This window comes from Streptomyces sp. NPDC006259 (genome assembly GCF_042870975.1).
Taxonomy (GTDB): domain Bacteria; phylum Actinomycetota; class Actinomycetes; order Streptomycetales; family Streptomycetaceae; genus Streptomyces.
The window spans coordinates 210,380-438,884 of record NZ_JBIAHY010000004.1 but is presented as its reverse complement, the minus strand read 5'-3'; the positions used below and the strand labels follow the sequence as shown (position 1 = coordinate 438,884).

Annotated in this window: 196 protein-coding genes, 1 pseudogene and 1 riboswitch (1 of these 198 only partly in view); of the genes and pseudogenes, 73 read left to right on the top strand and 124 right to left on the bottom strand. The window is 73.1% G+C overall.

Annotated elements, in window-relative coordinates; genetic code table 11:
- The 3 genes from hutH to ACFYO5_RS18595 form a co-directional block, all read right to left on the bottom strand.
- Positions 1–458, bottom strand: partial view of a histidine ammonia-lyase gene (gene hutH / locus ACFYO5_RS18605; protein WP_388710417.1) — the 5' end (the start) only. Its footprint begins 1,081 nt before the window's first position; the window shows 458 of its 1,539 coding nt (coding positions 1–458); its start codon is at positions 456–458; the stop codon falls past the left edge of the window.
- Between the two features lie 85 nt (positions 459–543).
- A complete protein-coding gene (locus ACFYO5_RS18600; RefSeq protein ID WP_388709795.1) occupies positions 544–1,686 on the bottom strand; it encodes a diguanylate cyclase domain-containing protein in 1,143 nt (380 codons plus the stop codon).
- A 610-nt stretch (positions 1,687–2,296) separates the two neighbouring features.
- Positions 2,297–3,097, bottom strand: coding sequence for an enoyl-CoA hydratase/isomerase family protein (locus ACFYO5_RS18595; protein WP_388709793.1), 801 nt, complete (start codon positions 3,095–3,097; stop codon positions 2,297–2,299).
- A gap of 214 nt (positions 3,098–3,311) precedes the next feature.
- Here ACFYO5_RS18595 and ACFYO5_RS18590 point away from each other — a divergent pair, with 214 nt between their 5' ends.
- A complete protein-coding gene (locus ACFYO5_RS18590) occupies positions 3,312–3,965 on the top strand; it encodes a hypothetical protein (protein WP_388709791.1) in 654 nt (217 codons plus the stop codon).
- Positions 3,966–4,185: 220 nt separating this feature from the next.
- Here ACFYO5_RS18590 and ACFYO5_RS18585 read toward each other — a convergent pair whose 3' ends face one another.
- Both ACFYO5_RS18585 and ACFYO5_RS18580 read right to left on the bottom strand, forming a co-directional pair.
- Positions 4,186–5,316, bottom strand: a complete 1,131-nt coding sequence (locus ACFYO5_RS18585) for an adenylate/guanylate cyclase domain-containing protein (protein WP_356560142.1) — start codon at positions 5,314–5,316, stop codon at positions 4,186–4,188.
- Between the two features lie 220 nt (positions 5,317–5,536).
- Positions 5,537–6,409, bottom strand: coding sequence for a biotin--[acetyl-CoA-carboxylase] ligase (locus tag ACFYO5_RS18580; protein ID WP_388709788.1), 873 nt, complete (start codon positions 6,407–6,409; stop codon positions 5,537–5,539).
- A 110-nt stretch (positions 6,410–6,519) separates the two neighbouring features.
- On the opposite strand from ACFYO5_RS18580, the gene ACFYO5_RS18575 reads away from it, so the two are divergent.
- Together ACFYO5_RS18575 and ACFYO5_RS18570 are read left to right on the top strand one after the other, a co-directional pair.
- Positions 6,520–8,112, top strand: coding sequence for an acyl-CoA carboxylase subunit beta (locus ACFYO5_RS18575; RefSeq protein ID WP_356560144.1), 1,593 nt, complete (start codon positions 6,520–6,522; stop codon positions 8,110–8,112).
- Between the two features lie 9 nt (positions 8,113–8,121).
- Positions 8,122–8,328: an acyl-CoA carboxylase epsilon subunit gene (locus ACFYO5_RS18570; RefSeq protein ID WP_388709786.1), complete on the top strand. Its 207-nt coding sequence runs from the start codon at positions 8,122–8,124 to the stop codon at positions 8,326–8,328.
- A 16-nt stretch (positions 8,329–8,344) separates the two neighbouring features.
- On the opposite strand, the gene ACFYO5_RS18565 is transcribed toward ACFYO5_RS18570, so the two are convergent.
- Entirely contained in the window at positions 8,345–9,475 is a 1,131-nt protein-coding gene (locus tag ACFYO5_RS18565; protein WP_388709784.1) for an SGNH/GDSL hydrolase family protein, read from the bottom strand.
- Positions 9,476–9,592: 117 nt separating this feature from the next.
- On the opposite strand from ACFYO5_RS18565, the gene mmpB reads away from it, so the two are divergent.
- Positions 9,593–9,721: a morphogenic membrane protein MmpB gene (mmpB, locus tag ACFYO5_RS18560; protein ID WP_388709782.1), complete on the top strand. Its 129-nt coding sequence runs from the start codon at positions 9,593–9,595 to the stop codon at positions 9,719–9,721.
- A 49-nt stretch (positions 9,722–9,770) separates the two neighbouring features.
- Positions 9,771–10,391, top strand: a complete 621-nt coding sequence (locus ACFYO5_RS18555; RefSeq protein ID WP_356560148.1) for a nucleoside triphosphate pyrophosphatase — start codon at positions 9,771–9,773, stop codon at positions 10,389–10,391.
- On the opposite strand, the gene ACFYO5_RS18550 is transcribed toward ACFYO5_RS18555, so the two are convergent.
- Positions 10,360–10,842, bottom strand: a complete 483-nt coding sequence (locus tag ACFYO5_RS18550) for a hypothetical protein (protein ID WP_388709780.1) — start codon at positions 10,840–10,842, stop codon at positions 10,360–10,362. The two genes, ACFYO5_RS18555 and ACFYO5_RS18550, sit on opposite strands and share 32 nt — an antisense overlap.
- Positions 10,843–11,267: 425 nt before the next feature.
- On the opposite strand from ACFYO5_RS18550, the gene ACFYO5_RS18545 reads away from it, so the two are divergent.
- Positions 11,268–13,040 (top strand): biotin carboxylase N-terminal domain-containing protein, encoded by a 1,773-nt coding sequence (locus ACFYO5_RS18545; protein ID WP_356560150.1) that lies wholly within the window; start codon positions 11,268–11,270, stop codon positions 13,038–13,040.
- 402 nt (positions 13,041–13,442) lie between these two features.
- Here ACFYO5_RS18545 and ACFYO5_RS18540 read toward each other — a convergent pair whose 3' ends face one another.
- Both ACFYO5_RS18540 and ACFYO5_RS18535 read right to left on the bottom strand, forming a co-directional pair.
- Complete coding sequence (locus ACFYO5_RS18540) at positions 13,443–14,411, bottom strand: DeoR/GlpR family DNA-binding transcription regulator (RefSeq protein WP_388709777.1); 969 nt, start codon at positions 14,409–14,411, stop codon at positions 13,443–13,445.
- Positions 14,412–14,587: 176 nt separating this feature from the next.
- Positions 14,588–16,036, bottom strand: coding sequence for an NAD(P)H-quinone dehydrogenase (locus ACFYO5_RS18535; protein ID WP_356560152.1), 1,449 nt, complete (start codon positions 16,034–16,036; stop codon positions 14,588–14,590).
- 116 nt (positions 16,037–16,152) lie between these two features.
- Between ACFYO5_RS18535 and ACFYO5_RS18530 the strand changes: the two genes are divergently transcribed.
- From ACFYO5_RS18530 to ACFYO5_RS18520, 3 genes are all read left to right on the top strand, one after another.
- A complete protein-coding gene (locus ACFYO5_RS18530; RefSeq protein ID WP_356560153.1) occupies positions 16,153–16,590 on the top strand; it encodes a gamma-glutamylcyclotransferase in 438 nt (145 codons plus the stop codon).
- A 109-nt stretch (positions 16,591–16,699) separates the two neighbouring features.
- Positions 16,700–17,536: a purine-nucleoside phosphorylase gene (locus ACFYO5_RS18525; protein WP_388709775.1), complete on the top strand. Its 837-nt coding sequence runs from the start codon at positions 16,700–16,702 to the stop codon at positions 17,534–17,536.
- Between the two features lie 206 nt (positions 17,537–17,742).
- Entirely contained in the window at positions 17,743–19,374 is a 1,632-nt protein-coding gene (locus ACFYO5_RS18520) for a phospho-sugar mutase (protein WP_388709773.1), read from the top strand.
- Positions 19,375–19,949: 575 nt separating this feature from the next.
- Here ACFYO5_RS18520 and ACFYO5_RS18515 read toward each other — a convergent pair.
- Positions 19,950–20,657, bottom strand: a complete 708-nt coding sequence (locus tag ACFYO5_RS18515) for a PH domain-containing protein (protein ID WP_388709771.1) — start codon at positions 20,655–20,657, stop codon at positions 19,950–19,952.
- 172 nt (positions 20,658–20,829) lie between these two features.
- Here ACFYO5_RS18515 and deoC point away from each other — a divergent pair, with 172 nt between their 5' ends.
- Genes deoC through ACFYO5_RS18500 form a run of 3 tightly spaced genes read left to right on the top strand, consistent with a single transcriptional unit; the run spans position 20,830 to position 24,164 of the window.
- A complete protein-coding gene (gene deoC / locus ACFYO5_RS18510; RefSeq protein ID WP_388710415.1) occupies positions 20,830–21,792 on the top strand; it encodes a deoxyribose-phosphate aldolase in 963 nt (320 codons plus the stop codon).
- Between the two features lie 5 nt (positions 21,793–21,797).
- Positions 21,798–23,255 carry an aldehyde dehydrogenase family protein gene (locus tag ACFYO5_RS18505; protein ID WP_356560157.1) on the top strand — a complete coding sequence of 486 codons (1,458 nt, stop codon included), beginning with the start codon at positions 21,798–21,800 and terminating at the stop codon, positions 23,253–23,255.
- Entirely contained in the window at positions 23,256–24,164 is a 909-nt protein-coding gene (locus ACFYO5_RS18500; RefSeq protein ID WP_356560158.1) for an aldehyde dehydrogenase family protein, read from the top strand. It abuts the gene before it with no gap.
- A gap of 99 nt (positions 24,165–24,263) precedes the next feature.
- On the opposite strand, the gene ACFYO5_RS18495 is transcribed toward ACFYO5_RS18500, so the two are convergent.
- Positions 24,264–24,674 (bottom strand): hypothetical protein, encoded by a 411-nt coding sequence (locus ACFYO5_RS18495; protein WP_356560159.1) that lies wholly within the window; start codon positions 24,672–24,674, stop codon positions 24,264–24,266.
- Between the two features lie 59 nt (positions 24,675–24,733).
- On the opposite strand from ACFYO5_RS18495, the gene ACFYO5_RS18490 reads away from it, so the two are divergent.
- Positions 24,734–25,450, top strand: coding sequence for a uridine kinase (locus ACFYO5_RS18490; RefSeq protein WP_388709768.1), 717 nt, complete (start codon positions 24,734–24,736; stop codon positions 25,448–25,450).
- Positions 25,451–25,790: 340 nt separating this feature from the next.
- On the opposite strand, the gene ACFYO5_RS18485 is transcribed toward ACFYO5_RS18490, so the two are convergent.
- The gene (locus ACFYO5_RS18485) at positions 25,791–26,576 is read right to left on the bottom strand and encodes a SigE family RNA polymerase sigma factor (RefSeq protein WP_388709766.1); all 786 of its coding nucleotides are present in this window, start codon (positions 26,574–26,576) and stop codon (positions 25,791–25,793) included.
- Between the two features lie 906 nt (positions 26,577–27,482).
- On the opposite strand from ACFYO5_RS18485, the gene afsQ1 reads away from it, so the two are divergent.
- The 5 genes from afsQ1 (at position 27,483) to ACFYO5_RS18460 (ending at position 31,248) form a co-directional block, all read left to right on the top strand.
- Positions 27,483–28,160: a two-component system response regulator AfsQ1 gene (gene afsQ1 / locus ACFYO5_RS18480; protein ID WP_356560162.1), complete on the top strand. Its 678-nt coding sequence runs from the start codon at positions 27,483–27,485 to the stop codon at positions 28,158–28,160.
- Positions 28,157–29,713, top strand: coding sequence for an ATP-binding protein (locus tag ACFYO5_RS18475; RefSeq protein ID WP_388709763.1), 1,557 nt, complete (start codon positions 28,157–28,159; stop codon positions 29,711–29,713). The genes afsQ1 and ACFYO5_RS18475 overlap by 4 nt, the downstream gene beginning before the upstream one ends.
- Entirely contained in the window at positions 29,710–30,321 is a 612-nt protein-coding gene (locus ACFYO5_RS18470; protein WP_388709761.1) for a hypothetical protein, read from the top strand. Before ACFYO5_RS18475 ends, ACFYO5_RS18470 begins: the two co-directional genes overlap by 4 nt.
- Positions 30,322–30,401: 80 nt before the next feature.
- Positions 30,402–30,950, top strand: a complete 549-nt coding sequence (locus ACFYO5_RS18465; RefSeq protein ID WP_388709759.1) for a VanZ family protein — start codon at positions 30,402–30,404, stop codon at positions 30,948–30,950.
- Between the two features lie 94 nt (positions 30,951–31,044).
- Complete coding sequence (locus ACFYO5_RS18460; RefSeq protein ID WP_388709757.1) at positions 31,045–31,248, top strand: PspC domain-containing protein; 204 nt, start codon at positions 31,045–31,047, stop codon at positions 31,246–31,248.
- 69 nt (positions 31,249–31,317) lie between these two features.
- On the opposite strand, the gene ACFYO5_RS18455 is transcribed toward ACFYO5_RS18460, so the two are convergent.
- Positions 31,318–31,671 carry an ATP-binding protein gene (locus ACFYO5_RS18455; RefSeq protein WP_388709755.1) on the bottom strand — a complete coding sequence of 118 codons (354 nt, stop codon included), beginning with the start codon at positions 31,669–31,671 and terminating at the stop codon, positions 31,318–31,320.
- 134 nt (positions 31,672–31,805) lie between these two features.
- A complete protein-coding gene (locus ACFYO5_RS18450) occupies positions 31,806–32,969 on the bottom strand; it encodes an adenosine deaminase (RefSeq protein WP_388709753.1) in 1,164 nt (387 codons plus the stop codon).
- A 113-nt stretch (positions 32,970–33,082) separates the two neighbouring features.
- On the opposite strand from ACFYO5_RS18450, the gene ACFYO5_RS18445 reads away from it, so the two are divergent.
- Complete coding sequence (locus ACFYO5_RS18445) at positions 33,083–33,844, top strand: alpha/beta hydrolase family protein (protein ID WP_388709751.1); 762 nt, start codon at positions 33,083–33,085, stop codon at positions 33,842–33,844.
- Positions 33,845–33,899: 55 nt separating this feature from the next.
- Here ACFYO5_RS18445 and ACFYO5_RS18440 read toward each other — a convergent pair whose 3' ends face one another.
- A complete protein-coding gene (locus ACFYO5_RS18440) occupies positions 33,900–34,850 on the bottom strand; it encodes a LysR substrate-binding domain-containing protein (protein ID WP_356560170.1) in 951 nt (316 codons plus the stop codon).
- A gap of 63 nt (positions 34,851–34,913) precedes the next feature.
- On the opposite strand from ACFYO5_RS18440, the gene ACFYO5_RS18435 reads away from it, so the two are divergent.
- Both ACFYO5_RS18435 and ACFYO5_RS18430 read left to right on the top strand, forming a co-directional pair.
- Positions 34,914–36,200, top strand: coding sequence for an MFS transporter (locus tag ACFYO5_RS18435; RefSeq protein ID WP_388709749.1), 1,287 nt, complete (start codon positions 34,914–34,916; stop codon positions 36,198–36,200).
- Between the two features lie 184 nt (positions 36,201–36,384).
- Positions 36,385–37,401: a sigma-70 family RNA polymerase sigma factor gene (locus ACFYO5_RS18430; RefSeq protein WP_388709747.1), complete on the top strand. Its 1,017-nt coding sequence runs from the start codon at positions 36,385–36,387 to the stop codon at positions 37,399–37,401.
- On the opposite strand, the gene ACFYO5_RS18425 is transcribed toward ACFYO5_RS18430, so the two are convergent.
- The gene (locus ACFYO5_RS18425; RefSeq protein ID WP_388709745.1) at positions 37,285–37,671 is read right to left on the bottom strand and encodes an STAS domain-containing protein; all 387 of its coding nucleotides are present in this window, start codon (positions 37,669–37,671) and stop codon (positions 37,285–37,287) included. The two genes, ACFYO5_RS18430 and ACFYO5_RS18425, sit on opposite strands and share 117 nt — an antisense overlap.
- A 98-nt stretch (positions 37,672–37,769) precedes the next feature.
- Here ACFYO5_RS18425 and ACFYO5_RS18420 point away from each other — a divergent pair, with 98 nt between their 5' ends.
- Positions 37,770–38,405, top strand: a complete 636-nt coding sequence (locus tag ACFYO5_RS18420; RefSeq protein WP_388709743.1) for a TetR/AcrR family transcriptional regulator — start codon at positions 37,770–37,772, stop codon at positions 38,403–38,405.
- Positions 38,406–38,409: 4 nt separating this feature from the next.
- A complete protein-coding gene (locus tag ACFYO5_RS18415; RefSeq protein WP_388709741.1) occupies positions 38,410–39,582 on the top strand; it encodes a GDSL-type esterase/lipase family protein in 1,173 nt (390 codons plus the stop codon).
- A gap of 136 nt (positions 39,583–39,718) precedes the next feature.
- On the opposite strand, the gene ACFYO5_RS18410 is transcribed toward ACFYO5_RS18415, so the two are convergent.
- The 12 genes from ACFYO5_RS18410 to ACFYO5_RS18355 all read right to left on the bottom strand — a co-directional run bounded on the left by ACFYO5_RS18410 (position 39,719) and on the right by ACFYO5_RS18355 (position 56,026).
- Positions 39,719–40,996 carry a thymidine phosphorylase gene (locus tag ACFYO5_RS18410; RefSeq protein ID WP_388709739.1) on the bottom strand — a complete coding sequence of 426 codons (1,278 nt, stop codon included), beginning with the start codon at positions 40,994–40,996 and terminating at the stop codon, positions 39,719–39,721.
- 111 nt (positions 40,997–41,107) lie between these two features.
- Positions 41,108–41,512 (bottom strand): cytidine deaminase, encoded by a 405-nt coding sequence (locus tag ACFYO5_RS18405; RefSeq protein ID WP_356560177.1) that lies wholly within the window; start codon positions 41,510–41,512, stop codon positions 41,108–41,110.
- The gene (locus ACFYO5_RS18400) at positions 41,509–42,771 is read right to left on the bottom strand and encodes an ABC transporter permease (RefSeq protein WP_388709737.1); all 1,263 of its coding nucleotides are present in this window, start codon (positions 42,769–42,771) and stop codon (positions 41,509–41,511) included. Before ACFYO5_RS18400 ends, ACFYO5_RS18405 begins: the two co-directional genes overlap by 4 nt.
- A complete protein-coding gene (locus tag ACFYO5_RS18395; RefSeq protein WP_388709735.1) occupies positions 42,771–43,892 on the bottom strand; it encodes an ABC transporter permease in 1,122 nt (373 codons plus the stop codon). Before ACFYO5_RS18395 ends, ACFYO5_RS18400 begins: the two co-directional genes overlap by 1 nt.
- Positions 43,889–45,541, bottom strand: coding sequence for an ABC transporter ATP-binding protein (locus ACFYO5_RS18390; RefSeq protein ID WP_388710413.1), 1,653 nt, complete (start codon positions 45,539–45,541; stop codon positions 43,889–43,891). The genes ACFYO5_RS18395 and ACFYO5_RS18390 overlap by 4 nt, the downstream gene beginning before the upstream one ends.
- A gap of 264 nt (positions 45,542–45,805) precedes the next feature.
- Entirely contained in the window at positions 45,806–46,852 is a 1,047-nt protein-coding gene (locus ACFYO5_RS18385; RefSeq protein ID WP_356560180.1) for a BMP family ABC transporter substrate-binding protein, read from the bottom strand.
- Between the two features lie 1,348 nt (positions 46,853–48,200).
- On the bottom strand, positions 48,201–49,262 hold the full coding sequence (locus ACFYO5_RS18380) for a BMP family protein (protein ID WP_388710411.1): 1,062 nt from the start codon (positions 49,260–49,262) through the stop codon (positions 48,201–48,203).
- A gap of 286 nt (positions 49,263–49,548) precedes the next feature.
- A complete protein-coding gene (locus ACFYO5_RS18375; RefSeq protein ID WP_356560467.1) occupies positions 49,549–50,778 on the bottom strand; it encodes an amidohydrolase in 1,230 nt (409 codons plus the stop codon).
- A gap of 348 nt (positions 50,779–51,126) precedes the next feature.
- Positions 51,127–52,215 carry a hypothetical protein gene (locus ACFYO5_RS18370; protein WP_388709733.1) on the bottom strand — a complete coding sequence of 363 codons (1,089 nt, stop codon included), beginning with the start codon at positions 52,213–52,215 and terminating at the stop codon, positions 51,127–51,129.
- A 55-nt stretch (positions 52,216–52,270) separates the two neighbouring features.
- Complete coding sequence (locus tag ACFYO5_RS18365; RefSeq protein WP_388709731.1) at positions 52,271–53,209, bottom strand: N-acetylneuraminate synthase family protein; 939 nt, start codon at positions 53,207–53,209, stop codon at positions 52,271–52,273.
- A gap of 16 nt (positions 53,210–53,225) precedes the next feature.
- Positions 53,226–54,608, bottom strand: a complete 1,383-nt coding sequence (locus tag ACFYO5_RS18360; RefSeq protein ID WP_388709729.1) for a cytidylyltransferase domain-containing protein — start codon at positions 54,606–54,608, stop codon at positions 53,226–53,228.
- Positions 54,609–54,664: 56 nt separating this feature from the next.
- The gene (locus ACFYO5_RS18355) at positions 54,665–56,026 is read right to left on the bottom strand and encodes a DUF6716 putative glycosyltransferase (RefSeq protein ID WP_388709727.1); all 1,362 of its coding nucleotides are present in this window, start codon (positions 56,024–56,026) and stop codon (positions 54,665–54,667) included.
- Between the two features lie 197 nt (positions 56,027–56,223).
- Here ACFYO5_RS18355 and ACFYO5_RS18350 point away from each other — a divergent pair, with 197 nt between their 5' ends.
- Positions 56,224–57,225, top strand: a complete 1,002-nt coding sequence (locus tag ACFYO5_RS18350) for a glycosyltransferase family 2 protein (RefSeq protein WP_356560185.1) — start codon at positions 56,224–56,226, stop codon at positions 57,223–57,225.
- Positions 57,225–58,589 (top strand): polysialyltransferase family glycosyltransferase, encoded by a 1,365-nt coding sequence (locus ACFYO5_RS18345; protein ID WP_388709725.1) that lies wholly within the window; start codon positions 57,225–57,227, stop codon positions 58,587–58,589. The genes ACFYO5_RS18350 and ACFYO5_RS18345 overlap by 1 nt, the downstream gene beginning before the upstream one ends.
- A gap of 203 nt (positions 58,590–58,792) precedes the next feature.
- Here the strand turns inward: ACFYO5_RS18345 and ACFYO5_RS18340 are convergent, their stop codons facing one another.
- Positions 58,793–60,373, bottom strand: coding sequence for a methylmalonyl-CoA mutase (locus ACFYO5_RS18340; protein ID WP_388709723.1), 1,581 nt, complete (start codon positions 60,371–60,373; stop codon positions 58,793–58,795).
- A 245-nt stretch (positions 60,374–60,618) separates the two neighbouring features.
- Between ACFYO5_RS18340 and ACFYO5_RS18335 the strand changes: the two genes are divergently transcribed.
- Positions 60,619–61,524, top strand: a complete 906-nt coding sequence (locus ACFYO5_RS18335) for a L,D-transpeptidase family protein (protein ID WP_388709721.1) — start codon at positions 60,619–60,621, stop codon at positions 61,522–61,524.
- Positions 61,525–61,789: 265 nt separating this feature from the next.
- Here the strand turns inward: ACFYO5_RS18335 and ACFYO5_RS18330 are convergent, their stop codons facing one another.
- From ACFYO5_RS18330 to ACFYO5_RS18295, 8 genes are all read right to left on the bottom strand, one after another.
- Positions 61,790–63,022: a hypothetical protein gene (locus ACFYO5_RS18330; RefSeq protein ID WP_388709719.1), complete on the bottom strand. Its 1,233-nt coding sequence runs from the start codon at positions 63,020–63,022 to the stop codon at positions 61,790–61,792.
- Positions 63,022–63,681: an RNA polymerase sigma factor gene (locus ACFYO5_RS18325; protein ID WP_388709717.1), complete on the bottom strand. Its 660-nt coding sequence runs from the start codon at positions 63,679–63,681 to the stop codon at positions 63,022–63,024. Before ACFYO5_RS18325 ends, ACFYO5_RS18330 begins: the two co-directional genes overlap by 1 nt.
- 526 nt (positions 63,682–64,207) lie before the next feature.
- Positions 64,208–65,170, bottom strand: coding sequence for a hypothetical protein (locus ACFYO5_RS18320; RefSeq protein WP_388709715.1), 963 nt, complete (start codon positions 65,168–65,170; stop codon positions 64,208–64,210).
- An 87-nt stretch (positions 65,171–65,257) separates the two neighbouring features.
- Positions 65,258–65,875, bottom strand: coding sequence for an RNA polymerase sigma factor (locus ACFYO5_RS18315; protein ID WP_388709713.1), 618 nt, complete (start codon positions 65,873–65,875; stop codon positions 65,258–65,260).
- Positions 65,876–66,060: 185 nt separating this feature from the next.
- Positions 66,061–66,501, bottom strand: a complete 441-nt coding sequence (locus ACFYO5_RS18310) for a hypothetical protein (RefSeq protein WP_388709711.1) — start codon at positions 66,499–66,501, stop codon at positions 66,061–66,063.
- Between the two features lie 228 nt (positions 66,502–66,729).
- Entirely contained in the window at positions 66,730–67,155 is a 426-nt protein-coding gene (locus ACFYO5_RS18305; RefSeq protein WP_388709709.1) for a hypothetical protein, read from the bottom strand.
- 242 nt (positions 67,156–67,397) lie between these two features.
- Positions 67,398–67,961: a hypothetical protein gene (locus ACFYO5_RS18300; RefSeq protein ID WP_388709707.1), complete on the bottom strand. Its 564-nt coding sequence runs from the start codon at positions 67,959–67,961 to the stop codon at positions 67,398–67,400.
- A 132-nt stretch (positions 67,962–68,093) separates the two neighbouring features.
- On the bottom strand, positions 68,094–69,695 hold the full coding sequence (locus ACFYO5_RS18295) for a glycoside hydrolase family 20 protein (protein ID WP_388710408.1): 1,602 nt from the start codon (positions 69,693–69,695) through the stop codon (positions 68,094–68,096).
- A gap of 238 nt (positions 69,696–69,933) precedes the next feature.
- On the opposite strand from ACFYO5_RS18295, the gene ACFYO5_RS18290 reads away from it, so the two are divergent.
- From ACFYO5_RS18290 to ACFYO5_RS18270, 5 genes are all read left to right on the top strand, one after another.
- Complete coding sequence (locus ACFYO5_RS18290) at positions 69,934–70,500, top strand: 2-oxo-4-hydroxy-4-carboxy-5-ureidoimidazoline decarboxylase (protein ID WP_388709705.1); 567 nt, start codon at positions 69,934–69,936, stop codon at positions 70,498–70,500.
- Positions 70,501–70,690: 190 nt separating this feature from the next.
- Positions 70,691–71,071, top strand: coding sequence for a succinate dehydrogenase, cytochrome b556 subunit (gene sdhC / locus ACFYO5_RS18285; protein ID WP_356560197.1), 381 nt, complete (start codon positions 70,691–70,693; stop codon positions 71,069–71,071).
- Between the two features lie 5 nt (positions 71,072–71,076).
- Complete coding sequence (locus tag ACFYO5_RS18280) at positions 71,077–71,559, top strand: succinate dehydrogenase hydrophobic membrane anchor subunit (RefSeq protein ID WP_356560198.1); 483 nt, start codon at positions 71,077–71,079, stop codon at positions 71,557–71,559.
- Positions 71,560–71,583: 24 nt separating this feature from the next.
- Positions 71,584–73,338: a succinate dehydrogenase flavoprotein subunit gene (sdhA, locus tag ACFYO5_RS18275; RefSeq protein WP_356560199.1), complete on the top strand. Its 1,755-nt coding sequence runs from the start codon at positions 71,584–71,586 to the stop codon at positions 73,336–73,338.
- Positions 73,338–74,111 carry a succinate dehydrogenase iron-sulfur subunit gene (locus tag ACFYO5_RS18270; RefSeq protein WP_356560200.1) on the top strand — a complete coding sequence of 258 codons (774 nt, stop codon included), beginning with the start codon at positions 73,338–73,340 and terminating at the stop codon, positions 74,109–74,111. The genes sdhA and ACFYO5_RS18270 overlap by 1 nt, the downstream gene beginning before the upstream one ends.
- Before the next feature lie 71 nt (positions 74,112–74,182).
- On the opposite strand, the gene ACFYO5_RS18265 is transcribed toward ACFYO5_RS18270, so the two are convergent.
- The 3 genes from ACFYO5_RS18265 to ACFYO5_RS18255 form a co-directional block, all read right to left on the bottom strand.
- Positions 74,183–74,446, bottom strand: coding sequence for a TM2 domain-containing protein (locus ACFYO5_RS18265; RefSeq protein WP_356560201.1), 264 nt, complete (start codon positions 74,444–74,446; stop codon positions 74,183–74,185).
- A gap of 331 nt (positions 74,447–74,777) precedes the next feature.
- Entirely contained in the window at positions 74,778–75,188 is a 411-nt protein-coding gene (locus ACFYO5_RS18260; protein WP_388709701.1) for a DUF2752 domain-containing protein, read from the bottom strand.
- Entirely contained in the window at positions 75,181–75,636 is a 456-nt protein-coding gene (locus ACFYO5_RS18255; RefSeq protein WP_356560203.1) for a TM2 domain-containing protein, read from the bottom strand. Before ACFYO5_RS18255 ends, ACFYO5_RS18260 begins: the two co-directional genes overlap by 8 nt.
- A gap of 243 nt (positions 75,637–75,879) precedes the next feature.
- On the opposite strand from ACFYO5_RS18255, the gene ACFYO5_RS18250 reads away from it, so the two are divergent.
- Positions 75,880–76,290 carry a VOC family protein gene (locus ACFYO5_RS18250; protein WP_388709699.1) on the top strand — a complete coding sequence of 137 codons (411 nt, stop codon included), beginning with the start codon at positions 75,880–75,882 and terminating at the stop codon, positions 76,288–76,290.
- Positions 76,291–76,487: 197 nt separating this feature from the next.
- Positions 76,488–77,264 carry a TetR/AcrR family transcriptional regulator gene (locus ACFYO5_RS18245; protein ID WP_388709697.1) on the top strand — a complete coding sequence of 259 codons (777 nt, stop codon included), beginning with the start codon at positions 76,488–76,490 and terminating at the stop codon, positions 77,262–77,264.
- Between the two features lie 6 nt (positions 77,265–77,270).
- Here ACFYO5_RS18245 and ACFYO5_RS18240 read toward each other — a convergent pair whose 3' ends face one another.
- The gene (locus tag ACFYO5_RS18240; RefSeq protein WP_388710406.1) at positions 77,271–79,679 is read right to left on the bottom strand and encodes an MMPL family transporter; all 2,409 of its coding nucleotides are present in this window, start codon (positions 79,677–79,679) and stop codon (positions 77,271–77,273) included.
- 161 nt (positions 79,680–79,840) lie between these two features.
- Here ACFYO5_RS18240 and ACFYO5_RS18235 point away from each other — a divergent pair, with 161 nt between their 5' ends.
- Positions 79,841–80,566 (top strand): response regulator transcription factor, encoded by a 726-nt coding sequence (locus ACFYO5_RS18235; protein ID WP_388709695.1) that lies wholly within the window; start codon positions 79,841–79,843, stop codon positions 80,564–80,566.
- On the top strand, positions 80,563–82,008 hold the full coding sequence (locus ACFYO5_RS18230) for a sensor histidine kinase (protein ID WP_388709693.1): 1,446 nt from the start codon (positions 80,563–80,565) through the stop codon (positions 82,006–82,008). Before ACFYO5_RS18235 ends, ACFYO5_RS18230 begins: the two co-directional genes overlap by 4 nt.
- Positions 82,009–82,203: 195 nt before the next feature.
- Here the strand turns inward: ACFYO5_RS18230 and ACFYO5_RS18225 are convergent, their stop codons facing one another.
- The gene (locus ACFYO5_RS18225) at positions 82,204–83,493 is read right to left on the bottom strand and encodes a metallophosphoesterase (RefSeq protein ID WP_388709691.1); all 1,290 of its coding nucleotides are present in this window, start codon (positions 83,491–83,493) and stop codon (positions 82,204–82,206) included.
- Between the two features lie 36 nt (positions 83,494–83,529).
- The gene (locus ACFYO5_RS18220; protein ID WP_264936557.1) at positions 83,530–83,769 is read right to left on the bottom strand and encodes an SCO4848 family membrane protein; all 240 of its coding nucleotides are present in this window, start codon (positions 83,767–83,769) and stop codon (positions 83,530–83,532) included.
- A 91-nt stretch (positions 83,770–83,860) separates the two neighbouring features.
- On the opposite strand from ACFYO5_RS18220, the gene ACFYO5_RS18215 reads away from it, so the two are divergent.
- On the top strand, positions 83,861–85,210 hold the full coding sequence (locus ACFYO5_RS18215; protein WP_388709689.1) for a D-alanyl-D-alanine carboxypeptidase family protein: 1,350 nt from the start codon (positions 83,861–83,863) through the stop codon (positions 85,208–85,210).
- On the opposite strand, the gene ACFYO5_RS18210 is transcribed toward ACFYO5_RS18215, so the two are convergent.
- From ACFYO5_RS18210 to ACFYO5_RS18200, 3 genes are all read right to left on the bottom strand, one after another.
- Positions 85,164–86,102, bottom strand: a complete 939-nt coding sequence (locus ACFYO5_RS18210; protein ID WP_388709688.1) for a YihY/virulence factor BrkB family protein — start codon at positions 86,100–86,102, stop codon at positions 85,164–85,166. The genes ACFYO5_RS18215 and ACFYO5_RS18210 overlap by 47 nt on opposite strands.
- Before the next feature lie 104 nt (positions 86,103–86,206).
- A complete protein-coding gene (locus ACFYO5_RS18205; RefSeq protein ID WP_388709686.1) occupies positions 86,207–87,226 on the bottom strand; it encodes a decaprenyl-phosphate phosphoribosyltransferase in 1,020 nt (339 codons plus the stop codon).
- On the bottom strand, positions 87,219–87,731 hold the full coding sequence (locus ACFYO5_RS18200) for a phosphatase PAP2 family protein (RefSeq protein WP_388710404.1): 513 nt from the start codon (positions 87,729–87,731) through the stop codon (positions 87,219–87,221). Before ACFYO5_RS18200 ends, ACFYO5_RS18205 begins: the two co-directional genes overlap by 8 nt.
- Before the next feature lie 378 nt (positions 87,732–88,109).
- Between ACFYO5_RS18200 and ACFYO5_RS18195 the strand changes: the two genes are divergently transcribed.
- Both ACFYO5_RS18195 and ACFYO5_RS18190 read left to right on the top strand, forming a co-directional pair.
- Positions 88,110–89,459 carry an FAD-binding oxidoreductase gene (locus ACFYO5_RS18195; protein WP_356560211.1) on the top strand — a complete coding sequence of 450 codons (1,350 nt, stop codon included), beginning with the start codon at positions 88,110–88,112 and terminating at the stop codon, positions 89,457–89,459.
- A gap of 45 nt (positions 89,460–89,504) precedes the next feature.
- The gene (locus ACFYO5_RS18190) at positions 89,505–90,260 is read left to right on the top strand and encodes a decaprenylphospho-beta-D-erythro-pentofuranosid-2-ulose 2-reductase (RefSeq protein WP_356560212.1); all 756 of its coding nucleotides are present in this window, start codon (positions 89,505–89,507) and stop codon (positions 90,258–90,260) included.
- Positions 90,261–90,281: 21 nt separating this feature from the next.
- Here ACFYO5_RS18190 and ACFYO5_RS18185 read toward each other — a convergent pair whose 3' ends face one another.
- From ACFYO5_RS18185 to ACFYO5_RS18175, 3 genes are all read right to left on the bottom strand, one after another.
- The gene (locus ACFYO5_RS18185) at positions 90,282–90,860 is read right to left on the bottom strand and encodes a 2'-5' RNA ligase family protein (protein WP_388709684.1); all 579 of its coding nucleotides are present in this window, start codon (positions 90,858–90,860) and stop codon (positions 90,282–90,284) included.
- 174 nt (positions 90,861–91,034) lie between these two features.
- Positions 91,035–92,048 carry a tryptophan--tRNA ligase gene (gene trpS, locus ACFYO5_RS18180; protein ID WP_388709682.1) on the bottom strand — a complete coding sequence of 338 codons (1,014 nt, stop codon included), beginning with the start codon at positions 92,046–92,048 and terminating at the stop codon, positions 91,035–91,037.
- A 142-nt stretch (positions 92,049–92,190) separates the two neighbouring features.
- The gene (locus tag ACFYO5_RS18175) at positions 92,191–93,642 is read right to left on the bottom strand and encodes a glycine hydroxymethyltransferase (protein ID WP_388709680.1); all 1,452 of its coding nucleotides are present in this window, start codon (positions 93,640–93,642) and stop codon (positions 92,191–92,193) included.
- Positions 93,643–93,686: 44 nt separating this feature from the next.
- A riboswitch (ZMP/ZTP riboswitch) is annotated at positions 93,687–93,775 on the bottom strand.
- Between the two features lie 107 nt (positions 93,776–93,882).
- On the opposite strand from ACFYO5_RS18175, the gene ACFYO5_RS18170 reads away from it, so the two are divergent.
- Positions 93,883–94,749, top strand: coding sequence for a hypothetical protein (locus ACFYO5_RS18170; RefSeq protein ID WP_388710402.1), 867 nt, complete (start codon positions 93,883–93,885; stop codon positions 94,747–94,749).
- Between the two features lie 11 nt (positions 94,750–94,760).
- On the opposite strand, the gene ACFYO5_RS18165 is transcribed toward ACFYO5_RS18170, so the two are convergent.
- Positions 94,761–96,146, bottom strand: coding sequence for a PLP-dependent aminotransferase family protein (locus ACFYO5_RS18165; RefSeq protein WP_388709678.1), 1,386 nt, complete (start codon positions 96,144–96,146; stop codon positions 94,761–94,763).
- A gap of 47 nt (positions 96,147–96,193) precedes the next feature.
- Here ACFYO5_RS18165 and ACFYO5_RS18160 point away from each other — a divergent pair, with 47 nt between their 5' ends.
- Both ACFYO5_RS18160 and ACFYO5_RS18155 read left to right on the top strand, forming a co-directional pair.
- Positions 96,194–96,727, top strand: coding sequence for a carboxymuconolactone decarboxylase family protein (locus tag ACFYO5_RS18160; RefSeq protein ID WP_388709676.1), 534 nt, complete (start codon positions 96,194–96,196; stop codon positions 96,725–96,727).
- Between the two features lie 127 nt (positions 96,728–96,854).
- The gene (locus ACFYO5_RS18155) at positions 96,855–97,580 is read left to right on the top strand and encodes an isocitrate lyase/phosphoenolpyruvate mutase family protein (protein ID WP_388710400.1); all 726 of its coding nucleotides are present in this window, start codon (positions 96,855–96,857) and stop codon (positions 97,578–97,580) included.
- A 66-nt stretch (positions 97,581–97,646) separates the two neighbouring features.
- On the opposite strand, the gene ACFYO5_RS18150 is transcribed toward ACFYO5_RS18155, so the two are convergent.
- The 9 genes from ACFYO5_RS18150 to ACFYO5_RS18110 all read right to left on the bottom strand — a co-directional run bounded on the left by ACFYO5_RS18150 (position 97,647) and on the right by ACFYO5_RS18110 (position 109,708).
- Positions 97,647–98,594 carry an ABC transporter substrate-binding protein gene (locus ACFYO5_RS18150; protein ID WP_356560218.1) on the bottom strand — a complete coding sequence of 316 codons (948 nt, stop codon included), beginning with the start codon at positions 98,592–98,594 and terminating at the stop codon, positions 97,647–97,649.
- Position 98,595: 1 nt separating this feature from the next.
- Positions 98,596–100,536 carry an ABC transporter permease gene (locus tag ACFYO5_RS18145; protein ID WP_388709674.1) on the bottom strand — a complete coding sequence of 647 codons (1,941 nt, stop codon included), beginning with the start codon at positions 100,534–100,536 and terminating at the stop codon, positions 98,596–98,598.
- Entirely contained in the window at positions 100,537–101,616 is a 1,080-nt protein-coding gene (locus tag ACFYO5_RS18140) for a glycine betaine/L-proline ABC transporter ATP-binding protein (RefSeq protein ID WP_388709672.1), read from the bottom strand.
- On the bottom strand, positions 101,616–103,193 hold the full coding sequence (locus ACFYO5_RS18135) for a GMC family oxidoreductase (protein ID WP_388709670.1): 1,578 nt from the start codon (positions 103,191–103,193) through the stop codon (positions 101,616–101,618). Before ACFYO5_RS18135 ends, ACFYO5_RS18140 begins: the two co-directional genes overlap by 1 nt.
- 136 nt (positions 103,194–103,329) lie before the next feature.
- Positions 103,330–104,850 carry an aldehyde dehydrogenase family protein gene (locus ACFYO5_RS18130; protein ID WP_356560222.1) on the bottom strand — a complete coding sequence of 507 codons (1,521 nt, stop codon included), beginning with the start codon at positions 104,848–104,850 and terminating at the stop codon, positions 103,330–103,332.
- Between the two features lie 644 nt (positions 104,851–105,494).
- Positions 105,495–106,484 (bottom strand): malate dehydrogenase, encoded by a 990-nt coding sequence (locus ACFYO5_RS18125; RefSeq protein WP_356560223.1) that lies wholly within the window; start codon positions 106,482–106,484, stop codon positions 105,495–105,497.
- A gap of 499 nt (positions 106,485–106,983) precedes the next feature.
- The gene (locus tag ACFYO5_RS18120) at positions 106,984–107,889 is read right to left on the bottom strand and encodes a DUF2690 domain-containing protein (RefSeq protein WP_388709667.1); all 906 of its coding nucleotides are present in this window, start codon (positions 107,887–107,889) and stop codon (positions 106,984–106,986) included.
- A gap of 264 nt (positions 107,890–108,153) precedes the next feature.
- Positions 108,154–108,624 carry a DUF3017 domain-containing protein gene (locus ACFYO5_RS18115; protein WP_388710398.1) on the bottom strand — a complete coding sequence of 157 codons (471 nt, stop codon included), beginning with the start codon at positions 108,622–108,624 and terminating at the stop codon, positions 108,154–108,156.
- Between the two features lie 229 nt (positions 108,625–108,853).
- Complete coding sequence (locus ACFYO5_RS18110) at positions 108,854–109,708, bottom strand: bifunctional methylenetetrahydrofolate dehydrogenase/methenyltetrahydrofolate cyclohydrolase (RefSeq protein WP_388709665.1); 855 nt, start codon at positions 109,706–109,708, stop codon at positions 108,854–108,856.
- Positions 109,709–109,990: 282 nt separating this feature from the next.
- On the opposite strand from ACFYO5_RS18110, the gene ACFYO5_RS18105 reads away from it, so the two are divergent.
- From ACFYO5_RS18105 to ACFYO5_RS18095, 3 genes are all read left to right on the top strand, one after another.
- Entirely contained in the window at positions 109,991–110,632 is a 642-nt protein-coding gene (locus ACFYO5_RS18105; protein ID WP_388709663.1) for a hypothetical protein, read from the top strand.
- A gap of 196 nt (positions 110,633–110,828) precedes the next feature.
- Positions 110,829–111,581, top strand: a complete 753-nt coding sequence (locus ACFYO5_RS18100) for an FHA domain-containing protein (protein ID WP_388709661.1) — start codon at positions 110,829–110,831, stop codon at positions 111,579–111,581.
- Positions 111,578–113,125 (top strand): protein kinase, encoded by a 1,548-nt coding sequence (locus ACFYO5_RS18095; protein ID WP_388709659.1) that lies wholly within the window; start codon positions 111,578–111,580, stop codon positions 113,123–113,125. Before ACFYO5_RS18100 ends, ACFYO5_RS18095 begins: the two co-directional genes overlap by 4 nt.
- A 204-nt stretch (positions 113,126–113,329) precedes the next feature.
- Here ACFYO5_RS18095 and purH read toward each other — a convergent pair whose 3' ends face one another.
- Complete coding sequence (gene purH / locus ACFYO5_RS18090; RefSeq protein WP_388709657.1) at positions 113,330–114,901, bottom strand: bifunctional phosphoribosylaminoimidazolecarboxamide formyltransferase/IMP cyclohydrolase; 1,572 nt, start codon at positions 114,899–114,901, stop codon at positions 113,330–113,332.
- Positions 114,898–115,527, bottom strand: coding sequence for a phosphoribosylglycinamide formyltransferase (gene purN, locus ACFYO5_RS18085; RefSeq protein ID WP_356560231.1), 630 nt, complete (start codon positions 115,525–115,527; stop codon positions 114,898–114,900). Before purN ends, purH begins: the two co-directional genes overlap by 4 nt.
- A gap of 322 nt (positions 115,528–115,849) precedes the next feature.
- Here purN and ACFYO5_RS18080 point away from each other — a divergent pair, with 322 nt between their 5' ends.
- On the top strand, positions 115,850–116,638 hold the full coding sequence (locus ACFYO5_RS18080; protein WP_388709655.1) for a hypothetical protein: 789 nt from the start codon (positions 115,850–115,852) through the stop codon (positions 116,636–116,638).
- Between the two features lie 236 nt (positions 116,639–116,874).
- Here the strand turns inward: ACFYO5_RS18080 and ACFYO5_RS18075 are convergent, their stop codons facing one another.
- Positions 116,875–118,302, bottom strand: coding sequence for a DUF6350 family protein (locus tag ACFYO5_RS18075; protein ID WP_388710396.1), 1,428 nt, complete (start codon positions 118,300–118,302; stop codon positions 116,875–116,877).
- Positions 118,303–118,416: 114 nt separating this feature from the next.
- Here ACFYO5_RS18075 and ACFYO5_RS18070 point away from each other — a divergent pair, with 114 nt between their 5' ends.
- On the top strand, positions 118,417–119,544 hold the full coding sequence (locus tag ACFYO5_RS18070) for a helix-turn-helix domain-containing protein (RefSeq protein ID WP_388709653.1): 1,128 nt from the start codon (positions 118,417–118,419) through the stop codon (positions 119,542–119,544).
- A gap of 91 nt (positions 119,545–119,635) precedes the next feature.
- On the opposite strand, the gene sucD is transcribed toward ACFYO5_RS18070, so the two are convergent.
- The 7 genes from sucD to ACFYO5_RS18035 all read right to left on the bottom strand — a co-directional run bounded on the left by sucD (position 119,636) and on the right by ACFYO5_RS18035 (position 129,993).
- Positions 119,636–120,520, bottom strand: a complete 885-nt coding sequence (gene sucD, locus ACFYO5_RS18065) for a succinate--CoA ligase subunit alpha (protein ID WP_388709651.1) — start codon at positions 120,518–120,520, stop codon at positions 119,636–119,638.
- Between the two features lie 21 nt (positions 120,521–120,541).
- Entirely contained in the window at positions 120,542–121,720 is a 1,179-nt protein-coding gene (sucC, locus tag ACFYO5_RS18060; RefSeq protein ID WP_356560236.1) for an ADP-forming succinate--CoA ligase subunit beta, read from the bottom strand.
- A 543-nt stretch (positions 121,721–122,263) separates the two neighbouring features.
- The gene (locus ACFYO5_RS18055) at positions 122,264–123,427 is read right to left on the bottom strand and encodes a hypothetical protein (protein ID WP_388709649.1); all 1,164 of its coding nucleotides are present in this window, start codon (positions 123,425–123,427) and stop codon (positions 122,264–122,266) included.
- Positions 123,428–123,552: 125 nt separating this feature from the next.
- Positions 123,553–124,137 carry a hypothetical protein gene (locus tag ACFYO5_RS18050; RefSeq protein ID WP_388709647.1) on the bottom strand — a complete coding sequence of 195 codons (585 nt, stop codon included), beginning with the start codon at positions 124,135–124,137 and terminating at the stop codon, positions 123,553–123,555.
- A 541-nt stretch (positions 124,138–124,678) separates the two neighbouring features.
- Positions 124,679–125,869, bottom strand: coding sequence for a VWA domain-containing protein (locus ACFYO5_RS18045; RefSeq protein ID WP_388709645.1), 1,191 nt, complete (start codon positions 125,867–125,869; stop codon positions 124,679–124,681).
- A complete protein-coding gene (locus ACFYO5_RS18040; protein WP_388710394.1) occupies positions 125,866–128,388 on the bottom strand; it encodes a DUF5682 family protein in 2,523 nt (840 codons plus the stop codon). Before ACFYO5_RS18040 ends, ACFYO5_RS18045 begins: the two co-directional genes overlap by 4 nt.
- 450 nt (positions 128,389–128,838) lie before the next feature.
- On the bottom strand, positions 128,839–129,993 hold the full coding sequence (locus ACFYO5_RS18035; RefSeq protein WP_388709643.1) for an AAA family ATPase: 1,155 nt from the start codon (positions 129,991–129,993) through the stop codon (positions 128,839–128,841).
- Positions 129,994–130,137: 144 nt separating this feature from the next.
- Here ACFYO5_RS18035 and ACFYO5_RS18030 point away from each other — a divergent pair, with 144 nt between their 5' ends.
- Positions 130,138–131,499 carry an SWIM zinc finger family protein gene (locus ACFYO5_RS18030; RefSeq protein ID WP_388709641.1) on the top strand — a complete coding sequence of 454 codons (1,362 nt, stop codon included), beginning with the start codon at positions 130,138–130,140 and terminating at the stop codon, positions 131,497–131,499.
- 375 nt (positions 131,500–131,874) lie between these two features.
- Entirely contained in the window at positions 131,875–133,494 is a 1,620-nt protein-coding gene (locus ACFYO5_RS18025) for a DUF5691 domain-containing protein (RefSeq protein ID WP_388709639.1), read from the top strand.
- Between the two features lie 239 nt (positions 133,495–133,733).
- Here the strand turns inward: ACFYO5_RS18025 and ACFYO5_RS18020 are convergent, their stop codons facing one another.
- Positions 133,734–134,150, bottom strand: a complete 417-nt coding sequence (locus tag ACFYO5_RS18020; protein WP_356560243.1) for a cobalamin B12-binding domain-containing protein — start codon at positions 134,148–134,150, stop codon at positions 133,734–133,736.
- 453 nt (positions 134,151–134,603) lie between these two features.
- Between ACFYO5_RS18020 and ACFYO5_RS18015 the strand changes: the two genes are divergently transcribed.
- Both ACFYO5_RS18015 and ACFYO5_RS18010 read left to right on the top strand, forming a co-directional pair.
- Entirely contained in the window at positions 134,604–135,503 is a 900-nt protein-coding gene (locus ACFYO5_RS18015; RefSeq protein WP_388709637.1) for an esterase/lipase family protein, read from the top strand.
- 348 nt (positions 135,504–135,851) lie between these two features.
- Positions 135,852–137,360, top strand: coding sequence for a peptidoglycan DD-metalloendopeptidase family protein (locus ACFYO5_RS18010; protein WP_388709635.1), 1,509 nt, complete (start codon positions 135,852–135,854; stop codon positions 137,358–137,360).
- Between the two features lie 64 nt (positions 137,361–137,424).
- Here ACFYO5_RS18010 and pcrA read toward each other — a convergent pair whose 3' ends face one another.
- Positions 137,425–139,911 (bottom strand): DNA helicase PcrA, encoded by a 2,487-nt coding sequence (gene pcrA, locus ACFYO5_RS18005; protein WP_388709633.1) that lies wholly within the window; start codon positions 139,909–139,911, stop codon positions 137,425–137,427.
- Positions 139,912–140,356: 445 nt separating this feature from the next.
- Here pcrA and ACFYO5_RS18000 point away from each other — a divergent pair, with 445 nt between their 5' ends.
- Positions 140,357–141,520, top strand: coding sequence for an NlpC/P60 family protein (locus ACFYO5_RS18000; protein ID WP_388709631.1), 1,164 nt, complete (start codon positions 140,357–140,359; stop codon positions 141,518–141,520).
- 172 nt (positions 141,521–141,692) lie between these two features.
- Entirely contained in the window at positions 141,693–142,667 is a 975-nt protein-coding gene (locus ACFYO5_RS17995) for a tellurite resistance/C4-dicarboxylate transporter family protein (protein WP_388709629.1), read from the top strand.
- Here the strand turns inward: ACFYO5_RS17995 and ACFYO5_RS17990 are convergent.
- A complete protein-coding gene (locus ACFYO5_RS17990; protein ID WP_356560249.1) occupies positions 142,645–142,998 on the bottom strand; it encodes a hypothetical protein in 354 nt (117 codons plus the stop codon). The two genes, ACFYO5_RS17995 and ACFYO5_RS17990, sit on opposite strands and share 23 nt — an antisense overlap.
- Positions 142,999–143,588: 590 nt before the next feature.
- Between ACFYO5_RS17990 and ACFYO5_RS17985 the strand changes: the two genes are divergently transcribed.
- On the top strand, positions 143,589–144,665 hold the full coding sequence (locus tag ACFYO5_RS17985) for an NlpC/P60 family protein (RefSeq protein WP_388709627.1): 1,077 nt from the start codon (positions 143,589–143,591) through the stop codon (positions 144,663–144,665).
- Between the two features lie 11 nt (positions 144,666–144,676).
- Here the strand turns inward: ACFYO5_RS17985 and ACFYO5_RS17980 are convergent, their stop codons facing one another.
- Positions 144,677–145,417, bottom strand: a complete 741-nt coding sequence (locus ACFYO5_RS17980) for a response regulator transcription factor (protein WP_356560251.1) — start codon at positions 145,415–145,417, stop codon at positions 144,677–144,679.
- Positions 145,417–146,739 carry a PspC domain-containing protein gene (locus ACFYO5_RS17975; protein ID WP_388709625.1) on the bottom strand — a complete coding sequence of 441 codons (1,323 nt, stop codon included), beginning with the start codon at positions 146,737–146,739 and terminating at the stop codon, positions 145,417–145,419. Before ACFYO5_RS17975 ends, ACFYO5_RS17980 begins: the two co-directional genes overlap by 1 nt.
- A 143-nt stretch (positions 146,740–146,882) precedes the next feature.
- On the opposite strand from ACFYO5_RS17975, the gene ACFYO5_RS17970 reads away from it, so the two are divergent.
- Complete coding sequence (locus ACFYO5_RS17970) at positions 146,883–148,283, top strand: PspC domain-containing protein (protein ID WP_388709623.1); 1,401 nt, start codon at positions 146,883–146,885, stop codon at positions 148,281–148,283.
- Complete coding sequence (locus ACFYO5_RS17965; RefSeq protein WP_388709621.1) at positions 148,270–148,536, top strand: hypothetical protein; 267 nt, start codon at positions 148,270–148,272, stop codon at positions 148,534–148,536. The genes ACFYO5_RS17970 and ACFYO5_RS17965 overlap by 14 nt, the downstream gene beginning before the upstream one ends.
- A gap of 33 nt (positions 148,537–148,569) precedes the next feature.
- Here ACFYO5_RS17965 and ACFYO5_RS17960 read toward each other — a convergent pair whose 3' ends face one another.
- The 3 genes from ACFYO5_RS17960 to ACFYO5_RS17950 form a co-directional block, all read right to left on the bottom strand.
- The gene (locus tag ACFYO5_RS17960; protein WP_356560255.1) at positions 148,570–149,103 is read right to left on the bottom strand and encodes a DoxX family protein; all 534 of its coding nucleotides are present in this window, start codon (positions 149,101–149,103) and stop codon (positions 148,570–148,572) included.
- Between the two features lie 119 nt (positions 149,104–149,222).
- The gene (locus ACFYO5_RS17955; RefSeq protein WP_388709618.1) at positions 149,223–150,500 is read right to left on the bottom strand and encodes a hypothetical protein; all 1,278 of its coding nucleotides are present in this window, start codon (positions 150,498–150,500) and stop codon (positions 149,223–149,225) included.
- A gap of 335 nt (positions 150,501–150,835) precedes the next feature.
- The gene (locus tag ACFYO5_RS17950; RefSeq protein ID WP_388709616.1) at positions 150,836–151,630 is read right to left on the bottom strand and encodes a class II aldolase/adducin family protein; all 795 of its coding nucleotides are present in this window, start codon (positions 151,628–151,630) and stop codon (positions 150,836–150,838) included.
- Between the two features lie 268 nt (positions 151,631–151,898).
- Between ACFYO5_RS17950 and ACFYO5_RS17945 the strand changes: the two genes are divergently transcribed.
- On the top strand, positions 151,899–152,390 hold the full coding sequence (locus tag ACFYO5_RS17945) for a pyridoxamine 5'-phosphate oxidase family protein (RefSeq protein WP_388709614.1): 492 nt from the start codon (positions 151,899–151,901) through the stop codon (positions 152,388–152,390).
- 18 nt (positions 152,391–152,408) lie between these two features.
- Here the strand turns inward: ACFYO5_RS17945 and guaA are convergent, their stop codons facing one another.
- Positions 152,409–153,989 carry a glutamine-hydrolyzing GMP synthase gene (gene guaA, locus ACFYO5_RS17940; RefSeq protein ID WP_356560259.1) on the bottom strand — a complete coding sequence of 527 codons (1,581 nt, stop codon included), beginning with the start codon at positions 153,987–153,989 and terminating at the stop codon, positions 152,409–152,411.
- Positions 153,990–154,246: 257 nt separating this feature from the next.
- Here guaA and ACFYO5_RS17935 point away from each other — a divergent pair, with 257 nt between their 5' ends.
- Positions 154,247–154,591 (top strand): chorismate mutase, encoded by a 345-nt coding sequence (locus tag ACFYO5_RS17935; protein ID WP_388710392.1) that lies wholly within the window; start codon positions 154,247–154,249, stop codon positions 154,589–154,591.
- Positions 154,592–155,603: 1,012 nt separating this feature from the next.
- On the top strand, positions 155,604–156,626 hold the full coding sequence (locus ACFYO5_RS17930) for a hypothetical protein (protein WP_388709612.1): 1,023 nt from the start codon (positions 155,604–155,606) through the stop codon (positions 156,624–156,626).
- Between the two features lie 82 nt (positions 156,627–156,708).
- Here the strand turns inward: ACFYO5_RS17930 and ACFYO5_RS17925 are convergent, their stop codons facing one another.
- From ACFYO5_RS17925 to ACFYO5_RS17890, 8 genes are all read right to left on the bottom strand, one after another.
- The gene (locus ACFYO5_RS17925; protein ID WP_388709610.1) at positions 156,709–158,556 is read right to left on the bottom strand and encodes a GMC oxidoreductase; all 1,848 of its coding nucleotides are present in this window, start codon (positions 158,554–158,556) and stop codon (positions 156,709–156,711) included.
- Positions 158,557–158,585: 29 nt separating this feature from the next.
- Positions 158,586–160,211 carry a succinic semialdehyde dehydrogenase gene (locus ACFYO5_RS17920; protein WP_388709608.1) on the bottom strand — a complete coding sequence of 542 codons (1,626 nt, stop codon included), beginning with the start codon at positions 160,209–160,211 and terminating at the stop codon, positions 158,586–158,588.
- Between the two features lie 104 nt (positions 160,212–160,315).
- On the bottom strand, positions 160,316–162,346 hold the full coding sequence (locus tag ACFYO5_RS17915; RefSeq protein ID WP_388709606.1) for a protein kinase: 2,031 nt from the start codon (positions 162,344–162,346) through the stop codon (positions 160,316–160,318).
- 26 nt (positions 162,347–162,372) lie between these two features.
- The gene (locus ACFYO5_RS17910) at positions 162,373–164,175 is read right to left on the bottom strand and encodes a serine/threonine-protein kinase (RefSeq protein WP_388709604.1); all 1,803 of its coding nucleotides are present in this window, start codon (positions 164,173–164,175) and stop codon (positions 162,373–162,375) included.
- A 189-nt stretch (positions 164,176–164,364) separates the two neighbouring features.
- On the bottom strand, positions 164,365–166,005 hold the full coding sequence (locus ACFYO5_RS17905; RefSeq protein WP_388709602.1) for a serine/threonine-protein kinase: 1,641 nt from the start codon (positions 166,003–166,005) through the stop codon (positions 164,365–164,367).
- 109 nt (positions 166,006–166,114) lie between these two features.
- Positions 166,115–167,926, bottom strand: coding sequence for a serine/threonine-protein kinase (locus tag ACFYO5_RS17900; RefSeq protein WP_388710390.1), 1,812 nt, complete (start codon positions 167,924–167,926; stop codon positions 166,115–166,117).
- Positions 167,927–168,097: 171 nt separating this feature from the next.
- Positions 168,098–170,617: a protein kinase gene (locus ACFYO5_RS17895; RefSeq protein ID WP_388709600.1), complete on the bottom strand. Its 2,520-nt coding sequence runs from the start codon at positions 170,615–170,617 to the stop codon at positions 168,098–168,100.
- Positions 170,618–171,037: 420 nt separating this feature from the next.
- A complete protein-coding gene (locus ACFYO5_RS17890; protein WP_388710388.1) occupies positions 171,038–173,182 on the bottom strand; it encodes a serine/threonine-protein kinase in 2,145 nt (714 codons plus the stop codon).
- A gap of 353 nt (positions 173,183–173,535) precedes the next feature.
- On the opposite strand from ACFYO5_RS17890, the pseudogene ACFYO5_RS17885 reads away from it, so the two are divergent.
- Positions 173,536–174,057: pseudogene (locus ACFYO5_RS17885) on the top strand (serine hydrolase); the annotation flags it as partial.
- 70 nt (positions 174,058–174,127) lie between these two features.
- On the opposite strand, the gene ACFYO5_RS17880 reads toward ACFYO5_RS17885, so the two are convergent.
- Positions 174,128–175,834 carry a glycerol-3-phosphate dehydrogenase/oxidase gene (locus tag ACFYO5_RS17880; protein WP_388709598.1) on the bottom strand — a complete coding sequence of 569 codons (1,707 nt, stop codon included), beginning with the start codon at positions 175,832–175,834 and terminating at the stop codon, positions 174,128–174,130.
- Positions 175,835–176,128: 294 nt separating this feature from the next.
- Here ACFYO5_RS17880 and ACFYO5_RS17875 point away from each other — a divergent pair, with 294 nt between their 5' ends.
- Positions 176,129–177,337 carry a nucleotide sugar dehydrogenase gene (locus tag ACFYO5_RS17875; protein WP_388709596.1) on the top strand — a complete coding sequence of 403 codons (1,209 nt, stop codon included), beginning with the start codon at positions 176,129–176,131 and terminating at the stop codon, positions 177,335–177,337.
- 240 nt (positions 177,338–177,577) lie between these two features.
- On the opposite strand, the gene ACFYO5_RS17870 is transcribed toward ACFYO5_RS17875, so the two are convergent.
- The 3 genes from ACFYO5_RS17870 to ACFYO5_RS17860 form a co-directional block, all read right to left on the bottom strand.
- Positions 177,578–178,702 carry a GuaB3 family IMP dehydrogenase-related protein gene (locus ACFYO5_RS17870; RefSeq protein WP_388709594.1) on the bottom strand — a complete coding sequence of 375 codons (1,125 nt, stop codon included), beginning with the start codon at positions 178,700–178,702 and terminating at the stop codon, positions 177,578–177,580.
- Positions 178,703–178,827: 125 nt separating this feature from the next.
- Positions 178,828–180,336, bottom strand: coding sequence for an IMP dehydrogenase (guaB, locus tag ACFYO5_RS17865; protein ID WP_388709592.1), 1,509 nt, complete (start codon positions 180,334–180,336; stop codon positions 178,828–178,830).
- Between the two features lie 280 nt (positions 180,337–180,616).
- Positions 180,617–181,204 carry a sigma-70 family RNA polymerase sigma factor gene (locus ACFYO5_RS17860; RefSeq protein WP_356560271.1) on the bottom strand — a complete coding sequence of 196 codons (588 nt, stop codon included), beginning with the start codon at positions 181,202–181,204 and terminating at the stop codon, positions 180,617–180,619.
- A 342-nt stretch (positions 181,205–181,546) separates the two neighbouring features.
- Between ACFYO5_RS17860 and ACFYO5_RS17855 the strand changes: the two genes are divergently transcribed.
- Entirely contained in the window at positions 181,547–181,804 is a 258-nt protein-coding gene (locus tag ACFYO5_RS17855) for a hypothetical protein (RefSeq protein ID WP_388709590.1), read from the top strand.
- Here ACFYO5_RS17855 and ACFYO5_RS17850 read toward each other — a convergent pair.
- Positions 181,801–182,412 carry a response regulator transcription factor gene (locus ACFYO5_RS17850; protein ID WP_003948568.1) on the bottom strand — a complete coding sequence of 204 codons (612 nt, stop codon included), beginning with the start codon at positions 182,410–182,412 and terminating at the stop codon, positions 181,801–181,803. The genes ACFYO5_RS17855 and ACFYO5_RS17850 overlap by 4 nt on opposite strands.
- Positions 182,413–182,791: 379 nt before the next feature.
- On the opposite strand from ACFYO5_RS17850, the gene ACFYO5_RS17845 reads away from it, so the two are divergent.
- Entirely contained in the window at positions 182,792–183,118 is a 327-nt protein-coding gene (locus ACFYO5_RS17845) for a WhiB family transcriptional regulator (protein WP_388709588.1), read from the top strand.
- Positions 183,119–183,289: 171 nt separating this feature from the next.
- Here the strand turns inward: ACFYO5_RS17845 and ACFYO5_RS17840 are convergent, their stop codons facing one another.
- The gene (locus ACFYO5_RS17840; protein ID WP_356560273.1) at positions 183,290–184,186 is read right to left on the bottom strand and encodes a LysR family transcriptional regulator; all 897 of its coding nucleotides are present in this window, start codon (positions 184,184–184,186) and stop codon (positions 183,290–183,292) included.
- 93 nt (positions 184,187–184,279) lie between these two features.
- Between ACFYO5_RS17840 and ACFYO5_RS17835 the strand changes: the two genes are divergently transcribed.
- From ACFYO5_RS17835 to ACFYO5_RS17825, 3 genes are all read left to right on the top strand, one after another.
- Complete coding sequence (locus ACFYO5_RS17835; RefSeq protein WP_388709585.1) at positions 184,280–184,948, top strand: MOSC domain-containing protein; 669 nt, start codon at positions 184,280–184,282, stop codon at positions 184,946–184,948.
- Positions 184,949–185,044: 96 nt separating this feature from the next.
- Positions 185,045–185,818: an SDR family NAD(P)-dependent oxidoreductase gene (locus ACFYO5_RS17830; RefSeq protein ID WP_388709583.1), complete on the top strand. Its 774-nt coding sequence runs from the start codon at positions 185,045–185,047 to the stop codon at positions 185,816–185,818.
- Positions 185,819–185,894: 76 nt separating this feature from the next.
- Complete coding sequence (locus tag ACFYO5_RS17825) at positions 185,895–186,584, top strand: ester cyclase (RefSeq protein ID WP_388709581.1); 690 nt, start codon at positions 185,895–185,897, stop codon at positions 186,582–186,584.
- Between the two features lie 435 nt (positions 186,585–187,019).
- Here ACFYO5_RS17825 and groL read toward each other — a convergent pair whose 3' ends face one another.
- The 4 genes from groL to ACFYO5_RS17805 form a co-directional block, all read right to left on the bottom strand.
- Positions 187,020–188,645: a chaperonin GroEL gene (gene groL, locus ACFYO5_RS17820; RefSeq protein WP_388709579.1), complete on the bottom strand. Its 1,626-nt coding sequence runs from the start codon at positions 188,643–188,645 to the stop codon at positions 187,020–187,022.
- A gap of 112 nt (positions 188,646–188,757) precedes the next feature.
- Entirely contained in the window at positions 188,758–189,066 is a 309-nt protein-coding gene (gene groES / locus ACFYO5_RS17815; protein ID WP_020132158.1) for a co-chaperone GroES, read from the bottom strand.
- A gap of 491 nt (positions 189,067–189,557) precedes the next feature.
- Positions 189,558–190,541: a polysaccharide deacetylase family protein gene (locus tag ACFYO5_RS17810; protein ID WP_388710386.1), complete on the bottom strand. Its 984-nt coding sequence runs from the start codon at positions 190,539–190,541 to the stop codon at positions 189,558–189,560.
- A gap of 472 nt (positions 190,542–191,013) precedes the next feature.
- Positions 191,014–191,913 (bottom strand): polysaccharide deacetylase family protein, encoded by a 900-nt coding sequence (locus ACFYO5_RS17805; RefSeq protein ID WP_388709577.1) that lies wholly within the window; start codon positions 191,911–191,913, stop codon positions 191,014–191,016.
- A gap of 129 nt (positions 191,914–192,042) precedes the next feature.
- On the opposite strand from ACFYO5_RS17805, the gene ACFYO5_RS17800 reads away from it, so the two are divergent.
- The gene (locus ACFYO5_RS17800; RefSeq protein ID WP_388709575.1) at positions 192,043–193,203 is read left to right on the top strand and encodes a methyltransferase domain-containing protein; all 1,161 of its coding nucleotides are present in this window, start codon (positions 192,043–192,045) and stop codon (positions 193,201–193,203) included.
- Here ACFYO5_RS17800 and ACFYO5_RS17795 read toward each other — a convergent pair.
- The 5 genes from ACFYO5_RS17795 to ACFYO5_RS17775 all read right to left on the bottom strand — a co-directional run bounded on the left by ACFYO5_RS17795 (position 193,191) and on the right by ACFYO5_RS17775 (position 198,992).
- Complete coding sequence (locus ACFYO5_RS17795; protein ID WP_356560280.1) at positions 193,191–194,459, bottom strand: sigma-70 family RNA polymerase sigma factor; 1,269 nt, start codon at positions 194,457–194,459, stop codon at positions 193,191–193,193. The genes ACFYO5_RS17800 and ACFYO5_RS17795 overlap by 13 nt on opposite strands.
- A gap of 132 nt (positions 194,460–194,591) precedes the next feature.
- Positions 194,592–194,948: a YciI family protein gene (locus tag ACFYO5_RS17790; protein ID WP_388709573.1), complete on the bottom strand. Its 357-nt coding sequence runs from the start codon at positions 194,946–194,948 to the stop codon at positions 194,592–194,594.
- A gap of 233 nt (positions 194,949–195,181) precedes the next feature.
- Positions 195,182–196,315 (bottom strand): LCP family protein, encoded by a 1,134-nt coding sequence (locus ACFYO5_RS17785; RefSeq protein WP_388709571.1) that lies wholly within the window; start codon positions 196,313–196,315, stop codon positions 195,182–195,184.
- Between the two features lie 93 nt (positions 196,316–196,408).
- Positions 196,409–197,836 (bottom strand): endo-1,4-beta-xylanase, encoded by a 1,428-nt coding sequence (locus ACFYO5_RS17780; RefSeq protein ID WP_388709569.1) that lies wholly within the window; start codon positions 197,834–197,836, stop codon positions 196,409–196,411.
- An 82-nt stretch (positions 197,837–197,918) separates the two neighbouring features.
- Positions 197,919–198,992: a LacI family DNA-binding transcriptional regulator gene (locus tag ACFYO5_RS17775; protein ID WP_356560283.1), complete on the bottom strand. Its 1,074-nt coding sequence runs from the start codon at positions 198,990–198,992 to the stop codon at positions 197,919–197,921.
- Between the two features lie 141 nt (positions 198,993–199,133).
- Here ACFYO5_RS17775 and ACFYO5_RS17770 point away from each other — a divergent pair, with 141 nt between their 5' ends.
- Complete coding sequence (locus ACFYO5_RS17770) at positions 199,134–201,440, top strand: glycoside hydrolase family 3 N-terminal domain-containing protein (RefSeq protein WP_388709566.1); 2,307 nt, start codon at positions 199,134–199,136, stop codon at positions 201,438–201,440.
- A gap of 45 nt (positions 201,441–201,485) precedes the next feature.
- On the opposite strand, the gene ACFYO5_RS17765 is transcribed toward ACFYO5_RS17770, so the two are convergent.
- From ACFYO5_RS17765 to tsaB, 4 genes are read right to left on the bottom strand one after another with little or no spacing between them, the layout of a single operon-like run.
- The gene (locus ACFYO5_RS17765; RefSeq protein ID WP_356560285.1) at positions 201,486–201,743 is read right to left on the bottom strand and encodes a hypothetical protein; all 258 of its coding nucleotides are present in this window, start codon (positions 201,741–201,743) and stop codon (positions 201,486–201,488) included.
- The gene (gene tsaD, locus ACFYO5_RS17760; RefSeq protein ID WP_388709564.1) at positions 201,740–202,837 is read right to left on the bottom strand and encodes a tRNA (adenosine(37)-N6)-threonylcarbamoyltransferase complex transferase subunit TsaD; all 1,098 of its coding nucleotides are present in this window, start codon (positions 202,835–202,837) and stop codon (positions 201,740–201,742) included. Before tsaD ends, ACFYO5_RS17765 begins: the two co-directional genes overlap by 4 nt.
- Positions 202,830–203,360, bottom strand: coding sequence for a ribosomal protein S18-alanine N-acetyltransferase (rimI, locus tag ACFYO5_RS17755; RefSeq protein WP_388709562.1), 531 nt, complete (start codon positions 203,358–203,360; stop codon positions 202,830–202,832). Before rimI ends, tsaD begins: the two co-directional genes overlap by 8 nt.
- The gene (gene tsaB, locus ACFYO5_RS17750) at positions 203,357–204,010 is read right to left on the bottom strand and encodes a tRNA (adenosine(37)-N6)-threonylcarbamoyltransferase complex dimerization subunit type 1 TsaB (protein WP_356560288.1); all 654 of its coding nucleotides are present in this window, start codon (positions 204,008–204,010) and stop codon (positions 203,357–203,359) included. The genes rimI and tsaB overlap by 4 nt, the downstream gene beginning before the upstream one ends.
- 110 nt (positions 204,011–204,120) lie before the next feature.
- Between tsaB and ACFYO5_RS17745 the strand changes: the two genes are divergently transcribed.
- A complete protein-coding gene (locus ACFYO5_RS17745) occupies positions 204,121–204,669 on the top strand; it encodes a hypothetical protein (protein WP_388709560.1) in 549 nt (182 codons plus the stop codon).
- A gap of 4 nt (positions 204,670–204,673) precedes the next feature.
- Here ACFYO5_RS17745 and ACFYO5_RS17740 read toward each other — a convergent pair whose 3' ends face one another.
- The 6 genes from ACFYO5_RS17740 to ACFYO5_RS17715 form a co-directional block, all read right to left on the bottom strand.
- Entirely contained in the window at positions 204,674–204,847 is a 174-nt protein-coding gene (locus ACFYO5_RS17740; RefSeq protein ID WP_356560290.1) for a hypothetical protein, read from the bottom strand.
- A gap of 828 nt (positions 204,848–205,675) precedes the next feature.
- On the bottom strand, positions 205,676–206,188 hold the full coding sequence (gene tsaE, locus ACFYO5_RS17735; protein WP_388709557.1) for a tRNA (adenosine(37)-N6)-threonylcarbamoyltransferase complex ATPase subunit type 1 TsaE: 513 nt from the start codon (positions 206,186–206,188) through the stop codon (positions 205,676–205,678).
- Positions 206,154–207,407, bottom strand: coding sequence for an alpha/beta fold hydrolase (locus ACFYO5_RS17730; protein ID WP_388709555.1), 1,254 nt, complete (start codon positions 207,405–207,407; stop codon positions 206,154–206,156). Before ACFYO5_RS17730 ends, tsaE begins: the two co-directional genes overlap by 35 nt.
- Positions 207,408–207,563: 156 nt before the next feature.
- Complete coding sequence (gene alr, locus ACFYO5_RS17725) at positions 207,564–208,751, bottom strand: alanine racemase (RefSeq protein ID WP_388709553.1); 1,188 nt, start codon at positions 208,749–208,751, stop codon at positions 207,564–207,566.
- Positions 208,752–208,883: 132 nt separating this feature from the next.
- Positions 208,884–210,320, bottom strand: a complete 1,437-nt coding sequence (locus ACFYO5_RS17720) for an NAD(P)H-hydrate dehydratase (RefSeq protein WP_388709551.1) — start codon at positions 210,318–210,320, stop codon at positions 208,884–208,886.
- A 53-nt stretch (positions 210,321–210,373) separates the two neighbouring features.
- Positions 210,374–210,745, bottom strand: a complete 372-nt coding sequence (locus ACFYO5_RS17715; protein WP_356560295.1) for a holo-ACP synthase — start codon at positions 210,743–210,745, stop codon at positions 210,374–210,376.
- A 199-nt stretch (positions 210,746–210,944) separates the two neighbouring features.
- Between ACFYO5_RS17715 and ACFYO5_RS17710 the strand changes: the two genes are divergently transcribed.
- Entirely contained in the window at positions 210,945–211,904 is a 960-nt protein-coding gene (locus ACFYO5_RS17710) for a hypothetical protein (RefSeq protein ID WP_388709549.1), read from the top strand.
- A gap of 14 nt (positions 211,905–211,918) precedes the next feature.
- Positions 211,919–213,664 (top strand): M16 family metallopeptidase, encoded by a 1,746-nt coding sequence (locus tag ACFYO5_RS17705; RefSeq protein ID WP_388709547.1) that lies wholly within the window; start codon positions 211,919–211,921, stop codon positions 213,662–213,664.
- Between the two features lie 72 nt (positions 213,665–213,736).
- On the opposite strand, the gene glmS is transcribed toward ACFYO5_RS17705, so the two are convergent.
- On the bottom strand, positions 213,737–215,584 hold the full coding sequence (gene glmS / locus ACFYO5_RS17700; protein ID WP_388709545.1) for a glutamine--fructose-6-phosphate transaminase (isomerizing): 1,848 nt from the start codon (positions 215,582–215,584) through the stop codon (positions 213,737–213,739).
- 131 nt (positions 215,585–215,715) lie between these two features.
- Here glmS and coaA point away from each other — a divergent pair, with 131 nt between their 5' ends.
- Complete coding sequence (coaA, locus tag ACFYO5_RS17695; protein ID WP_356560299.1) at positions 215,716–216,705, top strand: type I pantothenate kinase; 990 nt, start codon at positions 215,716–215,718, stop codon at positions 216,703–216,705.
- Between the two features lie 57 nt (positions 216,706–216,762).
- The gene (locus ACFYO5_RS17690) at positions 216,763–217,737 is read left to right on the top strand and encodes a DUF389 domain-containing protein (RefSeq protein ID WP_388709543.1); all 975 of its coding nucleotides are present in this window, start codon (positions 216,763–216,765) and stop codon (positions 217,735–217,737) included.
- A 60-nt stretch (positions 217,738–217,797) separates the two neighbouring features.
- Here ACFYO5_RS17690 and glmM read toward each other — a convergent pair whose 3' ends face one another.
- The 4 genes from glmM to ACFYO5_RS17670 form a co-directional block, all read right to left on the bottom strand.
- Entirely contained in the window at positions 217,798–219,156 is a 1,359-nt protein-coding gene (glmM, locus tag ACFYO5_RS17685) for a phosphoglucosamine mutase (RefSeq protein WP_356560301.1), read from the bottom strand.
- A gap of 250 nt (positions 219,157–219,406) precedes the next feature.
- Entirely contained in the window at positions 219,407–219,919 is a 513-nt protein-coding gene (gene rpsI, locus ACFYO5_RS17680; RefSeq protein WP_356560302.1) for a 30S ribosomal protein S9, read from the bottom strand.
- Between the two features lie 44 nt (positions 219,920–219,963).
- Entirely contained in the window at positions 219,964–220,407 is a 444-nt protein-coding gene (gene rplM, locus ACFYO5_RS17675) for a 50S ribosomal protein L13 (protein WP_356560303.1), read from the bottom strand.
- 245 nt (positions 220,408–220,652) lie between these two features.
- A complete protein-coding gene (locus ACFYO5_RS17670) occupies positions 220,653–221,867 on the bottom strand; it encodes a glycosyltransferase 87 family protein (protein ID WP_388709540.1) in 1,215 nt (404 codons plus the stop codon).
- 74 nt (positions 221,868–221,941) lie between these two features.
- Here ACFYO5_RS17670 and ACFYO5_RS17665 point away from each other — a divergent pair, with 74 nt between their 5' ends.
- The gene (locus ACFYO5_RS17665; protein WP_388709538.1) at positions 221,942–222,817 is read left to right on the top strand and encodes a hypothetical protein; all 876 of its coding nucleotides are present in this window, start codon (positions 221,942–221,944) and stop codon (positions 222,815–222,817) included.
- 19 nt (positions 222,818–222,836) lie between these two features.
- Here the strand turns inward: ACFYO5_RS17665 and truA are convergent, their stop codons facing one another.
- From truA to map, 8 genes are all read right to left on the bottom strand, one after another.
- Complete coding sequence (gene truA / locus ACFYO5_RS17660; protein WP_388709536.1) at positions 222,837–223,691, bottom strand: tRNA pseudouridine(38-40) synthase TruA; 855 nt, start codon at positions 223,689–223,691, stop codon at positions 222,837–222,839.
- Positions 223,692–223,764: 73 nt separating this feature from the next.
- A complete protein-coding gene (gene rplQ, locus ACFYO5_RS17655; RefSeq protein WP_356560307.1) occupies positions 223,765–224,289 on the bottom strand; it encodes a 50S ribosomal protein L17 in 525 nt (174 codons plus the stop codon).
- Between the two features lie 164 nt (positions 224,290–224,453).
- Positions 224,454–225,476, bottom strand: a complete 1,023-nt coding sequence (locus ACFYO5_RS17650) for a DNA-directed RNA polymerase subunit alpha (RefSeq protein ID WP_356560308.1) — start codon at positions 225,474–225,476, stop codon at positions 224,454–224,456.
- 223 nt (positions 225,477–225,699) lie between these two features.
- The gene (rpsK, locus tag ACFYO5_RS17645) at positions 225,700–226,104 is read right to left on the bottom strand and encodes a 30S ribosomal protein S11 (protein WP_010354218.1); all 405 of its coding nucleotides are present in this window, start codon (positions 226,102–226,104) and stop codon (positions 225,700–225,702) included.
- A 64-nt stretch (positions 226,105–226,168) separates the two neighbouring features.
- Complete coding sequence (gene rpsM, locus ACFYO5_RS17640; protein WP_307164922.1) at positions 226,169–226,549, bottom strand: 30S ribosomal protein S13; 381 nt, start codon at positions 226,547–226,549, stop codon at positions 226,169–226,171.
- Positions 226,550–226,754: 205 nt separating this feature from the next.
- Entirely contained in the window at positions 226,755–226,868 is a 114-nt protein-coding gene (rpmJ, locus tag ACFYO5_RS17635; RefSeq protein WP_003998809.1) for a 50S ribosomal protein L36, read from the bottom strand.
- A gap of 68 nt (positions 226,869–226,936) precedes the next feature.
- A complete protein-coding gene (infA, locus tag ACFYO5_RS17630; protein ID WP_004927214.1) occupies positions 226,937–227,158 on the bottom strand; it encodes a translation initiation factor IF-1 in 222 nt (73 codons plus the stop codon).
- 325 nt (positions 227,159–227,483) lie between these two features.
- A complete protein-coding gene (gene map / locus ACFYO5_RS17625; RefSeq protein ID WP_356560309.1) occupies positions 227,484–228,320 on the bottom strand; it encodes a type I methionyl aminopeptidase in 837 nt (278 codons plus the stop codon).
- Between the last annotated feature and the right edge of the window lie 185 nt (positions 228,321–228,505).

Sequence of the window (228,505 nt, the reverse complement as noted above, 5' to 3'; positions counted from 1 at the left end):
CAGTGCGAGAGCGGGGCGAGGTCGCCCGAGCAGCCGAGCGAGCCGTACTCGTGGACGACGGGAGTGATACCGGCGTTCAGCAGGTCGGCCATGGTCTGCGCGACCTCGGGCCGTACGCCGGTGCGCCCGGAGCAGACGGTCTTCAGGCGCAGGAACATCAGGGCGCGGACGACCTCCCGCTCGACGTGCGGCCCCATGCCGGCGGCGTGCGAGCGGACGATGTTGCGCTGGAGCTGGGCGCGCAGTTCCGGGCTGATGTGCCGGGTGGCGAGGGCGCCGAACCCGGTGGAGACGCCGTAGACGGGCTCGGGCTTGGCCGCCAGCGCTTCGACGATCTCGCGCGCCGCGGCGAGGGCCGCCACCGCCTCACCGGAAAGCTCGACCCGGGCGCCGTCGCGCGCCACGGCGAGGACGTCGGACGCGGTCACCCCGGACGTCCCCACCACCACAGTGTGCATATCCATATTCAGGAGCGTACGCAGTGAAGATGAAGATGTCACCAGTGGGGGCCGGGTTCGCCCCTTACCGATGCGTCACAGCGGCTCAGTGCCGCCCGCGGAAACGCCGACGCTCCCCGGCCGGCCCGTGCGACGGCTCGTCGGCCAGGCGGACGACCGGGTCGTCGGGCCCCTCCCGCCCGGCGACGACCGGCCGGCCGGCCCGGACGGCCTTGGCCCGGTACTGCGCGGCGTCCGCGAGCCGGAACAGACGGCGGGCCGAACGCACCGGCCCGATCGGGTCCTCGGTGGAGGCGACCCCGCAGGCCACGCCCTCGCCCAGCTCCAACTCGGACGCCCGGCGGCACAGTTCGCCGGCGACCTTCACCACGTCGTCGGCGGTCGGCCCGACGGCGAGCAGGCAGAACTCGTCCCCGCCGAGGCGGGCCGCCAGCGCGCCGGGCAGCATCGCCCCGCACAGCGACAGCACGGACCCGAACCGTTCCAGCAGTCGGTCGCCGACGGAGTGCCCGCAGGTGTCGTTCACCCGCTTGAGGCCGTTGAGGTCGCACACGACGAGACTCACCACGTCCCCGCGCGTCCGGTGCCGCTCCACCGCCTCCTCCAGGCGTACGTCCACGGCACGGCGGTTGGCCAGACCGGTCAGGGCGTCCGTGAAGGCCAGTCGGCGGGCCTCCTCCAGCCGCTCGGTCTGCGCCAGCCCGGCCGCGACGACGGCCGCCAGGACGGTCGCGAAGTCGGCGTCGCCGCGGTCGAAGACGGGCGTGCCGGTGGAGCGGGCCACGTACAGCTCGCCCCAGGCCCGGCCGTGCAGCACGATCGGCGCGACCACGCAGGAGCCCCGCCCGCGCCGGCGCAGGGCGGCGACCCGCTGGTGGCAGTAGCCGGGGCGCCCGGCGGCCGGCCCCTGAGCCGTCTCCACCCAGGCATTGGGCTCACCGCCCGCCACCCAGCGCTCGTGCAGGAACTCGGTGATCTCCGGGAACTGGTGCACCGGATAGGCCTCGCCCTCCGGGAACTCCTCCTCGTCCGGCGCCCGGTCCCCCACGTTCACCAGGACGCGCAGCCGCCCGAGGTCCCGCTCCCAGACCGACAGCGCGGCGAAGCCGCCGACCAGCGCCCGGCAGGCGCCCAGGGCCGCCGCGCGCCACGACTCACGGGGCGTGCGCGCCGCCGCCATGCCCTGCGCCAGCGCCACCACGGCCACGAGCCGTCTGTCCTCACCCATCTCCCCAGGCTAGGTACATTTGGCTACAAAGGGGACTCCTGGGTAGCACTTGGAGTGACGGGCCGGAGGGCCGAACCGAGAGCCGAGCCGGGCCGAGGTACCGCGGGGCCGGACCGGATGCCGGGCCGCGGAGCCGGGCCGGGCGGCCGGGCCGCAGGGCGGGGCCGGGCCGCAGGGCGGGGCCGGGCCGCAGGGCGGGGCCGGGCCGCAGGGCGGGGCCGGGCCGAATGCCGAGCCGCGAAGCCGGAGCCGAACCGAGAGCCGAGCCCGGCCGACGCGCCGCGGAGCCGGTCCGGATGCCGGGCCGCGGAGCCGGGGCCGAGCCGCGAAGCCGAACCCGAGCCGCAGGACCGGGCCACCGGGCGGGGCCGGGCCGACGCGCCGCGGGGCCGAGCCGCGAAGCCGGAGCCGAACCACCGGGCCGGAGCCGAACCGAGAGCCGAGCCCGGCCGACGCGCCGCGGAGCCGGTCCGGAACGCCGATCCGCAAAGCCGGACCCGAGCCGCAGGGCCGGACCGGGCCGGGCCGGGCCGCCGAGCCGGAGCCGAGCCACAGGGCCGGGCCACCGAGCCGGAGCCGACCGGCGTGACCACCCTCTCCCCCGGCCGGTTCACTCACCCGGCCACTGCGGCTTCCGCTTCTCGTTGAAGGCCGCGACGCCCTCGGCCCGGTCCCTCGAGAAGGCCACCGTCCGCCAGGCGGCGTCCTCGACCTCCAGGCCCGCTCGCAGGTCCAGCCCCTGCCCCAGCCGCAGGGCCCGCTTGGCCGCGCGCAGCCCCACCGGCGAGTTGGCGCCGATGCGCGCGCCCAGCGCCAGCGCCTCCTCCCGGTCCGCTCCCTCGTCCACCAGCACGTCCACCAGGCCCAGCTCCCGCGCCTCGACGGCGTCGACCCGGCGGGCGGAGAAGATCAGCTCGGCCGCGCGGGCCGCCCCCACCCGGCGGGGCAGCAGCTGGGTCCCCCCGCCACCCGGGATCACGCCGACCGACACCTCGGGCAGGCCCACCACGGCCGTCCGGTCGGCCACGATCACGTCGCAGGCCAGCGCCAGCTCGAAGCCGCCGCCCAGCGCGAACCCGTGCACCGCCGCGACCGTCGGCACCGGCAGCTCCAGCACACCCGTGTACGCCCCCCGCGCGACCGGCCGCTGCCGCACCAGTTCGGCGTCGGAGAACGAGTTGCGCTCCTTGAGGTCGGCCCCGACGCAGAAGGCCCGCTCGTGCGTCGAGGTGAGCACGACCACGCGTACGTCCCGGTCCTCCCCGAGTGCCGTGCAGGCGGCCCCGATGGACCGGGCCATCTCCGTGGACACGGCGTTCATGGCCTTGGGCCGGTCGAGGGCCAGCTCCGCGACATGCCCGTCCCCGTGCCGCCGCACCAGCACGAACTCCCCGAACCGTTCCTCACTCATGACACCCTCCGGGTTAACGCGGGTTAACAAACCTGGCAGGCCCGATCATCGCAGCCGCACCGCGCCGGGAAAAGGCCCGCCCGCCTCCCGCTCGACCCCCGCCCACCCGTTCGAGTGACATCCCGCCCGACTCCGCCCGCACCGCCCAGGGGAGCGCATAACGTGCGTCCGCCACGGCGCAGAGGGGGCGCGACGACATCGGGGAGGGAACGCGATGACGACCACACCGGTGAGGAGCCAGGCCGCGAGCGCGGGAGCGGGGCTGTCGGAAGCGGAGCGGACGGGAAACCGGACGGAAAGGGTCCCCGAGGCGGCCGGCCGCGCACGGGGGCGGCATCGCCGGCCCCGGCCCCGGAAGGTGCTGTTCGCCGCGGGCGGGTTCGCGCTGGCGGTGGGGGCGCTGAGCCTGTTGCGGCCGGCCTCCGACTCGGGTGTGGACACCGCCCAGGCCGAACCCCGGCTCGGGCCCACCGCGGACATCCGGCCGGACCCGGACCACGCGACGAACCCGGCGGTCACCGCGTCCGCGGCGCCCCGGCCGGCATCGTCCGCCGCGGCCCCGATGGGCGGCGGCCCCACGGCCGGCTCCGGCGCGGCCCCCGGCGCCTCCCCGACCTCCGCGGTCCGCACCCCCAGCGGCCCCTACGGCCCGCGCACGACGCCACCGGCCGAGGAGGGACCGGACACCCCGGCGGCCACACCCACCCCGAGGACGACTCCCGAACCTCCCCGGCCCCCCGGACCGACGGCACCCCCGGCACCCGGCCCGACCACCGCCCCGCCCGCCCCCGGCCCCACGAGCCGCCCCGGCCTCTGTCTGCCGGTCATCGGCCTCTGCGTGGACCCCCTGCCCGGCCCCGCCGACTGAGCGAGCGGACACACCGGCGGCCACACCCACGCCGAGGACGACTCCCGAACAGGCCTCTGCGTGGACCCCTGCCCGGCCCGCCCACCAGGTGGCGGAAGCCATCCGTCGCCGACGCCCCACCGGCTGAGGGGCGGCGGCTGTCCGGCGTCGCCGGCGCCCCCGGCGGCTGAGGAGCGGAACCACCCTGCCCCGCCGGCGCCCCGCCGGCCGAGGGCGGAGGCTATCCGGCGTCGCGGGTGCCCCGGCGGGTGAGCAGCCAGGGCTCGACCACGCCGAGCCCGCGCACGGGCCGCTGCCACATCGGCTGGAGCGCGAAGCGGTACGCGGGCGGCTCCTCGCCCTCCTTCTCCGCGGTGGCCGCGGCCTCGGCGGCCTCCGCCTCCGAGGCGGGAGCGTCGCCGGTGCGGATCAGCTCCTCGGCGAAGGCGCTGTCCACGAGCACGGCGTCCCGAGGCGCTATCGACGTCAGCCGGGAGGCCAGGTTGACCGTGGTGCCGAAGACATCGCCCATCCGGGTGGTCACGGTGCCGAAGGCCATGCCGACGCGCAGTTCGGGCATCGTGGCGTCATCGCTCATCGTCTCGACGAGCAGCAGCGCGATCTCGGCGGCGGTGCCGGCGTCGTCGGCCGCGTACAGCACCTCGTCGCCGAGGGTCTTGATCAGGCGTCCGCCGCGGGCCGCGACCAGGTCGGCCGCGGTGGTCTCGAAGGCCTCGACCAGCTCGCCCAGCTCCTCCTCCTCCATACGGCGGGTCAGCCGCGTGAAGCCGACGAGATCGGCGAAGCCGACCGCGAGCCGACGGTCGACCATCTCCTCGTCGTCCGCGGCCTGCACGACCCGTCCCGCCGAGGCGGCGAGCTGCCGGCGCCACACGTAGACGAGGAACTCCTCCAGCTCCGGCAGCAGCAGCTCGACGATCGGATACGTCACCTCGGTGCGGGTCATCCCCGGTTCGGGCGGCTCGGTCAGGCCCTCCAGGAAGGAATCGATCTGCCACTCCGCCAACCGGGCGGTGGTCTGCCCGGTGGACCGCGCCACCTGGACCGCCATGGCCTCGCTCAGCAGCCCCGCCTCGACGAGACCGGCGAGGCGGCGCAGGGCCAGTACGTCGGCCTCGGTGAGCGCCCTGGCCTGCCCGATGTCGGCGAAGCCCATGGCCCGCCAGAAGCGGGAGGCCAGCTCCATGGAGACACCGGCGCTACGGGCCGCCTGGAACGGGGTGTAGCGGCGCTCGGCGCCGAGGATGAGCTGCTCGAGGCGCAGGGCGAGAGGGTCGTCACCGGAGTCGGCGGCCGGCATGTCCACCCGGCCGTCCGCGCCCTCGTCGGAGCCCGTGTCGTCGACGGTCACGCCTGCTGCCCTTCCGATCTATCGCGGTCAGGTTTCGACCGGCCCCAACTCTACGGCAGGTGTGCGCCAGCTCACTCCGTCCGGGAGGGCGGGGGTGACGTCCGGTGCGGTGCCGCGGCCGGCCGGGGTTCCGCTCCCGGACCTCCGGCCAACGCCCGCCCACCGTCCGGCCCGGCCGGCCACCACCGACGCGTCCGGCGTTCTCCGGGGGCGAGGCCGTTCAGGCCGGCCGCAGGTGCACGATGTCGCCCGCGCCCACCGGCTCCCGTACCCCCTCCTCGGTGGCGAGGACCAGCCGGCCGTCCCCGTCCACGGCCACCGCCTCGCCGACCACCGACCGGTCCCCCGGCAACTCCGCCCGCACGGTCCGCCCCAAGGTCGCGCACCCCGCCGCGTACGCCTCCTGGAGCCCCGACACCGAGGGATCGCCCCCGGCCTCCCGCCACCGCCCGTACCACTCCTCCAGCGACCGCAGCACCCCCCGCAGCAGGGGATCCCGGTCCGTGCTGACCGCACCGGCCAGCACCAGCGACCCCGCCTGCGGCACCGGCAGCTCCTCGGCCCGCAGGGTGACGTTGATGCCGACGCCGACCACGACCCCGTCCGCACCGGCCCGTTCCGCCAGGATCCCCCCGGCCTTGCGTTCCTCCCCGTCGACGGTCACCAGCAGGTCGTTGGGCCATTTCAGCGCCGTGTCGACGCCCGCGGCCCGCGACAGGCCGGTGGCCACCGCGACGCCGGTGAGCAGCGGCAGCCATCCCCACCGCGCCACGGGGACGTCGGCCGGCCGCAGCAGCACGGAGAAGAACAGTCCGGACCGCGGCGGCGCCGTCCACCTCCGGTCGAGCCGTCCCCGCCCGGAGGTCTGTTCCTCGGCGACCAGGACGGCCCCCTCGTCGGCCTTCCCGGCGGCGGCGAGGGCGACGAGGTCGGAGTTGGTGGACCCGGTGCGGGACACGATGTCGACCCCCGTCCACAGTCCGCCCCCGCGGACGAGCCCGCGCCGCAACGCGACGGCGTTGAGGGGTGGACGGTCCAGATCGGACCACCGGCTGCTGTCTCCGGGGTTTCCTGCTGCATCTCGCGGCGTCATGCAAGCCACCCTAGGTGTGGTAAACGCCGCACTGCCGATCGGTAGGCCCGCCACTACTCTACGGATGAGTAACCGTCCCCCCTTTTGAGCAGGCAGGGAGCCGCATCCCGATGTCCGAGTCGGAAGAGATCGACATCCACACGACCGCGGGAAAGCTCGCGGATCTCCAGCGTCGCGTCACGGAGGCGACGCACGCCGGCTCCGAACGCGCCGTCGAGAAGCAGCACGCCAAGGGCAAGCTGACCGCCCGTGAGCGCATCGAACTCCTCCTCGACGAAGATTCGTTCGTGGAGCTGGACGAATTCGCCCGGCACCGCTCCACCAACTTCGGCCTCGACCAGAACCGCCCGTACGGGGACGGCGTCGTGACCGGGTACGGCACCGTCGAGGGCCGGCCCGTCGCCGTGTTCTCGCAGGACTTCACCGTCTTCGGCGGTGCCCTCGGCGAGGTCTACGGCCAGAAGATCGTCAAGGTCATGGACTTCGCGCTGAAGACCGGCTGCCCGGTCATCGGCATCAACGACTCCGGTGGTGCCCGCATCCAGGAGGGCGTGGCCTCGCTGGGGGCGTACGGCGAGATCTTCCGCCGCAACACCCACGCGAGCGGCGTCATCCCGCAGATCAGCCTGGTCGTCGGGCCGTGCGCGGGCGGCGCGGTGTACTCGCCGGCGATCACCGACTTCACCGTCATGGTCGACCAGACCTCGCACATGTTCATCACCGGCCCGGACGTCATCAAGACGGTCACCGGCGAGGACGTCGGCTTCGAGGAGCTGGGCGGCGCGCGCACCCACAACTCGACGTCGGGCGTGGCGCACCACATGGCCGGCGACGAGAAGGACGCCATCGAGTACGTCAAGCAGCTGCTGTCGTACCTGCCGTCGAACAACCTCTCCGAGGCGCCCGCGTTCCCGGAGGAGGCGGATCTCGCCGTCACCGACGAGGACCTGGAGCTGAACACGCTCGTCCCGGACAGCGCGAACCAGCCGTACGACATGCACACGGTGATCGAACACGTCCTGGACGACGCCGAGTTCTTCGAGACGCAGCCGCTGTACGCGCCGAACATCCTGACCGGCTTCGGCCGGGTGGAGGGCCGTCCGGTCGGCATCGTCGCCAACCAGCCCATGCAGTTCGCGGGCTGCCTGGACATCAAGGCCTCCGAGAAGGCGGCCCGGTTCGTGCGGACCTGCGACGCGTTCAACGTCCCGGTCGTCACCTTCGTGGACGTCCCCGGCTTCCTGCCCGGCGTCGACCAGGAGCACGACGGCATCATCCGCCGGGGCGCCAAGCTGATCTACGCCTACGCGGAGGCGACCGTCCCGCTGATCACGGTCATCACCCGCAAGGCCTTCGGCGGCGCCTACGACGTGATGGGCTCCAAGCACCTGGGGGCCGACCTCAACCTGGCGTGGCCGACGGCCCAGATCGCCGTGATGGGCGCCCAGGGCGCGGTCAACATCCTGCACCGCCGCGCCATCGCCGAGGCGGAGACCACGGGCGACCCGGAGGCGACCCGCGCCCGTCTCATCCGGGAGTACGAGGACGCCCTCCTCAACCCCTACATCGCCGCCGAGCGGGGTTACGTCGACGCGGTGATCATGCCGTCGGACACCCGCCGGCACATCGTGCGGGGCCTGCGTCAGCTGCGGACGAAGCGGGAATCCCTGCCTCCGAAGAAGCACGGCAACATCCCCCTGTAAGGAGCCGCTGTGATCAAGGTCGTACGGGGCAATCCGACCCCGGAGGAGCTGGCCGCCGCCCTGGCGGTGGTCCGCGCCCGCGCCGCGGCGGCGGCAGCCGAGCCGTCCGGCGCGCAGGAGGCCGGGGACTCCTGGTCGGACCCCTCCCGCATCGCCGGCCGTCGCCTGCCCCGGCCGGGTCCGGCCGCCTGGAGCCGCACCTACTGGCCGGGCTAGGCCGGTCCGCCGCCCGTCAGAGACGGGCGGCCACGGCCTCGGCCATCACCGCGTACCCCGCGTCGTCGGGGTGCAGGTGGTCGCCGGAGTCGTACGCGGGGTGCAGCCGGTCCGGGTCGGCCGGATCGGCCAGCGCTCGGCGCAGGTCGACGACCGCGTCGTACTCGCCCGAGCGGCGCACCCACGCGTCCACCTCGTGGCTCACCCCGGCCGCGTGCTCGCCCCAGTGGTCCGAGCCCCCGAACGGCAGCAGGGTCGCCCCGACCGTCCGCAGGCCCCGCCCGCGCGCCTGCCGTATCAGCTCCCGGTGCCCGGCGATGAGTTCGCCCGCCTCCACCACGGGGGCGGGCTTGTACGTCGGCTGCTCGTCCGTCTCGCCGAAGCCGATGTCGTTGAGGCCGAGGAGCACCACGAGGGTGTCCACCCCCGGCTGCTCCAGCACGTCGCGGCGCAGCCGGTGCAGGGCCTTCTCCCCGTACCAGGCGGAGTCGTTGAGCAGCAGGTTCCCGCCGATGCCGGCGTTGAGGACGGGGCGTCCGGTGCGCCGGGCCAACTGGTCGGACCAGCGCCGGTCGGCGCCGGGTGTCGAGCCGAAGCCGTCGGTGAGGGAGTCGCCGAGGAGGGCGATGCCGTCCGCCCGGCCGTCGTCGGTCTGTACGGCGGTGAGGAAGTACCAGGACTGGCTGCTGGCGTCGAAGTCCTCGCCGGCCACGTCCTGCGACAGGTCGCCCGCGCCGCGGTAGCTGGTCGTGAAGGCCTGGGCGTGGAAGGTGGCGGGGCCGGTGACGGCGTCGAAGTGGAGGGTCAGCGTCAGCGCCTGTCCCGGTGCCACGGCGAGCGGGGCCGGATCGCTGAGCAGGTGGCCGCGGGCCGGGATCGCCGTGTGCGCCGATCCCCCGAAGGTGAGGCGGGTGACGGAGTCCGCCTCGACGGCGGGGCCCGCGGCCGCGCGGGCCACGGTGGCGGCGGCGATGCGGACCGGGGAGGTGCCGTAGGCGTTCGACAGCCGGATCCGCACCCGGCCGCCGCCGGCCGTCAGCCGGACGCTCTGGCGCACGGACTGGCGCCAGAAGCCCTCGCGGGACCAGTTGGGGGTGAAGCCCTCGCTGGGGAGCTGGGGCGGGGCGGTCCAGGCGGTGGTGAACACGGGCGGGTCCTCTCGTCGGCCGGCACGGTGACACCTTAATGAAACCACAGTCCCGTTTAGACAAGTTGAGTACGTGTACTCAGGCGGCCGCCACCGCCCCGCCGCAGGCTGGATCGCATGCTGTGGTCCGACCCCGACAACGAGCCGCCCGAGGACATGCGCGACGCGCAGGAGATGCTGCGGCGGCTCGGGCTCCTCATGGCGCTCGCCATGGTGGTCGCGATGATCGTCATCGGGATGAAATGACCCGGCCGACCTGGATGAACGCGGCGCGGCGCGCCGATACGCTGACGGCATGACCGATCAGCCGCGCCGCCGTCTCGTGCTCGCCTCCCAGTCCCCCGCCCGGCTGGGCCTGCTGCGCCAGGCAGGACTCGACCCCGAGGTGATCGTCAGCGGGGTCGACGAGGACGCCGTGACCGCCCCCACCCCCGCCGAACTGGCGCTCGCCCTGGCCGAGGCCAAGGCCTCCGTCGTGGCCGCGCGCCCCGAGGTCATGGGCGCGCTCGTGATCGGCTGCGACTCGGTCCTCGACCTGGACGGCGAGGCCCTGGGCAAGCCCGCGGACGCCGAGGAGGCCACCGCCCGCTGGAAGTCCATGCGCGGCCGCGCGGGCACCCTCCAGACCGGGCACTGCGTCTACGACACCGCCACGGGGCGCCACACCTCCGCCGTCGCCTCCACCGTGGTCCGCTTCGGCGAGCCCACCGACGAGGAGATCGCGGCTTACGTCGCCTCCGGGGAACCGCTGCACGTCGCCGGGGCGTTCACCCTGGACGGCCGCTCGGCGCCGTTCATCGACGGCATCGACGGCGACCACGGCAACGTGATCGGCCTCAGCCTGCCGCTCGTACGCCGGCTGCTGGCCCGCCTGGACGTGGGCATCACCCAGTTGTGGGCGCCGTCGGACCGTTGACCGGGGCGGGCCCCTGGTCCTTCGGCCCGGCGGTGTCCCCGGGCCCGGCGGCGGGCCCCTCCTTGCGGTCGTACGTCATGAGCAGCAGCACGATGAGCGCCAGCGCCACGACCATGGACAGGAACGCCGGCCAGCCCACCAGCCCCCACGCGGCGGCGCCCAGCAGCCCGTGCACCACGGCGGCGCTGACCAGCAGGACGCGGCCTAAGCCGGCCGGCGGCTGGTCGCGGACGGCCACCAGCAGGGCGACCAGCCCGCAGAAGGCGAAGTAGAGGCCGAAGACGATCCCGCCGACCTTCGACGACGTCGACATCATGTCCGGGTCCAGGCCCGCGAGGGACATGTCCTGACGGTCGACGACGATCCCGAGGAACCAGTTCAGCGCGGCGACGCCGAGCGCCTCGACGAGGAGCACGACCGCCACGACCACTGCCACCGGTCTGCGCAGCACCGGTCCCACCCACTTTCGACCCGGCCCGCACAGGACCGCCGTTACCCGAGTGCGCCCGCCCGTCACCCGAGCACCACTCCGCGGGGTGGCCCTCGGGCCGCTGGGCCTTCTTCAGCGCCACGAACGCTACTCACGGGTATACGCGGGGACAAGGGTTCTGCCGACGGCAAAGAATCATTGGGCCATTCGTAGGGACTCCACAAAGAAACGGAGTGGGCCGCAGCACGTGGTCACAGAGACCTTGGCCACAGTGGAGGGCTAGGGTTTCGGGGAGGAGTGCTGCGTACGGCGGTACTGCAAGGGAATTCACGGTCGAGTGAGCCTGGCATCACGCTCCGTGTGGGCAAGCTCACCTTTGGGGACGGGTCGATGAGTCGTGTCGGCAGTCCCTAAACTCGGCTTGTTTCAAGGAGGGAGCCTCAATCGTGCGCAAGGTGCTCATCGCCAACCGTGGCGAAATCGCAGTCCGCGTGGCCCGGGCATGCCGGGATGCCGGTATCGCAAGCGTCGCCGTGTACGCCGAACCGGACCGGGACGCTCTGCATGTCCGCGCCGCGGATGAGGCGTTCGCCCTGGGCGGTGACACCCCGGGCACCAGCTACCTCGACATCGAGAAGGTGCTGAACGCCGCCCGCGAGTCGGGGGCGGACGCGATCCATCCCGGCTACGGCTTCCTCTCGGAGAACGCCGAGTTCGCCCAGGCCGTCCTGGACGCGGGCCTCATCTGGATCGGCCCGCCGCCGCAGGCCATCCGCGACCTCGGCGACAAGGTCGCCGCCCGGCACATCGCCCAGCGCGCCGGCGCGCCGCTGGTGGCGGGCACGCCGGACCCGGTGTCGGGCGCCGACGAGGTCGTGGCCTTCGCGGAGGAGCACGGCCTGCCCATCGCGATCAAGGCCGCCTTCGGTGGCGGCGGACGCGGCCTGAAGGTCGCCCGCACCCTCGAAGAGGTGCCCGAGCTGTACGACTCCGCGGTCCGCGAGGCCGTCGCGGCCTTCGGCCGCGGCGAGTGCTTCGTCGAGCGCTACCTCGACAAGCCGCGGCACGTCGAGACCCAGTGCCTGGCCGACCGGCACGGCAACGTGGTCGTCGTCTCCACCCGTGACTGCTCCCTCCAGCGCCGGCACCAGAAGCTGGTCGAGGAGGCCCCGGCGCCGTTCCTCTCCGAGGCGCAGGTGGCCGAGCTGTACTCCTCCTCCAAGGCCATCCTCAAGGAGGCCGGCTACGTCGGCGCGGGCACCGTGGAGTTCCTCGTCGGCGTCGACGGCACGATCTCCTTCCTGGAGGTCAACACCCGGCTCCAGGTCGAGCACCCGGTCACCGAGGAGGTCGCCGGCATCGACCTGGTGCGCGAGATGTTCCGCATCGCCGACGGCGAGGAACTCGGTTACGACGACCCGCCGTTGCGCGGCCACTCCTTCGAGTTCCGCATCAACGGCGAGGACCCGGGCCGCAACTTCCTCCCCGCCCCCGGCACCGTCACCACGTTCGACGGGCCGTCCGGCCCGGGCGTGCGTCTGGACGCGGGCGTGGAGGCCGGCAGCGTCATCGGCCCGGCCTGGGACTCCCTGCTGGCCAAGCTGATCGTCACCGGCCGCACCCGCCGGGAGGCCCTCCAGCGGGCCGCCCGCGCCCTGGCGGAGTTCCAGGTGGAGGGCATGGCCACCGCCATCCCCTTCCACCGCGCGGTGGTGAAGGACCCGGCGTTCGCCCCCGAGCTGACCGGCTCGACCGACCCGTTCACGGTCCACACCCGCTGGATCGAGACCGAGTTCGTCAACGACATCAAGCCCTTCGCGGCTCCCACGGACACCGAGGCCGACGAGGAGGCGGGCCGCGAGACCGTCGTGGTGGAGGTCGGCGGCAAGCGCCTGGAGGTCTCCCTCCCGGTCTCGCTCGGCATGTCCCTGGCCCGCACGGGACTCGCGGCCGGCGCCAAGCCCAAGCGGCGCGCCGCCAAGAAGTCCGGCCCCGTCGCCTCCGGTGACACCCTCGCCTCCCCGATGCAGGGCACGATCGTCAAGATCGCGGTCGAGGAGGGCCAGGAGGTCAAGGAGGGCGATCTGATCGTCGTCCTGGAGGCCATGAAGATGGAGCAGCCCCTCAACGCCCACCGCTCCGGCACCGTCAAGGGCCTCGCCGCGGAGGTCGGTGCCTCGATCACCTCGGGTGCCCCCATCTGCGAGATCAAGGACTGACCCGAGCAGCCCGACCCCGGTTCCCCGCGCCCACGAGAAACAGGGCGCGGGGTTCTGTCGTCCACGGGCCCGGGAACCCGCCCGAGCCGGCCCGGCAACCCCGTCGGAACGCGCGGCGCGGGGCGTACCCGAGGAGCACGCGGCGCGGGGCGTACCCGAGGAGCACGCGGCGCGAGGCGTACCCGAGGAGCACGGGGCACGAGGCGTACCCGAGGAGCACGGGGCACCGTCGACGCGCCGGGCGCACAGCCGCCCGAGAGGCGCGGAAAGCCCCGCGACCGGCCGCGGCGGACCGGCGCGCGCGCATCCACACCCACCGCCCGCGGCGCGAAAACACACCGCTCAGGGGCCGCCGTCGGCGTCGGAATCCGCCACATCCGCTTCCGCGTCGGCGTCCGCGTCCTAACGACGCCGCATGTCCGCGACCCGCGCCCGCTCCGCCCCCGGAGCCTGCTCGCCCAGCACCGCCGCCGCGCGCAAGCCCGCAGCAGCGCCGCCGCCCGGCAGCTGCCCTCTCCGAGGCGCCGGCAAGGGAACGTCCCGACGCTGCTGCCGCCGCGCCGGGACCGGCTCACCCCCCGGGTTCCCCGCCGCCCCCGCCACGGCGATCTGCACCCCCTGGTCGGCGAGGGCCTGCAGTTCGGTTCCGGCCCGGTCGTCGTGCGCCGGCGGCTCGTCGGTCACCAGGCGGGTGATGACGTCCGTCGGCACGGTCTGGAACATGGTGTCGGTGCCGAGCTTGGTGTGGTCGGCGAGCACGACGACCTCGGCGGCCGCCTGCACGAGGGCCCGGTCGACCGAGGCCGCCAGCATGTTGGACGTGGACAGACCGCGCTCCGCGGTCAGCCCGCTCCCGGACAGGAAGGCGCGGGAGACCCGCAGTCCCTGGAGGGACTGTTCGGCCCCGCTGCCCACGAGGGCGTAGTTGGAGCCGCGCAGGGTGCCGCCGGTCATCACGACCTCCACGCGGTTGGCGTGTGCCAACGCCTGGGCCACCAGCAGGGAGTTGGTGACGACGGTGAGTCCGGGGATCCGGGCGAGCCGACGGGCCAGCTCCTGGGTGGTGGTTCCCGCTCCGACCACGATGGCCTCGCCCTCTTCGACGAAGCTGGCGGCGAGGTCGGCGATGGCGGTCTTCTCGGCGGTCGCGAGATGGGATTTCTGCGGGAAGCCGGACTCGCGGGTGAAACCGCCCGGCAGTACCGCACCGCCGTGCCGGCGGTCGAGGAGTCCTTCTGCCTCCAGTGCGCGCACGTCCCGCCGTACGGTCACTTCGGAGGTCTGGACGACGCGGGCGAGTTCACGGAGCGAAACGGCTCCGTTGGCTCGCACCATTTCGAGGATCAATTGGCGACGTTCTGCAGCGAACACGAAACTGACAGTAACGCGGGCGACCGTCTGCTTTCAGCTCTTTGCGCCGAATAACAGAAGTTGTTCGCACAGCACCACATGAAGTGGTATAGGGCCCTAGTCACCCCGCCTATGCCACTCGCACGGGCCGCAACTCCCCGTGACCAGCGGGGAGTCCGTTTCGGCCGCCGGACGGACTACGCCTCGCCGCCCGTCTTGCGGCTGTGCAACTGCCGCGCCACTTCGGCGATCGAGCCCGAGAGCGACGGGTACACCGTGAAGGCCTTCGCGATCTGTTCGACCGTCAGATTGTTGTCGACGGCGATCGAGATGGGGTGGATCAGTTCCGAGGCGCGCGGCGCCACGACGACACCGCCGACCACGATCTCCGTACCCGGCCGGCAGAAGATCTTGACGAAGCCGTCGCGGATGCCCTGCATCTTGGCGCGCGGGTTGCGCAGCAACGGCAGCTTCAGCACCCGGGCGTCGATCTTGCCGCCGTCGACATCGGCCTGGGAGTAGCCGACGGTGGCGATCTCGGGGTCGGTGAAGACGTTCGAGGAGACGGTCTTCAGGTTGAGCGGGGCCACCGCGTCGCCGAGGAAGTGGTACATGGCGATACGCCCCTGCATGGCGGCGACGGAGGCGAGGGCGAAGACGCCGGTCACGTCACCGGCGGCGTACACGCCGGGGGCGGTGGTGCGGGAGACCCGGTCGGTCCAGATGTGGCCGGACTCGCGGACCTTGACGCCCGCCTCCTCCAGGCCGAGGCCGGCGCTGTTGGGGATGGCGCCGACGGCCATCAGGCAGTGCGAGCCGGTGATGACCCGGCCGTCGGCGAGGGTGACCTCGACGCGGTCGCCGACGCGCTTGGCGGACTCGGCGCGCGAGCGGGCCATCACGTTCATGCCGCGGCGGCGGAAGACGTCCTCCAGGACGGCGGCGGCGTCCGGGTCCTCGCCGGGCAGCACGCGGTCGCGGGAGGAGACGAGGGTGACCTTGGAGCCGAGGGCCTGGTAGGCGCCGGCGAACTCCGCGCCGGTGACACCGGAGCCGACCACGATGAGTTCCTCGGGCAGTTCGCGCAGGTCGTAGACCTGGGTCCAGTTGAGGATGCGCTCGCCGTCGGGCTGGGCGTCGGGCAGTTCGCGGGGGTGTCCGCCGGTGGCGAGGAGGACGGCGTCGGCGGTGAGGGTCTCCTCGGTGCCGTCGGCGGCGGTCACGACGACCTGGCGGGAGCCGTCGAGGGCCTGCATGCCCTTGAGCCGGCCGCGGCCGCGCAGGACGCGGGCGCCGGCCCGGGTGACGGAGGCGGTGATGTCGTGGGACTGGGCGAGCGCGAGCCGTTTCACACGCCGGTTGACCTTGTGGAGGTCCACGCCGACCACCCGGGCCGCCTGCTCCAGCGGCGGGGTGTCGTCCGCGACGATGATGCCCAGTTCCTCGTAGGAGGAGTCGAAGGTGGTCATCACCTCCGCCGTGGCGATCAGGGTCTTCGACGGCACGCAGTCGGTCAGCACCGACGCCCCGCCCAGACCGTCGCGGTCGACGACGGTCACCTCCGCGCCGAGCTGGGCGGCCACCAGGGCCGCCTCGTATCCGCCGGGTCCGCCACCGATGATCACGATCCGAGTCACGTACTCCATTGTCCCGCACCGGCGGGGGTGCTACTCCCCCGGGGGCCGTGCGGAGGTACGCCCGCGACGGGAGGGACGCCGTACGACGGCGGTGACGTGCGCACCGGCTGCCGTAGGCTCGTCGCATGTCGCTCTACGCCGCGTACGCCGGCAACCTCGACTCGCGGCTGATGTCCCGCCGCGCTCCGCACTCGCCGCTGCGCGCCACCGGCTGGCTGAACGGGTGGCGGCTGACGTTCGGGGGTGAGCAGCTGGGCTGGGAGGGCGCGCTCGCGACCATCGTGGAGGACCCCCTCTCCCAGGTCTTCGTCGCCCTGTACGACCTGGCGCCGCCGGACGAGGAGTCGCTGGACCGGTGGGAGGGCGTGGGCCTCGGCATCTACCGCCGGATGCGGGTGCGGGTGCACACCCTGGAGGGCGAGGAGCAGAGCTGGCTGTACGTCCTCGACGGCTACGAGGGCGGGCTGCCCTCCGCCCGTTACCTGGGCGAGATCGCCGACGCGGCGGAGTCGGCGGGCGCGCCGCACGACTACGTCATGGAGCTGCGCAAGCGCCCCTGCTGAGGCCTCGGTCCCTTTCGTCCCGTCCTTGTCGGAAACGACAAGACAACGATCGCCATCCCGTGGGCTCCGTCATCTACGCGCGTAGGCCGAGACCGGCTACCCTCATCGCGTGAACGCATCTCTTCTCCCGGACGACATCCAGGGCGCCACCCCCCATGACCCCAGGGCCGCCGCCGACGCCGCAGCCGCGCGCCTGCGCGAGCTGACGGGCGCCGAGACCCACGACGTCGCCCTCGTGATGGGCTCCGGCTGGGCACCGGCCGTGGACGCCCTGGGCGTACCCGACGCGGAGTTCGGAGTCACCGAGCTGCCCGGATTCCCGCCGCCGGCGGTCGAGGGCCACGGCGGCAGGATCCGCTCGTACCGGATCGGCGAGAAGCGCGCCCTGGTCTTCCTGGGCCGCACGCACTACTACGAGGGCCGCGGGGTGGCCGCCGTGGCCCACGGCGTCCGTACGGCGGTGGCGGCCGGCAGCAAGACGATCGTGCTGACCAACGGCTGCGGAGGGCTGCGCGAGGGCATGCGCCCCGGCCAGCCGGTGCTGATCAGCGACCACATCAACCTCACCGCGACCTCCCCGATCATCGGCGCGAACTTCGTCGACCTGACGGACCTGTACTCGCCGCGGCTGCGGGCGCTGTGCAAGGAGATCGACGCCACGCTGGAGGAGGGCGTCTACGCCCAGTTCCCCGGCCCGCACTACGAGACGCCGGCCGAGATCCGGATGGCCCGGGTGATCGGGGCCGACCTCGTCGGCATGTCCACGGTGCTGGAGGCCATCGCGGCGCGGGAGGCCGGGGCCGAGGTGCTGGGCATCTCCCTCGTGACCAACCTCGCCGCGGGGATGACCGGCGAGCCGCTGAACCACGAGGAGGTCCTCCAGGCCGGCCGCGACTCCGCGACCCGCATGGGCGCCCTGCTGACCCAGGTTCTCGACCGCCTGTAGGGCGCACCGCCCCTCGCGCCCGGACCCCGGACCCCTGCTCACCCGCTTCGGCCCCGGAAGCGACCGCCTCCCGGGGCCGTGCCCCGGGGTCCCGGCGTTCCGGGCCGAAGCGGGGGCCGGGGCGCGTCCCCGACGCCGGGACGAAGGCGGCGGAACGGGGGCCGGGGGCGAGACAACTCACGTACGACTCGAGAGGTTGACCACCCGTGCACGACGACCTGATCGCTCGGGCCCGCACCTGGCTCGCCGAGGACCCCGACCCCGAGACCCGCGAGGAACTCGCGGCCCTCCTCGCCGCCGGGGACGTCGCCGAACTCACCGCCCGCTTCACCGGCACCCTCCAGTTCGGCACCGCCGGGCTGCGCGGCGAACTCGGCGCGGGCCCCATGCGCATGAACCGCGCCGTCGTGATCCGGGCCGCCGCCGGACTCGCCGCGTACCTCCGTGAGCAGGGCAGCCACGACGGCCTCGTCGTCATCGGCTACGACGCCCGCCACAAGTCGGAGGCCTTCGCCCGCGACACGGCCGCCGTGATGACGGGCGCGGGCCTGCGCGCGGCGGTCCTCCCGCGCCCGCTGCCGACACCGGTCCTCGCGTACGCCATAAGGGAGCTGGGCGCGGTCGCCGGCGTGGAGGTCACCGCCAGCCACAACCCGCCCCGCGACAACGGCTACAAGGTCTACCTGGGCGACGGTTCGCAGATCGTCCCGCCCGCCGACGCGGAGATCGCCGCCCAGATCGACGCGATCCGCTCGCTGGAGGACGTGCCCCGCCCGGACGGCGGCTGGGAGATCCTGGACGACACCGTCCTCGACGCCTACCTGGCCCGTACGGACGCGGTTCTCGCCGCCGGCTCCCCGCGCACCGCGCGCGTCGTCTACACGGCGATGCACGGCGTCGGCAAGGACGTGCTGCTGGCCGCCTTCGCCCGCGCGGGGTTCCCCGAGCCGGTCCTGGTCGCCGAGCAGGCCGAGCCCGACCCGGACTTCCCCACCGTCGCGTTCCCCAACCCGGAGGAGCCCGGCGCGATGGACCTCGCGTTCGCGAAGGCCCGCGAGACCGACCCGGACCTGGTCATCGCCAACGACCCGGACGCCGACCGGTGTGCCGTGGCCGTCAGGGACGGCGAGGTGTGGCGGATGCTGCGCGGCGACGAGGTCGGCGCCCTGCTCGCCGCGCATCTGGTGAGCCGTGGAGCGCGCGGGACGTTCGCCGAGTCGATCGTCTCCTCCTCCCTCCTCGGCCGGATCGCCGAGAAGGCCGGACTGCCGTACGAGGAGACCCTCACCGGCTTCAAGTGGATCGCCCGCGTCGACGGCCTGCGCTACGGCTACGAGGAGGCCCTCGGCTACTGCGTCGACCCCGACGGCGTGCGCGACAAGGACGGCATCACCGCCGCCCTCCTCGTCACGGAGCTGGCCTCCGAGCTGAAGGAGCGGGGCCGCACACTGCTCGACCTGCTCGACGACCTCGCCGTCGAGCACGGGCTGCACGCCACCGACCAGCTGTCGGTGCGCGTGGAGGACCTGACGGTCATCGCCCGTGCGATGGAGCGGCTGCGCGAGAAGCCCCCGACCGAGCTGGCCGGGATGGCGATCACCCGTGCCGAGGACCTGTCCAAGGGCACGGACAGGCTGCCACCCACCGACGGGCTGCGCTACACGCTCGACGGCGCCCGCGTGGTCGTACGGCCCAGCGGCACCGAGCCGAAGCTGAAGTGCTACCTGGAGGTCGTGGTGCCGGTCGACTCGCCCGACGGCCTCCCGGCGGCCCACGCCCGCGCGGCCGAACTGCTCACGGCCGTGAAGCGGGACCTGTCGGCAGCGGCCGGCATCTGACCCGCGCGCACAGGGGTGCCACCGGACGGTGGCACCCCTTCGGGTGATCCTGCCGGAGGCCGGGGAGGGCGGAACACCCGGAAGACCGGGGAGGCCGGGAGACCGGAGAGACCCCGAAGGGCGGAAGGCCCGGAGGCCGGAGAGGCCGGAAAGCCTGCCCTCCTTCGGTCCCCACACCCCGATGCGGTCGTGCGCGCCACGAGAGCCGCGTGCCAGAGCCCTGCTCGGACCGACCGCACCCCGGAACCGCCGGTCGAGCCAACCGCACCGCGCCGGCCGAAACCCGCCCCGACCGTCCGACACGACGCCCCACAACCCCGTACGACCGGCCGCGCCGACCTCGCCATCTGAGCCCGTCCCGGTCGTCCGGCCGGGCTCGCATCCGCAGGCGTGGAGGCCGACCGGGTTCGGGACGCCGGCGTGGGGAGACCGACCGGCTCCGAACGCCGGCATGGAGACCGACCGAGTCCCGGCCGCCGGAACGTCAACCGGGACTCGGGGCGAGGGGAGCCGCGGCGAGAACGCCGGACCCGGCGTCCGGCACCGTCAGGCGCGCGGTGTCCCCGAGGCCGTGGTCATCCCACGGCCACCAGGATCGCCAGCAGCAGCGCCCCCGCGGCGGCCGGCCCCATGATCTCCCAGGCCCACCGCACGGTCACCTCGCCCTGTGCCGCCTCTTCCTTCTGCCGTATCTCCCACAGATTCCGCAGCTCGTCCATGGCTTTGTCGGCCTCGGCGCGCGAGGGCCCCTCGGGAAGGTCCACGCCCCCGTGCGAGGACAGCCCGCCCCCGAACCCGGCGGGGCCCCCGAAGCCACCGCGCCTGCGGCGCGGCCGCCCTTCGCGCTCGGCGGCCTGGTCCGCCGCGAGGCGGTCCTGCTGCCGGGCGGCCCGCTTGCGCGCCCGCAGCGAGACCGGGATCGACCAGAGCTGGAACTTCTGCCCGGACTCGGCGACGACCTCGTTGGAGTAGGCCGACCGCAGTGAGGCGACCTGCCCCCAGGGCAGCACGACGACCCGGAACGGGTTGCGGACCCGCAGCCGGTCGTCACCGGCGAACACGGCCGGCCGCAGCGTGAAGGCGACGACCAACGGCACCAGCAGGATCAGCGCGGCGAGCGCCAGCCAGGGCGTCCGCCCCTCCCCGGCCACGATGGCGTCGATCCCCAGCCAGCCGACCAGGCCGAGCAGCAGCACCCCACCGGCCATCCCCGCGGGCGACCGGTACGCCCGGTCCTTGATCCCGGCCCCCGGCACAGACCCCTGCTCATCCGAACTCGTCATACCCCGATTCTGCCCGACCCCCCGAACGGCCTCCTCCGACGCCCCCACCCGCACCCGCGCCGACCGCGCAGCCGCACCCCCACCGCCACCCCGTGGCGGGTGCCCGGCCCTGCCCGGGAACTTCCGAGGGCTGTACACCCGCTACGCGCGTAGATATGCTCGTCTGGTGACCATGCCCACCAACGCACCCACCGCGGCGCCCCCTCTCCCGGACGTCACCTCGTCCGACACCACGCTGCGCCGCTTCCTCCACGGGCTCCCCGGCGTCGACACGGTCGGCCTGGAGGCGCGCGCCGCAGCCCTCGGCACCCGTTCCATCAAGACGACCGCGAAGGCGTACGCCATCGACCTCGCCATCTCGATGGTCGACCTGACGACGCTGGAAGGCGCGGACACCCCGGGCAAGGTCCGGGCGCTCGGCGCGAAGGCGGTCCACCCCGACCCGACCGACCGTACGACCCCGTCGACCGCCGCGGTCTGCGTGTATCCGGACATGGTCGCCTCCGCGAAGGAGGCGGTCGCCGGCTCGTCCGTCAAGGTCGCGTCCGTCGCCACCGCCTTCCCGGCGGGCCGCGCCGCACTCCCCGTGAAGCTGGCGGACGTGCGCGACGCCGTCGCCGCGGGCGCCGACGAGATCGACATGGTCATCGACCGCGGCGCGTTCCTCGCGGGCAAGTACCTGAAGGTGTACGACGAGATCACCGCCGTGAAGGAGGCCTGCGGCACGAGCGCCCGCCTGAAGGTCATCTTCGAGACGGGCGAACTGTCGACGTACGACAACATCCGCCGCGCCAGCTGGCTCGGCATGCTCGCCGGGGCGGACTTCATCAAGACCTCCACCGGCAAGGTCGCGGTGAACGCGACGCCCGCGAACACCCTCCTGATGCTGGAGGCCGTCCGCGACTTCCGCGCGCAGACCGGCGTGCAGGTCGGTGTGAAGCCGGCCGGCGGCATCCGTACGACGAAGGACGCCGTCAAGTTCCTCGTCCTGGTCAACGAGACCGTGGGCGAGGACTGGCTGGACAACCACTGGTTCCGCTTCGGCGCCTCCTCGCTGCTGAACGACCTGCTGATGCAGCGTCAGAAGCTGGCCACCGGCCGCTACTCCGGCCCCGACTACGTGACGGTGGACTGATCACCATGGCTTCTCTGTTCGAGTACGCACCGGCGCCCGAGTCCCGCTCCGTCGTCGACATCGCGCCCTCCTACGGCCTGTTCATCGACGGCGAGTTCACCGAGGCCGCCGACGGCAAGGTCTTCAAGACGGTGTCCCCGTCGACCGAGGAGGTGCTGTCGGAGATCGCCCGGGCCGGCACCGAGGACGTCGACCGCGCCGTACGGGCGGCCCGCAAGGCGTTCGAGAAGTGGTCGGCGCTGCCCGGCTCGGAGCGCGCGAAGTACCTGTTCCGCATCGCCCGGATCATCCAGGAGCGCAGCCGTGAGCTGGCCGTCCTGGAGACGCTGGACAACGGCAAGCCCATCAGGGAGACCCGCGACGCGGACCTCCCCCTGGTCGCCGCGCACTTCTTCTACTACGCGGGCTGGGCCGACAAGCTCGACCACGCCGGCTTCGGCGCGAACCCCAGGCCTCTCGGCGTGGCGGGCCAGGTCATCCCCTGGAACTTCCCCCTGCTGATGCTGGCGTGGAAGATCGCCCCGGCGCTGGCCACGGGCAACACGGTGGTCCTCAAGCCCGCCGAGACGACCCCCCTGTCGGCTCTCTTCTTCGCCGACATCTGCCGTCAGGCGGGCCTGCCCAAGGGCGTCGTCAACATCCTTCCCGGCTACGGAGACGCGGGCGCGGCGCTGGTCGCGCACCCGGACGTGGACAAGGTCGCCTTCACCGGTTCCACCGCCGTGGGCAAGGAGATCGCGAGGACGGTCGCGGGCACCCGCAAGAAGCTCACGCTCGAACTGGGCGGCAAGGGCGCGAACATCGTCTTCGACGACGCCCCGATCGACCAGGCCGTCGAGGGCATCGTCAGCGGCATCTTCTTCAACCAGGGCCAGGTCTGCTGCGCGGGCTCGCGCCTGCTGGTGCAGGAGTCGATCCACGACGAGCTGCTGGACTCCCTGAAGCGCCGGCTCTCCACCCTGCGCCTGGGCGACCCGCTGGACAAGAACACCGACATCGGCGCCATCAACTCCGCCGAGCAGCTCGCGCGCATCACCACGCTGGTGGATCAGGGCGAGGCGGAGGGCGCCGACCGGTGGTCCCCGGAGTGCGAACTCCCCACGTCCGGCTACTGGTTCGCCCCGACGCTGTTCACCAACGTCACCCAGGCGCACACCGTGGCCCGCGACGAGATCTTCGGCCCGGTGCTGTCGGTCCTCACCTTCCGCACCCCGGACGAGGCCGTCGCCAAGGCCAACAACACGCCGTACGGCCTGTCGGCGGGCATCTGGACGGAGAAGGGTTCCCGGATCCTGGCGGTGGCGGGCAGGCTGCGGGCCGGTGTCGTCTGGTCCAACACGTTCAACAAGTTCGACCCCACCTCGCCGTTCGGCGGCTACAAGGAGTCGGGCTTCGGCCGCGAGGGCGGCCGCCACGGCCTGGAGGCGTACCTCGCCCCGACGAGCCCGGAGGGCGAGCGATAAATGAGCAGAGTCGACAAGTCCGAGCAGCAGCGTCTGAGCGTCTTCAAGACCTACAAGCTGTACGTCGGCGGGAAGTTCCCGCGTTCCGAGAGCGGCCGGGTGTACGAGGTGACGGACTCCAAGGGCAAGTGGCTGGCGAACGCGCCGCTCTCCTCCCGCAAGGACGCCCGTGACGCGGTCGTGGCCGCGCGCAAGGCGTTCGGCGCGTGGTCCGGCGCGACGGCCTACAACCGGGGCCAGATCCTCTACCGCGTCGCCGAGATGCTGGAGGGCCGCAAGAGCCAGTTCGTCCACGAGGTCGCGGACGCCGAGGGCCTGTCGAAGGCGAAGGCCAACGAGCTGGTCGAGGCCACCATCGACCGCTGGGTCTGGTACGCGGGCTGGACCGACAAGATCGCCCAGGTCGTGGGCGGCGGCAACCCGGTCGCCGGCCCGTACTTCAACCTGTCCTCCCCGGAGCCGACGGGCGTCGTCACGATCCTCGCCCCGCAGGAGTCGTCGTTCCTGGGCCTGGTCTCGGTGGTCGCCCCGGTCATCGCCACGGGCAACACGGCGATCGTCGTCGCGAGCGAGAGGTCCCCGCTCCCGGCCCTGTCCCTGGGCGAGGTGCTGGCCACCTCCGACCTGCCCGGCGGCGTGGTCAACGTCCTGTCGGGCCGTACGGCGGAGATCGCGGCGCCGCTGGCCGCCCACCAGGACGTCAACGCGATCGACCTGGCCGGCGCCGACGACGTGCTGGCGAAGGAGCTGGAGGTCGCGGCGGCCGACAACCTCAAGCGCGTCCTGCGTCCACAGCCTGTGGACGACTGGTGGGCGACGCCCGGCACCGACCGCATGACCGCCTTCCTGGAGACGAAGACGGTCTGGCACCCGACGGGTTCGCTGGGCGCGTCCGGCTCGTCCTACTGAGCCCCGCGGAACCGACCGGGGGCCGCCGAGCCGTCCCGGCAGGCCGGAGGGCCGCGGCCTCTCCCCGTCCGGGGAGGCCGCGGCCCTCCGCCATGTCCCTCAGCGGCCGCCCAGCAGCCCCGTCACCTGCCCCAGCACCGGGATGGACCCGATCGACTGCGCCTGCGCCACAGGCCCCGTCAGGGCCGTCGAGGTGAGCGGCTGGAAGTCGGCGAGCTGGGTGCCGACGCCGTTGTCGAGGGGGTCGACGCCGGTGCCCGCCAGCGGGTTGGGCTTGAGGCTGGAGACGGCCCCGGTGACGTACGGCAGCGAGGCGAGCGCGCCCTGGACGCCGGACTGCGGGTCGATCCGGCCGACGGACGTGGGGCGCGTGCGGACCACGTCGAGGACGGGCTGGGTGTCGGCCGCGGCGGCGGCCGACGCACCCGCCCCCAGGGCCACACCGGCCGTCGCGAGGACGGCCAGCGCACGCCGACCGGTCGGGTTGGAGGAGGAGTCGTGTCGGGACATTGTCGCTGCCACCTTCTGCCGCACAGGGTAATCGGATCAGCACGAAGGGTAGTTGCGGTGTGACGCGCGCTGCAAAGCCGACCCGCGGGGTCGTGACCGGCCCGGCCGATGCCTCACACTGGTGTCCCGTGAGTCCCCATCCGCCCGTACCCACGCGAGTCGTGCTGCTCTGCGGCCCTTCCGGCTCCGGCAAGTCCCTCCTCGCGGCCCGCTCCGGCCTTCCGGTGCTGCGCCTCGACGACTTCTACAAGGAGGGCAACGACCCGACGCTGCCGCTGGTCGCGGGAGGCTCCGACATCGACTGGGACGACCCCGGCTCCTGGGACGCGGACACGGCCGTCGCCGCCATCGTCGACCTGTGCCGCACGGGCCGTACGCAGGTGCCCGTGTACGACATCTCGCTGAGCGCGCGCACCGGCGAGGAGAGCGTCCGGATCGGGCGGACCCCGCTGTTCATCGCGGAGGGCATCTTCGCCGCGGAGATCGTCGGCCGCTGCCGGGAACTGGGCGTCCTGGCCGACGCCCTGTGCCTGAGCCGGGGCCCGGTGAAGACGTTCCGCCGCCGTTTCCTGCGGGATCTCAGGGAGGGCCGCAAGTCGGTGCCGCTCCTGCTGCGCCGCGGCTGGCGCCTGATGCGCGCCGAACGCTCGATCGTGGCCCGGCAGACCGGGCTCGGCGCGCACGCCTGCGACCGCGACGAGGCGCTGGCCCGCCTCGCGTCCGCGGCGGCCGACCGACCCGTCCCCACGGTTCCCACGGCTCCCACGGCGGCGTAGCCACGGCTCCCACGGCGGCGTAGCGGCGGGCACGGGCGCTCGTCCGCCCACGCCCGGACGCCCGCTGCCGGACGCCCGCGCTCGGACACACGCTGTCGGACGCCCGCTGCCGGACGCACCAGCCCGGACACACGGGAAAGCGGGACCGGACGGACCCCCCGGCCCTCCAGCCCCGCTCCCCGGTGGTGCTCCCCCCGCTTCCCCCGGTTTCCCCCCCGGTGGTGCTCCCCCGTGCACGTGCGCGGTACCGCTCGCTCCCCGACGTCCCCCGTCAGGACCGCCCGGTACCGCTCCCCCGTGCCCCGGCCTCCCTGAGCGGAAGCCGGATCCCCCGTTCGCCTCAGGCGACCAACTCGCCGAAGGCGTCTTCCTCGGCACGGCCGAAGCTGAGGACCTCGTCCTCCCGCAGCCGGCGGAGCGACCGCCAGATGCTGGACTTCACCGTGCCGACACTGATGCCGAGGATGTCCGCGATCTCCGGGTCGGTGCGGCCCTCGTAGTACCGCAGGACCAGCATCGTCCGCTGGAGTTCGGGCAGCCGGGTCAACGCCTGCCACAGGACCGTGCGCAGTTCGGTGCCGCGCATCGCGTCCGTGTCACCCGCCGTCTCCGGCAGCTCCTCGGTCGGGTACTCGTTCAGCTTGCGGCGGCGCCACGCGCTGATGTGCAGGTTCGTCATCGTCCGCCGGAGGTATCCGCCGACGGCCGCCTTGTCACTGATCCGCTCCCACGCCCGGTACGTCGAGAACAGCGCGCTCTGCAACAGGTCCTCGGCCTCGAAGCGGTCACCGGTGAGGTGGTAGGCGGTGGCGTACAGGGAGGCGCGGCGCTCCTGGACGTAGGCGGTGAACTCCGCCTCCGACAGCGAGCGGCGCTCCCCCGTGTCCTCCCTGTACGCGGCTCCCCCGACCGCCGCGGCGGGCGTCTCCCCCGTGCGGGCGTCGACCACCGTCATGATCCCGGTGTGCTGACGCCCCGCGCCGCGGGCGCACCCCCGCGCTCCCCCACGCTCGAACGCGCTCGGGCGGGAGGTCCCCCCGTCGGCACCGGACTTCTCCGAACCCCGGTTGACGTCGTGCAGGCGCGTGATCACTGCGCTGGTGTTCAGGCTGTGCAGCGTGCTCATCTCGCGCCCCCCGTCGTGGACTTGCGGTGTTTCGGTCTGTCGTTCCGGGCCCGGCGTCCTGCTCCCCCGCCCGTGCCGAGAAGCTTGCCCACGCCACTTCATCGCCGTGTCCGTCGACTGTCACAGACCTGTCACAGGGGCCCGTGACGGCGACACCACAGACGGTTCACAGGCGTTGCCGGTAGCCGTGCTGTCCCACCTCGCGCGAAACGCCGAACCGGGCCGCGTACGTCGACCCCGTCACGCCGGCGCCGCTGCCCGCAGGGGGGCCGGGCGGGCAGCGGCGCCGGGGGCTCGCGGCCGTACCGGCCTCCGTCAGGGCATCGAGGCGCCGACCGCGCCGTGGTGACTTACACCCGGCCGCGCGTCCTGGGCCCGCGCCGTGAGAGAACACTGCCGGGCCGCGGGGCGGACCTGGGTGCCCGGCCGTTGCCGGCGTCCACCGGACCGCGCGCATCCCGCCTGCCGCGATCTCCCCGAACCTCCGCGGCCGCCCACCCGGCCGACGACGGCCCCGATCCGGGCGGCCGCGACGAGAACGGTGCGCTCCTCCGCGGCCCTGCGCCTCCCTCGGCTTTCCTTGGCCTTCCTTGGCTTCCGTCGGCTTCCCTCCGTGGACCGCCGCACGGGTCGGCCGGCCGTCCTCGGCCGGGCGGCGAGGGCCGGCCCGGCCCCCGCGACCTGGCCGGACACCGCGCTCCGCGCCCCCGCGAGGACGCGGTGAACCCACCCGACGGACGGGTCCGCGGGGTGCCGACCGGTCCGGGACCGGGCCTTCGCACCGGCGTTCACCGGACGCCTGCCGGCCCCTGCTCACGGTGTCCGCCACGGAAACCACACACCTCTGGTGCCGGAGACCGGACCCACGGGTCGAACGACAGGCCCTCCATGGGCCAGAATGAGGCCGTGCCTTCCCTGTTGCTGATCGAGGACGACGACGCCATCCGTACGGCCCTGGAGCTCTCACTGACGCGCCAGGGACACCGGGTGGCGACCGCTGCGAGCGGTGAGGACGGTCTGAAGCTGCTGCGCGAGCAGCGGCCGGATCTGATCGTGCTGGACGTGATGCTGCCCGGCATCGACGGGTTCGAGGTGTGCCGTCGTATCCGGCGCACCGACCAGCTGCCGATCATTCTCCTCACCGCGCGCAACGACGACATCGACGTGGTGGTCGGCCTGGAGTCCGGCGCCGACGACTACGTCGTCAAGCCGGTGCAGGGGCGGGTGCTGGACGCCCGGATCCGGGCCGTGCTGCGGCGCGGGGAGCGCGAGTCGAACGACGCCGCGGCCTTCGGCAGCCTCGTCATCGACCGCGCCGCGATGACGGTGACGAAGAACGGTGAGGACCTCCAGCTCACCCCGACCGAGCTGCGGCTGCTGCTGGAGCTGAGCCGGCGCCCGGGCCAGGCCCTGTCCCGGCAGCAGTTGCTGCGGCTGGTCTGGGAGCACGACTACCTGGGTGACTCCCGGCTGGTGGACGCGTGTGTCCAGCGTCTGCGCGCCAAGGTCGAGGACATCCCGTCCTCCCCCACGCTCATCCGTACCGTGCGCGGCGTCGGCTACCGCCTGGACACGCCTCAGTGACGCAAGGGCAACAGGAGGGTCGCGGCCTGTCCGCGGCGCGCAGGGGACATCTCTCACGGCTGCGTTTCACCAGCCTGCGGCTGCGGCTCGTCGTGGTCTTCGGGGCGGTGGCGCTGACCGCCGCGGTGTCCGCGTCGGGGATCGCGTACTGGCTCAACCGCGAGGCGGTCCTCACCCGCACCCAGGGCGCGGTGCTGCGGGACTTCGAACAGGAGATGCAGAACCGGGCTGGCTCCTTGCCCGAGCATCCCTCGCAGGACGAACTCCAGCACACGGCCGGGCAGATGGCGAACAGCAGTCAGCGCTTCAGCGTGCTGCTCGTGGGCGCCGACTCCGTCGGCACCACCGTGTACGGCAACTCCGGTGGTCTCAACGGCTTCTCCCTGGACGACGTGCCCGAGTCCCTGCGCACGGCGGTCAACAAGGAACAGGACACCGCCTCCGGCAACCGGTCCCCGTACCACCTGTACTGGCAGCGGGTCGTCGACCACGGCACGCCGTACCTGGTGGCCGGGACGAAGGTGATCGGCGGCGGCCCGACCGGGTACATGCGCAAGTCGCTCGAACCGGAGGCGAAGGACCTCAACTCCCTCGCCTGGTCGCTGGGGATCGCCACGGGCCTCGCGCTGATCGGCGCCGCGCTGCTCGCGCAGGCGGCCGCCACGACCGTGCTGAAGCCGGTGCACCGCCTGGGGGTGGCCGCCCGGAGTCTCGGCGAGGGCAAGCTGGACACGCGGCTCCAGGTGTCGGGGACGGACGAACTGGCCGATCTCGCCCGCACGTTCAACAGGACGGCCGAGGCCCTGGAGAAGCGGGTCGCGGACATGGCGGGCCGCGACGACGCGTCCCGCCGCTTCGTGGCGGACATGAGCCACGAACTGCGCACCCCCCTCACCGCGATCACCGCCGTCACCGAGGTGCTGGAGGAGGAACTGGACGCGGAGTCGGGCAGCATCGACCCGATGATCGAACCGGCGGTCCGCCTCGTCGTCAGCGAGACCCGGCGGCTCGGCGACCTCGTCGAGAACCTGATGGAGGTCACCCGCTTCGACGCCGGGACGGCCCGCCTGGTCCTGGACGACGTCGAGGTCGCCGACCAGATCACCCACTGCATCGACGCCCGCGCCTGGCTCGACGCGGTCGAGCTGGACTCCGACCGCGGCATCCACGCCCGCCTCGACCCGCGCCGCCTGGACGTGATCATGGCCAACCTGATCGGCAACGCGCTCAAGCACGGCGGCTCGCCGGTCCGCGTCTCGATCCGCGAGTCGGCCGACGAGGTGGTCATCGCCGTCCGCGACCACGGCCCCGGCATCCCCGAGGACGTCCTCCCGCACGTCTTCGACCGCTTCTACAAGGCGAGCGCCTCCCGCCCCCGCTCCGAGGGCAGCGGCCTGGGCCTCTCCATCGCCCTGGAGAACGCCCACATCCACGGCGGCAGGATCACCGCCGCCAACTCTCCCGACGGTGGGGCGGTGTTCACCCTGCACCTGCCGCGGGACGCGTCCGAACTGGCGGAACAGTCCGAGAAGGACAAGGGGGACGCCTCATGAAGCGGGGCCGTGCACGCCGTCTGCTCGCCCTTCCCCTGCTCGCCGGACTGCTCACCGGCTGCGGGATCCGCGCCACGGAGGTACCGACCGACTTCGGCCCCGCACCGTCCCGGGTGCGCTGCTCCCTCGCCGAGCCGGGGGCGGCGACCCAGAGCCCGAGGGGCGTCGCGGTCCAGGTCTTCCTGCTGTGCGGCTCGTCCCTGGTGGCCGTGGACCGCGCCGTACGGGTTCCCGAGGGTACGGTCGACTCCGCGCGCCGCGTCCTGGTGGCCCAGGGCCTCCTGGACGAACTGGCCGAGTCCCCGTCCGCCGCCGAGAAGGAGGCCGGCTACACCACCGACGTACGCGGCGACATCAAGGTGAGCGGCCCGGCCCCCAAGGACCCCGACGACACCCTGCGCCTGAGCGCCTCCCCCGGCGGCCTCACGTCGTACGCGCTGGCCCAACTGGTCTGCACCTTCTCGGACTCGGCGGCTGCGGAGGGCGACGGCTCGGTGGTCCTGGGCGGCCCGGTGCCCGAACGGCCGCGCCGTTACGAGTGCACCGACGAGGTCCGCTCCCGGCCGGGCTCGGCGGAACCGCCGTCGACGGACGTCACGGACAACTGACGCAGGGCGTGACGCACGCCTCCCCTCTCACCCCGGCTCACCCCGGAACCGATCCCGCCGCCCCCGGCGTCTAGGGGAGCGTGCAGCGTCAAGGCATCGGCGGCAGCGCCGTGATCCGCGTCCGTGCGGCCGGGAGTGTCCTCCTGGTCGCACATCTGGTGTTCGTGGCCTGGCTCACGCTGCGTCCACTGGACGTGCCCTGGGTGATGCCCACCAACGCGCATCCCCTCGCCGGCATCCGCGCGGACCTGAGACTGGGCTGGCCGCAGGCGGCCCGCCGCATCGGCGAGGACCTCGCCCTGCTGGCCCCCCTGGGGGTCCTCCTTCCCCTGGCCCACGGCAGACTGAGCGCCTCGCCGCTGGCCTCGCTGGTCCGCACGGTCACCGCGGGCGCCCTGCTGTCCCTGGCGATCGCCCTGCTCCAGACGGGCGTCCCCGGCCGCGTGGTCGACATCGACTCGGTGCTTCTGAACGCGGCGGGCGTGGCTTTCGCGCACTCCGCGCTCGTCCCGGCGGCACGGGCCTGGCTGCGTCACCGCGGCGAGCGGCGGGAGCCCCGTACGGTGGACCCGGAGGAGCCGGCTCAGGGTCTGACCCCGACGATTCCCAGGGTCGGGATCGCCCCGTAGAGCGACGTTTCATCCGCTTCGTCTCCGTAGCGTGGTCGTCAGAGGGGGCAGCCGACCAGGGGCCGCCCCGGACCGACGCTCGAAGGAGCCGCAGATGTCCAGCAGCCTCGTCCGACCGACCAACGGCCGCATGATCGGCGGAGTGTGCGCCGCGCTGGCCCGCCGCTTCGGTACGTCCGCCACGACCATGCGGGTGATCTTCCTGCTGTCCTGCCTCCTGCCGGGCCCGCAGTTCCTGCTCTACCTAGCCCTGTGGATCTTCCTACCCTCCGAGGGCAAGGCCCGCACGGCCTGGTGAACGCGCGCACGCCGTTGGGGCGCGCCCGGAGGAAAGGGCGCGCCCCAACGGCGTGCGGGCAGGGCTGGTTCAGCCGATCGGGAGGCCGTTCACCGGCAGCCCGTGCGTGGGCAGGCCCTGCAGCGGCAGGCCGCCGAGCAGACCCGCGACGGGGGCGGTGGGGCCTTCGGCGAGCAGTTGCCCGACGACCGGCTGGACGGCGGCCAGACCCGCGCCGACCGCCGGCTGGGCCTGCGCCAGGGCGTCTCCGGCGCCCGGCAGTGCCTGGGCGACGTTCTCCGCCGGCAGGGTCCTGGTGACACCGTCCAGCGTCTGGGCGGCGTCCGGGACGGCCGGGGCGGCGTTGGCGGCGCCCGCACCGGCGGCGGCGAAGGCGGCGCCGAGGGCGGCGACACCGAGGGTCTTGACAGCAGACTGCTTCATGATGAATGCGTCCTCGAATACGGGGAACTGAGCGGTCCATGACCGTAAACACGGAACGCCGGTCACCGCAAACATCGAAATGCGGACGGATCGTGAAGACCCGTCCGCTTCCGAAGCCCCGAATTGTCGGGCGTTCAGCCCTCTTCGCCGACAGAACCCCTGGTGGAGGCGGCCTGCTGGAACAGCCATTCGGACTTCAGTTCCGCGTAGCCCGGCTTGATCACGTCATTGATCATGGCAAGTCGTTCATCGAAAGGAATGAATGCTGACTTCATAGCATTGACAGAGAACCATTGCAGATCGTCGAGCGTATAAGCGAACGCTTCGACAAGGTGCTCGAATTCCCGGCTCATGCTGGTACCGGACATCAGCCGGTTGTCGGTGTTCACCGTGGCCCGGAAGTGCAGCCGCCGCAGCAGTCCGATCGGATGCTCGGCGTACGACGTGGCCGCCCCGGTCTGGAGGTTGGAGCTGGGGCACAGCTCCAGCGGGATGCGCTTGTCGCGGACGTACGAGGCGAGGCGCCCGAGCTTCACCGAACCGTCCTCGGCGATCTCGATGTCGTCGATGATGCGGACGCCGTGGCCGAGCCGGTCGGCGCCGCACCACTGGAGGGCCTGCCAGATGGACGGCAGGCCGAAGGCCTCGCCGGCGTGGATGGTGAAGTGGTTGTTCTCGCGCTTGAGGTACTCGAAGGCGTCGAGATGGCGGGTGGGCGGATAGCCCGCCTCGGCGCCGGCGATGTCGAAGCCGACCACGCCCAGGTCGCGGTGGCGGTTGGCGAGTTCGGCGATCTCCAGCGCGCGGGCGGCGTGCCGCATCGCGGTGAGCAGGGCGCCGACGCGGATCCGGTGGCCGTTCGCGCGGGCCAGCCGCTCGCCCTCCCGGAAGCCCTCGTTGACGGCCTCGACGACCTCCTCGAGGGTGAGTCCGCCGTCGAGGTGCTGTTCGGGCGCGTACCGCACCTCGGCGTAGACGACACCGTCCTCGGCCAGGTCCTCGGCGCACTCGCGGGCGACCCGCACCAGCGCCTCGCGCGTCTGCATGACGCCGACGGTGTGCGAGAAGGTCTCCAAGTACCGTTCCAGGGAACCGGAGTCGGCGGCCTCCCGGAACCAGAGCCCGAGCTTGTCGGGGTCGGTCTCGGGGAGGCGGGTGTACCCGGCGTCCCGGGCCAGGTCGACGATCGTGCCGGGCCGCAGCCCGCCGTCGAGATGGTCGTGCAGCAGAACCTTGGGCGCCCGGAGGATCTGCTCCGGGCTGGGGGCGGCGCCCTTCTGGATGCTCTGGCTCGTCATTTCGGCACTGTAACTCCTACGCGCGTAGATCGCTCGGCGGGCCACTCGGTCGATACGCAACGGTGACCGCACGGCCGGGTGGAGTACACCGACGCTTCTGACACTGTTCTGTCATGGGACAGCAAGCGACGCCGCTTCGGTCGGCCAGGCTGGAGAGGGTCATCGGTCCGGAGCCGCGGGCGGTGAACGGGGTGGTGCTGCTGCTCCCCGGCGGCGAGGAGGTCTCCGACCGCAGACCCTCCCTGCTGTGGCGAAGCGCCGCCGTCCGTGGTCTCGGGCGCGTACTCGCGCGCGCCGGGCGGCCGGAGGGCCTGGCGGTGCATGCCGTGCGGTACCGCTACCGCGGCTGGAACGGCGGCGAGGCCCACCCGGCCGCCGACGCCTCCTGGGCCGCCGACGAGATCGTACGGCGCTACGGGGACGTTCCCGTGTGTCTGGTCGGCGTCGACATGGGCGGGCGGGCTGCACTGCGCGCGGGCGGCCACGACGCCGTCAACTCCGTTCTGGCGGTCGCCCCCTGGCTGCCGGAGGAGGAGGCGGCGGTGCCGCCCGAACCGGTGAAGCAGCTGGTGGGGCGGCGGGTGCTGCTCGTGCACGGCACCAATGACGAACGGACCGATCCGGAGCTGTCGTTCCGGCTGGCGGCGCGGGCCAAGAAGGCCAACCGGGACGTGTGCCGGTTCGAAGTGCACTCCGACGGGCACGGGTTGCACCAGCATCGGGCCGAAGTGCTGTGCCTGTGCGAGGACTTCGTGATGGGGGCGCTGTTCGGCAAGGTGTTCTCGCGGCCGGTCGAGGACGCGTTCGCCGCTCCGCCGCCCCTGGGGTTGCGGATGCCGTTGGCTTCGGGGTTCGGGCGGTCGTTGCGGCGGTAGGCGGCCGGGCCGGGGGAGCGCCCGGAGGCGCGCGGCCGCGCGGCGGTCCCGCTCCTCACGGCAGCAGATTGCCCCTCTTCGACAGCAGGAACTTCTTGAAGGCCGCCACCGGGGGTGTGTCCGGGTGGCCGTCCAGCCAGGCGACGCCGATCTCGCGGGCCGCCCGCGGCGCCGTCACCGTCAGTTCGACCACGCCCGGACGGGGGACGGCGGGGGGCGGGAGCAGGGCCACGCCGAGGCCCGCGGCGACCAGACCGCGCAGCGTTTCCGCCTCCTCGCCCTCGAAGGCGATCCGCGGCCGGAAGCCGGCCTCCTGGCAGAGGTCGTCGGTGATGCGCCGCAGGCCGTAGCCGGGTTCCAGGGTCACGAAGGTCTCCTCGGCGGCCTCGGCGAGGCGGACGCGCCGACGGGCGGCGAGCCGGTGGTCGGCGGGGACCACCAGGCGCAGTTTCTGTTCGTCGAGGCGGCGGCCGACGAGGTCGGGGGCGTCCGGGACGGGAGAGGTCAGGCACAGGTCGAGTTCGCCCGTGCGCAGCCGCTCCAGCATGGCTTCGCCGTAGTTCTGGACGAGGCTGAAGCGGACGCGGGGGTGGTCGGCGCGGAAGGCGTGGATCAGGCCGGGGACGGTCTCGGCGCCCATGGTGTGCAGGAAGCCGAAGGCGACCTTGCCGGTGGCCGCGTCGGCGTCGGCGCGCACCTCGTCGGCGGCGCGCTCGACCTCGGCGAGGGCGCGTTCGACGGAGGTGAGGAAGGTGCGGCCGGCGGGGGTGAGGGAGACGGTGCGGCCGCGGCGGGCGAAGAGGTCGACGCCCAGGTCCTGTTCGAGGCGGACCATGGCCCGCGACAGGGTCGACTGCGGGACCTGCATCTCCTGGGCGGCCCGCGTGACGTGCTCGGTGCGGGCGACGCCGGCGAAGTACGCGAGCCGCGGTGCGAGCAGTGTGACGATGTCTTCTGTGTCACCGGACGGTGACAGCTTCCCCTGTGACCTGTGCTGATGCGCCATGGGAACGATTATGGCGATTCCATGCATTGGACGGATGAGCGGGGCGGTCCCTAGGTTCGAGGCATGTCTCCCGCAAGTACCGGGGCGTCCACCACCGTGGGCGCCGTCCCGACCGCTCCCGTCGCCGCCTCCCCCTCCTCCTCCGACTCCCTGATGGCTCCGGGCGGTCCCGGTTACCGCCGGATGAGCTTCGCGCTCTTCCTGGCGGGGGTGGCGACCTTCGCCCTGCTGTACTCCACGCAGGCGCTGCTGCCGCTGATCTCCGGCGAGTTCGGCGTCGCGGCGAGCGACGCGAGCTGGACGGTGGCGGCGGCGACCGGTGGGCTGGCCCTGTTCGTGCTGCCGATGAGCGCCCTGTCGGAGCGTTACGGCCGCCGTGCGGTGATGACCGGCTCGCTGGCGGTCGCGGTGGGCGTGGGGGTGCTGGTCCCCTTCGCGCCGTCGCTGGGCTCCCTGGTGGTGCTGCGGGGTCTACAGGGCGCGGCGCTGGCCGGTCTGCCGGCGTCCGCCACGGCCTATCTCGCGGAGGAGGTCCGGCCGCGGGCGCTGGTCACGGCGATCGGCCTGTTCGTGGCGGGCAACAGCGTCGGCGGGATGAGCGGCCGGGTCATCACCGGCTGGGTCGCGCAGGAGTGGGGCTGGCGGGTCGCGGTCGGTGTGATCGGCGCGGTGGCGGTGGCCTGCGCGGTCGCGTTCCGTCTGCTGCTGCCGGCGCCGCGGCACTTCACGCCCGGTTCCCTGCGTCCGCGGGTGCTGGCCCGTACGGTCCGCGATCACCTGGCCGACCCGCTGCTGTGCCGCCTGTACGCGATCGGCGCGCTGTTCATGACCGTCTTCGGCGGCGTGTACACGGTGATCGGCTACCGGCTGACCGAGGCGCCGTTCTCGCTGCCGCAGGGCATCGTCGGCTCGATCTTCCTGGTCTACCTGGTGGGCACGGTGTCCGCGTCGACCGCGGGCCGGCTGGTGGGCCGCCTGGGCCGGCGCGGGGCCCTGTATCTGGCGGGCGGCACCACGGCCACGGGTCTGCTGGTCTCCCTCGCCGACTCGCTCCCCCTGGTCCTGCTGGGCCTGGTGCTGATCACGGCGGGCTTCTTCGCGGGGCACGCGGTGGCGTCCTCGGCGGTCAGCAGGACGGCGACGACCGGCCGCGCGCAGGCCTCGGCGCTCTACCAGTCCGCGTACTACATCGGCGCCAGCGCGGGCAGCACGGTGGGCGCGACGGCGTTCCACGCGGGCGGCTGGGCCGCGACGGTCGGTGTGGGCGTCCTGGCGGTGCTCGGCGTCGTGACGATCACGGTGTTCGGGACGCGGGCGGCGCGCCGGCGGCCGCTGGTCGCCGCGCACTGAGGTCCCACCTCCCCGACCGCCCCTCCGGGGCGCCTCACCACTCCTGTCGGGGGCACCTCACCGCCCTTTTCCCACCTGCGGTTTCACCGACTCGGGGGGCCATTGTCAGTGGGCTGCGGTAGCTTCCGAAGTACTGGGGCGCACAGACGCGTGACAGAACGGCCACAGGGGTGGGTGGACGACGATGAGCGACAGTACGGCGACGAGGGAAGACCTCGACGCCAGGCTGGAGAAGCACCGGGTCGAGCTGACGGGGTACTGCTACCGCATGCTCGGATCCTCCTTCGAGGCGGAGGACGCGGTGCAGGACACCCTGGTGCGCGCCTGGCGGAGCTACGACCGGTTCGAGGGCCGTTCCAGCCTGCGGTCCTGGCTCTACCGCATCGCGACCAACGTCTGCCTGGACATGCTGAACGCGGGCAACAAGCGCGCCCGTCCGATGGACCTCTCCGAGTCCACCCCGCTCGCCAGGGCGGCGCTCTCCCCCCGCCCTGACAACACCTGGCTGGAGCCCATGCCCGACGCGCGCGTGCTGCCCACGGTGGAGGACCCGGCGGAGGCGGCCGTCGCCAAGGAGTCGGTGCGGCTGGCGTTCATGGCCGCGCTCCAGCAACTGCCGCCCAAGCAGCGGGCCGTGCTGATCCTGCGCGAAGTGCTGGCATGGCGGGCGAGCGAGGTCGCCGAGCTGCTGGAGACCTCGGTCGCCTCGGTGAACAGCGCTCTCCAGCGGGCTCGCGCGACCCTGGCGGAGCGCGCCGACTCCGGCGCGGACGCGGCCGTCTCCGATCCGCTGGACGAGGAGCAGCAGAAGCTCCTGGAGCGCTATGTGGCGGCCTTCGAGGGGTACGACATGTCGGCGCTGACGGCGCTCCTGCACGAGGACGCCGTCATGACGATGCCGCCGTTCGACCTGTGGCTCACCGGCCACGACGACATCGCGGGCTTCATGACCACGTTCGGCTCGGCCTGCGAGGGTTCGCGTCTGTTGCCGGTCCAGGTCAACGGTCTGCCGGGTTTCGCGCAGTACAAGCCGGACCCGGAGAACGGCGGTCACATGCCCTGGGCGGTGCAGGTGCTGGAGATCTCAGACGGCCGCCTCACCGGATTCCACTTCTTCCTCGACACCGAGCGATGGTTCCCGCTGTTCGGGGTTCCCCTCCACCTCGAAGCGGAGCCCGACCAGGTCGAGCAGGGCCAGTAGCGCCGGGTCGGGGGCGCGCAGGCGTATGTGTCCGCCGCCCCGGCCGGCGGTCAGCCGGAGCCGGGCCAGCAGATCGACGGCCGTCAGCCCCGGTGTCCCGAGCCGCGCCGCATCGCAGACGACCACCGCGCCCCCGGCGCCCTCCAGCAGTCTTCGCAGGTCGTCGCAGAGTCCCCCCACCCGGTCGCGGGTGAGGGGGCCGGTCAGGGTGAGTACGGGGGGTGTCGTCGCGTCCACGAGGGGTAGACCGGCGGGGTTCGCGTAACTCATCGTCGCCGCGTCGGTGAGTCACGCGCCCATTTGCCTAAAGCCTTTAGGCAAATGCACACTGGCGTCTGCTGCCTGGCGAGAGGACACGGAGGACTGTCATGGTGCGCGCAGGCCTGACCCCCGAGCGGCTGACCCGGGCGGGCGCGGACATGGCCGACGAGGTCGGCTTCGACCAGGTGACCGTCTCGGCGCTGGCCCGCCGGTTCGACGTCAAGGTCGCGAGCCTGTACTCGCACGTGAGGAACTCGCACGACCTGAAGACGCGGATCGCGCTGCTCGCCCTGGAGGAGCTGGCCGACCGGGGCTCCGCCGCGCTGGCCGGCCGCTCCGGCAAGGACGCCCTCACCGCCCTCGCCGACGTCTACCGCGACTACGCCCACGAGCACCCCGGCCGCTACGCCGCGGCCCAGTTCCGGCTCACCCCGGAAGCGGCCGCGGCCAGCGCGGGGGCACGGCACTCCCAGATGACCCGGGCCATCCTGCGGGGCTACGACCTCGCCGAACCGGACCAGACCCACGCCGTACGCCTGCTCGGCAGCGTCTTCCACGGATACGTCAGCCTCGAACAGGCCGGCGGCTTCAGCCACAGCGCCCCCACCTCCCAGGAGTCCTGGTCCCGCGTCCTGGACGCCCTCGACGCGCTCCTGCGGAGCTGGCCCCTGGCGGAAGCGGCCGTCGGAGCGGGCACGGCCCAGGGCACGACCGCCGTCACGAACCGTCGAAACGCAGGGTGAAGCGATGTCTGCCGAGATCCACTGGACCACCACCCCCCTCACCGCCGACCTCCTGCGCGGGGCCCTGGAGACCGAGCGCACCGAGCACGGTCTGCTGCCGCACCGACTGCCCGCCTGGGCCCGCGCCCAGTGCGCCGACGCACAGCTGGCCATGGCCGAGTCCCAGCCGTCCGGCGTCCGGCTGGCCTTCCGTACCCGTGCCACCGCCGTCGAACTGGACACCCTCCCCACCAAGCGGCAGTACGTGGGCGCCCCCACCCGGCCGGACGGGCTCTACGACCTGGTCGTCGACGGACGCCTCGCCGGGCAGGGCACCGTCGCGGCAGGGCACGTCCTGACCATCGACATGACGGCGGGAACCTCCGAGCGACGGCCCGGCCGGCCCGGCACCCTCCGGTTCACCGGTCTCCCCGAGGGTGTGAAGGACGTCGAGATCTGGTTGCCGCACAACGAGACCACCGAGCTGGTCGCGCTGCGCACCGACGCGCCCGTGGAGCCCGCGGGCGCTCCGGGGCGTCGGGTCTGGGTGCACCACGGCAGCTCCATCAGCCATGGGTCGGACACGGCCGGCCCGACCGGGATCTGGCCCGCGGTCGCCGCCGGGATCGGCGGGGTGGAGCTGGTCAATCTGGGGCTGGGCGGCAGCGCCCTGCTCGATCCGTTCGTCGCGCGGGTGCTGCGGGACACCCCGGCCGACCTGATCAGCGTCAAGATCGGGATCAACCTCGTCAATATGGATCTGATGCGGCTGCGGGCCTTCGGACCCGCGGTGCACGGGTTCCTCGACACCGTGCGGGAGGGCCACCCCGCCACGCCGCTGCTCGTCGTGTCACCCATCCTGTGCCCCATGCACGAGGACACCCCCGGACCCAGCGCGCCGGATCTGCGGGGCCTGGAGGAGGGGGTGTTGCGGTTCGTGCCGATGGGGGACGCGGCCGAGGTGGCCGGCGGGAAGCTGACCCTGCGGGTGATCCGCGAGGAGCTGGCGCGGATCGTCGCTCAGCGGGCCGCCGACGACCCGCACCTGCACTACCTCGACGGGCGGAAACTGTACGGCGAGGCTGATGGGGACAGGCTGCCGCTGCCCGATCAGCTGCATCCGGACGCGGCGACCCATCGGCTGATGGGGGAGCGGTTCGCGGCGGTCGCCTTCGGCGAGGACGGCGGGCTGGGCTGAGGGACGGGGCGGCCCGGTCTTCTCCCGGCCCCGCCGCCCCATCCCTTCCCGTCCATGGGGCTGCCGCCCCCGACTCCCGCCTCGGCCTGAACGGCCACATGCCCGCACTCCCCCACGGGGGACCCGGGACGGACGGCTACGCGATGCGCTCCCGCACCACCGGCGCCGCCTCGTACTCCGTGCCCGGGGCCGCGATGTCGTAGGAGCCCGCCACCGATTCCAGGGCGTAGGAGAAGCGCTCGGGGGTGTCGGTGTGCAGGGTGAGAAGGGGCTGGCCCTCGGTGACCGTGGAGCCGGGCTTGGCGTGGAGTTCGATGCCGGCGCCCGCCTGGACCGGGTCCTCCTTGCGGGCGCGGCCCGCGCCCAGGCGCCAGGCGGCGACTCCGATGCCGTAGGCGTCCAGGCGGGTGAGGACGCCGGTGGCCGGGGCCTTGACGACGTGCTGTTCGCGCGCGGTGGGGAGGGGGGCGTCGGGGTCGCCGCCCTGCGCGGTGATCATGCGGCGCCAGGCGTCCATCGCGGAGCCGTCGGCGAGGGCCTTCGCCGGGTCGGCGTCCTTCACACCGGCCGCGTCCAGCATCTCGCGGGCCAGGGCGAGGGTGAGTTCGACGACGTCGGCCGGGCCGCCGCCCGCGAGCACCTCGACCGACTCGCGGACCTCCAGGGCGTTGCCCGCGGTGAGACCGAGAGGGGTGGACATGTCGGTGAGGAGGGCGACCGTCCGGACGCCGTGGTCGGTGCCGAGGCCCACCATCGTGGAGGCCAGTTCGCGCGCGTCCTCGATGGTCTTCATGAAGGCGCCGGTGCCGACCTTCACGTCCAGGACCAGCGAGCCCGTGCCCTCGGCGATCTTCTTCGACATGATCGAGGACGCGATCAGGGGGATCGCCTCGACCGTGCCGGTGACGTCGCGCAGGGCGTAGAGCTTCTTGTCGGCGGGGGCCAGGCCGTCGCCCGCCGCACAGATCACGGCGCCGGTGGTGTCGAGGACGTGCAGCATCTCCTCGTTGGAGAGGAGGGCGCGCCAGCCGGGGATCGACTCCAGCTTGTCCAGGGTGCCGCCGGTGTGGCCGAGGCCGCGGCCCGAGAGCTGCGGGACCGCCGCGCCGCAGGCGGCCACCAGGGGGGCCAGCGGGAGGGTGATCTTGTCGCCGACACCGCCCGTGGAGTGCTTGTCGGCGGTCGGGCGGGACAGGGACGAGAAGTCCATCCGCTCGCCGGAGGCGATCATCGCGGCCGTCCAGCGGGCGATCTCGCGGCGGTTCATGCCGTTGAGCAGGATCGCCATGGCGAGCGAGGACATCTGCTCGTCGGCGACCTCACCACGGGTGTACGCGTCGATGACCCAGTCGATCTGTTCGTCACTGAGTTCACCGCGGTCCCGCTTGGTGCGGATGACGGAGATGGCGTCCATGGCCATGGCTTTCCTTCCGAGGTCCAGAAACTTCCGAGGTGCGGAAGACGGTGCGCGAAGATGTGCGGCCCCTCCGCCCGGTTCACGCGGGTCGGAGGGGCCGCACGGGAGTCACTTGGTGAGGTGGTCCGGGCCGAAGGCCTGCGGGAGCATCTCCGCCAGCGGCAGGATCCCGGCCGGCGTCTCCAGCAGCAGCTCCGGGCCGCCGAACTCGTACAGCAGCTGGCGGCAGCGGCCGCACGGGACGAGGATCTCGCCCCGGCCGTCCACGCAGGTGAAGTGCGTGAGCCGACCGCCGCCGGTGCGCTGGAGCTCCGAGACGAGACCGCACTCGGCGCACAGGCCGATGCCGTAGGAGGCGTTCTCCACGTTGCAGCCGGAGACGGTACGACCGTCGTCGACCAGGGCCGCCACGCCGACCGGGTAGCCCGAGTACGGGGCGTACGCGTGGCGCATGGCCTCGCGGGCCAGGTCGCGCAGGGCGTCCCAGTCGACGGTGGCGGCGGCCGGGGTCACTTGCCCTGCCCCTTGCGGTAGGGCAGCCCGTCGGCCTTCGGCATGCGCAGGCGTTGCGCGGAGAGCGACAGCACCAGCAGGGTCACGAGGTACGGGGCCGCGGAGACGACCTGGCGCGGGACCTCGTCCACGCTGGTGTACCAGAGGAACATCGCGGCCGAGATCACCAGGGTGACGACGGCGGGGACGTACTTCTTCCGCCAGGCCAGGTAGGCCGCTCCGAACACCAGCAGGATCGCGAGGAGCAGGATGAGGGCGTGCACGTTGGTGGTGCCGCCGCGCAGGTTGAGGCTGTCGGTGTAGCCGAACAGGCCCGCGCCGAGGGCGAGGCCGCCCGGCATCCAGTTGCCGAAGATCATCGCCGCGAGGCCGATGTAGCCGCGGCCCGCGGTCTGGCCGTCGAGGTACACGTTCGAGGCGACGATCGACAGGAAGGCGCCGCCGAGGCCGGCGAAACCGCCCGAGATGATCACGGCGATGTACTTGTACTTGTAGACGTTGACGCCGAGGGACTCCGCGGCCACCGGGTTCTCGCCGCAGGAGCGCAGGCGCAGGCCGAAGGCGGTCCGCCAGAGCACCCACCACGTGGCGGGGACGAGGGCGACCGCGACGACGGTCAGCGGGGACAGGTTGGTGACCAGACCGCCGACCAGGCCCGCGATGTCGGAGACCAGGAACCAGTGCTTGTCGTTCAGGGTCTCCAGCCAGCCGGACAGACCTGGGATGTCGAAGGTGCCCAGCGACTCGATCGGCGGGGACTGCTTGGAGGAGCCCTGCGGGACGCCCTCGAAGGTGAACTTCGACAGGTACCGGGTGGTGCCCAGGGCCAGGATGTTCAGTGCCACACCGGAGACGATGTGGTTGACGTTGAACGTCACGGTGGCGACGGCGTGCAGGACGGCGCCGAGCGCGCCGCCGATGATGCCGAAGGCGACACCGGTCCACGGACCCCACTGGTAGCCGGCCCAGGCGCCGAACCAGGTGCCGAGGATCATCATGCCCTCGAGGCCGATGTTGACGACGCCCGCCCGCTCGGCCCACAGACCGCCGAGGCCGGCGAGACCGATCGGCACGGCCAGGCGCAGCGCGGTGGACATCTGGCCGGTCGAGGTGATGCCGTCGGCGCCGGAGATCAGGCGGACGACCGAGGTGAGGACCAGCACGCCCGCGATGATCAGCAGGAGTACCGGGAGAGACATGCGGCGGCCGCCCTTGCCGGGCTGCTTCGCCTGCGGCTTGGCGATGGTCGCGGTGGACATCAGGCCGCCACCTCCTTCTTGGCGTTGTTGTTGGCGGCCGCGGCCAGCTCGGCGCCGACCAGCTTCTGCTGGCGGCGCAGACCCCACTGGCGTACGGCCTCGTAGGAGATGACGACCGCGAAGACGATCAGGCCCTGCATGATCGTGGCGATCTCCTTCTCGTACGCCACCGGGGAGGCGTAGTCGAGGGCGGGGGACGTCTTGTCGAGGAAGGCCCACAGGAGGGCCGCCAGCGCGATGCCGCCGGGGTTGTTGCGGCCGAGCAGGGCGATGCCGATGGCGGTGAAGCCGAGGCCGGCCGGGAAGCTGAGGCTGTAGGTGTGGGCGTCGCCGAGCAGCAGCGGCAGGCCGGAGATGCCGGCGACGGCGCCGGAGATCAGCATCGCGGTGAGGACCATGCGCTTGGCGTTGACACCGGAGGCCGCGGCGGCGGTCTCCGACTCGCCGGTGGCGCGCAGGTCGAAGCCGAAGCGGGTGCGGTTGAGGACGGTCCAGTAGCCGATGCCGAGCGCGACGGCGAGGAAGACCAGGCCGTAGATCTCGCCGACGTCCTGGCCGAGGTCGATGCCGGGCACCCAGCCGGAGTCCTTCATGACGCCGGTGGTGACGTTGTCGCCGACCAGGACGCCGAAGTTCTCGCGGAGGGTGAGGTAGCCGATGAGGCTGGTCGCGATCGCGTTCAGCATGATCGTCGCGACGACCTCGCTGACGCCCCGGGTGACCTTGAGGACGCCCGCGATGCCCGCCCACATGGCGCCGGTGAACGCGCCGACCAGCAGCAGCAGCGGCACCTGGAGGAAGGACGGCAGCGCCACGTGCGCGCCGACCACCGCGGTCATCATGGCGCCCAGGCGGTACTGGCCGTCGACGCCGATGTTGAACAGGTTCATGCGGAAGCCGAGGGCGACCGCGAGCGCGGCGATGTAGTACAGCGAGGCCTGGTTGACGATCAGGACCTGGACGTCGGAGAACCCGGCCTGCTCCAGCATCAGCCGGTAGGGCTCGAACGGGTTCTTGCCGGAGGCGATCAGCACGATCGACGTCAGCAGGATCGCCGAGACCAGCGCGATGACCGGGCCGGCCACCGCGAGGAGCAGGCGCTCCTTGTCGAACTTCTTCATCGGGCCTCGTCCTCCGGGGCGGCTTCTTCTTCGACGTGCTCGAGGTGCCCGGACGCGGCGCCGGTCATGGCCGAACCGAGTTCCTCGGGGGTGACGGTCGCCGGATCGGCGTCGGCGACGAGCCTGCCGTCGTAGATCACCCGGAGGGTGTCCGACAGGCCGATCAGCTCGTCCAGGTCGGCGGAGATCAGCAGCACGGCCAGGCCCTCGCGGCGGGCCTCGCGGATGCGGTCCCAGATCTGGGCCTGTGCGCCGACGTCCACACCGCGGGTGGGGTGGGCGGCGATCAGGAACTTGGGGTGGTGGCTCATCTCGCGGCCGACGATCAGCTTCTGCTGGTTGCCGCCGGAGAGGGAGGCGGCGGTGACGTCGATGCCGGGGGTGCGGACGTCGTACTCCTCGACGATCCTGCGGGTGTCGGCCTGCGCGCCCTTGGGGTTGAGCCAGAAGCCCTTGGCGTTGGGGGCCTCGGTGACATGGCCGAGGATGCGGTTCTCCCAGAGGGGGGCCTCCAGGAGCAGGCCCTGGCGGTGGCGGTCCTCGGGGATGTAGCCCACTCCGGACTCGCGGCGCCTGCGGGTCGGCCACGCGGTGATGTCCTCGCCGAGGAAGGCGATGGCGCCGGAGTCGGCGTTCTTGGTGCCGATCAGGGCGTCGATGAGTTCCGTCTGGCCGTTGCCCTCGACGCCGGCGATGCCCATGACCTCACCGGCGTGGATGGTGAAGGTGACGTCGTCGAGGACCTTCTTCACCTCGCCGGCCGCCTCCACCATGGAGCCGGGGCCCACGGGCTCGGACTCGACGCCGAGGGAGGCGCCGCCGCTGGCGTAGACGGTGAGGTTCTCGACCCGGATGACGGGCCTGTCGGTGACCGTGGACTCGGCGGTCTCCGGGGTGGGCAGTTCGCTGCCGACCATCATCTCGGCGAGCTGGCGGGGGGTGGTCTCGGACGGGACCGCGGTCCCGACCGTCGTCCCGCGCCGGATGACGGTGATGTCGTCGGCGACGGACAGCACCTCGCCGAGCTTGTGGGAGATGAAGATGACCGAGAGGCCCTCGGACTTCAGCTCGCGCAGGTTGGCGAAGAGCGCGTCGACCTCCTGCGGCACCAGGACGGCGGTGGGCTCGTCGAGGATGAGGGTGCGGGCGCCGCGGTAGAGGACCTTGAGGATCTCCACGCGCTGGCGGTCGGCGACGCCGAGGTCCTCGACCAGGGCGTCGGGGCGTACGCCGAGGCCGTAGCGGTCGGAGATCTCCCCGATCCTGCGGCGGGCGCCGGCACCGATGCCGTGCAGCTTCTCGCTGCCCAGGACCACGTTCTCCAGGACGGTCAGGTTGTCCGCGAGCATGAAGTGCTGGTGGACCATGCCGATCCCGCGCGCGATGGCGTCGGCGGGGCTGGAGAAGCCCACCTGCTCGCCGTCGACCGCGATGGTGCCCTCGTCCGGCTTCTGCATGCCGTAGAGGATCTTCATCAGGGTCGACTTGCCGGCGCCGTTCTCGCCGACGAGGGCGTGCACGGTGCCCTTGCGGACGCTCAGGTGGATGTCGTGGTTGGCGACGACACCGGGGAATCGCTTGGTGATGCCCGCGAGCTCTACCGCGACTGTCGACGGGGCGGTGAGCGGAGGGCTGCTGGACGCGTCGATGGCGCACTCTCCTCGGGAAAGGGGTCACTCTACGCGCGTAGCGCCCCTGCTTTAAATAGTGCCCGGATCTGATCGATCTTGATCGACCGCTCGATCGAGTCTCGATCCGTTCCGAGCATTCTGCCGCGCGAACGGGGCGCGGGGAGTCATCGTCCCCGCACCCCGTTCCGCGGCCGTAACGCTGTCATTACAGCGCTTCCTTGGCCATGCCTTCGACAGTTCTCACCAGGTCTCGACAGGCCTACGACACGTCGTCGCGGTCGATCAGGAGGTCTTCACCTTGATGGTGCCGTTCTTGATGCCTTCCTCGGCCTTCTTGACGGCGTCCTGGATCGCCTTGTCGGCCGCGAAGGTCGGGTTGGAGTTCGCCAGGCTCACGCCGCCGTTGGCGAGGTCGCCACGGACCACACCGGTGGCGGGCTTACCGTCCTCGACCGACTTGGCCAGCGTGTAGACCGCGCCCTCGACGTTCTTCATGGCCGAGGTGAGGATCGAGGCCTTGTACGCCTTCAGCGCGTCCTGCTTGTACTGGTCCGAGTCGACGCCGATCGCCCACACCTTGTTGGCGTTGGCGGCCTTGATGACGCCCTGGCCGGAGAGGCCGGCGGCGGCGTAGACCACGTCGGCACCGGCGTCGATCTGGCCCTCGGCGGCGCTCTCGCCCTTGTCGGGGCTGGAGAAGCCGCCCTCGGCCGCGGTCTCGGTCAGGTACTGCGACCGGACCGTGACGCCCTTCTTGGTGTCCTGGACGCCCTGCTTGTAGCCGGCCTCGAACTTGTGGATCAGGGGGACGTCCACACCGCCGACGAAGCCGACCACGTTGGACTTGGTCGCCTTGGCGGCGGCGACGCCCGCCAGGTAGGAGGCCTGCTCCTCGGAGAAGACCAGGTCCGCGACGTTGTCGGCCTTGGTCTGCTCGTCGTCCACGATGCCGAAGGTGGTCTTCGGGTACTTGGCCGCGGCCTCCTTGACGGCCGGCGCGTAGGCGAAGCCGACGCCGATCACCGGGTTGTAACCCTGCTTGGCGAGGTTCTCCAGGCGCTGCACCTTGTCGGCGTCGGACTCGCCGTCCTGCGGCTCGACAGCGGTCGACTTGTAGCCGAACTCCTTGTCGGCCTTCTCCATGCCCGCGGTGGCGGCGTCGTTGAAGGACTGGTCGCCCTTGCCGCCGACGTCGTACGCGAGGGCGAGGCCGAGGTTCTTGTCGTCACTGGAGGAGGACGACGTGGACGAGCTTCCGCAAGCGGAAACGGTGACAGCGAAGGCTGCGGTAGCAACACCAGCAACCGCGATACGGGACACCCGGCGCATGGAACGTGACTCCTTTGTGCAAGCGCCCATACCAGGCGCTGGTTCCGCCGCAGCGTAACGCGCGTAGACCGGACGGAAAAACCCTTCTGTCCGGTCCGTTATCGAGCTGTGGCCACAGTTTGCGCTCCAGCGTACGGACCTTCGACCGCCGCTTGCGGGAGGCCAGGGCCGCTGGTCTGCGAGGACGCCCTTAATGGGCGTAGGCGGGGAGCGGAAACGATCTGGTGGACGGGAGGGGCCGGCGGTGACCGGTGTCCCGCCCCCGCCGCCCTTTCCCGACCCGACCCGGGGCTCCGCCCCGGACCCCGCGCCGGGAACTCCGCGGGAGGCGGTAGCCCCAGGGGCCGGTCCTCAGCCCTCTCGGGGGATCCGGGGAGGAGGGCGTTCAGCCGCGAGGGCGTCCGGGGCGCGGCTTCCCCGTTCGGGACGGCAGGGGCGCCAGGTCGGGGCGCCGGGGGCGGGGCCGAGGCACGCCGACGGCCCTGCTCGCGCACCCCAGGGTGAGGAGCGGGCGGGCAGGGCCGGTGCCGGGCTCGGCGGGCGGGTCCGCGGTCAGGAGACGCGCCGACGGCCGGGGGGCGGGGCCAGGGCGGGTCATGGGCCGGCCGGTGGGCCGGCCGGTGGGCCGATGGGCCGATGGGCCGATGGGCCGGCCGGTCGAGGCGGTCGGTGGGCCGGCCGGTCGGGGCGGTCGGTGGGCCGGCCGGTCGGGGCGTCCGGGCCGGAACGCCCCGCCGGGGGCGCCCGGTCGACGGCGGGGCGGACCGCCGAGGGCGTCCGGGCCAGGTCGGCCAGCCGAACCATCCGGTCGACGCCAGGTCGGTCGACCCACATCGCGCGGCCCAGACCGGGTGGGCCCGCCGAGGGGTCTTTGTCAGCGCCGGACAGCCCGCCGGACCGCCGCCTGGAACGCCGGGGGGCCCGTCGGCTGTCGGCTGTCGGCTGTCGGCTGTCGGCTGTCGGCTGTCGGCTGTCGGCTGTCGGCTGTCGGCTGTCGGCTGTCGGCTGTCGGGGCACCCTCGGCGAGAGGTCCCCGGGCCGCTCGCCGAGGGTGCCCCGGTCCGGGGGCGTCAGGACAGTCCGCCGGACCGCCCCGTGCAAGGCGCGCCCGGTCGGCCAAGGACGCGCGGGTACGGGGAAAGGGACGAGCCCCGCACCTCGGAAGGTTGCGGGGCTCGTCGCCGACTGGGGCGAACCGTCAGGTTCGGACGCGGCCGGGTCTTCCTCGACGAGGAGGTCGCGGGTGCGGTTCGGGGCCGGGCCGGCCGGTCGGACAACCGACCGGAGCGACCGGCCGAACCGCCCGGTCGGCCGGGGCGCGTGTGGCGGGGACGGGGCTGTGGGTGGGTTACTTCGTGTTGACGGTGACCTTGCCGTCGATGATGTCCTGCTTGGCCTTGTTCACGGCGTCGACGACGTCCGTCATGGCCTTGTACTTCGGGTTGGTGTCGGCGAAGCCGACGCCGTCGTTGGAGAGGCTGCCGCGGACCACGCCGGAAAGGGGCTTGCCCTCGTGGACGGACTTGGCCAGGTCGTAGACCGCGCCGCCGACGTTCTTCAGGGCCGAGCCGAGGATGTAGTCCTTGTACGCGGACAGCGAGGTCTGGGAGTACTGGTCCGAGTCGACGCCGATGGCCCACACCTTCTTGCCGGCGGCCTCGGAGATCACGCCCTGGCCGGAGAGACCCGCCGCGTGGTAGATGACGTCCGCGCCGGCCTCGATCTGGCCGCTCGCCCCCGCCTTGCCCTTGTCGGGGCTGGAGAAGCCGCCCTCCTGGGGCGTCTCGGTCAGGTACTGCGACTCGATCTTGATGGCCGGGTTGACCGACTTGGCGCCCTGGACGTAGCCGGCCTCGAACTTGTGGATGAGGGGGATGTCCACGCCGCCGATGAAGCCGATGTGCGCCTTCTTGGAGGCCTTCGCGGCGGCGACGCCGGCCAGGTAGGAGGCCTGCTCCTCGTGGAAGACCAGGTCGGCGACGTTCTTCGCCACCACCGTCTCGTCGTCGATGATGCCGAACGTGACCTTCGGGAACTTCTGGGCGACCTGCTTGACGGCCGGCGCGTAGATGTAGCCGACGCCGATCACCGGGTTGTAGCCCGACTGGGCGAGCTGGGTCAGGCGCTGGACCTTGTCCGCGTCCGACTCGCCGTCCTGCGGCTCGACGTCCCGGCCGCCGATACCGAACTCCTTCTCGGCCTTCTGGAAGCCGGCGTACGCGGCGTCGTTGAAGGACTGGTCGCCCTTGCCGCCGATGTCGTACGCCAGGCCGATGCCCTTGCCGGAGTACGTGCCGGACTCCTCGTCCGTGGTCTTGGAGCCGGTGCTCGACTCGCCGCAGCCGGCGGCCGCGAGCGAGACGACCGCGACGGCCGCCGCCGCCCGGATGAACCTGGTCCTTCGAGATATGAGACGCACAGCAAGCACCCTTCATCCCCACGGCGCCGTCACCGGCCCGCAATCCCCAAATGTGACGCCTTCGGCGCGGCTCCCCAACAGGCCGTTCCGACGGGCGATTTCGGCGCACAGTAACGCGCGTAGAAGGGGAGGGGAACGGGGTTCCTCGTGGCCGTTATCGATTCGTGCCGCCCCCGGGTCGCCACCGGGTCCCAGGGGTTACGCCCCGGTGACACAACCGGACGAAGGGGCGCCTTTCGGGCGCCCCTTCGTCCGAGCCGTCACCGGCGTCCCGCGCTCACGCCGTCCGGGTCGCCGCGTCCAGCAGTGCGGCCGCGGTGAACAACTCCACCCCTACGGTGATGGCGTGCTCGTCGGCGTCGAAGTCGCCCTGGTGCAGGTCGCGGACCGTGCGCTCGCCCGGCGTGCGGACGCCGAGGCGGGCCATGGCTCCGGGCACGCGCTCCAGGTACCAGGAGAAGTCCTCCCCGCCGAGACTCTGCTGGGTGCTCTCCACCGCCTCCTCGCCGCGCCGGGCGACCATGGCGTCCCGGAGCAGGTCGGTGACCTCGCCGTCGTTGACGACCGGGGGGACGCCGCGGACGTAGTTGATCTCCGACTTGGCGCGGTGCAGGTTGGCGACCTCGTCGATCGCGGCGACGACGAGGTCCGGCGCCTGCCGCCAGGCGTCGATGTCCAGGCAGCGCACGGTGCCGGACAGCTCGGCGTGCTGCGGGATGACGTTCGGGGCGTGGCCGCAGTCGATCCGGCCCCAGGTGACGGCGAGGCCGGCCCGGGTGTCGACGCGGCGATCGACCAGCGCGGGCACGTCGACGACGACGCGGGCGGCGGCGGTGACGAGGTCGGTGGTCAGGTGCGGGCGGGCGGTGTGGCCGCCGGGCCCGTCCAGGGAGATCTCCAGGCGGTCGCAGGCGGAGGTGATGGCCCCCGCGCGCAGACCGATGAGACCGGCGTCCACGCGCGGGTCGCAGTGGACGGCGATGATCCGGCCGACGCCCTCCAGGGCGCCGTCCTCGATGGCGTCGGCGGCGCCGCCGGGCAGCACCTCCTCGGCGGGCTGGAAGATCAGTCGCACCGGGCGCGGAAGCCGGCCCTCACGGTGCAGGCCGGCGAGGACGAGGCCGGCTCCCAGGACGACGGCGGTGTGCACGTCGTGGCCGCAGGCGTGGGCCCGGTCCGGCACGGTGGAGCGGTAGGCGCAGTCGGCCTTGGTGTCCGGGATGGGCAGCGCGTCGATGTCGGCGCGCATCGCGAGGACCGGCGTGCCGTCGGCCCAGTCGCCGATGTCACAGATGAGCCCGGTGCCGGCGCTGAGTACACGGGGCTTGAGGCCCGCCTTCTCCAGGCGCTCCTTGATCGCCGCCGTCGTACGGAACTCCTGGTTGCCCAGCTCGGGGTGCATGTGCATGTCGCGGCGGAAGGCGACCAGCTCGGCGCGCAGTGCCTCCGGCAAAGCGCCGGGGAGCACGGCTTCCCCTGAAGGATCGGCCTCGGACTCTCGGGACATCAGTTGCTTCACCCTTTGAAGGGTAGGACGCCGGGGTGGTCGGCTGACCCACGATCAACAAAACTTCAACCTGTCAGGGGAAGAAAAGTTGGCCGCGCGGCGCATGGCTGGCGTTCGGGCTGGGTAAACTCGGCCGGTTTCGAGTCGAGTGGATCATGGCTTTCCGGCCCATCCCTCTATCTTCCTCCTCCACGGTTACCACGGCCTGCCCGATGCACGCCCGGCTGTCCACGGAGCGGACCACCCGGTGGGCCGGGCCCCGGGGACGCCACCCCGGTCCGGGTATCGGTGGGACGGTGCCCGGCGCACGCCGGGCGGTCGGCCCCCGGCAGGTCGGCCCCCGGCAGGTCAGGCCGGAGCGATGTCGGCCAGGCGGTCGACTCCGCGGGCCGTCCCGGTGACCCCGGAGAGGAAGCCCTGGGCTCGCGGGGAGGCGCTCCGGGTGAGCCAGGCCGGGTCGATGTCGCAGACCGCGACGCGGACGTCCGTACCGGCGAGGGCCAGGGGGAGGGTGTGGACGACCGTGGAGGGAAAGCTGAGGACGGTTCCGCCGATGGGGCCCCGGCGGGCGATGAGTTCGAGGGGGAGGTCCGGGCGGACGACCTCCAGGCCGGTCTCCACGGCGAGGCGGTGGAGTTTCTCGGCGCTCTCCCGGCGGTGGGCGAAGTAGCGGGTGGCGCCGTGGGCCCCGGCGAGAACGCCGACGGCGTGCAGATAGCGCTCGCCGTCGACGACGCCGGTCTCCACGAGGGACGTACCGACCATGTCGGCGCCCTTCGTCACGCGGGGCGGGCCGAAGCGCTCGCGGGTCCAGGCGAAGGTGTGGGAGGTGACGAGGACGCCGTCCGGCGCGTCCTGTATCGGCATGGCGGAGAACACCTCCACGCGCCGGTCCGGGCCGGGGGTGAGACGGCGGCGGGCGGCGCCGGACACCGGGGCGAACAGCAGGTCGCGGGGGCCGGGGCGGCCGCCCTTGCGGTGCCAGCGCACCAGGCGTTCGCCGCGGGCGAGCTGGCCGACGAACTCCATGGTGGCCGTGCCGTCGTCGACGACGACCAGGTCGTCGGCGCGGGTGATGGTCAGCAGCAGCTGGACGTACCGGGAGAAGGGGTCCCCCATGACGATCCGGTCGGCCCGGCGCAGTTCACGGTTGAGGCCGCCGATGGTGCGGAAGGGTGCCCCGGCTCCGCCGCGGGCCTCCTCCCAGCGGACCTCGTGGCCGTCCTGGCGGGCCAGTTCGGCCATGCGGCGCAGCTGGCCGCGGGTCATGGGGTCGGTCGGGGACAGGACGACGAGGGTGAACCCCGCGCCGGGCTCCTCCCGGGGACGGGCTCCCCTGGAGTGGGCCCACTCCAGGACGTTCAGGAGCTGCACCGGGCTCTCGACGAAGGCGAGGGTGCGGGGGGTGGTGCCGGGGTTCCCGGCGCGAGGGCTCATCGTCGTACGACCGTCCCGTAGGGCGCTGGCGGCGGTGGTCGGAGGGGGTCCGGGGTCAGACGCCGACGGGCTCGCCGGCCGCCGCGGCGATCTCCGCCTCGGCGACGACGCCCGAGACGCGGCGCAGCTTCTTCATCGGGCCCAGCTCGGACTCGTAGACCTTCTTGACGCCGTCGCCGAGGGAGGCCTCGATGGCGCGGATGTCACGGACGAGGCGGGTGAGGCCCTGGGGCTCCACGGAGGCGGCCTGGTCGGAGCCCCACATGGCGCGGTCGAGGGTGATGTGACGCTCGACGAAGGTGGCGCCGAGGGCGACCGCGGCAAGGGTGGTCTGTAGACCCGTCTCGTGGCCGGAGTAGCCGATCGGGACGTTGGGGTACTGGGCCTGGAGGGTGTTGATCACGCGGAGGTTCAGCTCCTCGGCCTTCGCCGGGTACGTGGACGTGGCGTGGCAGAGCAGGATGTTGTCGCTGCCCAGGACCTCGACGGCGTGCCGGATCTGCCTCGGGGTGGACATGCCGGTGGAGAGGATGACCGTGCGGCCCGTCGAGCGCAGGGCGCGCAGCAGCTCGTCGTCGGTGAGGGAGGCGGAGGCCACCTTGTGGGCGGGTACGTCGAACTTCTCCAGGAAGGCGACGGCCTCGGTGTCCCACGGGGAGGCGAACCAGGCGATGCCCTTCTCCCGGCAGTGGGCGTCGATCCGGCGGTACTCGTCCTCGCCGAACTCCACGCGGTGCCGGTAGTCGATGTACGTCATCCGGCCCCAGGGGGTGTCGCGCTCGATGTCCCACTGGTCGCGCGGGGTGCAGATCTCCGGGGTGCGCTTCTGGAACTTCACGGCGTCGCAGCCGGCCTCGGCGGCGGCGTCGATGAGCTTGAGGGCGTTCTCCAGCTCACCGTTGTGGTTGATGCCGATCTCGCCGCAGACGTAGACGGGCTGCCCCGGGCCGGCCGTACGCGAACCGAACCGGCGGAGGCGGGAGTTGGTGCTCATGAAGGGGGTTCCTTACTTACTTGGGGAGGGGGTCGGGGGAGTCGAGTGAGGGTCCGAGGATCCAGCCGGCGATCTCCCGGATCGCGCCGTCGCCGCCGGGGAGGGTGGTGACCGCGCGGGCGGCGCCGCGTACGACGTCGTGGGCGCTCGCGACCGCCACCGGCCAGCCCACGAGGGCGAAGCACGGGAGGTCGTTGACGTCGTTGCCGACGTAGAGCACGCGCTCCGGCGCGATGCCCTGCTCCCCGCACCACTGCTTCAGGGCGAGGTCCTTGCGGTCGATGCCGTGCAGGACCGGGAGCCTGAGCTTGCGGGCGCGGGCGGCGACCACCGGGTTCTGTTCCGTGGACAGGATCAGCAGCTTCAGTCCGCTCCTGCGCAGGGCGGCGATGCCGAGGCCGTCGCCGCGGTGCACGGAGACGAACTCCCGTCCGTCGGAGTCGATCAGCACCCGGTCGTCGGTCTGGGTGCCGTCGAAGTCCAGGACGACCGCGTCGATGTCGGTGGCGGCCGGGAGGGAGCGCACGGGGTCGCCCCCGCTCGGGCGGAGCCGGGAGTGGGCGTCGGCCGCGTCGAAGAGGGGCGCGAGGGCGCGGGCGCGGGCCAGGTCGTGCGGGTCGTCGATCTCCAGCACGCGGGCGGGGTCGGTGCGCACGAGGTCGGTGCGGCCGAAGAAGCGGTGGCCGTGCTCGCGGAAGCCGGCCGCGTCCATGGCGTAGGCGGCGCCGGTCTCCAGGAGGTCCTGCGGGCGGTCCTGGCGGCGTGGGCGGTACGCCTTGTCGTGGTTGACGCCGAAGCCGCCGCCCGTGCTGTCGGCGCTGCCCGTAGTACCCGTCGTACCCGTGCTACCCGTAGTACCCGTCCTGGCCGTGCCCGCGGTGCTCCCGGTGATCCCGGTGCTCCCGGTGCTCCCGGTGCTCCCGGTGCTCCCGGTGGAGCCGTCGCGCCAGACGAAGCCGTGGAAGGGGGCGACGGTGACGGCGGTGTCGGCGCCGTTCTCGACGACCGCGGCGGCGACGCCGTCGATGTCCTCGCGGACGAGGAAAGGACTGGTGCACTGCACCAGCAGCACCGCATCGACGGGCACGCCGTGCAGGGCCTCGTGGGTGTCCATGGCGTGCCGGACGGCGGCCTCCGAGGTGGCGGTGTCGCCGGCGATGGCGGCCGGGCGCAGCACCACCTCGGCGCCGGCCTCGCGGGCGGCCACGGCGATGGCCCGGTCGTCGGTGGACACCACGACGTCGGTGACCAGCCGGCTGGCCCGGCACTCCCGCACGGCCCGCGCCACCAGGGGCACACCGCCGACCGGTGCGAGGTTCTTCGCGGGGACGCCCTTGGAGCCGCCGCGCGCGGGGATCACGGCGAGGACGCGACGGACGCCCGCCTGCGAGTGGGACATGGGTGGGACTCCTTCGGAGAACACCGGAGAGGCGGCCTGTGCGGACGCCGGGGACCTCACAGCTCCCCCATCCGGCGGATGACCGGGGCGACGCGCTGGACGCCGTGGCGGTAGGCGCCGCGGGCGGCGCGGCGGACGATCCGGCGGACCGGGCCGGGTCCCCCGTCCGAGGCCGGGACGCCGGACAGCGGACTGCCGTCGGGGCCGAGGTGGTGGCGGGCGAGGATGCCGGGGAGGTAGCCGGGGGCGGTGGCGGGTGTGTAGTACGGGGTGAGCGGCGGCAGGCCGCCGGGGCGGTCGAGCAGCTCCGCGATGCGTGCGCGGGCCGTGTCGAAGGCCCGTTCGTACGAGCCTCCCCCGGCGGCGACGCCCTGCCGGGCCACCCACTCCGCGTCGGGTGCCGGCCGGTGCCCGGCGTCGAGCTGGTCCCAGGAGGCGAGGCAGCCGGAGCCGACGAAGTGGTGGTTGCCGAGCGCCTCGCGCACCCCGAGGTCGGTGAGGACCGCGGTCGGGATCCGGCGGTGCAGGGATTCGAGGGCGGCGGTGGAGCTGACCGTGACCATGAGGTCGGTGCGGTCGAGGACCTCGCCCATGTTCCCGTAGACCAGGCGGAAGTTGGCGGGCGGGTCGAGCCGCTGGGCCAGCTTCTGGTACGGCGACTCCTCGATGTGGGTGGTGTGTTCGCCCGGCCTGGAGCGGAGTTTGAGCAGCACCTCGCGGTCGGGGTGCTGCTCGGCGTGCCGGATCAGCCGTCGGAGCAGGTAGGCGCGGTCCCCGCGGCTCTCCGGCACGGAGGGCTGGGCGGCGAAGACCACGGTGTACGGGTCGTGCGCGCCGGTGTAGGGGGCGCCGCCGAGGAACGGCAGGGCGACCTCGGTCACCGAGGAGGCGTCGGCGCCGACCCCGTCGTACACGGCACGGAAACGCTCGGCGTCCTGACGGGAGTTGGCGAGGACGAGGTCGGCGCCGTGGCGCAGCAGCAGACCGTCGGCGAGCTTCTCGTAGACGACGCCGACGTAGCCGGTGACGACGACGGGCCGCTCGCCGCCGTCCTCCCGGATCCGCTTCAGCCCGTGCAGGACGGCCTGGACGCCACCGCCGACCAGCGCGAGGACGAGGACGTCGTACTTCTCGCTCGCCATGGCGCGCAGGAACTCGACGGCCGTCACCTCGCGCAGGGAGTCGGCGGGCACGCCGACCTCGGCGAGCTGGCGGGGGGTGGGGGTCGCCCGGCCGCGCAGGAGGTAGCCGTCGAGGACGGGGACGACGCGCGCGCCGTCCCGCGGTCCGGTTTCCCCGGACGGGTCCGGCCGTCCGCCCGGAGCGATCCGGCGCGCGGTCGACGCCCCCCATTTCCAGCGGGTGTCGGAGTCCGCGAGTACGGCTATCCGCAAAGGCTTCGAAGTACGTGGTGGCACATCGAGGACGCTAGAAAGCGAATCCCGGGCTTTGCCCAACCTCGACTCAACGGGAAGTTAACAGCGCGCCACCGCTTTCCGAACCGGCCCGTCGACTCCCGGGAAGAACACGGGGTGCACCGATCCGACACATCGCGTTCATCACCCGTACCCGCACCGGCAATTCCCACCGCCGGGCGCACTTCTAGGATTTCGGCGTGCCCAAGCTTTCCGTGATCGTGCCGTTCTACAACGTCCAGCAATACGCTCCGGACACCCTCAGAAGCCTTCACCTGAATGCCCGTCCGGATTTCGAGTTCGTGCTGGTCGACGACTGTTCGAAGGACGGGACTCCCGCCCTTCTCGAACGGGCCGCCGACGCACTCGCGGAGGTCGCCCAGGTGCGCCTGATCCGTCATGAGGAGAACGGAGGGCTCGCCACCGCGCGCAATACCGGACTGGACGCCGCGCGGGGCGAGTACCTGACGTTCCTGGACGGCGACGACTGGCTCGCGCGCGGCTATCTGACCGATCTGGTCACCGCGATCGAGGAACTGGGCTGCGACTTCGTGCGCGTCGACCATGTGCAGGCGACCGGACGGGCCCGCACCCTGGTCCGGCATCCGCACGGGCTGCGCGGGGAGGTGCTGGACCCGCGGGAGGCGATCCTGCCGGCGGACCGCTCGACGTCGGTGGACTATCCCTACGCCTGGGCCGGCGCCTACCACCGCCGTCTCGTCGACCGCGGGCTGCTGCACTTCACCCACGGTCTGCGGACCGCCGAGGACCGGCCGTGGATCTGGAAGCTGCACCGGGAGGCGGAGTCGTTCGCCGTGCTGGATCTGCTCGGGGTCTTCTACCGGCGCGGGGTCGCCTCCTCCCTCACCCAGATCGGCGACGCCCGCCAGCTGGACTTCATCCGGGCGTTCGACCAGGTCGTGGAGGAGACCGCGCGGGACCGCGAGGCCGACCGGCTGCTCCCCAAGGCGGTGCGCACGTACTGCGCGATCATCGCCCACCACCTGGGCGAGATCGAGAAGTTCGAGCCGCCGGTGGCCAGGCGGCTGCGCGCGATGAGCGCCGCGGCCGTCAGGCGCATGCCGCAGGACCTGCTCGCCGAGGTCCTGGACACGATGGACCTGGAGCGCTCCTCCACACTGCGCCGGCTGCGCCGCAGGATCACCTCCTCGAAGACCGGCACCCCGAAGGCGGCCGCCTGATGCCTCGCACGACCCAGATCTTCTGCGCCTCCACGCTGTACGGCGTCGCCACACTGGCCGCCGCGCTGGACACCGGTGCCTTCCCCGCGGCGGACCGCCGACTGCTGCTGGTGTGCAACAACACGACGACGCCGGAGACCACCCCGGCCGTCGACGAGATGCCGGGCTTCGCACCGCTGCGGGACCGCTTCGACGCGGTGCTGTCCTGGAACGAGGCGATCAGCCCCTTCCATCCGGGCGCCTGGGCACCGCGCCGCGACGACGTGCCGCTCCTGGAGCGCTGGCTGCGGCTGCTGTGGGGGCTGGGCGAGGACCGGGTGGAGATCGTCCTGGAGTCGATCCAGGTCAACCCGGCGCAGGCCATCGCTCAGGTGTTCCCCGGAGCGCCCGTCGACGTGTACGCCGACGGGCTGATGAGCTACGGCCCGACCCGCAACAGGATCGACCCGCTGATCGGCACCCGCGTGCGCCGGCTGCTCCATCTCGACCTGGTGCCGGGGCTGGTCCCGCTGCTGCTGACCGAGTTCGGGGTGCCCGCGCGGACCGTGCCCACGAGTGGCTTCCTGAAGGTCCTCGGCGAGATCGGCGAGGCCGTGCCGGAGCTGCCCGCGCTGCCCGACGACTGCGCGCTGCTGCTGGGCCAGTACCTGTCCGCGCTGGACATCCTCACCGCGGAGGAGGAGGAGGATCTGCACGTGCGGATGGTGCGGGGGGCGGTCGCCCGCGGGCACCGGTCCGTGGTGTTCAAGCCGCACCCGACCGCGCCGGCCCGCTACAGCCGCGTCCTGGAGGCGGAGGCCGGGAGGCTCGGCGTCGACCTCACCGTGCTGGACACACCGGTCCTCGCCGAGGTGCTGTTCGCCGGGGCACGGCCGGCGCTGGTGGTGGGCTGCTTCTCCACCGCCCTGTTCACCGCGTCGACGTTCTACGGGCTGCCCGTCGCCCGGATCGGCACCGTGCAGTTGATGGACCGGCTCGCCCCGTACCAGAACAGCAACCGGATCCCGGCCGTGCTGGCGGACGCGCTGCTGCCGGACCTGGAGGACGGCGAGGGCGAGACGCGCCTTCCGCGGGAGTCGCTGTCCGATCTGGTCAGGACGGTGGGCTATGTGATGCGGTCCCAGATCCATCCGGCGCTGCGCCCGGTGGCCGAGGAATACCTGCGCACCCGACTCGGGCCACGCACCCGGCGGTACTTCAAGCGCAGGCGGCTGACCGCGCTCGGCCTGCCGGGCGGCATCCCGGAGCGGCTGTCGTTCCTCCCCCGCAATTCCACCGCGCGCCGGGTGGCGCGACGGGCCGGAGCACTCCGCAAGGCGGTACGCCGGACCAAGACCTCGGGCAAGCCGGTACGGCGGGTGTGAGCGGCGGCTGCGAACGGCGGCTCCGGGCGGGAACCGGCGCGTCCTGGCGAAGCGGCGGTCCGACGGCACCGACCACGCCACCCACGGAGCAGGGCAGCATGATCCGCCGCTACGTCATCCGGTGAGACCGCCCCGCCGACGACCGGCACCCGCGCGCCGTCGTCGGCAGGGCGGACGTTGCCCGACGCGGCACCAGCACCGGCTCAGAACGCGTCGCTCGGCACGTAGGTGCCCCAGATCTCGCGCAGGGCGTTGCACACCTCGCCGACCGTCGCGCGGGCCTTGAGGGCGTCCTTCATCGGGTAGAGGACGTTGTCCTCCCCCTCGGCGGCCTTCTTCAGCTCGGCGAGGGCGGCGTCGACCGCCGCCTGGTCGCGCTCGGCGCGCAGCTTCGCCAGGCGGTCCGCCTGCTGGGCCTCGATCGCCGGGTCCACACGGAGCGGCTCGTACGGCTCCTCCGCGTCGAGCTGGTAGCGGTTGACGCCGACCACGACCCGCTCACCGGAGTCGGTCTCCTGGGCGATGCGGTACGCGCTGCGCTCGATCTCGCCCTTCTGGAAGCCGTGCTCGATCGCGGTCACCGCGCCTCCGAGGTCCTCGACCTTGGTCATCAGCTCCAGCGCGGCGGCCTCGACGTCGTCGGTCATCTTCTCGATGACGTACGACCCGGCGAAGGGGTCGACCGTCGCCGTCACGTCCGTCTCGTAGGCGAGGACCTGCTGCGTGCGCAGCGCCAGCCGGGCCGACTTGTCGGTGGGGAGCGCGATCGCCTCGTCGAAGGAGTTCGTGTGCAGCGACTGGGTGCCGCCGAGGACGGCCGCCAGCCCCTGGACGGCGACCCGGACCAGGTTCACCTCGGGCTGCTGCGCGGTCAGCTGCACACCCGCGGTCTGGGTGTGGAACCGCAGCATCAGCGACTTGGGGTTCTTCGCACCGAACTGCTCCCGCATCACGCGTGCCCAGATGCGGCGTGCGGCGCGGAACTTGGCGACCTCCTCCAGGATCGTCGTACGGGCGACGAAGAAGAAGGACAGGCGGGGGGCGAAGTCGTCGACGTCCATGCCGGCCGCGACCGCCGTGCGCACGTACTCGATGCCGTCGGCGAGGGTGAACGCGATCTCCTGCGCGGGCGAGGCACCCGCCTCCGCCATGTGGTAGCCGGAGATCGAGATCGTGTTCCACTTCGGGATCTCGGCCTTGCAGTACTTGAAGATGTCGGCGATCAGACGGAGCGACGGCTTGGGCGGGAAGATGTACGTCCCGCGCGCGATGTACTCCTTCAGCACGTCGTTCTGGATCGTGCCGGTGAGCTTGTCGGCGGGGACGCCCTGCTCCTCCGCGACGAGTTGGTAGAGGACCAGCAGCAGGGCGGCGGGCGCGTTGATCGTCATCGACGTGGACACCTTGTCCAGCGGGATCCCGCCGAACAGCACCCGCATGTCGTCGAGGGAGTCGATGGCCACCCCGACCTTGCCGACCTCGCCGGAGGAGATCGGGGCGTCGGAGTCGTGGCCCATCTGGGTCGGCAGGTCGAAGGCGACCGACAGGCCCATCGTGCCGTTGGCGATGAGCTGCTTGTAGCGGGCGTTGGACTCCGTCGCCGTGCCGAAACCGGCGTACTGGCGCATCGTCCACGGCCGGCCGGTGTACATCGACGGGTAGACGCCCCGCGTGTAGGGGTAGGCGCCCGGCTCGCCCAGCTTCTCCGCCGGATCCCAGCCCTCGAGTGCGTCCGGTCCGTAGACCGGTTCGATGGGCAGTCCGGACTCAGACTCGCGCGCCATGGTGTGTTGCCTCCCGCTGAACGTTACTCGCCAGTTACCAGCTGGTACGGTCCGACCCTTCGACGGACTGTAGCGGTGTGCCTGCACCCGGTGGAGTGGAGCACGCTGGGACCTTGCTCACAGAGTTGCTGCGGTCCCCGTCACCACCCTGCCGGACCGTTCGCGTGGCGTCATCCGCGGGGAACATCCGGGGAGGGGACCGGGCGCCGGTGAGACGACGGGGGTCACGCGCGCGTATGACGGGCATGAGAAGCGGAACGGCCGGACGGAGACGGCTCGCCGCGCGGAGATCGCTCGCCGTGCTGGCGGGCTCGGCGGCGCTGGTGGCGGTGGGCGCCTGCACGGTGGAGCCGACCGGCGCGGAAGGCGGCGCGCCCCGCCCGCCAGGACGCGGCGACGTCGGCCCGACGGCCGTCGGCGGGCCCGCCGACGGCAAGGCGGCGAGCACCGCACCCGCGCGTCCTGCGGGCGACGGCGCCCCGAGCCCGCAGGCCTCCGCCACCGCCCCCGCTCCCCCGCCGCCGGTCCTGTGGTCGCCCGGCGACTCCGGCCGTGACATCCGCGAACTCCAGGCCCGGCTGCGGCAGGTGGCCTGGCTGTTCGACGGGCCCAGCGGGAGGTACGACGCCCGCACGGAGGAGGCCGTGAAGGGGTTCCAGGGCAAGCGCGGCCTGCCCGGGACCGGGCGGACCGACACCGTCACCTGGCAGCGGCTGCTGGGGATGACACACGAACCCGGCCGGTGGGAGCTGTACCTGATGGGCGGTCAGGCGGCCGCCGAACCCGACGACCGCTGTCTGACCGGACGCGTGCTGTGCGTGGACAAGACGAGCCGCACCCTGCGCTGGATGATCGACGGGCGGACCCTGTCGACGGTGTCCGTCCGGTTCGGCTCGCAGTACACCCCCACCCGCGAGGGTGTGTTCCACGTCTACTGGAAGTCCCGCCACCACGTGTCCACGCTCTACGACTCGTCGATGCCGTACGCGATGTTCTTCAGCGGCGGACAGGCGGTGCACTACTCGTCGGACTTCGCGGCACGCGGTTACGCCGGTGCCTCGCACGGTTGCGTCAACGTCCGGGACGAGGCGGCGATCGCGGAGCTGTTCGCCCAGGTGAGGAACGGCGACAAGGTCGTCGTGTCCTGGTGAGGCGTATGGGGCGCGGGCGGGACCGGGGGAACGTGTCCCGCCCGCGCCAGGTGCACGAGCCGTAGGTACGGGGGGAACCCCGGCTCGGTGCGAGGGCCGATGACCAGTCGGCTCACTACTTACTGCGCGGGAGCCGCCGAAAACGTCACACCTCGCGGCAGAAAACTTTCACGGTCCACGAACTCGCAGGTCAGCCGGGGTTCACGCGGTCGCCACCCACGGCCGGCCTCCCCGGCTCCGGGGCACTGCCACCCTTGCCGTGCTTCTACTCCGAGTTCCCGGTGTTCCCCGTGTTCTTGGTGTTCTTGTCGCCCGCGCCGGCCCTGCCGCCCTTACCGCCTTCGGGACCCTTGCCGCCCTTGTCGCCCTTGTCGTCCTTCCCGCCGCCGCGGCCCTTGCCGTCCTGGCCGGTCGTGCCCCCGGTCTTCCCGCCGGCCCGGCCCGCGCTCCCCCCACCGTTCCCCCCACCGTTCCGGCCGCCGTTCCCGGCGCCGTTCCGCTGGTCGCGGTGGTCGTGCTCCTTCTTGCCGCCGGTCGGCCCGCCGGAATTCTCGCCACCGGACTTCCGGCCGCCGGAGTCACGGTCGCCGGAGTCACGGTCGTCGAGGAGGCCCGTGCAGTACGCCGGTACGCGCGCGGAGCCGCCCGCCGCGCGCTCCAGGGTGCCGCGACGCTCGGCGTCCAGCGCCCGGCCGGCCTTCTTCTCACGGCAGGACGCGACCAGGTCGTCGGCGCGGGGCGCGGGGCCGCCGGATCCGTCCGTGCCGGGAGCCGGGGTGCCCTTCGTCCCCCCGCCGGGGGCCGCCGAGCCTGCGCCGGCGCCGGGCGTGGTCGGGACGAGGGGCTTGTCCGGTGCGGGCGTCGCGGCGGCCGACACGGAGGCCGCGGGGCCCGGTGCCGCGTCGTCGAACGGCGTGGGCAGGAACCCGGTGCCGGCCGCGACCGCCACCCCGCCCACCATGGAGACGGTCAGCGCGGTGGCCAGTCCCAGCCGGGCGGGACGGTTCCAGCGGGGGCGGCGACGGCCGTGCGGCCGGGCACGGCCACCGATGCGGACCACGCCGCCGTCCTCGGCGGGCGCGGGCGCGGGCCCATGGGGGCAGGCCTGCCCGGCGGAGCAGCTGTGTCCGTGGGGCAGGGGCCGCCCCGGGGAGCGGGACTTCTCGTGGGAGAGAGCCTCTCCGTGGGAGAAGTCCGAGGCCGGGTCCGGCGCGCGGTCCGCCCGGAGCTTGCGGAACGCGGCCAGGGCCGCCGCCTCGCCGGGGAGTTCCTCGTCCTCGGGGACGGGTGCGGCCGACATCGCGGCGAGCGCGTCCAGGGTCCTGGCGAGCCGGTCGGCCTCGTCGCGGTGGGCGGGTGCGACAGCGTTGTCCGCCGCCTCTCCGGTCAGCAGGCGTTCCGCCGTCTCGCGGTTCAGCCAGCGGCCGGTGGAACGGCCCACGGCGCGGCCGGCGGGGGGTTCCGCGTCCCCCGGGAAGACACTGCGATCGTCGGCCATCACATGTCCTTCCGCGTCGGCGCGCACGCGTGCGTCACACCGCCGGACGTCACCGTGCGCCCCCTTGATTCTCGCTGCGCCGGCAGCGCGTCGAGCGCGCCCGTCGCGTCCACGTCCTCGCCGAGCAGCTCGGCGAGCTTCCTCAGCCCGCGGTGCGCGGCCGTACGTACGGCGCCGGGCCGTTTGCCGAGCGTCTCGGCGGCGGTCTTGGCGTCGAGGCCCACCACCACCCGCAGGACGACCGCCTCGGCCTGGTCCTGCGGCAGGCGGGCGATGAGATCGAGGGCGCGGCCGGTGGCGAGGGCCTCGATGGCCTCGCCCGCGGTGTCGGACTCCGCCGCCCGGCCGGTCAGTTCGGTGTCGTCGCCGACGGCCACGGGGCGGCGGCCGCGCATCCGGATGTGGTCCAGCGCGCGGTTGCGGGCGATCCGGGCGGCCCAGCCGCGGAAGCGGTCGGCGTCCCCGCTGAACCGCTCCAGGTCGCGCGCTATCTGCAGCCAGGACTCGGAGGCCACGTCCTCGGCGTCGAGGTCGCCGACCAGGGTGCGGACGTAGCCCAGGAGCCGCGGGTGCACCGAGCGGTACACAGCACGGAAGGCGGTCTCGTCCCCGTCCTGCGCCGCAAGCACCGCGGCGGTCAGCTCCGCGTCGTCCCCCACGTCGTGGTTCCTCGGTCGATGGTCCGGTTCGCCGACCGCGGACGGTCGGGGCCGCTGATGGTCGCGGCCGCAGTCGGTCACGCTGCTCCAGCCGTTCCGCCGTCCGGCGCGAAAAGCACGTTACGACCTGAAACTGCCGGTCGTCCATGTGCGAACAAGACGCAACCGACTCGTGACGCGGTGGTGCCGGCTCGGGGTGTGACAGAAAACGCACTCATGGCGCTGTAGGGAGTACGGGTCGCCGCGCGGCCCGTGCCGCGCGACGGCCGGGGCCTCTCCTGTGGGGGGTGGCGGCTCCGGCCGTTGCCTTGGCGGCGCCGCCCACCAGGACTCGGGAGTCGCCTCCGTCGCATCGGCGGGCGCTGTGGCTCACCCCGGAGGTCGGGGACACGGTCGGAGCGGAGTTCGACCGGCCGAGATCGTCGTGGCGGCCGGAAGCGGTTACCGGTCTGCGCTGTGGGCCTTCGGCGTCCACCCGGCCCGCAGGTGACCCTTTCCGCTGGTTCGTTTCGGTTCGGCTCCGGCGTCACCGGCGCCCGGTGCTGCCCGTGTTACCGGTTTCGCCCGTGTTGTTTCCGGTATTTCCGGTGGTCCCAGCCTTTCCGGAGTTTCCGCTGGATCCGGAGCCCGTGTTCCCCGTGTCACCGCCGCTTGCCGCGCCTTCGGTGCTGTTCCCGCTGTTTCCCCCGCTTCCGGCATTTCCGGTGGTTCCCCCGTTTCCGGCGTTCCCGGTGTTACCGGTGTTGCCGCTGGTGTTTCCCCTTTTCCCGGTTTTCCCGGTGTTCCCGGTGTTCCCGGTGTTCCCGGTGTTCCCGGTGTTCCCGGTGGCCGTGCCGGAGCCGTTGTGGTCTCCGCTGTCCGTGGGGGTCGCCGTGGCCGACGCGGTCCGGGCCGCGCAGTAGGCGGTGACGTTCGCCTCGCCGCCCGCGGCGGTGACCAGGCGCTGCCACGCCGTCGCCTCCATCGCCCTCCCCCGGCGCGCGGCCTGGTCGTAGGCGCGGCACCGGGCCTCGGTCTCCTGGGCCGTCGACGGCCGGTCCCGGCCCGCGGCGGTGTCGGAGGACGGGGCGAAGGAGGGTTCGGCACGCCGGCCGTCGGACGCGCTCGCCGACGACGACCCGCGGCGGCCGTCGTCCGCGGTGTCCGCCGGGGAACCGGACGAGCCGATCGCGGCGACCGCGACTCCGCCGAGGGTGAGGCTCGCGAGGAGCACGGAGAGCGTGGCCTTCAGCGAGCGGACGGTGTGCCGCTGTCCACGGGGCCGCCAGTCGTCCCGCCGCCGGGTGCGGGCCCGGTGCGCACCGGCGTCCCGCGCCGCCCGGAAGGCGTCGACGGCCCGCCGTTCACGTTCCGGGCAGCCGGCCGTGTTCCGCAGGGCGCGCGCGAGCAGCGCCTCCACCCGGAGGTGGACGTCCGGGTCCGCGGCGGGGCGGGCGGGGTGCGCGTGTCGGCGGTGGACGTCCTCGCCGCCGCTCATCCGTTCACCCATGTCCGATTCCGCCTGTCGTGCTTGTTCCGGCTCTGCCTCCGGGGACGTCCGCCGCCCCTGATCCATACGGGCCACGACCGTCACCGTTCATGTCGACTCCCCCAGCGTCCGGGGACCGTCATCCGTCACACCTTCGCCGCCCAGCTGGCGTGCCAGCCGCTTCAGCCCGCGGTGCGCGGCGGTGCGGACCGCGCCGGGACGCTTGCCCAGGACGCGGGCCGCGGCGGGGCCGTCCAGGCCGACCACGACGCGCAGCAGTACGGCCTCGGCCTGGTCGCGCGGCAGTCCGCGCACCAGCTCCAGGGCCCGCTCGGTGGACAGCGACTCCACGGCCTGGTCGTGGGTGTCGTGCGGACCGGGCAGGTCGAGCACGTCCTGTTCGAGCGCCGTCGACCGGGGCCGTACCCGCAGCCTGCGCAAGTGGTCCAGCGCCCGGTGCCGGGCGATGGTCGCCGTCCAGCCCCGGAAGCCGGCCCCGTCGCCCTTGAACCGCCCGAGGTCGCGGGCGATCTCCAGCCAGGCGTCGGAGGCGACGTCCTCGGCGTCGTCGCCGACGATGCCGCGCAGATAGCCGAGCAGCCCCGGTTGCACGATGCGGTAAGCGACCGCGAACGCGGACTCGTCGCCGTCCTGGGCCCGCGTCACCGCCGCGCCCAGTTCCCCGTCGTACGCCTGCGCGCGCCGGGATTCCCCTCCCTGGCCCAAGACTGTCCTCGTTCGTGCGGAGTTCGTGGCGGGTGCGTGACGAACGCGCCGTGCACCCGTCCCGGCCGCGTCCTCGCCCCCACGGTCATCAGCGTCAGGCCTCACGGAAATGTCACAGGACGTCGTCGGCGCCGGCTCGGCCCCTTCCCGTGGGACCGTGCCGGTGCCGGTGGCGGGTCCTGGCGTCAGGCCGCCGCTCCCCTGGCCGTCGCACCCCTGTCCGGGGTCCGCCGGGCCCTGCCGTGCAGGGTCAGGTAGAAGGTGTGCAGGGAGTCGTCGGTGCCGCCCGCCGCGAAGCGGTTGACGACCTTGCCGAGGGGGTTCCAGACCCGTCCGTCCGGCATGCGCACCCCGACGGGCTGGCCGAACCAGGCCCGCTGCCGGTCGTCGAGGTCGACCCAGACCGCGCCGGCCCGGCGGACCAGCACCTCGCCCACGTACGCCCCGAGTTCGACCAGTGTGTCGTGCGCCCGTTCCCGGTCCGCGCCGCCCTTGCGCACCCCGTCGACCAGGAAGTCGACGACGCGCAGGCTGGCGACGGAGTAGTCCAGCGGCAGCCGGCCGCGTGCGCCGACCCGCGCGACGAATCCGGCCGCGCAGGCCGTCATCCCACCCGCGTCATGCATGGAGTCCGTCCCCTCCCCTCGGGTGGGGAGACCGCCGAGCCAGGTCCCCCCGCCTGCCCCAGCGGATCGGGCCCCACAAGCGTCACCGGACCCGGCTGTGTCACTGGTCACACCGACGCGGGGGGGAGACGCCGTCACCCGCACCCGTCACACGGCACCCGGCACCCGGCCCGAGCGAAGGGACCCTTCCCTTATCCGTTCCCGAGTCGGCCGGTCGGCGGGTCGGCGCTATCCGGTCGCGTCCCGGCAGAGCAGGCGCAGGGAGCCGTGGCCGCCGAAGCAGCGGCGGGCCTCGTCGACCGGGTCCCACAGCCGGCCGTCGGGGGTACGGACCCAGTGGTCGCCGCCCGCCGCCCACCACTCGCCGCCGGTCTCGCGGACGATCACCTCACCGCCGTACGCCCCTAGCCCGCGCAGCACGCTCTCCACGGCGGCGTACGGCGGGTCCTCGCGGCGCAGCTCGTCGATCACCCGGTCCACGCGCCACAGGCTGCGCGCCGAGTAGTCGAGGTGCAGCTTTGCGCCCTCGCGGAGCGCGGTCACGGCGTCCGACGCCCATCGCTGCGGCTTGGCGGCGGCGGAGGGCCTGCCGCCCGGCTGGGTCCGCTCCGGCGTCGGAGGCCCCGCCCCGGCGCCGGTCGAGCCCTGAGTCACATTCCACGTCACATACGGAACAGCGAGGTCCGCCCGCTTTCCGTCACCCCGTTCCGGGCCGTTCCCGGGACCGGTGCAGGACCGCCCCACCTTCTCCGCACCATGGACACCAGTGACACGGGAGTGTCACTCCCGCCCCCGCGCGCCCCCGCCGGGTGATGAGTCGCGGGTCCGTGGGCTCCTCGGCGGCGGCTCGCCTCCACCGGTCCGAGGCAGTCGCCGTTCCCGCCGCTCCCCTCGGGTCATCCCCGTCCGCGCGCCCGGCGGGACACCACCGCCCGCAGCACCCGGCGCCCCTCGACCGACACCTCCAGGGCCCGGCGCAGCCCGCCAGCACCGTGGCCGGCGAGCACCTCCAGGACGGTGACCTGGCGGCGCAGTTCCGCGGCGGCGAGCGGCGGCATGTCCTGCGTACGGCCCGCGCGGCGGGAGTCGAGCGAGGAGGGGTCCTCGGCGGGGTCGAGGAGCCGGTGGATCCGGAGGGCGGCGACCGAGCAGGCGTCCGCCCAGTCCCGCACGTGTGGTGCGGTGCGTTCGGCGGGGGCCGCCGCCAGCATCCGCCGGGCGAGCAGGACGGCCTCGTCCTCGGCGCCGGTCCCGCCGTCGCCGGTGTCCAGCTTGCCGCGGACCTGCTCCACGAGTCCGCCCCAGTCGGCCGCGTCGGAGGCGTCCGCGAGGTTCCCCCACAGCGGGCGCAGGATCTCGTCGTCACCCCCGAGGAGCGGCACGCACCGATCCAAACAAGCCAGTCCGCTCGCGGCCAGGCCGCGTTCGTCGGCCCGGGCGATGAGGTCCACCAGGCTCATTCACGCCTCCCTGTCCAGGGCACCACCCTTACGGAGCCCGCACTTCCCCTTACTGCGTGCGACAGCCGAGGAGTGTCACAGCGGGGCGCGAGGAGAGCTTTTCGGCCAGGCGCGGGGAGGCTCCGCGGGCGGTCACCCGAGCCGGTCCGCCAGCGCCTCGAACTGCGCCCAGGTCAGTTCCGGCGCGCCCGGGTCCCACAGCTTCTGCACGGTCGCCCGCAGCGGCATCCGGATGCCGGCCGCGACCTGGTCCTGGGTCTGGGAGTTCGCCAGGTCGCACCAGACGGCGAAGGTCCCGCCGAGGATCTGGTCGTCGTAGCGCGCGGGCACCGGCGTCGTGCCGCGCAGCACGCGCGGGGTCCACCGCTCGTAGATCCGCTGCCCGGTCGGGTAGACGAAGGTCTGCGGCTCGCCGAGGACGTAGTACAGGAACTCGTCGTTGTAGTTGACGACCTTGCGGCCCGCGCTCAGGTAGTCGACGGGCGGGCGCGCGCCGATCTCCTTCCCGGTCCAGTAGGCGACCTGGAGGGGGGCGTCGGCCTTCACGGACGTGCCCTTGAGGAAGCCGTCGTTCCAGGCCCGCACGGTGCGATCGTGGGTGCGGACGGTGTCGGCGCGGTCGTCGAGCCAGCCGGTCGCGAGGTCGGCGACGGTCGCGCCGGAGCCGTACCGCTCCCGCGCGGCGGCGGCGAGCTGCGGGTAGGAGGCCTGCGGGTCCGCGACGGTCAGGGCCTGGTACTCGTCGCCGCCCAGGTGCCACTGGCTGCCGGGGAACAGCTCGGCGTACTCGTCGAGCAGGTCGTCGAGGAGGGCCGCGGAGGCGTCCTGGGAGATGTCGATCGCCCCGCGCGTGGCGACACCGCGCGCGTTGCGCAGTTGCCGTTCGGGGTGGGCGGCGAGGACGGCGCCCAGGTGTCCGGGCGAGTCGATCTCGGGCACGACGGTGATGTGCCGGCTCTCCGCCAGGTCGACGATCCTCCTGACCTGCGCCTTGGTCAGATGCTGTGGGGAGACGATCTCGGGGTGGGTGTCGGACTGGATCCGGAAGGCCTGGTCGTCGGAGAAGTGCAGCCCGATCTCGTTGAACTTCAGGTCCCCCAGCTCCCGCACCCGGTCCTCGATCCACCCGGCGGTGAAGTTCTTGCGCGCGATGTCCAGCATGAACCCGCGCCGCGGCTTGGCCGGCTCGTCGCGCACGACGCCCTCCGGCGCGGTGCCGCCGCCGTGCACCTCCTGCTTCAGGGTGCGGGTGCCGTAGAACACGCCCGCGTCGGACGGCCCGCTGACGGTGACCCGCCCGCCGCGCACGGTCATGGTGTACGACTCCGGGTCCGCGCCCTCGTCGTCGTTGAGCGCCAGCCGCAGGTCCCCGGCGCGTACGTCGTCCCGCTCGCCCGCGTACGTCATCCCCAGCTCACCGGCGACCAGCCGGCCCTCGTCGGCCAGGTCCCCGTCGCTCACCACGACCCGCCGCCCGGCGGCCGGCCGCCAGCCCGGCCCGCGCGCGGGCGTGTGCGCCCGGACGGCGGGAATCGTCCGGGGAGCCCGGGAGAGGGCGTACGACCGGCTGGGGGACGGGCTCGCGCTCGACGCCGAGGGGGCCGGATCACCGCTCACCTCGACGGACGCGCCGCCGGCCCGGTCCGCCGCCGACCCCGCGGGCGTGCCGCCGCCGTCCCCGGCGGCCCAGACGCCCACGCCCGCCCCGAGCACGACGACGAGCCCGCCCGCCAGCAGGGCCCGCCGTACGGTCTTCTCCCCCGGCCTCTTCTCCGGCGTCCCGCGCCGGTGCCTGTGCCTGCTCACCCCGCCAACCTACGGCCCACCTCCGGCCGGGGCGCGCCGGACGAGTCCACCACCCGTTCCGAAACGCTCCCGTGCGGGTGAAAATTCGGGCATCCGTCGGACACGTGGTGACCACTCTCGATAACGTGACGTCACACCCTTCACCGAATCCCCTGCCACACCCCACGTGACGCGAGGATCCACGCTGTCTGCGCACCGTCTCTCCGACCTTCCGGACCGGCTCGTCGTACCGGCCCTCCCGGAACAGACACGGACCCCGCCGCCGGCCCCCACGGCGCTGGACGGGTTCAACGGCGTGCCCGCGGCCGAGGCCCGGCACCTCCTCCTCAGCTGCCTGCGCAGCCCCCGCTGGGCCCACCGCGTCACCGTGCACCGCCCGTACCCCACCCTGGACGCCGTCCTGGCGGCTTCGGACGAGGCGGCGTACGACCTGACGGCGTCCGACCTCGCGGAGGCCCTGGCCGGGGAGTCGCTCCCCGCCCTGTCGCCCCACGCGTACGGCGCGGCCCACATGGCCCTGAACGCGGCGCACGCGGCGTACGAGGCCCGCTTCGGCCACCTGTTCGTCATCTGCCTGGACGGCGTACCCCCGCACGAGAGCCTCGATCACACCCTGGAAGCCATCCGGTCACGATTGGCGAACGATCCGGAGGAGGAACGGGTGGTGACGGCCGAGGAACTGCGGCGGCTGGCCAGGGCACGGCTGGCCAGCCTTCTGAGGACCGGCGGATAACAGCACACCCCACCCCATTTGCCCCACTCGCTCACTCCTTCGCGTGCCACTTTGATCACACCGGTAGGCCCGCTGTAAGCCGAGCGCCGACGCGTGGCTACGATGCTGGGGGCCGGTGGACCGTACCCGGCCGGGCCCGTCCGACGCCGAAGCCGGCAGGCCCCAATCCCCGCTCCCGGAGGGTTCTTCCGTGCCGGCTGGAACGCTGTACCGCGGCCGGGAAGGAATGTGGTCCTGGGTGGCTCATCGAGTCACCGGCGTCCTCATCTTCTTCTTCCTGTTCGTACACGTGCTGGACACCGCACTCGTGCGTGTCTCCCCCGAGGACTACGACAAGGTCGTAGCCACGTACAAGACCCCGATCGTCGCCGTTCTGGAGTACGGCCTGGTGGCCGCCATCCTCTTCCACGCGCTGAACGGTCTGCGGGTCATCGCCGTCGACTTCTGGTCGAAGGGCACGCGCTACCAGAAGCACATGCTCTGGACCGTCGTCGGCATCTGGGTCGTGCTGATGCTCGGGGCGGTCTACCCCGTCCTCGGCCACGCCGCTCGTGAAGTGTTCGGGAGCTGAGACAGATGGCCACCACTGAAACCACCGCGTCCGGGATCGGCCCCGTCGAGGGCGCGTCCCGGTACGACGTCGACAATCCGGCGCCCCTGATCGAGGCCCCGCGCAAGCGGACCAAGAAGTCCCCGAAGTCGACCCGGGGCAACTTCGAGATGGCCGCCTGGCTGTTCATGCGCCTCTCCGGCGTGGTGCTGGTCGTCCTGGTCCTCGGTCACCTGCTGATCCAGCTGGTGCTGGACGGCGGCGTGTCCAAGATCGGCTTCGCCTTCGTGGCCGGCCGCTGGGCCTCGCCGTTCTGGCAGGTCTGGGACCTGCTGATGCTGTGGCTGGCGATGCTGCACGGCGCCAACGGCCTGCGCACGGTCATCAACGACTACGCGGAGCGCGCGAACACCCGGCTGTGGCTGAAGGGCCTGCTCTACACCGCCACGGTGTTCACCATCCTGCTGGGCACGCTGGTGATCTTCACCTTCGACCCGAACATCCGCTAGGCACGGGGCTGAGGTAATCCACTCATGAAGATCCACAAGTACGACACCGTCATCGTCGGCGCCGGCGGCGCCGGTATGCGCGCCGCGATCGAGTCGACGAAGCGCAGCCGGACCGCGGTCCTGACGAAGCTCTACCCCACCCGCTCCCACACGGGCGCGGCGCAGGGCGGCATGGCCGCCGCGCTGGCCAACGTGGAGGAGGACAACTGGGAGTGGCACACCTTCGACACGATCAAGGGCGGTGACTACCTGGTCGACCAGGACGCCGCCGAGATCCTGGCGAAGGAGGCCATCGACTCGGTCCTCGACCTGGAGAAGATGGGCCTGCCGTTCAACCGCACCCCGAACGGCACGATCGACCAGCGCCGCTTCGGCGGTCACAGCCGCAACCACGGCGAGGCCCCGGTCCGCCGGTCCTGCTACGCGGCCGACCGCACCGGCCACATGATCCTTCAGACGCTGTACCAGAACTGCGTGAAGGAGGGCGTGGAGTTCTTCAACGAGTTCTACGTCCTGGACCAGCTGATCACCGAGGTCGACGGCGTCAAGAGGTCGGCCGGCGTCGTGGCGTACGAGCTGGCCACCGGTGAGATCCACGTCTTCCAGGCGAAGTCCGTGATCTACGCCTCGGGCGGCACCGGCAAGTTCTTCAAGGTGACGTCGAACGCGCACACGCTGACGGGTGACGGGCAGGCGGCGGTCTACCGCCGCGGCATCCCGCTGGAGGACATGGAGTTCTTCCAGTTCCACCCGACCGGCATCTGGCGCATGGGCATCCTGCTGACGGAGGGCGCCCGCGGTGAGGGCGGCATCCTCCGCAACAAGGACGGCGAGCGCTTCATGGAGAAGTACGCGCCCGTCATGAAGGACCTGGCGTCGCGTGACGTCGTGTCCCGGTCCATCTACACGGAGATCCGTGAGGGCCGCGGCTGCGGCCCCGAGGGCGACCACGTCTACCTCGACCTCACGCACCTCCCGCCGGAGCAGCTGGACGCCAAGCTGCCGGACATCACCGAGTTCGCCCGCACCTACCTCGGCATCGAGCCGTACACGGACCCGATCCCGATCCAGCCCACCGCGCACTACGCGATGGGCGGCATCCCGACGAACGTCCAGGGTGAGGTGCTCGCCGACAACACCACGGTGGTGCCCGGTCTGTACGCCGCCGGCGAGGTGGCGTGCGTGTCCGTGCACGGCGCCAACCGGCTGGGCACGAACTCGCTGCTGGACATCAACGTGTTCGGCAAGCGCGCGGGCATCGCCGCCGCCGAGTACGCGCAGAAGGCCGACTACGTCGAGCTGCCGGAGGACCCCGCGTCCCTGGTCGTCGCTCAGATCGAGCGGCTGCGCGCCTCGACGGGGACCGAGCGGGTGTCGACGATCCGTCGCGAGCTGCAGGAGACCATGGACGCCAACGTCATGGTGTTCCGCACCGAGCAGACGATCAAGACGGCGGTCGAGAAGATCGCCGAGCTGCGCGAGCGCTACCTGAACGTCTCGATCCAGGACAAGGGCAAGCGGTTCAACACCGACCTGCTGGAGGCCGTCGAGCTGGGCAACCTGCTCGACCTGGCCGAGGTCATGGCCGTCTCCGCCCTCGCCCGCAAGGAGTCCCGCGGCGGTCACTACCGCGAGGACTACCCGAACCGCGACGACGTCAACTTCATGCGCCACACCATGGCGTACCGCGAGGTGGGCGACGACGGCACCGAGTCCATCCGTCTCGACTACAAGCCGGTCGTCCAGACCCGCTACCAGCCGATGGAGCGTAAGTACTGATGGCTACCCCTGTTCTGGACAAGGCGGACTCGGCCCCCGAGCCCGGTTTCGCCGACTCCCCGTACATCACGGTCACCTTCCGGATCCGCCGGTTCAACCCGGAGGTCTCGGCCGAGGCGCTGTGGGACGACTTCCAGGTGGAGATCGACCCCAAGGAGCGTGTCCTCGACGCCCTCCACAAGATCAAGTGGGAGCTGGACGGCAGCCTGACCTTCCGCCGTTCCTGCGCCCACGGCATCTGCGGCTCCGACGCGATGCGGATCAACGGCAAGAACCGCCTCGCGTGCAAGACGCTGATCAAGGACCTCAGCCCCGAGAAGCCGATCACGGTGGAGCCCATCAAGGGCCTCACGGTCCTGAAGGACCTCGTGGTCGACATGGAGCCGTTCTTCCAGGCGTACCGCGACGTCATGCCCTTCCTCATCACGAAGGACACCAACGAGCCGACGCGTGAGCGGCTCCAGACGGCCGAGGACCGCGAGCGCTTCGACGACACCACGAAGTGCATCCTGTGCGCCGCGTGCACGTCCTCGTGCCCGGTGTTCTGGAACGACGGGCAGTACTTCGGCCCGGCGGCCATCGTCAACGCGCACCGCTTCATCTTCGACTCGCGCGACGAGGCCGGCGAGCAGCGCCTGGAGATCCTGAACGACCGTGACGGCGTCTGGCGTTGCCGTACGACGTTCAACTGCACGGACGCCTGCCCGCGTGGCATCGAGATCACCAAGGCGATCCAGGAAGTGAAGCGGGCGCTGATCACCCGCCGCTACTGATCCTGGCGCGAACGCCGAGGGCCCCGCTCCATCTGTACGGAGCGGGGCCCTCGGCGTCGGAGCGGGCGGGATCAGCCGCGCAGGACGCGGCCCTGGGCGTCGGTGCGGTCGTTGCTCGTCAGGAACAGGATGCCGTCGATCAGCGCCCAGATGCCGAGGCCACCGCAGGTGAGGAGCTGGGCGACGCCCACGCCGACGGAGCCGACGTAGAAGCGGCCGATGCCGAGGGTGCCCAGGAAGAGCTGGAGGATGCCCGCGACGATCTTCGACTTGTCGGAGTACGGACGGCCCAGCGGGTCGACGCCGTAGGGGGCCTCGGGGGTGGGGACGGTCATGAGAACTGCTCCTGGGTTGCTTCGGGTTCCGGCGATTCCGCAGCTGGTCGCTCCGGAAGGGGGAGTCCAGGAGGGATGCGAGTCCACATGCGCCGAGCTTGCGCCGACCGTGCGTCGACAACGTCCGCGCACGCTTTTCGGCCATGCGGGACTTCCCCCCTGTGAGCCGTGAGCCTAGAGAACACCGAAGGTAAGAAGGGAGTAGGAACGAACGATCGTTCCTATTCCGTGATCAATTCCCGCCAACCGCCGGGTACCCGGAAGGGTTTGCGCACCGGCGTCCGAGGGGGCGGGCGGCACCGGGCGAAGGGGCGGACCACGGCGGGCCGTCCTAGAGGACGTTGCGCACGACGGTCCACGTCACGGCGAGTCCCAGGATCACGGCCTGCGAGCGCCTGCCGAGCGTGGGCCGCCAGCGGCGGCCGCGCAGCCCCTCCCCCGTCCAGCGGCCCCACAGCGCGAGGGCGAAGGGCGAGGCGAGGAGCAGGGCGCGGTTGTCCAGCCAGGCGGCGCCGAGGTGACCATGCATCAGGTCGTACGTCATGCGGGTGCCGCCGCAGGCGGGGCACAGCAGGCCGGTGACGAAGCGGAACGGGCACCGGGGCAGCAGGTGCCCGCCCTCGTGCGGGTCGGTGACGTACAGGTAGGCCGAACCGGCCAGACCGGCGGCGAGCACCGCGAGGGGTGCCGCCGCCGGGTGTCGCAGGAGGGAGCCGGGCTCCCCGCCCACCACGTCAGCCACGCAGGATCCGGCCCTGGGCGTCGGTCTTGTCGTTGCTGGTGAGCAGGATGATGCCGTCGATCAGCGCCCAGATGCCGAGGCCGCCGCAGGTGAACAGCTGGGCGAGGCCCAGGCCGACGTGGCCGATGTAGAAGCGGCCGACACCGAAGGTGCCGAGGAACAGCTGGAGGATGCCCGCGACGATCTTCGACTTGTCGGACAGGGGCCGGCCGTAGGGGTCGTAGCCGTAGGGGGCGTTGGGGTCACCGGTGTAGGCGCCGGGCGGGACCGCGCCGGGGGGCGGGTAGCCGCCCTGCGGGTAGCCCTGCTGCTGGTAGCCGGCCTGCTGGTAGCCCTGCTGCGGGGCGCCGTAGGGGCCGGGCTGGCCGGGGTAGGGCTGCTGGCCGGCGTTGGGGTACCCGTAGCCGGGCTGGGGCGGCTGCTGAGGCTGCTGCGGCTGTTCGGACAAGGTGACCCCCGAGGCGTTTCGGTGTGCGCGGACGTAGTGAGTTCACGTCATCTTGCACGAAGATTCCGCCGCCGGTGAAGCCAGGCCCGTGCGAGGTCCGTGCGAGGGCCGGGCAAGAGCGAGGCGCGGACGGGGCGCGGACGGGGCGTCGGCAGGGCTGAGTCCGCCGCCGCGGACGCCCGTTCGCGGGCACGGCCGTCGACAATCACCTGATTCGTCCGGGCGTCCACCTATTCTGACGGTATGTCAGATGACGAGTCCTACGAACTGCTCGGGTTCGACAACGTCCTGCTGCCCGTCGGCGACCTCGACGAGGCCGTGCGCTTCTACGAGCGGGCCGGGTTCGCCGTGGCGTTCCGGTTCGACGAGGCCGGGATCGCGTTGCTGAAGGTCGGGGGCGAAACGCCCGGCATCCTGCTGCGCGCCGAGGAGGCGCTCGGGCACCGGCCGCCGCCCTGGCCCTCCCCGCGCGTCTGGCTGGAGGTGCCGGACGCGCGCGTGGCGGCCCGCGCACTGGCGGACGCGGGGATCGACACCCTGGACGAGCCCTTCCCGGTGGCCACCGGCTGGACCGTCGAGGTCGCCGACCCCTGGGGGAACGTCCTCGGCCTCACGGACTACGCCAAGCGGCCGGAGCTGGGCCGCAGGCTGTGACGCGGGGCGGGGCGTGAGCGCGGCGCGCGGGGGCGTGGGAGCCGACGGCACCGCGGCGGGTGGGGCGGGTCCGGGGCCACCCGGCCGGCGGACGCACAGCCGTACGGCCGGTCGGTCGTACGACCCCGTGCGGGGCCCGGATCCGCGCCTCCCGCCTGTGACGACGGCTCCCGCCCCACTGGTTAGGCTCTCTTCCCGTGCCCGCGAACAACGACGGCCCCGCCGAGGCCGCTCCCCCGACCCGGTCCCCCGAGGCCGCCGCCCCGACCAAGTCGGAGCAGACCCGCGCGCTGATCCTGGAGACGGCGATGCGGCTGTTCCAGGAGCGCGGCTACGACAAGACCACCATGCGGGCCATCGCCCAGGAGGCCGGGGTCTCCGTCGGCAACGCGTACTACTACTTCGCCGGCAAGGAGCACCTGATCCAGGGCTTCTACGACCGGCTCGCCGTCGAACACCGGGCGGCCATCGGGGAGCTGCTGGAGCGGGAGAGCGGCCTCGAGGCGCGGCTGGCGGGCGTGCTGCGGATCTGGCTGGACGTGGCCACGCCGTACCACGAGTTCGCGGTGCAGTTCTTCAAGAACGCCGCCGACCCGGACAGCCCGCTCAGCCCCTTCTCGCCGGAGTCGGAGCACGCGCGCATGGAGGCCGTCAACGTCCACAAGGAGGTGCTGGCCGGGTCGAAGGCGAAGGTGCCGGAGGAACTGCGGGAGGTCCTGCCCGAGTTGATGTGGCTCTCCCAGATGGGCCTCGTCCTGTACTGGATCTTCGACCGTACGGAGGGCCGCGAGCGCAGCTACCGGCTCGCCGAGCGGGGCGCGCGCCTCACCGCGCGGGGGGTGGCGCTGGCCCGCTTCCGGGTGCTGCGGCCGCTCGTCCACGAGGTGCACGAGCTGTTCACGGACTTCCTGCCCGGCATGACGAAGGCCCTGCCGGACCCGGCGAGGAAGCAGCCGCCGGGCCCGGCCGAGTAGCCCGCCTCAGCGCGGCGCGTCCACCTCCCCCGGCTCCAGCTCCACGTCGACGACCAGCGGCTCGCCCGCAACCAGCACCTGCCGGGCGCGCGAGGCGTACGAGCGCGCCGTGGTCGCCAGCAGGTACGTCCCCGGCGCCGGGACCGAGACGATGTAGGAGCCGTCGGCGAGCGAGGTGACGCGGTCCAGCTGCCGTCCGCCCTTGGACAGCAGGGTGACCGCCGCGCCCTCGACGGGATCGCCGGCCGGGTCGCGCACACAGCCGTGGACGGCCGAGGACGGGCCGTCGGCCCCCGGTGCCGCCTCCCCGGCGTCCTCCCGCGGCTCCACCGCCAGGTGCGGCAGCCGCTTCTCCAGCCGGCCCGGCAGCCACCAGTTGGACGTGCCCAGCAGATGCATCGCGGCCGGTACGAGCGCCGTGCGCAGGACGAACGCGTCCAGGGCGACCGCCGCCGCCAGGCCCACGCCCGCCATCGCGGCGCCCGAGTCGCCGCTGAGGACGAACGCGAGGAACACACAGACCATGATCAGGGCCGCGGAGTTGATGACCCGGCTGGTCTCGGCGAGTCCCACGCGGACCGCGCGGGCGTTGTCACGCGTGTGCACCCACTCCTCGTGCATCCGGCTGACCAGGAACACCTGGTAGTCCATCGACAGACCGAACAGCAGCGAGAGCATGATCACCGGCAGGAAGGCGTTGATCGGGCCCTCCTTGCCGAGGCCGAGCGGTTCCAGTCCCCAACCCCACTGGAAGACCGCGACGAGCACCCCGAAGGAGGCCGCCGCCGCGACCAGGTTCATCACGGCGGCCGTCAGCGGCACCACCAGGGAACGGAAGGCGACCAGCAGGAGCAGGAAGCCCAGGCCGATGATCGTCACCACGAACAGGGGCAGGCGGTCCCCCGTGACGGTCGCGAAGTCCTTGGAGACCGCGGTCACCCCGCCGACGTGCGCCTCGGCCCCGGCGCCCGGGATCACCTCGTCGCGCAGCCGGTCGATGAGCGTGTCCGTCTCCTCGGACTGCGGTGAGGTGGTGGGGATCACCTGGACGACGGTGACGCCCTGGGCGGGCGGCAGCGCGGTGACCCGGGCGACCCCCTCGGTGCCCTCGATGTCCTTGACCAGGGCAGTGGTGTCACCGTCCGCCACGACCACCAGGAGCGGGCCGTTGAAGCCGGGGCCGAAGCCCTCGGCGAGCAGGTCGTAGGCCTGCCGGGTGGTCGTGGTGGTGTCGTCGTTGCCCTGGTCGGTGGCGCCCAGGCGCAGCGAGAGCACGGGCAGGGCGAGGATCGCCATCACCACCAGGGCGAGCGCGGCGATCGTCTTCGGCCGCCGCTGCACGGCCTCCGACCAGCGCAGGGCGAGCCCCGTCGCCTTCTCCGGCTCGGGACCGGTCGTCGCGAGCACCCGCCGCTGCCTGCGGCTGAGCACCCGCGGGCCGAGGAAGCCGAGCAGGGCCGGGAGCAGCGTCGTGGCGGCCAGGACGCTGAGGACGACCGTGAGGGAGGTGCCGATGACGACACCGTCCAGGAAGCGCAGGTTCGTCACCAGCATCCCGGCGAGCGCGATGCACACCGTGCCGCCGGCGAACAGCACCGCGCGGCCCGAGGTGTTGAGGGCGGTGACCGTCGACTCCTCCGGGTCCATGCCGCGCAGCACGCCCTTGCGGTGCCGGGTGACGATGAACAGGGCGTAGTCGATGCCGACGCCCAGGCCGATCAGCGAGGACAGCAGCGGGGCCAGGTCGGGGATGTCGGTGACATGGCTGAGCAGCTGGGTGGAGAACATGCCGGTGCCGACGCCGAAGACGGCCACGCCGATCGGCAGGAGCATCGCCGCCAGCGAGCCGAAGGCGAGGAACAGCACGACCGCCGCGGCGGCGAGTCCCACCATCTCGGCGAGGCCGGTCGGCGGCTCCTGCACCCGCTGGACGGCCTGCCCGCCCAGCTCGACGTCCAGGCCGTCCCGCCGCGCGTCGCGCGCGGTGTCGACCACGTCCTCGACGAGTTCCTTGGGCACCGCGTTCGCCTGGTCGGTGAAGGTGACCTCGGCGTACGCGATCCGCCCGTCCCGGCTGACCTGCGCGGCGCCCCCGGGGCCCGCGTAGGGGCCGGTGACTCCGCCGACGCCCTTCATGCCGGCGATCCTCTCCAGCGCCGGCTGGATCCGGGACCGTACCTCCGCGTCCCGGACCGAACCCTCGTCCACCTTCCAGACGACCGTGTCGGTGTCGCCCGCGCGCGCGGGGAACGCCTTCTCCATCAGGTCGTAGGCCTTCTTGGAATCCGTGTCGGGGAGGGAGAAGACGTTCGCGTAGTCCGTGCCCGCGGACGAGGCCGAGAAGCCCAGTCCGAACAACGCCCCCACCCACAGCAACAGGACCACCAGCCGGTGCCGATAGCACCATCGCGCCAATGCCGCCACGCTCGCACTCCTTCGTCGTCGGTCGGTCCCCCAGGTCCTGGGCAACAGGATCGGCGCCGCCACGCGCGCGTGGCGGGGATCGGCCCCGACTCTCAAGGAACTCCAAAGCGGGAACCGGCCCCCTCGCCGACGGCCCCGCCGATACTGGGGGCATGACGACGGCCCCCGGCACCGTGCTGGTCGTGGAGGACGAACCGAGCATCGCGGACGTCCTCACCATCGCCCTGCGCTTCCACCGCTTCGAGGTCCTGACGGCGGGCACCGTCCGCGAGGCCCTCGCTCTCGCCGGCCGGGCCCTGCCCCACCCCGGCACGGGCTCGCGCGGGGAGACCCCCATCGACGTGGCCCTGCTCGACGTGATGCTGCCCGACGGCGACGGGCGGGCCCTCGGGCGGGAACTGCGTCAGCGCCGGCCGGAGTTGGCGCTGGTCTTCCTGACGGCGCGGGACGCCCCCGCGGAGATCGTCGGCGCCCTCGGCTTCGGCGACGACTACATCACCAAGCCCTTCGACATCGACGTGGTCGTCGCCCGCGTCACCGCGGTCCTGCGCCGCACCAGGCCCGCCGACGTCCTCCCGCACCGCCCACCGCTGCGCTACGGCGACCTGGAGCTGGACGAGACGACGTACTCGGTGCACCGCGCGGGCCGCACCGTCGAGCTGACCCCCACCGAGTACGCGTTGCTGCGCTTCCTGGTGCGCAACGGCGGCCGGGTCGTCCCCAAGGAGCAACTCCTGCGCCACGTCTGGCAGTACGAGCACACCCCGACCGAGTCCACCGTCGTCGAGACGTACATCAGCTATCTGCGGCGCAAGCTGGACGCGCTGGGACCGCCCCTGATCACCACGCGGCGGGGCGTGGGGTACGGGCTGGCATGAGGCGGCTGCACCGGCGTGGCATGCACTCCCTGCGCGTGAAGCTGACGGCGGCCAACGTGGCGCTGCTGGCGCTCGGCATCGTCGCCGCGACCGCCGTCAGCCTGATGGGCATGCGGCACTACCTGCTGGACCAGGCCGACTCCGAGCTGACCAAGACGCGTGCCTCGCTGAGCGGTTCGGGGCTGACGCTGCGGAAGATCGACTCGCTGAGCGTGCTCGGCTTCGTCCGCGACCGGCTGATGCCCGAGCGGGCCGGGGAACCGTCCACGCCCGACTCCGTCTTCGCCGCCGTCGGCCGCGACGGCGAGGCGGTGGCCGTCTTCGGCGTCGCGCCGACCGACGCCCAGACCGGGCTGGCCCGCGCCGTCGACGATCCGGCCGCCCTCGCCCGCGACCCGGACCCGCACGACGTCACCGTGCACGGCGCCGCCTACCGGGCGACCGCGACGCGGCTCTCCGACGGCACCTACATCCTGCTGGCCACCTCCACCGACGCCCTGCACAAGGGCATGGTCAAGGCGCTCAAGCTCGACCTCGCCGTGGGCACCCTGCTGCTGGCGCTGCTGGCCTGTCTGACGCTGTTCAGCGTGCGGCGGCGGATGCGGCCGCTGGAGGACATGGTGGAGACCTCCTCGGCGATCGCCGAGGGCGACCTGACCCGGCGGGTGCCCTCCCGCCACGATCCCACCCAGGAGGTCGAGCAACTGCGGCTCGCGCTGAACTCGATGCTGCACCAGGTGGAGACGGCGTACCGCACGCGCGAGCGCAGCGCGGCCCAGCTGCGCCGGTTCGTCGCCGACGCCTCGCACGAGCTGCGCACCCCGCTCTCCGCGATCCGCGGCTACCTCCAGCTGTACGACCAGGGGATGCTGCGCGACCCGGCGGAGCGGCGGCGCGCCTGGGACCGGATGAACGGCGAGGTGGACCGCATGGGCCGGCTCGTCGACGAACTGCTCACCCTGGCCCGCCTCGACCAGCGGCCCGAGCTGCGGCTGCGTGAGGTGGACGTGAGCCGCCTGGTGCGGGAGGCGGCGCAGGACCTGCGGGCCCAGCAGCCGGACCGGCCGGTCGCGGTCGACGCCGACGGCGCGGTCCTGGTGCGGGCCGACGAGTCGGGGCTGCGTCAGGTCCTGGGCAACCTGCTCGCCAACGTGCGCACGCACACGCCCGCCGACGTGCCGGTCCGCCTGGAGGTGGAGGGCGCCGACGACGCGGTACGACTGTCGGTGCGGGACGAGGGGCCGGGGCTGGCGGCGGACGACGCGGCGCGCGTGTTCGACCGCTTCTTCCGCGCGGGCGGGGGCGCGGGCAGCGGGCTGGGCCTGGCGATCGTGCAGGGTGTGGTGGACGCCCACGGCGGCGAGGTGGGCGTGCGCACGGCGCCGGGCGAGGGCCTGACGGTGACGGTACGGCTGCCGGCCCGCCCGGCGGAGTGCGGCTAGACGCCCGGCCGGCGTCCGGTGCGTACGCCGGTCCCGGATCCGGTGGGGCCGCCACGGGCGGAACACGCCGTCGGCCAGGTACCGGCCGCCGGCGACGTCCCTCTTCGCCGAGGTCCCCCGCGGAGGCGCCCCGCGACGGCAGCCGTCGCCGGGAAAGAACGTGCCGGCCTTCCGGCCTGCTCCCGTGCCCGGCTCTCAGGCCCGCTTCGACGCCAGTTCGATGACCGTGATGTCCGACGGGGCGCCCACGCGGGTGGGCGGGCCCCAGGCGCCGGCGCCGCGGGAGACGTACAGCTGGGTGTCGCCGTAGTGCTCCAGGCCTGCGACGGTCGGGTTCGCGGCGGCGGCGAGGAGGTTGCCGGGCCAGAGCTGGCCGCCGTGGGTGTGGCCGGAGAGCTGGAGGTCGACGCCGTGCTCGACGGCGTCGTCGATCTGCACGGGCTGGTGGGCGAGGAGCACGCACGCGCGTGCCGTGTCCCGGCCGCCGAGCGCCTTCGTGAAGTCGGGGCCCCGGCCCTCGCTCGCGCCCGCGATGTCGTTGACGCCGGCCAGGTCGAACCACGGCAGTTCGGTCCGCGCGTTCTCCAGGGGGAGCAGGCCGAGCCGCCGCACCTCCTCGACCCACTGCTCGGCGCCGGAGAAGTACTCGTGGTTGCCGGTGACGAAGTAGCTGCCGTGCCGGGCCTTGAGCCGGGCGAGGGGGGCGGCGGCCGGGCCGAGGTCCTTCACGCTGCCGTCGACCAGGTCGCCGACGACCGCGATCAGGTCGGGCTGCGTGCCGTTGATGGTGTCGACGACCTTCTGCGCGAAGCCGCGGCCGAGGACCGGGCTCAGGTGGATGTCGCTGACGACGGCGATCCGGTAGCCGTGCGCCGCGCGCGGCAGCTTGGCCAGGGGGACGGTGACCCGCTTCACGGCGGGGCCGCGCAGCACGCCGTAGGTGCCGTAGCCGACGGTGCCGACGGCGGCCGCGGCCGCGGCGCCGCCGACGACCCGCGAGACGAACAGCCGGCGGGAGGGGTCGGCGGCGCGCGGGGAACCGGTACCCTCCGGGGCCTCGGACCGCTCCCCCGGCTCGGCGGGCCGGGCGCTCGGCCGGGAGGACGACGGCACGGTCTCCGTCTCCTCGCGCGGCGCCCGCTCCGGCCGGGGCACCGGCGCCCCGGCGGGCGCCCGCCGCTCCGGAAGACGCCGCAGCAACGGCCGTAGGACCTCGCCCGCCAGGACCGCCAGCAGCAGGTAGACCGAGAGCGCCAGCCACAGGAAGCCGGGCCACGACAGAACGCGCTGGAGCCAGAAGGGGGCGCCGGTGCGTTCGGCGGCCAGGGCGCCGACGGCGAGCGCCCAGCCGCCCGCGATCAGCACCGCGCCGCCGCGCCGGACCCAGCCGGAGGCGCGGGTCGTGTCGCGGAACAGGCGGCGCCACAGGTACCAGTTGGCCCCGACCAGGACGGCCAGGGCGAGCAGCACGAGAAGGATGGCCACGGTTGTCGTATCCCCGCTGTCGGCTTCGGCGTCCGGCTATGAGGTTCGGCGCAGGGCGCGCAGTCCGCGCAACCCGATGCCCCCGACGACCGTCCCCAGTACGAAGGAGACGACGGCGAGCGTCAGATGGACCCAGAAGTAGGCCGTGGGGTCGCCGTCGTCGAACGCGAGCCCGCTGCTGTCCTTGATCAGGTTTTTGACGAAAGTGACCCAGATGACCCAGCTCCACACCCCGAAGGCGAGAAGGAACCAGGACACCGGGCGGCTGAGCTTCATGCGTTCAGTATCGCCGCCCGGTGTCCGGTTCCATGAGGGGGGTGGGGAGGGGGACGGGACTTCCCGTCGTCTGCCAGGTACTTTCTCCGTCGTGCCCGCACCCTTGAAGCAGACCGCCAGGCGAACCCTGCTGGTCACCTCCGCCGCCCTCGCGTCCCTCGCGCTCACCGCGCCGGTGTCCCCGGCGGCGCCGATCCCGTCGCCCTCGGCCCCGGCCGTCGGATCGCCCTCCGCCTCGGCCTCGCCCTCGGGCCGCCCGTCGGCTTCGGCTTCGGCTTCGGCTTCGGCCACTCCGCCGGCGAGGATGTCGTCGCTGGGCGGGGCCCGCCTCGGGCGGGCCGGGACGCAGGTCCAGCTCGGAGCCGGCGCGCCGGTCCTGCCGAAGGACCTCACCGCGCGGTCCTGGATCGTCGCGGACGCCGAGTCCGGCCAGGTGCTCGCCGCGCACAACGCGCACTGGCGGCTGCCCCCGGCGAGCACCATGAAGATGCTTTTCGCGGACACCCTCCTGCCCAGGTTCCCCAGGACCACGCCGTACAAGGTGGCGCCGAAGGACCTGGAGGGCCTGGGCGCCGGCTCCAGCCTGGTCGGGATAAAGGAGGGCGAGACCTACTCGGTCCACGACCTGTGGCTCGGCGTCTTCCTGCGCTCCGGCAACGACGCCGTGCACGTGCTGTCGTCGATGAACGGCGGCGTCGCCGACACGGTGCGGCAGATGAACGAGCACGCCGACGAGTTGCAGGCCCTCGACACCGACGTGGTCTCCCCCGACGGCTACGACGCTCCCGGCCAGGTCTCCTCGGCCTACGACCTGACGCTGATCGCCCGCTCCGGGCTCCAGAAGAAGGACTTCCGCGAGTACTGCTCGACGCTGACCGCGAAGTTCCCGGGTGCCACGACGAAGAACAAGAAGGGCAGGACGGTCCGGGAGACCTTCGAGATCCAGAACACCAACCGGCTGCTGACCGGGGACTACGACATCAGCCAGTACCCGGGCATCGCGGGCGTCAAGAACGGCAACACCACCAACGCGGGCGCCACCTTCACCGGCGTCGCCGAGCGCGACGGACGGGTGCTGCTCGTCACGGTGATGAACCCGGAGAAGGACGGCCACAACGAGGTCTACAAGGAGACCGCCGCCCTGTTCGACTGGGGCTTCCAGGCGGCCGGCAAGGTGGCCCCGGTGGGCCAGCTGGTCCCGCCGAGGAACGCCGCTCTTTCCAGTGCGCAGCCCGGCGCCGGCGCCGGGCTGGGCGGGGAGGCCGGCGGCACCGGAAACGTGTCCGGCAAGCCGGTGGCGGGCGCGGCCACCGAGGACGGCTCGCGTGGCGTCTGGGTCGCCATGGCGATCAGCGGCGGGGTGCTGGCGCTGCTCGCCGCTGCCGTGTTCCTGGTCAACCGCCGGTGGCCGCTGCCGGATCTGGTGCGCCGCCGCCGCTGACCCGGTCCGGCGCGCCCGGACCGGCGCCGGTGTCGGGGTCGGGGTCGGTGCCGTGCGTCGCGGTCCACGCGGCGCAGAACAGGATCAGTTTGGCGGTGAAGTTGATCCACAGCAGCAGGGCGATGGGCACGCCGAAGGCGCCGTACATGCTCTTCGCGGCCACGCCCTGCAGATAGCCGCTGAGCAGCAGCTTCAGCAGTTCGAAGCCGACGGCGCCGGTCAGCGCCGCCACGATCAGGCGGCGGCGCGGCGGCTCGACGCCCGGCAGCAGCGTCAGGACGTAGAGCAGGAGCAGGAAGTCCGCCAGGACGGCGAAGAGGAACGCGGCGATACGCAGCAGGATGCCGCCCCAGCCGGACTTGTCGATGCCCGCCTGCTCGATGATCCAGCCGACCATCGCGGAGGCGACGGTGGAGATGGCGAGGGTGACGAGGACGGCGCCGCCGAGGCCGAGGAGGACGCCCAGGTCCTTGGCCTTGCGCAGGAACGGGTTCTCCTCCTCGTCGGGCAGCTCCCACACCGCGCGCAGGCATTCGCGCGTCGAGCCGGCCCAGTTGACGCCGGTGAACAGCAGGGCGGCACCGGCGATGAGGCCGACGGTGCCGGCGTTCTGCACCAGGTCGTCGATGTTCAACCGGTCGGAGATGCCGGGCACCTGGTCGGTGATCCGGTCCTGGAGTTCCTTCTGCCGCTCGGGGCCGAGGGTGGCGGCACCGATCGTGGCGGCCACGGTGAGCAGCGGGAACAGGGCGACGAAGCTGGTGAACGTCATCGCGGCGGCCAGCATCGTCCACTGCACCCGGTCCAGCCGGTCGTACGACCGCCAGGCGTGCGTGGCCATCAGGCGCGCGATCCACGGCCCGATCCCGGGGAGCTTTTTCAGCCAGTCCATGATCCGACTCTGCCCTTGTTAGATCCGCGCGATGCTCCCGCGAGCACCGTGTCCGTCCGTCTACCCCGGAACCGCGCGACGGTGACCGGGGACGGGACGGCGCGTCACCAGTCGGCCACCGCCAGGCCGTACATGGTGAGCCAGGCCAGACCGATCAGGGCGAGGGCGCGGTCGCCGAGGACGACCTCCTCGGGTTCGCCCGCGGTGCCGCGGTCGGCGAAGACGGCGTAGCGCAGGACGGCCAGGATGAAGGCGACCACGGACAGCTGGCGCCAGGGCAGCACGCTGGTGTGCGGGACGCCGCCCTCCTCCAGGGCCCACAGGCAGTAGCCGAGCACGGCGACCCCGGCCGCGAGCTGCCAGACGAAGCGCAGGTAGCCGGTGGTGTACTCGGTGAGCAACGCGCGCGTGGCGCCCGCCGTCCCGGCCATCTGCACGGCTTCGGAGTAGCGCTTGGCCGACACCATGAACAGCGCCCCGAACCCGGTGGTGATCAGGAACCAGCGCGACAGCGGGATGCCGAGCGCCAGTCCGCCGATCACGGCCCGCATCAGGAAGCCGGTGGTGACGATGACGAGGTCGACGACGAGGACGTGCTTCAGGCTGACGCAGTACGCCAGTTGCATAGCCAGGTAGGCGGCGAGGAGCACGGCCACGGCCGGCGTGGTCAGCCACGCCGCCGCGGCCGGCGCGAGGACCGCCAGGGTGCCCCCGACGGCGTACGCGACGGGGACCGGGACCTGGCCGGCGGCGACCGGGCGGTGCCGTTTGGTGGGGTGGGCGCGGTCGGCCTCGGCGTCACGGGCGTCGTTGACGAGGTAGACGGCGGCGGAGCAGGCCGTGAACAGGGCGAGGACCAGGGCGAGTTCGGTGAGGGCGTGGACGGTGAACAACTGCCCGGCCGCGGCGGGGGCGGCGACGACGAGCACGTTCTTGACCCACTGCTTGGGGCGGGCGGTGCGCAGGAGGCCGGCCGGCAGGGAGCCGGTGGGTGCGCTCTCGCCGGCGTGCGGGGTGGGATCGGCGTCGGCGCGGTGGCGGGCGCGTTGTCCGAGGAGGGCGGGTTCCGGGGAGCGTGCCTCCGTGAGGCGGTGGGTCTCGGCGAGGGGCGCGGCCTCAGTCATGGACGCCTCCCCGGACACCGTGCGCCCCGGCCTTCATCCAGCGGGCGCCGAGGCGCGCCGCGAGGGCTCCCAGGGCCGCCCCCGCGGCCACGTCGGAGGGGTAGTGCACGCCGACGACCAGGCGCGACAGGCACATCGCGGCGGCGAGCGGGGGCACGGCGTGCGCCCCGAGGGCGCTGTAGGCGACGGCGGCGGCCGCGGCGGAGGTCGCGTGCGAGCTGGGGAAGGAGTGCCGTCCGGCGGTGCGGACGAGGGGCTCGACGTGCGCGGGACGCGGGCGGCGCACGATCCGTTTCACCCCCATGCTCGCGAGGTGGGCGCCCGCGGTGAGCGCGGTGGCGCGCAGCCAGGCGCCGCGCCGGGCACCGTCCAGGGCGGCTCCCGCGAGGCCCGCCGCGAGCCACAGCGCGCCGTGCTCGCCCGCCCGGGACAGGGTGCGGGCGGCGGCCGCGACGCGCGGATCGGCGCCACGGGCGTGGACCGCCGTGAGGATGCGGTGGTCGATGCCGTTCTCCGTGCCGTGCGTGGCCCGCGTGCCCTGTGTGCCGTGGGTGGCCTGCGCGGCCCGCGTGCCCTGCGCGGCCCGCGTGCCCTGCGCGGCCCGCGTGCCCTGCGCGGCCCGCGTGCCCTGCGCGGCCCGCGTGCCCTGCGCGGCCTGCGCGGCCTGCGCGGCCCGCATGCCCTGGGCGCCTTCCGTGCCGTGCGTCTCGCGCGTGCCTTCCATGCCGTCCATGTCGTCCAAGTCGTCCATGTGGATCCACTGTTCACGCCGGGCGGGCCGGAACTCCGGCAATATCGAGCGACATACCATTAATCACCCATTTCGGGGAGGGTGGAATGTTTCAAAACTAATCGCTGACAACGGGGCGATACGGTCACCGACATGCCTGCCGAGACCGTTTCCGTCACGGGGTGGGGCCGCACCGCTCCCTCCACCGCCCGTCTGATCCGTCCCAGGACGTACGAGGAGGCCGTGAGCGCCGTCCGGGACTGCGGGGCGCGCGGCGGCATCCCCAGGGGCCTGGGGCGGGCGTACGGGGACGCCGCGCAGAACGCGGGCGGGGCGGTGCTCGACATGACGGGCCTCGACCAGATCCACGCCATCGACGTGGCCGGCGGCAGCGTCCTGTGCGACGCGGGCGTCTCCCTGCACCACCTGATGGAGGTCCTGCTGCCGCTCGGCTGGTTCGTGCCGGTCACCCCCGGCACCCGCTACGTGACCGTCGGCGGGGCGATCGGCGCCGACATCCACGGCAAGAACCACCACGTCTGCGGCTCCTTCTCCCGGCACGTCGTCTCGCTCGAACTGCTCACCGCCGACGGCACCGTCCGCACGGTCCGCCCCGGTACCGCCCTCTTCGACGCCACCGCGGGCGGCATGGGCCTGACCGGCGTGATCCTCACCGCGACCGTCCGGCTCCAGCCCGTCGAGACGACCCTCATGTCCGTCGACACCGAGCGCGCGACCGACCTCGACGACCTGATGGCCCGGCTGACCGCGACCGACCACCGCTACCGCTACTCGGTCGCCTGGATCGACCTGCTCGCCCGCGGCGCCGCCACCGGCCGCGCCGTCCTGACCCGCGGCGACCACGCCCCCCTCGCCGCGCTGCCCGCCCGCGCGCGAAGCGCCCCGCTGTCCTTCCGCCCCGCCCGGCTCCCCGCCGCGCCCTCCCACGTCCCCGAGGGGCTGCTCACGCGCCGGACCGTGGGCCTGTTCAACGAACTCTGGTACCGCAGGGCGCCACGCGCGCGTACCGGCGAACTCCAGCGGCTGTCCGCCTTCTTCCACCCCCTCGACGGCGTCCCGCACTGGAACCGCGTCTACGGCCGCGGCGGCTTCGTGCAGTACCAGTTCGTCGTCGGCCACGGCCGGGAGGAGACCCTGCGCCGGATCGTGGACCGCATCGCGCGGCGCCGCTGCCCGTCCTTCCTCGCCGTCCTCAAACGGTTCGGGGAGGCCGACCCCGGCTGGCTCTCCTTCCCCGTGCCCGGCTGGACGCTGGCCCTGGACATTCCCGCGAACCTGCCCGGCCTCGGCGCCTTCCTCGACGAACTCGACGCGGAGGTCGCCGCCGCCGGCGGACGCGTCTACCTCGCCAAGGACTCCCGGCTGCGACCGGACCTGCTCCCCGCGATGTACCCGCGGCTGGACGACTTCCGCGCGCTGCGCGCGGAGCTGGACCCACGGGGAGTCTTCGTGTCCGACCTCGCTCGCCGGCTCACCCTCTAGGCACACCTGCCGCCGCAACCCCTTTCCACCACCCCAGGAGCAGTCGTGAAGGACGCCTTCGGCCTCCCCCAGTCCCTTCTCGTCCTAGGAGGCACGTCCGAGATCGCGCTCGCCACCGCGCGCCGTCTGATCGCCCGCCGCACCCGAACGGTGTGGCTGGCCGGACGCCCCACGCCCGCTCTGGAGTCGGCCGCCGCGGACCTGCGGGTCCTCGGCGCCGACGTGCGCACCGTCGCCTTCGACGCCCTCGACCCCGAGGCGCACGAGAGCGTGCTCGGCAAGGTGTTCGCGGAGGGCGACATCGACCTGGTGCTGCTCGCCTTCGGCGTGCTCGGCGACCAGGCCCGCGACGAGCGCGACCCGATGGCCGCCGTGCGCGTCGCGCAGACCAACTACACGGGCGCGGTGTCGGCGGGCCTGGTCGCCGCCCGCGCCCTCCAGTCCCAGGGCCACGGCTCCCTGGTCGTGCTGTCGTCCGTCGCCGCCGAGCGGGCCCGCCGCGCCAACTTCATCTACGGCTCCAGCAAGGCCGGTCTGGACGCCTTCGCCCAGGGGCTGGGCGACGCGCTGCTCGGAACGGGCGTCCACGTCATGGTCGTACGCCCCGGCTTCGTCCGTACCAGGATGACCGCCGGGCTGGAGGAGGCGCCGCTGGCGACCACCCCCGAGGAGGTCGCGGCCGCCGTCGAACTGGGGCTGCGACGGCGCTCGGAGACGGTGTGGGTGCCGGGGGTGCTGCGCGTGGTGATGTCGGGACTGCGGCACCTGCCGCGCGGGCTGTTCCGCAGACTGCCGCTCTAGGTTCTCGCCCGGCCGGGCCGGTCAGCGGGTGGGGAGGGAGTCGCGGTCCACGTGGGCGGCCTGCGGGGGCACGACCGGACCGCCGAAGGCATACTCGTGGAGCTTGCGCCAGATGCCGTCGGCGCCCTGCTCGTAGAGGCCGAAGCCGGTGCAGGACCACTCGGCCCGGTAGTCGGCGAGTTCCTCGTACGCGCGGTCCATCGCCGCCTCGTCGATGCCGTGCGCCACCGTGACGTGCGGGTGGTAGGGGAACTGGAGGTCGCGGGCGACCGGCCCGGAGGCGTCACGGACCTGCTTCTGGAGCCAGGCGCAGGCGGAGGCGCCCTCCACCACCTGGACGTACACCACCGGCGACAGGGGCCGGAAGGTGCCGGTGCCGGACAGCCGCATCGGGAACGGGCGGCCGGCCTCGGCCACCGCGGTCAGGTGTGCCTCGACGGCCGGGAGGGAGCTGCCGTCGATCTCCGTCGGCGGCAGCAGCGTGACGTGCGTGGGAATGCCGTGAGCAGCGGCGTCGCCGAAGCCCGCGCGCCGCTCCTGGAGCAGGCTGCCGTGAGGCTCCGGGACCGCGATCGACACGCCGATCGTTACGGTCCCCACGTCGTCTCCTTCGTCGCGTCGGATGTACCGGATGTGCCGGGCGCCGGCCCGGTGCCGGGTTCGTGCTCGGTCGTACGGCTATCGACTGTACGGCCACGGCCGCGCTGGGGGCAGGCGCGGCGGAAGTGATGTGCAGCGCTCTGCCCGATGGAACGTGTGTGCGGTGGTGCGCCCTCAGTGCTTGGCGGGCAGGAAGCCCACCTTCTCGTACGTCTGGGACAGCGTCTCCGCGGCCACCACACGGGCCTTCTCGGCACCCTTGGCCAGGATCGAGTCGAGCGTCTCGGGGTCGTCCAGGTACTGCTGGGTGCGGTCCCGGAACGGCGTGACGAAGTCGACGACGACCTCGGCGAGGTCCGTCTTGAGGGCGCCGTACAGCTTGCCCTCGTACTGCCGCTCCAGCTCCGGGACGCTCGTGCCGGTGAGGGTCGAGTAGATGCCGAGGAGGTTGCTCACGCCCGGCTTGTTCTCGGGGTCGAAGCGGATGACCGTGTCGGTGTCCGTGACCGCGCTCCTGACCTTCTTCGCGGTGGCCTTCGGCTCGTCGAGCAGGTTGATGAGGCCCTTCGGCGTGGACGCCGACTTGCTCATCTTGATCGACGGCTCCTGAAGGTCGTAGATCTTGCCCGTCTCCCTCAGGATGTACGGCTTCGGGACCGTGAAGGTCTCGCCGAAGCGGCCGTTGAAGCGCTCGGCGAGGTCACGGGTCAACTCGATGTGCTGGCGCTGGTCCTCGCCGACCGGCACCTCGTCGGCCTGGTACAGCAGGATGTCCGCGACCTGGAGGATCGGGTACGTGAACAGGCCGACCGAGGCGCGGTCGGCGCCCTGCCGGGAGGACTTGTCCTTGAACTGGGTCATGCGGGAGGCCTCGCCGAAGCCGGTGAGGCAGTTCATGACCCAGGCGAGCTGGGCGTGCTCGGGGACATGGCTCTGCACGAACAGCGTGCACCGGTCCGGGTCGAGCCCGGACGCGAGCAACTGCGCGGCGGCCAGCCGGGTGTTGGCCGTCAGCTCCCCCGGATCCTGCGCGACCGTGATCGCGTGCAGGTCGACGACCGTGTAGAACGCGTCGTGCGACTCCTGGAGGGCCACCCACTGACGGACGGCACCCAGGTAGTTGCCGAGGTGGAACGAGCCTGCGGTGGGCTGGATCCCGGAGAGCACGCGGGGACGGTCATTCGCCATGCCCACCATTGTCTCAGAGCCGCGAGGGTGGTCGCGGAGGGTGCGGGGACCGGGGGCGCGGAGACCCGGGGGCGCGGGGGCCGGTCGCGCCCGCGGCGTCAGCCGCGGACCGGCACGGCCCCCGCGCCCCGCCCGTGGCGCCTCAGCCGAGGTCGATCTCCGGGTACAGCGGGAAGCCGGCCACCAGGTCGGTCGCGCGCCGGGAGATCTCGTCGGAGACCTTCTCGTCCAGCACGTGGGAGGCCTTCGACGGGGCGCCCGACTTCGTGGTGCCCGGCTCCGCCGTCGTCAGGACGCGGTCGATCAGGCCCGCCACCTCGTCCATCTCGGCCGTGCCGAGGCCGCGCGTGGTCAGCGCCGGGGTGCCGACGCGGATGCCGGAGGTGTACCAGGCGCCGTTGGGGTCGGCGGGGATGGCGTTGCGGTTGGTGACGATGCCCGAGTCCAGCAGGGCCGACTCGGCCTGGCGGCCGGTGAGGCCGTAGGAGGAGGCGACGTCGATCAGGTTGAGGTGGTTGTCCGTGCCGCCGGTGACGAGGTTCGCGCCGCGCCGCATCAGGCCCTCCGCCAGCGCCCGGGAGTTGTCGACGACGCGCTGGGCGTAGTCCTGGAACGAGGGCTGCCGGGCCTCGGCCAGGGCCACCGCCTTCGCGGCCATCACGTGCGGGAGCGGGCCGCCGAGGACCATCGGGCAGCCGCGGTCCACCTGGTCCTTGAGCGAGTCGTCGCACAGGACCATGCCGCCGCGCGGGCCGCGCAGCGACTTGTGGGTGGTGGTCGTGACGATCTGGGCGTGCGGGACCGGGTCGAAGTCGCCGGTCAGCACCTTGCCCGCGACCAGGCCCGCGAAGTGCGCCATGTCGACCATCAGGGTCGCGCCCACCTCGTCGGCGATCTCCCGCATGATCCGGAAGTTCACCAGGCGGGGGTACGCCGAGTAGCCCGCCACGAGGATGAGCGGCTTGAACTCGCGGGCGGAGACCCGCAGGGCCTCGTAGTCGATGAGCCCGGTGGCGGGGTCGGTGCCGTAGGAGCGCTGGTCGAACATCTTGCCGGAGATGTTCGGGCGGAAGCCGTGGGTGAGGTGACCGCCCGCGTCCAGGGACATGCCGAGCATGCGCTGGTTGCCGAAGGCCTGGCGCAGCTCGCCCCAGTCGGCCTCGGAGAGGTCGTTGACCTGGCGGGCGCCGGTCTTCTCCAGGAAGGGCGCCTCCACCCGGTCGGCGAGGACGGCCCAGAAGGCGACCAGGTTGGCGTCGATGCCGGAGTGCGGCTGGACGTAGGCGTGGCGGGCGCCGAAGAGTTCACGGGCGTGCTCGGCGGCGAGGGACTCGACGGTGTCGACGTTGCGGCAGCCGGCGTAGAAGCGGCGGCCGACGGTGCCCTCGGCGTACTTGTCGCTGAACCAGTTGCCCATCGCGAGGAGGGTGGCCGGGGAGGCGTAGTTCTCGGAGGCGATCAGCTTGAGCATCTCGCGCTGGTCGGCGACCTCCTGGCCGATCGCGTCGGCGACGCGCGGCTCGACGGCGCGGATCGCGTCGAGGGCGGCGCGGAAGGCGGTGGACTCGGTGGAGAGGGGCTGCTGCTCTGACATGACGTCGGCCTCCGGGTGGCGTGGCGTGCAAGCGGTCACGGTCTCGGTCTGGCCCAGGCGCACGGCACTCGGTCAATGCAGGCCGCTCCCCGATGGTCCGTCCCATCCCAGCGCGCCAGTCACGGCCTGCCGTCAGCCTACCGGGACCGCCGCACGCCGAAGGTGTCACGTCCACCATGCGAGCGACGGCCGCGAGGGCGGGCGGCGTCACCCATAGAGTCTCTGTTCGTGCTCTTCGGAATGGTGTGCGCCCTCGGTTCGGCCGTCTGCTTCGGTGCGGCGACGGTGTTGCAGGCGATGGCCGCGCGGGCGGTGGAACCGGGCCCGGACGGCGGGGCGGCGCTGTTCCTGCGGGCGGTGCGGCAGTGGCGGTTCCTCGCCGGTCTGGCGCTGGACGGGCTGGGGTTCCTGTTCCAGGTCGCCGCGTTGCGGTCGATCCCGATCTACGCCGTCGGGGCGGCCCTCGCCTCCAGCCTCGCGGTGACCGCGGTGGCCGCGGCCCGGCTGCTCGGGGTGCGGCTGAGCCGGGCCGAGTGGGCGGCGGTGGGCGTGGTGTGCGGCGGACTCGCGCTGCTGGGGGTCGCGTCCGGGGCGGAGGGGGACCGCGGCGGGCCGGACGCGCTGGGGTACTTGCTGCTCGGGGTCGCCGCGGTGGTTCTGCTGCTGGGACCGGCCGCCGGGCGGCTGCCCGAGCGGCGGCGGGCGGCGGTGCTCGGGCTGGGGGCCGGGCTCGGGTTCGGGGTCGTCGAGGTGGCCGTCCGGCTGATCGACTCCCTCGGTCCGGCCGACCTCGCCGCGAACCCGGCGGCGTACGCGCTGCTGGTGGGTGGTGCGGCGGCGTTCCTCGCCCTCACCTCCGCCTTGCAGCGCGGTTCGGTGACGGCGGCCACGGCGGCGATGGTGATCGGCGAGACCATCGGCCCGGCGACGGTGGGCGTGGTCTGGCTCGGCGACCGCACGCGGGAGGGCCTGGGCTGGCTGGCGGTGACGGGCTTCGCGGTGGCCGTGGCCGGGGCCCTGGCGTTGGCCCGCTTCGGGGAGGCGCCGGGGGGTGCCGCCGAGGAGGGGACCGCCGCGCCGAGCGTGTCCGGGGAAGCGGAGGGCTGACGGACCGTCGGTCACGGCAGCACCCTGCACAGCGCGTTCAGGGCTCCCGTCCAGGCGTGGTCGGGTGGGGTGCCGTAGCCGACCACCAGGGCGTCCAGCGGGGCCGTGCGGGTCGCTTCGTGGCGGAAGTAGGAGAGTCCGTGCAGGGCCAGGCCCTGCCAGGCGGCCGCCTGGAGCACCGGCTGTTCGGTGCCGGGCGGCAGGCCGACCACCGCGTGCAGGCCCGCCGCGATGCCGGTCACGTGGGCGTCGGGGGCGTGTTCGGCCAGGGCCGTGACCAGGGCGTCGCGGCGGCGGCGGTAGCGCAGTCGGGCCGAGCGGACGTGGCGGTCGTAGGCGCCGGAGGTGATGAACTCGGCGAGCGTGAGCTGGTCCAGCGCGCCGCAGGTGTCGATGCCGCCCTTGGCGCCGGCGGCCTCCTCGACGAGGCCGGGTGGCAGCACCGCCCAGCCGAGCCGCAGGGCGGGCGCCAGGGACTTGCTGGCCGTGCCCAGGTAGACGACGTGGTCGGGGTCGAGGCCCTGGAGGGCTCCGACGGGCTGGCGGTCGTAGCGGAACTCGCCGTCGTAGTCGTCCTCCAGGACCAGTCCGCCGGTGCGGCGCGCCCAGTCCACGACGGTCGCCCGCCGGTCGCGGTGCAGGGGGACGCCCATCGGGAACTGGTGGGCGGGGGTGAGCAGGACCGCTCCCACGTCGCCGAGCCCGTCCGGGTCGGTGCCCAGCCGGTCGAAGGGCAGCGGAACGGTCCGCAGTCCGGCCGCCCTCAGCTGCCGCTCGTGCGCGTCGAGGCCGTACGACTCGACGGCGACCGTCCGCGCCCCGCGGGCGCGCAGCACGGTGCCGAGCACCTGGAGGCCGTGCGCGAACCCGGCGACGACGAGGACGCGTCCGGGGTCCGTGCGGACGCCGCGGGCGCGGGCGAGGTAGCCGGCGAGGGCGGTGCGCAGTTCGGTGCGGCCGCGCGGGTCGCCGTAGCCGAGGGCGTCGTTGGGGGCGGCGGCGAGGGCGCGGCGGGCGGCCTTGAGCCACTCGGCGCGAGGGAAGGAGCCCAGGTCGGGGGTGCCTGGGCGCAGGTCGTACGCCGGGTGGTGGTCCGGCCTGCGCGGAGCCGCCGCCCCGGTGGGCGGGGCCACCGCCCGGTCCGACACGCGCGTGCCGGAGCCCTGTCTCGCGGTCAGCCAGCCCTCGGCGACCAGGTCGGCGTAGGCCTCGGCGACGGTGTTGCGGGCGATGCCGAGGTCGGCGGCGAGCGTGCGGGAGGACGGCAGCCGGGTGCCGGGGGCCAGCCGGCCGCTGCGGACGGCCTCGCGCAGGGCGTCGGTCAGTCCGCGCCGCACGCCGGGACCGGTCGGTTCGAGGTGCAGGTCGACGCCCAGAGTGGCCCATGATTCCGCCATGGAAATGGACCATACCCGTGGGCAGCTCCCCTCCTAGGGTCGAGAGCATGACGAACGAAGGCATCACGAACGGAACCGACGGCACGACAGGCACGACGACCGCGGAATACGCTCCCGAGCACACCCCCCGGCTGGCCTGGGCCGAGCTGGCCCCCGAGGTCTACAAGGCGATGGTCCGGCTGGACGCCGCCGCCCGGAAGGGCCTCGACGCGAAGCTGCTGGAGCTGGTGAAGGTCCGCGCCTCGCAGATCAACCGCTGCGCGCTCTGCGTGGACATGCACAGCAAGGACGCGCTGGCGGCCGGGGAGAGTGTCGAGCGGATCGTCCAGCTCAGCGCCTGGGAGGAGTCCGGGCACTTCTACACGGAGAAGGAGCTGGCGGCGCTGGCGCTGACCGAGGCGGTGACCGTCCTGACGGACGGGTTCGTGCCGGACTCGGTGTACGAGCGGGCCGCCAAGCACTTCGAGGAGGCGGAGCTGGCGCAGCTGATCGCCGCGATCACGGTGATCAACGCGTGGAACCGGTTCGGCGTGACCTGCCGGCTGGTGCCGGGGCACTACCAGCCGGGGCAGCACCGGTGATCCCCGGGACGGCGGGCGCCCGCCGGATCCCGCGCGCGCGGAGCGCGTCAGCGGGCAGCGCGTCAGCGGGGAGCGCGTCAGCGGGCAGCGCGTCAGCGGGCAGCGCGTCAGCGGGGAGCACGCCGTGGTGACGAGGGCCGACGTCTTCCGGGCCCTGCACCGCGGGCGGCTCCCCGGCGATCCGCTGGTCCTGCCGGGGCCGTGGGACGCGGCCAGCGCCCGTGCCCTCGCCGACGCCGGTTTTCCGGCCCTGGCCACGCCCAGCGCGGGCGTCGCCGCCTCGCTCGGCTACGCGGACGGGGAGACACCGGCCGAGGAGATGTTCGCGGCCGTCGCGCGGATCGCCCGGGCCGTGGACGTGCCGGTGTCCGCGGACGTCGAGGACGGCTACGGCCTGCCGCCGAAGGAGCTGGTCGAGCGGCTGCTGGAGGCCGGGGCGGTGGGCTGCAACCTGGAGGACTCCGACGGGGGCGTCCTCAAGGACGCGCACGCCCACGCCGACTGGCTCGCCGAGGTGCGGTCGGCCGCCGCCGACCAGCTGTTCGTGAACGCGCGGATCGACACCTTCCTCCGGGGCGAACCCGACCCGGCGCGGGCCATCGAGCGGGCCGCGCTGTACGTCGCGGCCGGCGCCGACTGCGTGTATCCGATCGGCGCCCCCACCGCCGTACTGCCGCTGCTGCGGGCCGGGACACAGGGGCCGGTCAATGTGTTCGCGCGGGTCGGCGAGGGCCCCTCGCCCGCCGAACTCGGCGAACTCGGGGCCACCCGCGTCACGTTCGGACCGGGGGTGCAGCGGCAGGCGACGGCAGCGGTCACGGAGATCGCCGCACGCCTCCTCGCACACCCCTGAGGGCCTCCCGTCCGGATCGGGCCGGGCTCGCGGGGTCCGGCCCGATCCGGACGAGAGACCGCCGGTCTAGGACAGCCACGCGCGCCAGGTCGACGCGTGGCTGTCCACCCACTTCTTCGCCGCCTGCTCGGGGGTGAGCTTCTGGTCGGCGATCAGCAGGGAGACCATGTTCTGGTCCTCGGTGGTCCACTTGAACTTTTTCAGGAAGGCCGCCGCCCTGCCGCCGTTGCGCGCGAAGTCCGCGTTGAGGTACTTCTCCAGCGGGGTGTGCGGATAGCCGCAGGCGACCTTCTTCGGGTCGGCGTCGCAGCCCTCCTTGTACGCGGGCAGCCGTACCTCGGTCATCGGGACCTTCTCGAACAGCCACTGGGGGGCGTACCAGTAGGTGAGGAAGGGCTTCTTCTCCTCGGCGAACCGGCGGATCTGGGTGATCTGGGCGGCCTCGGAGCCGGCGAAGACGACCTGGTAGTCCAGGTCCAGGTTCTCCACGAGGGCCTTGTCGTTGGTGACGTACGACGGGGAGCCGTCCATCAGCTGGCCCTTGCCGCCGCTCTCCGGGGTGCGCAGCCGCGAGGCGTACTTGTCGAGGTTCTTCCAGTCGGTGACGTCCGGGTGGGCCTCGGCGAAGTACGTGGGGACGTACCAGCCGATGTGCCCGGTGACGCCGAGGTCGCCGCCGCGCGCGATGGTCTTCTTCTCGTCGACGTAGCGCTTCTCCTGGTCGGGATGGCCCCAGTCCTCCAGGAGAGCGTCGACGCGGCCCTGGCTGAGGGCGTCCCAGGCGGGCACCTCGTCGACCTGGACGGTGTCGACGCGGTAGCCGAGTTCGTGCTCCAGGAGGTACTGGGCGACGGCCACGTTGGCCTGCGCGCCGACCCAGGACTGGACGGACAGGGTGACCGTCCTCGCGCCCCGGGCGTTGGCGAAGGGCGAGGCCTGCTGGGTCATGTCGGCGGCGCCGCAGCCGGTGAGCAGCAGCAGGCCCGCCGCCGCGGCGGTGGTACGGAGTCGCATGTCAGGCTCCCTTCGTCGGGCGCCGGACGGCCGGCTGGGTGACGCGGTCGAGCATCAGCCCGAGGCAGACGATCGCGGCGCCGGCCACCAGACCGGTCGCCAGGTCGCCCTGGGCGAGGCCGAAGACGGCGTCGTAGCCGAGGGCACCGCCGCCGACCAGGCCGCCGATGATGACGACGGCGAGGACCAGGACGACGCCCTGGTTGACGGCGAGCAGCAGGGCGGGCCGGGCCAGTGGGAGCTGGACCTGGCGCAGTTGCTGGCCGCCGGTCGCGCCGAGCGAGCGGGCCGACTCCAGGGCGGCCGGGTCGACCTGGCGCAGACCCTGGGTGGTGATCCGCACGACGGCGGGCAGCGCGTAGACGACGGCCGCGGCGACGGCCGGTGCCCGGCCGACGCCGAACAGGGCCACGACCGGGATCAGGTACACGAACTGCGGCATCGTCTGGAAGACGTCCAGGACGGGGCGCAGCAGCCGTTCGACGGTGTCGCTGCGGGCCGCCGCGACACCGGTCGCGAAGCCCAGCACCAGGGTGACGGCGACCGCCGCGAGGACCTGTGACAGCGTGTCCAGGGCCGGCTCCCACACGCCGAGCACGCCGATCGCGGCCATGGCGAGGACGGCGGTCAGCGCGGTGCGCCAGGTGCCGATCAGCCAGGCGAGCGCGGCGACCAGCAGCAGCACCGACCACCACGGCAGCCACTGCAGGCCGTCGCGGACCGGGTCCAGGACCCAGGTGGTGAACCGGCCCGCCCAGTCGGCGGTGCCGCCGACGACGGGCACCCCGGAGTAGAGGTGGCCGGTCATCCAGTCGACGACCCGGTTGACCGGTTCGGCGATGGCGACCGTCCACGCGTCCGGCCAGTCGAGCCGGCCGGCCAGCCGTACCGCGACGGCCACGGCCACGGCGGCGGCGAGCAGCGCGTACGTGGTGCGGCGCCCGTGCGCCGACTCCGTGCCGCGTCCGGCCGCGGCCGTCACCCGGTCCAGGACGACCGCGAGCAGCACGATGGGGATGCCGGCGGCGAGGGCCGCGCCCACGTCGACCGAGGCCAGCGCCTGGTAGACGCGGTCACCGAGACCGCCGCCGCCGATCACCGACGCGATGACCGCCATCGACAGCGCCATCATGATCGTCTGGTTGAGGCCGAGGAGGAGTTCCCTGCGGGCCAGCGGGACACGCGCGGTCAGCAGTCGCTGGCGGGCGGTGGCGCCGAGCGACTCGACCGCCTCCAGGACCTCTTTGTCGGCGCCCCGCAGGCCGAGCGAGGTGAGGCGGGCCATGGGCGGGGCGGCGTACACGACGGTGGCCAGCACGGCCGCCGGGACGCCGATGCCGAAGACCAGGACGACGGGGAGCAGGTAGGCGAAGGCCGGCAGCACCTGCATGGTGTCCAGGACGGGACGCAGGGCGCGGTCCATGCGGTCGGACAGGCCGGCGGCCAGGCCCAGGAGCACGCCCACGACGACGGAGGCGAGGACGGCCACCGTCATGAGGGCGAGGGTCTGCATGGTCGGCACCCACATGCCGAGCAGGCCGCAGGCCAGGAACGCGGCGGCCGTGCCGGCCGCCAGCCGTACGCCCGCCGTGCGCCAGGCGACGAGCGCGCCCAGCGCGGTGACGCCGGCCCAGCCCGCGGCCAGCAGGAACAGGTACACGGCGCGTACCGAGAGCACGACGGCGTTGCTGATGTGGCCGAAGAAGTACAGGAAGAGGGGGTGGCTGTCCCGGTTGTCGACGATCCAGTCGCTGACGTGGGTCAGCGGGTCGGTCAGGTCGACGGTGAGGGCGGCGGGCCAGGTCCCGCTGTGCCAGCGGGCGTGGGCGAGGGGCACGAGGACCGCTGCCGCGAGGGCGAGGACGAGGAGTTTGTGGACGGCGCGGTTCCTCAGCGCGGCGGGGAGGGCGACCCGGGGGGCCGGTGCGGTGACCGTTGCCATTCAGACCGCCTCCCTACGGGGTTCCGCCCGCGCGGCGGCGCCGGGTGCCGTCCCCGCCACGACCTCCAGCAGGGCGCTCGAGTCGACCACGCCCAGGCAGCGGCCCTTGTCCATCACCCGGGCCGGGGTGCCGGCGCGTGCGACCGCTTCGATGGCCTCGGAGACCGTCGCGTCGGGGGAGACGGCGGGGCCGTTGCCCGCTTCCTCCGGGGTCGCGGCGCGCATCGCCGTGCGGACCGTGAGGACCTGCTCGCGTGGCACGTCGCGGACGAACTCGCGGACGTAGTCGTCGGCGGGCGAGCCGACGATCTCCTCCGGGGTGCCGAGCTGGACGACGCGGCCGTCCCGCATCAGGGCGATGCGGTCGCCGAGCTTGAGGGCTTCGCTCAGGTCGTGGGTGATGAAGACCATCGTGCGGCCCTCCTCGCGGTGCAGGCGGATCACCTCCTCCTGCATGTCCCGCCGGATCAGCGGGTCGAGCGCGCTGAACGGCTCGTCGAAGAGGAGGACCTCCGGGTCCACCGCCAGCGCCCTCGCCAGCCCGACCCGTTGGCGCTGGCCGCCGGAGAGCTGGCCGGGCCTGCGCTGCTCCATGCCCGCCAGGCCGACCTTGGCGACGACCTCGCGGGCCCGCTCGCGGCGCTCGGACCTGCCGACGCCCTGGATCTCCAGGCCGTAGGCCACGTTGTCGAGGACCGTGCGGTGCGGGAGGAGACCGAAGTGCTGGAAGACCATCGCGGCGCGGTGCCGGCGGAGTGCGCGCAGGCGGGTGCGGTCCATCGCGCGGACGTCCTCGCCGTCCACGGCGATGGCGCCGGCCGTCGGTTCGATCAGCCGGGTCAGACAGCGCACGAGGGTGGACTTGCCGGAGCCGGACAGGCCCATCACGACGAAGACCTCGCCCTTGCGGACGTCGAAGGAGACGTCGCGGACGGCGGCCGTGCAGCCGGTGCGGGAGCGCAGTTCGGCGGCGGGGAGGGCGGCCAGCTCCGCGTCGAGGGGGACGCGTTCGGACTTCGGGCCGAAGACCTTCCAGAGGTTCTCGACGGAGAACACGGGGGTGTGGGGGACCGTGGTCATCACGCACCGCCCCCGATCGTGGCCGCGGCCCGTTCGGCGATCACGCCGTCCGCGCGCTCCGCCAAGAGGTCGACCGCCCGTTCCCCGACCATCAGCACGCCGATCATGGGGTTGACCGCGGTCATGGTCGGGAACACCGACGCGTCGGCGACCCGCAGGCCGTCCAGGCCACGGACGCGCAACGCCGGGTCCACGACGGCCAGTTCGTCGTCGGCGGCACCCATGCGGCAGGTTCCCGCCGGGTGGTACACGGTGTGCGCGACCTTGCGGGCGTACTCGCTCAGCTCCTCGTCGCCGGTGAGGTCCGGCCCGGGGGCCACCTCGCGCTTGAGCCAGCCGGCGAGCGGCTCGGTCTTCGCTATCTCTCGGGCGATCCTGATGCCGTCGACGAGGGTGCGGCCGTCGTAGTCGTCCTCGTCGGTGAAGTAGCGGAAGTCGAGGGCCGGCTTCACGGCGGGGTCCGGGCTGGTCAGGTACAGGCGGCCGCGGCTCCTCGGCTTGGGGATGTTGGGGGTCATCGAGACGCCGTGGGCCGGGCGTTCGTAGCCGAGGCGCTCCGGGTTGTCCGTGAAGGGCACCTGGTAGAAGTGGAACATCAGGTCGGGGCCGGGGAGTTCGGGGTCGCGGCGCACGAACAGGCCCGCGTCGGAGTCCATCGCGGAGTTCTCGGGGATCGGGCCGTGCGTCTCCCACACGATCACCGACTCGGGGTGGTCGAGGAGGTTCTCGCCGACGCCGGGCAGGTCGTGGGCGACGGGTATGCCGAGGGCGTCCAGGTCGGCCCTGGGGCCGATGCCGGAGTGCAGGAGCAGGCGGGGCGAGTCGACGGCGCCCGCGCACAGCACGACCTCCTCGCGGGCCCGTACGACGAACTCCTCGCCGTCCCGCGCCCGTACGTGCACGCCCGTCGCCCGGGTGCCGTCCAGCTCCAGCCGGTACGCCCAGGTCTCCAGGAGGATGCGCAGGTTCGGGCGCTCGTCCATCACCGGGTGCAGATAGGCCACCGAGGCGCTGGAACGCTTGTTGTCCTCGGGGTGGTAGGCCAGGTCGAAGAAGCCGGCGCCTTCGGTGAACGGCCGCTGGTTGAAGCCCTCGACGCGGGGTACCCCGAGTGCGGTCCGCGCGGAGTCGACGAAGTCGCGGGCGATGGCGTTCCGGTCCTTCTCGTCGACCGGGACGATGTTGTTCAGCAGGCGGGTGTAGTAGGTCTCCATGGCGCCGGCGCCCCAGCCGTGGGCTCCGGCGGCCTCCCACTCGTCCCAGTCGGAGGGGAGCGGCTTGAAGGCGATGAGGGTGTTGTGGGAGGAGCAGCCGCCGAGGACGCGGGCGCGGCTGTGCCGGATGTGGGAGTTGCCGCGCGGCTGTTCGGTGGTGGGGTAGTCGTAGTCGAGTTCGCCGCCGAGCAGGCCCATCCAGCGGCGCAGGGTGAGGACGTCCTCGCGGCCGACGTCGCTGGGGCCGCCCTCGATGACGGCGACGGTGACGTCGGGATTCTCGGTGAGGCGGGCGGCTATGACGGAGCCGGCGGTGCCACCGCCGATCACGACGTAGTCGTAGACGTGGGGGGACTCGGGCATGGGGACTCCAGGGTGGAGGAGGTCGAGGGGGCGGGGGTCGAGGGCGGGCGCGGAGGTCGGGCACGGGGGGTGGGAGGGAGGTCCGGTGGCGAGGGGGCGGCCGGCCGGTCCGGTGCCGAGGGGAGGCCGGTGCGGCTCAGCCCGCGAACCAGCGGACCGGCTTCGGTGCGAGGTTCTGGTAGACGTGCTTGGTCTCGCGGTACTCGGCCAGTCCGGACGGGCCGAGTTCGCGGCCCACGCCGCTCCTGCCGAAGCCGCCCCACTCGGCCTGCGGGAGGTAGGGGTGGAAGTCGTTGATCCAGACGGTGCCGTGGCGGAGCCGGCCGGCGACCCGGCGGGCACGGCCCGCGTCGGTGGTCCAGACGCCGCCCGCGAGGCCGTACTCGGTGTCGTTGGCGAGGGCGACCGCCTCGTCCTCGGTGCGGAAGGTCTCGACGGTGAGGACCGGGCCGAAGACCTCCTCGCGGACGACGCGCATCTCGCGGTGGCAGCGGTCCAGGACGGTCGGCTCGTAGAAGTAGCCGTTCTCCGGCCGCTGCGGGGAGGGGTCGGGGCGCCTGCCGCCGGAGCGCAGTACGGCGCCCTCGGCCAGCGCGGACTCGACGTACGCCTCGACCTTGGCGCGCTGCTGCGCGGAGACGAGGGGACCGCACTCGACGCCGTCCTCGGTGCCGCGGCCGAGGCGGATCCGTCCGGCCCGGCGGGCGAGTTCGCCGACGAAGCGGTCCCGGACCGACTCCTCGACGATGAGGCGGGCGCCGGCGGAGCAGACCTGGCCGCTGTGGATGAAGGCCGCGTTGAGGGCCTGGTCCACGGCGGTGTCGAAGCCGTCCTCGGTGGCGCAGGCGTCGGCGAAGACGACGTTGGGGTTCTTGCCGCCGAGTTCGAGGGCGACCTTCTTGACGCTCGGGGCGGCGGCCTGGGCGACCTTGGTGCCGCTGACCAGGCCACCGGTGAAGGAGACCAGGTCGACGTCGGGGTGTTCGGCGAGCCGGGCGCCGACCGAGTGGCCGGGGCCGGTGACGATGTTGGCGACGCCCGCGGGCAGGCCCGCCTCGGCGAGCAGGTCGATGAGCGCGATCGTCGTCATCGGGGTGATCTCGCTGGGCTTGACGACGAAGGTGTTGCCGGCGGCGAGCGCCGGGGCGATCTTCCAACTGGCCTGGAGGAGCGGGTAGTTCCAGGGGGTGATCAGGGCGCAGACACCGACCGGTTCGTGGACGACGACGCTGTGGACGTCGGGCGAGCCGGCGTCGACGACCCGGCCGGGGGCCTCCGCGGCCACGAGGTCGGCGAAGTAGCGGAAGGCGTCGGCGACACAGTCGATGTCGACGCGGCCCTCTTCGACGGTCTTCCCCGCGTCGCGGGCCTCCAGCCGGCCGAGTTCTTCGCGGTCGCGTACGAGGAGTTCGGCGACGCGACGCAGCAGCGCGGCCCGCTCGGCGACGGAGGTGCGGGGCCAGTCGCCGTGGTCGAAGGCCTGCCGGGCCGCCGCCACCGCGAGATCGGTGTCCTTCTCGTCGCCCTCCGCGACCAGGGCGAACGGCAGGGCGTCCGCGGGGTCGAGGATCTCGCGCGTGGCGCCGGAGACGGCGCCACGCCATTCGCCGCCCGCGCGGATGGTCTTCCGCTCCTGGAGTTCTGTGCTGTCCGCCATGATCGGGATTGCCTTCCGTTCCTGTGCCGTACCGGTGAGTGACAGACGGGTCACCCATCGGGATCGTCAGCGCATGCCCTCTTGCCCTGATTGCATGCGCAATCCGTGGCCGAAAGTGTGCTGCGTCACTGAGAACGCGGACGAATCGGGGCAAACCTCCTGTCCGGCGTCCCTCTCTCGTCGCCGGCCCCCGCGGCAGCGACCGAGAGGGAAGCGGAACCTCGAACACGGCCGGCCCGGCCGCTCCGCCGACGGCGGGCCCAAGGGGTCGGTCGGACGCGCGGGGTCGGTGTCCGACGGGTGTCGATGCGGCGTGTCGAGACGGCGTGTCGAGACGGCGTGTCGAGGCGGCGTGTCGAGGCGGGGCGTCTATGTAGCGCGTCGATGCGGTGCGTCTATGCGGCGCGCGCTCTGTGGGGCGCGCTCTGTGGGGCGTCGATGCAGCGTGTCTCGGTGGCGCGTCGATGCGGCTCTCGCCGGGGAAGCGGAGCCGGATGGCGGGGCGGGGGATGTCGCGGCGAGCGCGTGCCCGGACCTGGTGGGGCGGATCGTGGGCGGTGTGCGGGGGCGCCCGGACGCACCGATCCCCGGGCGGCGGGTGCCGTCCGGGGATCGGGGAGTTCGGGGGTTCGGCGAGCCGTGGCTCAGATGAGGCCGAGGGCGCGGACCGCGTCGCGCTCCTCCGCCAGCTCCTGCACGGAGGCGTCGATACGGGCGCGGGAGAACTCGTTGACGTCCAGGCCCTGGACGATCTCGTAGGCGCCGTTCTTCGTGGTGACGGGGAAGGACGAGATGAGGCCCTCCGGGACACCGTAGGAGCCGTCGGACGGGATGCCCATGGAGGCCCAGTCGCCCTCGGCGGTGCCGTTGACCCACGTGTACACGTGGTCGATGGCCGCGTTGGCGGCGGAGGCGGCGGAGGACGCGCCACGCGCCTCGATGATGGCGGCGCCGCGCTTGGCGACGGTCGGGATGAAGTCCTCGGCCAGCCACTTCTCGTCGTTGACGACCTCTGCGGCGTTCTTGCCCGCGATCGTGGCGTGGAAGATGTCCGGGTACTGGGTGGCGGAGTGGTTGCCCCAGATGGTCAGGCGCTTGATGTCGGCGACCGTGGAGCCCGTCTTCTTCGCGAGCTGGGTCAGCGCGCGGTTGTGGTCCAGGCGGGTCATCGCGGTGAAGCGTTCGGCCGGTACGTCCGGGGCGGCGGCCTGGGCGATCAGGGCGTTGGTGTTGGCCGGGTTGCCGACGACCAGGACCTTGATGTCGTCCGCGGCGTGGTCGTTGATGGCCTTGCCCTGCGGCTTGAAGATGCCGCCGTTGGCCTCCAGGAGGTCGCCGCGCTCCATGCCCTTGGTGCGCGGACGGGCGCCCACGAGCAGGGCGACGTTGGCGCCGTCGAAGGCGACGTTCGGGTCGTCGGTGATCTCGATGCCCTGGAGCAGCGGGAACGCGCAGTCGTCCAGCTCCATGGCCGTGCCCTCGGCGGCCTTGAGCGCGGGCGTGATCTCCAGGAGGCGCAGCTTGACCGGCACGTCCGCGCCGAGCAGCTGGCCGGAGGCGATGCGGAAGAGCAGTGCGTAACCGATCTGGCCGGCCGCGCCGGTGACGGTGACGTTCACGGGAGTGCGGGTCATGGCGTTCTCCGTATGACAGCTGGCGGTGGGGCGTCCCTGCCCCGGACGTTTGATCGATCTCTTGGCGTCAAGAGATCCATCCAGCGGTCAGGCTATCGCGCATCCGGGATGCCGTACGTCCGGGGTTGTGTGGCCCGTCCCACAGAGTGACACCCGTTTGCGTCCCGGCACGGCGTCCCCCTCGCGCGCCCCGGAACCGAAGAGGCGGCCGCCGGTTCGGGAGAGGGGGGAACCGGGCGGCCGCCGAGGGGGGTACCGGGTCGCACCGGACTCCCGTGGGGGTACGGTGCGGCTGCCCGGAGCGGAGCGGGGTATTCCTGTAAGCGAGGGTCATTTTTTTCCTCCGGTTCCGCCGCCGACGGTCCGCCTCGCCCCGCACGGTTCCGCCGCCGACGGTCCGCCTCGCGCTTCGGATGCGGCGCGCGCAGACCCGGCTCACGGCGACGAGCCCGGCTCGCGCGGACCTGGCTCGCGCGGCCCGGCTCGCGCGGAGCCCCGCTCACGTACAGCCGTGCTCCCCCGACGCCAGCGCCACGCACGCGCGCATCTCGCCCGGCTCCTCGACCGCCACCATCGGGGTGTAGGCGATCGTGTCGCCGGTGGTGGCGACGCCGCCGCTCTGACGCACCTGGCCCACGGTCACCGTGACGGTGTCCCCCGGCACCGCCCCGACGATCCGGCCCCAGGCGGCGCCGCACGTGTCGCTGTGGCGGACCTCCAGCAGGGCCGTGCCGACGGTGACGCTGTGCGCGGTGGTGACGTGCTCGCCGCTGCACCGCATCTCCTCGGGGTCCTTGCCGGTGCAGTCGGGGCCCGCGCACAGCACGCCCGGTGGCAGAGCGCGGGTCGCGGTGGCGGACGGGGCCGGCGTCCCGGCGGCGGTCCGGTCCGGCTCGGCGGGTCCGCCGTCGGTCAGGAGGAAGGCGCCCACGGCGACGGTCACCACGCCGAGCGCGCCCGCCAGGAACATCGTGGGGCGGCGCGCGGGACGGCCGGGGGCGGTCGGCGGAACCACCCGCGCGGGTCCCGCGGGTCCGGCGGAGGCCTTGGGACCCGCGGGACCAGGCGCCGGGGCCGCGCGGGCTCGGGAGAGGCGTACAGCCTCGGCGGCGTTGCCGTGGCGCAGTTCCGAGCGGCTCCAGGCGCGCTCGGCCAGTTCCCACAGGGTGACCAGCGGGACCGGGTCGGTGCCGGTGGCCTCGGCCAGGGCGACGACCGCGCCCTTGGGAGCGAGCAGCCGGCCGTTGAGGTAGCGCTCCCACGACGCCCTGCCGTAGCCGGTTCGGTCGGCGATCGTGGCGAGGTTCGCGCCGTCGGTGTCGGCGTCCACGGTTCGGCGCAACCGAGTCACGAACTCCCCGACCTGCGGATCCAGCCCGTCCGGCAGGTCCTTCCAGCGAGGCATCGATCCCCCCTCTCCTCCGCCGTGTCCCCGCGGCCACGGTAGCGCCCGGCCGGGCACCGCGGCCCTCCCGGCGGGATCGGTTCCCGGACCGGGGTGGACTGTGGCGGGGCGCGCACACGGTGGCGGAACGGTCACCGCTGTGCCACAGCGGGCGGCCAGGCGTTGAACAGGTCGTTCACGGTGCGGCAGCGTGGAGCACGACGGCGGCCCGTCCTACTCGGGGGAGAGGACGGGCCGCCGTTCCCATGCTTTCGGCCGTCGGCCTCAGCCGTCGACCGTGAAGTGCAGGGTGTCCTTCAGGAAGGGGATCTGGAGCCACGGCCCGGGCTGGGCCATCAGCGCCAGCAGGACGATCGCCGCGCCCAGCACGCCGTACGTCGCGATGTCGGTGAAGCGGGAGCGGACGGCGAGCATGCCGACGCCCGGCAGGAACCAGCGCAGGGCCGCGCCGCCGAGCAGGGCGGCGCCGATCAGGATCGTGCCGACGCGGAACTGGTCGAAGGCGGTCACCAGCAGGCCCAGGGCGACCAGGCCCAGCACGGAGAGGATCGGCCACTGCCGGGCGGGGGCCGGGGCGTCTCGCGGCGCGGCCCGGCCCCCGCCCTCGGGGCGGGCGGTGTCCCGCGTGAACAGGGGGAAGCGGCGCGTGACACGGCGCGGGACGCCGTCGGCGTCGGGCGCGCTGACCGGGTCGCGCACGACGGGCTCCACGAACGCCCGCTCCGCGGCGGACATGTCCGCGTCACCGGCATCGGTGGGACTCGCGCCGTCCGAGCCGTCCGTACGGTCGGTGCGGTCGGTGCGGTCCCCGCCGTCCGTACGGTCCGCGGCGTCGGTGCTGGCCCCGTCCGTACGGTCCGCGGCGTCGGTGCTGGCCCCGTCCGTACGGTCCGCGGCGTCGGTGGTGGCCCCGTCCGGCCGGTGGGTGCCGTCGGTGGTGTCGCCGTCCGGGTGGTTGCCGCGCTCAGCCGACACTGCGCTCCGCCGCCTCGACCACGTTGACGAGCAGCTGGGCACGGGTCATCGGGCCGACGCCGCCGGGGTTCGGGGAGATCCAGCCGGCCACCTCGCGCACGTCCGGGTGGACGTCGCCCACGATCCTGCCCTCCGCGTTGCGCGAGACGCCCACGTCGAGGACGGCGGCGCCCGGCTTGACGTCCTCCGCGCGGACCAGGTGCGCGGAGCCCGCGGCGGCGACGATGATGTCCGCCCGCTTGAGGTGCGCCGAGAGGTCACGGGTGCCGGTGTGGCACTGGGTGACCGTGGCGTTCTCACTGCGCCGGGTCAGCAGCAGCGGCATCGAGCGGCCGATGGTGACGCCGCGTCCCACGACCACGACCTCGGCGCCGTTGATCTCGACGCCGTGGCGGCGCAGCAGGGTCAGCACTCCGTTGGGGGTGCAGGGCAGCGGTGCCGGTTCGTTGAGGACGAGGCGGCCCAGGTTCGTCGGGTGCAGGCCGTCGGCGTCCTTGGCGGGGTCCATCAGTTCGAGGACGCGGTTCTCGTCGATGCCCTTGGGCAGCGGGAGTTGCACGATGTAGCCGGTGCAGACCGGGTCCTCGTTCAGCTCGCGGACGACCGCCTCGATCTCCTCCTGCGTGGCGGTGGCGGGCAGTTCGCGCTGGATGGAGGCGATGCCCACCTCGGCGCAGTCGCGGTGCTTGCCGGCGACGTACTTCTGGCTGCCGGGGTCGTCCCCGACGAGGATCGTGCCGAGGCCGGGCGTGACGCCCTTCTCCTTCAGCGCCGCCACTCGGGCGGTCAGGTCCGACTTGATCTCGGCCGCGGTGGCCTTGCCATCGAGAATCTGGGCGGTCATGGACCCATCCTCCCGGATGACGCCCCCTCGGTTCCAATCCGGGTGACTCCGCCGCCGGACGCCGCCGCCCCCGCCGGTGAGATGATCATTTCGGCGGTGATCGACGACGTTGCACTTGCACAACGTCCCCCGTGACGGCTGGACAACGAACCCGCCGCTGACCAACGATTGACGCTCAGTGCCGCGGGCAGTACCGGGGGGACGCACCGCATCCGTACGGCCTTCCTCCGCACGTGCCACGCGTCGTCCCCGCACCCGAGCACACACGGAGGAAGGACCGCCATGAGCTTCGGCGAGCCGAACAACCCCTACGGGCCGCCGCCCCAGCAGCCCCCGGCCGCTCCCGGCCCCAGCCAGTCGCAGCAGCCGCCCGCCCCCGGATACGGCGTCCCGCAGGCACCGCCGTACCAGCAGCAGCCGTACCCGCAGCAGGCGTACCCGCAGTACCCCGGCGGTGGTCCGGGGTTCCCGGGCGGCTACCACCCCGGCGCCCCGGTGGAGATGCCGCGGCCGACCCGCGTCGCGCAGATCCTGGTCGGCGTGATCGCCCTGGCGCACGCGATCCTCGCCGGTGCGTACGTCTACTTCCTGACCCAGTGGGACGAGGTGATGACGGAGGCGGGCATCACCGGCGACCGGGAGGCGGAGGAGTTCGCCGACCTGGGCAAGGGAGTCGTGATCTTCTTCCTCTGCCTGGCCACGGTGTTCGCGGTCCTCGGCCTGATCCTGCTGCTCCAGTACGCCAAGGGCGGCAACACGGTGCGCGTCTGCTCGATCGTCTACGGCTCGTTCGCCATCGTCACCGGCATCTTCATGCTCGCCTACTGGGGTCTGGGCCTGATCCTCATGGCGGTCTCCGTCCTGGTGATCGTCCTGGCCGCGAAGCGGGAGAGCGCGAGCTGGTTCCAGCGCCCCCGCCACTGATCACCGCGGGGCGGTGCGGGGCCGCGGGCTGCGGGGCGCCCGCAGTGATCACCGGGGCGCCCGCCGCGCCGCGCGCGCCGAACGGTTCGCGCCATTCACGCCCGAGGGCCGTGTCGGACCCGTCCGATCGGGGACACGGCCCCGCTGCGTCGCCCTACCCTGGCTGCGGTAGCCGTCGGGCACGGGGAGACGCACCTTGTACAGCATCATCGTGGTACCTCCGCCGACCGCGGAGGACGGACGAGGGGGCGGCCAGGTCCGCCTCGCCCCGGGCGAGCGGCTCACCTTCGGGCGGTCCGCGGCCGACAACGGCCTGCGCATCCCGCACGACGGGGTCTCCCGCAGGGCGGGTGAGATCACCGCGCAGGGCGCCTTCTGGATACTGAGCAACCTCTCCGGCCGGCACACGTACGTGGTGGAGAACCCCGAGGGCGCGGGCGAGCACATCAAGGTCGGGCCGGGCCGGCTCGACGCCCCCGTGCCGTTCGAGTTCTCGCGGATCGTGCTGCCCGCGGCCGGTGACCTGCTGTCGTTCGAGGTGTGGGCGCCACGGCACGACTACCGGCGCCCGGACGGAACCGGCCCGGACGGCGACACGACCGCGCCCGCCTTCTCCCTGGACCGTACGAAGCGCTACTTCGCCGTGCTGGCCGCCCTGTGCGAGCCCCGGCTGCGCGGGGAGCCGCACGCCCCGCTGCCCACCGTCGACCAGGTCGTGGACCGGCTGCGCCCCACCTGGCCCGCGGCCTCCCGCACCTCCGTGCAGTGGAACATCGACTACCTGGCCGTGAAGCTGCGGCTGAAGCCGGGTCCGGACACCGCGGACACCGGGCCGCGGCTCAACGGCAAGAAGGAGTCGCTGGTCTCCCTGGCCCTCCGCTTCGACCTGGTGCGCGAGGACGACCTGGTCGTGCTGGCGGGCGCCGCCGCGAGACGAGCGGCACGATGACCGAGCCGTACGCCGTGCCGGTGCCGATCGGCTACCGGGTGGGCGACTGGGAGGTCAGGGCACCGCTCGCGACGGGGGCGTTCGGCAGCGTCTACGAGGCCCGGTACACCGGCGGACAGGGGCCGCTGCCGCGGACGGCGGCGCTGAAGTTCCTGCCCACGGGCACCAGTACGCCCCGCCGGCTGGCCCATCTGCGCGACCTCGTCGAGCGCGAGGTGGAGCTGTACCGGCGATTGAGCCACCCCCGGCTGATCCGCCTGTACGAGACGCTGACCGTCGACGACCCCGGCCGCCCCGGACTCGACGGCGCCACCGTCCTGGTCCTGGAGAAGGCGGCGGGCTCCCTGGCCGCGCTGCTCGCCCGCTCTCCCCGGCCGGCCGACGGGCCCGCGCTGCTGGCGCAGATCTGCGAGGGTCTCCACCAACTGCACGAGGCGGGCTGGGTGCACGGGGACCTCAAACCGGCCAATGTGCTGCTGATGCCGGACGGTTCGGTCCGCCTCGCCGACTTCAACATGGCGGCCGAACTCGAGGGCACCCACGCCTACACGCCCGCCTTCTCCACCCCCGACTACACCCCGCCCGAACTCCTGTGGTCCGAGATCGGCGAACGCGGCCGCCGGATCCGCCCGTCCGCGGACGTGTGGGCCTTCGGCGTCCTCGCCCACCTCGTCCTCGCCCACGCCTTCCCGCTGCCCGGCGGCACCCCGTCGGCCCGCCGCGACGCGGCCGCCGCCTACGCCCGCGGCGCCGACGAGCTGCGCCTGTCCCCCCGATTACCGGACGCGTGGCGGGACATCGTGCGGGACTGTCTGACCCGTACCCACGAAGACCGCGTCGGCGCCGGGGAGTTGCTGCGCCGCGTGGAGGCCGCCGAGGGCGCCGCGCCCCGGCCGCGGCGCCGTTCCCGGCGCGCGAGCGCGTTCGCCGCGGCGGGCGCCACCGTCGCCGCGGCCGTCCTCGGCTGGGGCGTCAGCTCCCTGGTGGCGGACGGCGGTGCCGCGGACGGCGGCCGGGGAACCGCCGGCGCCACCGGGACGGCCGTACCGGCGGCCGTCTACGGCGCCGGGGAACTGCGTACCGGCCGGGGCGTCCCCGCCGCCTACCGGCTGCTGATCGTCGAGACCGCGCACGACTGCGAGCAGGAGGGCGTCACCTCCGCCCTGATCGCCGCGATGCTGAAGGTGGAGAGCGACTTCGACCCCGACCTCTCCGACCCCGCCGAGGACGAGTACGGCATCGCCCGCTGGACGCCGAGCGTGCTGCGCTGGTGGATGAACGAGGACGGCACGCCCGGCGAGGCCGTGCCCTCGCCGCCCTTCCCGCCCGCCGAGTCCGTCCCGGCGATGGGCCGGTACCTGTGCTGGATCGCGCCCCGCCTGGATGGCCGGCTGCCGGGCGACCGCCGGGTGCTGATCGCGGCCGCCTACCGGACCTCGTACAAGAAGGTGAACGACGCGGGCGGAGTTCCCCCGACGTACCGCGACTACGCCGCCCGCGTCGCCCACTACCTCAAGGAGTACACGCCGCCCGGCCGGAAGTGACCCTGGGACGTCCGAGGTACCCGCCGGCCGCGTGTGCCGTCACCGTGGAACCCCCGCGAGGCGCACGGCGGGAAGACCCACGGAGGAGACGGGGTCGGGCGGACGACCGGCAGGCGGGCGTCCGCCCGGACGGGGGCGGGCAGCCGGGCACGGTGCCGGGCCGCCCGCCCTCGCCCACCGGCGGATCGGGGAAGAGGGAGCCGATCAGTGGAAGAAGTGCCGCGTCCCCGTGAAGTACATGGTGACGCCCGCCTTCTTCGCGGCCTCGACGACCAACTCGTCACGGACCGAACCGCCCGGCTGGACCACGGCCTTCACCCCGGCCTCGACGAGGATCTCCAGCCCGTCGGGGAAGGGGAAGAACGCGTCGGAGGCGGCGTACGACCCCTGCGCGCGCTCCGCGCCGGCCCGCTCGACGGCGAGCTTGGCGGAGTCCACCCGGTTGACCTGACCCATGCCGACACCGACCGAGGCGCCGTCCTTGGCGAGCAGGATCGCGTTGGACTTCACGGCACGGCACGCCTTCCAGGCGAAGGACAGCTCGGCCAGCTCGTCGGCGGTGAGCGCCTCGCCGGTCGCCAGCGTCCAGTCGGCCGGGTCGTCGCCCTCGGCCTGGAGGCGGTCGGCGACCTGGAGCAGGGCACCGCCGTCGATCGGCTTGACGTCCACGGGGTGGGCCGGGCCGTCGGGGCAGCGCAGGACGCGGATGTTCTTCTTCTTGGCCAGGGCCTCCAGCGCGCCGTCCTCGTAGCCGGGCGCGACGATGACCTCGGTGAAGATCTCGGCGACCTGCTCGGCCAGCTCCTTGCTGACCGGCCGGTTGACGGCGATCACGCCGCCGAACGCCGACAGCGGGTCGCAGGCGTGCGCCTTGCGGTGCGCCTCGGCGACGTCCGCGCCGATCGCGATGCCGCACGGGTTGGCGTGCTTGATGATCGCGACGGCCGGCTCGGCGTGGTCGTAGGCGGCACGGCGGGCGGCGTCGGTGTCCGCGTAGTTGTTGTACGACATCTCCTTGCCGTGCAGTTGCTCGGCCTCGGCCAGGCCGCCCGTGCCCGCGGTGTAGAGGGCGGCGGGCTGGTGCGGGTTCTCGCCGTAGCGCAGGGTGTGCGCGCGCTCCAGGCTGGTCGCGAGGAACGAGGGGAACGGGGAGTCGTCGGCCGGGGCGTAGGAGGAGGCGAACCAGGAGGACACCGCGATGTCGTACTCGGCGGTGTGCCGGAAGGCCTCCGCGGCCAGCCGCTTGCGGGCGGTCAGGTCGAAGCCGCCGCCCTTGACCGCGGTCAGGACGTCGGCGTAGCGCTCGGGGCTGGTGACCACGGCGACCGACGGGTGGTTCTTGGCGGCGGCGCGCACCATGGACGGCCCGCCGATGTCGATCTGCTCGACGCACTCGTCGGGCGAGGCGCCGGAGGCGACCGTCTCGCGGAACGGGTACAGGTTCACGACGACGAGGTCGAACGGCTCGACGCCCAGCTCCACGAGCTGCCGACGGTGGTCCTCCAGCCGCAGGTCGGCGAGGATCCCGGCGTGCACCCGGGGGTGCAGCGTCTTGACGCGGCCGTCCAGGCACTCGGGGAAGCCGGTCAGCTCCTCGACCTTGGTGACGGGGACGCCGGCGGCGGCGATGCGGGAGGCGGTGGACCCGGTGGAGACGAGGGTGACACCGGCCTCGTGCAGCCCGCGCGCCAGTTCCTCGAGGCCGGTCTTGTCGTAGACGCTGACGAGCGCGCGACGGATCGGCCGCTGGGTGCTCTCGGTGCTCTCGGCGGTCACTGGATAACTACCTTTCGTCCCTCGATGCGATAGCCGTTGCGGGCGAGGCGCCCCACGACCTCGACGAGCAGCCTTCGCTCGACTTCCTTGATGCGCTCGTGCAGCGCGCTCTCGTCGTCCTCGTCCCGGACCTCCACCACGCCCTGCGCGATGATCGGGCCGGTGTCGACGCCGTCGTCGACGAAGTGGACGGTGCAGCCGGTGACCCGGGCGCCGTACGCGAGCGCGTCCCGCACTCCGTGGGCCCCCGGGAAACTGGGGAGCAGGGCGGGGTGGGTGTTGACGAACCGCCCACCGAACCGCGCCAGGAACTCCCTGCCGACGATCTTCATGAACCCGGCGGACACCACGAGGTCGGGTGCGTGGGCGGCGACGGCCTTCGCGAGGGCGTCGTCCCACGCCTGCCGGGTCTCGTGGTCCTTCACCCTGCACACGAAGGTGGGGATGCCGGCCCGCTCGGCCCGCGCGAGCCCCTCGATGCCCTCCCGGTCCGCGCCCACGGCCACGATCTCGGCGCCGTAGGAGTCGACACCGGTCGCGGCGATCTCGTCGAGCAGCGCCTGAAGATTCGTACCGGAACCGGAGACCAGCACGACGAGGCGCTTGGCCACGGGCTTGGCGGCCACTGTGGGGCCCTTTCTCGGGGGAGCGTCTGTACGTCGGCCGACTCACGACGCCACGCTTGTGCATTCATACGAATGCTTCGCGTCCCGAGATACGGGGAAGTCTACGAAGCGGCCGACCGTCAGCAACGATACCGGCACACCGGACGGCCCCCGCGGGACGGGGGCGTGGCCGGAAGGTAGCGTCTGGGGCGAGCGGGCTCGGGAACGCGGTCGTCGTGCGGAGCGTTTCCCGGGTGACGCTCACACCGACAGCCGTATTCGGCCGCCTCGGCCGCCAAGCCGTGACCGCCGCCGTGATCACTTAGGGGAAGACGCTCTCTTGATGCCGGACCGCAGTCTGCGACTCCTCACGCTCCCCCCGCAGTCACCACAGGGAGGGGAGCGCGGCGCCGTGCTGCTGCGGGAGCGCCCAGCCACCCCGCCCGACGCGCCCACCGGCCGTGAGAACGGCGACGGGGGCTCCGCGCCGGACGCCCCGCCGAAGGACGACAACCCCTTCGCCCCGCCCCCGGAGGGCTCTCCGGACCGCCCCTGGCAGCCGCGCCGCCCGCCCCAGGGCGGCGGCGAGCCCCCTTCCGGCGACACCCCCTCCGGGTACACCCCCTGGGGAAGTCAGTGGAGCGACCGCCAGCCCGGCCGCTCCGGCGGCGGCTTCGGCGAGCGCCCGGGCGGCCCTCCCGAGGGCGGCGGCGGTCCCGGCTCCGAGCCCAACCCGCGCTGGAATCCCAAGGACCCGTCCCAGCGCCGCGCCCGCTACGCCCTGCTGTGCGGCATGTGGGCCTTCTTCTTCGCCCTCTTCGGCTGGCCCTACGTCGCCCTCCTGCTCGGCGCGCTCGCCCTCAACTGGGGCATCGGCGCGCTGCGCGCCAAGCCGCGCACCCCCGACCCGGACAACCCCGAGCCGCCCGCGCGCCCGCAGACCACGGCAGCCGTCAGCGGCGTGGTCACCGCGTCCCTGGCCCTGGCCCTGGTGGCCCTCACCTTCACGGCGCAGCTCGTCTACAGCGACTACTACACCTGCACCGACGACGCCCTGACCCACCAGTCCAGGCAGGCCTGCGACGACCTCCTGCCGAAGCAGCTGAGGAATGTGCTGGGCGGCAACGACTAGGGTCTCCCGTTCGGATCGTGGCGGGCTCGTTCGGATCGTGGCGGGCTCGGCGCTGTGCCGGGCTCGGCGCCCCATGCCGGCCGGTCCGAGGGTGTTCCCTTCGGGAGAGGCCAAGGGTGTTTCCTCGCGGGGAGGGCGAGACAGGACCGGTCCTGGCCGGTTCGTGACCGGCAGCGGGGTGCGGGGCGGCGCCCCCCACCCGGGAAGGGGCGGCGGGGCGGCGCCACCTGCGCCGTTCACGGTGTGTCGGCGCCTTCCTCCCGCTCGAAGTCGTACGGCTCGGCGTCGGAGCCGGGCGTGGACGCGGGCGCGGACGCGACAGCAGGAGCCGGCGCGGGTACGGGTACGGGCACGGGCACGGACGCCGTAGCAGCCGTCACCGCACCGCGCCCCCACCACCGCCGCAACGCCAGCCCCACCGGCACTCCCACCCCCACCACCCAGGCCCCCACGGCCGCGCCCACCTGCCATCCCACCGGCCCGAACCGGGCCAGGGTCCCCACTCCCAGCGGGCCCCCGGCCATCCCCCCGAGGACCGCGAACCCGACAGCGCACACCAGCCCCGCCAACCCCACCACCCCCACGGTCCGCTTCCAGGACCAGACCCTCGCCCCACCCCGTACCGCCCCCCTGGCCACGAACATCCCCACCGCGGCGCCGGCCAGCAGGGCCACCACCCCCGCGGCCCAGTTCAGGCCTCCGCCGGCGCCCGCCTCCGGCACCGCCGCCAACAGGGGGAACGGCGGCAGCATGGGAGCCGGATCGGAGGCCGACGGCGCCACCACGTGCCCGACCCCCAGCACGAACCCGGGCCCCACCGCGTACGCCGCCCCCCACACCGCCGCGTTGGGCACCAGCACCGCACACAGCAGCAGCACGGCGAACCGCCCCGACCACCCCTCCGTCAGCTGCAGGAACGCCCCCCGCGCCGCCCCGAGATGCCACACCGACGACACCGCCACCAGCAGGGCGCCGCCCCCCACCAGCACCGCGGCCCCCGCCCCCGCCGCCCGCACGGCGACCCCCACCCGCTCGCGCCCCTCCACCCCGGTCAGCAACCGCCGCAGCGCCCGGGGCAGCAGCGCGAGCACTCTCTCCACCGGCCTGCGGGGACGCCCGTAGGCCGTCCAGGCCCCCATCCCGGCCGCGGCGACCACCACCGCCGGCAGCGACACCCCGGCCCCGATCCAGGAGGGCCGCAGGGCACCCCCGGCCGCGTATCCGGCGACGGCCGCCGCGACGGCGAGATACCCGAGGACGACCCCCGCCCACGCGGTGCGCGCGCTCACCAGGGGAGCGCCCTCCTCCCCGTCCACCGCGTCCCGCGCGGCCCGGTGCAGGAGCCACACGGGCAGGGCGAGCAGCAGCAGGGGCGTGACGCCGAGCGGCGCGGGGACGCCGGACAGGGTGTCGGCCCGCACCAGTTCCACCCCGTGCGCCAGCAGCCACAGCGCGGCGGCGACATGCAGCGCGCCGCCGGGCCCGCTGTCGGGGTAGGGCGAGCTGATCCACAGCCCCATCACGAGCACGGCGAACGAACCGAGCCCGAGCCCCGCCGCCAGCACACCGGCGAACAGTCCGGCGGCCAGTCCGGGGGAACGGTCCCGCATCCGGTTCCGCGACCTGGCGAGAACGAGCGACAACGACGAACGGCGAGCGGTCATCTGGATCACGCCCGCCATGGTCCCAACGACACGCGCTTTCCCGCCGTAACAGGCGAACCCCCGTTGTGTCGCTCAATATACGTTTATGTACTTTTTCGTACGGAGGGGTGCCCGGTGACACAGAGCTTCGACACCCCGCTCCCCCCGCCGAAGGAACGCCGACGCCTGCGCGAGACGGGCTCGCTGACGCGGACTCAGCTGGCGGCACGGCTGGGCGTCAGCAGGGAGACGGTGCGCGCGTGGGAGACCGGCCGCTCGACTCCGAGCGGCCGCGCGAGGGAGTCGTACGGGAAACTGCTGGCCTCGCTGGCAGTCGGGCCGTCGGGGGAAGTGACGAACCGACAGAACGCCACACCCCCGGCACACCTGATCGTCAGTTCGGGCGGCACCGGGCAGGCCCTCCCGCCCACCGCCGCTCTCGCCCCGCCGCCCGCCGACCCGGCCCCGCCGACCCCCGCGCAGGCCTTCGACGCCCTGTACACCTTCTGCGCTCCCGCCCTCGTCCGCCAGGCCTTCCTCCTCACCGGCCGCCGCGAACTGGCCCGCGAGTCGGTCGAGCAGGCCTTCCAGGTCGCCTGGCAGCGCTGGCCCGAGGTGGCCGTCGATCCCGACCCGCCGAGCTGGGTCCGGGCGACGGCGCACGACTACGCGCTGTCCCCCTGGCACCGGTTCCGCCCCCGCTACCGCCACCCCGAACCGCCGCCGGCCGATGCCCGCGACCGCGCCCTGCTCGACGTACTCCTCACGCTCCCGCCGTCCTACCGCCGCACCCTCCTGCTGTACGACGGGGTCGGCCTGGGGCTGCCGGAGACCGCGGCGGAGACGGAGGCGAGCACGCCGGCGACGGCGAGCCGCCTGCTGCACGCCCGCGCGGCGATCGCCGCCCGTCTGCCGGATCTGGCGGAACCGAGCGAGTTGCACCGCCGTCTGGCCGAGACGGCGTCGACGGAACGCCTGCACGCCGCCAAACCCCCGACGGTACGGATCGGCGGCGAGCGCCGGGCGCGGTTCTGGACCAGGGCGGCGATCGCCATCACGGTGGCGATCATCGGCGCGACGGCCCTGACCCTGCACTCGGCGCCCACCCGTTACGAGCCCCCGGTCCCGCCCGGCGAAGCCGTCCCCGGCGTCCCGCCGAGAGCGGCGCCCGGAACCCTCTCGGCGGCGGAACTGGCGCTGCGGGCCAAACTCCGGGCGGAAGCGGCGAACAGCCCGGGAAAGCTTGTGCCGGAGGCTCGCTGACGCGGGCACCGCGGGAGCGGCTCCCGCGGACACGTCGGTGGGCCCGCCCCCTCGGGGACGGGCCCACCGACGTTCAGCCGAGGAGAACCGGTCAGCCGGCCAGGATCTCCCGCGCCAGCTTCGCCGTCTCGGTCGGCGTCTTGCCGACCTTGACGCCGGCGGCCTCGAGGGCCTCCTGCTTCGCGGCGGCCGTGCCGGAGGAGCCGGAGACGATGGCGCCGGCGTGGCCCATGGTCTTGCCCTCGGGCGCGGTGAAGCCCGCGACGTAGCCGACGACCGGCTTCTTCACGTTGTCCTTGATGAAGGCCGCGGCCCGCTCCTCGGCGTCGCCGCCGATCTCACCGATCATCACGATCAGGTCGGTGTCGGGGTCGGCCTCGAACGCGGCGAGCGCGTCGATGTGCGTCGTACCGATGACCGGGTCGCCACCGATGCCGACGGCGGACGAGAAGCCGATGTCCCGCAGCTCGTACATCATCTGGTAGGTCAGCGTGCCGGACTTCGAGACCAGGCCGATGCGGCCCGGCTTCGTGATGTCGCCCGGGATGATGCCGGCGTTCGACTGACCCGGGGTGATGAGACCGGGGCAGTTCGGGCCGATGATCCGCGTCTTTTTGCCCTGCGAGACGGCGTACGCGTAGAACGCGGCCGAGTCGTGGACGGCGATGCCCTCGGTGATGACGACGGCCAGCGGGATCTCCGCGTCGATCGCCTCCACGACGGCGGCCTTGGCGAAGGCCGGCGGCACGAAGAGGACGGACACGTTGGCGCCCGTCTTCTCGATCGCCTCGGCGACCGTGCCGAAGACCGGGATCTCGGTGCCGTCGATGTCGACGGACGTGCCCGCCTTGCGGGGGTTCACGCCACCGACGATGTTGGTGCCGTCCGCCAGCATGAGCTTGGTGTGCTTCATGCCCGTGGCACCGGTCATGCCCTGGACGATGACCTTTGAGTCCTTGTTGAGGAAGATAGCCATGGCTGTGTCTGTCCCTCTTCCTTACTTCGCAGCCGCGAGCTCGGCGGCCTTGTCGGCCGCGCCGTCCATGGTGTCCACGCGCTGCACCAGCGGGTGGTTGGCGTCGGAGAGGATCTTGCGACCCAGCTCGGCGTTGTTGCCGTCGAGGCGGACGACGAGGGGCTTGGTGACTTCCTCGCCCTTGTCCTTCAGCAGCTGGAGCGCCTGGACGATGCCGTTGGCGACCTCGTCGCAGGCGGTGATGCCACCGAAGACGTTGACGAACACGGACTTGACGTCCGGGTCGCCGAGGATGATCTCCAGGCCGTTCGCCATGACCGCGGCGGAGGCGCCGCCGCCGATGTCGAGGAAGTTGGCGGGCTTGACCCCACCGTGCGCCTCACCGGCGTACGCGACGACGTCGAGGGTGCTCATGACGAGCCCCGCGCCGTTGCCGATGATGCCGACCTCACCGTCGAGCTTGACGTAGTTGAGGTTCTTCTCCTTGGCCGCGGCCTCGAGGGGGTTGGCCGCCGCGTGGTCGACGAGCGCCTCGTGGTCGGGGTGGCGGAAGTCCGCGTTCTCGTCCAGGGAGACCTTGCCGTCGAGGGCGATGACGTCGCCGGAGGCGACCTTCGCCAGCGGGTTGACCTCGACGAGGAGGGCGTCCTCCTCGATGAAGGTCTTCCACAGGGTGACAAGGACGTTGACGACCTTGTCGGCGACGTCGGCCGGGAACTTCGCGGCCTCGACGATCTCGCGGGCCTTCTCGGGCGTCACACCCTCGTTGGCGTCGATCGGCGTCTTGGCGACGGCCTCCGGACGGGTGGCCGCCACCTCCTCGATCTCCATGCCGCCCTCGACGGACGCGATGGAGAGGAAGGTGCGGTTGGTGCGGTCCAGGAGGAAGGAGACGTAGTACTCCTCCAGGATCTCCGGGGCCGTCTCGGCGATCATCACCTTGTGGACCGTGTGGCCCTTGATGTCCATCCCGAGGATGTTGGTCGCGTGCTCCACGGCCTCGTCGGCGGAGGCGGCGAGCTTCACGCCGCCGGCCTTGCCGCGGCCGCCGACCTTCACCTGGGCCTTGACGACGGACTTGCCACCGAGACGCTCGGTGGCTGCGCGGGCCGCCTCAGGCGTGTCGATGACTTCACCGGCCAGCACCGGTACATCGTGCTTGGCGAAGAGGTCCCTCGCCTGGTACTCGAACAGGTCCACGCGCTTCCGTCCCTATCAGTGATCTCGCGGTTCGTTGTCTGCGTGGGCGTGCCGCGAGGGCAACGTGACGTCCGCCGTCTGTCAGTCACAAGGGAGGCGCACACGGTGTCCGAGCGCGCGGCATGTCCGTCTCGCAGGTTATCGCTGCTTACGGGGGCCCCCTAAATCGAGGGTCACACCTGAGCGGTGATACCTGTCACATGATGCCGGGATCACTGACACGCCGTGCCGCCTGTGAGGAGACGGCACGCAACCGGGGTGGCGGTGGCCGGACCCCGGGAGGGGCCCCACCGGGCTGGGGTTGGCCCGGTGAGGCCCCGTGAACAGCCCCGGAGGGCTCGGGCCGGGTCGTCCCCACCCCGATGGGGACGACCCGGCCCTCTACCGCGGGGGCACGACCGGACACGACCGACGGCTTTCGGCCGTCCGGGTCCTCCCCGCCGCGGAGCGGGCGCCCCGACGACGCACGGCCGACGGGGGGTGAGCGGGGCCCGCGGGGCGCGGTGCACGCGGATGCACTCGCGGCGTGCGCGGGCCGGGGGATCAGATGCGGCAGTTCTCGGCGGTGTTCGGCGCCGGGGCGGGGGCGACCTGCGTCTGGGCGAGGGCCATCCGCGCTGGGGTGAGGGCGTCATGCCTCGGGGCGCGGGCCATCCGCACCAGGGTGAGGCCGGTCCGGTGGGGGACGGGGGCTAGCGGGATCCGCGCCGGGGCGGGTCCGTCCCGGTGGGGGACGGGAGCGGGCGCGATGCGCGCCGGGGCGGGTCCGTCCCGGTGGGGGACGGGAGCGGGCGCGACGCGCGCCGGGGCGGGTCCGTCCCGGTGGGGGACGGGAGCGGGCGCGACGCGCGCCGGGGCGGGTCCGTCCCGGTGGGGGACGGGAGCGAGCGCGACGCGCGCCGGGGCGAGTCCGTCCCGGTGGGGGACGGGAGCGAGCGGCTCGGGGGCCGCCTTGGCGTCCGCCACGGGGAAGCCGACGAACGCGGGGGCGACGGTTTCGGCGGCCGCCCCGGCACCCGTCACGGCGCGGCCGGCCGACGCGAGGCCGAGGGAATGGGCGGTGTCGGCCGAGCCGTACCCCGACGAACCGTTGTCACCGGTCCCGTCATGGGCGAAGGGCCCGGCGGGGGCCGTCAGGTCCGGGACGAACCCGTCGGCCGAACGGGTGACGCTTCGCGTCGAGCGGGCGACCGGGGCGGTGCTGTCGGGAGCCGCAGGTCGTCCGACGGGGGTCGTCGCCTCTCCCTCCGCGGCGGCCAGGGGCGCAGCCACCTTCCCGACGAGCGGGGCCGGTGGCGGCGTCATCACCCCGGCGAACGAGACCATGGACGCCGTCACCACCCCGGCGAAGGGCGCCATGGACGTCGTCACCACCCCGGCGGACGAGGCCGGTGGAGCGGTCGCCTTCCGCGCGAGGGGGCCGACCGGGGTCGTGACGTCCTGGGCGGACGCCGTCGCCGGGCCGGTGCGCCGGCTGGCGGCGCTCGCGTCGGTGGTCTCTCCGGTCGCCCCACCGGCGGTGGGAAGGGTGTCGCCGCGTGGGCTGACGCGTGCGGCGTCGCGGGTGTCGCCGACCCCGCTGGACACGTCCGGCGGGGTGAGTGAGGAGGCCGATGCCTCGTCCGTGCTCGCGGTGGTGGAGCCGAGCACCCTCGTACGGGTGACACCGGCGGCCACGACGGGAGTACGGCGCATGTTCTTGTTCACGCGTACGTCAGATCCTTGAGGCTCGAAGGCATCCGGACGCCGGAGCACGAACGCGGACTCCGGGCCGGCGGGCAACCTGACTCCACTCGCGCGGCAGGTCCACGGCGAGGGGAGAGCGGCGCGCCCTATCCGGGGAAGACGGGGATGTCCCGGTGCCTGTCCTCGATCGCGGCCGCGTCCGTACGCACGGCACTGCCGGGCACCAGCAGCAGCGGCACCCGGTGATACGGCGTCACGGCGTGCGCGTCGGCATGCCGTGCCCCGCTGTCGAACAGGGACGCTCCGCCCGGCGCGCCGTCGGGCGCCCCGGCAGGCGTCCCCCGCACAGGCGCCTGACCGCCGGTCGCGGCATGCGGGGCGTGTGCGGCACGGGACTGCCCACCGCCGTGCGCCAGCGGCCTCACTCGGACCTCGCTCTCCACCTTCCGGAGCCCGTACGTCGACCGCGGCGCCGCCGTTTCCACGGACCCGAGGCTCGGTCCGGGGTCCGGGACGACGGGAGTCGACGCCACGGGCACCGGCGAAGAGATCCCCGGCTGGAGCACGGGGAGCGCCGACGGGGACGGCGGCGAAGGGGCGTCCGGCAGCTCGGGGAGAGATCCCGGGGAGGGAGGTGTCGGCAGCTCGGAGACGCCGGGCAGCGACACCACGGGCACCGCCCGCGCCAACTCCGCGCTCACGCCCTCCAGCACCTGACCGACGGACTTCACCACCCGCTTCCGAACGGCAGCGACTGGGTTCGCCGGGGAGCCCGGATCCGACGGCACCGCGGACACCGGCAGCGACCCGGACACGGACACCCACCCGGACGCCGACACCGGCACCGGCACCGAGAGGGCGTCACGCGGGGCCGGTGCGGCCAGGGCCCCCGCCGGCGGGACGGTGGCCGTCTCCGCCGCGGAGCTCCTGGCCGGAGGAGCCGACGCCAGAGGAGCCGACGCCGGAAAAGCCGACGCCGTAGCAGCCCTCGCCGTGGGGACCAAAGCCATAGCGGCCCTCGCCGCGGAACCCGGCGCCGTAGCCGTAGCCGTAGCCGTTCCGTCCGCCGCCTGAGCTTGCCCGCCGAAGAGGAGCCCCAGCGCGAACAGCCCGCCCAGCATCACCGCGCCGCGCAGCGCGAGGCGCGGGACGACGGCGGACCGGAGAGCGGGACGGGGCAAGGGGGAGGAACCTCCCGTGCGACGAAACGAGGCGGTCGATCCTCGCACGGGTGTCCCAAGGTCGCGCAAGCCCCCCGTTACCGATGGGTGGTCATGTCCCGTTTGCCCATGCGGTCTCCGGGTCCGGTACGGGAAGCGGGCGTTTCTCGATCGCCGCCGCCATCACCTCGGGGAACAGGTCGGGCGTACAGGCGAAGGCGGGCGCGCCCAGCGCCGCCAGGGCGGCGGCGTGGTCCCGGTCGTAGGCGGGCGCCCCTTCGTCGGAGAGTGCGAGCAGGGCGACGAACTGCACCCCCGACGCCTTCATCGCCGCGACCCGCTTCAGCATCTCGTCCCGTATGCCTCCCTCGTACAGGTCGCTGATGAGCACCACGACCGTCTCGGCGGGCCGGGTGATCCGCGTCTGGCAGTAGGCGAGCGCCCGGTTGATGTCGGTGCCGCCGCCGAGGCGGGTGCCGAACAGGACGTCCACCGGATCGTCGAGCTGGTCGGTCAGGTCGACGACCGCCGTGTCGAAGACGACGAGCCGGGTGCTGATCGACCGCATCGACGCCAGCACCGCCCCGAACACGGAGGCGAAGACGACCGAGGCCGCCATCGACCCCGACTGGTCGACGCAGAGGACGACCTCCTTCTTCACGGACTGCGAGGCGCGCCCGTACCCGATGAGCCGCTGCGGCACGACCGTCCCGTGTTCGGGGAGGTAGTGCTTGAGGTTGGCGGCGATCGTGCGGTTCCAGTCGATGTCGCGGTGGCGGGGCCGGGCGATCCGCGCGCTGCGGTCGAGGGCACCGGTGAGGGTGGCGCGGGTGCGGCTGGCGAGCCGTTCCTCCAGCTCCTCGACGACCTTGCGCACGACGGCCCGTGCCGTCTCTCTCGTGGTCTCCGGCATCGCCTTGTCCAGCGAGAGGAGGGTGCCGACGAGGTGCACGTCGGCCTCCACCGCCTCCAGCATCTCCGGCTCCAGCAGCAGCGTGGCCAGTCCGAGCCGGTCGATGGCGTCGCGCTGCATGACCTGGACGACGGAGGAGGGGAAGTACGTGCGGATGTCCCCGAGCCAGCGTGCCACCGACGGCGCCGACGCCCCGAGCCCCGCCGAACGGTCCCGCCCCGTCCGCGCCCCGTCCCCCTTGCCGTAGAGCGCGGTGAGCGTGCCGTCCATGGCCGCGTCCCGCCCGGACAGTTCGTGTTCGGTACCGTCCGCCTCGCCTGCGCCGAGGACGAGCCGCCAGCGCCGCAGCCGCTCCCGCGCGCGGTCCGCCTCCGCCGCGTCGAACGTCATGTCCTCGCCTCCGTCAGGTGGTTGTCGTCGCCGTTCGGCCGTTCCCCGTCGAGTCCCAGCAGCAGCCGCACGACGGGGAGGACGGCGTCCGCGCGCCCGGCGTCGAGGTCGTCCGCGAACCCGGCGGCTCCGGCACGGGCCCCCAGCACGCTCCCTCGCTCCCCGGGCCCTCTGCGCACCAGTTCCCCGAGCGTGCGCCGCACCCCCGCCTCGTACGCCGAGAACGTCCGTCGCAGCAGCGGCAGTACGTCCGTGAACGCCTCCGCCGACACGCCCGTCAGCCACCCGTCGACCAGGCCGAGCAGCCGTTCGTCGTGCACGAGAAGCAGTCCGCCGCCGGCCCCGCCCCCGACGAAGCCCTCGATCCAGGCGGCCGCGTCCGCCGGCGGTGTCCCCGGCGACAACGCGAGCCCCATCAGTCGTGCCGCCTCGTCCCCCTCCAGTCCCCCGTCGTCCAGCAACAGCCGTACGGCCCGCCCCCGAACGACCCCCGCCACCGTGTCCCGCCCGGACAGCACCCGCAGGACGGCCCGCCAGCGGTCCCGCAACCGGTCGCGGGTCGGGGCCCCCTCCGCTCCCGCCGTCTCCTCCAGGAGCCCCACCGCGCCGTGCACGGCGTCCACATGGCCGCGCATCTCCTCGGCCGCGTCGGTGTCCAGGGCGGCACAGGCCCGTGGGAGGCCGACGAAGACGCGCTCGGCGAGGCCCGCGGCGACTTCGGCCAGCGCGCCGGTGTCGGTGCCGCGGACGTCGCCGTAGCGCAGCGAGCGGACCAGGGCGGGCAGCGCCTGCGCGAGATGGCCGACGTCCGTGTCCAGCGCCGCACGGTCGGCGAGGACCCGCATCACCGTCGGCAGCGCGTCCGGCAGCCCGGCCAGCAGGCAGCGCTCCGCGAGGGCGGTCACCTCGGCGAGGTCCCGCGCGGCGACGGCGTCCGTCTCCGCCTTGGCCGTGCTGGCGGCCAGTACGGTCGTCCCCCACACCCCGGCCTCGGCGACCCGCACGGACAGTTCGGGCTCCCAGCGCAGCCGCCAGGTCTCCCGGAAGGTGCCCGTGCTGCCCCGCGGGACCGCCGGTTCACCCCACTCCACGCGCAGCAACCGCAGCCGGTGCAGCAGCCTGCTGCGCTCGGCGTCGGTGTCCTTGCGCAGGTCCAGCTCCAGCTCCCGTGCCGCCGCCTCCGGTTTCAGCCGCAGTCGGCGCTGGATCCGGTCGAGGTCGCGCTGCAAGGGCACCGCCGGCGCGCCGACGGGCACCTTCCCCATGACGTCCCCGACGACCAGCCGGTCCCGCACCAGCGCCAGCGGCACGTCCGAGCCCTCGCACAGCACCGCCCGTACGGCGTCGGTCGTCTCGCCGAGGCCGGGCAGCGGGCGGCCGCGCAGCGCGGCGAGCGCCTCGGCCAGCCGCACCGCCTCGATGACGTGCGCCGGGGAGACGACGCGGTCCTCCTCCCGCAGCAGGCCCGCCACCTTGGTCAGCCAGCGCTCCACCGGCCGGTCGGGCGCGGCCCACAGATGCGCGTACCAGCCCGGTGCGTCGATGCCGGCGCCGTATCCCCCGGCCCGCGCCAGTCTGCGGTGGGTCCACGGCACCCACGTCAGGTCGGCCTTGACCCGGGGCAGCCCCTTCAGCAGTGCCCGGTCGGCGGCGAGAGCCGTCTTCCGCCGGAGCGCGGGCACGTGCCACGCCCCGCACACCACGGCCACGGCCCCGTCACCGGACTCCCGGCAGGCAGAACGGAGCCGGAGCCGCATCTGCGCCTCCCGCACGAGGTCCCGTTCACCGCCCGCGGCGCCGTACGTGTCCCGCAGCGCCGTCATCGCCTCCTCGATCGCGGCGAAGGGTGCGTAGGGGTCCCGCCGCCCCGGGCCCCGGTGTTCGACGACGTCCTCCCACCAGCGCTCGGGGTCGTCGTAGCCGGCCGCGCCGGCGAGAGTGGCGAGCGGGTCGACGCGGAGGTCGCCGCCGTCCGCTCGCGCCTCACGCCCAGCGTCCCCGGACCCTGCATCCCCGGACTCCGTGTCCCCGGAGCCTGCATCCCCGGACTCCGTGTCCGTGCGCCGCCTGTCCTCGGGTCCCGTCTCCTCGGGTCGCGTGGCCTCGTCCGGCTTCCGCTGCCAGGCCAGGGTGTGCGCGGCCGGCAGGTCGATGAAGCGGGCCGGGACGCCGTGTTCCACGGCCCAGCGGAGCGCCACCCACTCCGGGGAGAACTCGGCCATCGGCCAGAACACCGACCGTCCGGGCTCGTCCACGGCGTGCGCGAGGAGGGCGACCGGGGGCCGCAGGTCCGCGTCGGCGACCAGAGGGATCAGCGCGTCGGCCTCCGGAGGGCCCTCGATGAGCACGATCCCCGGCCGGGCGGCGTCCAACGCCCTGCGGACGGCCCGCGCCGACCCCGGCCCGTGGTGCCGCACCCCGAGCAGCAGGGGCTCCCCACGGCCGGACCGGAACCACCCGTCCGCCTCTCCCCCGGCACCCCCGATTCCCCGTCCCCCGACCACCCCGTCCCCGGCCACACCCCATCCACCCCCGTCCCCGTCCCCGTCCCCGTCCCCGTCCCCGGCCCCGTCCTGGGCCTCGGCGCCGTCCGTCCCCCCGAAGGCCCGGCCGCCGATCGCCCCACCCCCGGTCACCCCGGACTCCGGTCCCCCGCCCCCTCCCTCGCCGGCCACGCCCCATCCACCCCCGTCCCCGTCCCCGGCCCCGTCCTGGGCCTCGGTGCCGTCCGTCCCCCCGAAGGCCCGGCCGCCGATCGCCCCACCCCCGGTCACCCCGGACTCCGGTCCCCCGCCCCCTCCCTCGCCGGTGCCGAGGGCCACCCGGCCGCTCCCGGCCCCCTCACCGTCCGGCATCTCGGCTCCTCCCCCGTGGCTCCCCGTCCGGCCCTCGTCCGCCGGCGTCCGCCGTGGTCCGTGCCCGCCCGCGGCCCGCCGGTACGCGGGCGCAGGCCGGGTCCCCGTGCCCGCTCACGCGGTCACCTCCCGGCAGGCCCGGTAGAAGTCCGCCCAGCCGTCCCGCTCGCGGACCACCGCCTCCAGGTACTCCCGCCACACCACCCGGTCGGCGGCCGGGTCGCGGACGACCGCGCCGAGCAGACCCGCGGCGACATCGGCGGGGCGAAGGACGCCGTCCCCGAAGTGGGCGGCGAGGGCGAGGCCGTTGGTCACCACGGAGATCGCCTCCGCGGGTGACAGGGTGCCGCTCGGCGACTTCACCTTCGTACGGCCGTCGGAGGTGACCCCGTCGCGCAGTTCCCGGAAGACGGTCACCACGCGGCGGATCTCGTCGATGCCGTCGGGACCGGCCGGCAGGTCGAGGGAGCGGCCGATCTGGTCGACGCGTCGAGCGACGATGTCGACCTCGGCCTCGACGCTCTCCGGCAGCGGCAGCACCACCGTGTTGAAGCGGCGGCGCAGGGCGCTGGACAGCTCGTTGACGCCCCGGTCGCGGTCGTTGGCCGTGGCGATCAGGCTGAAGCCGCGGACCGCCTGCACCTCCTGCCCCAACTCCGGTATCGGCAGCGTCTTCTCCGAGAGGATGGTGATGAGGCTGTCCTGCACGTCGGCCGGGATGCGGGTCAGTTCCTCCACCCGTGCCGTCATGCCCTCGGCCATGGCCCGCATGACGGGGCTGGGAACCAGCGCGGCGCGGCTGGGGCCGTGGGCCAGCAGCTGCGCGTAGTTCCAGCCGTAGCGGATCGCCTCCTCCGGGGTGCCCGCCGTGCCCTGCACCAGCAGGGTCGAGTCACCGCTGACGGCGGCGGCCAGATGCTCGGAGACCCAGGTCTTCGCGGTGCCGGGGACACCGAGCAGGAGGAGCGCGCGGTCGGTGGCGAGCGTGGTCACGGCGACCTCGACGATCCGGCGCGGCCCCACGTACTTCGGTGTGATCACCGTGCCGTCCGGCAGGGTGGCGCCGAGCAGGTAGGCGGCGACCGCCCACGGCGAGAGTTTCCAGCGAGCGGGGCGGGGGCGGTCGTCCTGTGCGGCGAGCGCCGCGAGTTCATGGGCGAAGGCGTCCTCGGCGTGCGGCCTCAGCACCTCCTGCGGGGCTGTGCCGTTGGCGGGCGCGGGGCGGTCCTGGCGTGGTTCGGCGGACGTCGGTTCAGCGGTGAGTGACATGGCTGAGGCCCCCTCCAGCTCGGCCGGTTCGGATCTGGTGTCCACCTTGCACCACCCCACTGACAATGCTCCTGACCTGCCGGAACGCCGCCGCACGGACGTTCGCGGGACCGATTGTCAGTGGGGGGATCTACCGTCGACGACATGACACAGACGGGGGCGCGCTGGACCGCGGACCAGGTGCTGGCGCTGGCGCCTGACGCGGCGTCACGCAGGGCGGGGAGCGAACCCGGCGCGGCCGGTCCGTGGTCCGGGACGGGCTGTTCCGAGGAGGGGGCGGTGTGGGGGCTGTGCGGTGCCGGCGGCAGCGGCCCGTACCGGACGGTCGTCGATGTCGCGGACGCGTCCGGGCCCGCGTACGAGTGCAGTTGCCCGAGCCGGAAGTCCCCGTGCAAACACGCGCTCGGATTGCTGTTGCTCTGGTCGGAGGGTGAGGCGGCGGTGCCCACGGGGGCGAAGGGCCGGGCGCCGGACTGGGCGCAGGCGTGGTTCGCGGCGCGGCGCGGGCACCCGCGGGAGGACCGGGGGGCGGGTGCGGGGGGTTCGGGGGCAGGCTCCGCCGATCCGGAGGCGGCGCGTCGCCGAGCCGAGCGTCGCGCCGAGCGGATCACCGCGGGAGCGACCGAGTTGGAGCAGCGGCTCGCCGACCTCCTGCGCTCCGGCCTGGCCGCGGTGGATCAGGCGGGGTACGGGCTGTGGGAGGAGACGGCGGCCCGCATGGTCGACGCCCAGGCCCCCGGACTCGCTGCGCGCGTGCGGGAGTTGGAGACGATCCCCGCGTCCGGGCCGGGCTGGCCGGTGCGGCTGCTGGAGGAGTGCGCGCTGCTGCACCTCCTCGACCAGGGCTGGCTGCACCGCGAGCGGCTGCCGCACGCCCTCGCGGCGACGGTCCGCACCCGCGTCGGCCTCACCCGGTCGCCGGACGGACCACCGGTACGCGACGACTGGCTGGTCCTCGCGCAGTACGACGTCGTGGACCCGAGGCTGACGACCCGTCGCGTCTGGCTGCACGGCACCACCTCGGGCCGCACCGCGCTCCTCCTCTCCTACGGCGCCGCCGGACGCGCACCCGACCTGTCACTGCCGGTCGGCCTGGCCCTGGACGCCGAGGTGTCGGCGTATCCGGGCGCCGGACAGCGGTTGGCCCTCGGTGAGCAGTTCGCGCCGCCCGTGCCCACGACGGTCCGGCCGGGGGGCGTCACGACGGCGGAGGCCGCCGCCCGCTACGGCTCGGCCCTGCGTGACGATCCCTGGCTGGACTCCGTGCCGGTGACCCTGGAGGGCGTCGTCCCCGCGCGGGACGGGGCCTCCTGGCAGCTGGCGGATGCCGACGGGGACACGGCGCTGCCCCTCACACCCACGGCGACGGCCCGGCCGGGGTGGTGGCGTCTGGTCGCCCTGTCGGGGGGTGCACCCGTCAAGGTCTTCGGCGAGTGCGGCCACCACGGCTTCACTCCCCTGACGGCCTGGCCGCCGACCCCCGGAGAGCCGGTCCGCCTGTGCTGACCCCCTGCGACCCCACGCCGACCCCAACCCCGGCCCCAGCCCCGGCAGAGGGCCCAACCCCCCTGGACCCCGCCCTGCACCGCTCCAACCCGCCTCGGCCGGCCCGGCCCGCCCCGGCCGCCAGAACACCACCGCCAACACGACCCGCCCCACCCCACCCCACCTCGACCCAATCCCCGCCCCGACGCAGGCGATGCACCGCCCGACACCGAACACAGCCGGCGCCCCAGACCCACGACCGGCCGACCGGCCGACCGGAGGAGCCACGCAGACACGACCCGCACCCCGTTCCGTTCCACTCGGCAGTCCCAAGAACTTCACGCCCGCCCGCGGGACGCCCTCCCGGCGACCCGGTGAGCCAAGAAGGGAACGCGCATGACCGGTACCGGTACCGCATCGGCCTCCTGGGAGGAGATCGTCGCCGTGGCCCTGCTCGGGACGGACCGGCGCACGCCGCCGGGCGTGGCGCCCGGCCGGGCCGCGTCCTCGGCGTTGCTGGACGCGGCGGCCGCGGAGACCGTACGGCGTCGGGCCGGGCTGCGGCCGGGGCGGGCGGCGCCGCGCCCCGAGCCGGCGCCCGAGGACCCGCGCCCGGCGCTGCCCGCCGCCGCGGCCCGCAGGCTGGCCCGTCTGCTGGCCGACCGCCCCGGCGGCGGCGGGGGCGGCCGTCGGGGCACGGCACCGGACCTGATGGAGTTGCTGCCCCAGTGGCTCGCGGCCGCCAACGCCCGTGGCTTCGCCGCGCCCGCCCCGACACTGCCCGCGCTGCTGGACGCGGCCCGCGGCCGGACGGATCTGCGCCCGGCGGCGCTGGAGTTCGCGGGTCCGCGTGCGCTGTGGCTGGCCCGGCTCAATCCGGACTGGCGGTTCGCCCTGCGCTCGACACCGGGCGGCGGGGCGTCCCTGCCGGGCCCCGAGGAGACCGGCCGGATCGACAGCCTCTGGCAGGAGGGTCTGTTCGCGGAGCGGGTCGCCCTCCTCGCGGGGATACGGTCCCGCGATCCCGACGGCGCCCGCGCGCTGTTGGAGGCCACCTGGTCGGCGGAGCGGGCGGAGGACCGCCTGATGTTCCTCGACTCGTTGCGCACCCGCCTCGGTCCGAGGGACGAGCCGTTCCTGGAGCGGGCGCTGGCCGACCGCAGCCGCAACGTCCGCGCCACGGCGGCGGAGTTGTTGTCGGCGCTGCCGGGGTCGGCGCTGGCAGCGCGGATGGCGGTGCGGGCCGCCGCCTGTGTGGCCGTCGACCGCACGCGGGACACTCCGACGATCGTCGTGGAGGCTCCGCACGAGTGCGACCCGGCCATGGAACGCGACGGTGTGGCGGCCAAGGCACCGCCCGGCAGGGGGGAACGGTCGTGGTGGCTCGGCCAGCTGGTGGAGTCGGCGCCGCTCGCCTCCTGGCCGGCCCGGCTGGGCGGCCGTACGCCGAAGGAGATCCTCGCGCTCCCGGTGGCCGACGACTGGGCGGGTGAGCTGCACGCGGCCTGGTGCCGGGCAGCCGTACGGCAGCGGGACGCGGACTGGTCGCGGGCGCTGCTCGGAGTGCCGTCGGCACCGGAGGCGGGCGGCCCGGGGGCGGTCTCCCTCGCCGAGCGCGCCAAGCTGCTCGGCACCCTGCCGGTGGGGGAACGGGCCGACTGGGTGGCCGGTTTCATCGCGGCGCACGGCCTGTCGGAAGCGTTCCAGCTGCTCGGGGTGTGCGCGGTGCCGTGGGCCCCGCCGCTGGGCCGGGCGGTTCTCGACGCGCTCAACATCGCGCGCGACGCGGGGAGTTACCCGTGGAGTTTCAGCGGCGTGATGGGCCTGGCGGAACGCTGCCTCGACCCGGCGGAGGCGTCCCGGCTGGACGGCCTGCTGGCGGTGCCGGAGGAGCCGGAGGACGCGTCACCCGGCGCGGGAGGCTACTGGGCGGAGGCGTTCCAGCGGCTGGGGACGACGCTGCGGTTGCGGGCGGTGATGAGTGAGGAGCTGGGCGAGGGACGAGCCACGGGGTGACGTGACCGTGTGCCACCGGGCGCCCCACGACACCCGGCTCAGGTGACCCCCCGCCCGTAGGAGGTGACGCGGGGCGGTCCGCAGGAGCCGCCCCCGGGACGGCCTCGGACCCCCCTCACCCGGGGCCCCCTCACCCGGGGCCCTCTCACCTCGGGGGCCCTCTCACCTCGGGGACCCCTCACCTCAGGGTCCCCCGCACCTCGGGACCGCGCTACGCTCCCGCCGGCTGCCGTACCGCGCTACGCTCCCGCCGGCTGTCGTACGTTCGCCCGCACCCAGTCGACGATCGACGCCGTGGTCGCACCGGGGGTGAAGATCGCCGCGACGCCCTTCTCCTTGAGCGGCGCGATGTCCGCCTCGGGGATGATCCCCCCGCCGAAGACCAGGATGTCCGCCGCGTCCCGCTCCTTGAGGAGCTCTATCACGGCGGCGAAGAGCGTGTTGTGCGCCCCGGAGAGGATGGACAGGCCGATCGCGTCGGCGTCCTCCTGGATCGCGGTGTCGACGATCTGTTCGGGGGTCTGGTGGAGGCCCGTGTAGATGACCTCCATACCCGCGTCGCGCAGCGCGCGCGCGATCACCTTGGCCCCGCGATCGTGGCCGTCGAGCCCCGGCTTGGCCACCACCACGCGGATCGGACCGGCTGCCACACCCATCACTGCCTCCATGAAGCGACTACATCCATCCGTACCGATTCCCTGCGTACCGAGAGGTACCACCACACCGGCCGGGGAAGTGAACGAACGTTATCGCCAGGATCCCGCAACCGGCGGTTTTACGGCGCGCACCGAGGGGGAAATCACACAGAGGGACACGTTCACCAAACGCGGTTCCCTCTCCCCGGACGGGGAACCCGAGGGAGAACCGCGCAACGGGAGCCGCCACGAGGTCGCCGCACCACCGCGTCAGGCCGCGCGCGTGGGGGTCCGGCACATCGGCGCAGGCTCGATGGGCAGGCAGGACCAGGGTCGTCGACGCGAGGAGCGCCGAGAGCGGACCGCTCACCCCTTACCAACGCCCTTCGCGCACCGCCGGTCGCCTCCGCCGCGACTTCCCCGAGGGCACACGGGTGACAGAGCCGTCCCCGGCGTGCCGACAGGAGGTCGGCCATGCAGGTCACCCGGGCCTTGGAGCCCCTTCTTCCGTTCCGCCTCTGCCGGCGACTGCTGCCGAGCGGACTGATGGGGCTCTCCGCGACCCTCGTCAAGGCGACCGCCCTGGAGATCGCGATCCTCACGGGCCATGTTCTCCTGTATCCGTCGGGCATCGTCCAGGAGCGCCGCGGCGGGCCCGCGCCGGAGTTTCCCCCGTCCGGCGGCGCCGAGGACCCGGCCCGGCTGCCGACGCAGGCCCCGCCCCCGGTCGTCCTCCTGCACGGCTTCATCGACAACCGTTCGGTGTTCGTGCTGCTGCGCCGCAGCCTCGCCCAGCACGGCAGGCACCGGGTGGAGTCCCTCAACTACTCGCCGCTGACCTGCGACATCCGCATCGCCGCCGAACTGCTCGGGCGGCACATCGAGGAGATCTGCGAGCGCACCGGCAGCAGCCGGGTGGATGTGGTGGGGCACAGCCTCGGCGGGTTGATCGCCCGGTACTACGTGCAGCGGCTGGGCGGCGACGCACGCGTGCGGACGCTGGTCACCCTGGGCACCCCGCACTCCGGGACCCGGGTGGCCCCGCTGGCCAGCGCCCACCCGATCGTGCGCCAGATGCGTCCCGGTTCGGAGGTCATCGAGGAGCTGTCCCGGCCCGCGCCCGGCTGCCGTACGCGATTCATCAGTTTCTGGAGCGATCTGGACCATCTGATGGCGCCGCTGGAGTCCGCCCGTCTGGAGCACCCCGACCTGCTGGCGGAGAACGTGCAGGTGAGCGGCATCGGCCATCTCGCCCTTCCGGTGCATCCGGCCGTCGCGACCGGCATCCGCCAGGCCCTCGACAGCGACGGGCCCGCGGCCGACGCCACGCCCGGCACCCCCACCGCACACAAGGGCGATCTGACGGTCGCCTGAGCACACCCTGCCGGACGATCGGAAGGCGCCACACGCCTTTCCGGACCGGACATCCGACGCCACCTCCGGTCACAAAGCGGCACTGCGCGACATAACCCCCGTCGGACCTGGCCGACCGACCTCGCCCTCACAGCGCTCCGACAGCTGTCCGATATCGAACAGTTCTCGAACATAGGGCCAAGCCCGCGCCCTTCCTCCCCCGAAACGGGGCCGAATGCCCCTTTCCCGCAGGCCGAAACCTGCGGAAGATTGTCGCGCCCGCATACCGCCGGGTACAGTCACCGCACTGCTCTGGCAGCCCCTGTTTGTGCTCTGGCAGACCCTGTTGTCGAGGCGAGAGAGACGTTGGTGAACGACCGTCACCCGTCGGGGACCATGACCACCCCGGCCCCGGCTTCCGACGCCGACCCGGCGCACCAGGCGTCGTACGGCTCCCCGGAAGCCCAGTACGGCGACTTCACCACGTACAACGGCTACGACACCGGCACCTACGACACCGGCGCCCACGCCACGGGTTCCTACGAGGTCGACCCCCTCTTCGGCTCCATGCACGGCGATGCCGCGTCGACCGCCTCGGCCGGGGCGTACGACGCCACGCAGTGGTCCACGGGCAGTCACCAGCTCCTGAACCAGGACCCGTACGCGGCCCAGCACCACGCCGCCTACGACACGGGCGCCTACGACACGACCGCGTGGTCCACGGATCAGCAGCAGCTGCCGGGCATCCCGCCGCAGGCCACGGCCGCCGACGTCAGCGGCCAGTGGTCGAACGCCTGGCTCCAGCCGGACGGATCCGCCGCCCCCGCCGAACAGACCCAGCAGTGGGAATGGGGCACACAGGCCTTCGACACCGGCGCCTACGACGCGACGCAGTGGAACTCCGACGGCGGCGAGGCCACGGAGAGCGGCGACGAGTACGGACCGCAGGACGAACCCTCCTTCGACCAGCAGGCCGAGGTCCCCTTCGACCAGCAGGCCACCGCCACCTTCGAGCAGGTCGGCCGCGACGCAGCCGCCCCCGGCGACGACGAGCCGGCCGACGGCGCCCCGCTCCTCCTCGACGACCAGGAGGAAGCCGTCCCGGCCCCGCTCGGACGGGCGGCCACCCGTAACGCGAACCGCTCCCGGCGCCGTACGCCCGCCAAGCGCTCCGCGCTGCTGAGCGTGGCCGTGCCCTCGGCGTGCGTCATGGGCGTGGCCGGTATCGCGGCGGCCTCGGTCGGCACGCTGACCGGCGGCGACGACCACGACACCACGGCGTCCGCCTCGGACGCGCAGGCCGTGAAGCCGTCAGCGGCCAACAACAAGCTGGACGCCCAGCTCCAGACCCTCACCGCCGAGGCCGGCGACTTCGCCGACCGGGCCAGCCGTACGCAGGAACGCATCGACCTCAAGGCACAGCAGGAAGCCGAGAAGAAGAAGGCGGCGGCGGAGGCGGCCCGCAAGGAGCGGCTGCGCCCCAAGTACGCGCTGCCGGTGGCCAACCACGGCCTGAGCGCCTACTACGGCCAGTCCGGCGTCAACTGGATGTCCCTGCACACCGGCATCGACTTCCCGGTGTCCTACGGCACCACGGTGCTGGCGGCGACCGACGGCACCGTGCGCACCCAGTGGAACAGCGCCTACGGCAACATGATGATCGTGACGGCGAAGGACGGCACGGAGACCTGGTACTGCCACCTCTCCAGCTACCGCGTCCCCTCCGGTACGACGGTGCGGGCCGGCGACCCGATCGCGTACTCCGGGAACTCCGGCAACTCCACCGGTCCGCACCTGCACTTCGAGGTGCGGCCGGGTGGCGGCTCCGCGATCGACCCGCTGCCGTGGCTGCGCAGCCACGGACTCGACCCGACGTAGAACCCCTCGACCCGCCGATGAGCCCCCGCCGTCGATCCGACGGCGGGGGCTCATCGCGTGCGAGCTACAGCTTCTCCACCGGCGCGTACCGCAGCAACAGCCGCTTCGGCTTGGCCTCGCCGAAGTCGACCGTCGCCTCCGCGTTGGCGCCCGTGCCCTTCACACCGACGACCGTGCCGAGGCCGAACTGGTCGTGGGTGACACGGTCACCGACGGCCAGGGCGACCACCGGCTTCTCCGAGGTGCGGCGCGTGGCGAAGCCGGACGCGCCGGCCGCCGAGGAACGCGAACGCGACGACGACAGCGAGGCCGCCACCCCGGACACCGGGCCGGAGGACATCGGCGAGGTCGCCCCCGTCCGCTTCCAGTCCACGTGCACGGCCGGGATCTCCTCCAGGAACCGGGAGGGCGGGTTGTACGACGGCTGCCCCCAGGCGCTGCGCAGCGCGGAGCGCGTCAGGTAGAGCCGCTCCCGCGCGCGCGTGATGCCGACGTAGGCCAGGCGGCGCTCCTCCTCCAGCTCCTTGGTCTGGCCGAGGGCGCGCATGTGCGGGAAGACGCCGTCCTCCATGCCGGTGAGGAAGACGACCGGGAACTCCAGGCCCTTGGCGGTGTGGAGGGTCATCAGCGTGATGACGCCCGAGCCGTCCTCGCCCTCGTCGGGGATCTGGTCGGAGTCGGCGACCAGCGCGACGCGCTCCAGGAAGTCGGAGAGCGAGCCGGTCGTCTCGCCCTCGCCGGACTCCTGCTCGAACTCCAGGGCCACGGCCGCGAGTTCCTGGAGGTTCTCGATGCGGGTCTCGTCCTGCGGGTCGGTGGAGGCCTGCAACTCGGCCAGGTAGCCGGTGCGTTCGAGCACCGCCTCCAGGACCGTCGCCGGGCCGGCTCCCGACTCGACGACGGTGCGCAGCTCCTCCATCAGCGTGTTGAACCGCTTGACGGCGTTGGTGGAGCGCGCGGCCATGCCGTAGGCCTCGTCGACGCGCTTGAGGGCCTGCGGGAAGCTGATCTTCTCTCGCTGGGAGAGGGCGTCGATCATCGCCTCGGCCCGGTCGCCGATGCCGCGCTTGGGCACGTTGAGGATGCGGCGCAGCGGGACGGAGTCCTCCGGGTTGGCGAGGACGCGCAGGTAGGCCAGGACGTCCCGGACCTCCTTGCGCTCGTAGAACCGGACGCCGCCGACGACCTTGTAGGGCAGGCCGACGCGGATGAAGACCTCTTCGAAGACGCGGGACTGGGCGTTGGTGCGGTAGAAGACGGCGACATCGCCGGCCTTGGCCTCGCCCGCGTCCGTGAGGCGGTCTATCTCGTCGGCGACGAACTGTGCCTCGTCGTGCTCGGTGTCGGCGACATAGCCGGTGATGCGCGCGCCGTCGCCCGCGTTGGTCCACAGGTTCTTGGGGCGGCGCGACTCGTTGCGCTCGATGACGGCGTTGGCCGCGGTGAGGATCGTCTGGGTGGAGCGGTAGTTCTGCTCCAGCAGGATCGTCGTGGCGTCCGCGTAGTCCTCCTCGAACTGGAGGATGTTGCGGATGGTCGCCCCTCGGAAGGCGTAGATCGACTGGTCGGCGTCGCCCACGACGCACAGCTCGGCGGGCGGCAGGTCGTCGGCGCCCGGCGGTACGTCCACCGGGTGCTGGGCGGAGCCGACCAGTTCCCTGACCAGGGCGTACTGGGCGTGGTTGGTGTCCTGGTACTCGTCGACGAGGACGTGCCGGAAGCGGCGGTGGTAGTGCTCGGCGACATCGGGGAACGCGCGCAGCAGATTGACCGTCGTCATGATCAGGTCGTCGAAGTCGAGGGCGTTCGCCTCCCGCAGCCGCGACTGGTACATGGCGTAGGCCTGCGCGAGGGTCTTCTCGAAGCCGTCGGTGGCCTGCGCGGCGAAGTCCTCCTCGTCGATCAGCTCGTTCTTCAGGTTGCTGATCTTGGCGCTGAAGGACTTCGGGGGGAAGCGCTTGGGGTCGAGTTCCAGGTCGCGACAGACCAGGGCCATCAGACGCTTGGAGTCGGCGGCGTCGTAGATCGAGAACGACGAGGTGAAGCCGAGCCGCTTGCTCTCGCGGCGCAGGATGCGCACGCACGCGCTGTGGAAGGTCATCACCCACATGGCGTTCGCCCGCGGACCGACGAGCTGCTCGACGCGCTCCTTCATCTCGCCCGCGGCCTTGTTGGTGAAGGTGATCGCGAGGATCTGGCCCGGATGGACGTGCCGTTCGGCGAGGAGGTGGGCGATGCGGTGGGTCAGCACGCGCGTCTTGCCGGAGCCGGCGCCGGCGACGATGAGCAGCGGGGTACCGGCGTGGACGACGGCCGCGCGCTGGTTCTCGTTGAGCCCTTCGAGGAGCGCTGCCGCGTCGATCGGCGGGCGCGGGGCGCCGTCGCGGTAGTGCGTGTCCCGGTCCGGCGGCACGTCGAACTTCCCGCCGAACAGATCGTCCGGGACCGGTTCCGGAGAGTGATCGTCCTCGGGCGGCGGCGGGGGTTCCTCGTGGTGGCCGCGGGGGGCCTGGAGGTCCGCCAGGAAGCTGTCGTCAAAGAGGCTGCTCATCGCTCTCCGAGTCTAGGCTGCCCCACTGACAACCCGTGGCCGTCCCGGAAACATCCCCGGCCCTCACCTTGCGGGGCGCCCCTGGCACCGTCGGTCACCACGGACGGCGGCCTGCCCCCAGGTCACGAAAACGTATCGGGCATATCCCCCGGCAACCTTCACAGAGGGCACACCAGTTGGCTACCGTGCCGGGCAGGCCGCTCGCCTCCCTCCGGCGAACCTCGCCGGGCCGCGCGGCCTCCGCCGAGTCCGGCGCGCCCCCTGCGGCACCGGAACCGGGGACCCACCGAGACCTTGGGGTGAATCGGCTCACTCCCCTTGGGGGAGCACGGCCGCAGGGCAACCCTTCCGAAGCACCCCGCCCGAACCCTCCTCCAGTGCCCGAACGGCCTGGGGGACCCCCACCGCGTACCCGGTAGGCGGAAACTGGAAGGAGTCGCCTCCCTTGGCGTCGCAGCACCGCAGACCCCGCCCCGCGGTGGCGGGCATCCGTACGCCCGCTCTCGCCACCGCCGCTCTCACCTCGGTGGCCCTGCTCTCGCAGACGGCCGCCGCCGCCCCCTCCGCCGACGACAGGCCCAGCCTGGAGGAGGTCGAGAAGAAGGTCGACGACCTCTACCGCCAGGCGGAGTCGGCCGCCGAGAAGTACAACGCCGCCAAGGAGAGGACGACCAAGCAGCGCAAGCAGGTCGACACCCTCCTGGACGACGTCGCCCAGCGCGCCCAGAAGCTCAACGAGGCGCGTGAGGAGCTGGGTTCCTACGCCGCCGCCCAGTACCGCACCGGCGCCTCCGCTCCCGACACGGCGACCTTCCTGCTCGCCGACACCCCGCAGGACTACTTCGACCAGACGCAGCTGATGGGCCGGGTGACCGACCGGCAGAAGAACGCCGTCGACGACTACTTCGCCGACCAGGCGGAGGCGATGGAGAAGCGGCGGGCGGCCTCCCGGAGCCTCCAGACGCTCACCACCTCCCAGAACGACCTGCGGACCGCCAAGGCCACCGTCCAGAAGAAGCTCGGCTCCGCCCGCGCGCTGCTGTCGCGGCTGACGGCCGAGGAGAAGGCACGGCTGGCGAAGATCGAGGAGCGCGAGCGGCAGGAGGCCGCCCGCAAGGCCGTCGAGCTGGCCGAGCGGCAACAGACGGCGGCGCAGGCGGCGGCCGCGGCACGGGAGAGCGGCAGCGCGTCCGGCACGGCGGACAGCGGCACGTCGACGCCGTCGTCACCGTCCACGGATCCCTCGTACGCCACCAAGGCCGAGAAGGCGCTGGCGTTCGCCCGCGCGCAGATCGGCAAGCCCTACGTGTGGGGCGCGACCGGCCCGGACTCCTACGACTGCTCCGGTCTGACCCAGGCCGCCTGGAAAGCCGCCGGCGTCACCCTGCCGCGCGTCACCTACGACCAGGTGAACGCCGGCACGACCGTCTCCCTCTCCGCCGCGCACCCCGGTGACCTGGTGTTCTTCTACGGCGATGTCACCCATGTCGGCCTCTACATAGGCAACGGCATGATGATCCACGCACCGAAGCCCGGCTCGTACGTGCGCGAGGAGTCGATCTACTACGACGGGGAGTCGTCGATCCACAGCGTGGTGCGCCCGGCCTGACGCGAGCGCCGCGCGCGGGTCGGGCCCGGCCGTCACGCCACTCGGCGCCCACGCGACCGCCCCGCGCTCCCCCACCCGCGCTCCCCCACCCGTGTTCTCGGTCCCGCGTGTCCCGCCGTCCTCGCGCGCGTGCCCGCGGGGAAGCCGTCGTGCGCTCCCTAGCATCGGTGGCATGCCCGGCATCTCCTCCCTTCACGTCCGGTGGGCTCGGCGTCCGCCCGCGGCCGGAGCCGCCGTGATGGCGACCGGCATCCTGTCGGTCGGCCTGCACCAGACCGGGTACGCCGTCCTGTCCCGCATCGCTCTCGTCCTGGCGGGCGCCGCCTGGGTGGCGCTCGCGGCGGACTTCGTCGTACGGCTGCTGAGGGAGCGCGAGCGGTGGCGGGCCGACGCGGTGACGCCGGGGGCGCTCACGGCCGTGTCGGCGACCGCAGTCCTCGGCGCCGCAGTCTCCGCGGCCGGCCGGCAGACCCTCGCCTCGGCCCTGCTGGCACTGGCCGCGGCACTGTGGCCGGTGCTGCTGGTCAACGTCGTACGGCACTGGGGCCGGCACATGCCCGGCGCGGTCTTCCTGTGCTGTGTGGCCACCCAGGGGCTCGCGGTGCTCGGGGCGAGTGTGGCGCGGGCGGAGTCGGTGGCCTGGCCGGCGCACGCCTCGCTCGTGCTGTTCTGGCTCGGCCTCGTGCTCTACGGCCTCGCGCTGACCCGCTTCGACCCGCGCCAGGTGCGGGAAGGGGCCGGGGACCACTGGGTGGCGGGCGGGGCGCTCGCGATCTCGGCGCTGGCCGGGTCCAGGCTCCTGGCGGCCGAGGACGGCGGACGGTACCTGTGGAACGGCGACGACAGCGGCGTCCTGCACGCGGTCACCCTCGCGCTGCTGGTGCTCGACCTGACGGGCTACGCCGTCCTGCTCGTCGCGGAGGTGCGGTGGCCGCGGACGCGCTACGAGACGCGCCGCTGGGCGACCGTGTTCCCGATGGGGATGACGGCGGTGGCGACGCTGTCCGTGGCCGCCGCCGTCGACGTGCCGTGGCTGGAGGGCCCCGGAGAGGTGCTGCTCTGGGTCGCGGTGACGGCGTGGCTGGTGGTCGCCGCGGCGGCGGTCGCGGACGCGGGGGCGTCGCTCAGGTCCACAGGACCGCGATGAAGACGTTGGCCACGGTCAACAGGCCGACCAGGGCGAACAGGGGCTTCTCCACCTTCTCGTCGTCCCGCTTCACGTAGACGAGGCCGAGGATCACGATCAGCAGGGCCAGCTTCACGCCGATCTTGACGTTGTCGACCTCCTGGTCGTCCGCCTGGTTGAGGCCGACCAGGATCACGCCGGTGACCAGCATCGTCGCGGCGCCGTGCAGCATCGCGGGCACGAAGCGGGCCGTGCCCCGCCCCATCGCCTTCAGCTGCGTGAGGAAGCCGCCGAGCAGCGCGGCGATGCCGATGATGTGCAGACCGACGAAGAGGTGGATGAGTACGTCCATGAGGCCGGATGCTAGCCAGCCGCCCGCCCCCTCCCGACACCGGCCCACATCCGCCCCCGCGTGACGCTCCGTTTGGCGACGCACGGCACCGGACCCCGCTCCCCGATCCGGCCTGAGCCAACCGTCCGGTCCACCGAGGGCCGCGTCGACGGGCGCCCGCATCGATGCGCCTCATAGCACCGTGCCGCCCCGGCACGCCCCGCGTTCACCGCATCGGTCGGGCCACCGCGCGAAGTCGACGACCTGGCACCGGCGGCACGACCACTTCCGATCACGCGGCAGTCCGCTCGTGTCACTTCCGCACATCCCGTCACCCGACCGGCACGGACGGGCCTAGCGTCCTCCCCAGGTGCCCGGCTCCCACCGCCGTCCGGCGGCAGGGGCGGCAGTCGGACACCACCGCCGAGAGGTCCGGCGGCGTCCCGCTCCCCCGTGCGGGCGTCGCCGGACGCGTCAGCCGCGCCCGCGGCGGTACGCCCGCACCCCGCGGCGGTACGCCCGCTCCCCGGCGGCCCAGGCCCGTCCCCGCGGCCCTGGCCGCCCGGCGGCCGTACCGACGAGGCGGTCGACGAAAGGACGTGCAGTACCCCGTGCCAGCGCACCGCAAGCCCCGTCCGCGTTCGGCCGGCGGCCACACGGCCCGCACCGCGGCCGCCATCGCCCTCGCCGGCGTGGCCGGCGCGACCGCCTTCGACGGGACCGGGCACGCCGAGCCGAACGCCACACCGGCGCAGGTGAAGGCCAAGGTCGCCAAGCTGTACCAGGAGGCCGAGGCCGCCACCGAGAAGTACAACGGCGCGAGGGAGAGGGCGACGGCCGCCGAGCGGCGGCTGGAGACCCTGCGGGACGAGGCCGCACGCAAGGAGGCGCGCCTCGACACGGCCCGTGAGGCGCTGGGGACGATGGCAGCGGCGCAGTACCGCAGCGGCGGCCTGGACCAGGCGATGCAACTGGCGCTCTCCGACGACCCCGACCAGTACCTCGACAACGCCGCCTTCGCCGAGCGGACCGGCGACCGCCAGTCCGCCGCCGTCACCCGGGTCCGCGAGCAACTGCGGGAGATCGACCAACTGCGGGGCGCCGCCCGCGTCCAGCTGACCTCACTGAAAACGCGTCAGGCGGAGCTGAAGCGGCACAAGAGGACGATCACCGACAAGCTGGACACGGCCCGCCGCCTGCTGAACCGGCTCACAGAAGGGGAACGGGCACGGATCACCGCCGGTACGGACGGCGGGACGGACACCCGTTCCTCACGGTCCTCGACCGGTTCCCGCGGCGCCCTGCCCGGCCCCCGCTCGGCCACCACGGCCGCCCCCGACTCCCGCTCGGCGGCGGCCGTCTCCTACGCCTACTCCAAACTCGGCAGCCCCTACGTGTGGGGCGCGACCGGCCCCAACGCCTTCGACTGCTCGGGCCTCGTCCAGGCCGCGTACCGCTCGGCGGGCATCTCCCTGCCCCGCACGACGTACGCGCAGATCGACGCCGGGCGGCGCGTCTCCCGCTCCGAACTCCGGCCGGGCGACCTGGTGTTCTTCTACTCCGGCATCACCCACGTCGGGATCTACGTCGGCGGCGGCAACATGATCCACGCGCCGAACCCCTCGGCGCCGGTACGCGTGGCACCGATCGACGAGATGCCGTACGCGGGGGCCGCCCGGGTGGCCTGAGGCCGCCCCCGTCACACCAGCCGGCGGGCCGTCGCCCAGCGGGTCAGCTCGTGGCGGTTGGACAGCTGGAGCTTGCGCAGCACCGCCGAGACATGGGACTCGACCGTCTTCACCGAGATGAACAGCTGCTTGGCGATCTCCTTGTAGGCGTAACCACGCGCGATGAGGCGCAGCACCTCGCGCTCGCGCTGGGTGAGACGGTCGAGGTCCTCGTCGACCGGCGGGGCGTCGGTGGAGGCGAAGGCGTCCAGGACGAACCCGGCGAGCCGCGGCGAGAAGACGGCGTCGCCGTCCTGGACCCGGAAGACGGAGTCGACCAGGTCGGTTCCGGTGATCGTCTTGGTGACATAGCCGCGGGCGCCACCGCGGATCACGCCGATCACGTCCTCCGCCGCGTCCGAGACGGACAGCGCGAGGAAGCGCACGGGCCGCTGGGCGTCGCTCATCAACGGGGCACAACGGCGCAGCACTTCGACGCCGCCGCCACCCGGCAGATGCACATCCAGGAGGACCACCTCGGGCCTGGTCGCGGTGATGACCGTGACCGCCTGGTCGACGTCGGCGGCCTCGCCGACGACCTCCACACCGGTCTCCTCGGTGCGGCCGATCTCGGCCTGCACGCCCGTGCGGAACATGCGGTGGTCGTCGACGAGGACCACCCGCACGTGCCGTCCGGCGCCGCCCTCGCCGTGCGTGGGCTCGGCCACCGGGGCCGCGCCCGTCGTGCCGTTCGTCTCCGTCGGGTCGCTCATCACTTCTCCGCCCTCTCCATCTCCAGCTCGACCTCCGTGCCGCCGCCCGGGACCGCCCGGAGCCGTGCCGTGCCGCCGTTGCGCTCCATGCGGCCGATGATCGATTCTCTGACGCCCATCCGGTCGGCGGGTATCGAGTCGGGGTCGAAGCCGGGACCGCGGTCCCGGACGGACACGAAGACCGTCCTGCCCTCGACTTCGGCGTAGACCTGTACGGCGCCGCCCTCGCCACCGTACTTGGCCGCGTTCACCATCGCTTCACGCGCGGCCTGCGTCTGTGCGGTCAGCCGCTCGTCGAGCGGGCAGTCGCCGACGACCACGACCTCCAGGGGGACGCCGTGCTTGTCCTCCACCTCGGCGGCATCGCGCCGGACCGCGTCGGCGAGGGTGGCGGGCTCCTCCGCCTCGTCCTTGCCGGTGCCCTCCGGCTTGTACAGCCAGGTGCGCAGGTCGCGCTCCTGGGCGCGGGCGAGGCGACGCACCTCGTTGGCGTTCTCCGCGTTGCGCTGGATCAGGGTGAGTGTGTGCAGCACCGAGTCGTGCACATGGGCGGCGACCTCGGCGCGCTCCTGGGCACGGATGCGCATCAGCCGCTCCTCGGACAGGTCCTGCGTCATGCGCACCAGATACGGCCCGGCGAGCAGGGTGATGCCGACCAGCACGGCGAGGGCCGCCTGGAGGACCGAGTCGAGGTGGGCGGCGGAACCCTGGAGGACGAAGATCCCGGAGACGCCCGCGGCGACCAGCAGGACACCGGCGCCGGCCCGGAGCAGCGTGAGCGTACGGCGTCTGCGGCCGACCTCGACCCAGCGGGCCCGCCGGGCGTTGTCCGCCTGGCGCCACACGAGGGCGACGCCCGCGCCGACGAGCACGGCCGGCAGGAGATAGGCCTTGGCGCCACTGCCCAGGTTCACATTGCCGACGAAGACCATGGCGACGACGACCATGAGGAGCAGGGCGACGATCTGCCCCTTGTCGGGCTTGCGGGTGATGAGCCTGCGGCGGCCGTCGGGCGCGCTCTCGGTGGTGACGAGGGAGGGGGGCCGCTGGTCGCCGACCCCGCCGATGCCGAGCGGGACGAAGAACCAGAAGGCCGCGTAGAGCAGAGCGCCGAGGCCGTCCGCCATGAACAGGCCGACGAAGACGAGCCGCACCCAGATCACGGGCAGCCCGAGATGCCCGGCGAGCCCCCGCGCCACACCACCCAGCCAGCGTCCGTCACCGCTGCGGTAGAGCTTGCGCGGCGGCCGCGGTTCGACGAGTGACGCTGTTGCGGCTTCCGGCATGCCAACGATGGTCACACGGCCCCGGGTCACGGGCATCAGGGTTCGCCCCCGAGACGCCCCTGATCTTCGAAGGCCCCGTACGTCGGACGCCTCACCGGCGGCGGCTCAGGGCCGAAATCAGGGTCCGACCAGGGTCCTTCCGACTGCCGTCGGGGCCGCTCGGCCGCCACCATGGACTCATGACGGATCACCAGCACGCCGCGGACACCGGACCGGACGGGAGCACCGCGCCCCACGCGGCCGCCCCTCCCTCCGGCGCCCGCGGCGAGGCACCGACGCCCGGCCGCGGGCCGGGTCTCGCCGAGCACCCCCCGCACCGGTTCCGCCGCGACCGCGAGCACAAGATGCTCGCCGGGGTGTGCGCGGGCCTCGGGCGACAGTGCGACATGGACCCGGTGATCTTCCGGATCACGCTCGCCGTGCTCTCCGCGACCGGCGGCATCGGCCTGATCTTCTACGGCTTCGCGTGGCTGTTCGTCCCCTACACCGACGACGGTCAGCACGAGGTGCGCAAGCTGCTGACCGGCCGCGTCGACGGCCAGGCGCTCGCGGCCGTGCTGTTCGCGCTGGTGGGCTGCGGGGTGTTCCTGTCGATGCTCAGGAACGGCGGGGTGCTCACCTTCGCCGTCGTCCTCTCCCTCCTGCTGGCCGGTGCCGGCTACTGGTCCCGGCACCGGGAGGCCTCCGACGCCGACCCGCTCGCCGCCCAGGCCGTCGCCGACGCCCCGCCGGAGGCCCAGGCACCACCGGTGCCGGCCGCCTACCCCTCCTGGTGGCGCGACCCGATCGTGAAGGACGGCACGCACGACGGCGGCACCGGATACCTGTGGGGCCCCGGGGGCTCCCTCGCCCCGGACCTCGTGTCCTCCATCGACGCCGACCCGATCGGGCACGCGCACACCCGCGAGGACGTACGCGGCCCGTACGACCGGACGCCACGGCCGCGCGGCCCCCGCTGGATCGGCGGCTGGTCCTTCCTGCTCGCCCTGCTCGCCGGCGGCCTGGCGACCCGGCTCACCTGGGACGAACACCCGCTGGGCACCAGCCTCCAGGCCGGTCTGTCCGCCGCGCTGATCGTGCTGGGCCTGGGCATCGCGGCCAGCTCGCTGCTGGGGCGTACCGGTGCGGGATCGATGCTCCTGGCGATTGTCACCGCGGGGCTGCTCGCCGGCTCGACCACCGTCCCCGAGGACGTCGGCACGCGCTGGACCGACACGACATGGCGGCCCACGGCGGTGGCGGACGTCCGGGAGAGCTACGACCTCGGCACGGGCGACGCCACCCTGGACCTGTCCCGGCTCCGTCCCGCGAAGGGGCAGACGGTGAGCACCGACGCGGAGGTCGGGCTCGGCCGGCTGCGGGTGATCGTGCCGCCGGACGTGACGGTGAACGTCCGGATCGACGTGGGCCTGGGCGACATCCAGCTGCCCGGTGAGAAACAGGAGGACGTGGACGTGCAGCCGGGCAAGCACAAGGAGGTGACCTTGTCCCCCGTCTCCGGCGGCGAGGACACCGGGACGATCGACCTCGACCTCCAGGTCGGGGCGGGACAGGCGGTGGTGGCCCGTGCTGCGTCATGAGTTCCGGCCGGGCCGACTGGTCTGCGGCGCCGCCTTCGTCCTCGCGGGCGTCATCTACGCGGGCGACGCGGGCGGCCTGTGGGAGACGCCCTGGTTCGCCGTCGTACCGGTGGTCGTGACCGGCCTCTGCCTGGCGGCCGTCACCGGCCTCGTCACCCGCGCGGTCCGCCGACGACGGGCCGGGAGACCGGACGCCCCCGCGGAGACGGGCGCGGGGACGGGGACGGCGGGGACGGGTACGGCGGAAAGATGACTCGGGAGTGGGCCGTGTCGTGGCGGGCGCGGCCTACCGGAAGCCTCCCGACCGCTGTCGCCTCCTGGTGCGCCAGGCGGCGTCGAGGGAGAGGACCGGAGCGCCGGCGAGGACGAGCGGCAGCCAGGCCATGAGGTAGGCGAGATCGTTTCCGTAGTAGTACGGGTCGGAGGCCCAGCTCACGGTCAGCCACAGGCTGAGGGAGATCAGCGCGCCGCCGAGGGCGGCGAGGCGGGTGAGGACACCGAGCAGGGTGCCGATACCGACGGCGAGTTCGCCGAAGGCCATGGCGTAGCCGAAGCCGGTGGGGGCCTTCAGGGCGAGGTCGACCAGGGCGGGGACGGCCGAGGAGTCGCGCACCGCCCGCATGGTGTCGCCGATCGAGCCTGCGCCGGTGGCCTTGAGGAAGGCGCCGTCGGTGAGTTTGTCCAGGCCGGCGTAGATGAAGGTGATGCCGAGGAAGACCCGGAGCGGGAGGAGGGCGTACCGGGTGGCGGTGTCCCGCCAGTCGCCACGGCCGCCGTCGAGGTAGGGGGAGTACGTGTCCGTTCGCATGCCGTGCGTCATCGCGTGTGGCCGCCTCTCGCCCGCAGTGATGGACCCCTCGACAGACCATACGTACGAAAGGGGCGATGCGCTCAACGGCCGGTCGGGTCCTGGGACACCTTTCGCGTGCCCCGCGCGGGTCAGTCCGTCACGTCGATGGCGTAGCGGTTCGTCTCCACGCCGGCCGCGGTGACCACCTGAACCTCCACCCGTCCGGGCTCGACCTCCACCGGGACCGGGACGGTCAGAACCGCGTCGGTGGGGTTGCTGAAGCCGCCCGTGACCGGGACGAGGGGGACGTGGACATGGACGGCGCCGATGCGGACGACCATGCGGGAGAGGCGGTCGGCGGTCTGCGCGCCGGGGGGCACGAATCCGGCTCCGCGGATCTCGATGTCGTCTCCGGTGCGGATCGGGGCGTCCAGGTCACCGGCCTCGCGGGAGCGGACGACGGAGAGGATCACGGGCCGCCCGCCCTCGGCGTACTTCCCGGCGAGGTAGGTCGCGGCCGACACCAGCACGACCACGGCCAGGCCCCAGGGCAGGTCGGGGAGCTGGTCGGGGCGGCGGGCGAGGCGGACGGCGGCGAAGGCCAGGGCGACCGCGCTGATCACGACGTACTGGATGTCGGCGAAGGTGCCGCGGCCGGCGTCGTCGGTGAGCAGGTCGGCGGCCTGGGGCCGGTGCGCGCGGACCTTCTGGAGCCGCTGTCCGAGGACGCGCAGACCGACCACGCGCCGCACCAGCACGGCGATGGCGCAGACCACGGCGAGGACGGTCACCGCGCCGGCGCCGCGCGCGAGGTCGAGGCCGGCGATCAGGGCGTCGCGTTCGACGGGTCCGGAGGCGGCCGCGAGCCGGCCCGCCAGGACCAGCACGGCGTAGGCCACGAACAGGACCCAGGCGGCGGCGACCGCGCGGGAGGTGGACAGGCGGTTGTCCTCGCCGATCACGGGTGCCAGGGCTCCGCCGCGCGCCCGGTGGAAGTAGGAGGCGGCGGTCAGGGCGCCGCCGACGAGGAGCGCGGCCAGCAGTCCGGCGGTGCGGGCCGTGGTCCAGCCGGCGCCGATCGCGGTCAGGGACTGCGCGAGCAGCAGGGCGACGACCGCGGCCCCCGCCGTGCAGGCCGTGCGCAGCCACACGCGGGTCAGCCAGGACTCGCCCTCGGCGCGGCCGCGTTCGGCGACGAGTTCGGCGGACTGGGTCAGTTCCTCCGACACCCACTGGCGGGAGGCCGAGGCCGAGTGGGCGACGGCGGCCGGCAGCCCCTGTCCGGCGGCGAACTCGTCCCGTTTCACCAGGAAGGCGGCGACCGCCCGCCGGTGCCCTTCGCGCGCCCCGTGCGGGCAGTTTCCGCAGGCGCAGCCACCGTCGTGCGTGCCCGGCTCCGGGCCCTGTCTCGCCTCCTGCACCGCCACTGCCGACGCCTGCCTTCCCCGCTATCCGTGCGGCTGGTGACCCCGGTGAGAACCGGCCACCGGACCTGTGAACAACTCCCCTGCGACGACAGCGAATTGTGCCCTACGGCACACCGTCGTGCTCCGGCAGGTCTGGTCAGCGCGGGTGAATCCGGGGCCGTCGTGTTGACGCGGTGGGGTCTTTCGTCCGGATCGGGCCGGATCAGGGAGCGGGGTCCGGTGCCGTGCGTCGCAAGGCGGAGGACGGAGTCGGGGCGGAGCCCTGGGGACCGACGACAACGCCGCGAGGTGCGGCATGGGACCCCGCGAGCCGGGCCTGGTCCGAACGAGAGGCCCTAGCTGAGCAGGTCGGGTTCGCCGCGGCTGATGTCCTGCCACAGGGGCTGATAGTTGATCCACGCGACCAGGTCGCCGCCGAGCTGTTCCCGGGTCGCGACCGCCGCCTTGTGCTCGATCAGGACGGGCCGGCCGGCGGCGCGCGCGAGGAGCTGGACCTGGCTGGAGCGTTCCATGGACAGGAACCACCAGGCCGCCGCGTCCACCGAGTCGCCGACGGTCAGCGGCCCGTGGTTGCGCAGGACCAGGGCCTTGCGGCTGCCGAGCGCGGCCGCGATGCGCCGGCCCTCCTCGGCGTCCACGGCGACGCCGGTGTAGGCGTCGTACAGCGCCACGTCCTCGTAGAAGGCGCAGCTCTCCTGGGTGATCGGGTCGATCAGTTCGCCGAGGGCGGCGAGTGCGCGGCCGTGGACGGAGTGGCAGTGGGCGACCGCGACGACGTCCGGCCGGGCGGCGTGCACCTGCGCGTGCACGGTGAAGGCGGCCTGGTTGACGTGATAGCGGCCCTCGACGACCTGTCCTTCGGCGTTGACGAGGACGAGGTCGCTCACGGTGACGTGCTTGAAGGGCATGCCGAACGGATTGACCCAGAAGCAGTCGCCGTACTCGGGGTCGCGGGCGGTGATGTGCCCGGAGACCCCGTCCTCGAAGCCGTACCGTCCGAAGATCCGCACGGCGCCCGCGAGCCGTTCCTTGCGGTGCCTGCGCTCGTCCTCGACCGAGTCGTGCGTCGGCGGCATGGCGAACCGCAGTCGGTCGGTGGGCAGCGGGGCGGGTGACGTGGGCCCGTGCATCGGTCCTCCAGCACTGGGATGTGTTACGGGCGGAAGTTACCGTCGGTCAGGGAAAAAGGGCAGAGCCGTCGGGTGAAGTCGACGATTTCCGTCACCCGCGAGGCGCGGCGGCCCTCCGTGGCGGGGTGCACGGCCGTCCAGGGCGAGAGGGGCCGGTCCCCGGTACGCGCTGCCGCCGCTGCCGGTTCGGTGCCTCCGGTCCGGTCGGGCGAGGCCGACCGCGTGATACCGGACAGGGGATGTCGGGTATCGGCGTCACACTCGCCGTATGACAGCGAGTCGTGCGACAGCAGCGAACTGGGCGGCGTTCCGCGAGGCGGAGCCGGATCTCGCGCGGGTCGTCGAGGACCGTTTCGGTGCCTTCACGCACCACGTCCTCGCGACCCTGCGCAAGGACGGCTCCCCGCGCACCAGCGGTCTGGAGGCGCGTTTCCTGGACGGTGAGCTGTGGCTCGGCATGATGCCGGGTTCGCTCAAGGTCCTCGACCTGCGCCGCGACCCCCGTTTCTCCCTCCAGGCCAACCCCGGCGAGGGCACCGGGATGGGTGGCGGCGACGTACGGATCAGCGGGTGCGCCGTCGAGGTCGGGGACGGGGAGGCCAGGGCCGGATATGTGAAAGAGGTGGAACCGCCGCAGCCGTTCCACCTCTTCCGCACCGAGTTGACGGAGGTCGTGCGGACCTCCGTCGAGGACGACACGTATCTGGTCGCCCAGGTCTGGAGGCCCGGAGAGCCGGTGCGGACTCTCAGGCGGACCTGACCCCGGTGAGCGGGGCCGCTACTCCCACTCGATGGTGCCCGGCGGCTTCGAGGTGATGTCGACGACGACCCGGTTGACGTCGCGCACCTCGTTGGTGATCCGGGTGGAGATCTTCGCAAGGACGTCGTACGGCAGGCGTGACCAGTCGGCCGTCATGGCGTCCTCGGAGGACACCGGGCGCAGGACGATGGGGTGGCCGTAGGTGCGGCCGTCGCCCTGGACGCCCACGCTGCGGACGTCGGCGAGCAGCACCACCGGGCACTGCCAGATCTCGCGGTCGAGACCGGCCGCCGTCAGTTCCTCGCGGGCGATCGCGTCGGCGTCGCGCAGCAGGTCGAGGCGGTCCTTGGTGACCTCGCCGACGATCCGGATGCCGAGGCCGGGGCCGGGGAACGGCTGGCGCTGGACGATCTCCTCGGGCAGGCCGAGTTCCTGGCCGACCATGCGGACCTCGTCCTTGAACAGCTTGCGCAGCGGCTCGATCAGCTGGAACTCGAGGTCCTCGGGGAGTCCGCCCACATTGTGGTGGGACTTGATGTTGGCGGTGCCGGAGCCGCCGCCGGACTCGACGACGTCCGGGTACAGGGTGCCCTGGACCAGGAACGCGACCTCGGGGCCCTCGTCGGCGATGATCTCCGCCTGGGCCTGCTCGAAGACGCGGATGAACTCCCGGCCGATGATCTTCCGCTTCTCCTCGGGGTCGGAGACCCCCTTGAGGGCGGTGAGGAAGCGCTCCTGCGCGTCGACGACCTTCAGCTGGACGCCGGTCGCGGCCACGAAGTCCTTCTCGACCTGCTCGGTCTCACCCTTGCGCATGAGGCCGTGGTCGACGTAGACGCAGGTCAGCTGCGAGCCGATGGCCTTCTGGACCAGCGCGGCGGCCACGGCGGAGTCGACGCCGCCGGAGAGCCCGCAGATGGCGCGCCGGTCGCCGACCTGCTCGCGGATGGCGGCGACCTGCTCCTCGATGACGTTGCCGGTGGTCCAGTCCGGGCTCAGACCCGCGCCGCGGTACAGGAAGTGCTCCAGGACCTGCTGGCCGTGCGTGGAGTGCATGACCTCGGGGTGGTACTGGACGCCGTAGAGCTTCTTGTCGTCGTTCTCGAAGGCGGCGACCGGGACGACGTCCGTGGAGGCCGTGACGGAGAAGCCCTCCGGGGCGGCGGAGCAGGCGTCGCCGTGCGACATCCACACGGCCTGCTCGGCCGGGGTGCCCTCGAAGAGGGTGGAGGACGCGCGGGAGACGCGCAGGTCGGTGCGGCCGTACTCGCGGGCGCCGGTGTTGTCGACGGTGCCGCCGAGGGTCTGCGCCATCAGCTGGAAGCCGTAGCACATGCCGAACACGGGGACGCCGGCCTCGAACAGCTCGCGGTCGAGGCGGGGGGCGCCCTCCTCGTACACGGACGAGGGGCCGCCGGAGAGGATGATCGCCGCCGGGTTCTTGGCGAGCATCTCCGCGACCGGCGTGGTGCTCGGCACGATCTCGCTGTAGACCCGGGCCTCGCGGACTCGACGGGCGATGAGCTGGGCGTACTGCGCGCCGAAGTCGACGACCAGGACGGTGTCGGGGGCGGCGGCAGTAGGAGTCGCTGATGACACGGGGGCCTTCCGGCGGTTCGGGCGGGGTCTCTGTGCTGCCCAATTCTACCGAGGTGGGCGTGGTACCGGTCCCGTCACCGGGGACCGCCCGGCCGGCGCCCCCACCGCCTGGAACCGCCGTGGCATACTGGCCCCATGCTTTCGCCCACGACCTTCGTCTTTACCTATGGCACCCGGCCCGCCGGCTGCCATGGTCGTGCTGCTTGAGCTGACGCAGCGACTTCCCAGGCGCCCCGGGCCGACAAGGCCCGGGGCGCCTGTCGTTTCTTCCGGGTCCTGTCGTTCCGGGGGCGTCCACGCCCACCACCACAGGAGCCCCCATGACCGCCATCGACGTGACCGGCGCCCGTACTCCCGAGGCCGCCGACGTGATCACCGGCGCGCGTGACCGCATCGACGCGCTGGACGATCGGATCATCGGCCTCATCCAGGAACGGGTCGCCGTGTCCGCCGTGATCCAGGAGGCCCGGATCACCTCCGGCGGCCGGCGCGTGAACCTGTCCCGCGAGATGGAGATCCTCGACCACTACCGGCAGGCGCTCGGCAGGCCCGGCACCTCCCTCGCCATGACACTCCTCGAACTGTGCCGGGGCCGCGTGTGACGGTGCCGGAGTCGCGTCCGACGGCCCCGGAGGCCGCGTCCGACCGTGTCGGGGCCGCGTCCGACCGTGCCGGAGCCGCGTCCGGCAACGCCGGATTCGCATCTGGCGGCTCCCGGGCCGCACCTGGCGGCTCCGGGGTCGCACCTGGCGGCTCCGGGGTCGCACCTGGCGGCTCCGGGGTCGTATCTGGCGGCTCCGGGGTCGCATCTGAGTTCGGTGCTCCTCTCACCCGTACGGCGCGTGACCGGCCCGGGACGGCTTCGTTGGTCCCGATGTCCGTTCCAGCCAGGGGCGGGCCCGGAAGAACCACGCGTGGATCACTGGAGCGATGAGGCGTACGGAGCGTGCGTGCGCCGTGGGACCTCGCTCCAGGAAAGTGACCGGACGGCAGGGGACAGCAGCCCGGTCACCCAAGAGAACGGCCGGCCCCGGGGACGCTCGGGGCCGGCCGGCGGGAAGGGCAAAAACGCGCAAGGACTGGGTCAAACGGTTGCGGGCGCCGCTTTCATCCAGCACGATGCGGAGAAAGCCCCAAGTCCCGCCGGGGACCACCGCATTGCACCGCTTCCCATGCCTCCACCCGCTGTGCGGCCCTTTGTCCCCACGGACCGCCAAAGGTCCAGACCGCTCACGCGCCCCGCGTGCGCCCCGGCGGCCACCCGGCGCGGACCAGGGCGCTCGACGAGCCAGCGGCGCAACCCCCCGGCGCCGCTCCCAGGCACCGGCGCTGCCCTGACGCCGGTGCTGACGATAAAGAAGGGCCCTGCGGATCCGTCCCGCGGGGCCCTTCGTCGTGCCCGCGGACACCTCCGTCGCCGCCGTCCGGGCAGCGAGCCGAGCCATGTGACCTATGGCACATAAAGAAAGCGTGAAGACAGGGCAACTCTTCACAGGCTTCGCCGGTCACACGTAGCGAACTCAGGGCCAACAACCGCTCCCCCATGCGGAAGGCCTCCTCAACCGCGCCGCGGCCTTGCTGTCGCGACGCATCCGGAACCATCGAGGTCTCTGCATGAAGCTCCGCCGGGCCATGGTCACCATGGCCGCGACCGCCGTCCTCGCACCGCTGGCCCTGCTGTCGGCGCCGACCGCCTTCGCCGAGGAGAGCGGCTCGGCGTCGCCCAGCACGTCGTCGTCCGAGAGCGCCTCCGCCTCGCCGTCCGACTCGGCGAGTTCCTCCGCCACCTCGTCCGAGTCCGCCTCCGACGGCGCGTCGGCCTCGGCGTCCGCCTCGCAGGAGGAGGACGGAGCGGGTTCCCCGTCTTCCTCGACGTCCTCCTCCTCGTCCTCCTCCCCGTCATCGTCGTCGTCGCCCGACGACGAGCCGACGGAGTTCCCCGACGACTGCCCGGTCGACGAGGACGGCGTCGACGTCGACTCGCAGCTGGAACTCTCCGTGTCGGGTCTGCCCGGCAAGATCGTGGCCGGCAGCGGCCGGCACACCTTCAAGCTCACCGCCGCCAACCACAGCGACAAGGCGCTGGGCACCGTGCAGTGGCTCGCGGCCATCGAGAACGACTCGATGAGCGACGACGAGCGGACCTGGCTGAGCACCTACGCCAAGATCGAGTACTACGACCCGCAGGCCAAGGCCTGGGACTCGATCGCGGACGAGTTCGGCAACGGCTTCTACTTCGGCGAGACGGAACTCGGCCCCAAGGAGACCGTCGACATCAAGCTGCGCGTCGACATCACCGCGAAGGCCCCGGCCGGCGAGGGCTTCACCCTGGGCCTCGGCGGCTACGTCGACGCGGAGAAGAACTGCGTCCACAGCTCCTTCGCGTTCTACGAGTTCACCGTGCTCAAGCCCGGCAGCAGCAACGACGACCCGGGCACGGCCACGCCGGGCGAGGGCGAGGCTCCCGCGGGCGGCAAGCAGCCGCAGGGCGGCGCCAAGGAGATCCCGGCCACCGGCAGCCTCGCCGAGACCGGCTCCGGCTCCGCGCTGCCGGTGATCGGGCTGGTCGGCGGGGTCGCCGTCGTCGCCGGTGCGGGTGCGGTCTTCACCGCGCGCCGCCGCAGGACACAGGCGTAAGCCTGAACCGGCCTCAGGGCCGCTGGTGAGGAGGGACCTGCGCTCGGAGGGGGGCGCAGGTCCCTTTTCCGTGCGCGCCGCGTCACTTCTTCGGCGGCACCGCCGGGATCCCCAGGAACGGCAGCCGCAGCGCCGCGAACGCCTCCACCGGAACCGCCGGGTCGCGCGGCTCCACGGGCTTCAGCCGCTCGTACGCCGCCCCTTGCGCGGGGCGCGGGTCCTGCTCGCCCTTGTTCGGCCAGTACGACATCGCGCGCTCGGCCTGGGCCGTGATCGTCAGGGACGGGTTCACGCCGAGGTTCGCCGAGACGGCGGCGCCGTCCACGACCGAGATGCCGGGGTGGCCGTACAGCCGGTGGTACGGGTCGATGACGCCGGTCTCGCGCGAGTCGCCGATCGGGCAGCCGCCGAGGAAGTGGGCGGTGAGCGGCATGCCCATCAGCTCACCCACGTTGGATCCGGCGAAGCCGTTGATGTCGGCGGCGAGGGCGTCGGCCGCCTGCGAGGCCGCCTTGATCTGCTTCGGGTTGGGGCTCCCGTGCCCCTGGCGCGCGGTGAGCAGGCCCTTGCCCACGCCCGTCGGCTTCAGGTGCGTCGTCAGCGAGTTGTCCAGGGACTGCATGACCAGTCCGATGATGGTCTTCTCCGACCAGCGGCGGTTGGAGAGCGACCGCAGCGCGAGCAGCGGGTGGCGGGCGGCGTTCGCCAGCCAGCCGGCCACCCGCGACGAACCTTCCGCGTACGGCACCTGGAGGATCGACAGGCTGCCCATCGAGTTGGAGCCCTTGCCGTAGCGCACCGGCTCGATGTGGGTGTCGGGGTCCGGGTGGATCGAGGAGGTGATGGCGACCCCGCGCGTGAAGTCGGCCCTGGGCTGCCCGGTCGCCTTGCGGTAGCGGCGGTCGTCGGTCTGGGCGCCGACCAGCGCCTCCGAGTTGGTGCGGGTCAGCTCGCCCAGCCTGTCGGAGAGGTACGGCAGCTGCCGGCCCGCCTTCATGCGGTGCAGCAGCGTCTGGGTGCCGTAGGTGCCGGCGGCGAGGACGACCCGGCGGGCTGTGAACGTGCGCCCGCCCGACCTGCGGCGGCCGTCGGTCGGCAGGGTGGCGACGGCGTATCCGCCCCGTGAGTCGTCGGTGACCGAGACGACCGTCGTCAGGGGGTGGACGACGGCGCCCGCCTTCTCGGCGAGGTAGAGGTAGTTCTCGTTGAGGGTGTTCTTCGCGCCGTGCCGACAGCCGGTCATGCACTCGCCGCACTCGTTGCAGGCCTTGCGGGCGGGCCCGGCGCCACCGAAGTAGGGGTCCGCCACCTGCTCGCCCGGCCGTGCCGTCACCGACCCGTCGGCGTCCTGGCCGTCCCCGAAGAACACGCCCACCGGTGCCATGTGGAAGGTGTCGCCCACCCCCATCCGCTCGGCCGCCGCCTTCAGATGCACGTCGGACGGGGTCATCGTCGGGTTGAGGCGCACGCCGAGCATGCGTGTGGCCTGGTCGTAGTAGGGGGCCAGCTCCTCCTGCCAGTCCGTGATGCGGCGCCACTGCGGGTCGTCGAAGAAGGGCTTCGGCGGGACGTAGAGGGTGTTGGCGTAGTTGAGGGAGCCGCCGCCCACGCCCGCGCCGGCCAGCACCATGACGTTGCCCAGCAGGTGGATGCGCTGGATGCCGTACATGCCGAGCCTGGGGGCCCACAGGTAGTTCTTCAGGTCCCAGGAGTTCTTCGGGAGCGACTCGCGGGTGAAGCGGCGGCCGGCCTCCAGGACGCCGACCCGGTACCCCTTCTCCGTGAGGCGCAGGGCGGTGACCGAACCGCCGAAGCCGGAGCCCACGACGAGGACGTCGTAGTCGTAGCCGCCGTCCGCGGCGTCGACGCCGGCGTCCTGGGGGGCTGGGCCGTCCTCGTCCCGTATCCGGGCGGAGTTCTCCTGTGACACGTGCTCTCCTCGTTGAGAACGGGTGCTGTCTAGCGGAAGCGGAACGCCTTCATCAGGCGCAGGCTGCGGCTCATGAACTCCGCGTACTTCTCGTCGTCCATCCCCAGCGCCGGCGCCATCGGCAGCAGCCGCTGCTGGGCCACCGTCTGGGCCTCCGTGTACTTGAGGATGCCCTCGGAGCCGTGGCGGCGGCCCAGGCCCGATTCCTTCATGCCGCCCATGGGCGACTGGACGCTGCCGTAGGCGGGGGCGTAACCCTCGTTGACGTTGACGGTGCCGGTGCGCAGGCGGGCGGCGACCGCGCGGCCGCGCCGGCCGTCCTTCGTCCAGACCGAGGAGTTCAGTCCGTACGGCGTGGCGTTGGCCCGTTCCACCGCCTCGTCCTCGGTGGCGAAACGGTAGATCGAGACGACCGGGCCGAAGGTCTCCTCGCCGCAGACGGACATCGGCTCCGTGACGCCGTCGAGGATCGTCGGCTCGAAGAAGTACGGGCCTATGTCCGGACGGGCGACGCCGCCGGCGACGATCTCGGCGCCCTTGGCGACGGCCTCCTCCACGTGCCGGGTCACGGTCTCCAGCTGGCGTTCGCCGACGAGTGAGCCCATGTCGGCGCCGTAGGCGAGGGAGGTGCCGAGACGCATGGCCTTCGTGCGGGCGGCGAAGCGCTCCAGGAAGGCGTCGGCGATCGACTCGTGGACGTACAGCCGCTCGATGGAGATGCAGAGCTGGCCGGCGGAGGAGAAGCAGGCGCGGACGGCTCCGGCGGCGGCCTTCTCGATGTCGGCGTCCTCAAGGACCAGCATGGCGTTCTTGCCGCCGAGTTCGAGGGAGACGCCGACCAGGCGGGCGGCGGCACCCTGCGCGACCTCCCGGCCGGTGCGGGTGGAGCCGGTGAAGGAGACGTAGTCGGCGTGCCGGACGATCTCGGGGCCGACGACCGGTCCCTCGCCGATGACGACCTGGAAGACCTCGGCGGGCAGCCCGGCCTCGATGAGCAGGTCGCGGGCCCACAGTGCGGTGAGACAGGTCTCTGTGTCGGGCTTCATGACGACCGCGTTGCCCGCGACGAAGGCGGGCAGCGCGTCGCCGACCGAGAGTTCCAGCGGGTAGTTCCAGGGGGCGATCTGGCCGACGACACCGCGCGCGTGGCGCAGTTCGGTGACCTTCGTCAGCGTCGGCATGGCGCCCGCGTGCCGCTTCGGCCGCAGATAGGACGGGGCCTTGCGGCCGTAGTGACGGGCGGCGACCGCCACCGCCTGCACCTCCTCGTGGGCGTGCAGGCGCGCCTTGCCGGTCTCCAGCTGGATCAGGTCGAGGACCTCGCCCTGCCGCTGGAGCAACAGGTCGTGGAAGCCCAGCAGGACGGCGGCCCGTTCGCGTACCGGCACCTGGGCCCACACCGTCTGCGCGGCCCGGGCCGCGGCGAACGCCCGCTCTACGTCCTCGGGCGTGGACTCGGGCAGGTCGGCCAGCTTCTCGCCGGTGAACGGCGTGTGGTTCGCCGTACGCCCCGAACCGACGACACCCTTGGTGAGATGGGCGACGAGCTGGGGGGTCACCACGTCGGCGGCGGTACGGACGCCGGTGGGGGTGGGGGCGAGGGGGTTGGTACCGATGGGGGTACCGGTCTTCTCCGGGGCCTGCGAGTCCGTCATGAGCCGCAGGGTATGACGTGCGGAAGGCTTTTGGTACCCGTCGGTAATAGGGATTCACCGACCGCGCACACGACGCCAGTGGTCACTGGCAACAAACGCGCTGATCAGCGTGGCGCGCGAAGAGGTTCCCCGTTCTGCGGGACGTCGACACGGAGCCGGTCGCGGGCCTCCTTGAAGACCGCCGTTCCCTGTTTCTCGTCCGGCGTGCCCTTCGGCATGTCCACCCGCAGCTCGTACATCCGGCTGTCCTCGGCGAGCACGAACAGCTCCATCACGCGGGTCGGCGAGGCGGCCGGCCCGTAGGTCGTGTCGGCGAGCACGGCCTCGTGGCCCTGGAAGGTGGTGCGGGTGGTCTGCGTACGCGCGTCCCCGTCGTACCCGTCCCACGTCTGGTGCGCCTCGGCCGCCCGCCCGAGCGGCGACCCCGGCGCCCTGTCCCACTGCGTGAGGCGTACGTCGACGGAGCCGGCCGAGTAGACCACGAGCCGCGGCTGCTCGTCGGCGCCACCCTGCCGGGCGGACTCGCGGTACTCGGCGGGGAGCGAGAGGACGGCGCCCATCCGGGACTCGCGGTGGGCTGTCCACGCCACGGGGGGACTCGTCGTCGCGGACGTGGTCGAGGGCAGGGTCGAGGGAGTCGAGGAGATGGGGCTGGAGCCGCCGCGGGTGGAGGGCCGTTCGGTGGCCGCCCCGCTGTCGGCGTCCAGAAGCAGGGGAGCGGCCGTGCCGACCCCGGCGAGGAGGAGGACGGTCAGGAGGGTGAGAACGGCGGGGCGGCGGAGGAGGGGGGTGCGGTCGGGCGCCGGGTGGGAGGCGGGCGCTGGGCCGGGAACCGGGTCGGGCGCCGGGCCGGAGGCGGGGTCGGGCGCCGGGCCGGAGGCGGGCGCGGACGTCGTGCGGGAGGCGGGGTCGGGCTCCGGGCCGGGAACGGGGTGGGGCGCCGGGCGGGACACCGGGTGGAACGTCGTACCGGGCGACGGGTCGGGCGCCGGCTTCCGGGGCCCTTCCGCTGAACGCTCGGGCTCCGGGCGCGAGTGCGCGGGCTCGTCCTGCGAGGACTGCGGCATGGCCTGCGGTGGCGTCGGCTTGGCCTGCGGTGGTGTCGGCCTTCCCTGCGGTGGCGTGGGATACCCCGGCGGTTCCGTGGACCGCGGCCCCGCCTCCGCCCCCGCCTCCACCTCCGCCCCGACGCGTACCGTTCCGACGTCCTCTCCGAACTCGCGCAGCCGCCCGGCGTCCTGCGGCTCCGCGGGTTCGGTGGCGGTGGACGGTGCCGGCCAGCCGCCCCGGGTCACCGCCTCCAGCGCCGTGGCGGCCTCCGCCGGGTCCGGCCGTCGTTCGGGGTCGCGGGCGAGGAGGCCGATGAGGAGAGGGGCGAGCGGACCGGCCTGTTCCGGCTCGGGCAGGTCCGCGGCGAGGATCGCGGCGAGCGTGGACTCCACCGTCGTACGGCGGAAGGGGGACCAGCCCTCGACGGCGGCGTACAGCAGCACGCCGAGGGACCACAGGTCCGAGGCGGGGCCGGCGCCACGGCCGGACATCCGCTCGGGGGCGACGAACTCCAGCGAGCCGACGAACTCGCCGCCGGCGGTGAGGGATTCCTCGCCCTGGATCTGCGCGATGCCGAAGTCCGTGAGGACGACACGGTCGTGCGGACCGAGCAGCACATTGGCGGGTTTCACATCGCGGTGGACGATGCCGACGGCGTGCGCGGCGCGCAGCGCGCCCAGCACGGCGAGGCCGATACGGGCGGCCTCGGCCGGGTCCAGCGGGCCGCGTCGCAGCACCTCGTGCAGGGACTCGCCACGCACCAGCTCCATGACGATCCACGGCAGTCCGTCCCGGAGCCCCTCGCCCTCCTCGACGACGACGTCGTGGATGGAGACCGCCGAGGGATGCTCGACGCGGGCGGCGGCGCGGGCCTCCCGGTAGAGCCGGTGGGCTGCCCGGCGGTGGGACTCGTCCTCCGGATCGCCCGGCAACCGGGGTTCCTTGACGGCCACCTCGCGCTGCATGAGCAGGTCGCGGGCCCGCCACACGGTGCCCATGCCGCCGGATCCGATGCGCGCGAGCAGCTGGTAACGCCCGCCGACGGTACGGCCGTTGGCGCCTCCGGGGGGCCCGTCGTTGCTCATGTCACATGACTACCACGAGGGGTCCGTCAGAGCGTGTCCACCTCCAGGTGGGCGATCGCCGTCCGCGCCACCTCACGGCCCCGCTCCGTGAAGTCGCCCTCGCCGGGGTAGGCGATGGTGAGCTTGTACATGTCGCCCGCCGTGGACTTGTAGTACAGGGTGCGCATCTCGCGGGGGCGGGGGTTCTGGGTGTCGTCGGTGGTGAAGCGAACCGTGTTCTCGGCGGCCGGTCTGCCCTGGTACTCGGCGTTCGGGTCCGTCGCGGTCTCCGGCCCCTTCGGCATGTCGAGGGCGTAGCTGCCGTTGGACTTGAAGTCGTCGTTGTCCTCGTACATCTCGGCGGCCGCGGAATCCCTGATCGCGCCGCCGGTGTCCTCCGCCTTGCGTTCGACGGCCAGGACGATCGACACGGCCCCGCTCGGGTCGGTGAAGCTGACCCAGTGATCGTCGTCGGAGGCCCGGTCCGGCTTGCCGGGCACGTAGTCCTTCGGTACCGCCAGCGTCGCGGTGACCTCCTTCTGGGCGCTCGTCCTCCAGCCGTCGGGCAGCGCGCCGGAGGAGGGGTCGGCGACGACCAACCAGGCCGCGAGCGCCGCGGCGACGACCGTGGCGCCGAGCCCGGTCCAGAACAGCCTGGTGCCGACCCGCAGGCCCCAGCCGGCGCGTCCCGCGCTGACCTTGACGGACCAGCCGCCGACCGGGCCGTCCGCGCCCCTGGCACCGGCTCCGGCTCCGGCTCCGGCTCCGGCTCCGGCTCCGGCTCCGGCTCCGGCTCCGGTGAGGGGCATGGACGTGGGCGCGGTGGCCATCTGGGTGGGCGCCGGGGCGGGCGGGTTCGCGGCACGCTCCAGCAGAGCGCGGACCCGCGCGGCCTGCGGGCGGCGGGCCGGGTCCTTCTCCAGCAGGCCGTTGACGGCCTCGGCGAGCGGGCCCCGCGCGACGGCGGGCGGCGCGGGCGTGGCGTTGAGGACGGACTGGAGGGTCGCCGGGGTGTTGCTGCGGCGGAACGGCGACACCCCCTCCGTCGCCGCGTACAGCACCACGCCCAGCGACCACAGGTCGGACGCCGGGCCGGGGCGCTGCCCCAGCACCCGCTCGGGCGCGATGAACTCGGGCGAGCCGACGAAGCCGCCGGTGTCGGTCAGGTTGGTCTCGCCCTCGATCTGGGCGATGCCGAAGTCGGTGAGGACGACCCGGTCGTGCCGCCCGAGCAGCACGTTGTCGGGCTTCACGTCCCGGTGCAGGATCCCCGCCGCGTGGGCGGCCTCCAGCGCGCCGAGCACCTCCAGGCCGATCCGGGCGGCCTCGCGCACACCGAGCGTGCCCTCCTCCAGGGCGGCGCCGAGGGAGCGCCCGTGAACCAGCTCCATCACGATCCACGGCTGCCCGTCGACGACCGCGACGTCATGGACGTTCACGACGGACGGGTGGTCCAGGCGGGCGGCGGCCCGCGCCTCGCGCCGCATGCGCTCGAACGCCTTGGCCCGTTCCCGTTCGGGAAGGTGGTCCGGTACGCGCGGCTCCTTGACGGCGACCTCACGGTCCACCGTCTCGTCCTGGGCCCGCCACACCGTGCCCATGCCGCCGTGTCCGAGCTTGGCGAGGAGTCGGTAGCGGCCCGCGATGAGCCGCCCGACACCGGGTTCCGGCGGGGCGGACGCGGCCTGGGCGGGCATCGCGTGGGGATCGTCGGGAGGAGGGGTGGCCGGTGTGGTCCGCGGAGCCTGCGGCGACCGCGGGGATGGCTGGGCAGGCGACTGCCGGGGCGGTTGCAGAACAAAACTCGTCGTGTCGTCGGCCCCGTGGCCCGGTCCCCCGTTGTGGCTCATGCCTCCATCCATATCGCGCCAGGCGGGCCGGTATCCACCGGCGTTGCCCACCGGTCACAGACCCGTGACTCGGGGGCACCCCTCGTCGGCCCTTATCCGCCCTTCTGTGGCATTCCGCGCCCTTCTCTGGCTTTCTCCGGTCTTCATCCGGTACGGGGGTGAGGACCGTCCCGGTGGGCGCGCGTCGCGCTACTGCGGTACGAGCGTGTCGACCGCCACGTCGAAGTACTCCCGTGCCTCACGCGCCTTCCCGACCGGTCCCGACACCCACACGTCGTACAGCCGCCCCGCGTCCTCCCAGCACAGGTCGTAGGTGTGCCGGGCGCCCTCCGCCGCGTCGAAGCCGTTCCAGGTGAACTCCCAGAGGGCGGCCGGGCGTCCCGCGCGCGTGGTCTCGGTGACGCGGCCGTCGCGGTAACCGGGGTTGGTGTCCGGGCCTTCGCCCGCGGCGCGTTTCATCACCCCGAGCGGGCCGCCGGGTCGGGGTGCGGTGATCTTGATGCCGAGCCGGAAGGCCTGCCCCGGCGAGAGGTAGAAGACCCGCTCGCCCTGCGGCTCGCGGGTGAACCCCTTCGGCACGGCGAGCGTGAACCCGGCCGGGTCGTCGACGACGCGATAGCCCAGGGGGGCGATGGGCCGGCCCTGGGAGGGAACGGCCGTGGGGGTGGAGGAGGGAGTGGGCCGGCCACCGGGGGTAGTACCGCCGGACGTCGTACCGGACGGGACCGTCGCACCCGTCGCGGCCGTCGACCCGCTCGGTCCACCGGGTCCACCCGGCGCTGAACTCGACGGCGTGTCCCCCCCGTCGCCGTCCCGGTCGAGCAGGAGCGCCGCCGCGGACACGCCGGCGCCCGCCATCGCGGCGACCAGCAGCGCGGCCACCAGCACGCCCCGCGTGGACCGCTCCCGGAGCGGAGGATCCGAGGCGCGGCGGGCGGGGCCCTGACGCGGCACGTCGGCCCGCGTGGGCGTGTACCCGGTCCGGCCGGTCGGCGTACGCCCGGTGTCCAGAAAGGCACGCAGCATCCGCTCGGCCTGCTCCGCGTCCAGCCGCCGGTCCGGATCCCGCTCCAACAGCCCCTGGACGACCGGCAGGAGCGGCTCGGCCTGCGGCGGCGTACGGATGTCGGCGGAGACGACGGCGTGCAGGATGCCGCCGAGCGAGTCGCGGCGGAACGGCGACTCGCCGCTCAGCGCCGTGCACAGCAGCGCACCCAGCGACCACAGGTCGGACGCGGGACCGGTCCGCTCCCCGGACATGCGCTCCGGGGCGGTGTACTCGGGAGAGCCGACGAAGGAGCCGGTCTCGGTGAGGGTGGTGGCGCCCGCGACCTGCGCGATGCCGAAGTCGGTGAGGACGGCGCGGCCGGTGGCGGAGTCGACCAGGACGTTCGCCGGTTTGATGTCCCGGTGCAGGACCCCGGCCGCGTGAGCGGCGCGCAGGGCGCCGAGCAGGTCGGCGCCGATCCGGGCGGCCTCGCGCGGGTCGATCGGCCCGCGCTCGGCGATCCGGTCGGCGAGCGAGCCGCCCTCGATCAACTCCATGACGATGTACGGCCGTTCGTCCTCCTCGACGACGTCGTGCACCACGATGATGTGCGGATGGCTGAGCTGGGCCACCGCGCGGGCCTCGCGCAGGGTCCGGTCGCGTCGGGCGCGGGCCTCGTCGGCGGACAGCGAGTCGTCCTGGACCAGCTCCTTCACCGCGACACGCCGTCCCAGCAGGTGGTCCGTCGCCCGCCACACGATCCCCATGCCGCCGCGCCCGAGCCTCGCCTCCAGCCGGTAGCGGCCCGCGATGACCCGGACGGCGTCCCCCTCGGTCCCCATGCGCCCATCATGCCCCACCGGACGCCGGGCCTCCGGGGCGCCGATCGGCCAAGTCGCGGACGCGGCGCGGGGCCCTGCCGAGGCGGGCCCGCGGAGCCGGGGCCGGGGCTCAGGAGGTGCTCGGCGGCTCCCGCCAGCTCTGGAGCACCGAGGTGAACTGCCGGGCGGTGCGCGCCCAGTCCTTCGCGGGCGAGGACATGTAGATGACGTACTCGGTGCCGCTCCGGGAGATGTACGTCTCCTCGACCGCGCGCCGCGGACCGGGGAACTCCGTGTCCTTGGCGAGCGCCGTCCAGGTGTACTCCCACCGGGCACCCTCGCGGTCGCGGTAGGTGTTCCGCTCCAGGGTGACCTGTTGGTAGTCGACCAGCCGCTTCAGCTGTTCCGCGAGGTCGACCTGGTGGGCGTAGGGGTCGTCGAAGTCCGGGGAGGCGTCGATCGCGATGCGGACGAAGTGTTCGCCGCCGTCGGGCGAGTAGTCGATCTGCTTGAGGTCGCCGTCGTCCTGGTACACCGTCCGCTCCCAGCCCGTGGGCAGCGAGAGTCCGAAGCCGAGGGGGTCGTCCGTCTGCTCCCAGGACTCGGAGACGGTGCCCTTGTTCGTCTGCCTGCCGGTGGGGGACGGGCTGGTGCTCGGCGAACCGGAGCCCCGCGTCGTGTCGCCGCCGCCCCAGGTGCGCAGCCCCACCGCCGTACCGCTTCCGACCAGCGCCGCGACGACGACCACGAGCGCCAGGGTGCGCAGACGGCGGCGCCGGGGCGGTCGCGCCGGCGGCGGGGACTGGCCGGCTCCCGGACCCGTCGGGCCGATGGCGGTCGGGCCGCCGGTGACCGGGTGGACGTGCGTACCGGAGACGGCCGGGACGGGCGCCCCGGCGACCGGCGCCGCGTACCCGGTGGAGGGCGGGTACGGCGTGCCGCTGCCCTGGGGGAGGTGAGCCGTGCCGTGGCCGTCGGTGAAGCGGGGCGTCCCGCCGATCGACGCGCCGCCCTGCGTGCCATGGGCACCCTGGAGGCCGTGATCGCTCCGGATGCCCTGGGATCCGGTTCCCTGGGTGCCCTGCCCCGTGTACCGCGTCGGTGTGTACGCCTGCGCCTCGTCGGGGCGACGCCCCTCCGCGGCCTCGGCGAGCAGCCGTTCCGCGCCGGCCGTGTCGGGCCGGGCGGCCGGGTCCTTGCGCAACAGCGCGGCGATCACGGGGGCGAGCGGGCCGGCGGACCGCGGCTCGGCCGCCTCCTCCTCGACGACCGCCTGCATCGTGGACAACGGCGAGGTGCGGCGGAACGGCGAACGGCCCTCCACCGCCGTGTACAGCGTGGCGCCGAGCGCCCACAGGTCGGAGGACGGGCCCGGGTCATGGCCGCGGACGCGCTCGGGGGCGAGGAAGTCGACGGACCCGACGACCTCCCCGGTGCGGGTGATGGTGGTGTCGCCCTCGATCTGGGCGATACCGAAGTCGGTGAGCAGGACCCGGCCGTCGTCGGCCAGCAGCACGTTGCCGGGCTTGACGTCGCGGTGCAGCACGCCCGCGGTGTGCGCGGCGCGCAGGGCGCGCAGCACCCACAGGCCGATCCGGGCGGCCTCGGTCGGCTCGACGCGTCCGTCCTCCTTGACGGCGTCGGCCAGCGAGCGGCCCTCGACCAGCTCCATCACGATCCAGGGGCGCCCGTCGTGTTCGAGTACGTCGTGGACGGTGACGACGGCGGAGTGGTTGATCCGTGCGGCGGCGCGGGCCTCGGCCCGGGTGCGGGCCAGCAGGACCGAACGGTCGCTCTCGGAGACGTACAGCGCGGCCGTCAGCTCCTTGAGGGCGACGGCCCGGTGCAGCAGCTCGTCGTGCGCGCGCCATACGCGGCCCATGCCGCCGCTGCCGATGGCGTCGACGAGCCGGTAACGGCCCGCGACGAGCAGGCCCTGCATCTGATTCACGTTGCCCCGCAATGCTCTTGACAGGGCCAGCGTAAAGACCGGCCCGCGTCCGGGGAACCAGCGGGGGGCCAAGGAAACCGCACTGTGACGGTTGTCGCTTCTGCCGCCACGGGGCAACCATCCGCCTCGACCGGGCACCCGGACACGTTACCGACCGGTCGCTCAGCCCGTGTGGCGGTAGCTGGCCGACGCCTGCTCGAACAGCCGCGTCACCTCGTCCCGCTCGGCCTCGGGTCCGCGCAGTTGGACGACGTGGTACCGCCCGTCGAGGAGCAGCGCGACATTGCGCACGAACAACTCGCGCCCGTCGCCGGCGGTCCAGGTGAACTGGCCCTCGGCCGATGTCCGTCCGCCCACCTGGATGGTCCGCAGCCCGGAGGCGGTGGCCCAGCTGGAGTCGCGGTACGGCTGCAACTCGCCCTCCTTCTCCCGCTGGTACAGCATCGGGTCGCTGCCGTACTGAGCGGCGGAGTCCCGCCCCGGCACCACGATCAGCTCGAAGCCGGCGTGCGTGTAGACGACCTGGCCGCGCCCGTTCTTCGGGGTGCGGTCCCAGCCGTCGGCGACGGCGATCTGGAAGCCCTCGGCGTCCTTGCGCAGCGTGAAGCCGCCGGGCAGCCCACCGGACTGCGTCTCGGTGCCCCCGGAGGCCGACCCGGAGGGGCTGTTGCCCGATGCCGTGGCGCTTCCGTCGTCGGGCCGGGGCTGACTGCTCGCGTCGGGCGCCGGGTCGACCTGGCCCGCGGCACCGGTCCGCTCGGCACCGCCCGCGCTGCCGGCTCCCTCCTCGTCGGCCTTGGGCATGAACATCACGGCGTACACGACCGCCGCGGCCAGCAGGAGCAGCACCAGTACGACCAGGGTGCGGCCCAGACTGCGGGGCGAGCGTCCGGCGTCCGGCCGGCCCCGCTTGTGCCGCCCGTGCGGCGCGGGCAGGCCGGCACGCCGTCTGCGCACCAGCTCGCCCCTGCGGCGCACGATCGGCAGCCGGCGCGGGTCGGTGGGCGGTGCGGCGACGACGTGGGCGCCCGCCTCGGGTTCGGGCGCCGAACGCACCAGCGACCGCAGCCAGCCGCGCACTTCCTCGAAGTCCAGCCGGTCGGTGGGGTCCTGACGCAGCAGCGACTCCACGACCGGCCTCAGCGGCCCGCATTCCTCGGCGAACGCGGGCGGTTCGGCGCAGACCAGCTGCACCAGTTCGGCCGTCGACTCCTCCGGATAGGGGGCGTGCCCCTGCACGGCACGGAACAGCAGTGCGCCGAGCGCCCACAGGTCGGTCGCGGGCCCGATGGGCGCGGCCAGTTGCCAGTTCTCGTGCACGGGCCCGGCCTGCTCCGGCGCCCACCGCTCCGTGACGGGCCCGACGACGGCCATCCGCGCCTGCCGCGCCCGCTCGGCGGCCAGCGCGGTGGCCGGCCCGCGCCGCACTCCCACCACGGCGGCCGGCTCGTCCCACCGCGCCCCGGCCGGCGCCCCGCCGCCCTGCGTCGGCAGGCTGCCGGTGCCGAGCGCCCTCGGCACCGGTGCGCCGCTCACGCCGTAGGGATCGGCGATCTGGCCGGGAGGCGCACTCCCGACCCCACCAGTCCCCTGCTCCCGACCACTTCCGAGGGCGTACGGCGACGGCGCCACGCCCGCGGCCCCGGGCCCGGTGTCGCCCTCGACCGGCGTGCGGGCCCCCGGCAACGCCGTCCGCCCGCCCTGCTGCGCCTCGTGCACCCGCGCCGCGGCACGTGCGCCCGCGCGGTACGCGGCGATGGCGCCGGCTCGCGCGGCACGGATGTCCCCGCCCGCCTCCACGGGCGTACGGGCCACCGCCCCGGAGACCTCGTTCGCCGACTCGGCCCCCGCCGCGGGCAGCCCGCCGGCGGCCCGCGCCTCGATCGCCGCCCGCCGAGCGGCCTCGGGATCCACCTCACCGACGACACCGGTCCCGCCGGGCCCGACGGCACTCCGTCCCGGCCCCGGAACAACGGGTCCCCGGCGCTCGGCGCCTCCCCGGTCCCCGTGCGGCTGCGGCCCCTGTCCCCGTCGCTCCGGCAGCCGCTCCTCGTCCACCGGCACCGGGTCGTACCCGCACAGCGCCTCTTCCGCCGCGCCGACCGCCAGCCCGGTCAGCATGACCCGGCCGTCGTCGCAGACGAGGACCGTGCGCGCGGTGATGTTGCGGTGCACCCAGCCGTGCGCGTGCAGCACCCGGAGCGCCATGAGCACGTCGGAGGCGACCTCCGCCGCCCGGTACGGCGTCAGCGGCTTCTCGGCGAGCAGCGCCGCCAGCGGCCGGGCGGCCACCAGTTCGCTGACGACCCAGAGGGAACCGCCCTCGGCGAACACGTCGAAGACCTGGTCGAGCCGCGGATGGTCGGGGATGCTCGCGGCGGCCTGGGCGGCCTCCACCGCCCGCCGCACGACGGGATCGGCGGGTCGTCGAGTGCTCGCGCCCGCTCCGGGCCCCCTCGCCGGCCGGCGTGCTCCGCGCTCCCGCGCGGTGAACCCCTCGGGCAGTCCCTCCGCGTCGAGCACCTCGGCCTCGACGACCTCCGGCAACGGCACCTGCCGGACCAGGACTTCCTGCCCGCTGTAGGTGTCGAAGGCCCGGGTCTCGGTGAGTTCGTACTCGTCGGAGGGCGGCAGCGGTAGGCGGTAGCGGTCGGCGAGCACCCGTCCCGCATAGTCGTCCACGTTGCCTCCCCCGGCCGCCCGGTCGCTCGGATCCGTTCGTGTCGCGGACCGTTCCCTCCGGATCCGGCCGGACAGCTGGATGCGTACGGTCCGCGACCCTTCACGATACGTGCCGGAGACAACCCGCAAAGAGGGGATGCCGGATCTCACGCCCCCAACACGGTCCGGAGGGCCGCCGGGGACGGGTCAAGCAGGCGCAACAGCCGCCGGGGGCAGGCCGAACGACTATCGGGACCAGCCGAACGACCACCGATACCCGGCCCGACGCTCGCTCCCCCGAGACCCGGCCCCACGCCCGCCGAGAACGGGCCCAACCGCGGCCGAGGACCGGCCGGACGGCCGCGCGTGCGCCGCGTCGACCGCACAGGGCGGCGGCCACCCTCGCTTTCTCTTCGGCTACTCGCTCAACTACTTCTTCAGCTACTTCTTCGGCGTGAACGTCCCCGTGAGGGTCTTCCAGGTGTTCGTCCGCAGATCGCCGTCCCATGCGGCGGCCTTCGCCGTGTACATCAGGGCGTACCCGAGGTGGTCGCCGACCACGAACCCCCGGTCGATCGTGCGGTAGGTGGTCCCGCTCTCCGAGTGGGTGAACTCCCAGTCGGCCGTGGACCAGCCGCGGTAGTCCACCTTCTGTATGTGGATCTTCTTGTACTGGGAGCGCTTCATGTAGCGCTCCTGGTTCTCCCAGTCCGCGACCGGGTCGTCCTTGGGCGTCGTCGTCCAGGCGACCAACAGCCGCTGCCCGTCGGGTCCCGTGAAACGGTCCCCCGCGGGGCTCGTGACCTGGTACTTCCAACCGGCGGGCAGCCCGATCGAGTAGCCCTGCTTCCCCGCGTGCGTCGTCACGGCCGCGCCGGCTCCGGTGGCGCCCGAACCGGCGCCGCCGGCCGCGGCGGTGTCGGCGGGCGAGCTGCCGCCGGAGGACGGTCCTGTGGCGGACGGCGACGCCGAGCCGTCCGTCCGGGTCCCGCCGTCCTCGTCCTCCTTGGTGCCGGCGGTGGCGCTGTCGCTGGCTACGGCCTGCGAACCACCGCCGTCCTTGGAGCCGTTGGTGTCGTCGCCACCGCCGAGAGTGAGGGCCAGCACCGTGCCGAGCACGGCCAGCGCCACCACCACGGCGATGATGACCAACGTCCGCTTCGGCACCACGTCGGTCAGCGGTGCCCTGGGCACGGGCCGAGGCGGCAGGTCCGGCGGCGTCATCACCGGCCACCCGGAACCGCTCCTCGCCGGACGGCCGTTCGCGCCCCGAACCTCCTGGCCCGGTGCCGCGGAGCCGCCGACCGCACCGGTCGCGGTACGGGACACCGGCACGGACGCGGACGCCGAGGTGGTCGCCGCCTTGCGGCCGGCGGCCCCTTCGGCCTTGGTGGCGGCCACGGCCGCCGCGGAGGTGACGGCCCCGGTGGCCGCGCCGCCCCTGGTCTCCTCCTGCGTGCCCGCCTGCGTGTCCGGGGACCCCGAGGCGGCCGACGCGTTCGTCGACTTGGCGCGGGTGGCCGCGGCCGAAGTGGCCGCCCCGGCCGCGACGGCGGCCTTCCGTACGGAGCGCAGAGCCCCGCGCAGCTTCTCCGCCGCCTCGCCCCCGGACGACCCACCGGACGCGCCCGGGGACGAACTCGCCGACGAGCCGCCCCTGTTCCGGCGGCTGTCCGGCTGCATCGGCAACGGCACGATCTTCGTCGCGTCCACCGGCTCCGCCTCGCGGGGCTCCGGCGCGTGGATCACCGCGTTGAGCTTCGCCCGTGCCCCGGCGTCGTCGAGCCGGCGCTGCGGGTCCTTGGTGAGCAGGCCGTAGATGACGTCCCGCAGCGGACCCGCGTTCTTCGGCTCCTCCAGCGGCTCGGTCATCACCGCGGTGAGCGTCGCGATCGCGGAGCCCTTGTCGTACGGGGGAGTGCCCTCGACCGCCGCGTACAGCAGGCCGCCCAACGACCACAGGTCGGCGGCCGGTCCGGGCTTGTGGCCGCGGGCGCGCTCCGGGGAGATGTAGGAGGGCGCGCCGACGAGCATGCCGGTCGAGGTGATGGACGGATCGCCCTCGACCTGGGCGATGCCGAAGTCGGTGAGCACGACCCGGCCGTCCTCGGCGATCAGTACGTTCGACGGCTTCACGTCTCGGTGCAGGATGCCCTCGCGGTGGGCCGACCTCAGGACGTCGAGGATCGCCAGCCCGACCTCCGCCGCGCGCCTCGGCTCCAGCACGCCGTCCTCACGGATGGCCTCGGCGAGCGACTTGCCCTCGACGAGTTCCATCACGATCCACGGCCGGTCGTCCTCCTCGACCACGTCGAAGACCGTCACCGCGCTGTTGTTGCGGATCCGCGCGATGGCCTTGGCCTCGCGCAGCGTCCGCGTGATCAGCCGGCGCTTCTCGTCCTCGTCGATGTTCCCCGGGAACCGCAGCTCCTTGACGGCGACCGTGCGTCCGAGGGTCTCGTCCTCGGCGCGCCACACCGTCCCCATGCCGCCGCGGCCGAGTACGTCTCCCAGCCGGTACCGCCCGGCGAGGAGACGTGCGCTCTTGTCATGACGGGATGCTCCCGCCCGCTCCGCCTCCGACATGCGTCCCCTCATGCAACCCGCCCTGACAGAGCCTTCATTGTCCCTCACCCGACAAGTGCCCGACGCCCAGGGTGCCCCTCACCGGTACTCAGGACCGGCGCATTCCGGCCAGAAGGTGCAGTACAGTCCGGCCAACAAGCGGAACGAGCCCCGCCCGGCGGGTGAAAACCCCCTTCCGCGCACCCCCTGCGACCGTCTACCCGCCGCGAAGCCCGCCCACTCCGGCGCCGGGCTCCCCGCCCGCCCCCATGATGGTCGCACCGCCAAGGGAAGTGGAGGGGTGGGGGAAACGCCTGCTCCCACGCCGGCCACGTCCTGACCGCGCCGACTCGGCCAGGTCGTCGCACGGGTCCACCGGCCGCTCCCGCGCCACACAGCCCGCTCACGGCGTCCTCGATCCCCCGCGTCCGAACAGCTCCTCCTCTCCCGGATCCCGAACTCCCCTGCCCTCTCCGCCCGCTCCGCCCTTCCCGCACAGCGCCACCACGACGGCGGACGGGAACGACGTCACCGAACTCGACCCGCGGGGGCCGGGTTCGCGGGCGATCCGGTGACGCCATCCCGCCCTAGCCGACCCGAGCCGCTTCTCCACAGCCCTCCTGGGCGGCGAGCCGTCGCCTCCGCACCGGCTGCGCGACATGCTCGACACCCGCGCCGCACGCGGCTCGTACGGCGTGGGACCGATCCCGGCGGGGCTGCCCCGCGGAGTGACCGCGAGAGGTCACAACGGCCGGATCTCCGGCAGTCGCGTGCGCACCGCGGTCACCGTCGACGGCCGTCATGTCCTCACCTTCCGCGGGAACACGACGGCGATGACGGAACCCGGCCTCGAACCGGCCCTGCTCACCGCCGGGTTCTGCCCTCGCACCTCTTGAAACGAGCCGGAGCCGAACGAAGATCCCGCTCAGCGACGCTCGTTCGAGTGAAGCAAGGACCGCGAGGCCCTCACAGCGGCACGATGTCGGGCGCCCCCAGCCGCGCCGCGTCGGCCGTCAGGTCGTCGGGCTGCCGTTGCGACTCCCGCTCGGCCTCCACCCGCTTCTCGTAGTGCTGGACCTCGCGCTCGATCCGGTCCTTGTCCCAGCCGAGGACCGGCGCCATCAGCTCCGCCGCCTCGCGGGCGCTGCGGGTGCCCCGGTCGAAGGTCTCTATGGAGATGCGGGTACGCCGGGTCAGCACGTCGTCCAGATGCCGCGCTCCCTCGTGCGAGGCGGCGTAGACGATCTCGGCGCGCAGGTAGTCGTCGGCCGCTTGCAGCGGCTCGCCGAGCGTCGGGTCCGCGACGACCAGGTCGAGGAGTTCCTCGGCCATCGAGCCGAACCGGTTCAGCAGATGCTCGACGCGCACCACGTGCAGCCCGGTCCGGGCGGCGATGCGCGCTCGCGCGTTCCACAGTGCCCGGTAGCCCTCCGCGCCCAGCAGCGGCACCTCCTCCGTGACGCACTCGGCGACCCGCAGGTCGAGGCCGTGCACCGCCGCGTCGACGGCGTCCTTGGCCATCACCCGGTACGTCGTGTACTTGCCGCCCGCCACGACGACGAGCCCGGGTACGGGATGGGCGACGGTGTGCTCCCGGGACAGTTTGCTGGTGGCGTCCGACTCGCCGGCGAGCAGCGGGCGCAGTCCGGCGTAGACGCCCTCGACGTCGTCGCGGGTGAGCGGCACCGCGAGGACCGAGTTCACGTGCTCCAGCAGGTAGTCGATGTCGGCGCTGGAGGCCGCCGGGTGGGCCTTGTCGAGGTCCCAGTCGGTGTCGGTGGTGCCGACGATCCAGTGCCGGCCCCAGGGGATGACGAACAGCACGGACTTCTCGGTGCGCAGGATCAGGCCGGTGGAGGAGTGGATGCGGTCCTTCGGCACGACGAGGTGGATGCCCTTGGAGGCGCGGACGTGGAACTGTCCCCGCTCCCCCACCATGGCCTGAGTGTCGTCGGTCCACACGCCCGTGGCGTTGACGACCTGGCGGGCGCGGACCTCGTACTCCCCACCGCCCTCGGCGTCCTGCACGCGCGCGCCCACGACCCGTTCGCCCTCGCGCAGGAAGCCCGTCACGCGCGCGCGGTTGGCCACCTTCGCGCCGTACCCGGCCGCCGTGCGCACGAGGGTGGCGACGAAGCGGGCGTCGTCCATCTGGGCGTCGTAGTACTGGAGGGCGCCCACGAGCGCGTCCTTCTTCAGGGCGGGCGCGACACGCAGGGCGTGACGGCGGCTCAGGTGGCGGTGGGTCGGCAGGCCCCGGCCGTGACCGCGGGCCATCGACATCGCGTCGTAGAGCGCGACGCCCGAACCGGCGTACAGCCGCTCCCAGCCCTTGTGCTGGAGCGGGTACAGGAACGGCACGGGCTTGACCAGGTGCGGCGCCAGTCGCTCCAGCAGCAGTCCGCGCTCCTTCAGCGCCTCCCGCACGAGGACGAAGTCGAGCATCTCCAGATATCGCAGCCCGCCGTGGATCAGCTTGCTCGACCTGCTGGAGGTGCCCGACGCCCAGTCCCGAGCCTCGACCAGCCCCGTGGACAGGCCGCGGGTGACGGCGTCGAGGGCGGTGCCCGCGCCGACCACCCCGCCTCCCACGACCAGCAGGTCCAGCTCGTGCTCGGCCATGGCCGCAAGTGACTCGGCTCGCTGTGCCGGCCCCAGTGTCGCTGTCCTCACCGCTGCCTCCCGCTGTCGGTCGCGCCGGCCGCACCCCTCGGGGCGAGGACCGGCCCGTATCCCCCTGCCCCAATGGTGACCGTCTTGCCCGACTTCAGCCACCACTCACCCCCAGCCTGTGGACAACTCTCACGGAACCGCACAGGGCTCCCGTGGAGCCGACCGGGAAACACAACCGATCAATCCCGCAAATCGGTCATATTTACTCCTAGTCTGACATTGCGCTCGCTCGTCCTGTCCACAGGGCTTGCGCACCTGTCCCGCTTCGGTTACTGGGAAGGACGGCCCAACGCCATGCCCGCAGATCTCGCCGTCATCGGACTCGGCCCGCTCGGCCTGCCCCTGGCCCAGGCCGCCGTGGCCGCCGGCATCCCCACGCTCGGCTACCGCACCGGACCCGAGCCGGGCTCCCTGAGCCCCGCCGAGCTGCGCCGGATGCTCGCGGGGGGGTTCCGGCCCGCCACCAACCCCGCCGAGCTGGGCCGGGTGCGCACCGCCGTCATCTGCGCGCCCACGCCGCGCGACGCGGACGGCGGGCTCGACCTGAGCCAGGTGGAGGCGGCCGCCCGCACCCTGGCCGGACACCTGCGTCCGCACACCACCGTGATCCTGGAATCACCCGTGCCCCCCGGAACGACCGAGGAGTTCCTGCGGCCGCTCCTGGAGGAGACGTCCGGCCTGCGCGCGGGCCGCGACTTCCACCTCGCCCACTCCCCCAGCCGGGTCGATCCCGGCCGCCGGGACTTCACGCCCGCCAACACGCCGAAGGTCATCGGCGGCCTCACCCCGGCCTGCACCGAGTCCGCCGCCGCCTTCTACGGCCGCCTCACCGACAAGGTGGTACGCGCGCGTGGCCTCAGGGAGGCCGAGACCGTGACGCTCCTGGAGACCAATTTCCGGCACGTCAACATCGCCCTCGTCAACGAGATGGCCGTCCTCTGCAACGACCTGGGCGTGGACCTCTGGGACGTCATCCGCTGCGCCGAGACCAAACCGTTCGGCTTCCAGGCCTTCCGCCCCGGCCCCGGCGTCGGCGGCCACTCCGTGCCCCTCGACCGCGCCGGCCACGCTGGCAGCCCCCTGCGCATGGTGGAACTCGCCCAACAGGTCAACAACCGCATGCCCCGCTACGTCGTCCAGCGCGCCGCCACCCTCCTCAACGAGCACGGCAAATCGGCGCGGGGCGCGCGGGTGCTGCTGCTCGGCGTCACCTACAAGGCCGACCTCGCCGACCAGCAGAGCACCCCCGCCCGGGAGATCGCGATCCGCCTGATGGAGCTCGGCGCGGCCGTCAGCTACCACGACCCGCACGTCCCGTCCTGGAGCGTTCTGGACCGCCCCGTCCCCCGCGCGGACTCCCTGTACGAGGCCGCCGCCGACGCCGACCTGACGATCCTTCTCCAGCAGCACCGCACGTACGACCTCCAGGGCCTCTCCGTGAAGGCCCAGCTGCTGCTGGACACGCGGGGCGCCACGCCGACGGGGGCGGCGCACCGGTTGTGAGACGGGCGCACAAGACCGTCCCGGGCTCCGGAGGCCGGTGGCGCGATGTGCGCCGCCCCCTCACACGCCGCCGCCCGGTGGCCGGGGCCACCGTCCGGTCCCCCGACCCGCCCGCATCCGCCGGGTCAGCACCACCGGGCGCCCCCGCGGACCCACACCCGCCCGGGCAGGCGAAAGGGGCCGGTCACTCACCCGAGTGAGCTGACCGGCCCCCGCCGAAGTCCCGCGAACGGCGTCGGGCTAGCGCCGGTGCACCGAGTCCGCCACGGTCACCTCGACGCGCTGGAACTCCTTCAGCTCGCTGTAGCCGGTGGTGGACATGGCGCGGCGCAGGGCGCCGAAGAAGTTCATCGAACCGTCCGGGGTGTGGGACGGGCCGGTGAGGACCTCCTCGATGGTGCCGACCGTGCCGAGGTCGACCTTCTGGCCGCGCGGCAGCTCCTCGTTGACGGCCTCCATGCCCCAGTGGTGGCCCCGGCCGGGCGCGTCGGTCGCGCGCGCGAGCGGCGAGCCCATCATCACCGCGTCGGCGCCGCAGGCGACGGCCTTCGGCAGGTCGCCGGACCAGCCGACGCCGCCGTCCGCGATCACGTGCACGTACCGGCCGCCGGACTCGTCCATGTAGTCGCGGCGGGCGGCGGCGACATCGGCCACCGCCGTCGCCATCGGGACCTGGATGCCGAGCACGTTGCGCGTGGTGTGCGCCGCGCCGCCGCCGAAGCCGACGAGGACGCCCGCCGCGCCCGTGCGCATCAGGTGCAGGGCCGCCGTGTAGGTGGCGCAGCCGCCGACGATCACCGGGACGTCGAGTTCGTAGATGAACTGCTTGAGGTTCAGCGGCTCGTGCGAGCCGGAGACGTGCTCCGCGGAGACCGTCGTACCGCGGATGACGAAGATGTCCACGCCGGCGTCGACGACGGCCTTGGAGAACTGGGCCGTGCGCTGCGGGGAGAGCGCGGCGGCGGTGACCACGCCCGAGTCGCGCACCTCCTTGATGCGCTGCCCGATCAGCTCCTCCTTGATCGGCGCGGAGTAGATCTCCTGGAGCCGGCGGGTCGCCCTGTCGACGGGCAGCTCGGCGATCTCGTCCAGCAGCGGCTGCGGGTCCTCGTACCGCGTCCACAGGCCCTCGAGGTTGAGCACGCCCAGGCCGCCCAGCTCACCGATGCGGATCGCGGTGGCCGGGGAGACGATGGAGTCCATGGGGGCGGCAAGGAACGGCAGCTCGAACCGGTAGGCGTCGATCTGCCAGGCGATCGAGACCTCCTTCGGGTCCCGGGTCCGACGGCTCGGGACGACGGCGATGTCGTCGAAGGCGTACGCCCGGCGGCCGCGCTTGCCGCGCCCGATCTCGATCTCAGTCACGTGTGTGGCCTTTCCCTGATGCGTTGCAGCGTCTACCAGTATCGCCGACGGGCACGACAAGGGCGGCCCCGGATGTTCCGGGGCCGCCCTCAGCCGTGCGAAACGGACGGCACGCGCGTGTGGCGCTACTTCCTGCCGCTGTAGTTCGGCGCCTCGACCGTCATCTGGATGTCGTGCGGGTGGCTCTCCTTGAGGCCCGCCGAGGTGATCCGCACGAACCGGCCGTTGTCCTGAAGCTCCGGGACGGTACGGCCGCCGACGTAGAACATCGACTGGCGCAGACCGCCGACCAGCTGGTGGACGACGGAGGACAGCGGGCCGCGGTAGGGCACCTGGCCCTCGATGCCCTCGGGGATCAGCTGCTCGTCGGAGGCGACGCCCTCCTGGAAGTAGCGGTCCTTGGAGAACGACTTGCGCTCGCCGCGGGTCTGCATGGCACCCAGCGATCCCATGCCGCGGTACGACTTGAACTGCTTGCCGTTGATGAACAGCAGCTCGCCCGGCGACTCCTCGCAGCCGGCGAGCAGCGAGCCCAGCATCACGGTGTCGGCGCCGGCCACGAGGGCCTTGGCGATGTCGCCGGAGTACTGGAGGCCACCGTCGCCGATGACCGGGACGCCGGCCTCCTTGGCGGCCAGCGCGGCCTCGTAGATGGCGGTGACCTGCGGGACGCCGATACCGGCGACGACACGGGTCGTACAGATGGAGCCGGGGCCGACACCGACCTTGATGGCGTCCGCGCCGGCGTCGACGAGGGCCTGGGCGCCGTCGCGGGTGGCGACGTTGCCGCCGATGACGTCCACGCGCGTGTGGTTGGACTTGATCTTGGCGATCATGTCGCCCACCAGGCGGGAGTGGCCGTGCGCGGTGTCGACGACGATGAAGTCGGCGCCCGCCTCGATGAGGGCCTGGGCGCGCTCGAAGGCGTCGCCGGCGACGCCGACCGCGGCCCCGACGAGGAGGCGGCCCTCGGCGTCCTTCGCGGCGAGCGGGTACTTCTCCGCCTTGACGAAGTCCTTGACCGTGATCAGGCCCTTGAGGACGCCGTGGTCGTCGACCAGGGGCAGCTTCTCGATCTTGTGGCGGCGCAGCAGCTCCATGGCCTCCACACCGGAGATGCCCACCTTGCCGGTGACCAGCGGCATCGGCGTCATGACCTCGCGGACACGGCGCGTGCGGTCGGTCTCGAAGGCCATGTCGCGGTTGGTGACGATGCCGAGCAGCTTCTTGCCGGCGTCGGTGACCGGGACGCCGCTGATGCGGAACTTGGCGCAGATCGCGTCGGCCTCGCCGAGCGTGGCGTCCGGGTGGATGGTGATCGGGTCGGCCACCATGCCGGATTCCGAGCGCTTCACGAGGTCGACCTGGTTGGCCTGGTCCTCGATGGAGAGGTTGCGGTGCAGTACACCGACGCCGCCCTGGCGGGCCATCGCGATCGCCATGCGCGATTCGGTGACCTTGTCCATGGCGGCGGACAGGAGCGGGATGTTCACCCGCACGTTCCGGGAGACGTACGAGGCGGTGTCGATCTCGTCGGGAGCCATGTCCGACGGGCCCGGCAGCAGCAGCACGTCGTCGTAGGTCAGCCCGAGCGTCGCGAATTTTCCGGGCACTCCGTCGACGTTGGCAGTCATGACACCTTCCCCAAATGGCCTTGATCGGTGCGGATGTCCATGCTAACGGGAAGCGCACCCCCGGAATTCCACGCTCCGGCGTGGCTCCGGGCTTCGTATGTTCGTACGGTCGCGGCGGGTGGCGCGTTCAGCGAGGCGGCCCCGACCGTGTCCAGCGTAGGCGCCTCGGCCCGTTCGGCGTCGGGACGGGCGTTTGCCTCCCCTCGGCGAGACGGGGAGGTGAGGGTGACGGGACGGCGACGGAACCGGGGGCCGGGAGACGCGGCGGGACACGGCCCGACTACTGCTCGGCGAGGGCCCGCAGCCTGCTCAGCGCGCGGTGCTGGGCCACGCGCACGGCCCCGGGTGACATTCCCAACATCTGGCCGGTCTCCTCCGCCGTGAGGCCCACCGCGATGCGCAGCAGGAGCAGCTCCCGCTGGTTCTCGGGCAGGTTGGCCATCAGTTTCTTCGCCCATTCGGCGTCGCTGCTCAGCAGCGCCCGCTCCTCCGGACCGAGGGAGTCGTCGGGGCGTTCCGGCATCTCGTCGGAGGGGACCGCCGTGGATCCGGGGTGGCGCATCGCCGCGCGCTGGAGGTCGGCGACCTTGTGGGCGGCGATGGCGAAGACGAAGGCCTCGAAGGGACGGCCGGTGTCCTTGTAGCGCGGAAGGGCGAGGAGGACGGCCACGCAGACCTCCTGCGCGAGGTCCTCCACGAAGTGGCGCGCGTCACCGGGGAGCCGGGACAGGCGGGTGCGGCAGTAGCGCAGGGCAAGCGGGTGGACATGGGCCAAGAGGTCGTGTGTGGCCTGCTCGTCGCCGTCCACCGCACGATGCACGAGTCCGCCGATCGCCCCGGGGGCACGGACCGCCTCGTCTTCGCGCATCGGTCCATGGTGCACTGCGGCCGGGCCGGCCGCGGCACCGTGCCCTTCGTTGTGCACCGAAGCGTTATGAGCAGGTGCGCCGGAACTCATCCCCTGCGCCCTCCCCTCCCGCTCGACCGACTCGTCCCCGAGGAACTCCACACCTCAAGGATGCGGCATCCGCGGCGAAACGAGCAGCGGCCATCCGGCGAAGCCCCGTACGGCCCCCGGCCACCGCCCGGCCGACGGAGGGGTTCCCGCAAGCCCCGCACCCCGCGCGAGCAGGGAGGTTCGTCCATATTCCCCCGCTCCTGTCCACTGGGCCGGCTTGCTCGAAAAGTCCGTCACACAGGTCGTACGGCCGTGGCTCGGAGACCCCGGACCCGGAGCACCGCACCCGGCACCGCCGTCGCACGCGGGCTCCCGTCGACCGCCGGCACCGCCCGCCACGCCGCCACCCACTCCGCCGACGGCACCGACGACGCCGTCGCCGGCGTCGGCGACCTCACGCGCCGGACCCCGCTCATCGGCGTCCAGCACGTGCCGCCGCTCGCCAGGAGCGGTCTCTCCCCGGACGTGATCGGGCGGGGGCGAGGTGCCGGTGACAGGGACAGGCGCTAGCGGACCAGTCCCCAGCGGAAGCCGAGCGCCACGGCGTGCGCGCGGTCCGAGGCGCCGAGCTTCTTGAACAGCCGGCGCGCGTGGGTCTTGACGGTGTCCTCGGAGAGGAACAGCTCGCGGCCGATCTCGGCGTTGGAGCGGCCGTGGCTCATGCCTTCCAGGACCTGGATCTCGCGCGCGGTGAGCGTGGGCGCGGCGCCCATCTCCGCGGAGCGCAGCCGCCGCGGGGCGAGTCGCCACGTGGGGTCGGCGAGGGCCTGGGTGACCGTCGCGCGCAGTTCGGCCCGCGAGGCGTCCTTGTGCAGATAGCCGCGGGCGCCGGCGGCGACCGCGAGTGCGACGCCGTCGAGATCCTCGGCGACCGTCAGCATGATGATGCGTGCGCCCGGGTCGGCGGACAGCAGCCGCCGGACGGTCTCGACACCGCCCAGGCCGGGCATCCGCACGTCCATCAGAATCAGGTCCGAGCGATCGGCGCCCCAGCGGCGGAGGACTTCCTCGCCGTTGGCCGCCGTCGTCACGCGCTCGACGCCGGGCACGGTCGCGACCGCGCGGCGGAGCGCCTCTCGGGCAAGCGGGGAGTCGTCGCAGACGAGGACGGAAGTCATGGCCGCCCTCCGCAGCTGATGCGCGTCACCTTGTGCCTCCAGGCTGGTACGTATCGTCACCTGTGCGGTCGACCGTCTCGGACGCTTGCCCGAGCGTTTGTGTTTTCAACCGCCACCGCACTCTCAACGATGGTCACTCGAAAGAGTTACGGGGCCGCACGCTGTCTTCGGCACTCTACGTGAGGGGACGGACACGGTGGAGAGAGCCGCGCGGACCCTCAAGCTTTCCCCACAACCCGTGCCCCGTTCAGCCCTATTTCTTCCCATTTACTGGTGTCTGAGGCTAGATTCGCAATGAGTCATATTTTCATCTCCTTAGATCGTAGTTGTACGGTCGTGGGCACCGTATCCGCTCAGCACGGCTACAAGGGGTCACGCAATGGCAGATTTCTCCCGCCTTCCCGGACCGAACGCGGACCTGTGGGACTGGCAGCTCCTGGCTGCCTGTCGCGGGGTGGACAGCTCGCTCTTCTTTCATCCCGAGGGCGAGCGCGGGGCGGCGCGGAGCGCTCGCGAGAACTCGGCCAAGGAGGTCTGCATGAGGTGCCCGGTGCGCGCGCAGTGCGCGGCGCACGCGCTGGCGGTGAGAGAGCCGTACGGCGTCTGGGGCGGCCTGACCGAGGACGAGCGCGAGGAGCTCATGGGGCGGGCGCGCAACCGCCTGGTGTCGGCGGCGGCCGGCGCGGGCGATGTTTCGAACACCTGAAGGAACGTTTCTCCATACACACGAAATTTTCTCCGTACGGCTGAGGGCACCCGCACACGCGCGTGCCCTCGTCGCTTCCGCGGAACCACCGCCGTCCTGCTCGCGGACTCCCGCCGGATTCCCGCCTCCCCCACCAGTGCCGCCTCGTACGGCCCCTGCCGCCGGGCCCGGCTACCGTGCCGCCGCCAGCCCCAGTTGCTCCAGCGTCGCCGCCACCGCCGGCACCTGGGCCAGGTCGGGGAGGGTGAGCGCGACGACCTCCCGCCGTACCGCCGGCTCCAGGGTCACCGCCTTCGCGCCCCGCGGCCGTAGGGACTCGATCGCGAGCTGGGGGAGGACCGCGACGCCCAGGCCCGCGCCCACCAGGCCGGCCACCGCCGGGTAGTCGTCGGTCGCGAAGTCGATGCGGGGGGTGAAGCCGGCGGCCTCGCACACCTCCACCAGCCGGCCTCGGCAGCGCGGGCAGCCGGCGATCCACGGCTCGCCAGCGAGTTCCCCGATGGCGAGGGAGTCCGCGGCCGCGAGCCGGTGGCGTTCGGGCAGCAGGGCGACGAGCCGGTCCGTCAGCAGGGGGCGCACGACCAGGTCGGGCCACTCCTCGGCGCCCGGCGCGTCCTCGTAGCGGAAGGCGAGAGCGACGTCGCAGTCGCCGCCGCGCAGCCGGTCGACCGACTCGGGCGGCTCGGCCTCCTCCAGGGAGACGCGGGTGCCGGGGTGCGCGGCACGCAGGGCGGCCAGCGCGGTCGGGACGAGGGTGGAGCTGCCGCTGGGGAAGGAGACGAGACGGACCCGCCCGGCGCGCAGGCCGGCGATGGCGGCGACCTCCTCCTCGGCGGCGGTGAGTCCGGCGAGGATCCCGGCGGCGTGCCGTACGAGGGCCTCGCCCGCCTGCGTCAGCCGCATCTCGCGGCCGGTGCGCACCAGCAGGGGGGTGCCGACGGACGTCTCCAGGGCCTTCATCTGCTGGCTGACCGCGGGCTGGGTGCAGCCCAGCTCACGGCCCGCCGCGGAGAAGGACCCGGTGGCGGCGACGGCGCGCAGCACGCGGAGATGACGGGCCTCGATCATTCTTCGAGCATAGGTGAGACGCATAAGCGAGTCTTGGGTGCGGCGGCGAATAATGCGTCGACACTTTGACCGCCGGTCGCTTAGCGTGCCGCCATGAGGCTTCTGTCCGTCAATGTGGGCCGCCCGAAGACCGTGCCGTACACCGATCAGCCCGAGGGGCTGACGGGTATCGACAAGCGGCCCGTCGCGGGGCCGGTGCGGGTGGCTGCGCCCGGTCCGAAGGGTGCGGCGGGCAGCGGCCTGGCCGGGGACGCGGTGTGCGACCTGCGCCATCACGGCGGGAACGACCAGGCGGTGTACGCCGTCGCGCGCGAGGACCTGGACGACTGGGAGCGCGAGCTGGAGCGCACGTTCGCCAACGGCGCGTTCGGCGAGAACCTCACCACCAGCGGTGTGGACGTGTCCGGGGCGCGGATCGGCGAGCGCTGGCGGATCGGCCCGGAGGTGGTTCTTGAGGTGACGGCGGGCCGGATTCCGTGTCTCACCTTCCAGGGCCATGTGGGTGAGAAGGGCTGGGTCAGGCGGTTCACCCGGAAGGCCGCGTCGGGTGCCTACCTGCGCGTGATCGTGCCGGGTGAGATACGCGCGGGGGACACGGTCGAGATCGTCCACCTGCCGGAGCACGAGGTGACGGCCCGGATGGAGTTCCAGGCCACCACGACCCACCGGGAGCTGCTGCCACGACTGCTGGCGGCCGGTGCGGCACTGCACCCGGAGTCGATGGCGGCCGCCCGCAAGTACGTCGAGAAGTACGGCGGCTGAGCGGCGGTCACCTTCGGCGCGCGCACGGCTCCCCCACTTCCCGCGGGCCGCGTGCACGGAGCGGACGGCCGGACTCCGGGTCATTAACCTTCTGCCATGACAACGGCTCTGATTACGGGTTCGACCGCGGGTATCGGTGCCGCGTTCGCGCGGCGGCTCGCGGCGGACGGGCACAACCTCGTCCTCGTCGCCCGGGACACCCAGCGGCTGCGCGAGCAGGCGACCGAGTTGCACGACCGGCACGGCATCGAGGCGCAGGTGCTGAGCGCCGACCTGGCCACGGACGAGGGCATCGAGGCGGTGGCCGCCCGGCTCGGCGACCGCAGGAACCCCGTCGACCTGCTGGTCAACAACGCCGGCTTCGGCAACAAGGGCCGCTACCTCGACGTATCCATGGCCGACGAGCTGAGGATGCTCAAGGTGCACTGCGAGGCGGTGCTGCGGCTGACGTCGGCGGCGGCCGCGGCGATGCGGGAGCGGGGGCGCGGGGGTGTCGTCAACGTGGCCTCGGTGGCGGCCTTCGTGCCGCGCGGGACGTACGGCGCGTCCAAGGCGTGGGTCGTGCAGTTCACGCAGGGGGCGGCGAAGGACCTGGCGGGCAGCGGGGTGCGGCTGATGGCGCTGTGCCCGGGGTTCGTGCGCACCGAGTTCCACGAGCGCGCCGGGATGGGCACGGACAACATCCCCGGCTGGATGTGGCTCGACGCCGACAAGCTGGTCGCGGCGGCACTGGCGGACCTGGCGCGCGGCAAGTCGGTGTCGATCCCCGACCCGCGGTACAAGGCGCTGATGGGACTGGTGAAGGTGATGCCCCGATCCCTGCTGGGCGGGGTCAGCTCGCGGACCGGACGCAAGTACGGGCCCCAGTAGGGGGCGGCGACCGCGCGGGCCCGGTGGGAAAATGGGGGGTGACAGGGCCGGACCCAGGGGGGCCGGAGGCGGCGCGATGACGTTCGTACAGCTCATCGATTGCAGGACGAGCCGGTTCGACGAGATGAACCGGCTGATGGACACGTGGGTCGAGCAGACCAAGGGGAGGCGGACGGCGACGCACGCGTTGGTCGGGAAGGACCGGTCGGACGCGTCGCACTTCGTCGAGATCGTGGAGTTCCCGTCGTACGAGGAGGCGATGCGGAACTCGAACCTTCCGGAGACCGACAGGATCTTCCAGGACATGGTCGCGCTGTGCGACGAGATGCCGACCTTCACGGATCTCGAGGTGGTGCGGGACGAACAGCTGAACCGGGACGTGGCCCGGGAGTGGTTCGAGCGCGTCGGCAAGGGCGACATCGACCGCATGTTCGAACGGGTGACCGACGACTACCTGGACCACAATCCCGCCAACCCGGGGGACACGGGGCTGCGGGCGGCACGTGAGGAGGTCGCGGGCTGGCGGCGGGCCTTCGACTTCTCCTTCCGGGTCGACGACCAGATCGCCCAGGAGGACCGCGTCTGCACGCGCTGGACGTGGACGGGCCGGCACCAGGGCGACTTCGTCGGCATCCCGGCGACCGGGCAGAACGTCACCATGACCGGCATGACCTGCCAGCGGTTCCGGGAGGGGATGATCTGCGAGTCGTGGTGGGAGTACGACCGAGCGGGACTGCTCGAGCAGTTGGGGGTACTCGGGGAGTAGCCCGCGAGGAGCCGTCGAGGGTCCCGTTCCCGCCCGGCGGGGACGGGGCCCTCGGCGTTCCCGCGTCGAGACGGCGGGGGGGCGGACGCCGTGGCGGACGCCGTGGCGGACGCCGTGGCGGACGCCGTGGCGGACGCCGTGGCGGACGCCGTACGGGACGTCGCAAGGGACGGACACGGGGATCGCCGCACCCCTCGTGTGCGAACGGAAGTCCGCGGAGGCGTTGCCCAACGGCTCGCACCCGCACACGGCCACTCGCGCCGGCTCGTCCTGGCACCCACTCGCCCTGGCTGGCGGTCCGGACGGCGGTCCAGGAGCGCGGGCCGTGCTCGCGGAGTCCGTTCGCCGTCCCCGTGCGGCACGGCGGGTGACCGGTCGCGGGAACGCCGAAGCCCGGCGTCCCTTTCGGGGGCCGGGCCTCGGGGGTGACTCGCGTCAGTGGGAGTGGCCGTGGCTGTGACCAGCGCCGGCCGGCTCCTCTTCTTCCTTCTTCTCGACGACCAGGGTCTCGGTCGTCAGGAGGAGGGAGGCGATGGAGGCGGCGTTCTCCAGGGCGGAGCGGGTGACCTTGACCGGGTCGATGACGCCGGCCTTGACCAGGTCGCCGTACTCGCCGGTCGCGGCGTTGAAGCCCTGGCCCTTGTCCAGCTCGGCGACCTTGGAGGTGATGACGTAACCCTCCAGGCCGGCGTTCTCGGCGATCCAGCGCAGCGGCTCGACGGCGGCCTTGCGGACGACGGAGACACCGGTCGCCTCGTCGCCGGTCTTGCCGAGGTTGCCCTCGAGGACCTTCACGGCGTGGACGAGCGCGGAGCCACCACCGGAGACGATGCCCTCCTCGACCGCGGCGCGGGTCGCGGAGATGGCGTCCTCCAGACGGTGCTTCTTCTCCTTCAGCTCCACCTCGGTGGCGGCGCCGACCTTGATCACGCACACGCCGCCGGCCAGCTTCGCGAGGCGCTCCTGGAGCTTCTCGCGGTCCCAGTCGGAGTCCGTGTTGGCGATCTCGGCCTTGATCTGCGCGACGCGGCCGTGGACCTCCTCGGTCTTGCCGGCACCGTCGACGACCGTGGTGTCGTCCTTGGTGACGGTGACGCGGCGGGCGGAACCCAGCACGTCGACGCCGACCTGGTCGAGCTTGAGGCCGACCTCCTCGGAGATGACCGTGGCGCCGGTGAGGACCGCGAGGTCCTGGAGCATCGCCTTGCGGCGGTCACCGAAGCCGGGAGCCTTCACCGCGACGGCGTTGAAGGTGCCGCGGATCTTGTTGACGACCAGGGTGGAGAGCGCCTCGCCCTCCAGGTCCTCGGCGATGATCAGCAGCGGGCGCGAGGAGTTGGTCTGGATGACCTTCTCCAGCAGCGGCAGCATGTCGGCGATCGAGGAGATCTTGCCCTGGTTGATGAGGATGTAGGGGTCGTCGAGGACGGCCTCCATGCGCTCCTGGTCCGTCACGAAGTACGGCGACAGGTAGCCCTTGTCGAAGGCCATGCCCTCGGTGAAGTCCAGCTCCAGGCCGAAGGTGTTGGACTCCTCGACGGTGATGACACCGTCCTTGCCGACCTTGTCCATCGCCTCGGCGATCAGCTCGCCGACCTGCGTGTCCTGTGCGGACAGCCCGGCCACGGCGGCGATGTCGGACTTCTCCTCGATCGGGCGGGCCGTGGCGAGCAGCTCGTCGGAGACGGCCTTGACCGCGGCGTCGATGCCCTTCTTGAGGAGGGCGGGCGACGCGCCGGCGGCGACGTTCTTCAGGCCCTCGCGGACCAGCGCCTGGGCGAGCACGGTGGCGGTGGTGGTGCCGTCACCCGCGATGTCGTTGGTCTTGGTCGCCACCTCCTTCACCAGCTGCGCGCCGAGGTTCTCGTACGGGTCGTCCAGCTCGACCTCGCGGGCGATGGTGACACCGTCGTTGGTGATGGTGGGGGCGCCGAACTTCTTGTCGATGACGACGTTGCGGCCCTTGGGGCCGATCGTCACCTTGACCGTGTCGGCAAGCTTGTTGACGCCGCGCTCGAGGGCGCGACGGGCGTCCTCGTCGAACTTCAGGATCTTCGCCATGGGAGCGGTTCAGCCCTCTCGGAAAACGTGGGAGAAACGAACCGCGCCCCCAGCACCCGGCTTCACAAAGACGCGGGGGCCAGGGGCGCAGTTCACTGCAGTACTGGGTGAATTACTTCTCGATGATCGCGAGCACGTCGCGGGCCGAGAGGACGAGGTACTCCTCGCCGTTGTACTTCACCTCGGTGCCGCCGTACTTGCTGTACAGGACGACGTCGCCGACCTTGACGTCGAGCGGCAGGCGCTCGCCGTTCTCGAAGCGACCCGGACCGACTGCGAGGACGGCGCCCTCCTGGGGCTTCTCCTTCGCAGTGTCCGGGATGACCAGGCCAGAGGCCGTGGTCTGCTCGGCGTCGAGCGGCTGGACCACAATGCGGTCCTCGAGCGGCTTGATGGCAACCTTGGAGCTGGTGGTCGTCACGATCCGACCTCCCCCTTCGGAGATCTCACGGGGTTAACTGTCTGAGGTGGCGACCAGGTGGATCCGTCGTCGCGGGTGCCGGACCTGCCCGTCGCTATTGGCACTCTCCAGTGGGGAGTGCCAGGACTGAGACTATGACTGTGGTTAGCACTCGGTCAAGCGGAGTGCCAATGCGCGCGGCGCGTCGGCCGGTCTCGGCCGACCTGGGCGGCCCTGTCGCGGCGTCTCGGTGCGGCCGCGTCAGGGGAACGCGCGGCGTGTCGGTGCGGCCGTCGTCAGGAGAGATCGCCGCCTCACTCGCCGCCCCACTCGCCGCCCCACTCGCCGCCCCGGGTTCTCGCTTCCGGCCGTGGACGGGCCTTGTCCTCGAACCCCGGCCGTCCGCCTCCCGGGGCGAAGGCGGACGACGGGCCGACGCCGGGAGTCGCCCCGGCGACGCCGGGAGTCGACGGGCCGGGGCCGGAAGCCGGGAGCGGTCCCCGCGGCCACCCTCAGAGGTAGTCCTCCAGGCGACCCACCGTCAGCCCCCGGTCCTGGATCTGCCGCAGCAGCCGCGTCGTGCGTTCCCGGAGGTTCGGGCCGCTCGTCGCGTCGGGGTCCAGGGCGACGATGTCCCCGGGGCCCAGACGGTGGGGGCCGTGGGCGTAGGTGAGGCCGGTGGGGCCCGTCGAGGCCCGCCACAGGACGACCGCCGTGATGCCGCAGTCGGCGGCCGCGCGCAGGGTGGTCCTGTCGTACGTGCCGTAGGGCGGGCGGAACAGGCGGGGGCGCAGGCCGAAGCGGGACCTGAGTTTGTCCTGCTGGCCGCAGATCTCCGCGCGCTGGCCGGCGTAGGGCAGGCCGCGCAGGGCGGCGTGGTCGAGGGTGTGGTTGTGGAGGCCGGCGCCGACCGACCGCAGCCGGGCGAAGTGGGCGTAGCCGGGGCCCACCACGCTGTCGGTGAGGAACATGCTGACGGGGAGGCGCAGCTCACGCACCATGGCGACGAAGCGGGGGTCGCGTTCGACGCCGTCGTCGTAGGTGAGGAAGACGACCTTGTCGCGGGTGGCGATCCGGTCGACGACCGGCGGGAGGGCGGGGCGGCCCCGGCGGCCCGGGCTGCCCGCGAGGGGAGCGGTCGACGGCGTGCCGGCGGGGCGGGGAGCGGGCGCGAGCGGGGCGGCCAGGCCCCAACGGCGGTACGGCTGCTCCCCGGCCGGGACCCGCGCGCGTACGCCCTCCTCGGCGCTCGGGCTCCGCTCCGGCACCGGGCCCACCGACGGCAGGCCCCGCTCAGCCCTCGGGCTCGTCCCGGGCGCCTGGTCCGCCGACGGAGCGCCCCGCTCCGGCGCCCGCCCCTGCGGTCGCCCGCCCCGCTCCGCCGCCGGCCCCTCCGACGGCACGTGCTCCGCGGCCCTGTGGCCCAGGCCGCCTTCGACCGGCTCGGCCGAGGGGGCGCAGCCGGTCAGCGCCAGGGCGGTGACCATGACGGGCAGGAGCAGCGGGGCCGCGCGGCCCCGCCTCCGTGGCGCGGTCGCCCTGGCCCGTCTTGCGGTCGCCGTCGGCACAGGTCTCTCCACTGCCCCCGTCACGACAGGCCGTCCCGCGGTCGCCGTCACGACAGGCCGTCCCGCGGTCGCCGACACAACGGGCCGTCCCCCTGCCCCCATCGCCACAGGCCGTCCGCCTGCCCCCGTCACCACGGGCAAGGCAGCGGCCGCCGTCGCCACAGGCGGTCCCGCTGCCGCCCGGGCCGTCCCCCTGCCACCGGTCTCCCGCCCGCCGGCACCCCGGACTCCACCGGCACCCCACGTCCCGCCACCACCACCTCCACCGCCACCGGCACCGGCACCGGCACCGGCACCGGCACCGGAGCCACCATCGCCCGCCGTCCGGTCCCCGTCACGGCCGGTGGCGCGGCCGTCGGTGCCCGCCTCCCGGCCGCCGCGCCCGCCACCTGCCGTCTCCTCACAGGTAGTCCTCCAGCCGGGCCACCGCGTAGCCCTTCTCGGTGACCATGCCGAGGAAGCGGCGGATCATGTCGGGCATGGTGCCCTTCCAGTCGGCGTGGCCGCGGAAGTGCGTGAGGACGATGTCGCCGGGGTGGAGGTCGCGGTCCCACTCGCGGTAGTCCCAGTGGTCGACGAAGACCTCCTCGCTCCACAGCGGGGCGTACTTCACGCCGCAGGTCTTCGCGGCCCGCAGAGTGTCGCGGTTGTAGTTGCCGAAGGGCGGGCGGAAGAGTTCGGGACGTTCGCCGTAGTGCTTCTCGATGACGTCCTGCATGCCGCAGATCTCGCGTTTCTGGCGGCTGTAGGAGAGGGCGGGCAGGTAGGGGTGGTGCAGGGTGTGGTTGTTCAGGGTCACCCCGGCGTCCTGCATCTTCTTGAAGTAGTCGTAGTCCTCCTTGACGAGGTAGTCGCTGAGGAAGGCCGTGTAGGGGATCTTCAGGTCGCTCATCATCCGCAGGAACGCCGGGTCCTTCTCCGCGCCGTCGTCGATGGTGAGGAAGACGACCTTGTCCTTGGTGGGGACGGCGGTGAAGACGGGCGGGAGGTTCAGTTCCTCGTGGTCCTCGACCTCGAAGCCCTCGCGGGTGGTGATCGCCGGTTTCGTCGCCGGCGGCGCGGGAGGCGTCAGCGGGACCTTCTGGAGTCCCCAGCGCCTGGCGGCGGCGGTCCGGGCGGCGTACTCGGCGCGCAGCCTGGCCGCGTAGGTGTGCAGGGCTCGGCCGGGCTGCGCCTGGGGCGGCTGCTGGCCGGGGGCGGGACGGGTGGCGCCGGTGCCGCCGGTGCCGGCGCCGCAACCGGAGCCGAGGGCCGCCAGGGCGAGGACGGCGAGGCCGGTCCTCACGCCCAGTCGACGCATCCCTTTTTTGTCATTTTGTACGACAGATCCTGATCCCATGGCGCCGGATCCTCCCAGCCACCCGCGCGCAACCACGCCCGACACCGCCGCCGGAGGCGCGCCATCCACCGACTGGCCCACAATGACCCGGTGAACGACCTCGCCCCGCTCCTCTCCCCCGAGGGCCGCGCCCTCCTCGACGCCGTGCGCGGCACCGCCCCCGCCGACGAACTGGCCGTCGCCACCCGGCTGCGCCGCGAGCACCCCGCCGAGCTGGTCTCGGCGGCGCTCGGACAGGCCCGGCTGCGGCAGCGGGCGGCGGCGAAGTTCGGGGCCGAGGACGCGGAGCGGATGTTCTTCACGCCGAACGGGGTCGAGCAGTCGACCCGGGCGAGCGTCGCCGGCTACCGGGCCGAGCGGATGAGGGCGCGGGGCGTGACCTCCGTGGCCGACCTGTGCTGCGGGATCGGCGGCGACGCCGTCGCGTTCGCGCGCGCGGGGATCAGGGTGCTCGCCGTGGACCGGGACCCGCTGACGGCGGCGGTGGCGCGGGCCAACGCCGAGGCGCTGGGGCTCGCCGGCCTGATCGACGTACGGGAGGCGGACGTCACGGAGGTCGACACGGGCGGGTACGACGCCGTGTTCGTCGACCCGGCGCGGCGCGGCGGCCGGGGACGGATCTTCGATCCGGAGGCCTACTCGCCGCCGCTGTCATGGGCGATCGGAGCGGCGACGAGGGCCCCGCACGGGGCGCTGAAGGTCGCGCCCGGCATCCCGCACGACGTCGTCCCCGCCGACGCCGAGGCCGAGTGGATCTCCGACGGCGGGGACGTCAAGGAGGCCGTGCTGTGGTTCGGCACCGAGCCGGGCGCCGTGCGCGCCACCCTCCTCCCCGGCCCGCGCACGCTGCTCGGCACCGGCCTGCCCGATCCGCGGGTCCGGCCGGTCGGCCGCTATCTGTACGAGCCGGACGGTGCCGTCATCCGGTCCCACCTGGTCGCCGAGGTCGCGCGGGACCTGGACGGCGGGCTCGTCGACGAGACCATCGCCTACGTCACCGCGGACACGCTCCGGCCGACGCCGTACGCCACCGCCTACGAGATCACCGACCAGTTGCCCTTCAACGTGAAGAAGCTGAAGGCGCTGCTGCGGGAGCGGGGGGTGGGGATCCTCACCGTGAAGAAGCGCGGCTCGGCGGTGGAGCCGGAGGAACTGCGCAGGAAGGTCAGGCCGCAGGGGCGGAACTCGGCGACCGTGTTCCTCACCCGGGTCGCGGGGGCGCCGACGATGCTCGTCGGTCACCCGGCCTGAGCGGCCCGGCGCAGCAGCAGCTCCCGCTCCCGTTCGTTGCCGGCCAGCCGGGCGGCCCGTTCGAACTCCGCGCGTGCCTCCGCGGTACGGCCCAGGCGTTGGAGCAGGTCACCGCGGACGCTGGGGAGCAGGTGGTAGTCGCGCAGGGCCGGTTCGACGGTGAGGGTGTCGACGATCCGCAGGGCCGGTTCCGGGCCCTCGGCCATCGACACGGCGACCGCGCGGTTGAGTTCGACGACCGGGGAGGGCACGCGGGCCGCGAGCAGGCCGTAGAGGGCGGCGATGGCACGCCAGTCGGTCTCCTCGTAGGAGTACGCGTGCGCGTGGCAGGCGGCGATCGCGGCCTGGAGGGCGTACGGGCCGGGCGCGCCGGTGGCCACCGCCTCGGCGCGGCCCAGGGCGGTGATGCCGCGGGCGATGAGCATCCGGTTCCAGCGGCGCCGGTTCTGGTCCTTCAGCAGGACCGGGGCGCCGTCGGGGGCGGTGCGGGCGGCCGTGCGCGAGGACTGGAACTCCAGCAGCGCGGCCAGACCGTGCACCTCCGGTTCCGTCGGCATCAGCGCGGCCAGCTGCCGGGCGAGCCGCAGCGCGTCCTCGCACAGGCCGGGACGGAGCCAGTCGTCGCCGGCGGTGGCCGCGTACCCCTCGTTGAAGATCAGGTAGATGACGTCCAGGACGGAGCCGAGCCGGGCCTCGCGGTCGGGTCCGTACGGCACCTCGAAGGCGACGTTCTTCCTGGCCAGCGTGCGTTTGGCGCGGACGATCCGCTGGGCGACCGTGGACTCGGGGGTGAGGAAGGCGCGCGCGGTCTCGGCCGTGGTGAGGCCGCCGAGGAGCCGCAGGGTGAGGGCGATGCGGGCCTCGGCGGACAGCACCGGGTGACAGGTGGTGAAGACGAGGCGGAGGAGGTCGTCGTCGATGTCCTCCGGGTCGGAGGGCTCCGGTGCGGGCGTCGTCGTCTCCAGGTCCCGGCCGATCACCGCGAGTTTGCGGGCGTACGTCTCCCGGCGGCGGACCAGGTCGACGGCGCGGTGCCGCGCGGTGGCGGTGAGCCAGGCGCCGGGGTTGTCGGGGACGCCCTCGCGGGGCCACCGTTCGAGAGCGGCCACCAGGGCGTCCTGCGCCAGCTCCTCGGCGATCCCGACGTCCCGGACGATGCGGGCGACGGCGGCGACGACGCGGGGCGACTCCAGGCGGAAGACGGTTTCGATGGCGGCCGTGGCGCTGCGGGGCCCGGCGGCGGGCTGTTGATCCACAGCCCACCATCGAACACCCTCGGCGGGCCGCGGGGAAGGAGCCTCGGCCCTCCCCCGGCCATCGCCCTCCCCGGCTCCGGCTCCGGACCTCCCGGCTCCGGCCCCGGACCTCCCGGCACCGGTCCCGCGGCCTCAGCCTTCCGCGATCTCCCGGACCTCCAGCGTCAGGGTCCACTCGTCGCCGTGGACCTTCAGGAAGCGCTTGGCCCATTCCATCGCCTCGGCCCTGTCCTTGCACTGCATGATCGCGTAGCCGCCGACGACCTCCTTGGTCTCGGTGAAGGGGCCGTCGGTGACGGAGATCTCGCCGCCGTTCAGGTGGACGCGGGTGCCCTGCGCGGAGGGCAGCAGGCCGGCGGTGTCGAGCATGACGCCGGCCTTGGTGATCTCCTCGATCAGCTCCCCCATCCGCTCCATCAGCTCGGGGCTGGGGCCGTCGGCCGGCATGGTCGTCTCGTCGATCCTCACCAGGGACAGGTAGCGGGGCACGGTGACTCCTCGGACGGTGCGGGGGCCGGGCTCCTCCCGGCCTCTCACCCCTGCGTCGAACGGGGCACGGCCGGATCGACACCCTCGCCGACATTTCCCGAGTTTTCTCTCCGCTCCCTCCCCCGCTCCCTCCCCCGCTCTCTCCCCCGCTCTCTCCCCCGCTCTCTCCCCCGCTCTCTCCCCCGCTCTTTTCTCCGCGCCCCGCCGCAGCGGTCGTTTCCGCGGGTCACGGCTCATCCCTGCCTGAGTGAGGCCCACAGGTCGCTCGCCCGGGGCTCGTCGGGGATCACCCGGTTGGGATCGGAGGGGGCCGGCAGCACGGGCAGGGTGACGGTGGTGAGGTTCGCGGCGGACAGGCCCTCGAGGCTCCGGCCGAGTTCCGTCAGCTCGGCGAGGGAGTCCAGGCCGGTGTCGGTGGTGAGGCCGGCGGTGACCGCGTCGGCGACCCGGTAGAGCCGGGTGGGGCTTTTGAGCAGGGCGGTCGAGGCGATCTGCTCCAGCAGTGCCTTCACCAGGGTCTGCTGGAGGCCGATGCGGCCGAGGTCGCTGCCGTCCCCGATGCCGTGCCGGGTGCGGGCCAGGGCCAGGGCCCGGGTGCCGTCGAGATGGTGGGTGCCCGCCGCGAGGCTCAGGTGGCTGTCCTCGTCCTCGATGTCCTCGGCGGTGGTGACGGTGACCCCGCCGAGCGCGTCCACGAGCTTGGCGAAGCCGGCGAAGTCCACCTCGACGAAGTGGTCCATGCGGACGTCCGTGAGCGACTCGACGGTCTTGACCGCGCAGACCGGGCCGCCCAGCGCGTAGGCGCTGTTGAACATCGCGCCGTGGGAGACCTCGGTCGAGCCGCCGGAGGGCAGCGGGCAGGAGGGCCGGGTGACGAGGGTGTCGCGCGGGATGCTGACCACGGTGGCGCTGGTGCGGCCGGCGTCCACGTGCACGACCATCGCGGTGTCGGAGCGGGCCCCGGAGCTGTCCCCGCCGCCGAGTTCCCGGTTCTCGTCGCCGCCGCGCGAGTCCGAGCCCAGCACCAGGATGTTGACGGCCTCGGTGGGCAGCGGGACGGCGGAGGCCGTTCCGGACGGGGAGGGTGTGGTGACCGCGCGGGCCGGGCGGTTGTCGCCGAGCGCGCTGTCGACGTCGACGCCGCGTATGTTGTCGTCCAGGCGCCAGTAGACCCAGCCCGCCGCCGCCACGCCCAGCACCAGGGTGCCGGCCAGGCTGAGGCCGACGGCCCTGAGCGCTCCCGACCGCCGGCCCCGCCGGCTCTCCCCGGGCGGGCTCCCGTCCGCGCGCCCGTCCCCATGGTTGTCCCGGCCCCCGCGCCCGTCCCCGTGCTCGGTCTCGTGCCCGTTCGCGTCGTGTCCCGTCACGGGATGAACGTACGTCCGAATTATTGGGGAACTGTCAGGAACGGCGGCCGGAGCGGGACTTCTTCGGAAAATCTCACGGTCGAGGTGTCACTTTCACCCCAGTGCCACCACGGGCACCGGGTTGCTCCCGCTCCACGAGCCGTTGAACCCGAAGGTCACCGAACCGCCGTCGGGAACCGTCCCGTTGTACGAGGCGTTGGAACAGGTGACGGCCGCCCCCGTCTGCACGCAGATCGCGTTCCACGCCTGCGTGACCCGCTGCCCCGCCCCGAAGCTCCAGCTCGCCTTCCACGACGCCAGCGCCGCCCCCGAACAGGCGATCCTCACCTGCCCGGTGAAGCCGGTGTTCCACTGGCTGGTGACGCTGTAGGCCGCCGTGCAGGCACCCGTGGGCGGTTCCCCCGTGGTCCCGCCGAGCGCCTCGGCGATCGCGCGGTACGCCGGCTTCGGCGCGTAGTTCTCGTCGTAGGGCGTCGCCGCGCCCTGCCCGGGGAAGGTGTCCGGGATCCAGGAGTCGGAGTCGGTGAAGCCCCACACCGTGACACCGGCGCAGCGGGTCACCGCCAGGCAGGCGTTCATGACGGCCTTGTAGTCGGCGGCCTGCTGGGTGAGCTTGGCGCTGTCCGAGGGCAGTTGCATGCGGATGTCCAGCTCGGTGATCGCCACCTTCACACCGAGGTCGGCGAAGCGCTGGATGTTCTGCTGGAGGGTGGACGGGACCTGGCCGAGGATCAGGTGGGCCTGGAGGCCGACCCCGTCGATGGGGACGCCGCGCTCCTTCAGCGACTTCACCAGGTTGTACAGGGCGGTGGACTTCGCGTTGACGCCCTCGACGTTGTAGTCGTTGATGTACAGCTCGGCGGCCGGGTCGGCGGCCCGCGCCCGGGTGAGGGCGCTGGCGATGTAGTCCGCGCCGAGGCCGTTGTACCAGAGGGTCGGGCGGTAGGTGCCGTCCTCGTTGAAGGGCTCGTTGACGACGTCCCACGCGGCGACCCGGCCCTTGTAGCGCCCGACCTCGGTGCTGATGTGGTTCTGCATGAGCGTGCTGAGCTGGGCGGGCGTCCAGCTGCCGTTGGCCAGCCAGTTGGGGTTCTGGCTGTGCCAGACCAGGGTGTGGCCGCGCACGTCCTGGTCGTGGGCCTCGGCGAAGTCGACGATCCGGTCGGCCTCGGTCCAGTCGAAGCTGCCCTGGGCGGGCTCGACCGAGGCCCATTTCATGGCGTTGCCCGGGGTCAGCCAGTTGAACTCCCGGCCGGCGATGTCGCCGTAGGTCCCGGTGAGCTTCGAGCCGGTGACCGCCGTGCCCATGACCTTGCCCTTGGCGGCGGCGAGGTCGCGCAGCGGGGTGTCCGCGGCGTGCGCGGTGGTGGCGCCGGCGGTGATCAGCGCGCCGGCGGTGGCCACCCCGGCGAGCAGGGCGGCGAGCCGGGTGCGCAGGGACGCGCCGGCCGCTCCCGTGGACCGACCGGACGTCGCCGTGGACCGACCGGACGTCGCCGTGGACGGACTGGAGGTTCTCATTGCGGGTGCCTCCGAAAGTTTCGGTTGTGCAACCGATTGGCTTCGGAGGAGTGTGGAGGCGTCCTCCCCACCCGTCAATACGTCAACTTCCGGCCAACGGCGGCGCTCCCGTGCTCGCCCGCACCACCAGGCTGGTCGCCAGCTCCACCCTGGTCGCCGGGGGCTCGCCCTGGGACCGCCCCAGCTCCAGCACCAGCCGGGCCGCCGCCTCGGCCATCTCCGTGAGCGGCTGCCGTACGGTCGTCAGCGGGGGGCCGACCCAGCGGGCCACCGGCAGGTCGTCGAAGCCGACCACGCTGACGTCCTCGGGGATGCGCAGCCCCAGCTCGCGCGCGGCCTCGTAGAGACCGAGCGCCTGGAGGTCGTTGCCCGCGAACACGGCCGTGGGCCGGTCGGGGCGGGCGAGCAGCTCGCGGCCGAGCCGGTAACCGGTCTCGTGGTGGAAGTCGCCGGTCTTGACCATCTCCGGGTCCACCGGCAGCCCGGCCGTCTCCAGGGCCGCGCGGTAGCCGTCGAGCCGGGCCCGGCTGCACATCATCTGCGGCGGTCCGCTGATCACCCCGATCCGGCGGTGCCCCAGTTCGACCAGGTGCCGGGTGGCGGCGAGTCCGCCCTGCCAGTTGGTGGCCCCGATGGACGGCACGTCGGCGCCGGGGTCTCCCGCCGGGTCCATCACCACGAACGGGATGGACCGGCTGGTCAGCAGCGCCCGCTGGGACTCGTCGAGCCCGGACAGCACGAGCACCACGCCGTGCGGGCGGCGCGCGGCGACCTGGTCGGCCCAGGTCCGTCCGGGGGTGAGCCGCCCGGCGCTCTCGCTGAGCACCACGCTCAGCCCGGCGTCGCGCGCCACGTTCTCCACGCCCCGGATGACCTCCATCGCCCAGGCGCTCTCCAGCTCGTGGAAGACCAGGTCGATCAGGGGCGAGCGGGTCGCCTCGGCCCGGCGCCGCCGGTAGCCGTGGGCGCGCAGCAGCTCCTCGACGCGGGTCCGGGTGGCGGGGGCGACGTCGGCGCGCCCGTTGAGGACCTTCGAAACAGTCGGCGCCGACACACCGGCCTCGCGGGCGATCTCCGCGAGGGTGGCGGTCTGCGCCGCGGGTCGCCGTGTCGGCCGGTCTTCGGTCCGCGTCTCAGTGGGCTCCGAGGGTGTCATGGCGGCGATCGTATCCCCGCGCTCCCTCTTGACGAACCCATGGTGACGCCATAGGTTCCCGGAACATTCGAAGTGCAGCTCGAAACATTCGTACGGTTGGAATCCAGCATTGGTGGCTCACCGACCTCTGACAGGAGCTTCATGACCACCGCCCCCTGGCGTGACCCCGCCCTGCCCGCAGCCGCCCGCGTCGACGACCTCCTCTCCCGGATGACCCTCGAGGAGAAGACCGCCCAGCTGTACGGCGTCTGGGTGGGCGCCGAGACGGACGGCGACGGAGTCGCCCCGCACCAGCACGACATGACCGCCGACTACGACTGGGACGAGCTGATCACCAGGGGACTCGGCCAGCTGACCCGCTCCTTCGGCACGGCCCCCGTGGACCCCGCGCTCGGCGCCCGCGCGCTGGCCCGCGCCCAGCGCCGGATCGCCGCCGCCGGCCGCTTCGGCATCCCCGCGGTGGCCCACGAGGAGTGCCTGGCCGGCTTCACCGCCTGGCGCGCCACCGCCTACCCGGTGCCGCTCGCCTGGGGCGCCGCCTTCGACCCGCCGCTGGTCGAGGAGATGGCCCGGCACATCGGCCGCGACCTGCGCGCGGTCGGCGTCCACCAGGGACTCGCCCCGGTCCTGGACGTCGTACGCGATCCGCGCTGGGGCCGGGTCGAGGAGACCATCGGCGAGGACCCGTACCTGGTCGGCACGGTCGGCACGGCCTATGTCCGCGGGCTGGAGTCGGCCGGGATCGTCGCCACGCTCAAGCACTTCGCCGGGTACGCCTCCTCGGTGGGCGCCCGCAACCTCGCTCCCGTGCGGGCGGGCACCCGCGAGTTCGCGGACGTGACCCTGCCGCCGTTCGAGATGGCGCTGCGCGAGGGCGGCGCCCGCTCGGTCATGGCCGCCTACACGGAACGCGACGGCGTCCCGGCCTCCGCCGACCCGGAACTGCTCACCCGGCTGCTGCGCGAGGAATGGGGCTTCACCGGCACGGTGGTCGCCGACTACTTCGGCATCGGCTTCCTCCAGACCCTGCACCGGGTCGCGGGCACGCCCGCGCGCGCCGCCCACCTCGCGCTGGAGGCCGGCATCGACGTCGAGCTGCCGACGGTGAAGTACTACGGCGACGTGCTGATCGCGGCCGTACGCGCGGGCGAGGTCCCCGAGGAGCTGATCGACCGGGCCGCCCGCCGCGTCCTGCTCCAGAAGTGCGAGCTGGGCCTCCTGGACGAGGACTGGCGGCCCGAGACCCCGGAGCGGATCGACCTCGACTCGGCGGCGAACCGCGCGGTGGCCCGCCGGCTGGCCGAGCAGTCGGTGGTCCTGCTGGACAACCCGGACGGCCTGCTCCCCCTCCCCCCCGACACCCGGATCGCGGTCGTCGGCCCGAGGGCGGCGGACGCCCTGGCGATGCTCGGCTGCTACTCCTTCCCCTCCCACGTCCTCACCCACCACCCCGAGGCCGAGCTGGGGATCGAGATCCCGACCCTGCTGGAGTCCCTGCGCGCCGAACTCCCCGACGCCAAGGTGACGTACGCCGAAGGCTGCCCGGTGTCCGACCCGGACACCACGGGCATCGAGGAGGCGGTGGCCAGGACCGCGGAGGCGGACGTGTGCGTGGCGGTCCTGGGCGACCGGGCGGGCCTGTTCGGGCGGGGCACCTCGGGCGAGGGCTGCGACGTGGCGGACCTGCGACTGCCCGGCGCGCAGGGCGAGCTGCTGGACGCCCTGGTGGCGACGGGCGTCCCGGTGGTCCTCGTCCTGCTCACCGGCCGCCCCTACGCGCTGGGCCGCTGGCACGGCCGTCTGGGCGCCGTCGTCCAGGCCTTCTTCCCCGGCGAGGAGGGGGGTCCGGCGGTCGCGGGGGTGCTGGCGGGCCGCGTCAACCCCTCGGGCCGCCTGCCCGTGAGCGTGCCGCGGGCGCCGGGCGGCCAGCCGTGGACCTACCTCCAGCCGCCCCTGGGCCTGGCCGGAGAGGTCAGCAACCTGGACCCGACTCCGCTGTACCCCTTCGGACACGGCCGCTCGTACACCACGTTCGCCTGGGAGGACGTCGACGGACCGGGGACCGGCCTCGGCACGGACGGCTCGTACGACCTCTCGCTGACCGTCCGCAACACCGGCGACCGGGCGGGCGCCGACGTCGTCCAGCTCTATCTGCACGACCCGGTGGCCGACGTGACCCGGCCGGACGTACGGCTGATCGGCTACCAGCGGCTGGAACTGCCCGCGGGCGGGTCGGCCCGCGTGACCTTCCACTTCCACACCGACCTGTCGGCCTTCACCGACCGCGCGGGACGGCGCGTGGTGGAGCCGGGCGACCTGGAGCTGCGGCTCGGGACGTCCAGCGCGGACGTACGGCACACGGCGCGGCTCAGCCTCACGGGGCCGGTCCGGGTCCTGGGGCCGGACCGGCGGCTGTGCTGCGAGACCCGGGTCTCGGCGTCGGGGTGACGGTCCGGGTCGGAGGGCGGGGCCCAGGGAGGCTCGGCGGTCCGGTCAGTCCCCGTCCAGCGCCTCGAACCGCCACCGGTGCACGGCGCGCGTGACCAGCCGACCGTCGGGCTCCGGCAGTTCCGGCAGGTCCGCGTCGAGGTCCGCGTCCCACCAGGTGATGACGAGGACCCGGTCCCCCGGGGCGCGGAAGGTCTCACGGCGCACCGGTGGGCGCGGGAGCCGCTGCTCCCGCGCCCACGCCAGCAGTTCCGCGCCCCGGCCGTCCACCGCGCGGGCCTCCCACATCAGCGCCACGGTCACGGGTACAGGTTCTCCTCGCCGGCCTGGTGCACATGGTCGTGGCCGTGCGCGCGGCCGGGCACGTGCGGGTCGGTCACCGGCAGGGACGAGTCCGCCGACAGGTCCCAGTCGGAGGCGGGCCGGTTGCGGGCCACCATCTCCGCGCCGAGCGCCGCGACCATCGCACCGTTGTCCGTGCACAGCTTGGGCCGGGGCACCCGCAGCCGGATGCCTGCGGCCTCGCAGCGCTCCTGGGCCAGGACGCGCAGCCGGGAGTTGGCCGCGACGCCGCCGCCGATCATCAGGTGGTCGACGCCCTGGTCACGGCAGGCCCGGACGGCCTTGCGGGTCAGCACGTCCACCACCGCCTCCTGGAAGGAGGCCGCCACGTCCCGCACCGGCACCTCCTCGCCCGCGGCCCGCTTCGCCTCGATCCAGCGGGCGACCGCCGTCTTGAGACCGGAGAAGGAGAAGTCGTACGCCGGGTCGCGCGGCCCGGTCAGGCCGCGCGGGAAGGCGATCGCGGACGGGTCGCCCTCGCGCGCGTACCGGTCGATGACCGGGCCGCCGGGGAAGCCGAGGTTCAGCACACGGGCGATCTTGTCGAAGGCCTCGCCGGCCGCGTCGTCGATCGTCGCGCCCATCGGGCGGACGTCGGAGGTGATGTCCGAGGAGAGCAGCAGCGAGGAGTGGCCGCCGCTCACCAGGAGGGCCATCGTCGGCTCCGGCAGCGGGCCGTGCTCCAACTGGTCCACGCAGATGTGCGAGGCCAGGTGATTCACGCCGTACAGCGGCTTGCCGAGGGCGTACGCGTACGCCTTCGCCGCCGACACGCCGACCAGGAGCGCGCCCGCCAGACCGGGACCCGCCGTGACGGCGATGCCGTCGAGGTCCTTCGCGGAGACACCCGCCTCCTTCAGCGCCCGGTCGATGGTCGGGACCATCGCCTCCAGGTGCGCCCGGCTCGCCACCTCCGGCACGACCCCGCCGAAGCGGGCGTGCTCGTCGACGCTGGAGGCGATGGCGTCCGCCAGCAGGGTGGTGCCGCGGACGATGCCGACGCCGGTCTCGTCACAGGAGGTCTCGATGCCGAGGACGAGCGGTTCGTCAGTCATTGATCTCGGTTCCTTGTACTGATGTCGATTCCGTGGTGGAGCCACTGTCGGATGCCGTGGTCAGGCGCATCACGAGGGCGTCCACGTTCCCCGGCTGGTAGTAGCCCCGCCGGAAGCCGATGGGCTGGAAGCCGAAGCGCTGGTACAGCTTCTGCGCCCGGACGTTGTCCACCCGGCACTCCAGCATGACCTCGGCGCACTCGAAGGCCGTCGCGGCCCGCAGCAGCTCGGCCAGCAGCCTGCCGCCCAGTCCGGTGCCCCAGTGGTCGCGGGCGACGGCGATGGTCTGGACGTCGGCGAGGTCACCGGCGGAGGCGAGGCCGGCGTAGCCGACGACGCGGTCGCCGTGCTCGGCCACCACGTACCGGCGGGTGGCCTCGGGACCGCGGGAGTGCGCCAGTTCGGACCAGAACATGCCGCGCGACCAGGCGTCCTGGGGGAAGAGGGCCTTCTCGAGTTCGAGGACGGGATCGATGTCCCACCAGCGCATCTCGCGCAGCGCGGGGGTTACGGGTTCGGTCACTTGGGGGTGACCACCTTGTAGTTCTTGGGGACCTGGGCGTCGGGCCGGCGCAGGTAGAGCGGGCGGGGAGCCGCGAGTTCCTCGCCCGCGGCCAGCTTCTCGGCGGCCAGGGAGGCGAGGGCGGCGGCGGACACGTGCTCCGGCTCGTGCGCCGAGGGGAAGGTGTCCGGGTAGAGCAGCGCGCCCGCGCCGACCGCGGGCAGCCCCGCCACCTGGTCGGCGATGTCGGCCGGCCGGTCGACGCGGGGGTCGGTGAGGCGGGTGCGGGAGTCGGCGTAGCGCGCCCAGTAGACCTCCTTGCGGCGGGCGTCGGTCGCCACGACGAAGGGGCCGTCGAGGTCGGCGGCGTAGGCGAGGCCGTCGAGGGTGCACAGGCCGTGCACGGGCACGCCGAGCGCGAGCCCGAACGTGTCGGCGGTCATCAGGCCGACGCGCAGCCCGGTGTACGGGCCGGGGCCGATGCCGACGACGATGTCGGTGACGGCGTCGAGCCGGTGCCCCGCGGTGGCGAGGAGACGGTCGACGGCCGGCAGCAGCAGCTCACCGTGCCGGCGCGCGTCCACCTGGCCGGCCGAGGCGAGGACGTCCGTACCGTCGTGCAGGGCGACGGTGACGGCGGGGGTGGCGGTATCCAGAGCGAGCAAGAGCACGCGAACAGCGTACGGCTCCGCGGGGCCCGGGCACGGCCGCCCGGATACGGGGCCCACCGGCTGCTAACGTCGCCGCGAGGGCACGGGCGTACGACGAAGAGGTGGTCGCGGTGGCAGGCAGCAGCTCGACTTTCGTGGCCGCGCTCACCGCGGCGGCCGTCGCGACCGTCGGGTTCCTCGCCTTCCAGGCCTCGGCCACTGTGCCGGCCGACCTCGCCGAACCGCGGGTGAGCGCCTCCTCGGCGACGACGAAGGCGCACGGCGACACCCGCGACACCACCGCGCTGCCGCCCGGCTCCGGCACGGGCGCGCGGGTGGTGTACTCGGTGGACGACGACCGGGTGTGGCTGGTGGACGAGGACGGCACGGCCCGGCGCACCTTCCCGGTGACCCCGGGCAGCGTCGACCCGCTCCCCGGCACCTACACCGTCACCTCCCGCTCGGGCGCGGTCACCGGCACGGACGGCATCCCCATCGAGCACGTGGTGCGGTTCGCCGACGTCGGGGGCGTGTCGATCGGCTTCAGCGCGGCCGTCGACGGCGCCCCGCCGGCTGCCGACCCGGCCAGGAGGACGGGCGGGATCCGCGCCTCGCGCGCGGACGGGAACGCGATCTGGGAGTTCGCGACGATCGGCGAGCGGATCGTCGTGGTCCGCTAGCGGGTCAGGCGGCTTCCCGGTGCCGGGTGTGCGGCCTGTCGGCCGCCGCCGTCGGCTCCGGCTCGCGCGGTGGGCGGGAGACGGCTTCCGCGGCGGCGCAGGACGCCAGCAGGTCGCGCACGGACACCCCGGCGAGGGCGGACGGCCGCTGCGGGGCCTTGGGCTCGATGGCCGGCATGACGCCTCCTGAGGGCCGGGGCGGACCTAGTTAGGTAGACCTAACCAAGGGCGGGATACCATGTGACCACGCCCGGGACACCGAACGCAACATTTTGCCGACGGCTTGTCGGAACGTTCACGGACGGCACCGCGGACACGGGCAGGCGCCCAGGGCCGCCGGGCAGACCGCGGCCACCGGCACGGCCCGGTCCATCGGCACCGCCCGATCCACGGCACGCTCGGATCCGCCGACGCGCCCGGCTCTGCGGCCCGGTCGGATCCGCCGGCGTCCCACCGCCCGCCGCGCTCAGGCCGCGGACAGCCATCAGCCCGCCGTGCCCAGTCCCTCGACCCGCGGGGATCCGCCGACGTCGCCCAGCTCTCCGGCATTCCCGAGACCGCCGACACCCTGCGCGCCTCGCTCAGGCCGCCGACACCCATCAGTCCCCTGCCTCCGATCCCCCGGCACTCCCCTCCACCGGCGCGCTCGGCCTCCCGCACGCCCAGGCCTAGGCACGCCCCGGCCGTCGCCCCCCTCAGGCCCGCCGGCAGCCCAGCCCGCCGACACGCCCGGACCACCACCGGCACGCCCTGGGCCACCGGCCGCCCGCTCATGTCCGCCGGCACTCTCGGCCGTCCGACACGGTCAGATCCGCGAGCGTCCTGCCCGCCTCGCTCAGGCCGCCGACACCCACCGGCCCGCCGCGCAGGAGGCCCCCGGCACGCTCGTATCCGCCGACGCGCTCAGGCCCGCCGGCAGCCCAGCGCAACCCAGCCCAGCCCAGCCCACCGGCATGCCCAGGGCCGCCGGCCCGCTCACGTCCGCCGGCACGCCGCCCTCTGACCGTCAGTTCGCCAGTGCGGTCAGATCCGCCGACGTCCAGCGTTCGCCCAGACCGGTGACCGTCACCCGGCGCACCTCGTCCGTGGTGTCGCCCACGGCTCGGTGGATGCGTACCTGGAGCCGCTCCTCGGTCAGTTCCTCGACCTTGCCCTCGCCCCACTCCACGACGATCACGGACTCGGGCAGGGACACGTCGAGGTCGAGGTCCTCCATCTCGTCGAGCCCGCCGCCCAGGCGGTACGCGTCGACGTGGACGAGCGGCGGACCGTCCCCGAGGGGCGGGTGGACCCGGGCGATCACGAACGTCGGGGAGGTGACCGCGCCCCGCACGCCGAGTCCCTCACCGAGCCCGCGCGTCAGCGTCGTCTTGCCCGCGCCCAGCTCCCCGCTGAGCATCACGAGATCGCCGGCGCGCAGCAGTCCGGCCAGGCGGCGGCCCAGATCCCGCATCTGCTCGGGGGAGGTCACGGTCAGGTCGGTCTCAGCCGGGTTGCGCGCTGCTGCTGGTGCTTCCATAGCCACCCACGGTAACGCCTGCCGGTACGGCACCCGCGCGGGTGAGCAGGTCGGCGAGGCGGTCGGTGACGACCTCGGGGTGCTCCAGCATCACGAGGTGCCCGGCGTCGGGGACGAGGACCAGTTCGGCGTCCGGCAGCAGGTCGGCGATGGCCTCGCTGTGCTCGCTGGGAGTCACCAGGTCCCCGATGCCGGCCAGCACCAGCACCGGCATGTCCGTGAAGCAGGCGAGCGCCTCGGTCTTGTCGTGGTCGGTGAAGGCCGGGTAGAACTCGGCGACCACGTCGATCGGCGTGCCCTCGATCATCCGCTCGGCGAAGCGGGCGACGGCCGGATCCACGTCCCGCGACGCGAACGAGTACCGCTTGATGATCCCGGTGAACAGATCGGCGGTGGCCCGCCGCCCCTTCTCCACCAGCGCGGCCTGCTGCCCCAGCGCCTTCAGCACGCCCGGCAGCACCCGCCGCACGGCGTTCACCCCGGCGACCGGGAGCCCGAAGTTCACCTCGCCGAGCCGCCCGGACGACGTACCGACGAAGGCCGTGGCGGCGACCCGCTCGCGGATCAGCTCGGGGTACTGCGCGGCCAGCGCCATGACGGTCATCCCGCCCATCGAGTGCCCGACGAGCACGATCGGCCCCTCGGGCACGGCCGCGTCGATGACGGCTTTCAGGTCCCGCCCCAGCTGGTCGATGGTGAGCGGCTCGCCGTCCCGCAGCTGGGCGGCGCCGCGCGCGGACCGGCCGTGACTGCGCTGGTCCCAGTACACGGTCCGTACGACGCCCCGCAGGGCCGCCCGCTGGAAGTGCCAGGAGTCCTGGGTGAGGCAGTAGCCGTGGCTGAAGACCACCGTGACGGGGAGCGGGGACTTGCGGCCGAACAGCCGGCGCCGCCGGTTCGCCGGTCCGCCCTGCGGCTCCGCGTCGTCGACCTCGTAGTACAGCTCGGTGCCGTCGTCGGAGTACGCCTTGCCGGGGGTGCCGCGCAGCGCGCCGTACGGGCCGGTCGAGTCGAGGGCGAGGCGGGCCCTCGCCCGCATGCCCCGCCCGACGGTCATCCGCTCCAGGGCGACTCCGGCGGCGGCCCCCGCGGCGATCACGCCTATCGCGGCGCCCGCGACGCCGGTCGCCCGGCGCCAGCCGCCGGCCCCCGTCGCGGCGGCGGCGTCGACGACCGCCGAGGCGGCACTCGCCACTGCCTCCGCGCTGCTCTCGCTCACGTACCGCTCCTCTTCGCCTGGTGTCGCCGGGTGCCGCCGGGTGCCGGGGCACCCGCGCGTGGGTACCCGTCTGGTTCCTCGTTCACATGAACCGCATGCACGCGAATCGAATGGATGCGCGTCAATACCTGCGGGGGCGCGCTCAGGGACGCGCGCTCACGGAGTGCGGTGCGCCTCGTCCGTCCCGTTCACATGGACGCGGGGAACGCGTGATCCGATGCGCGTGACGATCTCGTACGCGATGGTGCCCGCGGCCTGCGCCCAATCCTCGGCGGTGGGCTCCCCCCGGTCGCCGGGTCCGAAGAGCACGGCCTCCTCGCCGGGGCCGGGCCGGTCGCCGCCGAGGTCGACGACGAACTGGTCCATCGCGATCCGCCCGGCGACCGTGCGCCACTTGCCGCCGATGAGGACGGGACCGGTACCGGAGGCGTGCCGGGGGACGCCGTCGGCGTACCCGAGGGGGACCAGGCCGAGGGTGGTCTCGCCGGGGGTCGTGTAGTGGTGGCCGTAGCTGACGCCGTGGCCGCCCGGCACCCCCTTCACCAGGGCCAGCGAGGCCGCCAGCGTCATCACCGGGCGCAGCCCCAGGTCGGCGGAGGAGCCCAGCTCGGGGCTGGGCGAGACGCCGTACATGGCGATGCCCGGCCGGATCAGGTCGAAGTGGGACTCGGGGAGGGTGAGCGCGGCCGGCGAGTTGGCGATGTGCCGCACCTCGGGCCGTACGCCCCGCCCCTCGGCGTACGCCAACATCTCGCGGAAGCGGGCGAGCTGGGCGGCGATCGAAGGGTGGCCGGGCTCGTCGGCGCAGGCGAAGTGGGACCACAGGCCGGTGATCCGGACCAGGCCCTCGCGTTCGGCGCGCAGCGTCTCGGCGACCAGTTCGGGCCAGTCGGCGGGCTGGCAGCCGTTGCGTCCGAGGCCGGTGTCGGCCTTCAGCTGGACACGGGCGGCCCGCCCGGCGAGCCGTGCCCCCTCGACGACCTCGCGCAGCGCCCACAGGCCGCTCACGGACACGTCCAGGTCCGCCTCGACGGCCTCCCGCCAGGGCCCGCCCGGCGTCCACAGCCAGCACATGATCCGGACGTCCGCCGGCAGGCCCGCGCCCGCGCGCAGCGCGAGCGCCTCCTCCGGAGTGGCGGTGCCGATCCAGCCGGCGCCCGCGTCGACGGCGGCGCGGGCACAGGCGGCCGCGCCGTGGCCGTATCCGTCGGCCTTCACCACGGCCATGAACGCCGCGCCGGGCGCCTTCGCGCGCAGCGCGCGCACGTTGGCCCGCAGCGCGGCCAGATCGATCTCGGCACGGGCACGCTGCGGGGCGGCGGTCGGCTGTGCAGTCTCACTCATCGAGCCCAGTCTCTCAGAGCCTGCGGACACGCCCTAAGAGCCGGGCCGGATCCGCCGACCGCCGCCCCCTCGGGCCGCGCCCCGGGGCCGGACGGCGTGAGCGACGGCGGGGGCGCGACAGCCTCCCCGCCGTCACCCCCGTACGACGTCCCGCCAGGCGCCCGCCACCGCCTCCGCCACCTCGTGCGCCCCCACCGGCGCCCCCGCCGCCGCGAACCGCCCCGCCAGCCCGTGCAGGTACGCCCCGGCGCTTCCCGCGTCCACCGCCGGCAGCCCCGACGCCAGCAGCGATCCCGCCACCCCCGACAGCACGTCCCCGCTGCCCGCCGTGGCCAGCCACGGCGTCCCCGTCGCGTTGACCCGCACCGCGCCCCCGCCCCCCGCCGCCGCGACCACCGTCGTGGCCCCCTTCAGCAGCACGGCGGCCCCGTAGCGCCCCGCCAGCTCCCGGACCGCGGCCAGCCGCCCCGCCTCGACCTCCTCCCGCGCCACCCCCAGCAGCGCCGCCGCCTCCCCGGCGTGCGGAGTCATCAGCGTCGGCGCCGTACGCCCGCGCACCGCGCCCACCTCGGCGAGCCGCAGCCCGTCCGCGTCGATCAGCACGGGCACGTCCGAGGCGAGCACCTGCGCCACGGTTCCCGCGTCGTCGCCGGCACCGGGCCCGACGACCCACGCCTGCACCCGCCCGGCCCGCTCGGGCCCCTGGTCGGACACGAGCGTCTCGGGGTAGCGCGCCAGGACGGACTGCCCGGCGGGCCCGACGTACCGTACGGCCCCGGCCCCGCCCCGCAGCGCGCCGGCCACCGCGAGCACGGCGGCGCCCGGATAGCGCGCGGATCCGGCGGCGATCCCGACGACCCCGCGCCGGTACTTGTCGCTCTCGGCGCCCGGCACGGGCAACAGGCGGGCCACGTCGGCGTGCTGGAGGGCCTCCAGATCGGGTTCGCCGGGGAGGTCGAGGCCGATGTCGACGAGCCCTACCGATCCGGCGTACTCGCGGGCCGGATCGACCAGCAGGGCCGGTTTGTGCGTCCCGAACGTCACGGTCAGGTCGGCCCGCACGGCGGCACCCCGCACCTCCCCCGTGTCGGCCTCCACACCGCTGGGCAGGTCGACGGCGACGACGGCGGCGCGGGCCCCGTCGGCCAGCGCGGCGAGCCGCGCCGCGTCCGGGCGCAGTCCGCCCCGCCCGCCGATCCCGACGATGCCGTCGAGGACGAGGTCGGCCCGTCGGATCGGCCCGTCGGCGTCCTGCGGCGCCACCGTCCGGCCACCGGCCCGCCGCAGGGCGGCCAGCCCGCCGGCGTGCGTGCGCGCGGGAGAGAGCAGGACGCCCGTCACCCCCGCGCCGCGCCGGGCCAGCCGGGCTCCGGCGTACAGCGCGTCACCCCCGTTGTCGCCGCTGCCGACGAGGAGGACGACCCGGCGCCCGTACACCCGCCCCATCAGATCGGCACAGGCGGCGGCGAGCCCGGCGGCGGCCCGCTGCATGAGGGCCCCCTCCGGGAGCCGTGCCATCAGGTCCCGCTCGGCGGCCCGAACCGTGTCCACGCAATAGGCAGTACGCATGCACCCAGTCAAACACCGGTCCCCCCGCCGGACACGGACCCGCCCCGCGCCCGCTATCCCTCCGCGACCACCACCGCCGAGGCGACACCGGCGTCATGACTGAGCGACACGTGCCAGGACCGCACGCCCAGTTGGGCGGCGCGCGCGGCGACGCTCCCCCGCACCCGCAGCCGCGGCTGCCCGCTGTCCTCCACGTACACCTCCGCGTCGGTCCACAGCAGGCCCGCGGGAGCGCCCAGCGCCTTGGCGAGGGCCTCCTTCGCCGCGAACCGGGCCGCGAGCGAGGCGGCACCCCGCCGGTCCCCGCTCGGCAGCAGCAACTCGCTGTCGAGGAAGAGGCGCCGGGCCAGTCCGGGCGTACGTTCCAGCGATGCCGCGAACCGGTCGATCTCGGCCACGTCGATGCCGACCCCGATGATGCTCATGCCGAGCACCCTACGGCCGGGCGACCACCCGCCCCGGTCGCCCACGCGACTGTCGTAGGGGACTGCTAGCCTGCGGCGACTCGATCGGACCCGATCACCGGGTCGCACGCATCGCACACACACGTCACACCAACACTTCACCGCCCGCGCCCTGGGGGGCCAGTCGGCGCGCGCGGACGGCATCACAGGGGGCGGGGGCATGAGCAGTACCACCAGCGGCAGATCCACGGGCTCGCCGGGACCGACGTTCGACCCGTACGACAACACACCCGAGTTGATCCCGCTGCGCACGGCCGCGCTCGCCGGCGACTGGCCCGCGGTCCGGGCGTTCGTCTCGGGACTGGACTCCGTCGCCAAGGTCTCCACGGCGTCGTCCGTCCTCGCCGAGATCCCCGGCGTCGAGACCATGCTGGAGCGGGCGGCGGCCGAACTCCCCGGCGACCCGCTGCCGCGCACCCTGCTCGCCGAGCGGTACGTCCACATCGGCTGGGACATCCGCAGCGGCGCCCGCGCGCAGCACGTCTCGCAGGACCAGTTCGAGCAGTTCCACTCCTGGCTGCGCCGGGCCGAGCAGCTGCTGATCGAGGTGTGTGCGGAGCAGCCGGCGTACGCCCCCGCCTGGACGGTGCGGCTGACCACCGCGCGCGGTCTCCAGCTGGGGCAGGCCGAGGCGCGCCGCCGCTACGACCGGCTGGCCGCCCACCACCCCCACCACTACCGCGCGCAGACCCAGTTGCTCCAGCAGGTCTGCCCCAAGTGGGGCGGCTCCTGGGAGGCCGCACACGGCTTCGCCCGCGAGTGCGCGACGGCCGCGCCGGACGGCTCCGTCCCGGCGACCGCCGTGGCGCTCGCCCACATCGAGCACTGGCTGGACCTGGCGGGCGCGGACGGCACGGCCTACATGCGGGGCGTGCCGGTCCGCGACGACCTGCGCTTCGCCGCGCAGGTCTCGGTCCTGCACCCGGCCTACCGCCCCGACTGGGACTCCGTCGGCGCGCACAGCGCCTTCGCGTTCGCCTTCTCCATCGGCGGCCACCACGCCGACGCGGCCCCGCACTTCGCCTTCCTCGGCGACCGGGCCACGGAGTTCCCGTGGCAGTACACGGGCGACCCGAAGGCGTCGTTCCTGACGTTCCGCAAGCTCGCGACACAGGCCTGAGGGGGCACCGGCACATGACCACCGACCTGCACGACCAGAGCGGCCTCGCCGCCCTCGACGGTCTGCTCTCGCACACCACCACCCAGGGCATCCCCACCCTCTACGCCGCCGGCTCCGGCAACGAGGTCACCGCCGGCCTGTTCTTCCGGGTGGGCCGCGCCGACGAGACCCTGGCCACCGCGGGGATCACCCATCTCGTCGAGCACCTCGCCCTGTACCGCCTGGGCCTGTCCGACCTGCACTACAACGGCGCGACGGCGAACGCGTACACCCTCTTCCACGTCACGGGCAGCGAAGAGGAGGTCGTCACCTACCTCAACAGCGTGTGCGCGGGCCTGCGGGACCTGCCGATGGACCGGCTGGAGACCGAGAAGGAGATCCTGCGCACGGAGGCGGCGAGCCGCGGCAGCGGCCCCAACTCGCCGCTCGCCCTGTGGCGTTACGGCGCCCAGGGCTACGGCCTGTCCAGCTACAACGAGCTGGGCACCTGGGGCCTCACCCCGGACCGGGTCCGGCACTGGGCCGAGACCCGCTTCACCCGGGACAACGCGGTGCTGTGGATCGCCGGCGACCGGGTACCGGACGGCCTCGACCTCGGCCTGCCCGCGGGTACCCGCCGGCCGGCCCCCGCCGCGACCAGCGCGCTGCCCGTCACCCCGGCCTACATCCACGGCGACGACGGCCACGTCGTCCTGACCTCGGTGCTGCGCCGCTCCACCGCGGCCTCCGTCTTCGCGGACGTCCTCGGCCGGGCCCTCTTCCAGGACCTGCGCCAGGAGGGCGGCTTCTCCTACACCGCGGAGGCCGACTACTCCCCGCGCGACGCCGAGTTCGCCACCCTGACCGCCCACGCGGACTCCCTGCCGCACAAGCAGGACGCGGTCGTCGGCGGCTTCGTCGACACCCTCGCCCGGCTGCGGGCGGGCCGCATCGAGCAGTCCGAACTGGACTCCGCGCGCGGCAGGCTCCTCAAGATGTACGACACTCCCGACCTGGGCGCGGCCAGCCTCCCGTCGTACGCGCTGAACCTGCTGCTGGGGCACCGGATCCTCTCCCCCGAGCAGCACAAGGCGGAGCTGAACGCGGTCACGGTCGCCGACCTGCACGAGGTGGCCCGGCAGACCTGGGACGCCGCCCTGCTCCAGGTGCCCGGCCGGGGCGTGGACTGGGCGGGCTTCACCCTGGCCCCCCAGGTCTCCCCGACGAGCGTCACCGGCACCCGGCACCCCTCTCGGGAGGACGACCGGGTCACGCTGGTCATCGGCACCGAGGGCGTCACCCTGACGACCCCGAGGGGCCCGGTCACGGTCCGCTACGACGCCTGCGCCGCGATGACCACCAGGCCCGACGGCGCCCGCGCGCTCACCGGCCACGACGGCTTCGCGGTCACCGTCGAACCGACCCTCTACGAGGGCGTCACCGCCGAACGCGTCGCCGTCCTGGACGCGGGGGTCCCCGCCGAGTCCGTCGTGCCGATGCCGGCCCGCGACCCCGAACAGATCCCGCAGCCGCGCGAGCCGGCCCCGGAGGCCGCCGTCAAGCGGAGCCGGGCGGGCGGCTGGGGCTGGGCGGCCGTCGTCGTCCTGCTGGCGGTGGTGGCCGTGGCCTGGGCCGCGCTCGGCGTGTACCTGATCGTCGACCGGATCAACGAGGGCCGCATACCGCCGATCGGCGGGACGCTGGGGATCATCGCCCTGGAGCTGGCCCTGCTCCGCTGGACGCGCACGGCGAACCTGCGCCGCAAGCAGGCCCGCGACTGACCGGGGCGACCGCCGTCCCGCCGCCGGACGCCGTTCCCGCGAGCGCGTCCGCCGGTGGGACGGTGCCCCGCCTCACTCCACCGTGACCGACTTCGCCAGGTTCCGCGGCTGGTCCACCTCGTTGCCCCGCGCCGTGGCCAGCTCGCACGCGAACACCTGCAGGGGCACCGTCGCCACCAGCGGCTGCAACAAGGTCGGCGTCACGGGAATCCGGACGAGGTGGTCGGCGTAGGGCACGACCTCCTCGTCCCCCTCCTCCGCGATCACGATCGTCCGCGCGCCCCGCGCCCGGATCTCCTGGATGTTGGAGACGATCTTGTCGTGCAGCACGGACCGCCCCCGCGGGGACGGCACCACCACGACGACCGGCAGGTCCTCCTCGATGAGCGCGATCGGCCCGTGCTTCAGCTCACCGGCCGCGAAGCCCTCGGCGTGCATGTACGCCAGCTCCTTCAACTTCAGCGCGCCCTCCAGCGCCACCGGGTAGCCCACATGCCGCCCGAGGAACAGCACGGTGTTCTTGTCGGCGAGCGAGCGTGCCAGCTCCCGCACCGGCTCCATGGTCTCCAGCACCCGCTCGACCTCCCCGGAGATCCGCGCCAGGTCCCGCACGACGGCCCGGATCTCGTCCCCCCACTGGGTGCCGCGCACCTGGCCGAGGTACAGGGCGACGAGATAGCAGGCCACCAGCTGCGTCAGGAACGCCTTGGTGGAGGCGACGGCCACCTCGGGTCCGGCGTGGGTGTAGAGCACCGCGTCCGACTCGCGCGGGATCGTCGACCCGTTGGTGTTGCAGATCGCCAGCACCTTGGAGCCCTGCTCGCGGGCGTGCCGCAGGGCCATCAGGGTGTCCATGGTCTCGCCGGACTGCGAGATCGCGATCACCAGCGACCGCGCCCCCAGGATGGGGTCCCGGTACCGGAACTCACTGGCCAGCTCCACCTCGCACGGGATCCGCGTCCAGTGCTCGATGGCGTACTTGGCGATCAGCCCCGCGTGGAACGCCGTGCCGCAGGCGACGATGACGACCTTGTCGACCTCCCGCAGCTCGGCGTCCGGGATCCGCACCTCGTCGAGGGTCAGCGCCCCGGAGACGTCGATCCGGCCGAGCAGGGTGTCGGCGACGGCCTTGGGCTGCTCGGCGATCTCCTTGAGCATGAAGTGCTCATGACCCCCCTTCTCGGCGGCCGACGCGTCCCAGTCGACGTGGTAGGAGCGCACCTCGGCCGGACGGCCGTCGAAGCCGGTGACCGTCACCCCGTCCCGCCGCAGCTCCACCACCTGGTCCTGACCCAGCTCGATCGCCGAGCGCGTGTGGGCGATGAACGCGGCGACGTCCGAGGCGAGAAAGGCCTCACCCTCCCCGACGCCCACCACCAGCGGCGAGTTCCGGCGCGCCCCGACCACCACGCCCGGCTCGTCGGCGTGCACGGCGACCAGCGTGAACGCCCCCTCCAGCCGTCGGCACACCAGCCGCATGGCCTCCGCGAGGTCGCCGGTGCCGGAGTACTCCTCGGCGAGCAGATGGGCCACGGCCTCGGTGTCGGTCTCGGAGAGCAGCTCGTGCCCGCGCCCGGCCAGTTCGGCCCGCAGCACGGCGAAGTTCTCGATGATCCCGTTGTGCACGACGCCGACCCGTCCGGCGTTGTCGAGGTGGGGATGGGCGTTGGCGTCGGTGGGACCGCCGTGCGTGGCCCACCGCGTGTGCCCGAGGCCCGTCGTCGCGGTCGGCAGCGGCCGGGCCGCCAGCTCCTTCTCCAGATTGACGAGTTTGCCCGCCTTCTTGGCGGCGGCGAGCCCCCCGTCCGCCAGGACGGCGACACCCGCCGAGTCGTACCCCCGGTACTCCAGCCGTTTCAGTCCGGCCATGACGACCTCGAGCGCCGACTGAGACCCCACGTATCCCACGATTCCACACATGCCCGGCAGCGTACGGCGGGGAAGCGTTCCGAAAGGGCCTCCACGTGCCCGATTTCGGAAATTTCCACGGGAGTGGGCAGGGGTGACGGATCCCACCTGTCATCCCGTTCAAACTCCGTTAACAATGGACTGTGATCTCTCCGGTCTCCTCGATACCCCGGAGCGCCCACCGGCACAGGCCGGAGGCGACTCCTTACCTCGACCTCACCCGCTCCGAGTGGAGCGCGCTGCGCGACAAAACGCCGCAGCCCCTGACCGCCGAAGAGGTCGAACAGCTGCGCGGCCTCGGTGACGTCATCGACCTCGACGAGGTCCGTGACATCTACCTCCCGCTGTCCCGCCTGCTGAACCTCTACGTGGGCGCCACCGACGGCCTGCGCTCGGCCCTGAACACCTTCCTCGGCGAACAGGGTTCCCAGTCCGGCACCCCGTTCGTCATCGGAGTCGCCGGCTCGGTGGCGGTGGGCAAGTCCACGGTCGCCCGCCTCCTCCAGGCCCTCCTCTCCCGCTGGCCGGAACACCCCCGCGTCGAGCTGGTCACCACCGACGGCTTCCTGCTCCCCACCAGGGAGCTGGAGTCCCGCGGCCTGATGTCGCGCAAGGGCTTCCCCGAGTCCTACGACCGCCGCGCCCTCACCCGTTTCGTCGCCGACATCAAGGCCGGGAAGGACGAGGTCACCGCCCCCGTCTACTCCCACCTGATCTACGACATCGTCCCCGACCGCCGCCTCACGGTCCGGCGCCCCGACATCCTCATCGTCGAGGGCCTGAACGTCCTGCAGCCCGCGCTCCCCGGCAAGGACGGCCGCACCCGCGTCGGCCTCGCCGACTACTTCGACTTCAGCGTGTACGTCGACGCGCGCGTGGAGGACGTCGAGCGCTGGTACCTCAACCGGTTCCGCAAGCTGCGCGCGACCGCCTTCCAGGACCCCGACTCGTACTTCCGCAAGTACACCCAGGTCTCCGAGGACGAGGCGCTCGACTACGCCCGCACGATGTGGCGCACCATCAACAAGCCCAACCTGGTGGAGAACATCGCCCCCACCCGCGGCCGGGCCGCCCTCGTCCTCCGCAAGGGCCCCGACCACAAGGTGCAGCGGCTGAGCCTGCGCAAGCTGTGACCCGGGACCGCCGCACACCTGGGCGAGCCGTGCCCCGAGCCTGTTAGAAAGGGCGCCATGCTGCACCTGCGCCTGATCACCCCGCCCGACAGCACCGCCGACGCGGTCCGCCTGATCGAGAACACGGTCGGCACCACCCACCTCGTGGTGATGCCGGGCGCCGCCCGCGACCCCGAGGGCGACGTCGTGATGTGCGACGTGGCCCGCGAGGCGGGCGACCAACTCCTCAGCGGGCTCCAGGAACTGGGCCTGGAAGAGACCGGCTCGATCGCCGTGGAGAACATCGACCTGTCACTGTCCGCGCGGGCCGACAAGGCCGAGGCCGACGCTCCGGGCGAGGCCGCCGACGCGGTCCTGTGGGAGCACCTGGTGGACGCCACCCACGAGGAGTCGACGCTCTCGGTCACCTACGTCGCCTTCATCACGCTGGCCACGATGATCGCGGCCTGCGGTGTGGTGCTCGACAACGCGATCCTGATCGTGGGCGCGATGGCGGTCGGACCGGAGTTCGGCCCCCTGGCCGGCATCTGCACGGCGGCCGTGCAGCGCGCCCCACGCCTGGCGCTGCGTTCCCTGATCGCCCTGCTGGTGGGCTTCGCGGCGGCGATGGCGGTCACGGTGGGGTTCAGCTTCTTCATGGACGCCGTGGGTCTGTTCACCAAGGACCAACTGGAGGCCGACCGCCCGAACACGGGCTTCATCTACGCCCCGGACTGGTTCTCCTTCGTCGTGGCGGTCCTCGCCGGAGCCGCCGGCACCCTCTCGCTCACGTCGGCGAAGTCGGGCGCCCTCGTCGGCGTCGCCATCTCGGTCACCACGGTCCCGGCCGCCGCCAACGCGGCCGTGGCCCTCATCTACGGCGACACCAACCAGACCCTGCGGTCCTCGGAACAACTCCTGCTCAACCTGCTGGGCATCATCCTGGCGGGGACCCTGACCCTGCTGACGCAGAAGTGGCTCTGGGGCCGGCAGCATCACAGCGCCGCGGCCCGCGCCGCACAGCCCGCCGCCGAGAACCGCCCCGGGAACTAGGGCCTCCCCCGCGGATCGGGCCGGGCCCCGCGGGGTCCGGCCCGATCCGAACGAAAGACCCTAGCCGAGCGCCGACTTCACCACGTCGGCCAGCCGCCCCGCGACGGAGCGGGCCTGGTCGATGTCCGCCGCCTCCACCATCACCCGGACCAGCGGCTCGGTGCCGGAGGGCCGCAGCAGAACCCGCCCGGTGGCGCCCAGTTCACGCTCCGCCTCGCCGACCGCGGCCGCGAGGTCGGCCGAACTGGCGACCCGCGACCTGTCCACGTCGGGGACGTTGATCAGCACCTGCGGCAGCCGCTCCATGACGGACGCCAGCTCCCGAAGCGTCCGTCCGCTCTCGGCGACCCGCGCCGCCAGCATGAGCCCGGTCAGCGTGCCGTCACCGGTGGTCGCGTGGTCGAGGATGATCACGTGCCCGGACTGCTCACCGCCGAGGGCGTACCCGTGCTGCTTCATCTCCTCCAGCACGTACCGGTCGCCCACGGCGGCCTGGACGAGCGAGATGCCCTGACGTTCCATGGCCAGTTTGAAGCCGAGGTTGGACATGACGGTGGCGACGACGGTGTCCGAGCGCAGGGCGCCCCGCTCCTTCATCGCGAGCGCGAGCACGGCGAGGATCTGGTCCCCGTCGATCTCCTCGCCGGTGTGGTCCACGGCGAGGCAGCGGTCGGCGTCACCGTCGTGCGCGATGCCGAGGGCGGCCCCGTGCTCGACGACGGCGGCCTTCAGCTTGTCCAGGTGGGTGGAGCCACAGCCGTCGTTGATGTTGAGCCCGTCCGGCTCGGTGCCGATCGTCACGATCTCGGCGCCGGCCCGCGTGAAGGCCTCGGGCGAGACCCGGGCGGCGGCACCGTGGGCCTCGTCGAGGACGATCTTCAGCCCGTCGAGCCGGTTCGGCAGTACGGCGATCAGGTGGGCGACGTACCGGTCGAATCCCTCGTCGTACGCGCGCACCCGACCGACGCCGGCGCCGGTCGGACGGTCCCAGGGGGCGCCGGTGCGGTGCTCGTCGTAGACCGCCTCGATCCGGTCCTCCAGCTCGTCGGCGAGCTTGTGGCCGCCGCGGGCGAAGAACTTCACGCCGTTGTCCGGCATGGCGTTGTGGCTGGCGGAGAGCATCACGCCGAGGTCGGCGCCGAGCGAGCCGGTCAGGTAGGCGACCGCGGGCGTCGGCAGCACGCCGACCCGCAGGACGTCGACGCCCGCGCTGGCCAGGCCGGCCACGACGGCCGCTTCCAGGAACTCCCCGGAGGCACGCGGATCCCGTCCGACGACCGCCACCGGCCGGTGACCCGCGAAGGTGCCGGCCTCGGCCAGCACGTGCGCCGCCGCGACGGAGAGGCCGAGCGCCATCTCGGCCGTGAGATCCACGTTGGCGACACCGCGCACGCCGTCCGTGCCGAAGAGTCGTCCCACTTGTCCTCCTGAGGAAGCGTCAGTTTCGAAAGCAGTGCGGCGCGTCGGTGGACCAGCGGCGGCTCCCGCGTTCAGGCAGGTGATGCCCTGAACATCCGATCACACAAGCCTTTGAGCACCTTGTGCCGTTATACGCCCACAGCTATGAGAAAACGAACGCCCCGACGGCACTGTGGCGTGCCGCCGGGGCGTTCGGAGTACGGAGGAGCGGGCCGACCGGCCCGCATCCCGTACGAGCAGGCAGCGAAGCTTAACGCTTGCTGTACTGCGGGGCCTTGCGGGCCTTCTTGAGACCGGCCTTCTTGCGCTCGACCGCACGGTCGTCACGCGTGAGGAAGCCGGCCTTCTTCAGGGCGCCGCGGTTGTTGTCGACGTCGGCCTCGTTCAGCGCGCGGGCGACACCGAGACGGAGCGCACCGGCCTGACCGGAGACACCGCCACCGGCGATGCGGGCGATGACGTCGTAACGACCCTCGAGCTCGAGGACCTTGAACGGCTCGTTGACTTCCTGCTGGTGCACCTTGTTCGGGAAGTAGTCCTCGAGGGTGCGACCGTTGATCTTCCACTTGCCGGTGCCCGGGACGATCCGGACGCGGGCGATGGCGTTCTTGCGACGGCCCAGGCCGGCGGCCGGCTGCGGGTCGCCGAAACGGCCGGCCAGCGACTCCGAGGTGTACTCGCCCTCGACGGGCACCTCGGACTCGGTGGTGTAGCTGTCGATGTCAAGCTCTTCGAGCGGCTGCTCAGCAGTGGTCTCGGCCACGGTTCTCCTCAGATTCTCTTCAGCTTGGGGTGGTGTGGCCGGACTTACTGCGCGACCTGGGTGATCTCGAACGGCTGCGGCTGCTGCGCGCCGTGCGGGTGCTGGTCACCCCTGTAGACCTTCAGCTTCGAGAGCATCTGACGGCCCAGCGTGTTCTTCGGGAGCATGCCCTTGACGGCCTTCTCGATGGCCTTCTCGGGGTTCTTGTCCAGCAGCTCGTCGTAACGGACGGAGCGCAGGCCACCCGGGTAGCCGGAGTGGCGGTAGGCCATCTTCTGGGTCCGCTTGTTGCCGGACAGGTGCACCTTGTCGGCGTTGATGATGATGACGAAGTCACCGGTGTCGACGTGAGGGGCGTAGATCGGCTTGTGCTTGCCGCGCAGGATGGATGCGGTGGTGGCGGCGAGACGACCCAGGACGATGTCCTGAGCGTCGATGACGTGCCACTGGCGCGTCACATCGCCGGGCTTGGGGCTGTACGTACGCACGGTTCGTAGCCTTCGCTTCGAGTGAGTGGTCCTGACAAGGTCACCGAAGACGATCACGACAGCCCTGACCGCACTGCGGTGACGCATACCGCGTGCAGGTCGCTGGTCATCGGCCCGGTGGACCGGTGTAAGGGCCCGTCCCGTGAGAATGAGCAAGCCAATACACAACGAAGATGCAGGATACCTTCGGCGACTCGGCCTGGTCAAAACGAGGCCTTTGAACGCCTGGGTCCCCTGCTCTCTTCTCACCCAGTGTAAATGTGATCGCCGCTCGGGGGCGCCGCCCCCGCCTCCCGGTTCCCGGCCCGGTCGGCCTCTCCCCCCGACGCCGGACGGACCGAACGGACGGCCACCGCCGCCGCCAGGACGCACAACGTCACCGCGTCCCGGAAGGCCCGACGCTGCACCTGCTCCAGATAAGGCCAGCTCAGACCGGGTAGCTGCGGCACCCACGCGAGCCAGAACCACGGCCCGCGCGCCACCGATCCCCCGTACGGCAGCCCGGCCAGCAGCACCGGCACGACGACGACCAGATAGTGGTCGTACGACGGCCGTGAGACCAGGAACACCGACAGCATCAGCCCCGCCGCCGTCTCCGAGAGCCTCAGCGGACCCGGATCGGCACGGGTCCAGCGCCGGTACGCCGCGACCAGCCCGGCCGCACAGGCCCCCAGCGCGAGCGTCCGGGCCGCGAACCGCGGCACCCCCAGCCGCGGCAGCACCGCCCCCGGGGAGGCCTCGTAGAGCCGTACGAAGGCGTCCTGGCCGTGCAGCAGGAAAGGCAGCGTCCGGGTGAAGAAGCCGGCCGGGTCGGGCAGCAGCAGGGCGCAGACGCCGGAGGCCAGCGCCGGCACCGCGGCCGCGACGGCGAGCGCCTTCCAGCGGCCCGCGAAGAGGAACAGCAGCGCCAGCGGGGCCAGCAGCGGCTTCAGCGCCAGGGCCGTGCCGAGCACCGCGCCCGCCGCCGTCCAGCGGCCCCGGCTCCCCAGCAGCAGCACCAGGGGCAGGGCCAGGACCGCCGTCGCCGTCCAGTTGCCCAGCCGCACCAGGTGCCCGAAGGGCGCGAAGCCGGCCGCGAGCACGGTCAGCCCCAGCACCGCCAGCCGGCTGCCCAACGGCACCCGGTGCAGCCGCAGCGCGCACACCCAGCCGCCCACCAGCAGGGCCACGACCGCCGACGGCACCAGCACCCGCAGCGCCCCCGGCGGCAGCAGCGCCTGCGGTACGGCGGCGAGCACCGCGCCCGGCAGATACAGGAAGTGCGGATCGTCGTACGGCGACCGGCCCGCCAGCCAGGCGTGTGCCGCCCGGACGACGATGGCGTTGTCCATGCCGCCGTCGGGGGTGGCCCGCGCCACATGCCCCGCGAGCGCGCCCAGCACCGCCACCAGCCCCAGCCACGGCGGCCAGGGGGAACGCCGCACCAACCACCCTGAGATGTCGTCTTTGCCCGTACTCATTCCCTGAACGCTAGGGGCAGCGCAGCCGGTTGAGGCGGAACAGCACACCTCCGGCCCCGTCTAAGATGCGGCCCATGAGCTATGGGCAGGGGGGACCTCCGTCCCAGTGGGATCCCTGGAAACCGAACTCCCAGCAGCCGTGGACCAGCGGCTCCACGGGGCCGTCGCCGGACTGGGCCGCGCTCGCCGAGGCGTCGGAGTCGCGCAACAAGCGCCGCCGGCTGCTGCTGATAGGCGGGGGCGTGCTCGCGACGCTCGGCGTCGGCACCGCCGTGGCCATGGCCGTGGTGTCGGCGAACGGCGGTGACGGCGCGTCCGGCAAGCCCTCCTCGCTGCCCGCCACCGCCGACCTGCCGAGCGTGTCCGCGACCCCGTCCTTCGCCCCGACCAGCGCCCCGCCGCCGCTGGACCCGAAGGAGTTCGTCTCCAGCAAGGCCAAGGACAGCGCGCCCAACGGCCCGGACATCATGTTCCCGGGCCGGCAGCTGACGATGGGCTCGGCCGTCTACAAGAAGGCCGCGAAGGCCGACACCACCAACTGCGTCACCGCCGCCCAGGGCACCCTGCCCAAGGTGCTGACCGACAACGGCTGCACCCGCCTGATGCGCGTCACGTACGTCAAGGACGGCATCGCGGTGACGGTCGGCGTGGCCGTCTTCGACACCGAGGCCCAGGCCCTCAAGGCCAAGGGGCAGGCCGACAAGACCAGCATCATCAAGGCGCTGACCGGCACCGGCGCCAAGTCCTTCTGCGCCGGCGCGATCTGCCGCTCCACGACCAACTCCTACGGCCGCTACGCCTACTTCACGATCACGGGCTTCACCGACGGCAAGGACGTGACGACGAAGGACACCCAGGTCTTCGCCGCCGGGGACGGCCTCGCGCAGTTCGCCTTCCAGCAGATCCGCCGCCGCGGCGAGACCCAGGCATCGGCGGCGGCGAACCAGTGACCCCCTCCCCGGGGGCGGGTCAGCAACACCCGGCCCCGGGCAGCGTCCGCCTGTTCCGCGCCTCCTTGCTGCGCGCGGCCAGCAGCTCGTCGGCCGGATAGCCGACCTCCTCCAGCGTCAGCCCGTGCGGCCGTACGACGTGCACCGCCGAGTCCCGCACGCCCGCGGCCAGCACCTTTCCCGGCCACTCGGGACCCCGGTGCCCGTCCCCCACGAACAGCAGCGCCCCGATCAGGGAGCGCACCATGTTGTGGCAGAAGGCGTCGGCCCGCACGGTCGCCGTGACGATCCCGTCGTCACCGCGCACCAGACTCAGCTCCTGGAGCGTACGGATCGTGGTCGCCCCCTCCCGCCGCTTGCAGTAGGCGGCGAAGTCGTGCTCCCCGAGCAGCCGCCCGGCGGCCTCGTTCATGACGTCGACGTCGAGGGGCCAGTCGTGCCAGAGGACGTGCCCGCGCAGCAGCGGGTCCACCCCGCCCGGGTTGTCGGTGACCCGGTACGCGTACCGCCGCCAGACCGCCGAGAAACGCGCGTTGAAGCCACCGGGCGCCTCCCGCAGCGCCCACACCCGTACGTCCTTGGGCAGCCGCCCGGCGAGCCGCTTGAGCAGCTTGGCGTGATGCTCCACCCAGACCTCGCGCGGCAGATCGACGTGCGCGACCTGCCCCCGCGCGTGCACACCGGCGTCGGTGCGCCCGGCCACGGTCAGCTCGTACGTCTCCCTCGACCGGGTGACCGTACGCAGGGCGTCCTCGATCTCCCCCTGAACGGTCCGCCGCCCGCCGGCCTGCTTGGCCCACCCGGAGAACTCCGTCCCGTCGTAGGACAGGTCCAGCCGCACCCGCACGAACCCGGGCCGTACTTCGTCACTCACCCCTAGATCCTCTCGACAACGCGAGAGCGGGCCCGCCCCGAAGGGCGGACCCGCTCAGACGCAAGGCAGAGCCTCAGGCGTCCTTCGACTCCTCGGACGCGTCCTCGGCCTTGGCCTCGGCGGCGTCCTCGACGACCTCGTCGGACTTGGCCTCGGCGGCCTCGTCCTTCTTCAGGCCGTCTTCCTTGACCGCGCGCTTGGTCGCGGCCTCGGCCTCACCGGTCGCCTGCTGCGCCACCGTCAGCGCCTCGACCAGCTCGATGACAGCCATGGGCGCGTTGTCGCCACGGCGGTTACCGATCTTGGTGATACGGGTGTAGCCACCCGGACGGTTCTCGTAGCGCGGGCCGATCTCGGTGAAGAGCGTGTGCACGATGCCCTTGTCCGAGATGACCTGGAGCACCTGGCGGCGGTTGTGAAGGTCACCCTTCTTCGCCTTGGTGACCAGACGCTCGGCGTACGGCCGCAGACGGCGGGCCTTCGCCTCGGTGGTGGTGATGCGGCCGTGCTCGAACAGCTGCTTCGCGAGGTTCGCGAGAAGCATCTTCTCGTGCGCGGCACTGCCGCCCAGACGGGCACCCTTGGCGGGCTTCGGCATGGTCTTTCTCCTCAGTGTCTGCCCCGGCCGTATCAGGTACCGAAGTCAGTATCCGAGCGGGCGGTCGCCCGTCGGAGATCCGGCGGCGGCCCCGTGGGGCCGCTCCCGGAAAGGGCGCGGGGAGCCGTGCGATCAGGCACGGCCCTCCCGCTCCCGGGAACCGGTCAGTACTGCTCGGTCTCCACGAAACCCGCGTCCGCGTCGTCGTCCGCGCCGAAGGCGTCGGCGGCGGCGGTCGGGTCGAATCCGGGCGGGCTGTCCTTGAGCGCGAGGCTCATGCCGGCCAGCTTCGCCTTGACCTCGTCGATCGACTTCGCACCGAAGTTGCGGATGTCGAGCAGGTCGGCCTCGGAACGGGCGACCAGCTCACCCACGGAGTGGATGCCCTCACGCTTGAGGCAGTTGTACGACCGAACGGTCAGCTCCAACTCCTCGATCGGCAGGGCGAGATCAGCGGCGAGGGCGGCGTCCGTGGGGGACGGGCCCATGTCGATGCCCTCGGCGTCGATGTTCAGCTCGCGGGCGAGACCGAACAGCTCGACCAGCGTCTTACCGGCGGAGGCCATGGCGTCACGCGGACGCATCGCCTGCTTGGTCTCGACGTCGACGATCAGCTTGTCGAAGTCGGTGCGCTGCTCGACACGCGTCGCCTCGACCTTGTACGTGACCTTGAGGACCGGCGAGTAGATCGAGTCGACCGGGATGCGCCCGATCTCCTGACCGATCTGCTTGTTCTGCACGGCGGAGACGTAACCGCGGCCACGCTCGACCGTCAGCTCCATCTCCAGCTTGCCCTTGCCGTTGAGCGTGGCGAGGACGAGGTCGGGGTTGTGCACCTCGACACCGGCCGGGGGCGCGATGTCGGCGGCGGTGACCAGACCCGGGCCCTGCTTGCGCAGGTACATCACGACCGGCTCGTCGTGCTCCGAGGAGACGACCAGCTGCTTGATGTTGAGGATCAGGTCGGTGACGTCCTCCTTGACGCCCGGCACGGTGGTGAACTCGTGCAGCACGCCGTCGATACGGATGGACGTGACCGCCGCACCCGGGATCGAGGACAGGAGGGTCCGGCGGAGGGAGTTGCCGAGGGTGTAGCCGAAGCCCGGCTCCAGCGGCTCGATCACGAACCGGGAGCGGAACTCGTCGACGACCTCTTCGGTCAACGAGGGACGCTGAGCAATCAGCATGGTGCGTTCCTTCTGTCAGGGGCGCCCGCTATTTGACGCCCTGATATGAGACAAGGGTACGGGCGATACGGCTCGAAGGAGCCGTACCGCCCGACAACCTCAGTCCGACGAGCAGCCCCGCGTCAGACGCGGCGGCGCTTCGGCGGACGGCGACCGTGCCGCACGATGTGGGGGACGACCCCCACACCCCCGGCCGGCGGCCGAACCGCCTCAGGCCGGTGCGTCAGACGCGGCGGCGCTTCGGCGGACGGCAACCGTTGTGCGGGGTCGGGGTGACGTCCTGGATGGAGCCGACCTCGAGGCCCGTCGCCTGGAGGGAACGGATGGCGGTCTCACGACCGGCGCCCGGGCCCTTGACGAAGACGTCGACCTTGCGCATGCCGTGCTCCTGCGCGCGACGGGCAGCCGACTCGGCGGCCATCTGCGCGGCGAACGGCGTGGACTTGCGCGAGCCCTTGAAACCGACGTGGCCGGCGGAGGCCCACGAGATCACGTTTCCGGCCGGGTCCGTGATGGACACGATCGTGTTGTTGAACGTGCTCTTGATGTGCGCCTGGCCGTGCGCGACATTCTTCTTTTCCTTGCGGCGCACCTTCTTGGCAGCGCCCTGACGACCCTTGGGGGGCATCTAATACTCCTACGGGAGGTGGTCGGTCCTACAGCGAAGACCGCTGATAAGCGTCCGCTGAGGACTACTTCTTGCCCGGCTTCTTCTTGCCGGCAATGGCGCGACGCGGGCCCTTGCGGGTACGAGCGTTCGTGCTGGTGCGCTGACCGCGGACGGGCAGACCACGACGGTGACGGAGACCCTGGTACGAACCGATCTCCACCTTGCGGCGGATGTCGGCCTGGATCTCGCGACGGAGGTCACCCTCGGTCTTGATGTTGGCGTCCACGTACTCGCGGATCGCGACGAGCTGCTCCTCGGAGAGGTCGCGAACGCGGGTGTTGGGGTCGACGCCGGTCGCGGCCAGCGTCTCCTGGGACAGGGTCCGGCCGATGCCGAACACGTAGGTGAGGGCGACCTCCACGCGCTTTTCGCGCGGGATGTCAACACCGGAAACGCGTGCCATTCAATGGCTCCTGGTGATCTTCGGAGGTCTTCCACAGAACCGTCTCCCAGCCGCCGGCCTCTTCCTGGGAAGATTTGGTACGGACTGGGTCCCCGGCCTCCGAACCGGGGGTGTCAGACCACAGGTCTGGGTTCTGCGTATGAACATGTTCTGCTCGCGTCGCGCGAAGATGCTGCGTGATGCAGAGGGTGCGGTCGGTGTGCGATCAGCCCTGGCGCTGCTTGTGCCGCGGGTTCTCGCAGATGACCATGACCCGACCGTGACGGCGGATCACCCTGCACTTGTCGCAGATCTTCTTGACGCTCGGCTTGACCTTCATGGGATGTGAGGTTCTCCGGGTCAGTTGCCGGTCACCCCGTGCGGGAACGCACGGAGCCTGGGCAAGATCTACTTGTACCGGTAGACGATCCGGCCGCGCGTGAGGTCGTACGGAGACAGCTCCACCACGACCCGGTCGTCAGGGAGGATGCGGATGTAGTGCATGCGCATCTTGCCGCTGATGTGCGCCAGGACCTGGTGGCCGTTCTGGAGCTCAACTCTGAACATCGCGTTCGGAAGAGACTCGACGACAGTGCCCTCGATCTCGATGGCACCTTGCTTCTTGGCCACGCTTCGCCCTTCGAATCGACTACCTTGATCGACTCCTGGGCTTTCCCTTACGGGCGCATACAGACATGCGGGTGCACAAGAGCCGACGAGTCAGTCTACGACAGCGCACCCGGAAACACGAATCGAGGAAGTGTGCCCATCGCGGGAGATCCTTAAGCAGTCCCGAGCCCGTCCGCCGATCGGGGACGCGGCCGGTCCGGAGCCGAACGGGGGCTCCGGGACGGGAGAGCCCAGGGGGCGGGGTGCGGCGTGGGGCGTGGTCCGCCGGTTCGGGCGGGGAGGGGCGGCGGGGGCGAGACACCTCGAACCCCCGCTCGGCGAGCCCTCAGCCCAACGGGTCCGGCGCGGCCACGACCCCGTGCTCGGCCAGCTTCGCCCTGCCACCGTCCACGGCGGTCAGCACCAGCGGCCCCTGCTCGGTCAGCGCCACCGAGTGCTCCCAGTGCGACGACCAGGTCCCGTCCGTGGTGATGACGGTCCAGTCGTCCGCGAGGACCTCCGTCCGCGGCGTGCCCAGCGACACCATCGGCTCGATGGCCAGGCAGAACCCGGGAACCAGCTTGGGCCCCTTGCCCCGCCTGCGGTCGACGTAGTTCAGCAGGTGCGGGTCCATGTGCATCTCGGTGCCGATGCCGTGGCCGCCGTAGTCCTCGATGATGCCGTAGCGCCCACCGCCCGGCTTCGGCTGACGGCGGATGTACGTCTCGATGGCCCGCGACACGTCGACCAGCCGGTTGCCCGCCTTCATCGCCGCGATGCCGGCCCACATCGACTCCTCCGTCACCCGCGACAGCTCGATCAGCTCCGGGGCGTGACCGGAGCCCACGAAGGCCGTGTAGGCGGCGTCGCCGTGCCAGCCGTCGACGATCGCGCCGCAGTCGATCGAGATCACGTCCCCGTCCTTGAGGACGACCTCGTCGGAGGGGATGCCGTGGACGACGACGTCGTTCACGGAGGTGCAGATGGTCGCGGGGAAACCGCCGTAGCCGAGGAAGTTCGACTTCGCGCCGTGCTCGGCGAGGACCTTGCGGGCGACCTCGTCGAGGTCCTTGGTCGTCGCCCCCGGCACCGCGGCTTCGCGCGTCGCCGCGTGGATGGCGGCGACGACCAGGCCGGCCGCGCGCATCTTGGCGATCTGCTCGGGGCTCTTGATCTGCACCATGGGGGGCCTGCGCTCTCCGTCACTCAGGTCGGTCGATGACATACGTACACAACAGTACGGCCGTGGGGGGGCGGGGGGGGGCCCCCCCCCCCCCCGGGCCCGCGGAAAAAGGCGCCCCCCGCCCCCGGCCGGTGGCGCCCCCCCCCGGCCCGGGGCCCCGCCCCCCCCCCCCACCCGCCCGCAGG

What these genes read in the sequence shown, in the direction of transcription:
- ACFYO5_RS18600 (WP_388709795.1), bottom strand. Translation starts at nt 1,686, where the DNA reads ATGGGTGAGGACAGACGGCTCGTGGCCGTGGTGGCGCTGGCGCAGGGC.
- ACFYO5_RS18595 (WP_388709793.1), bottom strand. Translation starts at nt 3,097, where the DNA reads ATGAGTGAGGAACGGTTCGGGGAGTTCGTGCTGGTGCGGCGGCACGGG.
- ACFYO5_RS18590 (WP_388709791.1), top strand. Translation starts at nt 3,312, where the DNA reads ATGACGACCACACCGGTGAGGAGCCAGGCCGCGAGCGCGGGAGCGGGG.
- ACFYO5_RS18580 (WP_388709788.1), bottom strand. Translation starts at nt 6,409, where the DNA reads ATGACGCCGCGAGATGCAGCAGGAAACCCCGGAGACAGCAGCCGGTGG.
- ACFYO5_RS18575 (WP_356560144.1), top strand. Translation starts at nt 6,520, where the DNA reads ATGTCCGAGTCGGAAGAGATCGACATCCACACGACCGCGGGAAAGCTC.
- mmpB (WP_388709782.1), top strand. Translation starts at nt 9,593, where the DNA reads ATGCTGTGGTCCGACCCCGACAACGAGCCGCCCGAGGACATGCGCGAC.
- ACFYO5_RS18555 (WP_356560148.1), top strand. Translation starts at nt 9,771, where the DNA reads ATGACCGATCAGCCGCGCCGCCGTCTCGTGCTCGCCTCCCAGTCCCCC.
- ACFYO5_RS18535 (WP_356560152.1), bottom strand. Translation starts at nt 16,036, where the DNA reads ATGGAGTACGTGACTCGGATCGTGATCATCGGTGGCGGACCCGGCGGA.
- ACFYO5_RS18530 (WP_356560153.1), top strand. Translation starts at nt 16,153, where the DNA reads ATGTCGCTCTACGCCGCGTACGCCGGCAACCTCGACTCGCGGCTGATG.
- ACFYO5_RS18515 (WP_388709771.1), bottom strand. Translation starts at nt 20,657, where the DNA reads ATGACGAGTTCGGATGAGCAGGGGTCTGTGCCGGGGGCCGGGATCAAG.
- deoC (WP_388710415.1), top strand. Translation starts at nt 20,830, where the DNA reads ATGCCCACCAACGCACCCACCGCGGCGCCCCCTCTCCCGGACGTCACC.
- ACFYO5_RS18505 (WP_356560157.1), top strand. Translation starts at nt 21,798, where the DNA reads ATGGCTTCTCTGTTCGAGTACGCACCGGCGCCCGAGTCCCGCTCCGTC.
- ACFYO5_RS18500 (WP_356560158.1), top strand. Translation starts at nt 23,256, where the DNA reads ATGAGCAGAGTCGACAAGTCCGAGCAGCAGCGTCTGAGCGTCTTCAAG.
- ACFYO5_RS18495 (WP_356560159.1), bottom strand. Translation starts at nt 24,674, where the DNA reads ATGTCCCGACACGACTCCTCCTCCAACCCGACCGGTCGGCGTGCGCTG.
- ACFYO5_RS18485 (WP_388709766.1), bottom strand. Translation starts at nt 26,576, where the DNA reads ATGAGCACGCTGCACAGCCTGAACACCAGCGCAGTGATCACGCGCCTG.
- ACFYO5_RS18470 (WP_388709761.1), top strand. Translation starts at nt 29,710, where the DNA reads ATGAAGCGGGGCCGTGCACGCCGTCTGCTCGCCCTTCCCCTGCTCGCC.
- ACFYO5_RS18460 (WP_388709757.1), top strand. Translation starts at nt 31,045, where the DNA reads ATGTCCAGCAGCCTCGTCCGACCGACCAACGGCCGCATGATCGGCGGA.
- ACFYO5_RS18455 (WP_388709755.1), bottom strand. Translation starts at nt 31,671, where the DNA reads ATGAAGCAGTCTGCTGTCAAGACCCTCGGTGTCGCCGCCCTCGGCGCC.
- ACFYO5_RS18450 (WP_388709753.1), bottom strand. Translation starts at nt 32,969, where the DNA reads ATGACGAGCCAGAGCATCCAGAAGGGCGCCGCCCCCAGCCCGGAGCAG.
- ACFYO5_RS18445 (WP_388709751.1), top strand. Translation starts at nt 33,083, where the DNA reads ATGGGACAGCAAGCGACGCCGCTTCGGTCGGCCAGGCTGGAGAGGGTC.
- ACFYO5_RS18440 (WP_356560170.1), bottom strand. Translation starts at nt 34,850, where the DNA reads ATGGCGCATCAGCACAGGTCACAGGGGAAGCTGTCACCGTCCGGTGAC.
- ACFYO5_RS18435 (WP_388709749.1), top strand. Translation starts at nt 34,914, where the DNA reads ATGTCTCCCGCAAGTACCGGGGCGTCCACCACCGTGGGCGCCGTCCCG.
- ACFYO5_RS18430 (WP_388709747.1), top strand. Translation starts at nt 36,385, where the DNA reads ATGAGCGACAGTACGGCGACGAGGGAAGACCTCGACGCCAGGCTGGAG.
- ACFYO5_RS18425 (WP_388709745.1), bottom strand. Translation starts at nt 37,671, where the DNA reads ATGAGTTACGCGAACCCCGCCGGTCTACCCCTCGTGGACGCGACGACA.
- ACFYO5_RS18420 (WP_388709743.1), top strand. Translation starts at nt 37,770, where the DNA reads ATGGTGCGCGCAGGCCTGACCCCCGAGCGGCTGACCCGGGCGGGCGCG.
- ACFYO5_RS18415 (WP_388709741.1), top strand. Translation starts at nt 38,410, where the DNA reads ATGTCTGCCGAGATCCACTGGACCACCACCCCCCTCACCGCCGACCTC.
- ACFYO5_RS18410 (WP_388709739.1), bottom strand. Translation starts at nt 40,996, where the DNA reads ATGGACGCCATCTCCGTCATCCGCACCAAGCGGGACCGCGGTGAACTC.
- ACFYO5_RS18400 (WP_388709737.1), bottom strand. Translation starts at nt 42,771, where the DNA reads ATGTCCACCGCGACCATCGCCAAGCCGCAGGCGAAGCAGCCCGGCAAG.
- ACFYO5_RS18395 (WP_388709735.1), bottom strand. Translation starts at nt 43,892, where the DNA reads ATGAAGAAGTTCGACAAGGAGCGCCTGCTCCTCGCGGTGGCCGGCCCG.
- ACFYO5_RS18385 (WP_356560180.1), bottom strand. Translation starts at nt 46,852, where the DNA reads ATGCGCCGGGTGTCCCGTATCGCGGTTGCTGGTGTTGCTACCGCAGCC.
- ACFYO5_RS18375 (WP_356560467.1), bottom strand. Translation starts at nt 50,778, where the DNA reads ATGTCCCGAGAGTCCGAGGCCGATCCTTCAGGGGAAGCCGTGCTCCCC.
- ACFYO5_RS18370 (WP_388709733.1), bottom strand. Translation starts at nt 52,215, where the DNA reads ATGAGCCCTCGCGCCGGGAACCCCGGCACCACCCCCCGCACCCTCGCC.
- ACFYO5_RS18365 (WP_388709731.1), bottom strand. Translation starts at nt 53,209, where the DNA reads ATGAGCACCAACTCCCGCCTCCGCCGGTTCGGTTCGCGTACGGCCGGC.
- ACFYO5_RS18360 (WP_388709729.1), bottom strand. Translation starts at nt 54,608, where the DNA reads ATGTCCCACTCGCAGGCGGGCGTCCGTCGCGTCCTCGCCGTGATCCCC.
- ACFYO5_RS18345 (WP_388709725.1), top strand. Translation starts at nt 57,225, where the DNA reads ATGCCTCGCACGACCCAGATCTTCTGCGCCTCCACGCTGTACGGCGTC.
- ACFYO5_RS18340 (WP_388709723.1), bottom strand. Translation starts at nt 60,373, where the DNA reads ATGGCGCGCGAGTCTGAGTCCGGACTGCCCATCGAACCGGTCTACGGA.
- ACFYO5_RS18335 (WP_388709721.1), top strand. Translation starts at nt 60,619, where the DNA reads ATGAGAAGCGGAACGGCCGGACGGAGACGGCTCGCCGCGCGGAGATCG.
- ACFYO5_RS18330 (WP_388709719.1), bottom strand. Translation starts at nt 63,022, where the DNA reads ATGGCCGACGATCGCAGTGTCTTCCCGGGGGACGCGGAACCCCCCGCC.
- ACFYO5_RS18320 (WP_388709715.1), bottom strand. Translation starts at nt 65,170, where the DNA reads ATGGGTGAACGGATGAGCGGCGGCGAGGACGTCCACCGCCGACACGCG.
- ACFYO5_RS18310 (WP_388709711.1), bottom strand. Translation starts at nt 66,501, where the DNA reads ATGCATGACGCGGGTGGGATGACGGCCTGCGCGGCCGGATTCGTCGCG.
- ACFYO5_RS18300 (WP_388709707.1), bottom strand. Translation starts at nt 67,961, where the DNA reads ATGAGCCTGGTGGACCTCATCGCCCGGGCCGACGAACGCGGCCTGGCC.
- ACFYO5_RS18280 (WP_356560198.1), top strand. Translation starts at nt 71,077, where the DNA reads ATGGCCACCACTGAAACCACCGCGTCCGGGATCGGCCCCGTCGAGGGC.
- sdhA (WP_356560199.1), top strand. Translation starts at nt 71,584, where the DNA reads ATGAAGATCCACAAGTACGACACCGTCATCGTCGGCGCCGGCGGCGCC.
- ACFYO5_RS18270 (WP_356560200.1), top strand. Translation starts at nt 73,338, where the DNA reads ATGGCTACCCCTGTTCTGGACAAGGCGGACTCGGCCCCCGAGCCCGGT.
- ACFYO5_RS18265 (WP_356560201.1), bottom strand. Translation starts at nt 74,446, where the DNA reads ATGACCGTCCCCACCCCCGAGGCCCCCTACGGCGTCGACCCGCTGGGC.
- ACFYO5_RS18250 (WP_388709699.1), top strand. Translation starts at nt 75,880, where the DNA reads ATGTCAGATGACGAGTCCTACGAACTGCTCGGGTTCGACAACGTCCTG.
- ACFYO5_RS18235 (WP_388709695.1), top strand. Translation starts at nt 79,841, where the DNA reads ATGACGACGGCCCCCGGCACCGTGCTGGTCGTGGAGGACGAACCGAGC.
- ACFYO5_RS18230 (WP_388709693.1), top strand. Translation starts at nt 80,563, where the DNA reads ATGAGGCGGCTGCACCGGCGTGGCATGCACTCCCTGCGCGTGAAGCTG.
- ACFYO5_RS18220 (WP_264936557.1), bottom strand. Translation starts at nt 83,769, where the DNA reads ATGAAGCTCAGCCGCCCGGTGTCCTGGTTCCTTCTCGCCTTCGGGGTG.
- ACFYO5_RS18210 (WP_388709688.1), bottom strand. Translation starts at nt 86,102, where the DNA reads ATGGACTGGCTGAAAAAGCTCCCCGGGATCGGGCCGTGGATCGCGCGC.
- ACFYO5_RS18205 (WP_388709686.1), bottom strand. Translation starts at nt 87,226, where the DNA reads ATGACTGAGGCCGCGCCCCTCGCCGAGACCCACCGCCTCACGGAGGCA.
- ACFYO5_RS18195 (WP_356560211.1), top strand. Translation starts at nt 88,110, where the DNA reads ATGCCTGCCGAGACCGTTTCCGTCACGGGGTGGGGCCGCACCGCTCCC.
- trpS (WP_388709682.1), bottom strand. Translation starts at nt 92,048, where the DNA reads ATGGCGAATGACCGTCCCCGCGTGCTCTCCGGGATCCAGCCCACCGCA.
- ACFYO5_RS18175 (WP_388709680.1), bottom strand. Translation starts at nt 93,642, where the DNA reads ATGTCAGAGCAGCAGCCCCTCTCCACCGAGTCCACCGCCTTCCGCGCC.
- ACFYO5_RS18170 (WP_388710402.1), top strand. Translation starts at nt 93,883, where the DNA reads ATGGTGTGCGCCCTCGGTTCGGCCGTCTGCTTCGGTGCGGCGACGGTG.
- ACFYO5_RS18165 (WP_388709678.1), bottom strand. Translation starts at nt 96,146, where the DNA reads ATGGCGGAATCATGGGCCACTCTGGGCGTCGACCTGCACCTCGAACCG.
- ACFYO5_RS18160 (WP_388709676.1), top strand. Translation starts at nt 96,194, where the DNA reads ATGACGAACGAAGGCATCACGAACGGAACCGACGGCACGACAGGCACG.
- ACFYO5_RS18150 (WP_356560218.1), bottom strand. Translation starts at nt 98,594, where the DNA reads ATGCGACTCCGTACCACCGCCGCGGCGGCGGGCCTGCTGCTGCTCACC.
- ACFYO5_RS18145 (WP_388709674.1), bottom strand. Translation starts at nt 100,536, where the DNA reads ATGGCAACGGTCACCGCACCGGCCCCCCGGGTCGCCCTCCCCGCCGCG.
- ACFYO5_RS18140 (WP_388709672.1), bottom strand. Translation starts at nt 101,616, where the DNA reads ATGACCACGGTCCCCCACACCCCCGTGTTCTCCGTCGAGAACCTCTGG.
- ACFYO5_RS18135 (WP_388709670.1), bottom strand. Translation starts at nt 103,193, where the DNA reads ATGCCCGAGTCCCCCCACGTCTACGACTACGTCGTGATCGGCGGTGGC.
- ACFYO5_RS18130 (WP_356560222.1), bottom strand. Translation starts at nt 104,850, where the DNA reads ATGGCGGACAGCACAGAACTCCAGGAGCGGAAGACCATCCGCGCGGGC.
- ACFYO5_RS18125 (WP_356560223.1), bottom strand. Translation starts at nt 106,484, where the DNA reads ATGACCCGCACTCCCGTGAACGTCACCGTCACCGGCGCGGCCGGCCAG.
- ACFYO5_RS18120 (WP_388709667.1), bottom strand. Translation starts at nt 107,889, where the DNA reads ATGCCTCGCTGGAAGGACCTGCCGGACGGGCTGGATCCGCAGGTCGGG.
- ACFYO5_RS18115 (WP_388710398.1), bottom strand. Translation starts at nt 108,624, where the DNA reads ATGTCCGCCGCGGAGCGGGCGTTCGTGGAGCCCGTCGTGCGCGACCCG.
- ACFYO5_RS18110 (WP_388709665.1), bottom strand. Translation starts at nt 109,708, where the DNA reads ATGACCGCCCAGATTCTCGATGGCAAGGCCACCGCGGCCGAGATCAAG.
- ACFYO5_RS18105 (WP_388709663.1), top strand. Translation starts at nt 109,991, where the DNA reads ATGAGCTTCGGCGAGCCGAACAACCCCTACGGGCCGCCGCCCCAGCAG.
- ACFYO5_RS18095 (WP_388709659.1), top strand. Translation starts at nt 111,578, where the DNA reads ATGACCGAGCCGTACGCCGTGCCGGTGCCGATCGGCTACCGGGTGGGC.
- ACFYO5_RS18080 (WP_388709655.1), top strand. Translation starts at nt 115,850, where the DNA reads ATGCCGGACCGCAGTCTGCGACTCCTCACGCTCCCCCCGCAGTCACCA.
- ACFYO5_RS18075 (WP_388710396.1), bottom strand. Translation starts at nt 118,302, where the DNA reads ATGACCGCTCGCCGTTCGTCGTTGTCGCTCGTTCTCGCCAGGTCGCGG.
- sucD (WP_388709651.1), bottom strand. Translation starts at nt 120,520, where the DNA reads ATGGCTATCTTCCTCAACAAGGACTCAAAGGTCATCGTCCAGGGCATG.
- ACFYO5_RS18045 (WP_388709645.1), bottom strand. Translation starts at nt 125,869, where the DNA reads ATGACGTTCGACGCGGCGGAGGCGGACCGCGCGCGGGAGCGGCTGCGG.
- ACFYO5_RS18035 (WP_388709643.1), bottom strand. Translation starts at nt 129,993, where the DNA reads ATGTCACTCACCGCTGAACCGACGTCCGCCGAACCACGCCAGGACCGC.
- ACFYO5_RS18030 (WP_388709641.1), top strand. Translation starts at nt 130,138, where the DNA reads ATGACACAGACGGGGGCGCGCTGGACCGCGGACCAGGTGCTGGCGCTG.
- ACFYO5_RS18025 (WP_388709639.1), top strand. Translation starts at nt 131,875, where the DNA reads ATGACCGGTACCGGTACCGCATCGGCCTCCTGGGAGGAGATCGTCGCC.
- ACFYO5_RS18020 (WP_356560243.1), bottom strand. Translation starts at nt 134,150, where the DNA reads ATGGGTGTGGCAGCCGGTCCGATCCGCGTGGTGGTGGCCAAGCCGGGG.
- ACFYO5_RS18015 (WP_388709637.1), top strand. Translation starts at nt 134,604, where the DNA reads ATGCAGGTCACCCGGGCCTTGGAGCCCCTTCTTCCGTTCCGCCTCTGC.
- pcrA (WP_388709633.1), bottom strand. Translation starts at nt 139,911, where the DNA reads ATGAGCAGCCTCTTTGACGACAGCTTCCTGGCGGACCTCCAGGCCCCC.
- ACFYO5_RS17995 (WP_388709629.1), top strand. Translation starts at nt 141,693, where the DNA reads ATGCCCGGCATCTCCTCCCTTCACGTCCGGTGGGCTCGGCGTCCGCCC.
- ACFYO5_RS17990 (WP_356560249.1), bottom strand. Translation starts at nt 142,998, where the DNA reads ATGGACGTACTCATCCACCTCTTCGTCGGTCTGCACATCATCGGCATC.
- ACFYO5_RS17980 (WP_356560251.1), bottom strand. Translation starts at nt 145,417, where the DNA reads ATGAGCGACCCGACGGAGACGAACGGCACGACGGGCGCGGCCCCGGTG.
- ACFYO5_RS17975 (WP_388709625.1), bottom strand. Translation starts at nt 146,739, where the DNA reads ATGCCCGTGACCCGGGGCCGTGTGACCATCGTTGGCATGCCGGAAGCC.
- ACFYO5_RS17970 (WP_388709623.1), top strand. Translation starts at nt 146,883, where the DNA reads ATGACGGATCACCAGCACGCCGCGGACACCGGACCGGACGGGAGCACC.
- ACFYO5_RS17960 (WP_356560255.1), bottom strand. Translation starts at nt 149,103, where the DNA reads ATGACGCACGGCATGCGAACGGACACGTACTCCCCCTACCTCGACGGC.
- ACFYO5_RS17950 (WP_388709616.1), bottom strand. Translation starts at nt 151,630, where the DNA reads ATGCACGGGCCCACGTCACCCGCCCCGCTGCCCACCGACCGACTGCGG.
- ACFYO5_RS17945 (WP_388709614.1), top strand. Translation starts at nt 151,899, where the DNA reads ATGACAGCGAGTCGTGCGACAGCAGCGAACTGGGCGGCGTTCCGCGAG.
- ACFYO5_RS17930 (WP_388709612.1), top strand. Translation starts at nt 155,604, where the DNA reads ATGAAGCTCCGCCGGGCCATGGTCACCATGGCCGCGACCGCCGTCCTC.
- ACFYO5_RS17920 (WP_388709608.1), bottom strand. Translation starts at nt 160,211, where the DNA reads ATGACGGACTCGCAGGCCCCGGAGAAGACCGGTACCCCCATCGGTACC.
- ACFYO5_RS17915 (WP_388709606.1), bottom strand. Translation starts at nt 162,346, where the DNA reads ATGAGCAACGACGGGCCCCCCGGAGGCGCCAACGGCCGTACCGTCGGC.
- ACFYO5_RS17910 (WP_388709604.1), bottom strand. Translation starts at nt 164,175, where the DNA reads ATGAGCCACAACGGGGGACCGGGCCACGGGGCCGACGACACGACGAGT.
- ACFYO5_RS17905 (WP_388709602.1), bottom strand. Translation starts at nt 166,005, where the DNA reads ATGGGGACCGAGGGGGACGCCGTCCGGGTCATCGCGGGCCGCTACCGG.
- ACFYO5_RS17900 (WP_388710390.1), bottom strand. Translation starts at nt 167,926, where the DNA reads ATGCAGGGCCTGCTCGTCGCGGGCCGTTACCGGCTCGTCGACGCCATC.
- ACFYO5_RS17890 (WP_388710388.1), bottom strand. Translation starts at nt 173,182, where the DNA reads ATGTCGGAGGCGGAGCGGGCGGGAGCATCCCGTCATGACAAGAGCGCA.
- ACFYO5_RS17875 (WP_388709596.1), top strand. Translation starts at nt 176,129, where the DNA reads ATGCCCGCAGATCTCGCCGTCATCGGACTCGGCCCGCTCGGCCTGCCC.
- guaB (WP_388709592.1), bottom strand. Translation starts at nt 180,336, where the DNA reads ATGACTGCCAACGTCGACGGAGTGCCCGGAAAATTCGCGACGCTCGGG.
- ACFYO5_RS17860 (WP_356560271.1), bottom strand. Translation starts at nt 181,204, where the DNA reads ATGCGCGAAGACGAGGCGGTCCGTGCCCCCGGGGCGATCGGCGGACTC.
- ACFYO5_RS17850 (WP_003948568.1), bottom strand. Translation starts at nt 182,412, where the DNA reads ATGACTTCCGTCCTCGTCTGCGACGACTCCCCGCTTGCCCGAGAGGCG.
- ACFYO5_RS17845 (WP_388709588.1), top strand. Translation starts at nt 182,792, where the DNA reads ATGGCAGATTTCTCCCGCCTTCCCGGACCGAACGCGGACCTGTGGGAC.
- ACFYO5_RS17840 (WP_356560273.1), bottom strand. Translation starts at nt 184,186, where the DNA reads ATGATCGAGGCCCGTCATCTCCGCGTGCTGCGCGCCGTCGCCGCCACC.
- ACFYO5_RS17835 (WP_388709585.1), top strand. Translation starts at nt 184,280, where the DNA reads ATGAGGCTTCTGTCCGTCAATGTGGGCCGCCCGAAGACCGTGCCGTAC.
- ACFYO5_RS17830 (WP_388709583.1), top strand. Translation starts at nt 185,045, where the DNA reads ATGACAACGGCTCTGATTACGGGTTCGACCGCGGGTATCGGTGCCGCG.
- ACFYO5_RS17825 (WP_388709581.1), top strand. Translation starts at nt 185,895, where the DNA reads ATGACGTTCGTACAGCTCATCGATTGCAGGACGAGCCGGTTCGACGAG.
- groL (WP_388709579.1), bottom strand. Translation starts at nt 188,645, where the DNA reads ATGGCGAAGATCCTGAAGTTCGACGAGGACGCCCGTCGCGCCCTCGAG.
- ACFYO5_RS17805 (WP_388709577.1), bottom strand. Translation starts at nt 191,913, where the DNA reads ATGCGTCGACTGGGCGTGAGGACCGGCCTCGCCGTCCTCGCCCTGGCG.
- ACFYO5_RS17780 (WP_388709569.1), bottom strand. Translation starts at nt 197,836, where the DNA reads ATGAGAACCTCCAGTCCGTCCACGGCGACGTCCGGTCGGTCCACGGCG.
- ACFYO5_RS17775 (WP_356560283.1), bottom strand. Translation starts at nt 198,992, where the DNA reads ATGACACCCTCGGAGCCCACTGAGACGCGGACCGAAGACCGGCCGACA.
- ACFYO5_RS17770 (WP_388709566.1), top strand. Translation starts at nt 199,134, where the DNA reads ATGACCACCGCCCCCTGGCGTGACCCCGCCCTGCCCGCAGCCGCCCGC.
- tsaD (WP_388709564.1), bottom strand. Translation starts at nt 202,837, where the DNA reads ATGACTGACGAACCGCTCGTCCTCGGCATCGAGACCTCCTGTGACGAG.
- ACFYO5_RS17740 (WP_356560290.1), bottom strand. Translation starts at nt 204,847, where the DNA reads ATGCCGGCCATCGAGCCCAAGGCCCCGCAGCGGCCGTCCGCCCTCGCC.
- tsaE (WP_388709557.1), bottom strand. Translation starts at nt 206,188, where the DNA reads ATGGAAGCACCAGCAGCAGCGCGCAACCCGGCTGAGACCGACCTGACC.
- alr (WP_388709553.1), bottom strand. Translation starts at nt 208,751, where the DNA reads ATGAGTGAGACTGCACAGCCGACCGCCGCCCCGCAGCGTGCCCGTGCC.
- ACFYO5_RS17720 (WP_388709551.1), bottom strand. Translation starts at nt 210,320, where the DNA reads ATGCGTACTGCCTATTGCGTGGACACGGTTCGGGCCGCCGAGCGGGAC.
- ACFYO5_RS17715 (WP_356560295.1), bottom strand. Translation starts at nt 210,745, where the DNA reads ATGAGCATCATCGGGGTCGGCATCGACGTGGCCGAGATCGACCGGTTC.
- ACFYO5_RS17710 (WP_388709549.1), top strand. Translation starts at nt 210,945, where the DNA reads ATGAGCAGTACCACCAGCGGCAGATCCACGGGCTCGCCGGGACCGACG.
- ACFYO5_RS17705 (WP_388709547.1), top strand. Translation starts at nt 211,919, where the DNA reads ATGACCACCGACCTGCACGACCAGAGCGGCCTCGCCGCCCTCGACGGT.
- glmS (WP_388709545.1), bottom strand. Translation starts at nt 215,584, where the DNA reads ATGTGTGGAATCGTGGGATACGTGGGGTCTCAGTCGGCGCTCGAGGTC.
- ACFYO5_RS17690 (WP_388709543.1), top strand. Translation starts at nt 216,763, where the DNA reads ATGCTGCACCTGCGCCTGATCACCCCGCCCGACAGCACCGCCGACGCG.
- ACFYO5_RS17670 (WP_388709540.1), bottom strand. Translation starts at nt 221,867, where the DNA reads ATGAGTACGGGCAAAGACGACATCTCAGGGTGGTTGGTGCGGCGTTCC.
- ACFYO5_RS17665 (WP_388709538.1), top strand. Translation starts at nt 221,942, where the DNA reads ATGAGCTATGGGCAGGGGGGACCTCCGTCCCAGTGGGATCCCTGGAAA.
- rplQ (WP_356560307.1), bottom strand. Translation starts at nt 224,289, where the DNA reads ATGCCGAAGCCCGCCAAGGGTGCCCGTCTGGGCGGCAGTGCCGCGCAC.
- ACFYO5_RS17650 (WP_356560308.1), bottom strand. Translation starts at nt 225,476, where the DNA reads ATGCTGATTGCTCAGCGTCCCTCGTTGACCGAAGAGGTCGTCGACGAG.
- rpsK (WP_010354218.1), bottom strand. Translation starts at nt 226,104, where the DNA reads ATGCCCCCCAAGGGTCGTCAGGGCGCTGCCAAGAAGGTGCGCCGCAAG.
- rpsM (WP_307164922.1), bottom strand. Translation starts at nt 226,549, where the DNA reads ATGGCACGCGTTTCCGGTGTTGACATCCCGCGCGAAAAGCGCGTGGAG.
- rpmJ (WP_003998809.1), bottom strand. Translation starts at nt 226,868, where the DNA reads ATGAAGGTCAAGCCGAGCGTCAAGAAGATCTGCGACAAGTGCAGGGTG.
- map (WP_356560309.1), bottom strand. Translation starts at nt 228,320, where the DNA reads ATGGTGCAGATCAAGAGCCCCGAGCAGATCGCCAAGATGCGCGCGGCC.